This is a genomic window from Dyella japonica A8 (assembly GCF_000725385.1).
Classification (GTDB): Bacteria; Pseudomonadota; Gammaproteobacteria; order Xanthomonadales; family Rhodanobacteraceae; genus Dyella; species Dyella japonica_C.
The window spans coordinates 2473887-2702351 of sequence record NZ_CP008884.1 but is presented as its reverse complement, the minus strand read 5'-3'; the positions used below and the strand labels follow the sequence as shown (position 1 = coordinate 2702351).

Here is a 228465-nt window from a genome sequence, read left to right as displayed (position 1 = left end):
TCGGCGTGCGCGGGCATCGAGTTGGGCGGCAGGCATGCTGTAGCAATCCGTGAGACACAAAAGAAATAAGGTCTGGCGGCAAAGTTTGCAAGAAAGGGGACAGGGCCGGGGGGCGGGCGTGGCAAAACCGGGGTGTGGCGGAGTCATGCCATCGCCCAGGCATGCACCCCACTAGCCGCGCCCCATCCCCTCCCCTTTACAATCCCACGACTTCACCACGTCGCCGCCCATGCTCACCTCGCTCTACGTTCGTCATTTTGCCGTCGTCGAAGAAGCCGAGATCGCCTTCGGCCCGGGTCTTACCGTCGTCAGCGGCGAAACCGGCGCGGGCAAGTCCCTGCTGGTGGACGCCTTGATGCTGCTGGCCGGCGCCCGCGCAGACAGTGGCATGGTGCGCGCCGGCAGCGATCGCGCCGAGCTCACCGCCGAGTTCGACCTGAGCGAGCTCCCCGAGGCCCGCGAGTGGCTGCACCGCGAGGAACTGGACGAAGAGGACGCCTGCCAACTGCGCCGCGTCATCCGTGCCGAAGGCAGCTCGCGCGCCTGGATCAACGGCCGCCCGGCCAATGCCAGCCAGCTCGGCGAACTGGCCACGCTGCTGGTGGAGATCCACGGCCAGCACGAACACCAGGCCCTGCTGTCGCGGGCACACCAGATGGAACTGCTCGACGCCTACGCCGGCAACGAGGATCTGGTCGCCCAGGTCCGCGAGCTGGCCCAGCAATGGCGCGAGCTGGGCAACCGCATCCGCAAGCTCAGCGGCGGCGACGACCGCGAGCAGCGCATCGAACTGCTCAGCCACGAGCTGGGCGAACTGGAAAAGTGGGCGCTGCCCGCCAACGAACTCACCGAACTGGAAGTCAGCCACAAGCGCCTGGCCAACGCCGGACGCCTGGCCGAGGGCGCGGGCGGCGTGGTCGAACTACTCGATGGCGACAGCGAATTCGCCCTTCGTCGCGCCTTGGGCCGGGCCCAGTTGGAGATGAGCAAGCTCGCCGCGCTGGACGATCGCCTGGCGCCGCTGCTGGACCTGCTGGACAACGCCTCCATCCAGCTCAGCGAAGCCGCCGACGGCCTGGGCCGTTATGCACTCGATGTCGATCTGGACCCGGAGCGCTACAGCGAAGTCGACACCCACCTCACCCGACTGCACGAACTCTCGCGACGCCACCGGGTGCCCGTTCCCGAACTTCACGACAAGGCCGCCGCGCTACGCGAGGAGCTCGGTGAACTCGAAGGCGCGGGCGACGCCTTGGAAAAACTCGCCAGCCAGCGCACGCGCCTGCAGCAGCAGTACGACGAGCAGGCCGGCAAGCTCAGCGCCTCGCGTCTGCAGGCCGCCGAACGGCTCGGTGGCGAGGTCAGCGCCCTGATGGGCGAGCTGGGCATGAGTGGCGGCCGCCTCGTGGTCGAACTGGAAGCCACCAGCGACAGCGAGCCCGACGCGCAAGGCCGGGAGCGTTGCGAACTGCTGGTCAGCGCCAACCCCGGCCAGCCGCCGCGCGCCCTGCGCAAGGTCGCCTCCGGCGGCGAACTGGCGCGCATCAGCCTGGCCATCGAAGTGGCCACGCTGGGCAAGGACACTATCGGCACCATGGTGTTCGACGAAGTCGACACCGGCATTGGCGGCGCCGTGGCCGAGGTGGTGGGGCAGAAGCTCCGCGCCCTCGGCGCGCAACGCCAGGTGCTGTGCGTCACCCACCTGCCGCAGGTGGCCGCGCAAGGCCATGCGCACCTGCGCGTGAGCAAGGCCAGCGACGGCGAATCCACCCGCACGCGCATCGAGAAGCTCGATGCCAACGGTCGTCGTGACGAACTGGCGCGCATGCTGGGCGGCGTGGAGATCACGCGCGAAACGAAGGCCCATGCGAAGCAGATGCTGGAGCGGGCGCAGGTTTGAGGCTGCCTGCGCCGCATCACACAGGCCATTGGCGCTAGCCCCAGCCCCAGCCCCTCGCCAACGCCAACGCCAACGCCAACGCCATATTTCCCTCACCGTCATTCCGGCGAAAGCCGGAATCCAGTGACTTTCTTCACTGAAGCGAAAGTGCCTAAAAGCAAAGGCACTGGATTCCGGCTTTCGCCGGAATGACGGTGAGGGGAATGGGTGAATCTATCAAGCTGGCAGGCGTGCGCTACCGACGTCGCAGTCAGTTCTTCCGCGGCAACAACCCACGCTCGGCGGCCATACGATAGAGGTCGAGCTCCGACCCCGCCCCCAGCTTCCCCATCAGGCTAGCGCGATGGATATAGACAGTCTTCTGGCCAATACCCAGCTCACCCGCCACCTGCTTCGGCGCCCGGCCCGCCGCCAGCAGCAGGAACACTTCGCGCTCGCGCGCGGTGAGCCGGTGGATGGGGTCGCGTGCTTCGCTGGGCCGTTCCGCGCGTCGCTTGCGCAGGTCGGAACTGAGGAAGCATTCGCCCTGCATCACGGCGCGCAGCCCGGCCACCAGTTCTTCCGGTGCCACGCCCTTGGTGACATAGCCGCTGGCACCGCGGCGCAGGGCTTCCGATACGTAGGGTTCGCCGTCGTGCATGCTCAGCACCACGATGCGCGTGTCCGCAGCGACGCTACGCAGATGCTCGATCAGCGGCAGCCCGCTGCCATCAGGCAGCGAGAGATCGAGTGCCACGAGATCGGGACGACGTGAGCCAACCGCTTCGACCGCATCGTCGGCGCTGCGGCATTCCGCAACGACCTCCAGATCCGGTTCCATTTCGATCAGCCGCTTGAACCCCTCTCGTACGATGGCATGGTCGTCAACCAGGACAATGCTGTACATGGGCCCAATGTATAGCAGGCCAAGGGCCTGTTTACGATCTCGCACTGCGGCAGGGCCCTCCGGGCCGAACGCGAAAGGGCGCTGGAATGCCGCCTAAACGCCGCCCGGCGCCATGTACCATCGCCGGATGCGACCGAAATACTCCCTGCCGGGCTCGGATCTGCTCCTTGGCACCGGCTACTTTCTGCTCTGGCTGTTGCTGTGGCCGACCGAGCAACCCTATTGGATGCTCCCCTACGGCCTGCGCTTCGGTGCGCTGCTGCTGGCCCCCATGCGGATGTGGCCGTGGCTGCTCGGTGCCGAGTTCGCCGCCAGCGGCCTGATCGCCTCGTTCCACCCGCTGCCGCTGGGCTGGCGCTATTTCCTGCTGGGTGCGCTGCCCGAGCCCATCGTGTCGGCCATCTGCCTGTGGCTGATGCGCCGGGCCAAGCTGCACGCCAGCCTCCGCGACCCCGAGGATGTCGCCCGCCTGCTGCTGTCGGCCGCCTTCACCGTAGCGGCCACCACGGCCACGGATGCCGTGATGCTCGCCCTGATCCACGCCGCCCCCGGCGCGGACATGATGATGCAGGCGCTGGGCCAGGATCTGCTGGGCAACTACGTGGGCGTGCTGCTCGTGGTGCCCTTGCTCGTGATGTTGCTGCGGGCCCGCCTGGACAAGCGCGGCCTCGGCCGGCTGCTGATGGACGGCCTGCTGGTGCTGCTGCCCTCGCTAGCCATCCTGCTGGTGCTGTCCTCGCATGAAGCGCCGCAGCCGCAGTTCGCCCGCGTGCTGTCACTGGCACCGGTGCTGTTCTTCGCGTTCCGGCACGGCTGGCGCGGCGCCAGCCTTTCCATGCTGATTTCCAGCCTGGGCATGACGCTGGTGGATCATCTCTCCGGCCACGGCGCCCCCGGCGCCGCCGGCGAGCTGTTCCTGGCCGTGGCCGGCACCGGCGCGCTGATGCTGGGCTCGGCCACCGACGCCCTGCGCCGCAGCAGCGAGCGCGTGGCGGAACAGAACGTCTATCTTGCCGCCGTGAACCGCCGCCTGGACCACCTCGCCCGCCAACTGCGCGACGCCGCGCGCGGCAACCTGCGCACCGAGGAAAACCAGCGCCGCCACATGGCCGCCGAGCTGCACGACGAACTGGGCCAGAACCTGACGGCCATCCAGACCCACCTGAAACTCGCCCAGTCGCGGCTCGCCCAGGCCGGCATGGACGACATCGGCGTGTCGATCAACGCCATCATGGGTCACATGCGGCGCGCCCTGCACCGCCTGCTCGACGATCTGCGCCCCGCCGTGCTCGACGAGTTCGGCCTGCTACGGGCGCTGGACGAAGGCCCGATCCGCGACCTGCTCACCGCGGCCGGCGTGGCCTATCGCACCGAACTTCGCGGCGACCCGCGCTTGCTCGACGACGACACCCGCACCGTGGTCTATCGCCTCGTGCAGGAAAGCGCCACCAACGCCGTCAAGCACGCCCACGCCGACACCTTCCAACTGCGCCTGCGCATCGGCGAGCGCCAGGGCGTGGCGCTGGCTTTGCTGGATATCCGCGACAACGGCATCGGCCTGCCGGCCCGCATGCCCCGTGGCGGCCGTGGCATGCAAGGCATGCGCGACCGGGTGACATCCCTGGGCGGCCTGTTCAGGGTTCGCCCCGAAGCGCAAGGCGTTCATCTACGCATATTGTTGCGAAGCAACACGCAAACTGGTGACGCAGCGCGCACTTAGGAAACGTTACATAGGAAATTTTCCGATACCCGACGTGTGAAGGCTTCGTTACGCTGGATCCATCGATGTGGGGGAGCCACCATCGCAAGATGGTGAGCCATGCCAACCGTGGGGACGGTGGGCATGAAGAACGGCAGGATGCCGTTCCGCCGGTATCGGTGGCACGCCCAGGTTACGCGAGCAACTCGCCTTTCTCTGGAGCCATCCGGTAACGGATCAAGCCGCAGGGCGGACAGGAGTCCTCCCGCGGCTTTTTTTATGGGCGCTCGCCAATGCCCTCGCCCCGTTTGCAGCCTCTGCCCAGGCCTTCACAAAGGCGCTGGATCCCAGCTTTCGCTGGGATGACGGCCCGATGAGGCGGAGAGGTATTTCCTAATGACGGGCCACGGTCAACCCAGGCTGTGGTCGAACACCGAAACTAGCTCGTCATTCCACAGCTCGTCATCCCAGCGAAAGCTGGGATCCAGCGCCTTTTCCATAGGCCAGCCCTCGCAGGCCACGCCCCACTCAAAAAAACAAAAAGGCCGATGGCGTCACCGCCACCGGCCCAGGCGCCTCGCTGCCCGCACTGCTTATTTGTGGTGGGACTTCTTGGGCCGCACGTACAGCACCAGGCTGTGGTCCTCGATGACATAGCCGTGGCGGGCCGCAATTTCGTGCTGGAGGCGCTCGATCTCCTCGCTGACGAACTCAATGACCTTTCCGCTGTCCACATCAATCATGTGGTCATGGTGCTTGCCACGGTCCAGCTCGTAGACGGCCTGGCCGCCCTCGAAATTGTGCTTGACCACGATGCCGGCGGCCTCGAACTGGGTCAGCACGCGGTAGACGGTGGCCAGCCCGATGTCCTCCTGGTGGGACAGCAGGCGCTTATAGATGTCTTCGGCGGTGAGGTGGTGGGCCTCCTCGTCCTCGAAGATCTGCAGGATGCGCATGCGGGGGTGGGTCACCTTAAGCCCGGCTTTGCGCAGTTCTTTGGTTTCCTGTTCCATAACAAACTCCACGCACGCGGCGCCACAAGGCCGTTAGTGTATCATCCGACACCTTTACGATCCGGACGCAACACGCATGCACAAGCTGATTCGCACGCTGGGATTCGCCATGCTGGCTCTGTCGCTGGCCAGCTGCCGTCTCGTCTACACCCCAGACGTGTCGCAGGGCAACCTGCTCGACAAGAAGACCGTGGATCAGCTGCAGCCGGGCATGACCAAGCGCCAGGTGCTGGTGCTCATGGGCTCGCCCTCGGTGAACTCGCCGTTCAACCAGAACCAGTGGGACTACGTCTCCACGCAGCAGCATCGCGGGGGCGACATCAAGATCCACACGCTCAAGCTCACCTTCAACAACGATGTGCTGGTGCGCACCGAGGGTGACTTCTTCGCCGAAGACGCCCAGAAGCTGGTCAACGACACCAAGAAGTACCACGCCAGCTACCCGGTCGACGAAACCAAGGGTGACAAGAACACCGGCGGCTCCGGCGGCGGTGACAAGGGTGGCGACAACGGCGGCAACGACGGCCACTGAGGCCATCTGGCCGGCGTCAGCCCTCGTGGGCGCGGCGCCGGCGTGCTTCCTTCGGATCGAGCGTGAGCGGCCGGTAGATTTCCACCCGGTCGCCCTCGCCCACCACCTGGTCCAGCGTCGCCTTGCGGGAAAAAATACCCAGCCGCGCCGGATCCACCACCAGCCCGGGAACCTCCTGGGCCAGCCCTGATGCCTCGATGGCTTCGGCCACCGTACTGCCGGCAGCCAGCGTCACCTGACGCAGCCAGCGGCGCGATGGTTCGGCATAGACCACCTCCACGGTGATCCGCTCAGCCATAAGTGCGCTCCGCCTCGCGACAGAAATCGTCCACCATGCGGGTGGCCAGCCCCTGGAAACCCAGCTTGAGGGCCGAACCCACCAGCTTGCCGGCGTAATCGAAATCCAGCTCGAACGCCACCTTGCAACCCGCGTCGCCTAGCGCAATGAAGTTCCAGACGCCGTCCAGGCTGCGGAACGGGCCGTCCACCAGGCTCATCTGCAGACGACCGGGGGGCACCGTGGTATTACGCGTCGTGAAGGTCTGGCGGAAACCGGCGTACTTGAGATCCAGCTTCGCCACCAGCACATCTTCACCCCGCTCCAGCACCTCGGCGGCAACACACCACGGGAAGCGCTTTGGGTATGCTTCCACGTCATTGACCAGATCGAACATCTGGGCTGGCGAATATCGCACCAGGGCGCTGCGGCGGATCTCGATCACTTCAGCCTCTTCGTGAGCATCATCTTCAGGTCCCTCCACGGACGGGACCGTCATCAGGGCAATAAGCCCGAAGTTTAACGGACATGGCCAAGCCTAAGGACAAAGACAAGAACACAGGCGGCACCATTGCGCTCAACAAGCGCGCGCGCCACGAGTACCACATCGACCAGCGCTTCGAAGCCGGGCTTGAACTGCAAGGCTGGGAAGTGAAGTCGCTGCGCGCCGGCCGCATCAACTTCGGCGACAGCTACGCCATGGTGATCCAGGGCGAGATCTTCCTTGTCGGTACCTCCATCCCGCCGCTCATCAGCGCCTCCACCCACGTGGTGGCCAACGACCGCCGCACGCGCAAAGTGCTGCTGCACCGGGAAGAGATCGACACGCTCATCGGCGCCGTCGAGCGCAAGGGCTACACCCTCATTCCCATGGCCCTCTACTGGAAGGGCAACAAGGTGAAGGTGGAAATTGGCCTGGCCAAGGGCAAGCAGGCGCACGACAAGCGCGAGACCGAGAAGGAACGCGACTGGCAGCGCGAAAAGCAGCGCACCATGCGCGCCCATAACAAGCACGCCTAAGCGCCGCCAACAAAACGACCGAGCACATCAAAAACAGTGCTCTTGATCGTCATCCCCGCGAAGGCGGGAGGCGCTTTTCAACAGCCGAAGGGCTGGTCATCCAGTGCCTTGACCTTCAACGAGCCGAAAGGCGCTGGATGCCCAGCCCTTCGGCTGCTGAAGAAGCGGTTTCCGCTTTCGCGGGGTGACGTGCGTGCGGAGCCAGGCCGAGTCTCTCTGGTCACCCTAAGCCCGCTCAGCCCGCCACCCGCCGCCAGGAGCCGGGCTCGCCTTCCGACAGGCCAACCACACCCTCATGCAACGTCATGTTCATGGCGTCCACCGACGTGCCGAAGCCGAAGCGCTCATACAGCGTGTGGCCGGCCGCCGTGGAATGCAGGTTGAGCGAATCCACCTCCTGCTCCCGCGCCGCCGCCCCCAGCGCGGCCAGCAACCCGGCGGCCACGCCCTGCCGGCGATACGGCTTGCGCACGTACATGTTGAGCACGTACCAGCCCACGCCGCGGCGGAAATAGGCGGAGGGCATGTGCGTATACGGATGCACCATCACGCAGCCGGCCACCCGCCCCTCCACCTCGGCCAGCCAGGCCAGCAGGCGCCCTTCGGGCATGGCCTCCTCGATCCAGCTGCGCAGCTCGTCCGCAAACCCCTCCGGCAGCTGCTGGTGCAGTTCCTCTTCCAGAAACCCGCAACGCAAATCCGTCAACACACCCGCATCATGCAGCCCTGCCTGACGTATCCGCACCATGGTCGGTCCCTATGGGTGGTGGTCCTGGCCCACAATAGCGGCGACATGCCGCCTTGATGAAAGCCCACCTGCCTACATATACTGACTGACCAGCTTCAGTTTCCCCGGGGGTGTCATGGCTTCGACGGGGGTAGTGAGATAGCTTGGTGCATGCCGAGGGGGCAGCTTTCCTCGTTAATCCAGTTGCAAAACTCATAGTTGCCAACGACGACAACTACGCTCTGGCCGCTTAAGGCCTAGCCCCGAACCCACTTGTGCTCGTGCTCGTGGATGTAGGGTCATTATCACGAGATCGCCCGAAGCTGCCGCCTGTCGGTCAGGGCTAAATCAAGCAGGCTGGTCCTTCGATGCGCTTTGCACGCTGTGCTGTCGCGGGACGAGATCTAACGGCGAGCTAAGCATGTAGTACCGGGCGTCAAACGCCTTCGGACGCGGGTTCGACTCCCGCCACCTCCACCATCAAAAGAAAAGCCCGGCGAGAGATCGCCGGGCTTTTTCTTTGCCCATTGGCTAACTTGTCAGCAGGCATCTAAACCGTCAAAAGTGCACTCTGACCCCAGTTTTGGCTGCCGCACACACCAGCAGCACCGCATAGGGTCATCGAAACGTCATGGCGCAGCGCCCCCCCAATTCTCGGCGCAGCATGGATGCAACCACCAAACCATAGCCACCCGCGCAAGCGCGATTGGCGCCTTTCAGGGCGCCGCGCCGTGCGAGCAGCCTATCTGTCCCGCGCCGCATTATCGGCGGCTCGCACTGGCGGCGCACTCCATTGCCAGCATCCATCCGTAGCCCCCACGCTGCCAGCACACATGGCCCGGTAACACTGCTCCGTGTCACTGACACCATACCGGACTTCACAAAAGTCTTTGAATCTCGCCGTTTCGTCAGGAGTAAGCTCGTTCATCATCTTTGCCTCAATCCCCGAAGGATTCGCGGGATTGACGAACTTGTATTGCCACGTCTTCCGATGCTTCACAAACCACTCCCACCCCACCGGACTTTCTTCGATGTCGGAAGTGACGCGCTCCACGCCGATGTTATAGCGCCACAGGGGTTCAACGACGACTGCCACGCACACTATTAGTGCCGCGTACTGCCAGCGAAACTTCATGGCTTAGTAACGTCCAATTCATGGCGCGAAGCATCGTTATATCTGCGGATGCAAACGTTGTCAGGAATCCAGCCACCTGGTTTTATCTCAACGTGGTACGGGGCACACATCACCCTATAACACGCGTCTACATCCTCAACCCCGTAACGCACCTTACAAAACTCTTTGAGCTTCACTTGTTCCCCCGCCGAAAGCGTCTCATACGCTTCGATTTCAAGAACGGGCCGCGCGGGATTGACGAACTTGTATTGCCACGTTTTGCGGTGCTTTACAAACCACTCCCACACCACCGGCATTTCCTCGTCATCGGAAACGATGCGCTCCACGCCGATGTTATAGCGCCACACGGGTACCGCGACGGCAGCCGCACACACCAGCAGCGCCGCATAGGACCATCGAAACTTCATGGCGCAGCAACGCCTAGTTCGCGGCGCAGCATGGATGCGACCGTCATACCATAGCCCCCCGGGCAGGCGCGATTGTCACCAAGCGTCTTAGCAAATTCACGATGCCCACCGAGCTTCACGATATTGAAGTAATCCGCCAGCGTCGCGCAGAGTTTCGAGGCGGATTCAATTTGCGCCTCACTCGGAACATCATAGACAACGTCCACGGCATCTTTCGCAATGCCTAGAAACTCGCGCGCAGCGACTTTCATACCTTTCTCTTTGTATTTCTTCCATATGCCCGGACCTTCTTCCATGCCTTCGCCCGGCAAACTTAGGTCTGCCAGCAGAACGATTCCGATCACGCGGGAGTTTCCGAGTTCTATGTGGTTGCCTTTGTAGCGTATGTCCAACGCCTCATAGATGATGCCCTGGCAGTCGATGGCATAGTGATAGCTCACCCGACCAAAGTTTCTTACATCGATAGCCTCGACTTTCCGCATCTGGTCCGCACCATCGGCCGAACAACTGAAACTGTTGCCCGCATGGTGGATCGCGATAGCGTCGTAGTTCCAATCTTTCTCGGCGCCCTTGGCGATGTCCAAGGCGTGCCACGCGGAACGCTCTTGCACCTGCACGTTCTTAGCGCGCAACTGGTCAAAGATGGCCTGCCGCACCGCTCCGCGATTGTTGACGCGGATTTCTATCGCGTCGTCCTTGCTGCTGCCTACGCTGGTGGTGGCAACGGTCCAGTGTCGTATCGTGTAATCAGCCATGGCATCACATGCGGTTGGTGAAGTGGAGTTCCCGCCGGGGGGCGGAAAAGACGATATGGATAATCACGTCTAGCGGGTCTTTGGTTTGCACGACGGCGTAACCGTCCGCATCCGTGGTGCCGCGCACGCGGTCGCCAAGAACCTCCGCGACAATGGGATGGTTACGCAACGGCTGTCCCGTGGTGCTATCGCGAACCTTGATCCAGCACGCCACGGGGTCAGAAGGTGGGCTAGGGGCCATCCGCTCGGCCGCGCCGCTCTCGGGCTGCGGTGGTACTGGTGGCGGCGATGACGGCGCGGTATCGCCCGGATCAAATGATTGACCCGACCTTGTTTGCGCGGCAATTAGCCTGGGCGACGGCTTGCATTGGCAGAGGCATAGATCGCCATCTAAAAGGACTTGCTTGCCGTTCGTTACTTCTCGGTGGAACGGTGAAACGTTGGCGCCGATTCCCGTGGTTTTGCACACCGGGCAATAAATGTGCGCACCTGCACAGGCAATGGGCTTCCCATCAGTTAAGCGGTTTCTTTCACCGTCGAGCACGACACCGCCGCAGGTGGTTTTTGCGCCTAAGGTGATGTGATATCGCTTCATGCCAACCCTTTGCTGTCGAAGACAGAGGCGCGCGCTTTGAGCGCGCTTAGGCACTTTTAGGCGATAACTTCATGCGCGCGCAATCGGACGAGTCCCATCGCAACGCGGCTCGTGCTAAGACACCGCTTTGCGTATGTGATCAGTGTTCTGCGGAAGGGTCGGCGGACGGACGTCCAGGCGGGTTGATGCCATCGGCCGCAGGCGGGCTACCGATATACGTGCCGCAACGCGGGTAAGTGGTCGTGCCGTCGTCATGCTCAATATAGGGCAGAAAGTTCCGTTCGCCACCCGGCAACTGCTCAACGCAAAAGACGCCAATAAATCGCCCGGTAGGAGAGTTTCCCGTATCGCCCACGCGTTGCAAAAGAAACCCGTAGGTTTCCCCGGGTTGCAGCGGCTGGCCGCCTCCAACCTGGGCATAACCCTTTAAGGGCTGGTTGTATTGAATACAGTCACCGGCTTTCAACGTGACCGGCCTCGCCTTTGGCGAACGTACCACGGCCCATTCCTCGGGTGGCCAACCCCCATTTATTTGTGAAACGGCGGCAGCACGAAGCGGCATGGGTTTGGCATCACTGGGCAGGCAAGCCAAGAGGTCAGCGCCCCGCTGCTCCAACTTCAACGGGGGCGGCCACACCACTAAATGATATTGGCCGGTTTGTGCCTGTGAGCCCATGCTCGCCAACACGAACAACCCAAAAAAAAGGCGCTTCATACGTTTCCGCTGACTTGGTTGGAAGATGCCATGGATGGAGTGGGTTAACGAACGGCTGCATGACTTGATACACAATCGGACCAGTCCTATCGCAAGGCGATTCGTGCTACGACACCGCTTTGCGTATGTGATCAGTGTTCTGCGGAAGGGTCGGCGGACGGACGTCCAGGCGGGTTGATGCCATCGGCCGCAGGCGGGCTACCGATATACGTGCCGCAACGCGGGTAAGTGGTCGTGCCGTCGTCATGCTCAATATAGGGCAGAAAGTTCCGCTCGCCACCCGGCAGCTGCTCAACACAAAAGACGCCAACATACCGCCCGGTCATGGAGTTTCCCGTATCGCCCACGCGTTGCAAAAGAAATCCGTAGGTTTCACCAGGCCGCAACGGTTGACCGCCTCCGATCTGCCTATAACCCTTCAACGGTCGGTTGTAGTGAACACAGTCACCAGCTTTCAACGTGACCGGCTGCGCCTTTGGCGACTTCACGATAGCCCATTCCTTGGGCGGCCACGTCCCGCTAATTTGCGAAACGGCGGCAGCATCAAGCGGCATGGGTTCGGCGTCACTAGGCAGGCAAGCCAAGAGGTCAGCGCCCCGCTGTTCCAACTTCAACGGGGGCGGCCACACCACCAGGTCACCGGTTTGAGCTTGTGTTGCCGTGCTCGCCAGCAAGAACAACCAAAAAAAGCGCTTCATACGTACCCGCTCACTTGGTTGGCAGATGCAGAGGTTTGATCGGGTTAACGAACGGCTGCATGACGTGATACAACAAATCCGCTGACATTCGCGGGTTAAAGGCGTCCTGCGGATTGCGCTCAATACATATCATGTAATAGTCGGCCATGATGTCGCCTTGTTGCTCCATGTTGTAATCGGCAAGGCGACTTTCTGGGGACAGCTGATACTGATACGCGATTCGACCCCGACTTGACACGCGCAAACCATTGAGTTTCACCGCATAGTCGCGTTGAAACTGCCAAACGTGAACCATTTCGTGCATGAATAATCGGCGATCTGCACCCGTACCGGCAGAATAGTCGTCTCGGTAGATCGGGTGCGGCGCGTGAATATTGCCGTCCGGCGTTACCGCCGTGTCTTCTCTCTGGAAGCGCCCAAGCAGCCAATAACTTCCATGGCGAATTTTCACTTTGCGATAGTCGATGCTATCCCCGAATACCGTTCGCGCCATCGCTTCTTCGCCGCGTGTCAGCGATCGTTCGCCTCCCTTGGGAACCTCTACCGTTGTAATCGCTGGCGTTGTCGTTGTCTTGGCGGTGAATGCAAACGGCGCGTTGCCGCTGGGTACTTCAAAACCCATCTTTTCATATCCACGATCCGGAGCGTCGCAACAAAGGGGCGCGCTGGCTGGCACGGGCAGCATTAATCGCCACAGGGCGACCGGCTGTTGAGTACATATGACGGCCGTCAACCCTTGGGCATCTGTCGTGCCACGCTCATAGGTGCCATCGCCAAGCAAAAGCCGGTAGGGCACGTTTGCCACTGGGTTGCCGTTGCCTTCACCCTTGCCCACAAGCCGCAGTTGTGCGTAATACAACTCGGTATCGTAGGGCGACCAGCCTGTTCCCTTGGGGTGGCAAATGGGGCAACTGGGATCGATGCAACTCATGGACGTGTGCGCCTAGTGAAAGGGCCATAGGAACAACAACACACCGCCACAAGAAATAGGATTGCACTGAAATCCCTATGAGCGTGCGTGATGCCTTAGCGCGTTACCTCGCTTTGCGTGTGGTTGTCCCGTCGCACGGCGTTCCCTCATCAGACGAAAACCCCGCATTAGGCGGGGTGGGTGGTGGCGGTCGTCGTGGCGGGTGTTTAGGCAAACAGGGTCAGGTTGAACTACTCCTGATTTTGAGGTGCCCAACCCGCTCCCGCTCTTGCTTGCCCCGGGTTTTGGTGAGTGTCCGCCATGAGTCGAAGCGGATCACCGGCATCTCGGCAAAAGCCTTCATTCCCACTCTCAAAACTCACTCTTCGAAAGGCCGCTCACCCAAAGCCTCCACAATGTGATCGACGAAACACGTAATGCGAGAAGCTAGCGTCGTGTTTCGATAGTAGACAGCGTTGATGGGCTGTCGCACGTCGAGTGTGTGGCGGGCAAACAATGGCACCAGTCGACCGGACTGCCGGTCTTCGCGCGTCATGAAATCGGACAGGCAGACGATGCCCAGTCCGGCCAGTGCCATCTGCCTTAGCGTTTCGCCACTGGACGAGGCGACGGTCGGCGTGACATGGACGGTCGTTCCGTTCGCGTCACGCAAGGGCCAGTCGTTCAACGTATCGGGGTGATTGAAGCCGAGTATGGCGTGCTGCGCCAACTGGGCCGCGTTGGAAGGCGTGCCGCGGCGCTTCAGATAATCGGGACTGGCAAGTATGCGTATGCGGCTGCTGCCGATGGGTCGCGCATGAAGCGTGGAATCTTTCAGCGCGCCGATGCGGAAGGCCACGTCGGTGCGCTTCTCGATCAAGTCGACGATGCCCTCGTTCGAGTTGAGTTCCAGCTCCACGTCCGGGAAGCGTTCGCGAAAGCCCCGTACCAGCGGCACGATGACATGCAGCATGAAGGGCGTGGCGGCATCCACGCGAAGCCGCCCGACCGGGCGCAGCCGCCGGGCCGCCATCTGCTCCTCCGCCTCGTCAACGGAAGCAAGGATCTCGCGCGCGTACTGCAGAAACGCCGCGCCCTCCTCCGTCAGCTCCAGCCGGCGGGTGGTGCGCCGGAGCAAGGTGGTCTGCAGCTTTTCCTCCAGCCGCCCCAGGGTGCGGCTGGTGGCCGAGATGGTCAGTTCGAGCTGATCCGCGGCCGCGGTGATGGAGCCCGTGTCCACGACGGCCACGAACGCCTGGAGTTCGTCGAGGGTCGTTTTCATATTTGATTTCAAATCAAAAGTATTTGGCTTATATACGGCTTAATCAGCAAATGTAAAGCGAGCAGACTGCGCCCCATTGATTCCCCTCCTGGATCGCAGTCATGCCTCTCGCACTGTTTGCCCTGACCTTGGCGGCCTTCGCCATCGGCACCACGGAATTCGTCATCGTCGGCCTGATTCCGACGATTGCCGGCGACCTGGGTGTCGGCCTGCCTTCGGCCGGCCTGCTGGTCAGCCTCTACGCCCTGGGCGTGGCGGTCGGCGCCCCTATTCTTTCCGCCATGACCGGCCGCGTGCCGCGCAAGCCGCTGCTGGTTGGCCTGATGGCGCTGTTCACCGTCGGCAACGTGGTGGCCTGGATGGCGCCCGGCTACGGCACGCTGATCATTGCCCGCCTGCTGACCGGTCTGGCTCACGGCGTGTTCTTCTCCGTGGGCTCGATCGTCGCCACCAATCTGGTGCCGCGCGAGAAGGCCGCCCGCGCCATCGCCACGATGTTCAGTGGCATGACGGTGGCCTTCGTCACCGGCATCCCGCTCGGCACGTTCATCGGCCAGCACTTTGGTTGGCGCATGACTTTCCTCGCCGTCGCCGCGTTTGGCGTGATCGCGCTGATCGGTGCGCTGGCCCTGGTGCCCAGCAATATTCCCAACACCGAACCCGCGCCGCTGCGCCGCCAGATGCGTGTACTGCTGGAACCGCGCCTGCTGCTGGTCTACGCGATGACGGCCGTGGGTTACGGCGGCTCGCTGATCGCCTTCACCTTTCTTGCGCCCATCCTGGAGAACATTGCCGGCTTCAAGCCCGACATGGTGGGCCTCGTGTTGCTCGCTTATGGCGTCTCCGTCGCGATCGGCAATGTGTGGGGCGGTCGCCTCGCCGATCACCGCGGGCCAGTGGCCGCGCTGAAGATCATCTTCGGTCTGCTGGCTGCCGTGCTGCTGGTGCTCACGTTTACCGCGCCGAGCAAGCCGCTGGTGGTGCTGACGGTGCTGGCGTGGGGTGCGGTGGCGTTCGGCAACGTGCCGGCCCTGCAGGTCTACGTGGTGCGGCAGGCCGAACAGGTCGCACCGGAAGCCACGGACGTCGCCGCCGGTTTCAACATCTCGGCGTTCAACCTCGGCGTGGCCGGCGGCTCCTGGGCCGGCGCGCAGGTGGTGAGTCACCTCGGTCTGGCCCACACCCCGTGGATCGCTGCGCTGGTCACGCTGGGCGCCTTCGGGCTGACAGTGCTGGCCGGACGACTGGACCGCCGCACCGCCACGACGCAACTCGTCGAAGCCTGATTACTTCCCCTCATTCCCCTTAGCAACGCAACAAGGAGTCATCCCGTGAGCATTCCCACCTTTGGCGTCGGCACCTTCCGCCTGACGGGCCAGACTGTCATCGATTCCGTGCGCACCGCACTCGAACTGGGTTACCGCGCCGTCGACACGGCACAGATCTACGGCAACGAGGCCGAGGTCGGCCAGGCCATCGCCGAGAGCGGCGTCAAGCGCGACGACCTGTTCGTCACCACCAAGATCTGGACCGAGAACTACGGCAAGAACAAGCTCGTCGACAGTCTGCGCGACAGCCTGAAGAAGCTGCGCATGCCTTATGTCGATCTCACGCTCATTCACTGGCCGGCACCGGGCAACGGCATCGAGTTGCCGGAATACATGACCGCGCTGGCCGAAGCCAAGGCGCTGGGCCTGACGCGCCAGATCGGCATCTCCAACTTCAATATCGAACTGACCCGCCAGGCCATCGCCGTGGTGGGCAAGAACGAGATCGCCACCAACCAGATCGAGCTGAGCCCTTACCTGCAGAACCCCAAGCTCACCGCGTTCCTCAAGGAACAGGGCATCACGGTCACGTCCTACATGACGCTGGCCTACGGCAAGGTGCTGAAGGATCCGGCGCTCGCGCAGATCGCCCAGAAGCACCAGGCGACCGTGGCGCAGGTGGCGCTGGCCTGGGCGCTGCAGCTTGGTTACGCCGTGATCCCGTCCTCCACCAAGCGCGAGAACCTCGCCAGCAACCTGCTGGCCCGCGACCTGCACCTGGATGCGGACGATATGGCGGCCATCGCCGCGCTCGATCGCAACGGCCGCGAAGTGAATCCTCCGGGCCTCGCCCCGGTGTGGGACTGATCGGGGAACGGTCATGAACGCCCCACTCGACCGTCTGACCCAGGGCGGCTTCAGCATCGGCATCGAAGCTCCCCTGGACAACGACTGGACGCCTGCTGGTGACCGCGCGCGCCGCATGGCCGGGCGCCTGCCCGGCGAGCCGGATCTGCAACGTCATGCAGCGTTGGCGAAGCTGGCCGACCAGTCGGGTTTCCGTGCGCTGTGGGTGCGTGACGTACCGCTCTACGATCCGTCCTTCGGCGATGCCGCCCAGGTGTTCGAGGTGTTCTCCTATCTCGGTTACCTGGCCGGCGTTACCCGGGACATCCTGTTGGGCACCGCCGCCGTCGTGTTGCCGATTCGCGAACCGCTGCTCACGCTGAAGTCCGCCGCCACCGTGCAGCGACTCAGCGGCAACCGCCTGTTGCTCGGCGTGGCCAGCGGCGACCGGCCCGTGGAATACCCGTTGTTCAGTCGCGACTTCGAAAGTCGTGGCAGCCACTTTCGCGAGCAGGTCGAACTGTTGCGCCATGGCGGAACCGCCACGCTGCCGTCCGGCCTTGCCGTACTGCCGAAGCTCCAGCAGCCCCTGCCGCTGCTGGTGGCCGGACTGGCGCAGCAGCGCCCGGAATGGATCGGCGAGCACATGGACGGAAGCCTTGCTTACCCCGGCACGCCCGACGACCACCGCCACCGCATCGCTGCATGGCGCGCTGTTGCTGGTGCGAAGCCGTACATCAGCTTTATCCACCTCGACCTGGCCGAGCGCGCCGACGAGCCGATGCAGCGCTGGCGGTTCGGCTTCCGTGGCGGTCGCGATGCGCTCATCGACGAATTGCATGCCCTGCGCGAAGCCGGTGTCGGCCATATCGGCCTGCACTTCCGTCGCAATCAACGCCCGCTCGACGAAACCTTCCATGAGATCGCCGAGTACGTCCTACCGCTTTTTCACACGCAGTCGACCGACACGAGGGTGCCGGCCGTGGAGACCTTCCATGTCTGATACAACCGATTCCCTGTTCCAGCCTTATGCCCTGGGCAGCCTCGAACTTCCCAACCGCATCGTCATGCCGCCCATGACGCGCTCGCGCGCCAGCCAGCCCGGCGACATCCCCAACGCCTTGATGGCCGAGTATTACGCGCAGCGTGCCAGCGCCGGCCTGATCATCAGCGAAGGCACATGGATCTCGCCGCTCGGCAAGGGCTATGCATGGACGCCCGGCATCCACACCCCGGCGCAGGTGGCGGGTTGGCGCAAGATCACCAAGGCGGTGCACGACGCCGGCGGCCGCATCTTCGCGCAGCTCTGGCATGTGGGCCGCCTGAGTCACACCAGCCTGCTCGATGGACAGGCGCCGGTGTCTTCGTCGGCCATGCAGGCCGAAGGCGTCAACGTGTTCGTCGCCGAGAAGGACGGCACGCCCGGCTTCGTGCAGGCCTCCAAGCCGCGTGCGCTCAAGATCGAAGAAATCCACGCGCTCGTCGACGAATATCGGCAGGCCGCTCGCAGTGCCATGGCTGCCGGTTTCGATGGCGTGGAACTGCATGCCGCCAATGGCTACCTGGTCAACCAATTCATCGACTCCAACGCCAACGACCGCACCGATGCCTACGGCGGTTCGCTGGAAAACCGCCTGCGCTTCCTCGGCGAGGTGGCGCAGGCGCTGGTGGAAGGCACGGGCGACAAGAGCCGTGTCGGCATTCGCCTCGCCCCGCTCACCACGCTCAATGGCTGTGCCGACGCCGACCCGGAAACTACCTATACCGCTGCTGCGGCGCTGCTGGCCTCCATCGGCGTCGCCTACATCCATATCGCCGAGGCCGACTGGGAAGATGCCCCGCACATGTCGCTCGAGTTCAAGCAGCGCCTGCGTTCGGTATTCCCTGGTACGCTGATCTACGCCGGCCGATACACCGCCGAGCGTGCACGCACCGCGCTGAAGGAAGGGTGGGCAGACCTCGTGGCGTTTGGCCGTCCATTCGTCGCCAACCCGGACCTGCCGGCGCGACTGCGCAACGGAGCGCCACTCAATCCGCACGATCGCAACACCCTGTTCGGCGGCGACGCCAAGGGTTTCACGGACTACCCGGCACTTACCGCGGACGCCGCCTGAATGAACGCAGGAGTTGCCGCCATGAATACCTCATCCGCATCCAGTCCACGGTTCGCAGGGCGCGGCTTCCGCGTCGACTACGAGGGTCTGTCGGCCCACAACATTTATGCCGCCGATGGGCAATCGGTCCGCTACGCGATCGTCTCCGGCCCTTACGCCGGAGCCCGTGGCGAATCGCCCTGCCAATGGCGGGAGATCGCCGAGGGCGTCTATGTCATCTCCTGGCAGGAAGCCAACGGCGCCACGGTGGTGCACATCGACGATTTCCCCGGCGGCCGGTCGATGGCCTTCTTTACCGCAACTGATTTGAGTTTTCACCGCATGCAAGGATCGCTGACCGAACTGGGCGCCGCCGACGCAACGCCTGTCAGCCCCACTTGAGCCTTTCGGCAGAGAGCACATCATGAGCATTTCCATCCCGACCAAGATCGGTTTCGGTACCGCCCCGCTGGGCAACATGTACCGGAACATTCCCGAACAGGAAGCCCTCGACACGGTGGAAGCCGCCTGGCAACAGGGCATCCGCTACTTCGACACCGCGCCGCTGTATGGCGCGGGTCTTGCCGAGATCCGCCTGGGCAAGGCACTCCAGCACCATTCGCGCGACGAGTACGTGCTCAGCACCAAGGTGGGCCGGTTGATCCTCGACGAAGTCGAAGACACCAGCACGCGTGATCTTGGCGAGAAAGGCGGCCTGTTCGAGCACGGCCTGCCGAACAAGATCGCTTACGACTACACCGCAGATGGCACGATGCGCGCCGTCGAGTCCAGCCTCAAGCGACTCAAGACCGACCGGCTGGACATCGTGTTCATCCATGACCCGGCCAAGGACTTTCACGGCGACGCCTGGAAGGACGTGTTCCAGACGGCCATGTCCGGCGCCGCCGTGGCCCTGGACCGGCTGCGTGACGAAGGCGTCATCAAGGCCTGGGGCCTGGGCGTGAACCGCGTGGAACCCTGCGTGATGGCCTTGCAGCAGTCGGACCCGGATGGTTTCCTCATTGCTGGCCGCTACACCCTGCTCGACCATGCTGAAGCCCTGCAGGAGCTGATGCCCCTCAGCCTTGAGCGGGGCGCCCGCATCGTCGTGGGCGGTCCGTACAACTCGGGCATCCTCGCCGGCGGCGAGCACTACGAGTACCAGAAGGCGACGCCCGAGATCCTCGCCCGCGTCGAGAACCTTCGCGCGGCGTGCGCGGAGTTTGGGGTAGATATCCGTGCAGCCGCGCTGCAGTTCTCGTTGGCGCATCCGGCGGTGGCGGCGGTCATTCCGGGCGCAAGCCGGCCCAGCCGGATTGCCGAAAACCTTGCGCTGGCCGACGCCGCCATTCCTGCCGCGTTCTGGCAGGCGTTGCGCACGCGCGGGCTGGTATCGCCGGACGCGCCGTTACCTAACGCCATTTGAGAGAGGCCGTGATGAAACCCAGGGCCGCTTTGCTGGCACTCGCTGTCGGCGCCTTCGGCATCGGCACCACCGAATTCACGCCGATGGGGCTATTGCCGGTCATCGCCAAGGGCGTGGACGTCAGCATCCCCACCGCGGGGATGCTGATCACCGCGTACGCGGTCGGTGTCATGGTGGGCGCCCCCGTGATGACGCTGCTGTTCAGCCGGCTTCCACGGCGTACGGCCTTGATGTCGCTGATGGCGATCTTCACCGTGGGTAACCTGCTTTCTTCCGTTGCGCCGAACTACACCACGCTGCTGCTGTCCAGGCTCGTCACCAGCCTCAATCACGGCGCCTTTTTCGGCATTGGTGCCGTCGTCGCGGCCAGCCTGGTGCCCAAGGCCAGGCAGGCCAGCGCCGTGGCGGCGATGTTCATGGGCCTGACGATTGCGAATATCGGCGGTGTGCCCGCGGCCACCTGGATGGGCCAGCAGCTGGGTTGGCGACTGGCGTTCGCAGGCACGGCCTTGCTGGGTGTCCTTGCCATTGTTGCGCTCAGGTTGGCGCTGCCCCCGTGTGAGAGCAGCACGCCGCCCCATGTTGGCCGCGAGCTCAAGGCCATCATCCATCCTTCGGTGCTGTTGGCGATGGGGACGACGGTGCTCGGGGCCGGCGCAATGTTCACCCTCTACACCTATGTAGCCCCGGTACTGACGGACCTGACCGGTGCATCGAACACGTTCATTGCGTTGTCACTGTCATTGATCGGCATCGGCTTCACGCTCGGCAACGTCATCGGCGGACGCATGGCGGACTGGTCGCTGGATGGCGCCACCAAGGTTCTTCTCGCCGCGCTTGCCGTCATCATGCTGGTGCTGCCGCTGGCCTTCCGGCTGCATGTCACCGCGGCCGTTGGACTGCTGATCTGGGGCGCGGCGACCTTCGCTGTGGTGCCGCCTCTACAAATGCGGGTCATGCAGGCGGCGACGGATGCGCCCGGGCTGGCATCGTCCATCAATGTCGGCGCATTCAACCTGGGCAATGCGCTGGGTGCCGCACTGGGCGGTGGCGTCATCACCCTGGGGCTTGGCTACGGGGCGGTTCCTATCGCTGGCGGGTTGCTGGCTGCTGCGGGGCTGCTGCTGGCGTGGCTGGGGCGTGAGCGTTCCTGAGCTGCGACCACGCCGAAGCACGTCTTGAGCCTTACGCCCTAGGTGGGTTGGCTGCGAGCTGAGTTGAGGGTTTTGCGCCTTTGGTGATTCCCCCTGTGGCGTGCCGGATCAAACCGCACGCCACACCCAGCAGCCCGGTTGGAGCCAACGGCATCATCCGGGAACGGGCCTGCAGTCCAACGCATGACCAATGGCGCATACGGGGCCGTTGTCGTTGCACCCCGGCGATTTGCATGTATACACTGTATACATGGCTCAACCCACCACCGCCGAAAAGATTCTCGAAGCCGCCCACGCCCTGTTCGACAGCGAGGGTCCGGAGGCCGTGTCCATGCGGCGGGTGGCGGACGCGGTGGGCATCACGCCTATGGCGATCTACCGACACTTCCCCAATCGGGAGGCCCTGCTCAAGCGCCTTTCCGATGACAGCTTCCAGGCGGTGGCACACGAATGGAAACGTCGCAGCAAAAGCAGCGATCCGGTGAAGCGGCTGCTGGCCCTGTCGGAGCCCTACCTGGACTACGCGCTGGCACATCCGCACCTGTTTGACCATGCGTTCTCGGTACGTCGCGACGATGCACGCAAATACCCGGAGGATTTTCGCGCCGGCCTGTCGCCCACGTTCAACGTCACCATCGATGCCATCAAGGAAGGCATGGCCAAGGGCGTATTGAAGAAAGACGACCCCTACGACGTCGGGATGGCGCTGTGGGCGCATCAGCACGGCCTGGTGGCGCTGTATCGGGCGGGCCGCTTCAGTTTTGACGAGGCGCAGTTCCGCGTTTTCTGCCGGAAGTCGTTGAGGAGATTGATCGATGGCATCAAAGCCTGATCGGGCACGCTTGCCCGCTGCTCTTCTTGCCGTCGCGTTGTCCGCGGTGGCGTGTTGGTTCGGTAACGGCACGCAGCCGGTGTGGTGGTTGACCTGGCTTGCTCCCCTGCCCGTGCTGTGGCTTGCGCCGAGGGTGCGCGCGCCATGGGCCGCGCTGGCCGCGCTGGCTGCCTACGTGGCGGGTGGCTTCAACATCTGGACGTACGCGCACGGCCACCTTGGCCTGCCCTTGCCCATCATCCTCACCTTCATCGCCACCACCGCCGTGGTGATGTCCGCCTGCACGCTGCTGTTCCGGCGACTGTTGCTGCGCGGCCACGTCTTTGCGGCGGCGCTGTCCCTGCCGGCGGCATGGGTGGCCTTCGAGTACATCAACAGTCATCTCTCGCCTCATGCCACCTTCTTCAACATCAGCTACACCCAGGCATCCGTGTTGCCGGTGATCCAGCTGGTTGCCGTGACCGGCCTCTGGGGCCTGAGCTTTCTCATGTTGCTGGTGCCCACGGCCGCCAGCCTGCAGATGTGGCCGCATGCAGCAAAGCGGGTTCGCTGGTCCGTCGCCGGCCTTGCCGTGCTGGCGCTGATCGCGACCCTGGCCTATGGCGGCTGGCGATTGCAGCAGGCGCCCACGTCCACGGTTCGCATCGGCCTGGTGTCATTGGAGGCGCATGGCTGGGCCGTCCTGCCCAGCGAGGAAGGCGATGCGCGGCAAGCACGCTATGTGGACGCCCTGCAGCGCCTGATCAACCAGGGCGCGAAGATCCTGCTGATACCCGAGGGATCGTTCGCCACTGGCACCGCGACCATTCCGGCCTTCGCGACCCTGGCCATCCAGAACCACGTCACCATCGGTGCCGGCATTGCCTTGCATGGCAACGCCCCTGACGCGCGCAACATGCTGACCGTCTTCGAGCCCGGCACGACCTCACCGGCCACCTACAGCAAACATCACCTGCTGCGTGGACTGGAGCAGTTTGTCCCCGGCGACAGCTTCACGATGCTGAGCGGCACCCCAAGGATCGGCCTGGCCATCTGCAAGGACATGGACTACCAGGACATCGGTCAGGCCTATGCCGCCCGCCGCGCGCAGCTGCTGCTGGTGCCTGCGTTCGATTTCCAGGTGGATGGCTGGCTGCACAGCCGCATGGCCATCGTGCGCGGCGTCGAGAGCGGTTTCGCCGTCGCACGTTCCGCGCGCGCCGGCCGGCTCACGCTGAGCGACGACCGTGGCCGCGTGGTGGCCGAGGCGTCGAGCGAGCAGAATGATGCCGAGCTGGTGGGTGACCTTCCGCTGCATGACACGACGACGCTTTATTCCCGCCTGGGCGACTGGTTCGCATGGCTGGATCTGGCCGTGCTCGCGGGCGTGCTGGTGGTGGCCTTGCTTCCACGCAAACGGGTCGCCTGAAAGGACAAGGCAGGCGCAGGCAGGCCATGCCACCGGCACCGCCTGTTGCTAGCCTCCACGCCCTTCCTGATCTCAGGCTTCCCGGCGCGACATGGCGCTCAGGCCATGCCCGCCGCGGCGACCTCACCCGCATGGATGCGCGCCCGGCCCTGCTGCTTGGCCTGATAGAGCGCCCGGTCCGCCTGTTCCACCAGGGCGGCCATGGTGAAGTCACCACTGGGCACGACGCTGACCACGCCGATGGACACGGTCACCTGGCCGTCGATACCGCCGACGTGGGGCAGCTGCAGTGCGCGGATGGCCGCATCGACGCGTTGGAGCAGCTTCACCGCATCCTGCAGCGGGGTGCCGGGAAAGATACAGAGGAATTCCTCGCCGCCCATGCGCCCCGCGAAATCACCGGCCCGCTGCAGGGAGGACTGGATGGCCTGCGCCACGCTGCGCAGGCAATCGTCACCGGCCAGATGCCCGTAGGTATCGTTGAAGGCCTTGAAGTAGTCGATGTCGACCACGGCCACGGCCAGCGGCAGTTCCTCGCCCCTGCAACGCCGGAACTCCTCCTCCGAGCGCGCCTCGACCTGCCGCTTGTTGGGGATGCCTGTCAGCCCATCCACCCATGCCAGCTGGCGCAGCATGTCGGCCTGATACTTCAGCGTGAGATGGGCACGCACGCGGTTGCGCGTGGTCTTCGCATTGATGGGCTTGGTGATGAAATCCACACCGCCCACGTCCCAGCACGCGCTTTCCTCTTCGGGATCATTGAGCGACGTCACGAAGATCACCGGGATGTCCGCCGTCGCCGGACTGGCCTTGAGCGCGCGGCAGACATCCAGCCCGCTCAGCTCCGGCATGACCACGTCCAGCAGCACCAGGTCGGGCTGCGATGCCTCGCAGAAGGCAATCGCATCCGATCCATTGGTGGCCATGAACACATCGTGGTCACCGACAAAGATCTGGTGCAGTGCGCGGATGTTCACCGGTTGGTCGTCGACGATGAGCAGCCGTGGCCGGGCCATGGCCGCCGCGGGCTGCGCTTGAACCGAATCAGGGCTGTCAATCATGCGGGCGTTCCTTGTTCGTCCCCTCAAGCAGTTCGTTGCAGATACGCAGGCCTGCCTTCAGGTCCAGCAACGACATGGCGTCATCCAGCTGTTGCCGGACCTCCGGATGCGCGGAAGCGAACTGTCCGCGCATGCCTTCGTAATGATCCACGGCGGACATGTTCGACGCTGCCAAAAGCCTCGCAAGTTCGGAAAGTGCGTCGCGATCCAGCGGCAAGTCGGGCGACATCGCCAGACGCCCGACGGGCTCCCCCAGCACGTTCTGAATTGACGCAACGACGGCTTGGGTCAGCTCCGTCAAATGGCTGACCGCCGTATTCTCGCCCGCCAGGATCGAGCCGATGGACGCCTCGCGCTCGTAGGAGCCCGCCATGGCCGACAAGCGATTGGCGCCTATCGTCGCCGCCACGCCTTTGAGCGCATGCAGGTTCATGGCGGCCTCCCGGGTGTCGTTGTTCTCCAGTGCCACTTCAAGGCCGACGATGGATTCCTTCGCGGAGCGCTCAAAGGTGCGCAGCGCAGTGTGATAAGGCGCTTCCCTGCCCCCGAAACGCGCCAGTGAGCCCGCATAGTCGAGTTCCGCATCCACCCATCGGCTGGTCACCTGCGGCGCCGGCGCGGTGACGGCACGTTCGCCGGCCGTGTGCTCGTGGTCGCCCGTCCAATGCAGGATAGTGTTCACCAGCACATCGATATCGAACGGCTTGCCGAGGTGATCGTTCATACCTACCTCGAGGCAGGCCAGGCGGTCGGTCTCCAGCACGTTGGCCGTCATGGCGATGATGGGCAAGCTCTCCATGCCCACCGTCGCGCGGATATGACGGGTGGCGGTAAAGCCGTCCATGCCCGGCATCTGGATATCCATCAGCACGACGTCATACCGGCTCGCCCCCTCATCGAGCATCTTGAGTGCTTCGATGCCGCTGCTCGCCACCTCCACCACGGCGCCTTCGAATTCCAGCAGCTCCTTTGCCACCTGCTGGTTGGTGGCGTTGTCCTCGACCACCAGGATGCTCACCCCGGCCAGGCGGAGCTGCGCTTCACCATGTCGGCCAGCGTCATGCAGCGCCGGCAGCAAGGGCTTCCGCGATGCCAGCGCATCGGCCACGGCATCCAGCAGCATGGACGAGGTGACGGGCTTGACCAGGAAACCATCCATCACCACGCTGGCCGACGACATCTGCTCCGCCACGGCTTCGCGCTCGTGCATGGTCACCATGACGATCAACGGGCACTTGTCCGGCTGGCAAATGTCGCGGATGCGCCGCCCCGCTTCCCAGCCATCCATGCCCGGCATGGACCAGTCCATCAGGATCACGTCATAGGCCACCGGCTCCCCATCCTTGCCGGCCACCCGACGCACTGCCTCGGCGCCATTGGCGACGACATCGCAGTGCCACCCCAGTGACGCGGCGATCTCGGCAAGAATGGTGCGCGCGCTAGCGTTGTCATCCACCACCAGCACCTTGAGTTCGCGCAGCTGGCCCATGACCTCCGCCGACACACCCGTCGGCCGTTCCGTCGTCTGCACGTCCACGCTGAAGTAGAACCGGCTGCCTACGCCGGGCTGGCTCTCGACCTGCAGTTCCCCGCCCATCATCTCGACCAGACGTCGGGAAATGGCCAGGCCGAGGCCACTGCCGCCAAAGCGGCGTGTCGTCGATGCCTCGGCCTGCGAAAACCCTTCGAAGATGGTCACGAGCTTTTCCTCGGCGATGCCGATGCCCGTGTCCTGCACCTCGAAATGCACGCCGACGCTGCCACCGGTCCGGCGCACCAGCCGCGCCTGCAGGCGCACCTCGCCCGCTTCGGTGAACTTGACCGCATTGCCGGCCAGGTTGATCAGGATCTGCTGAAGTCGCAGCGAATCGCCCACCAGCCAGCCCGGAATGCCGGGGTCGATATCGAACACCACCTCGATATCCTTGCTGCCGATGTTGGCGCTGACGATGACGGCAATCTCCCGCAGCAACTTGTCGAGATCGAACTCGTGCATCTCCAGCGTCAGGCGCCCTGCTTCGATCTTGGAGAAATCGAGAATGTCGTTGAGCAGGGTCAGCAGCGTCGTGGCGGCCGTCTCGGTCTTCTGCGCGTAGTCGCGCTGCTTGGTGTCGAGCGCGGTTTTCTGCAGCAGCTGCAGCATGCCGAGGATGGCGTTCATCGGCGTGCGGATTTCGTGGCTCATGTTGGCGAGGAAGTCGCTCTTCGCCTGGCTGGCCGCCTCGGCCGCGGCAATCGCCTTCACCATGGCCGCTTCGGCAAGCCGCTGGTCGGTGGTGTCCTCGACGATGGACCAGATGTACGGCTTGTCGTCGATGCGCAAAGCCACGCCGTTCAGGCGCACCGGCACGCGGCTGCCGTCCTTGCGGATGTAGTGCTTGTCATACGGTCCGTAACGCCCCGACTGCTCGAGCACGGTGAGAATGCGCTGCTCCTGCGGCAAATACTCCGAAGGCGTCAGACGCCAGTAGTCCATGCTCATCAGTTCGGTATCGCTGTAACCGGTCAGGTTGCGGTACGCCTGATTGAACTCGACCAGCCTGCCCGACTCGTCCGTCAGTGCAATGCCGAGCGGCGACAGCTCGAACAGGCCACGCAACTTGCGCTGGTTCACCGCCAAAGCGACCTCGCGCCGCTTCATTTCCTCCAGGCTGGCCGCCACGCCCAGATAACCTTCTATCGAACCATCCTCGCGCTTCATCGCGCTGATGGTGACCAGCACCGGCACGCGCTTGCCGCTCTTCTTCACGTACGTCCACTCGTGTACGTCGGGAGCCGACTGCGCCTTCGCCACCAGCGCTTCGAAGCCCGCACGCACCGGACGGTTGAGTTCCTCTTCCAGCGCTTCGGCGCGATGGATGATCTCGGCCTCGTCATGGAACTGCAGCGGCGATACCTCGCCGATCAGCTCCTGCGCGGTATAGCCCAGCATCGCCTCCGCCGCCGGATTGACCAGCGTGATCTTTCCGTGGGTATCCGTTGCAAAGATGGCGTAGCCCGCGTTCGACAGCACCGCCTTGTGCAGGCCGGAAACCGCCTTCAATTCCTCGGTGCGCTGCTGAACCTGTTGCTCCAGCGTGGCGTTGAGTTCGCGCACACGGCGCTCGGCGGCCTTGCGGTCCGTGATGTTGCGCAGGGTTTTCGCTACGCCGATGACGCGCTGGTGCTCATCGCGGATAGGCGACGCCGAGATCTCCACATACTGCATCGAACCATCGGCGTGCCTGCGCACGGATTCGCTGATGGCGATGTTCTCTCCCGCGGCAATCCGCTGCCGCATGTTCCGGTCCTCGTCCAGGTATCGCCTTGGCACGATGAGATCCGCCAGCGACTTGCCCAGGGCCTCCTCCGCGGCATAACCAAAATGACGCGTGGCGGCGCGGTTCCACTCGATGACGATGCCATCGAGCGTGGTGCCGATAATGGCGTCGTGCGAGTCTTCGACAATCGTGGCCAGTCGTGCGCGCTGCACCAGGGAGCGCCGCCGCCGCGAGGTCGCGTACGCCACCAGTCCCGCGATGACTGCCAGCAACGCACCGCCCAGCGCCATCCAGAACGCACGGATCGCCGGGTCAGGCAGCCGCATGTCCCGGATGAACGCGGCGCTGGGCGCCATGCCCAGGCGCCAGTCGCGGCCATACATGGGGATATCCCGCGTCAGCACGCGCTCCCCCTTCCCGCTGGCACGCGCCGGCCCGGAGGTGAAGACACTCTCCGCGCCGCCACCACCGGACACGTCGGCAATATCCAGTGACATGCCCGGGTAAGAGCGCGCGAAAGTCGCCAGGATCTCGTCCGTGACCAGCGGGGTATAGACCCAGCCGACCAGGTCCGCATCGCGCCGAGCCGGCGGCGGTGTCTGGGAGGTGCGATAGATGGGCAGAAGGAACAAGGTGCCCCGGTTCTTCGCGCCGGTGGCCTGTACCAGCGTAATCGGCCCCGTGAGCGTCGCGCCGGCCGATGTCATGGCGCTAAGCGCCGCCGCGCGCCGGTTCGGGTTCGACGCAATATCCAGACCGATGGCTTCCTCGTTGGGCGCCTCCGGTTCGACGAACTTGATGATGTACCGGTCGCCCGTGACGGCGGTCAGTTCGCGCACATGAAACGGGGTACCACGATCGGCCTGTGTCCGGGCCACGAACCGTGCCAGGTCGCTCTCCGGCACCCGGAGGATGTACCCGAACCCCCGCGAGCCCGGAAACTCCATGCCCAGGTCGCGCGACTGCATGGCGCGCACGAAGGTGTCGTGGCTGATCGCGTCAGGACCCGCGGCGATGATCGCCGCACGCACGCCACGCAGGCCATAGTCGTAAAGGCGGAAGCGCGTCTGCAGATCGCGCGAAATCTGATCCGCAGTGACATTCAACCGCTGATCCACCGCCCGGCGGTTATTCGCCAGCAGGTGCCAGCACGCCGCGGCAGTAATGCCCCACGACAGCACCAGAACCACCGCGACCGACCAGAACACCGGGCCAAGTTTCCGTGCCATTCCTTCCCCCGACAGAACGAACCGCAAGCAAGCGGCCGGGCGGATTATGGCGCTGCCGGGCATCCCGGTTCCATGAAGATCGCCGCCTTTCCGGGGCCGCCCGGGGTGGCCGGGGACGGACGCAAGATCATGCTGCCGAGGGTGCGCGCGTAGGATTGGCGACAGCGAGGGACGCCCCGCCCCTTGCCCCATCGCCAGTCACCAAAGAGTAACGATGGCTGCCGCAAGCTGCACGTCCCTATCAATCAACGTGGAGAGGCTGTCATGGGCATTCTGGATACCCTGGGTGAAGTCGCTGGTGCGGTGGCCGCCGTCGAAGCCGCCAAGAAGCTCGATCCGAACGCTGGCCTGCTGACCGAAGGCCTCGCCGCCGTGGCCGGCTTCAAGGGCGCCGGCAAGCTCGAAGACATGGTGGAGCACAAGGAAAAAGGCGAAGCGGAGTCGAACGAGGTCGAAGCACAGCCGCAGACCCAGGACAACGATTCGCAGGCCTGATCCGGTTGCCCTCGCGCACCGACGGCGCGCACCCGCAACCGCACGCAGCAGACAAAAAGCCCAGCGAGTGATCGCTGGGCTTTTTTCGTCCCGAAAAACCCACGCATCCCGCAGGCGGGCCCGCAACGCAGCCGGTGGAATCAAAAGCGCGCCCTGCCCGGGCTTTCCCGGATAGGGGCCGCTCTACCGGATGCTGCTGCCGCACCATGACCCGGGCAGACCCGCCATTCCCGCAGGCCGGGGGGCGGCAAACGACGGCATCTGGGCCCTCGCGCGCGAAAGCGCATCGCAACCCCGCGCAAAGCCGAACACGCCATGGCGCCCCACGGCACCGCCACGAAACCGTCATCCGCGGCTCAACGCCCCCGGTTTGATTGAAATGCGACCTGACACCGCTGTCGTGCTGGACAGCGTCAGCCATGTGCGCGACAACAACCAGCCAAGGGGGGGGCCCGCGGCGGAAACGTCCCGGAGCTGCGCCATGAAGAAGACAGCGCATGGGTAGAGAGACATGAGCGGAAAGTGGCTGTCCGGTAGTGTCGGGCAAGTTTTGCGGCTGACGGGCATGTTCGTGGCCACCGTCGTGACGCATGGGCTTACCTTCACCCTGTGGAACAAGCGCGGCGACGTGCAGATGATCCTGCTGTCGGGTCCCATGCTCCTCGCGGTGTTGATGTCCTCGCCCAAACGCTACTGGCCCGCCTATGGCGCGGGCTGGGCGCTGGGCATGCTCTCCCTCTCCGCCCTACGGGGATACCCCGTGCCGGTCATGGCACTGGCCTATGTGCTGTGCGTACTGTTCGTCTACACCACCGCCTGGGCGCTTGGCCGCTACCGTAGCGACCAGCCCATCCACGACTTTCCGCGCCTGTTGTGGTTTCTGCTGGTGGCGGCCGTGCTGCTGCCGCTTGCCGTTACCGCCATGGTGGTGACCCTCACTGGCATGCTCGCCACACCGCCCTGGCTGCACAAGGTCTGGTGGCACATGTCCCTGGCGATCTCGCTGGGCTTTGTGCTGCTCACGCCGGCGGTACTCAGCCTCACCAACCCGGCGTCGACATTGCGCAGGGATGCCATGCCGCTTCGCAGCGTGCTGCCGGTGATGGTGCTGTCGCTTGCGCTGATCTGGCTGGGCTGGCGCGAACTGGGAAGCATCGAAACCCTACAGCCGCTGGCGCTTATCGCGCCGGTACCTTTGTTGATCTACGTGGCGCTGCGCACGCAGATTCCCGGCGTCGGCATCGTCAACCTGGCCCTGGGCGCCATTGCCGCGCAGTTGAGCTTTTCCGGATACGGCCCGTTCCTGCAGAACGAACCGCGCGCAACCACCGTCAGCATCCAGCTGTGGATGGTGGGCACGTCGGTGGCGTCCCTGTTCTTCGCGGCGCTGGTGGAACAACGCCGCGCGACGCAGCGGGCCTTGTCCGCCAGCGGCAACGAGGTGATGCACCTGGCCGGGCGGCTTATCGTGGCGCAGGAGCAGGAGCGCGCGCGCATCGCCCGCGATCTGCACGACAACATCAACCAGCGTCTGGCTGTTGCCTCGATGCGACTGAGCGCGCTGCGCCCCAAGCTGGACGATCGCAACCGCAACGACGTAAGCCAGCTGCAGAGCGACCTGATCGCCCTGTCCAGCGATATCCGCCACCTGTCGCACGGTCTGCATCCCAGCATGCTCGCGCAGATCGGGCTCACCGCCGCACTGGACGAGTTGTGCATGGCCAACCGGCAACACAACGGCCCGGCGATCGACCTGAAGATGCCAGCCATCGTGGAAAACCTGCCCGCCGATGTGGCGCTGTGTCTCTACCGCGTCGCCCAGGAGGCGCTGGGCAACGCGCTGAAACATGCCCGCGCAAAACGCATCACCCTGGTGCTGCGCATCGACGCGCGACAAGTCGATCTGGACATCAGGGATGACGGGAAAGGATTCGACCTGCGCGCGACCGGCCGCCGGGGACTCGGCCTGATGAGCATTGGCGAGCGCACACGACTGCTCGGCGGCAGCTATCGCCTGCACTCCACACCCGGGCAAGGCACCGAGCTTGGCATACGCATTCCGCTGGCAGCGCAGGCCTCGTAGATCCGCGCGCGGCTTCGCGTCCGGGCAGGACAATTCACGGAGAAATAGGGCGTTTCATTGTCCGCTTCCGACCGAAAGCGGACGCCATAGCTGTGGCGCGATCAAGTGGCGTGACTAGGTAAAACTACTCGACACATCTGTGTAGATTTGCAGTCGCAATGAACGCCCCGTTTCAAGCAGGCTTCCTCCCATCTGGACGGGAGGCGATGAATCATGAAGCTGCTATCCGCCGCGCTATGTACGATTGCATTGAGCGTTACAAACTTGGCCACAGCCGAGGATCGCGCCGCCGGGCCAACGGAGCAAGAAGCCCACGACATCGCCAAGGATGCCTACGTCTACGCCTATCCGCTGATGCTGGAATACACGACGCTGCGGAAATTGAGCAACTTTGCCGAGCCTATTGAAGGCGACGCGTTCGGCCCGCCCAACCAGTTTCATCATGCGCGCGCCTACCCCAATCCCGATGACAAGATTGTCATTCGTGAGAACGTCGACACGCTGTACTCGGCGGCCACGCTCGATCTCAAGGCCGAGCCGATAGTTCTGTCGGTGCCGGCGACGGATAGATACTTCCAACTACCGATGCTGAGCCTGTGGTCGGATGTGTTCGCCGTGCCGGGCACGCGTACTACTGGCAAGAACACGGCGAGAAACTTCCTCGTCGTGGCGCCGGAGTGGCGTGGTGGTACGGCACCGGCGGGACTGGAAGTGATCAAGAGCCCCACCCGTTATGTGTGGATCATAGGTCGTACCCAGACCAATGGCGCTGCCGACTACGAGAATGTTCACAAGATTCAGGACGGGTACAAGCTGACGCCGCTCTCCGCCTGGGGCAAAGGAAACTACGTGCCACCCAAGGGCAAGGTAGACCCCAGCATCGACATGAAGGCGCCGCCGCCGGTCGTGGTGGACAAGATGGATGCGACGACCTACTACGGCCACTTCGCCGAGTTGCTCAAGGAGAATCCACCAAACCAAGTGGATTACCCCATCATTCACCGGCTGGAGCGCACGGGCTTCAAGGTCGGCCAGAGCTTCGATCTGGCGAAGGTGCCGGCGAATATCCGGCAGGCCTTCGAGCGTGGTTACGCCGACGGTAAGGCCCTGGTGGCGGCAGAGGGCGACAAGGCGGCGGGTATCCATGGCAAGGGCTGGGTCTATACCACGCGTAGCGGAACCTACGGCACGGATTACGTCTATCGTGCCGCCATCGCCCAATGCTGTATCGGCGAAAATCTTCCGCAGGACGCGGTCTATCCCTCGCTATCGACAGATAGCGAGGGCAAGCCACTGGATGGCAGCAAGAACCAGTACGTACTCCACTTCGCCAAGGGCAAGCAGCCGCCAGTGGACGCCTTTTGGTCGGTGACGGCCTACGACATCCAGGGGTACTTCATCCCCAACGTACTCAAGCGTCAGGCCATCGGCGACCGCGACAAGCTCGTCACCAATGCCGATGGCTCGCTTGACCTCTACATCCAGGCCGACTCCCCAGGAAAGGACAAAGAGGCCAACTGGCTACCCGTCGCCAAGGCGCCCTTCACCCTGCTCATGCGCCTTTACTGGCCACGTGAGGCGTTTCTTGAAGGGGCCTGGACACCACCGGATGTCGTCCGCCATTGACCCAGCGAGTGTCCGCTTTCGACACAGAGCGGACCGTCCTGAAGGAAGTGAAGTGACGCCCCTGGGGTGCGTCCCCAATGGGGTGTCGTGGACCGCCGCCTCCCATCCTTGGTGGGCATAACCTTTGCGTGCAAAGCCATGGTGAAGCTGGGCAACACCAGCGACCGGCGCAGATGGCATGGCAGGGAATGCCGCCATAACAAAAACGTCACGCGTGCCATGCACGGCGCCGCCACGCGCCCGGCGTAGGCTCAGCAGGAGCAGGGAACGTAAGCGGCACGTGGGGGGCAAACACATGGCTGCGGAGACTGCCTCTGCTGCCTGGATGGCGTTCGACGCGATCGAGATCGACATCCTTGGCCATCGCCTGTTTGTCGAAGGCAAGGAGGTCGGGCTCGAGCGCAAGGCATTCGCCGTACTTGTCCTGCTGGCGAGCGAACCCGGCTGCGTCCTGACTCGTGACCAGATTCTGGACAAGGTATGGGGGCACAGCCACGTCACCCCTGCCGTACTCAGTCGAATCATCGCCGTGCTGCGCCATGCGCTCGGCGAGAGCGGTGAAGAGTGCCGCTATCTGCATACCGTGCATGGCGTCGGCTTTCGGCTCGACGCCGACGTGCGATTCGCTGCGTCACGTGAGGATTTGATGGCGAACCGGGCGCCAGCGACCGCCGAACTCGAGGCGGCGCCGGCCCTCACCAGCCCTGAGGCCGCACTACCGGCCGCGGTGGCGGACGATCCTGCAACGCCCCTGCCCCGTGGCAAGACACGTCGATTGGATCGGCGCGCGGTTGTCGCGCTCTGGGGTTTGCTCGCGGTGGTGGCCGGACTGCTCGCCTGGCACCAGCTTGCCCGTCACGCAGAAGTCGCGCCCCCGGTGGGCGATCTGAAGTCCGTAGCGGTGCTGCCGTTCGAGAACCTCACAGCAGACCCGGACAACGCCTATTTCGCCAGCGGCATGCAGGACATGATCCTGACCCAGTTGGTAGGCATCGAGGGACTCAAGGTGATCTCCCACACCTCGACGGAGAAGTACCCGAGCCATCCACGAGACATCAAAACCACGGCACGACAATTGGGTGTGGCAACGCTGCTCGAGGGCACGGTGCAGAAGGAAGGCAATCAGGTGTTGGTCAACGTGCAGTTGATCGATGCGAACAGCGGCAGCCATCTTTGGGCGCAAGCCTACACGCGCACGCTGGGCAACGTTTTCAACGTGGAGGGTGAGGTCGCGCAAAACGTGGCCGAGGCGCTGAAGGTGCGACTGACGTCAACCGAGACCGAGCGCATGGACAAGCTGCAGACCTCGAACGCCGGCGCCTATGACCTGTACCTGCAAGCCGACGCACATGCCAATCGGGCTTACGATGATCTCGATCTGTCGCCATCTGAGTTACCGGTGGCGATCTCGCTGTACCAGCAGGCCCTGGACAGGGACCCGAACTACGCGTTGGCTGCTGCCGCGTTGGCGCGCGCCCACATCTACATGTATTTCTTCGCACCCGATCGCACCAACGCGCGGCTGGCAAAGGCGAAAGCAGCCGCCGACCGCGCCCTGGCGCTGCAGCCGAATCTGGGCCTGGGCCATTACGCGCTTGGGCTGTATTACTACTGGGGGCATCGGGATTACGCCGCCGCCTCCATCCAGGCGGAACTAGCCCGGAAGGCGTTGCCCAACAGTGTCGCGGTCGAACTCCTCATCGGCTGGATCGCCCGGCGTCAAGGGCGTTGGGGTGAGGCGATGGCGCGATTTCACATGGTCACCGTGCTAGATCCACACAATGATCTTGCGCTCACGGATCAAGCGTCGATCTATCAGGCCCTGCGTCACTACGCTGAAGCCGACCAGGCCTATGGCGCCGCCCTGACCATGAGTCGCAGCCCGGTGGGTGAACGCCTGGAGCAGGTCCTCAATGTCCTGATGTGGAAGGGCGATCCGACACCGCTGCGCTCCGCCATCGCGGCACTCGAACCGGGTAGCGATGCCTACGTCGGCAATGTCACGTACGTCTATGTCGAACGGTGGTTGGCGCGCGACTACGCCAGTGCCAGAAAAATTGCGGACGCAGACAAGGCGGAGAACTGGTCCGACCAGAACGACATAGTTTTGCCCCGGCGCCTGTATCTGGCGTGGGCCCTGCAAGCAGAGGGAGACACAGCAAAAGCGACGGCCGCCTATGTCGACGTGGCGGCCCATGTCCGCACTGCTCTGGTTGAGCGGCCCGACGACCCGGACCTGCATCTTGCCCTGGGATACGCCTATGCCGGACTCGGGCGAAAACCCGAGGCCATCGCGGAAGGCGAGCATGCCGTCGCCCTGCTCCCGGTCGCCAAAGACGCCGTTACCGGGCCGGACTTGCTCGCGCACCAGGCTGACCTCTATGTGCGGGCCGGTCAGCCCGATCAGGCCATCGCCGTGCTCGGGCGCGTGCTGTCCATGCCGGCGGGATGCATCCTGTCGCCCTCGGTGCTTCGGCTCGACCCGACCTGGGATCCGCTGCGAGATGATCCACGCTTCAAGGCGTTGCTGGTGAATACCCCGACCGTATGGAGCCTGCCGGTCACACCGCGGATTCACCCGGGCCGGATGGGAGAGGACGGCGGCGGCGAATAAGCCGGATGAAGTGCAGCGCGAATCCGGGATACGGACCTGTGGATCAAGTGTCCCGACGCCCCACGGAGACGCCCCACAAGTGCTGCGGCGCAGCAGCCACCCCGCCGGCAACGCCCGGCAGCCTGGGTAACGTCATCGGGCTAATGCGTTTGGTCTATTTCCGGTGGCCCGGAAAACGCCCAGATTGAAATGACCGCCCCGTGTTAACCAGCTCAGGTCCGTCGTCGAGCAGCATGTGTCATCGCGGCGTTGCGAACCGGACCTGACTCGTCGGCATCCGGAACGGAGCATGTCATGCGCCACTCAAGCCCGCTCATCCGCGTTGCACCGGGATATCCCTGGCGCGGGTCCGAACGTCTCTACTTTCTTGCGCATGCCGCCACGGCACGTACGCCGCGATGGCCCCGAGTGCATCACTTCAGCAGATGAAGCGCGTCGTCGCCGCGACCCTCCGTGGCGTGCAAGACCATCTCTGCATCACTCCACCTCAAGCGGGGCATTGCTCCGAAGGAGATCTCATGAAAACCTCGTCTCTTCGCCTCGCGGTTGCGCTGGCAGTGTCGTGCGCCGGCACCGCCATGGCTGCGGACAATAGCAGCAAGGTCACGGTCGTACGCGACTACACCGATATCGTGGCGCCAGCCGATCAGGCTGCGTACGAGGCGGGCGTCAAAAGCTTCAACCAGTGCCTGAGCCAGCATGGCTTCAAGTACACCTGGACCGCATGGACGCATGAGACCGGCGACACCTACGCTTACTCCTATGTCTCCGATCCGCTGCCGTGGGCCGCGTTCGATGCCATGCGCACCGCGGGCAAAGCCTGCGACGCCGCCATCCGCAGCGACGTCAATCCACACCTCAAAAGCGAGACCAGCGCGTTCTTCAAGACGCTTCCCGAACTGAGCCACATGGCCAAGGGCGTCACCATCAACTCGCCCTACATCGAAGTGATCTACTTCAAGCTCAAGCCGGGCCATGAGCCGCACGAAACCTTCCTCGACGTCGCGAAGAAAATCACCGCCGCCGCCGAAAAAACCAAATGGCCGGGTAATTTCGCCATTGGCGAAGTGCTCGACGCGGGTGCGGGCGCGCCCAACTTCATCGTGCTGCTGCCGGCGAAATCCTGGGCCGAGCTGGGCAAAGACCCCGACACGCCGCTATGGACGATGATGGAAAACGCCTATGGCAAGCAGGATGCGCAAGCCATGCGCAAATCACTGAACGATGCGATCCAGGAGCAAAGCTCGCACGTCGACAGCTACAGCGAAGAGCTGACCTACAAGGCCAGCAGCAAATAGCGGCGATATGCCGGACAAGCACAGGGGGCGCACGGTAGCGCCCTCTGTGCCGGGGACACCCCGGCGGCACGCATCGAAGCGCCCGATCGCGGGCTGGATGAACTCAGGAAGGTCAGCCGTGCAGTGCTGAACGGGGTGTGGGAGTCAGCCGCATGGCCTGGGTCTGTCCTGCCAGCCACGTGTCGAGGGTCGGGGTGATCCGTTGCGCCCAGACGCCCGACGCGATGAACGCGTCATGCTGCTTCGCATCGCGAAACACGGCCACGCCTACCAGCACCTGTTCGCCGGTGCGAACCGGTAGCCGGGGAAAGTTGTTCGGTGCGTTCTCGGTCACGTACCACGCGACGTCGTGGGCGCCGGCGCTTTCAAGGACGGTCGTCATCTCGTGCCGGCAGAAGTCCAGCAGGCGCTGGTCGGCGGCGGCCTTCAGCGGGAACACCGTGATGTCGATCAGGCCGGGCGGAAGGGAGGGAACGCCGACCGGAGCGCGTCCATGCGGTTGGTGCCGAAGGCCCGCGCCCGGCCACGCTGGCGTGAGCAGCAAGACGTTGTCCGAATCCACCATCGTGTCGTTGGCCGCACTCCGGTTGGCCATCCAGACGGGGCCGGTATAGAACCCCGTCAGCCCTTCCTGCCGCGCGGTCATGTCCTTGAATCCGCGCATCCAGACGAACTGGTCCGGACGGTCCAGGTCACGGAACTGTCCAAGCAGGCGCATGCCCCAGGCCTCCTGCGATTCCACGAACTCGCGTTCGAACAGTTCAATCAGGACATCCCGCTTGCCTGGGTGCAGCGTGTATTGCCGAAGCTCGATGACGGTGCACTCGGCGCAGTCGTCTGTGGAGTGCCGGGGTTCGCGGTCGGAAAGCGTGGTGGTCGGGGGCACGGAGGTCATGGGGATCCTGCGGAGCGGATAAAGGGTAAGCCCGCGATGGCCAGACAGGACGGGCACGAAACCCTCCCGGTCGCCGCACCATGCGGGTGTGTCCGCGCCAACCTAACGTGGATATAGGACGCTGCGTGTCCTATATCCGCCCCGGCGATGCACCCGTGACGGACCGCCGGCCCAACGGGGCGTCTCTTGTCAGTTTGTGACTTGAATCGCACAAATCGTCACCTTCTTCCGATAGGCGCTCGCCGCACGAACTTTCAAGTTACTGTTTTTACTTGGAACCATGAACGACGCCACTGGCACATTTTTTGCCCTGTCTGATTCACAAGACCGGCGGGCTCGACCGTGTACGTGCACCTGAATCCGCCAATGGTCAGGGGGAAGTACGGATAACCACCGATGAGTAAGCCAGCTCGCCGACATCATTCCGGCGAGCGTGGAACGGCTTATGCCCAGGGAAAGCAGCACCTGCGACGGGGAGATGGTCATGAGTGTGGATGCACCGCAGTGCTTCAAGGAAGCCGACTCGCTGAGGCCGCTGCAGCTGTCGCAGGCGGCGGCGAACGAGCAGCTTCGGCAGCGCTGGTATTACATGCCGGTACGCATGAAGTTTGGGCTGACGCTTGCGCTCTCGCTGACCTGGGCGTGCCTGTCATACGTCATCGCGCGGCAGTGGATAACCGAGCTGTCGGCACTCGTGGGTGTCGTGCTGGCCCACCTGATGATCTTTGGCATCGCCATCTTTCCCGGCTTCATGAATGCCTTTCTCGTGGTTGGCCTGTTGCTGGACCGGCGGCCGCCGCGCAGCCAGTTCCAGGACCATGAGCTGCCGGGCATCACGGTGCTCGTGGCGGCTTACAACGAGGAGGATTCCATCCTCACGACGCTCGCCAGCCTGGGCAAGCAGAACTACCCGGCACCGGTGGAAGTGTTCGTGATCAACGATGGCTCGACCGATCGCACGATGGAGCTGTTGCGCAGCGTGTCCTACCCCTGGCTGCACGTGATCGACCTGAAGTGCAACGGTGGCAAGGCCAATGCGCTGAACATCGGACTGCGCCAGGCTTCCTATCCGCTCACCATCACGCTTGACGCCGACTCCTACCTCTATCGCGACGCCCTGCTCCGCCTGGTGGAACGCTTCCTCAGCGACCCGCCGAACACGGCCGCCGTGGCCGGTGCCGTGCTGGTTCGCAACTCGCGCACCAACGTGGTGACGCGCATGCAGGAGTGGGACTATTTCCACGGCATCGCCGCGGTGAAGCGCCTGCAGAGCCTGTTTCAGGGCACGCTGGTAGCGCAGGGTGCGTTCTCGCTGTATCGCACGGATATCCTGCGCACCGTCGGCGGCTGGCCCGAATGCGTGGGCGAGGACATCGTGCTCACGTGGGCCATCCTGCGCGAAGGTCATCGCGTGGGCTATTGCGAGGACGCCATCACCTTCACCAATGCGCCGACGACGTTCCATCAATTTGTGCGGCAACGGCAACGCTGGTCGCGGGGGCTTATCGAAGCGTTCAAGGCGCATGGTGAACTGCTGCTGCAGCGTCGCATGAGCACCTTGTTCATCTGGTGGAATTTGCTGTTTCCCTACATGGACCTGGTCTACACGCTGGTGTTCATCCCGGGCCTGCTGCTTGCGTGCTTCGGTGTCTACTGGCTGGCTGGCCCCATGACGCTGCTGGTACTTCCCATGGCATTCCTGGTGAACGGCCTGATGTACCTGATCCAGTCGCGCATGTTCCATGAGCAGGAGCTCAAGGTACGGCGCAACCCGCTGGGCTTCCTGCTGTACACGCTGTTCTACGGCATCGTGCTGCAACCGGGTTGCGTGATGGGCTACGCCGCCGAACTGCTCAGGCTGCGCAAGCGCTGGGGTACGAAATGAACAGGCGGCTGCTGTGGCTTGCATTGCTGGTGCCGCCGGTGGCACACGCCGACCTGCCGTCGATGGCGAATGATATCCAGGCCGGCCGTGCGGCACTTTCCGCAGGGCAGCCGGCGAAGGCGCGCGAGCTGTTCGAGGCGGCGCTGGCGCAGCCCGGCGGGGCTCGCGAAGACCGCTACGCGGCCTCCATGGGGCTTGGCCAATCCTCGCTGTGGCTGGGTGCGTATCCAGGAGCGGCGTCTGCCTTTCGCGCAGCGCACGACCTGACCGACGACACCCAGGCGCAACAGGCGGCCGACACGGGGCTCGCGCAGGCGCTCAACGCGCAGGACTATCCACGCAAGGCCTACGCATTGGTGGAGCCGTTTGCGAAAGGCCAGATCCGGCCCACCGTTGAACTGATGCGGGCAACGCAGGCACTGGGCTGGCAGGACCTGGGCGCGAACTATCTGGACCTGGAAACACCGCCGCAGCAGGGTTACCTGGGCACGCAATATCAATTGCTCAAGGACGATATCCACTTCGCGCAGGCCCCCCAGCTCGAGGGCGACTTCGGCTACAGCCACGACAGCGATGGCCTCGATACGTTGCACCTCGGAGCAGCCTACCGCTTCGCACCCTCCTCCAGCGGCGACTGGTCGCAGCGCTGGGGCGTGGCGGCGGGCACCACGCGCGTGGATGACGGCGTGGCGGTGCATCATCTCGACGATCTGTCGCTGTTGGGTCAGCTGCGCATCGGCGAAAGCAACGTCGTCGATCTCGATCTGGGCCCCGGCCGCAGCGGCAGCTGGCATTACCTGCAGGGCACCGCGCGGTGGACCTTGCAGCCCAGCGACAGCTTCAGTCTCTCCACTGGCGCGGAACGTGCCCCCATTCCCACGGATACGGCGGTTGCCGACCGTTTGATCTACAACATCTACAGCGTGGGCGTGAGCTTCCGGCCCGCGGCCCGCTGGTATGTCCTGCCGACGTACTACCGCCAGAACTTCAGCGACGGCAACCACCGCGATGGTGGCACGCTGCGCGTTCTGTTGAGCCCCTACGACATACCGGGAACCCGCGGCGCCATCGGTGCGGAGTTCTCCGCGCGCATCTTCAACAGCAGCCTTCCCAGCCGCGGTGTCTACTTCAACCCCGCCCAGTACCGTACCGCGCAGATTGGCCTGGTGGGTGTGTACAGCATCAACCAGGACTGGAAGGTACGCGGCGTGGCGTCCGTCGGGCGCCAGGAGGTCGATGGCGCGGGAGCCAGTGCCTACACCGTCGGCGTCTCGCTCAGTGGCCGCTTGCCGGGCAACGGGCGCCTGGAGTTGCAGCTGGGCCGCAGTTCAACGGCATCTGCCAGCGGCGGCGGCTCCGGCTACTGGAACAACAGCATGAACCTGGCGGTGCGCTACCCGCTCTGAGCGCCACGTCGCCTCGCTTGGCCATGGCCAGGCGAGACAGCTGACACGGTGGCGGGCGCCCCCGCCACCTCACCACGGTACGACGGCCTTTCAGGTCAGGTGACCCTTGCCGTAGATATAGAAGTCGGCGAGCGAACCCGTGTCGTTGTCCCCGGTATAGGGATGGCGATTGGGTATGTGCCGCAGCAACCGCCATCCCGGCGCGTTCGCACGCACCCAGTGGCTGAACTGGCGATGGCGCACATGCGCGCTCGGCGTGTGCGGCTCGTCCCGGTCGGACGAATAGATCACGACATAGTCCTGCGCCGCACCGAACAAGGTCTGCATGTACGTTTCGTACACCTCGTCCTCGGTCAGGTGGTAGATCACATCCAGCGACAGCACGAGCTGGGCGGTCTGGCCGGTGTAGTCGCGCACCAGCATGAACGATTTGCCGGCGTCCCGGGCGAAGCGACGGGTGCAGGCATCGACAGCATGCGGGCTGACGTCCAGGCCGAGATAGGACGGATAACGCGCCAGCGTCAGCTGGTTGCCATCGCCGCAACCGAACTCGATCACGTCACGGATGCCATGGTGTTCAACGAAGTCGTTGAGCACGTCCGCCTTGAATTCAGCGAGCCGATGGTACGAACCCGCGCCGGAATTGCCGCCTTCGCGGTATCGCGTGATCCAGTAATGCTCTGAACCGTGGAAGGGCTTGGGGGGATTGAGCCATCGCCGGTACACATCGCGGGCAACGGGGCCGATGACGGGGATTCGCTTGATGAGGTTTTTCATGACGGCGCTCTTGTCACGTGAAGATCCGTAATGTCGCCGAGGCAGCTACCCCCATCTCACGCCCAGGCACCGATGTTGATTCGTCTTCCACCCTGCGGAGTGCCCGAGGGGTCGCGTCGATCGTCAGACACCATCGATCCTGTCAGGACACGACATGGCCACGCGGATGATGTTGTCACCCACGCAACCTTGTCACCCAAAGAGGACCCTGGATATTCAGGTTGCCGCCGATGATTCAATGAGGGCAGCGCACCCAAGGCTAGTCGTTCTTCGCCCGAAAGTGTCGTGATTGAACAGCCATGCCGCGACGCGACTTCAGCATCGAGATAGGTAGTTCTACTTATCGGCTGAGACGCCATGGGCGTGACTGGTTCATCGAGCACTGCTGTTCATGTGGCGAGCCATGGGGTGATCGCGTGCCATGACGCCGTTGCCTGCGCCGCGCGCCGGCCTGAACAACATGCGCGTGTCGCCCTGATTTCCGGCCGATTTGTTTTGACTCCACCTCAAGCGGCGCGCCCTGCTTCACTTCCGAATCGTGAAACCTCTACAGTGTCGCCTCCGGTCGATGCCATTCGTGCAAGGAGCAGCGCATGAGCTTCACGTTCAACCACCCGCTCGTGGTATTCGTCATCTCCCTGGTCGGCATGTGGATCGCGGGACGCCTGGGTGCCTTGTGGGGCCGGCGGCGTCCACCCAGCGAGTCGGAGCGCGACACGTTCAACGTGGTGCAAGGCGCCACCCTGACCCTGCTCGGGCTGATCATCGGCTTCAGCTTTTCCATGGCCATCAGCCGGTACGACCAGCGCAAGAATTACGAAGAGGCGGAAGCGAACGCCATTGGCACGGAATACGTGCGCCTGGACCTGCTGCCGCCGGAGGACGCTTCCAGGCTGCGTCCCATGCTGGCCGGCTACCTCGAACATCGCATCAAGTTCTACGAAACCACCGATCGCAGCCTGCTGCCGGATATCACCTCGCGCAAGAACGCCCTGCAGGCCAGCCTGTGGAGCGCGGTGACCCTGCCCGCCAGCCAGCAACCCACTCCCATCACCGCCCTGGTGGTGTCGGGCATGAACGATGTGCTGAATTCGGAAGGCTATACGCAGGCCGCATGGTGGAATCGCATTCCTCCCGCTGCCTGGCTTCTGATGGGTGCCATCGCGCTCGGCTGTAACCTGCTGGTGGGCGTGGGTTCGCGCCGCCCCGCATCGGGAACGGGCCTGATGATGGTGCTGCCGCTGGTGGTCGCGGTGTCCTTCATGCTCATCGCGGACATCGACAGCCCGCGCGGTGGACTTATCCGCGTCGTGCCGCAGAACCTGAAAGCCTTGCTGGCGACCATGCCGCACCCTTAAGCGCCGGGCCGAGCGCAGGCGCGACAAGGTCCACGGGTTGTTGCCGGCGTTACCAGCCGGCCAGCGCCACGATGGCGCCAGTCACCACGGCGGTGATCAGCGTGCGGTTGATGCGCCTGTTTTCATGAGTGCCTGAAGTTCGGCGAGATCCTTGACGTTGACCATCAGGCTCCCATCGGTGGTGGTGCCGTTGGGGCCCATGTAGCTGTGCTGCAAACCGTCCCTGGACTGGTCGGTCAATTCCACCAGCTCGCGGCCATCCTTGTTCACCGGCCGCAAGGTGATCTCATGGACGGTGCCGTCGGACGTGGTCACGACGCGCTTGTAGGCGCCCTCGATGGTTTCGCTCCAGACGAAGTTCTGCCTTACCTCATCAATGGAAACCGTATAGGCGTGCCCGGAAGGCACGATGACCGGCGGTGCCACTGCCGCCGTGACGATGCCGGCGGAAACCGCCAGACCGGCCACAAACCCCATGCCCACGAGCACAAACGGACGTCCAGAAGGAAACATGACCCTCTCCCCGGTGTGATTCGACAAGACAGATGAGGCCCGGACAAGCGCCCATCCTTGCGACCGGCAAGCCGGGGAGGAAGTTCCACCGCGGAGCGCTACCGCTCGATGCGCCCGGCGGACGAGGGCCGACAGGCGGGAACGATGTCAAAAATCCTTCACGCACGTGGATGGCTTGCCACCCACGGAGCCATCACGGGGAGCCACCGACACTGTGCGCCGGGAACAGGGGGACTGGCGCCGGGGCAGGCAAGCATCCGCGTCCGTCACGGGCTGTCGTGGGCGAAGCCGCGGCGGTGGATCACTTTCTTCCGGACGACAGGAACGCATGCCCTCCACGCTGCCACCAAGCGAATCGATCAACCGCCGCTTCCGTTATTTCGCCGCCATGCTCTACCTGCTGGTGGTGGCGCTGGTGCTGGCCCTGTTCGCCATGCAGTGGAAGGGCTACCGGGATGCCCGCGAGGCGAAGAAGGAATTCAACGTACTGAGTGCCGCGCTGGGCGCCATGGCCGACGTGTCCAGCGAACGCCGCCCAACCTACGCCGTGTCGGTACTGGGGGAACCCGAGCCGCAGCCGTGGGTGCTTGCCCTGAAGACCGCGCGACAGGCCACCGATGCGCGCATGCTCGCGCTGGAGGCGGCCCTGCGCGACCCCGAATGCGGCAACTGCGCCGCGCACATGCCGGCCTGGGAGCACGCGCACGAGCAGCTGGTGGCGGCGCGCGAGAACCTGGATGCCATCATCCACAAGCCGCGTACCGACGAAGCGCTGCTCGACGGGTTCGCCCGCCTGTCGAGCGTGATACCCCGCCTGTCGTCGATTGCCGAAATCGGCGCCCTCGGTGTGGTTCGCCAGAACGCCGACGTGCAGAGCTATCTCCTGGTTGCGCGCTTGTCGGGCCTGCTGCGCGAACAGGCCGGGATGATCGTGTCGCAATTTGGCCCGGCGATCGTGTCGCGACGCGCCTTGAGCGACAAGGAACTCTTCGGCATCGCGCGCACGCTGGGCAGGATCGAGCAACTGCGTTCGCTGCTGCAGCCCAGCATCCGGGTGCTGCCGTCGAGGCTCCAGGCCGACTACGCCGAGCTCGACCAGCGCTACTTCGGCGATGCCCTTGCCATGCTCGAGCGTGTACGGCAGCAGGTCGGCCACCCGGATGGCTTGCCCGAGTCACCCATCGAGCTCACCGAAACCTACGGGGCCTACATCACGCCGATCAACCAGTTTCGGGACGACGCGCTGGTGCTGGCGGGCAAGACCATCGACGGCAGCCTGCGCCGGCACGTTATCTACCTGATCGCCAGCGGCACCCTCGCCGCGGTGTTGACCGCGATGTTGCTGCTCATCATCTGGCGGTTCCGCGAGAGGATCATCCAGCCCGTCGCCGAGGCACGGCGGTTCATCCTTGCCATAGCTTCGGGCGATGCCACGGCCGAGCTTCCCCGCGAACACTACGGCAACGAAATGCAGGAGCTGTTCAGTGCGCTGAACGTGCTCAAGCAGAACGACGCCAAGCGCGTGCAATTGGAGCTGGAACGGCAGCGCCTGATCGATGAATTGCAGACCATGGCCGAAACCGATGCCCTCACCGGCCTGCTCAATCGCCGCGCACTGGAGAGTCGCGCCCGCGTGCTGCTGGCCGACCAGCGCGGAAGCGATTCGGTGATCGCGCTGATGATGCTGGACATCGACCGCTTCAAGCGCGTGAACGACACCTACGGCCACGAAAGCGGCGACAAGGCGCTGGTGATGCTGGCGGCCGTGTGCCGCGATACCGTGCGTGCCGATGACATCGTCGCGCGTTTCGGCGGCGAGGAATTCGTCATCCTCCTGCGCGTGCAGTCGCCGGAAGTGGCCCATGCACTGGCAGAGCGCCTCCGGCTGCGCCTGCACGACGAGACAGTAGTGGCGACCGATGGCCAGTCCTTTGGCTTCACCGTCAGCATCGGCCTTGCCTGCGCACGCCGCGAGGCGGGCAAGGAGATCGACATGGAAGCCCTGTTCCGCGAGGCCGACGCCCTGCTCTACCGCGCCAAGCAGAACGGCCGCGACCGCACCGAGGCCGCCCCGACAGCCTGAGTCATTCCTGGCGCCCGGGGCCTGCGTCGTGCGGATACAGCACATCGGCCAGCAGCGGCCAGCGCCTGCGCGCCGCCGCCTGCAGGTCCGCCGCCTGGCTGTCGTAGTAGCGTGCCGCATCCATGCCGGGCACGTAGCTCGCGTAGGTTTCGATGTCGCTGGGCGACAGGCTGGGGTTGGCGTCCTGCGGTGCGTTCATCACTTGCCCTCCATCCACACGCCGTCGGGGGTGTGGATCACGTAGCCATTGGCCGTGCCCAGGGTGACCGTGGTGTCGTTCTCGCCCACCAGCCGCGTCTGCGGCAGGTCGCGCGCGTACTGGTCCAGCGCTGGCGCATGGGTCTTGAAAGGACTGTTGGCCACCAGGTTCGACACCAGCTGCGCCAGCGCGAGGTAGCTGGTGGGCGTATCGATGGCAACGGCATGTCCCGAAGGCGCCTTGTCCGCCGGCAGGCCGATCAGCCGCACGCCCACGGGAACATGGATGATGTGCGGCGAGGGAACTTCGCGCAGGCCGGCGATCTGTCCCGCGTCGCCGCGCAACGCGGCGCCGTGCTCGGGCACGAAGATCACCACTGCCTTGCGGCCGGAACTGGCGATCACTTCGGTGAAGCGGTCGATGTCGTTGAGCAGCCGCGTCAGGCGGATGGGGTAGGACTGCAGGCTGGTGAGGTTGTTGCCTGGCAGGCGATTGCCGTCGTGCATCGTCACCGTGTTGTAGTACAGCGCGACCGGGCCGCCACCCTTGGCGGCCTGCTGCTGGTACCACCGGGCCAGCGCGTCGTAATCGTTGACGAGCTGGGAGCCATCGAACTCCCTCATGAAAGGTGGCAGGCCATCGACCGACTGCGGCTGGATGCCGGGACGGCCGATCTCGCGCTGGATCAGGCCGACGAAGTCATCGAACCGGCCGTTGTGGTTCATCATGAACTGCACGTCGTAGCCGGCCGCGGCAAGGTCGGCAAACACATGGCAGTCCGCGGCATCGGCACTGTACAACTCCTGGTGGGCCTGCTGCCCGCAGGACGCGCGCAACAGGCGGATGGCCGCCGGCCCGCTGTAGCTCGCCGCGCTGCTGAAGTTCTTGAACACGTAGTCGAACTTGTCGAACAGCGGGTTGTCGCGCATGTTGGCGACATCCAGATCGTCCCACGACAGCGAACAGACGTGGATGACGATGATGTCGAACTGCGCATCCTTGTCCGCACTCTGCGGGAAGAACGCCACGCGGCGGCTCTTCTCCGCATGATGGAACGCGGCCAGCTGCTCGTCGTAGCTCCCGGTGGAGCCCTCGGCGCCCGCGTTGACGATGCTCGCGTCGGCACGCGGATTGGCCGCGTAGCCCTGCGGCTGGCCGGACCGGGCGATCAGCGTGCCCATGCCCTGCCACAACGGGAAAATCACCAGTGCCAGCAACACGAAGGTGGTCACGCGCACCCAGCGGTTGACGATGGCGTAGATCACCGCGACAAGAATGGGGATGTACACCATGGCCGGCCGGAACACGCGCCGCAACAGCTCCATCATGTAGCCGGGCGAGAACGAGGCCAGCCCGGGGATCTGCCTGAGCACATACGCGAATGGCGGCAGGTTCGACTGGTAATAGAGCAAGGCACCGCCCGCGAGCACGGCCAGCACCTGCCGCGTCACGCTCTGCCAGCGCTTGTGCAGCGGTACCAGCAAGGCCAGCGCGAACAGCAGGTTGAGCCACCAGACCGGCTGGATGTCGCCCGCCCAGGCCAGGTAGAGCACCGCGATGAAGTAGAGGTTCCAGAATCCCATGCGTTACCTCATTGACCCGGCTGGCGCGGTTTGCGCACCACGACGGCTTCCGCGGCATCCAGGCAGGCATCGAACAGCCGCAGCACGCCCTGGTAGCCCATCTCGATCACCTCCACGAAGCTGTGCAAGGGGGCGTCGGGCACCAGTTCCTCTTCCCAGCGAACCCATGCATCGGCGCGGCCGAAGGTGCACTGGATCAACTGGGTTTCGTTCTCGTACGACCATTCCTCGAACTTGAGGCCAAGGTGCAGGCCGCTGTAACGCGCCACCACCGCGGGAAAGTAGTAGTCCGTATCGCCGCGCGACAAGGCCACGCCAAGCCCCTCGCCCCGTTCCAGCGCCAGCTCCGCCGGAAGCACGATGCCCAGGCCGCCCGTCGAATAATTCTCCGTGTGGCAGGCGATGGTCTTGCCGTCCGCGAGCACCAGCGTGGCCGGCACGCGCAATGGCACGTGGTGGGAAACACGCACCTGCTTCGCTTCCTTCGCCACGCCCACCGCCGCGCCCAGCATGGCCACGTTGAACAGCGACCACACCATGTTCATCAGCACCGTGACCGGCTCGTCGCGCTGCACGGTGAAAATGCGCACCAGCCCCGCCACCAGGCCGGCCAGGTTGATCGCCAGCAGCCACACGTAGGGCTTGGAGGTGGCCCAGTCCAGGTACTCCTGCTCGATCAGGCCGCCCTTGGCCGTGACGTTGAACTTGCCCTTGCTGGGGTTGATGAAGGCGATGGTGGTGGGCAGCACGGTGTACCAGGCCAACACCGATTCGTAGACCTCCGCCCAGAAGGAATGGCGGTACTGGCCCTGGATGCGTGAATTGGCCAGTCCCGACACGAACAGGTAGGGGAACACGTAAGCCATCACTGAAATGGCATCCGCACCGAACACGTGCAGGCCAAAGAACAGGAAAGCGCACGGCATGGAAAGAAAGATCAGGCGCGGAATGCCGTAGAAAAAATGCAGCATCGCGTTGCTGTAGCAGATGCGCTGGAAGAAGGTGAGGCCCTTGCGCAGCCACGGGTTGTCGATGCGGAAGATCTGCGACATGCCGCGCGCCCAGCGGATGCGCTGGCCGATGTGGCCCGACAGGCTCTCGGTGGCCAGGCCCGCGGCCTGCACGATGCGCAGGTAGGCGGTGCGGTAGCCACGGCGGTGGATCTTCAGCGAGGTATGCGCATCCTCGGTCACGGTTTCCACGGCAATGCCGCCCACTTCCATCAGCGGCGCGCGCCGGATCACCGCGCAGGAGCCGCAGAAGAAGGTAGCGTTCCAGAAATCGTTGCCGTCCTGGATCAGGCCATAGAACAGGCTGCCCTCGTTGGGGACGCGCAGGAAGGTGTCGTAGTTGCGCTCGAACGGATCCGGCGAGAAGAAATGGTGGGGCGTCTGCACCATCGCGCACTTGGGATCGGCGATGAACTCACCCATCGTGGTCTGCAGGAAGGAGCGGGTCGGAATATGGTCGCAATCGAAGATGGCGACGAACTCGCCGCTGGTCATCGACAAGGCGTGATTGATGTTGCCGGCCTTGGCGAAACGGTGTTCCTCACGCGTGATATAGCCCACGCCCACCTCGTTGGCGAAGCGGTTGAATTCCTCGCGGCTGCCGTCGTCCAGCAGGTAGACGCGCAGCTTGTCGCGCGGCCAGTCCATGCTCTTGGCGGCCAGCACCGCCGGGCTCACCACCGACAACGGCTCGTTGTAGGTCGGGATATAGACGTCCACCGTGGGCCAGCTGTCGGTGTCTTCCGGCAGCGGCTTGGGCTGCCGGTTCAGCGGCCATGCCGTCTGGATGTAGCCGAAGAACAGCACGATCCAGGTGTAGATCTCCGCCGCGAACAGGATGTAGCCGAAGATGGCCTCGATCGGCGCGGCGAAATGGAGCGTCTGCGTGATGCGCCACCACATGTAGCGCCCCGTCATCAGGATCGACAGCGACACCATCAGCATGGTCGGCCATCGGCCCGGAATGCGCCGGGCCACGATCATCACCGCGCACACCAGGATGAACAGGCGGAACTGGGCCTCGATGGGCAGGGGCGTCGTCCAGAAGGCGACGGCCACCAGGAAGGCCAGCAACAGGATGACCTGCTTCAGGTGCGGGACGCGGTCCAGTCCGGACGACCAGTGGTTCACCCGTTCGCTGATACGCGCCCAGGGCACGCCAGGCAATCGGGAAGACACGGCCTGCCCTGCCCGGTTCATGACGCCGTGCACCGGCGCCAGCCATTGGCCGATGCGCCCCAGCAGCATCGAACGTCGACGCGTGCCGCGCTGGTGGCGCACGCTGCGCAGGTTCGCGGCCAGATGCACGCGTCGGCGACGCGGGCGGAAAAACAGGCGCTTGAGCCAGGTCGCGGCGCCTTCGTCGTGCCCCACCGCAAGCGCGAGGCGAAGATACTGGCTCAGCCGCTTCACCCCGTGCGCCGGCCAGTCGCGCTGCCCCGGGGGCGGCGCGCGGAACACCAGTCGCAGTAGCCACATGCCGCGATCCGCATCGGAGTTCACACCAAGCTGCTGCGCCAGCAGCGGCCGCAGGCGTGACCGCCAGGACGCGGGCGCCAGCCGGTTCATGCGTTGCCTCCACGTGCGGACGCGAGCGATGGCGACGCGGTACGGATCCAGTTCGACAACCAGGTGGCAAGGCCCTGCATGTCGTGGGCCGCCTGCGAATGCGGCGAGCTCTGCACGAAGCTCTCGTTGCGCGCCAGCGATTCGGGAATGCCCGCATCCGCATGCACGCGATAGGCCGATAGCTCCGCGCCCAGCGTGTCGCGCAGCAGCGCGAGGATGTCGGTGTGCAGCCGCGATGCCGGCGATACCGCATTGGCCACATAGACGGCCTGCTTGCCCAGCGCCTTCAGTTCGCTGCGCAGGCGCGGCAGCGTGGCGCAGGCCAGCGGCGTGGGTGGCAGTACCACCAGCACCAGGTCGGCGGCGGCCATGGCTTGCGTCGCATGCACCGATGGCCAGGCCGGTGTATCGACCAGGGCCACGCCGTGCCCCGGCAGGTCGATGCGGGTCAGCAGGTCACGCAACCAGGCCGGTTGTCTGTACAGGGCCGCCGCGACAGCGACGGAAGTCTCACCCTCCGGCCCTCGCCCATCGTCGCGCGCCCCGCCCCACGGCAGCCACAACACACCGTCGTCGGTCTGCAGGGCCGCGTCACTCCAGTCGTCGGCTGGCCCGAGGATGTGCGACACCAGTCCTTGCCGTGCGGGCGTGCGCCAGCCGCAATAGAACGTGAGCACGTTGCGCGGATCGCACTCCACCGCAAGTGCGGGATGCTTGCGCGCCATCAGCAGGCCCGCCAGTGAGGCGGTGAGCATTGTGCGTCCCGCGCCGCCGACGGAGGAAACGATGGCGATGGTCTTCATGCCTTCCTCCCCGGGCTGCCCACGCGCTTGCCGCGGATGACCAACCCTTCGAGCTGGGACGGCAACTGCACGGCACGGCGGCGGAACAGCGAGCGCGAACGCGCCAGCCAGTAGCCCAGGCGGAATCGCCACCACAACCACCACAGCGGCGCCGCGATGATCAATCCCCAGATGAAGAAGTTGATGAAGGTGTTCATGGCCGCCTCACCCCCGCGCCTTCAGGGGCAGCGACGCCGGGTGCGCCGTGCGCGGTGCCCTGGCGGCCTCGCCCGGCGGGGCCGCAGGCTTGCCAAGTATGGACAGGTCCTCTGCCGTGTCATCGTCAGCCGCATGTGGTCCGGGCGCGTCGATGGCCGGCTCGGCGGCTTCCGGCGCCATCGGGTCCACCGGTTCGATCAGTCCGGTGTAATCGGGTGGCGGCAGCTCGGCGATCTCGTCGTCGAGTTCGTCGAGCGCGGCGAAGATCGTATCGCGGTCGCCGCTGCGCAGCTCGCCGCGGAACAGGTCGGACAAGGGAATATCGAACACCCGCTCCATCGCCTTGCTGGCGTTGTCCACGTGGCAGGCGAAGAAGAACAGGTAAAGGCTGTCGCCGCTGGCCGTGCACAGGTCGCCGGCGCGGCGGATGTGGCATGCCTTGAGCGCATCGATGCCCGCCACGTCATGTTCCAGCGGCAGGCGCAGCAGCACATTGGGCAGCCGGATCGGCCGGCTGCGCTCCACCGCCTCGCGCACCAGTTCGATGAAACGCCGGGGCGGCACATAGCCCGTGGTGGTATCGCGCATGGCGGCGGAGAGCGCGCTGCGGTAATCGTCCGGCACCGGGCGCGAGAACAACTGCCCCTGCACGCCATCCACGGCAATCTCCACCTGCGCCATCGGCATGTTGCGCGGCAGGATGGCGTTGGCGCCCAGCGTGAGCATCAGCAGTTCGTAGCGGATGCTGACGTTGTCTTCGCGGATGAGGATCTTCAGTGCCTTGCCGCACTGACGGCGCAGGAAGTTCACCTGCTTGGCCAGCGTCGCCAGGCTTTCGTTGATGCCGTAATGCAGGATCACCGTGGCGGCCACGGTGCGGCTCGCGGCCATCACCAGCGCCTCGTTGTCGGCCAGCACCTGCCACGACTTGGGCATCGCGCGTTCGTGGGCCACGGCATCGTGCGACACCATCACCACCGACTCGTCGGGCGCGAGCATGCCGATGCCTTCGCCGTTTTCCCGATCACCGTCCATCATCGCGACCAACCGGTGATCGGTGGCGGAGAAGCGCAACGGAATGGATTCGCTGGCCGACAAGGCGCCGTAGTTGTCGCGCCAGAAGGCAACCTCCCAACGGAACTCGCCCTGCTCGTGCACCAGCTGCGCAGCCCCGGCGAACTGGATCTGGAAGTCGGTGAGCGGACGGAAGTCGCCGCTTTCCTCGACCAAAGGCGGCAGCATGACCAGCAGCACCGTGTGGCGCGTCTGCGCACACCAGCCGGCAAGCGCGGCACCCTGGCGGATCAGCGCGGCGCGGTCATGCCAGGCGAAACACGCCGCCACGCCTTCGAGCAGGAACTGACTGGCCGGGGCGGCGCATTGCTCGGACAGCGATTGCAGCGCTTCCATCAGCACGTCGCAGCCGTCGCGGTTGGGCGACAAGCGCAGCGAGCAGACGTTGGAGCGTGGGTGCACCGCGCCTGCCTGGTCGATATCCACGCCTTGCTGGCGCAGGGCGTAGGTGATGTCGGCGGCGGAACGCGTGGAGAGCACCGTCACCGGCGTGAGCAAGGCGTTGGCGGCGGTCTTCCAGTACAGCGCATCGCGCGCGGGCGAGCGGCTGGCGTACACCGCATAGACGCACCCCGTGGCCAGCGCCGACAGCGACGAGGGCAACCCTTCGATGGCCAGCGACTGGTTCAGCCGCAGGCGCGCCCGCGACGCGGCGCGGTCGGTCGATTCGGAAGGTTGTGGAGGAAGGTTCGCCACGGCTCTCGTCCCAGGGTTTCAGTGTGCCGGTTCAGTACGCGGAGTACGGCTTGACCGGATCAGGCGGGTACGGCACCGGCAATCGCTGCCGGTCAAAGAAGTAGCGCAGATAGATCGTGCCAAGGTTGGGTGCGTAGTCGCGTGAACGGTCGAGCTTGAAGCGCGAGCCGATCACCCAGTGCGGCGTGAGCCGGTATTCCAGCGCGCCCGCCACGGTGTAGCTGAAGCCGCCGCCGGTACCGGTGCCGAAATACGGCGAGCCGAGACCCGCCGCGGCCATGCGGGCAACGGCTTGTGCCTGCAGGTCCGGGCGCGTGGGGAAGTACGGCGCGCTGTCCTCGCGCGTCCACGAGTTACCCACCGAGGCTTCCAGCTCCCAGGCCCAGCGCTTGTAGCGGCCGGTCCAATCCAGCGGAATGGAGACGGAAACGTACTTCCCCGGGCTGTAGTAGCCGCCGTTGCCGAACGTGTAGAAGTGCTGGTTGTTCGAGTAGCTCCAGTAGTTCACCACCAGGCCGCTGGAAAAGCGCTGGTCGGTACTGACATACACCGGCAGGTCGACGCCGCTGCGCACCTTGAACTCGTGATTGGTTTCGGTGTTCTTGCCGGTGAGCACGCCAAAGCCGACCGAGGCGAACAGCGTGCTGCGCCCCCAGTCCTGCGCGCCGCGCACCGTGACGCCGCTACGCACCACGCCGCCCCAGCTTTCGCCGGTGGCCGGATCGCGCGCGCCCGCATACGACACAAGGCTGCTGGTCACGGGCCGGCGCGATACGTCCAGCGTGAGCGATGAACTGTAGAAATCATGCCGGTAGAGCAAGCCACCCAGGATGTTGCTGACCGTGAAGCCCACCGGCGAGGTGCCGATGTCGGCGCGCCAGGTATGGTTCGCGCCGTTGAAGTCATAGCCCGCCGCCAGCGCCACGCCCTTGTCAGTCTGGTCCACGGGATGCAGCCCGGCATTGCCGAGCGCGGCGATCTTGCCGAACTTGTAGGCGGGATCGAACTGGTCCGCCGGCAAGGTGCCCGCATGGAGCAGCACGGTGTCCGCATGGAAGAAATAATGGCCGGTGTAGCCGTCGGGTATGCGCAGGTAGACGGGGATCTCCGTCGCGTCCAGCCGCGACATGCCGCTGCTGCCCGACTCGTTGGACTGGATGACGGCGGTAGCCACCTGCCCTTGCCGGCGATCCTGCAGCCCCTGCAAGGCACGTTGCGCCGAGGTCAGCCCATCGACAGGGCTCGGCGTATCGCCTTCGCCCTGCTCCTGCGTCAACGCGCTGCGATAAAGCTGCGCCGCGTCGTCGTAATGCCCTTGCGATTGCGCGATGCGGCCGGCTTGCATGGTGACGTCGGACCGCCCCAGATACTGCTGCCGCAAGGGATCGACCACCGCACGCGCCTGCGCGTTGCGCCCGATGGCGGTGTAGCGACGGGCGATGGCCAGGCGGGTATCGACATCGTCCGGCGCGGTGTCGGCCAGGACCTGGTCGATGATGTCCTGCGCGGCCTGGCGATGCCCCATGCGTTCTTCCATGCGCGCGATGGTGAGTCGCGCATCGGCGTCGCCGGGATGACCGACCAGCACCGTGCGGGCGGCGTCTTCCGCGCCACGGTAATCGCCACGCGCCTCGCGAAGGTCCGCTTGCGTGAGCAACCAGCGCTTGTCCTTCTTGCCCGCCTCCGGCACGGCGTCCAGCGTGCGACCGGCAGCGGCGAGATCGCCGGCCTGGATCTGCCGCTCTGCGGTGCGCAGCGACAAGCGCAGCAGCTGATCGTCGAAGAGCGCCTGCTGTTCGGCGGTAACGCCAGGGCGCGTACGCGCATCGGCGATCCACGAACGCAATGCGTCGTCGCGATTGGCCGAGGCCAGCAGCTCGCCATACCGCAGGCGCACGCCGATGGCGGGATCATCCGGGTGCGCATCGAGCCAGTCGCGCACCAGTGCCAGGCCCTTGTCCGGTTCGCCCAGCGCGATCCACTCGCGGCCGACGCTGGCCAGCATCTGTGGGTCGTTGCGCACGTTCATGGCGATGCGATCGAGCAACGCCCCAGCCTCTTGCCGTCGTCCCTGGGCCTCCAGCTGCCGCGCCTCGCGCAGGTCGCGCTGCGCCTTGAGGTTCGCCGCCAGCTCGCGCATGCCCTGGGAGCGCTGCCCTTCTGGCACAGCAGCCAGCACCGCGCTGGCGCCATCGACGTCATCCAGCGCGTTGAGATAGAGCGCGGTGGCATAGCGCATGTCCGGCGTCGCGGCATAACGCACGCCATCCTCCATCACCGAACGTCCCAGCGCGGGAAGCCCCAGATCCAGATACTGGCGCGCCAGCGTGTAGCGCAGCCAGGCGTCCTGTGGCCGCAGGCGCACGGCATCTTCCAGCTTCAGCACGGCGGCGCCGCTCTTGCCTTCGGCAATGAGCTGATCGGCTTCGATGGAAAGCAGCTGCGCGCGCAGTTTGACCATCGCGTCGCCGGCCCCTTGGTAGCGCTGCTCCACCTGCGCGAGCAGCGGCGTGATCTCGCCGGTGCGATTCGTCGCGATCCAGACTTTGGCGAGCATCTCCAGCGCATCGATATCCGGCGGCTTCGCGTCCACCATGGGGCGCAGCAGCGCTTCGGCTTCCGGCCATTTCTCCTGCGCCATCAGCGAGGTCGCCAACACCTTCTTTGCATCGACCTGGTTGGGCTGCTGCCGCAGCGCGTCGCGCGCCAGCGCTTCGCCCTGCGCAGGATGCCCCTGCTCGTTGGCGGCGCGCGCCTTTGCCAGCGTCCCCCAGAACGTGGCGGTGGCCATCAGGCTGCGCCACTTGCCGGCGTTGTCGGGGTCCAGCTTCAGCGCGCGTGCGAACAGGGCGCGTGCGTCGTCGTGGCGTCCTTCGCGCAGTTTCGCCAGGCCTTGCTCGCCAAGCGCCGCACCTTGCCGCGCCGTCGGTGAGGGTTTGCCCGCACTCGATGCCGTGCCGGCGGTGGTCGCGCCCTTGGGAGGAGGCACGTAGGTCGCGCCGCCCTTTTTCGCCAACGCGGCGAGCGCGGCCCTGGCGCTGGCATCGTCGGGGGCTTCCTTGAGGTAGCGCTGGTACCACACGTAATAAGCGGGATCGTCCGCGCCGGCGCTGTTGAGCGCGCGCCGCCACAGCTCCAGCGCCTCTGGCCGGTTGGCATCCGGTCGCTGGTAGATGCGATAGATGATGTCCAGGCCTTCCATGCGCGTGTCGCCGCGGTCCGTCAGCATGTCGGCCAGGATCAGGGCCAGGCCGAGGTCGTCGGGGTTTTGCCGCACGCGCTCGCGCAGTTCGTTCAGCGCACGATCGCGCTGCCCCGCCGACGCCATGGCGCGGTAATAGTCGCGGGCCATCGGCCCGCTGGGCGCGCCACGCGGGAACAGCGCCTGCATCTTTGCCCATGCCTCGGCGGATTTGCCCGTGCGTGCATCCAGCCGCGCCTGGGCGAGCGCCATCTTGTCCGTGGTGGCCAGCCGGTACTGGTCGGCCAGCGCCAGCGTGGCCGGATAGGTCGGGTAGAGCTTCTGCAGCTGTTGAAGCCACTTGCCGGCCTCGACGGGCCGGTTGGAGCTCAACTCGATCTGTCCCATCATCGCCATCGCATCCGGCTGCGTGGGATCGATGAGCAGGGCCTTTTCCACGATGCCGCGCGCCATGTCGGGCCGGTTCTTGGATTGCCACACGCGCGCCGAATCCAGCAACTGCTTCATCTGCGGGCTCGGCGCCGGTGCATGGGACTGCGCCATCGCCGGCATCGCGCTACTGGCGATCACCAGCACGATGGCAGGTGCGAACAGATCGCTCAGTGCGACGCGGGGCACGTGGATGTCCAGGCGGGAATGACGGCGCCATCCGCATCGAAGCGATACAAGCCGTCGAGATAGCCAAGGCCGAACAGCGCCAGCACCTGGCTGTAGTAGCCCAGCGGCGACTGCGCCGCGAGCCGGCGCGCGCGCTGCACCTGTGACTGCGCCAGGTCGCTGCGCCCCAGCGCCGCCAGATACGGCGCCACAGCGGCGGAAAAGCCCGCGTTGCCTTCGTTGCTTGCAGGCGTGCCGGTCTGCGTGTCCACGCGCTCGGGCGGGAAACCGTGCGCCGCCACGAAATCCGCGAGCGGCCTGAAGGTATCGAGCACGGACGCGCGGCCTTGCGCATCCGGCGCCAGCATGCCGGCCCACAGGTAGACGCGGATCGCGTTGTACGCACTCTCCGCCTTGGTGGCGTCGTCCGGGCCAAAGCCCTTGCCGCTGGTGTAGATCACCCAGTCCGGCGAGTAGCCGTGCGGCGCGGTGCCGGTGACCAGCGTCGACGAGCTATCCAGCATGGCCTTCCATTCGCTCTGCTCGGGCAATGCACTGGCCATGCGGCGCATGACCTGCAGCGGGACATAGCTGGGGTTGAGCCGCCACACGTGATCCTGCGGATGAAAACCCACGGGCCCCGGCAGCACGGTGCGCCCCAGCCCCGGCAACACGGCGGTTTCCTGCGCCACGATGGCGCGCGCCATCACGGTGCCCAGTGCGGTATAGCTGCGCTCGTGCCACAGGCGCCCTGCTTCGAGCAGCGTGTAGGCGATCCAGATATCCGCGTCGGAGGCGGGGTTGCCGTCCAGCACGCCCCAGCTTGGCGCCGCATCGCCGGGCTTTGTGTCGCGGCGCCCCCAATGCCATGCGGGCAGGTGTTTGGTCAGGTCGCCCTGCGCGAGGTTGTTCTGTGTCCAGTGGAGCAGGCGATCGAAGGTGGCGCGGTCATTGGCCACCAGCGCGAAGAACAGCGCGTAGGCCTGCCCTTCGGAGACGGTGACCTGCTCCGGCGTGCTCGCGTCGATCACGCGGCCATTCGCGCTCACGGTGTGCTGCCGGAACTGATCCCAGTCGGGCCACGCGCAGGATGCCGCCAGCGCGCTACACGATGCGAGCATCGCGGTAGTGGCCCATAGCACGCGCAGGAATGACGTCGAACGGCGTCGCATGGATCACCTTTCCAGGCGACGCGCGGCGAGCCGACCCAATGCCCAGAACACCGTCAAGGCCACGAACAGGCCCGCGAGGATGCCGGCAATGGCCATCAACGCCGGGTACCTGGAAATATGCACCCACAGCCACGCATACCACGGCAGGTGCCCCACGTAATACGTGTCACCCACGGTGAGCCCCACGACGATCTTCTGTCGCACCACGGCCAGGTCGCCGCTTACCTCGTGCACCCGTGCGTCATCGCCCAGCACGTCCGTCAGGTCGCCCAGGCGATCGGATGTGTTGGCCGCCAGCGCCACCACGCTCCTGCCCTTCGCATAAGGTGACTGGAAAGCCACGAAGGCTGCCGTGGGTCCGTTGACGCTCATCGCCGCGCGTCCGGTCGGTGCATTGCTCCGCAGGCGATCCGACGGCTCGCGCAGCGACAGTTCGTTCTCGCTGCGCTGAATCAGCATGGGCAGGTCCTTGCCCCATTTGGCCATCAGCTCGCCCGCCGTACCGGTGCCGATCACCAGCAGGTCGCGGCCACGCACGGATTCCACCGCGCTGGCCGGCACCAGCGACATGCGCAATGCGGGCAGCCCGCTCCAGCGCCCCATCTGGCCCAGCATGGTGAGCATGGCTTCCTGCTCGTGCGCATCCGGCGTGTCGGACATCACCACGGCGGTGTCGGCCAGGTCGGCCATGCGGGTGAACGGGAAGCCGCTGGTGGCGAAGAACGCCAGGTTCGGCATGGCCGTGTAGTGCACGAACTGGCTGAAATCGATGGTCGAATCCGGATCGACCGCGGCGCGCGTGCTGTCGGGCGCCGCGGAGGCGCATAGCCCGGTCTTCTGCGAATCCATGTGGAACTGGAACTGGAACTGGTTGGTGCTGCCGATGCGCAGCGCCGGCACGCGGATCTCCTCCGCACCACGCGCCTCCGAGCCTGACAACAGCGGCACGTTGAACTGGCGCTCGACACCTGAGGGATCGGCCGGACGCAGGCGCACCGAACGCAACAACTGGTCGTTGACGCCGATGTTGAGCACCGAGTCGTTGTAGTTGGAAGGCGCCGTGTAACGGTAGTGCACGTTCAACGGCACGCTGTGCCGCGCCCATGCGAACAGGTCGGGCGGCAAGCGCACGTCCACGCGGATGGCGGGCGGGTTGAAGCCGGACGCCTCCAGTTGCCCCGGATCGGTCACCAGCTCCTTGAAGCTCACCTGCCGGTCGACAGGCGCCCAGTTCGGCGCATCGTAGGGGCGGCGTTCGGGCCCGAGGTCCACCGATTTGACGATGGCCTGGTCACCGGACATGCCGACCTGGCCGAGCACCAGCGCATGGACGGCGTCCTGCAGCTCCTTCGTGTCGCGGCCGGCGAGCACGAGCAGCTTGCGACCGGACTCCGGCGGGCTGGCCGGGTTGGGCATCACGATCACCGTGGGGCCTTTGATCTCGTCGATCTTCACGCCCTCCGGCATGGCGTTGGGCAACGCAAAGACGATGGCATGCGTATCGGCGGGTGACGTATTGGCCACCGGGAAGCGTGCGCCACGCCAGCCGGCGAGCGCGCCGAACCAGGACGACACCACGCCGGCCGCGCGCAGGGTCGGCGCATCCGCATGCGCGGGCAGCACGAAGGGCAGCACCAGCGGCCGGTTGTCGCGGCGGTCGAAGAACGGTGCCGGCAACAGCGCGAGGCTGTTGGGCAGGCCGATCTGCGACGTGGTCAGGGTCAGCGATGTATCGGGGCTGATATCCGTCCACAGGGAGGAGTGATACGGATCCTCGCAGTGATCGAGCGTGTAGTGCGCGATCATCTGCAGGCCGATGCGGTTGAAGTCGGTAAACAGGCGAGGATCCAGCGCGACATCCCTGCTGACGGTCTGCCCCGCCGTCTCCTTGTCCATCGGCAAGGTGGCGACGACTTCGCCGTTGAGGAACACCTTCAGGTGTGACAGCGAGTAGATCAGCGAAGGCGAGTAGGTGTAGACCAGGTGCAGCTTGGCGCCCGTCACCACTTCGTCGTTGCGCACGGAGACATTCAAGCTGCCGTTGGGATCCTGTCCCCGCAACTTGATGGAGCCGTAAGCGCCCATCTGCTTCAGCGTGAGGTCGCGGGCGACACCGGCCGGCGTCGCGGCGGCTTCATTGTCATGGGCGACGGCGGACGCTGACGCAGCGGATGCCGGCTGGCCCCGCGTTGCGGCTGGCGCGGCATTGCGGGCCGCGTCCTCGACGGCCACGGCCTGGGCGCCCAGCGCCATCCAACAACCCGCAATCAACAGCCCCAACCAGACGTGACGAAATGGCCGCATGGAATGGTTGCCTTGGGTCAGCGGCGGAACATCGGTCGACGGGGCAGCCCACGCGGCGGATCCCGTTGTCCTGCGTTCCTGCCTTGATCAACGAACCCACACGATCCGCGGAAACCCCGGGCGCATGCCATGCCGCATCCGGGCTGTTGCAGCGCCTCCACGCTCATGCCCCTGCCGACGATGATGCTTCTCCACTCCGTGGCGATACGTCACGTACCGACGGACTTCCGGTGAAGCAGTGACGCGGCGCGTGAAACCTGGCGGCTCGCCCCTTCACGCACCCGCGCAACAAACATCGTCACTCGCGTGAAACGATTAAAGAAACCGGCATAAAAGGAATGTGAACTGCCATGCCCTGTGCGTTTCCGGCAACAGCCCATGCAGGCGGCGCGACGCAGCTAAATGCGAATGCCGCCTGGTATCGCACGGCGCATCGCGGCGGCCGTGCGGGCCTCAGATCACGCTGGTCTTGCCGCCATCCATCGGAATCACGGCGCCGGTGACGTAGCTGGCCAGCGGCGAAGCAAGGAACAAGGCGACGTTGGCGACCTCGTGTGGATCGGCCATGCGCCCCAGGGGAATCTCGGCCAGCTGCCCCGCGAGGATCTCTTCGGCGGGACGCCCGCTCGCCCGCGATTCCGCATCGAGCCCCTCCTGCACGCGCCCGGTGCGGGTCAGGCCGGGGTTGATCACATTCACGCGCACGCCCTTGGCCGCATACGCCTTGGCATAACCCACCGAGGCAAGCATCAACGCCGCATTGGCCGCGCCGCCGGCGATATGCAGCGGACTGGCCTGTCGCCCGCCCTGCCCCACCACGTTCACGATGCTGCCGTGGCCTCGCGCCGCCATGCGCCGGATCACCGGGTCGATCATGTGCATATAGGTGAAGTACTTCGCCTGCATCGCGGCGTGCATGGCATCGGCGTGAAGCTCGGCGGGCGGCGTGCGGCGGGCCGCGCCGGCACAGTTCACCAGCACGTCGATCGGCCCGAATTCGTTCTCGATGTATTCGGCCACCATTTGCGCCGCCACGCTCTCGCGCAGGTCGGCGGCGGCGACCTCCAGGTGCAGTCCTTCGCGCTGCAGGTCATGTTGCGCGGCATGCAGGTGAGCCAGGTCGCGCGACACGCCGACCACCTTCGCCCCTTCGCGCGCGAACGCCAGCGCACAGGCGAAGCCGATGCCCTTGCTTGCCCCGGTGACGACAACGACGCGTCCGGCCAGACCGACATCCATGGAGCATTCCTTCCGCATGGGATGCGTCATTGAAGCACGCCGCCGGGCGCGCGCGTGGGGTGATGGCCTGGGGTGATGGCATGGGGTGATGGCATGGCGTGATGCCTGTCACCCGCGATACCTGATGACCAGCCCTGCCGCCGCCAAGCCCCGCCAGGGAACATGAGCGCCACCTCCCGGACCCAGGCCTGCCCCGGGGCTCGTTCAGGCTTATAGGCCATCAGTCATGTTGCGAATTTCAGACGTTCCTATTGACGGTTTCTATTCTGGTGTTATAGTTCACTACAACACCGGTCCACGAGGTCACTAAAGGAGACCCGCCATGAAAGCGAACAACCTGCTAGCTCTGACCGCCGCCGCTCTGTTCACCACGGCTGGCCTGGCCGCCATCCACTCCAACGTCTACAGTCTCCCCGCCAGTGAGATCAACGGCGTCAAGGTCATCGACCTGGCTCCGGTGGTGGTCCACCCCTCGGCCGAGGACCTGCGCGCCGCCGCCCTGTTGGCCGATGCCACCGTCGGCACCCTGACCGTCTCGCCGCTGCTCGCTCCGGAGAGCGCCAGCGCGAAGCTCGGGAGCCAGCTGGCCATGCCCTACTATTCGTTTGGCAGCACCAAGCTCGGCCGTATCAGCAAGGAATAACCGTATGACCATTACCTGGAACGACAGCGTCCCGATTTACCGCCAGCTCCGCGAACGCGTGGTGGCGATGATTCTGGACGGCGCCTTGAACGAGGGCGACCCGCTGCCGTCAGTACGCCAGGTTGCAGCGGATTTCCAAATCAATCCGCTCACCGTGTCCAAGGCGTACCAGGAACTGGTCGACGATCAACTGGTGGAAAAAAGGAGGGGATTGGGCATGTTCGTCATCGATGGAGCCAGGGAGGCACTGCTCAAGTCCGAGCGCGAGCGCTTCCTTCGCGAAGAATGGCCCGCGCTCTACGCCAGGCTGCAGCGCCTCGGGTTGGACCTGAAGACACTGTTGCGCGAAGCGCCGGAAAGCCCGGTCGGCCCGGAAGGGAGCCAACCATGAACGCGGTCGTGACGGCCAACGGCCTCACCAAGGCCTACAAGAATGCGCTAGCGCTGGACGACGTCAGCTTCCGCATCGAGTCCGGCCGCATCGTGGGCCTGATCGGGCCCAACGGCGCCGGCAAGACCACGGCGCTCAAGGCCATCCTCGGCCTGACCGACTTCAAGGGCGAGCTGAACGTGCTGGGCTTCGACCCGCGCACCCAGCGCGACAAGCTGATGGAACAGGTGTGCTTCATCGCCGACGTGGCGGTGCTGCCCCGCTGGATCCGGGTAAGCGAGGCCATCGATTTCGTGGCCCACGTGCACCCGCGCTTCAACCGCAGCAAGTGCGAGGCTTTCCTTGCACGCACCAAGCTCACGCCCAACCAGCGCGTGAAGCAGATGTCCAAGGGCATGATCGTGCAGTTGCACCTGGCCCTGGTGATGGCCATCGACGCCCGCCTGCTGGTGCTGGACGAACCCACGCTGGGCCTGGATATCCTCTACCGCAAGCAGTTCTACCAGAGCCTGCTGGAAGATTATTTCGACGAGGACAAGACCATCATCGTCACCACACACCAGGTCGAGGAGATCGAACACATCCTCACCGACCTGATGTTCATCCGCGACGGCAAGATCGTGCTGGACACCGACATGGATACCGTGGGCGAGCGATTCGCCGAAGTCATGGTAAGCGCCGACAAGGCGGCCACCGCGCGCAGCATGAAGCCGCTGGATGAGCGGCAGGTGTTCGGCAAGAGCATCTTCCTGTTCGACGGCGCCGACCGCGCCACGCTGGAAAGCATGGGCGAAGTACGCCGGCCGACCGTCAGCGACCTGTTCGTCGCCACCATGAAGGGGACCTACGCATGAACAACACCTTCTATTGGCTGCTCAAGCGCGAATTCTGGGAACACCGCGGCGGCTTCCTGTGGGCCCCGGTGGTGACCGGCAGCGTTTTCCTGGTCCTCAACATCATGGCCATCATCACGGCCGAAGTGCTGAGAGCCCGCCACGGCATACAGATCGGCGGCAACGACATCGGCATGATGATGCGCCACGCCGATGCCGGTGACCTGGCCCAGGTCGGCGCAGCCGCCGATATCGCCATGATCTCCTCGATGGGCCTGATCGGCATCGTCATGGGCATCGTGGTGCTGTTCTACTGCCTCGGCTCGCTCTACGACGACCGCCGCGACCGCAGCGTGCTGTTCTGGAAGTCGCTGCCGGTGTCCAACACCAGCACGGTCCTGTCGAAGGTGGCCAGCGCGGCCCTCGTTGCCCCGGTGATCGCCGTGGCGGTAAGCATCGCCTGCGGACTGCTGCAACTGGTGCTGTTCGCTATCGTGCTGTCGTTCCATGGCGTCAACGCATGGCAGCTGCTCACCCTCTCCCACCCGTTGCGGGCCATCGCATCGTTGGTGAGCAACATCCCGCTGTATGCACTGTGGGCCCTGCCCGCCGTCGGCTGGCTGATGCTCTGCTCGTCCGGTGCACGCAGCAAGCCCTTCCTGTGGGCGGTGGCGGTGCCGGTGGTGCTCGGCGTGCTGGTGAGCTGGTTCGGCATCATGGGCCTGTTCAACCTGCCCACGGAGTGGTTCTGGGTCAACATCGTCCTGCGCGGGCTGCTCAGCGTGTTCCCGGGCTCCGCCCTGATGTTCGACATGCACGGCTTCGACGGCATGAACGGCATGGACAATAACCCGCTGGGCGCGCTGTCCCCCGTCCACACCTACGGCCTGCTCGCCTCGCCCAACCTGTGGATCGGCGTGGCGGCGGGCGCGGCACTGATCGCCGGCGCCATCTGGTTCCGCCGGGTTCGCGACGACAGCTGACCTCCGACTGCATTCGCCCGCGGACATATGACTGGGGACATACGATGAAGACCAACGCTATCGCCGGCCGCACTCTTGCACTGATGCTGTTGTTGCCGCTGACCGCCTGCAGCCAGTCCGGCAGCAGCTCCAACAGCAACAGTGATGTCGCGCAGGCCGTGAAGGAAGTTCAGCAGCAGACCTCGCCGTCGGTCATCGGCGCCGAGATCCAGAAAGGCATCGACCAGGGCAAGAAGGAACTGCTCACCCAGGACATCGACGTCACCAACGTCCATGCCGGCAAGCACCCGCACGATCCGGACAACACCCGCCCGAAGGCCGTCATCACCCCGCAGGGCAGCCTGGTGATCGCCGGCAAGCCGGTCGATGCCACGCCCGAGCAGCATGGCCTGCTGGTGGATTACCGCCAGCAGATCATCGGCATCGCCAGCGCCGGCATGGATATCGGCGCAAGCGGCGCCGCCATGGGCGTGGACGTGGCCAAGCAGGCGATGCTCGGCGTGCTTAGCGGCAAGAGCGACAAGGAGATCGACGCCAGCATCAAGCCGCAGACCGACAAGATCCAGGCGGCGGTCGTCCAGTTGTGCAAGCGCATGCCTGACTTGCTCGCCTCGCAGCAGAAACTGGCCGCCGCCATGCCGGCATTCCAGCCCTACGCGACGATGACGCAGAAAGACGTCGACGATTGCAGCAAGCAAACCGACGAGCACGGCAAGCCGGGCGTCGCCGTGTTCTCCGATTGATCCTGCCTCATCCGGCGCTCGCGCCGGGTTTCACCGCCATCCGTGCCATGGATGTCCGGCGGGGTAGCGACAACGGCTGACGGTCGTGTCCCGCCTGCATCTTCCACAAGGACGTGGAATGCAGGCGGGACATTTTTTTGGGCAGGCCGCACGGGCCAGCCCCATGACGATAGGGACAGGCGGCCCGTCCGGCCACGCGACTACGATCAGGCCATACCGGCGGAACCGTTTCCGCTGCTTCTCCACGGCCAAGGAGTCCCGCCATGTCTTTTCGCTATCTGCCCTGCGTACTCGCCCTGGCCGTACTGACCACCGCCTGCAGCGGCGCGGGTGACGATATCCAGGTGTTTGGCGGCGGCACCGACGTCATCAACCATCGCCTCACGATGCATGACGGCGTCATCACCATCAAGGCGCCCGGTGTGCCCAACGCCACGGTGAGCCCGGAAGGACAGCTGGCCATCGACGGCCAAAACGTCGCCGTGAACGATGCGCAGCATGCGCTGCTGCAGCGCTACAACGCCGCCGGCAAGCAGATGCACGACGACGCCGTTGCCACCGGCAAGGCCGGGGCGGAGACGGCGACCAAGGCACTGGGCGCGGTGGCAGGCAAGATGACTGGCGCCGAAAGCACCGAGGAAACCCGCCAGAAGATGGATGCCGCGGCGGAGGGTGTGCGCCAGGCCGCAGCCAAGATCTGCGACGACCTCGCGGAAATGAAATCGGTGCAAGACGAACTGGCGAGCCAGCTGGAAGCGTTCAAGCCCTATGGGCAGGCGTTGACCGACCGCAGTGTCGACAAGTGCAGGAGCAGTGGGAAGCGCTGACGCACGATAACGCTCGCAGAAAACTGTGGGAGCGCACCCTGTGCGCGACGGAGGTAGCACGTACCTTGCCGCAGGGCTGTCGCGCACAGGGTGCGCTCCCACAAGAGCATGGCGAGACGAGGACTCAACCCCCGCCACCACCCCCGCCATGGATGCCACCCTTGGTGAGCGCCATCGGATCCAGCAGCTTCTGCAGCTCTGCTTTCGACAGCCCGGTGGTTTCCAGCGCCACATCCATGATCGGCCGCTTCTCCTTGTAGGCCTGCTTGGCCGTCGCCGCGCCCTTCTCGTAACCGATCACCGGGTTGAGCGCGGTGACAAGGATGGGGTTCTTGTCCAGCGCTTCCTTCACGCGCGCGGTATTCACCTTGAAGCCGGCGATGGCCTTGTCGGCCAGCAGCGTGCTGACGTTGGAAAGGATGCCGATCGACTCCAGCAGGTTGTGCGCTATCAACGGCAGCATCACGTTGAGCTGGAAATTGCCGGACTGGCCGGCGATGGTGATCGCGGCATCGTTGCCGATCACCTGTGCGGCGACCATCGCCGTGGCTTCGGGAATCACCGGATTCACCTTGCCCGGCATGATCGACGAACCCGGCTGCAATGCCGGCAGCTCGATCTCGCCCAGGCCGGCCAGCGGCCCGGAGTTCATCCAGCGCAGGTCGTTGGCGATTTTCATCAGTGCCACGGCGAGCGCCTTGAGCTGGCCCGACAATTCCACCGCGGCGTCCTGCCCGGCCATGCCTTCGAAGAAATTCTCCGCCGAGTCGAACTTCACGCCGGTGAGCTTCTTCAGTTCACGGGCCACCGAGGCACCGAACTTCGGATCGGCATTGATGCCCGTACCCACCGCCGTGCCACCCAGCGGCAGTCGGCGCATGCGCTTGAGGCTGTCCTCGATACGTTCGATGGCAGTGCCGATTTGCGCCGCCCAGCCCGACAGCTCCTGGCCGAACGTCACCGGCATCGCATCCATCAGGTGCGTGCGCCCCGTCTTGGGGACGTTGCGCAACTCGCGCGCGCGCCGATCGATGATCCGCTTGAGGTGCTTCAACGCCGGCAGCAACTGCTCGCTGGTGGTGAGCGTGGCGCTGACGTGGATGGCGGTGGGAATTACATCGTTGGAGCTCTGCCCATAGTTGACGTGATCGTTGGGATGCACCTTGCCGCCACCGCGGCTGGCGAGGTGGGCAATCACCTCGTTGGCATTCATGTTGGTGCTGGTCCCCGAACCGGTCTGGAACACGTCGATGGGGAACTGGTCGTCGTACTCCCCCTCCGCCACCGCCAGCGCCGCCTTGCGGATGGCATGCGCCTGGTTCTTCTTCAGATACCCCAGCAGGAAGTTCGCGTCAGCCGCTGCTGCCTTGATCAGGCCCAGTGCACGGATGAAGCTGCGCGGCAGATGCATGCCCGAGATGGGGAAGTTGTCGACGGCGCGCTGCGTCTGGGCGCCGTAGAGGGCTTTGGACGGCACTTTGAGTTCACCCATGCTGTCGTGCTCGATGCGGAACTGGCTCATGTCCTTGCGATTCCTCGGGAGGGATTCGGGGAATATAGGTCGGGGCGTGTTAGTGCTTCGCCAAGGGTGGTAGCCCTTCTGGCGCGCTCTCCTTGCAGGGAAGGCTGGGGAGAAGGCCGGTGCCTCGCTGCTCCCCGTCATCCCGGCGCACCCCAAAAAGGGGGCAAGGGCCGGAGGCGCTTCACAACAGCCGAAGGCTGGTCATCCAGTTTCGGCTAGGTTGGGTCTTCGCCTCGTGCGTCCCGCGACCTGGCTCGCCTGCCGCGGGCTTCCGAACTGCTGCCGCAGTCCGGGTCACTTTTCTTTGCTTGCCCAAAGATCCCACGGGGACTAGCTTCGCGTCGAAAGTAACCAAAAGAAAGGGCCCCCCGGATGACGCGCCTTCCGGGCCGTCGGCCCTCAAGGTGCGCGGGCGGGTTCCGGGCTTTTCGACGGGGCTCCTGCCCCGACGAAAAGTGCCTGGCCTCCCTGCCAGGCACCCCTACGGGGCCTGATCTCCACCCGCCCGCCGCGTCATACGGGGACCCGGTAGGTCAAAAGCCAAAAGCCAAAGGCCAAAAGCCAAAAGCCAAAAGCCAAAGGCCAAAGCAAGAGCCCGAGCCGTCAGCGGAGCATCCAAAGAGGCGAGTCCCCTGTGGGAGCGCACCCTGTGCGCGACAGCGGCGCCTCGTAGTCACCGCTCCGTTAGGTTGTCGCGCACAGGGTGCGCTCCCACAGAAAAGAGAAAAGCGGGCGACCGTGCGGGTCCCGACCACGCCAAAGCGATGCGAGAGGCTGCTTTAAGTCCTCATCGCTCCGGTGCGTTGCGAAGCGCTTGGAACTACCCGCTGTATAGAGGCGAAGGTTGCCAAGCAACAAACCGCCTCGAGCGTTCGAGCTTTTTCCCACGACATGCTGCCAGCTCTGGCTCTGAAGGCCATTTTCTTTGGGTTACTTTTCTTTTGGGCCAGCAAAAGAAAAGTGACTCGGCCTTCGGCAGAAGGTCGAAACGCCCGCTGCGTAAGCGGCCAGATCGTGGGAAGGCCTGAGGCGACGACCAAACCTGGCCGAAACTGGATCCCGGCCTGCGCCGGGATGACGGGCAGGAAGGGAGAGGCAAGCGCGCCCCCCCTCACCCCAACCCACTCCCCCAAGGGCGGAGAAAGCAAACACCGCGGCCACCGACGCCCAAAAGCAAGCCCACCAAAGCGCCCCGCGCACCCGAAATCCGCCCCTCCCCGCCCCTGTTGTAAAATCCCCCTTTTCCCGCCTCCGGAACACCCCCCCATGTCCTCCCATGCCCTGACCGCCCTGTCGCCGCTGGACGGCCGTTACGCCAGCAAGGTCGAAACGCTGCGCCCGATCTTCAGCGAGTTCGGCCTCATGCACCGCCGCGTGCACGTGGAGATCGAATGGCTGCTGGCGCTGGCCGCGGACAAGGGCATCGTGGAGCTGCCGGCGTTCAGCGCGGAGCAGGTGGCCAAGCTCAAGGGCATCTCGGCTGACTTCAACGTCGACGACGGCGCCCGCATCAAGACCATTGAAGCCACCACCAACCATGACGTGAAGGCGGTGGAGTACTTCATCAAGGAACGCATCGGCAATGACGCGTCCCTCGCGCAGGCCAAGGAGTTCGTGCACTTCGCCTGCACCAGCGAGGACATCAACAATCTCTCCTACGCCCTGATGCTGCGCGACGCGCGCGACCAAGTGCTGCTGCCGGCCTTTGACGGCATCATCGCCAAGCTGCGCGAACTCGCGCACGCCAACGCTGGCCTGCCGATGCTCTCGCGCACGCACGGTCAGACGGCCTCGCCGAGCACGCTGGGCAAGGAGCTGGCCAACGTGGTCGCCCGCCTGGAGCGCCAGCGCAAGCAGCTCGCCGCGGTGGAAATCCCCGGCAAGATCAACGGCGCAGTGGGCAACTACAACGCGCATGCCATCACCTATCCGGAACTGGACTGGCGCGGTTTCTCCCAGCGCTTCGTGGAAAGCCTGGGCCTGGACTACAACCCGTACACCACGCAGATCGAACCGCATGACGGCGTGGCCGAGTACTGCGACGTCGTGCGTCGCGCCAACATCATCCTGATCGACCTGGCGCGCGACATCTGGGGCTACATCTCGCTGGGCTACTTCAAGCAGGCGCTGAAGGCCGGCGAAGTGGGTTCGTCGACCATGCCGCACAAGGTCAATCCGATCGACTTCGAAAATGCCGAGGGCAACTTCGGCCTCGCCAACGCCCTGCTCGGCCATTTCGCCGAGAAGCTGCCGATCAGCCGCTGGCAGCGCGACCTGACCGACTCCACCGTGCTGCGTGCGCTGGGCACGGCGTTCGGCCACACCATGGTGGCGCTGGAATCGCTGAAGAAGGGCCTGGGCAAGCTCACGGTGAACGCCGACCGCCTCGCCGCCGATCTCGACGCAAGCTGGGAAGTGCTGGCCGAAGCCGTGCAAACCGTGATGCGCCGCTACGGCCTGCCGGAGCCGTACGAGCAGCTCAAGGCACTCACGCGCGGCCAGGGCATCACCAAGGACTCGATGCGCGAATTCATCACCGGCCTTGACCTGCCGGCGGACGCCAAACAGCGCCTGCTCGACCTGACGCCGGGTGGTTACATCGGCCTGGCTGAGCCGCTCGCCAAGGACATCTGACACATGTGTGCCGGCCCCACGGGCCGGCATGATCCGGCGCATTCAGGAGACGGAGCCTCTCCATGCGCCTGGGACCACGACGGTCAAGGAATGAACCACTCGGCGCCTTCCGCTATCGGCAGGCGCTGTATGGGTGGCCGTGGGTCTGGAGCATCGCCCCGGTGCTCGTCATCTCGAGCTATCTCCTTCGGCTGAAACACGGCCCGTTATGGTGGGCAGCGGTGTGCATGTCGCTCCTTTCGGGCGCAGCACTGCTCTTAGCCGCAACGACAAGCGCCGGCCTTTCACTCTGCGCACGCTGGACCGCTTTGAACGACGGTCCCGCCGCCTCGCGCCGATGGCGATACATAGGCTTCGCCATCAGTACCGCGGTCCTCGTGCCTGCCTGGCTATGGAGCGGCTACTGGACCTTCGTCGCCATCACGCGGCAGCACATCATCTACGGGCGATGGGACCATATCGTCGCGCTCAGCGCGGAACCGCAGCGTTTCCTGCTCTCGCTGACGGCGCATGCCGCCATGCTCATCACCATTCCGGCGTACTGGATGGCGCAGGCGCGCAAGCAGGCCATGCTTCCGGAAGCCGACAACGCCCTTGGCGCTTTCGCCGTGGACTTTCCTGCCCACCACAGGCCCGCCCCGCCACGCCGACCGCCCTCGCAGGGCATCGACAACAACGACGGTTGACATGCCCGGCACGGCACCGGGCACGTCAACCGTTGCGTCAGGCTGCCTTGAGCAAGCCTTCCGCCTTCAGTGCAGCCTGCACGTTCGGGCGCGCGGCCACGCGCTGCTGGAACGCCTGGATCGCCGGGAATGCCGAAAGATCGAAGTTCACGTGCTGCGCCCAGTTGGTGACGGTGAAGAGGTAGGCATCGGCCGCCGTGAAGTGGTCACCCACCAACCACTGATGCTTGGCCAGGTGCTGGTCGAGCAAGGCATAACGCTTGCGCAGGTATTCCTTGCGCTCCTCGCGCACGACGTCCGGCGTCTCGGGCTTGAACAACGGCGAGTAGGTCTTGTGCAGCTCGGAGTTGATGTAGCCGAGCACTTCCTGCAGGCGATAACGTGCCGTGGTGCCATGGGCCGGGGCAAGGCTGCTTTCCGGCTTCAGGTCCGCCAGGTACTGCACGATGACCGGGCCTTCGGTCAGCAGCTCGCCGTTGTCGAGCTGCAGCGCCGGCACATAACCCTTGGGGTTGATCTGCCAGTAATCCTCGCCACTCGCCGTACGCTTGGCCTTGGTATCGACCTTTTCCAGTTCCACCGGAATGCCCGCTTCCAGCGCGACGATGTGCGGCGACAGCGAGCAGGCGCCCGCGGCGTAATAGAGCTTCATGATGGTTCTCTCCATGAGGGGACGGGATCGGCGCAACCCTGGGTCACGCAGGCCGTCGATGCTAGGCCACCATGGTTACTGTTGGATACCATCTAACCCCTGGTAACCCCTAAAATGCGGTAACCGCCGGGATACCGGATTCGTCCCACAGGATCGTCGCCATGGGCCTGCCCCTGCGCAAAAGCAAAGTCGCCCCGCCCCCCGGCTGCCCGCTCAGCGAAGTACTCGGCCTGCTGCGCGGCGCCTGGGCGCCCAACGTGATCTGGCAGCTGAGCGGCGAACCTCGCCGCTTCGGCGAACTGCGCCACGACATACCGCGCATTTCGGCGCGCGTGTTGAGCGCGCGGCTACGTGAGCTGGAAACGCGCGGCCTGGTGGCCCGCCGAGTGCTCGATACCTCGCCGCCTTCGGCCGAATACTCGTTGACGCCGCTGGGGCGCGAGTTGCTGCCGGCGATTGATGCGCTGGCGGATGTGGGGAAGAAGCTGCTGGATGAGTGGGAGGCCAGTCAGCGCCGGGGTGGGCGCTGAGCGGTGTGCGCAGGAGGCAAGCCCTCCAGCTCCCTCTCCTCGAAGAGAAGAGGGAGAAAAGAACTTGACCGCCTCACTCCACCTCGTCAGAACCCTCGTTGACACCCTCGAACAGGAACGTCGACAGATACCGCTCACCGGTATCGGGCAACATGGCCAGCAACACCGAGCCCTCCGACGCCCCCTTTGCTACCTCGAGCGCCGCCGCAAACGTGGCGCCCGCCGAAATACCCACGAAAATGCCTTCCTTCTTCGCCAGCTCACGCGACGTATCGCGAGCGAGCACATCGTCGATCGGCAAAATCTCGTTCGCCACGTTGCGATTGAGTACCGCCGGCACAAAGTCCGGCGTCCAGCCCTGGATCTTGTGCGGCTGCCACTCCTTGCCCGACAGCAACGCAGCACCCGCCGGTTCGCAGGCAATCACCTTCACCTCCGGCCGCGCCACCTTCAGCACCTCGCCCACGCCCGTGAGCGTGCCGCCCGTGCCCCAGCCGGTGACGAAATAATCCAGCCGCTTGCCGGCGAAATCGCGCAGGATCTCCGCCGCCGTCGTGTTGCGGTGATAGGACGGATTGGCCTCGTTCTCGAACTGCCTGGCGAGGAACCAGCCATTCTTGTCGGCCAGCTCCTTGGCCTTGCGCACCATGCCGCTGCCACGCTCGGCCGCCGGGGTGAGGACGACCTTGGCGCCGTAGGCGCGCATCAGCTTTCGGCGCTCGATGGAGAAGGTTTCGGTCATCACTGCCACGAACGGATAACCGCGCGCCGCACACACCGCGGCCAGGGCCACGCCGGTGTTGCCGGAGGTGGCTTCCACCACCGTCTGCCCGGGCTTGAGCAGGCCGCGCTGCTCGGCGTCGATGATGATGGCGTAAGCCAGGCGGTCTTTCACCGAACCGGCCGGGTTGAATGCCTCCACCTTCACGTACATCGTCACATGCTTCGGCGCCAGGCGATGGATGCGCACGATGGGCGTGTTGCCAATGGTGTCGAGGATGCTGTCGTAGATCATGGAAGGGCTCCGGAACTCGGCGTGGATAGGAAAGACAGAGGGCGCGATGGTGCGCCCCTCAGGGACAAGGTTGTGTCAAGCCGCCGCCGCGTTCGACAGCGATGGAGCCGGCGCGGCAAGGCTGCCCAGGGGCGGGCTGCCGAACCATGACAGGGTCGATGCCAGGCTAGCCACTTCACCGATGATCAGTAGCGCCGGCGACCTGACCTCATGCATGCTGGCCTGTTCGACCAGGTTGGCCAGTGTGCCGGTCACCACCCGTTGCTCCGGCCGGGAGCCATTCTCGACCAGGGCGAAGGGCGTACTCGCCGCGCGGCCGTGTTCCAACAGCTTCTGGCGGATCACCGGCAGCTCGCTGGTGCCCATGTAAACCGCCAAGGTCTGGCGCTCCTGCGCCAGCGCCGCCCAGTCGAGCGTGTCGTTGGAGTTCTGGCAGTGCGCCGTGACCAGACGCACCGACTGCGCGTGGTCGCGGTGCGTCAGCGGCACACCGGCATAGGCGGCGCAAGCCAGCGCGGCGGTAATGCCGGGCACCACTTCATACGGAATGTCATGGCTGCGCAGGAATTCCAGCTCCTCGCCGCCGCGCCCGAACACGAATGGATCGCCGCCCTTCAGCCGCACCACGCGCCGCCCCGCCTTGGCGTGGGCCAGCATCAGCGCGTGGATCTGTGTCTGCGTGGTGTGATGGTTGCCGGCCTGCTTGGCCACTTCGATGCGCTCAGCGTCACGGCGAGCCAGCGCCAGCACCTCCACGCTCACCAGGCGGTCGTGCAGGATCACATCCGCCTCGTTCAGCGCGCGCAAGCCACGCAGCGTGAGCAACCCCGGATCGCCAGGGCCGGCTCCCAGTAGCACCACAGAGCCGGCCGGCTTCGCTTCGATGGCGTCGAGCAGGCGCTCGGTCGAGGCTTCCGCCAGCGCCCACTGGCCACGACGCAGCAGGCCCTGCACCGGACCATTCAGCAAACGCTCGTAAAAGCGCCGACGCAGCGCCATGTCGGGCAGGCGTACCCGAATGCGTTGGCGCATCTGCGCCAGCAGGGTCGCCACCGGGCCCACCACCGGATCGATCAGCGTTTCCAGGCGCTCGCGCAGCAGCCGCGCCAGCATGGGCGCATGGCCGCCACTGGAAATGGCGATGGTGACCGGGGCGCGGTCAATCACGGCGGGCACGTGGAAACTGGACTGCTCCGCATCGTCGACGACATTGACGAACACGCGCCGGGTTTCAGCCAGCGCCGCGACACGTGCATTCAGCACCTTGTCCGACGTGGCTGCGACGACCAGCCACGCATCGTCGAGCCATGCGTCCTCGAACGAACCGCGCAACCATTGCATCCGCCCGGCCTGGACCCAGCCGAGCAGCGCGGGGGTGAGGTCGGGCGCCCCCACCGCAACCCGCGCGCCGGCTTCCAGCAAGACGGCAGCCTTGCGCTCGCCCACCACGCCGCCACCAACCACCAGTACCTGGCGACCGGACAGATCGGCAAACAGCGGGTAGAGCTTCATGAGACCCAGGCTCCATCATGAGGTGAAATACAGAACTGGCACGCTAGGCAGGCGCCGCCGCCCATACAAATGATTTCTGCGCGCGCAGACATGCCAGACCGTTATAAGCCTTGCGCCCCGGGCATTCCGCGGAAGTGTTGACGCAACGCAGCAATAGCTGTATAGACGTCTAATTGAGATCGCACCGTTACGGTAATCCATGGACATCCATCGCCAGCCGCCGGAAACCACCCTGACCGCCTGCAAACGCATGGCGGCGGCGTGCGAGCCTGCGCGATGTATCCGCAGCGCGACACCGAGCCTCCCCCATCTCGCTTGCCTGTGGAACCCGCACCATGACGCTTACCCAACTTCGTTACCTCGTCGCCATCGCTGATGCCGGCCTGAACATCACCCTCGCGGCCGAACGGGTGCACGCCACCCAGCCGGGCCTGAGCAAACTGCTGCGCCAGCTGGAGGACGAACTCGGCTTCCAGCTGTTCCACCGCAAGGGCCGCAGCCTGCACGCCATCACGCACGCCGGCACCCATGTGCTGGAACGCGCGCGCATCATCCTGGCGGAGGCGGCCAATATCCGCTCCATCGCCGCCAACCTGCGCAACGAGTCGCGCGGCACGCTGCGCATCGCCACCACCCACACGCAGGCGCGCTTCGCCCTGCCATCGGCCGTGGCGGCGCTGAGCCGCAGCTACCCGCAGGTCAGCGTGCACCTGCAGCCGGTCAGCGATTCGGACGTGATGTCGCTGCTCGACGGTGGCCAGGTCGACCTGGCCATCGTCAGCACCGCCGCCGGCGCGCCCCCGCCGAACGGCATCGCCCTGCCCGCCTACCGCTGGAATCGCACCGTCGTGGTGCCGAAGAACCATCCGCTGGCGAAGCACAAACAGGCGCCGACACTGGAACAGCTCGCCGCGCATCCGCTGATCAGCTACGACTCGTCGTTGAAACCGGAGTCGTCGCTGGTCCGGGCGTTCCAGAGCGCCGGCCTTGATCCGCAGATCGTGATGACGGCGAGCGATGCCGACCTCATCAAGACCTATGTCCGCGAAGGCCTGGGCATTGGCGTGCTGGCGGAAATGGCGTTCCAGCCCGGACAGGACACCGACCTGCGCGAACTCGGCGCCGACCATCTGTTTGCCGCCTGCACCACGTGGATCGTGCTGCGCCGTGAAAGCGTGCTGCGCGAATACGCGCTGGATTTCATCAGCGTGTTTGCGCCGCATCTGGAACGGCGGGCGGTGAGCCGGGCACTTACGTCGGGTGGTACGGGGACGTCGCAGTGGCCGGGGGTACCGCACTGGCGGGAGCGGAAGGTTCCGCTGAAGGTGGTGGAGCCGGTGGTGGAGGCGCAGTAGCGGCGTGACACTTGCTGCGCTGGTTGCGCGCAAGGGGTCGGGCTGACTTCACCGCTCTACAAGAGTCGTCATCCCCGCAGAGGCGCAGATCCAGTGACTCTGATCTCGGCCTTCGGTTGCTGTGATTCCGCAATCTGGCCGCCTACGCGGCGGGCGTTCCGACCTCCTGCCGGAGGCCGGGTCACTTTTCTTTGCTTGCCCACGCATGCGCAGGAGCGCCTGCGAACGGCAAAGCCGGCCCGAAGGGCGGAGGGCAGGATGCCCGGAGTAAAGATCCCACGGGGACTAGCTTCGCGTCGAAGGTAACCAAAAGAAAAGGCACCCGGAAGACGCGCCTTCCGGGCCTGCGGCCAGGAAGGTTCGCGAGCGGGTTCCGGGCTTTTCGACCGGGCATCCTGCCCCGAGGAAAAGTGCCTGGCATCCTTGCCAGGCACTCCTGCGGGGCCTGATCTCCACCCGCCCGCCGCGTCATACGGGGACCCGGGAGATCAAGAGCCAAAAGCCAAAAGGCAAAAGCCACAAGCCAAAGCAAGTGCTCGCGTCGTTGGCGGGGCATCCCAAGGTGGCGAGTCCCTTGTGGGAGAGCACCCTGTGCGCGACTGCGGCGTCTCGTAGTCACCGCTCCGTTAGGTTGTCGCGCACAGGGTGCGCTCCCACAGAAAAGCGGGTGACCGTGCGTATCACTTCTGGGCCGAAACGAAGCGAGACGCCGCTTTAAGTCCTCATCGACATGGCGCGTTGCGAAGCGCTTGGAAGTACCCGCTGTGTAGAGGCGAAGGTTGCTGAGCAACGACCTGCCTCACTCGTTCGGGTTTATCCCCACAGAATGCTGCCAGCCCTGGCTCTTCAGGCCATTTTCTTCGGGTTACTTTCGACGCGAAGCTAGTCCCCGTGGGATCTTTTGGGCCAGCAAAAGAAAAGTGACTCGGCCTTCGGCAGAAGGTCGAAACGCCCGCTGCGTAAGCGGCCCGATCGCGGGAAGGCCTGAGGCGACAACCGACCACGACAGAAACTGGATCCCGGCCTGCGCCGGGATGACGGGTAGGAAGGGTGGGGCTGGATTGTCGAGAGCCTCCAGCGGGCCCCTCCGTGCGCCTCGCCTCCCAAAGCCACACCCACCCACTCATCCCCCAAGCAACCCACGCTGCTCCAGCAGCGAAACAATATGCGTCGCCAACACCAGCGGATCCCCACCATTCCCATCAATCCGCAACTCCGGTGCCACCGGCTCCTCATACGGATCACTGATCCCGGTGAAATGCGTAATCACCCCGGCCCGCGCCTGCGCATACAACCCCTTGCGGTCCCGCGCCTCGCACACATCCAGGGCCGTCGCCACATGGATCTCGATGAAGTCACCATGCGACTCCACTAGCGCACGTGCTTCGGCGCGCGCATCCGCATAAGGCGCAATGGGCGCGCACACCGCGATGCCGCCGTGGCGCACGATCTCGCTCGCCACATAACCGATGCGCGTCACGTTGGCGTTGCGGTCTTCGCGGGAGAACCCCAGCCCGCGCGAAAGATGCTTGCGCACCTCATCACCATCCAGCACGGTGACCGCGCGGCTGGTGCGCTCCAGCAGCTGCGCCACCACGGCCTGGGCGATCGTTGACTTGCCAGCGCCCGACAGACCGGTGAAGAACAGCGCAAAGCCACGTGACGCCTGGGCGGGATGACGCTCCCTCAGGATCTTCACCACTTCCGGAAACGAGAACCACGACGGAATCTCGCTGCCCTCATGCAGATGGCGGCGCAGCTGGGTGCCGGAGATGTCGCGCACCTCGTCGTCCGGCAGCACTTCGTTCGAGGGCAGGTAGGCGTCCCGATTGGCAACATAGACCATCGCCGGGAACGGCACGATGCGGATACCCAGTTCATCCTGGTGCCGTTCCAGCAGATGCTGTGCATCGAACGGACCGTAGAACGGGTTGCCGTTGGAATCCTTGCCCGGACCTGCATGATCGCGGCCCACGATGAAGTGGCTGGCACCGTAGTTCTTGCGGATGATCGCGTGCCACAAGGCCTCACGCGGCCCGCCCATGCGCATGGCCAGCGGCAGCAGCGAAAGATGCGCGCTGTTCGCGGGATACTGCGGCAGCAGTGCCTGGTAGCAGCGCACCCGCGTGTAGTGATCGATATCGCCCGGCTTGGTGCGCCCCACCGACGGCTGCACCAGCAATTTGGCGCCCACCTGCTGCGCGGCGCGCAAGGTCAGCTCGCGGTGGGCACGGTGCATGGGGTTGCGCGTCTGGAACGCGACGATGCGGTGCCAACCTTGCGACTCGAACCACGCACGCAGGCTGCGCGGCGTATCGCGCAGCGAGGTGAAGTCGTAATGCGAGGGTGCCTGGATGCCGCGCAGGCGGCCACCCAGATTGACGGGCCGATACCGATCCAGCAGGTCGGCAACACCGGGATGCGCGCGGTCGGTGGTGCCGAACACCTTCAGCGCTTCGTGGGTGCGATCCGGGCGATAGATATCCTGCACTTCCAGCACGGCCAGCGGCACGCCCTGCGAGTCGCGCAGCGCCACCTCGCTGCCGGGCGCCAACCGCTCGGCGAACGCTTCGCTGACGTCCAGCGTGATGGGGATGGGCCACAAGGTGCCATCCGCCAGGCGGTACTCTTCCACCACGCGGTCGTAATCGCGCTGGGTAAGAAACCCTTCGAGCGGCGAAAATGCGCCACTGAGCAGCAGTTCCAGGTCGCACAACTGCCGCGTATCCAGGTCCACGCCGGGCAGGCCCGCGCTGCGCTGCTTGAGCGCAGCGGCTTCATCGGCGGGCAGGTACAACTCCTTCAACACGCCGCCGTGCGGCGCGATCAGCGTAGGGGCTTCTTCATCGAAAGCGGTGACATCGGACTGGGCAAGTGCGCTCTGGCTCATGGTGTGTGTCTTTGTTCGGGCGGGGCGGCGACCGGCGTCAGGCGCCGGATCGGTTCTTGTGTGCTTCGGTCAGACCAGGCCGTGAAGTCCGCATTCGCGCTTCAGGCCGAAGAAACGGGTGGCGTCGGCATCCGTGCCGGGCTCCCAGCGGTGCGTGGTATGCACGTCGCCGATGGAGATGTAGCCCTGGTCCCATAGCGGGTGGTACGGCAGCCCGTGCTTGCGCAGGTACATGCCCACGTCGCGATCACTCCAGTCGGCGATGGGATGGAATTTCCAGCGCTCGTCGCGACGCTCGGCGAACGGGACACCGGCACGCGTACGCGCCTGGCTGCGGCGCAGGCCGGCAAACCACGAACCCGCGCCCAGCTCGCGCAAGGCGCGCTGCATCGGCTCAACCTTGCGCAGCTGGTTGTAGCGGTCGATACCCGCCACGCCCTGCTCCCACAGTCGCCCTTCCCGCGCTTCCAGCCATGCCGGGCTTTCCTCGGCGCTGAAAATCCTGAGGTTCAGCGACAGGCGATCACGCAGCTCGTCGATGAAGCGATAGGTCTCGGGAAACAGGTAGCCGGTGTCGATCAGGATCACGGGCAGATCTGGCCGCTGCCGCGTGAGCAAATGCAGGGACACAGCCGCCTGCGCGCCGAAACTGGAAGAGAGCACATGCGCCCCGGGCGCATAGGCCAGTGCCCAGACCACGCGCTGCTCCGCATCCAGGGTACCCAGCCACGTATTGAGCTCATTCCGCGCCTTGGCATCGTGCAGCGCATCCTCGAGCAACGCCTGTTTCATGCCACCACCTCCGCGGGAATCCGGCGCGTGTTCGCGCTTATGACGCCGGTGCGCAGCAGGAAGTCGCCGAAGCCTTCCTGGTCGACGCGACCGCTTGCATAGTTGGCGAACAGCGGCGCCAGTGCCTCGAGAATCGAGGGCTCGTCCACGTTCTCCCGGTAGAGCTGGTTCAGGCGTTCTCCGCGGAAATCCGCGCCGAGGCGAAGGTCATAGCGCCCGGGGCCACGCCCCACCAAGGCGATCTCGCCGAGATAGGGGCGCGAGCAACCGTTCGGGCATCCCGACAGACGCAGAAGGATCGGCGCATCGCGCAAACCGTGCGCCTCCAGCAATGCCTCGAGTCTGGGGAGCAGTTGCGGCAGATAGCGCTCGCTTTCCGCCATGGCCAGGCCGCAGGTGGGCAAGGCCACGCAGGCAATCGCATGCTTGCGGATGCCGCTCTGCGTGCGGTATCCATCCAGGCCGTGCGCCGCCACGATGGCGTCGATGCGCGCACGTTGATCCGCCGCCACGTTGGCGACGATCACGTTCTGGTTGCAGGTCATGCGGAAATCGCCGTCATGCACCTTCGCCAGCTCGCGCAAGCCGCTGAGCCAGCGGTGCTCGCCCACGTCGGCGAGCCGGCCGGACTCGATCTGCAACGTCAGGTGCCAACGACCATCCTCGCCTTCGATCCAGCCATAGCGGTCGCCGTTATGGTCGAAGCGATAGGCACGCGCCGGCTCCAGCGCGAAACCCAGGCGTTGCTCGAGCTCCGCCTTGAAGGCATCCAGGCCCCGGTGATCGAGGGTGTACTTCAGCCGCGCGTGCTTGCGCTCGTTGCGGTTGCCCCAGTCGCGCTGCACGGCCACGATGGTCTCGGCGACCGCGAACAGGCGATCGGGCGTGGTGAAGCCGATGACGCTCGCCAGCCGTGGATAGGTGCTGGGATCGCCATGCGTGGCGCCCATGCCACCGCCAATGGCGACATTGAAGCCCGTCAGCTCGCCCTGCTCGATGATGGCGATAAGGCCCAGATCCTGGGCGAATACATCGATATCGTTGAGTGGCGGTATGGCCAGGCCAATCTTGAACTTGCGCGGCAGGTAGGTGCGCCCGTACAGCGGTTCCTCGTCCTTCGGCTCGCCAACGAGCGGCTCACCGTCCAGCCAAATCTCGTGATAGGCCCGCGTGCGTGGCGACAGCTCTTCGGACAGGCGCGTGGCCCATGCGTAGGCGAGCGCATGCGCGGATGATTCCACCGGATTGGGCGTGCTCACCACATTGCGGACCACGTCGCCGCACGCGGCGATGGTGGTCGCCAACGCCTCATGGATGGCTGCCATGGTCGGCTTGAGGTGGTTCTTGATGATGCCGTGCCACTGGAAGGTCTGGCGCGTGGTGATGCGCAGCGTGCCATTGGCGTGCTCGCGGGCGATGCGGTCGAACACCAGCCACTGCGCGGGCGTCACCACACCGGACGGCAGGCGCGCGCGCAACATGAAGGAGTAGGCAGGTTCCAGTTTCTGCTTGCGGCGTTCTTCGCGCAGGTCGCGATCGTCCTGCAGGTAGCTACCGTGGAACTTCAGCAGCTTGTTGTCATCGTCGCTGATTGCGTTGGTGACCGGATCGCGCAGACCCTCCGCGATGGAACCGCGCAGATAGCGGCTGTTGACCTTGATGCGTTCGAGATCGGAAAGCGGTGTCGTCATGTCAGTACACGTCGCGGGCGTAGCGCCCCTGCTGCAGTAGGTCGGACAACCATTCCCTGGCGTGTTCCTGCGAAAGGCCACCGTGCGTCACGGCCACGTCGAGCAGTGCGGCATGCACGTCCTTCGCCATGAAGTTGGCGTCGCCGCACACGTAAATGTGGGCGCCTTCCTGCAACCAGGCATACAAGTCGCGCCCCTGCTCTCGGATGCGCTGCTGCACGTAGACCTTGGCGTCGCCGTCGCGCGAGAAAGCCAGGTCCAGGCGATCCAGCGAGCCGTCACGCAACGCCGCCTGCCATTCGATCTGGTAGAGAAAATCGCGGGTGAAGTGGCGGTTGCCGAAGAACAGCCAGTTGCGCCCACCCGCGCCGGTTTCGCGGCGCTCCTGCACGAAGGCGCGGAACGGCGCCACGCCAGTGCCCGGGCCGATCATGATGACGTCGCGCGCGCTGTCCTTGGGCAGTCGGAAGCGCTCGTTTTCCTCGATGAAGACCGGCACGCGGTGATCGTCGCCAGCCGCCGCGATGAAGGAGGACGCCGCGCCCCAATGGCGCTCGCCATACGCCTCGTAATCCACCACCGCGACCGTCAGGTGCACTTCATCACCCACCGCCTTCTGGCTGGAAGCGATGGAGTACAGCCGCGGCGTCTGCGGGCGCAACACGGCCACCAGTTCGTCGGCTGCCCATTCGGCGGGGTGACGACGCCACAGGTCGATCGGCTGGTCTTCCGCCAGCAGTGCGGCCAGGCTGGCCGAGCGGTCCGGCCGCAGCAGGCCGGCCAGTTTCTCGTCGCCGCTGGCATCGGCCACGGCGGCGATCAGCGGTCGGCTCAGGCGCGTCAGTTCGCGCTCATGCGAAAGCCAACGGCGCAAAGGCAATTCCCTGCCGTCGTGGTGTACCGGCTGTTCGCCATCCAGCTTCAGCAGCGTGAGCCACTGGTCGACCAGCGCCGGCGGATTCTCCGGCCACACGCCAATGGCGTCGCCGGGTTCGTAGCTCAGGCCGGAGCCTTCCAGCGAGAGTTCCACGTGGCGAATATCGCGACCGGCGTCGCGCGCCACGATGGCCTGATTGTCGAGCACGCTTGCCGCAAAAGGATGTTCACGAGTGTAAGCGACGCGCGAGGGCACCGGCTGCAGGTTCGCCACGCGCGCCACGGGCTGCGTGGCGCCCAGCACCTTCTTCGCCTGATCGAGTGCGTGTTCCGCCCACGGCGCGGCGACGGCATCGATGTCCACGTCAGCTTCGCCCAGTGGCGCGAAGCGCGAGGCGCCCAGTTCGGCAAAGCGCGCGTCCAGTTGGCGGCCGATCGCGCAGAACTGCGGGTAGCTCGAGTCGCCAAGCCCGAGCACCGTGTACTGCAGGCCGGGCAGTTTCGGGGCACGCTTGCCGAGAATGAACTCGACCAGGCCGCGTGCGTCGTCCGGCGGCTCGGCATCGCCCTGCGTGGAGATCACGACGGCGAGATGGGTTTCCTTGGCGAGGTCCCGCTGGGGATAGCTGTCGGCCCGGACCAGGCGAACGGCCAGCCCGGCGGCTTCAGCGCGTGTGCTCAGCTGGGTGGCGAGGCGCTTGGCCTGGCCGGTCTGGCTACCATAGAGAATGGTGAGCCGTTCGCCCGTGGCCTTGGCCGCCTGCACCGGTACGGTGCCATGCCGCACCTGCTCGGCACGGGCGGCGCTCCACGCGGCGATCCAGTAAAGCTCGGCGGGGCCGAGTCCGTCGGCCAGCCGCTCCAGTGACGACAGCTTGTCGCTGTCGATGGAGGCCAGCCCGGTTTGCATTGCGACGACGGCGTTCACGGTCCACCTTTGGACGTCCAGACATCTGGACACCCAAAGTAGTCATCACGTTTTGTCATGTGAAAGGACGTGTTGTCATAACCTTATGTCCGCGGGCTTATTTCCCATCCGCGGCAGGCACCGCGTAAACTGGGCCCGTCCTCACCACGTTCAGGTTCATGCCCACGGACTTCCTCATCTCCGCCGCCATCGGCGTGCTGGCCCAGCTGGTCGACGGCGCGCTGGGCATGGCCTATGGCGTCACCTCGGCGGCCATGCTGCTGGCCCTGGGCATTCCGCCCGCCATGGCCAGCGCCAGCGTGCATTACGCGGAAACGCTGACCTGTGGCGCCTCGGGGATCAGCCACGTCATGGCCGGCAACGTGATCAAGCGGCTGTTCTGGGCGCTGGTGATCCCGGGCGCCATCGGCGCCACCGCGGGCGCCTACGTGGTCAGCCATGTCCCGGCGGTCTGGATGAAGCTGGCGCTGACGCCCTACCTGATCGGCATGGGCCTGTTCCTGCTGCTCCGCCCCCAGCGCCGCCAGCGCCTGCACGAGGACACTCCGCCCGTCAGCCGCCCGCTGGGGCTGGTCGCCGGCTTTGCCGACGCCGTGGCCGGGGGCGGCTGGAGCGCGCTGACCGTCACCACGCTGGTGGCACGCGGGGTGCGCCCCCGCATGGTCATCGGCACCGTCCACTTGGCCAAGTGCGTGGTGAGTGCGGTCGCCAGCATCAGCTTCTTCGTGCACGTGGGCTTTCCGCACGGCGCGTCCGTGGCCGGGCTGATCGTGGGCGGCGTGGTGGCGGCACCGCTCAGCGCCGTGCTGGCCCGCCGGATGCCGCCCCGCGTGGCCACCATCCTTGCTGCGCTGGCGGTGCTAGCCATCGGCATCAACAACATCGCGCACACCCTGCTGTCGCACTGACGGCGGTCAACAGGGCCGTCATCGCCTTCGCATAGAATGGCGGGATGACCAAAACACCCGCCCTCCCCATCGAAGTCCGCGGCAGCGCCAAGCAGCCGCTGGGCATGAGCCCCGCCCAGTTCCTGCGCGACTACTGGCAGAAGCGCCCGCTGCTGATCCGCCAGGCTTTTCCCGATTTCGTCTCGCCCATCGAGCCGGACGACCTGGCCGGCCTGGCGCTGGAGGAAACGGCGCTGTCCCGCCTGATCATCCACGACGAGAATCGCGACCGCTGGAAGGTGAAGACCGGCCCGCTGACCGAGAAGGACTTCGCCAGCACGCCCAACAAGAACTGGACCCTGCTGGTGCAGGACGTGGACAAGTGGGACGCCGACGTGGCCGCCCTGCTGGAAGACTTCCGCTTCCTGCCAAGCTGGCGCCTGGACGACATCATGATTTCGTACGCCGAGCCCGGCGGCGGTGTGGGCCCCCACGTGGACCAGTACGACGTGTTTCTGCTGCAGGGCCTGGGCCAGCGGCACTGGGCCATCGACACCAACCCGGACGCCCCCAAGGACTTCCGTCCCGACGTCGAACTCAAGCAACTGAGCGTATTCGAGCCTGACCACGAATGGTTGCTCGAACCCGGCGACATGCTCTACCTGCCGCCCGGCGTGCCGCATGACGGCGTGGCCTTCGGCGGCCCCTGCCTGACCATCTCGGTGGGCATGCGCGCGCCCTCGCAGGCCGAGTTGACTGGCGACCTGGCGGACTACCTCGCCGAACGCCTACCCGACGAGCTGCGCTACACGGACCCCGACCTTGCCCCGGCCAAGTCCGCCGGCGAGATCGACCGCACCGCCCTGGCCCGCCTCCGGCAGGCCCTGCCCTTTGCGTCGGCACTGGACGACGCCACCCTGACCGATTGGTTCGGTCGTTTCATCACCCGTTACCGCAACGCCCGGGCGCCGGTGCCGCCGGAGAAGGAACTGGCCGAGGCGGCCCTGCGCAAGCAGCTGGATGGCGGCGCCAGCCTGCTTCGCCACCCCTGGGCACGCATGGCGTGGGCGCGCGGCAAGAAAGGCGCGACCCTGTTCGTCAACGGGCATGCCTATCCGACCACGATGGCGCTTGCCGAGGGCCTTTGCCAGGCGCGTGAGCTCACCCCGGGCAAGTCGGCACCGGCGGACGAGCTGGCCATCCTGCTTGCCCTGGTCAACGACGGCCACCTGGTCGCGCACAAGCCCCGCCGGCGATGAGCGGCCCGGGCGTCCATGGGGAAGGCGCGGACAGCGGGCAGGCCTCGGCCACGCCGCCCCTGGTAGCCGGCAGCCGTGCGGAAGTGGCCGCGGCCCGCCTGCGCCTGCTCACCGACGCCCGGCGACGCGTTGCCATCTACCAGCCGCTGCTCCCCGATGACGTCTACGGTACGCCGCCCGAGCTGGCGGAGCTCCGGCGCATCGCCACCTCCGGCCGCGGCGCGGAGATCCGCCTGATCCTGCACGCGCCGGAAGAGGCCTTGCGCGACAACCATCGCCTCATCGCCCTGGCTCAGCGCCTGCCCAGCATGGTGCTGGTGCGCGCACCGCTGGAAGATGTGGATCTGGCCTACGCCTCGTCCTACCTGCTGACCGATCAGGGCGGCTACCTGTTCCAGCCGGACGCGCGTCGCACGGACGGTCGCGCCTCCACCGCCGATCGCGCCACCCAGGCGCCCCTGCTCCAGCATTTCAACGATGTGTGGGAGCGCTCGGCCCGCGCCACGGCCTGGCAGCCGCTCGATCTTTAGCCGCAGGCTGAACGGCCGGCGCGTCCATGCCCGCCACGGCCACATCGCTGCAAAACGCGTCCTTCACCGTTCAAATCCGTGGCCTACGACGATGGTCGGTACCCGGAAACTCGAAATATCGTCCGATGACCCCATCTGAAGTGCGTCTTTTGGGTTGCCGCGTCGCAGCAGCCCAAGGCTATAATTAACGGGATTTTTCCCAGCCATCCGGCCAACCCCGGCCGGAGCGCTGCAAGCCTCCCTTCCTCACCGGTGGTGACGTGAGCACTAATCTGATCCGCGAGTTTTTCGAATCCTCCCAACTCGCCGGCGGCAACGCCGATTACGTTGAACAGCTCTATGAATCGTGGTTGGCAGACCCTTCGTCGGTCGATGCCACCTGGAGCAAATATTTCGAGACTTTCAAAGGCCGCGAGTCGGGGGACGTGCCCCACTCTGCGGCCATTGCGCGTATAGAGGCCGCGCAAAAGCAGCGCCGTAACGGTGTTGCCGTCGCCGCAGGCCCTGTCGACGACGCCCACGCCCGCAAGCAGGCCGGCGTGCTGCGCATCCTTACCGCCTACCGTTCGCGCGGCCACCTGGCCTCGAACCTCGACCCGCTCGGCCTGGCCGAGAAGCTGCCGGCTCCGGATCTGGAACCCTCGTTCCACGGTCTGTCCGACGCCGACCTGGATACCGAGTTCGACTGCGGCAACTTCGCCGGTGGCGGCCAGCGCATGAAGCTGCGCGATCTGCTGGCTCGACTGAAGAAGGTGTACACCAACACCCTCGGCGTCGAGTTCATGCACATCAGCAACCATGAGCAGCGCAACTGGATCTACACCCGCCTGGAGCAGGCCAACGGCAGCGCCGGCCTCGACGCCGCGGGCAAGAAGCGTGTCCTCGCCGAGCTGACCGCCGCCGAAGGCCTTGAGCGCTACCTGCACACCAAGTACGTCGGCCAGAAGCGCTTCTCGCTGGAAGGCGGCGACAGCCTGATCCCGATGGTGGACGACATGGTCCGCGCCGCCGGCGACAACGGCATCAAGGAAGTCGTGATCGGCATGGCCCACCGCGGCCGCCTCAACATGCTGGTCAACATCCTGGGCAAGCCGCCGCGCACCCTGTTCAACGAGTTCGAAGGCAAGTGGGACCATCCGGATGATCCGGCCCACTCGGGCGACGTGAAGTACCACATGGGCTTCTCCGCCGACGTCAAGACGCCGAATGGCGGCACCCACGTGGCGCTGGCGTTCAACCCGTCGCACCTTGAGATCGTCAACCCGGTGGTGGCCGGCTCGGTGCATTCGCGCCAGATCCGCCGCCGCGACACCGAGCGCAAGCAGTCGATGGCCGTCATCGTGCACGGCGACTCGGCGCTGGCCGGCCAGGGCGTGAACATGGAACTGTTCAACATGTCCCAGGCCCGCGGCTTCAAGATCGGCGGCAGCCTGCACATCGTGGTGAACAACCAGGTGGGCTTTACCACGTCGAACCCGCAGGACACCCGCTCCACGCTGTACTGCACCGACCTGGCCAAGATGGTCAACGCGCCGGTGTTCCACGTGAACGGCGATGACCCGGAAGCGGTAATCCAGGCCACGCGCCTGGCCTACGATTTCCGCAAGCAGTTCCGCAAGGACGTGGTGATCGACCTGGTGTGCTACCGCCGCCACGGCCACAACGAGGCCGACGAGCCCGCCGCCACGCAGCCGGTGATGTACCAGATCATCCGCAAGCGCCCGACCACCCGCGATCTGTACGCGCAGGAGCTGGTCAAGCAGGGCGTGATCGCCGACGGCGACGGGCAGAAGATGTTCGAGGACTACCGCAACCGCCTCGAGGCTGGCGAGCCGATGACCGAGCTGACCACGTCGCTCATCAAGGACATCGAGGTCGACTGGGACAAGTTCATCGGCGGCAAGCTGTCCACCGAGACCCCGACCGGTTACCCCAAGCAGCGTCTGGTCGAGCTGGCCAACCAGATCCTGGTGACGCCCAAGGACATGACGCTGCAGTCGCGCGTGGCCAAGATCTACGACGACCGCGCCAAGATGGCCGCGGGCGAGCTGCCGGGCGACTGGGGCTTCGCCGAGAACCTGGCCTACGCCTCGCTTATCGACGAGAACTACAACCTGCGCCTGGTGGGCCAGGACGTGGGTCGCGGCACGTTCTTCCATCGTCATGCCGTGCTGCATGACCAGAAGACCGGCTACACCTACATGCCGTTGGCCGACGTGCGCTCCGGCGCCGACGTGGAAGTGATCGACTCGCTGCTCAGCGAAGAAGCGGTCATGGCGTTCGAGTACGGCCACGCCACCACCGACCCCTACACCCTGCACATCTGGGAAGGCCAGTTCGGCGACTTCGCCAACGGCGCGCAGGTGGTGATCGACCAGTTCATCAGCTCGGGCGAAGCGAAGTGGAACCGCCTGTGCGGCCTGGCACTGTTCCTGCCCCACGGCTATGAAGGCCAGGGTCCGGAGCACTCCTCCGCCCGCCTGGAGCGCTTCCTGCAGCTGTGCGCGCTGGACAACATGCAGGTCTGCGTGCCGACCACGCCGGCCCAGGCGTTCCACATGATCCGCCGCCAGATGGTGCGCCCGACGCGCAAGCCGCTGATCGTGATGACGCCCAAGTCGCTGCTGCGCCACAAGCTGGCCGTGTCCACGCTGGACGAACTCGCCAACGGCAGCTTCCAGCTGGTGATCCCGGAACACCGCGAGGTGGCCGCCAAGAAGGTCAAGCGCGTGGTGTTCTGCTCGGGCAAGGTCTACTACGACCTGCTGGAAGACGCCGAGAAGCGCGGTCTCACCGACGTCGCCATCGTGCGCGTGGAACAGCTCTATCCGTTCCCGCGCCCGCAGGTCACGGCCGAACTGGAAAAGTATCCTTCCGCCAAGGAAGTGATCTGGTGCCAGGAAGAGCCGATGAACCAGGGCGCGTGGTTCCAGATCCGCCACCATCTGCAGGCCTGCATTGGCAGCAAGCAGAGCCTGTCGTACGCCGGTCGCGCGCGTTCGCCGGCGCCGGCCGCGGGTCATCTGAATACCCACGTCGCCGAACAGGCGGCACTCGTCGAGCAGGCACTGGTCGCGCCGGTTGGCACCGACCACGCGGCTGAATAAAAAATACTGAAAAGTGCGGCCAAGGACGGCCGCTTTTTGACCTTAGCGTTCAGGGATGAGCGCACTAATCAAGGACCATTTATGTCTATCGAAGTCAAAGTTCCTGTCCTGCCCGAGTCCGTCTCCGACGCCACCATCGCCACCTGGCACAAGCAGGCCGGTGAAGCGGTCAAGCGCGACGAAAACCTGGTCGACCTCGAAACCGACAAGGTCGTGCTCGAAGTGCCCTCGCCGGTCGACGGCGTGCTGAAGGAAATCAAGTTCCAGTCCGGCGACACCGTGACCAGCCAGCAGGTCATCGCGGTGATCGAGGAAGGCGCTGCCGCCGCTGCTCCGGCTCCGGCCGCTGCCGCTCCGGCCCCCGCCGCCGCTCCGGCTGCTGCCCCGGCCGCTCCGGCTGCCGCCAAGGCGGGCAACGCCGACCTGTCGCCGGCCGGCCTGCGCGTGGCCACCGAGCAGAACATCGACGCCTCCAAGGTCGCCGGCACCGGCCGCGACGGCCGCGTGACCAAGGAAGACCTGGTCAATTACGGCAAGGGTGGCTCCGCTGCGGCTGCCGCCCCGGCCGCCGTGCCGACCCCGGGCTCGCGTCCGGAAGAGCGCGTGCCGATGACCCGCATGCGCGCCCGCATCGCTGAGCGCCTGATGCAGTCGAAGAACTCCATCGCCATGCTCACCTCGTTCAACGAAGTGAACCTGGCTGAAGTGGTGAAGATGCGCAAGGCGCTGGGCGAGTCGTTCGAGAAGGCCAATGGCGTGAAGCTGGGCTTCATGAGCTTCTTCGTGAAGGCTGCCGCCGAAGCGCTGAAGCGTCATCCGATCATCAATGCCTCGGTCGACGGCAACGACGTCGTCTATCACGGCTACCAGGACATCTCCATCGCCGTGTCCACCGACAAGGGCCTGGTGACGCCGGTGCTGCGCGACGTGCAGGACATGGGCTTCGCCGATGTCGAGAAGGGCATCCTCAACTACGCCAAGAAGGCGCGTGACGGCAAGCTGGGCCTGGACGACCTGCAGGGCGGCACCTTCACCATCACCAACGGCGGCACCTTCGGTTCGCTGCTGTCGACCCCGATCGTGAACCCGCCGCAGAGCGCCATCCTGGGCATGCACGCCATCAAGGAGCGCGCCATCGTCGAGAACGGCCAGGTGATCGCCGCCCCGATGATGTACCTGGCGCTGTCCTACGATCACCGCATCATCGACGGCAAGGACGCGGTGCTGTTCCTGGTCGACATCAAGAACCAGTTGGAAAACCCGCAGCGGATGCTTCTTGGTCTCTGACCAAGAAGCAAAATCAGGCACGAAGCTCTGGCGGCGAGCGTAGATATTGCATCCACGCTCGCCGCACATATATCCCGCTTTACACGTGACTCGCCCTCCCCTGGCGTCTCACACAGCAAGGAAAAACCATGAGCGAAAAATTCGACGTCATCGTCATCGGCGCCGGCCCTGCCGGCTATGTGGCCGCGATCCGCGCCGCGCAGCTGGGCCTGAAGACCGCCTGCGTCGACGCCTTTGTCGGCAAGGATGGCAAGCAAGCCCTCGGCGGCACCTGCCTCAACGTGGGTTGCATCCCGTCCAAGGCGCTGCTGGATTCGTCCAAGCAGTACTACAACATCGCCCACAACCTGCCGGTCCACGGCATCACGGTGGAAGGCGCCAAGGTTGACCTGGGCACCTTCATCGGCCGCAAGGACAAGATCGTCAAGCAGTTCACCGGCGGCATCGGCCAGCTGTTCAAGGCCAACAAGGTCACGCCGTTCTTCGGCAAGGGCAAGCTGCTCAAGAACAACGACGTCGAGATCACCGGCAACGATGGTTCCAAGCAGACCATCAGCGCCACCAACGTGATCCTGGCTTCCGGCTCGGTGCCGATCGAGCTGCCGTTCGCCAAGTTCGACAACAAGTTCATCGTCGACAACGCGGGCGCGCTGGACTTCACCGAAGTGCCGAAGCGCCTGGGCGTGATCGGCGCCGGCGTGATCGGCCTGGAACTGGGCAGCGTGTGGAAGCGCCTGGGTTCGGACGTGACCGTGCTCGAAGCGCTGCCGGACTTCCTCAGCGTGGCCGATGCCGACATCGCCAAGATCGCCGCGAAGGAATTCGCCAAGATGGGCTTGAACATCAAGCTCGGCGCCAAGCTGACCAAGGCCGAAGTGAAGGGCAACGAAGTCGCCCTGACCTATGAAGACAAGGACGGCGCGCACGACCTCGTGGTCGACAAGCTGCTGGTCGCCGTGGGCCGTCGCGCCTACACCGACGGCCTGCTGGCCGCCGACACCGGCGTGAAGGTCGACGAGCGCGGCCGCATCGTGGTCGACGAGCACAACCACACCGGCGTGAACGGCGTGTGGGCCATCGGCGACGCCGTACGCGGCCCGATGCTGGCGCACAAGGGTTCCGAGGAAGGCGTGGCCGTGGCCGAGTGGATCGCCGGCAAGGCGGGCCACATCAACCTCGATACCGTGCCGTGGGTGATCTACACCGAGCCGGAAATCGCCTGGGCGGGCAAGACCGAGAAGCAGCTGAAGGAAGAAGGCATCCCCTACAAGGTGGGCACCTTCCCGTTCGCCGCCATCGGCCGCGCCGTGGCCATGAACGAGGCCATCGGCCAGGTGAAGATGCTCGCCCACGCCGAAACGGATCGCATCCTGGGCGTGCACATGGTCGGCCCGGGCGTGTCCGAGCTGATCGCCGAGTGCGTGGTCGCGATGGAGTTCAAGGGCTCCTCCGAAGACTTGGCCCGCATCGTCCACGCGCACCCGACGCTGTCGGAAGCCGTGCACGAAGCCGCCCTGTCGGTGGACAAGCGCGCCATCCACAAGGGCAACTAAGGGACACCGTGCCGGTCAGTCATGGCCGGTGACACGGAATCCGCGGCCCGCTCGTGGCAACATGAGCGGGCCGTTTTGTTTTTCACGGTTTGCGAAACACCCAGCAGCGCCGTCATTCCGGCGCAGGCCGGAATCCAGTAGCGTTATCGCCTGATCGTCGCGACCGTATTCGCCGCTGTAACCGCTTGGCGATAACCCTATCGCGCGGATACTGGATGCCGGCCCTTGCCCCCTTTTCGGGGTGCGCCGGAATGACGCTTGATTCAACCTTATCGCGACGCCCCCATGCCCAAACCCACCGCCCTTTGCGTCTACTGCGGCTCCAGCAGCGGCAGTCACCCCGAGTACGTCGAACAAGCCCGTGCCTTCGGCACGGAAATGGCCCGCCGTGGCATCGCGCTGGTCTATGGCGGCGGTAAGGTCGGTCTGATGGGCACCGTCGCCAATGCCGTGCTTGCCGCCGGTGGCAAGGTCATCGGCATCATCCCGCGCCAGCTGGTGGATCTTGAGGTGGCGCATGCCGGCCTGACCGAGCTGGTGGTGGTGGAGACCATGCATCAGCGCAAGACACGCATGTTCGAACTGTCGGATGCATTTGTCGCCCTGCCCGGCGGCTTCGGCACGATGGACGAAATGTTCGAAATGCTGACCTGGGCGCAGCTGGGCTTGCACCGTTATCCCTGCGGTTTCCTGGATGTGCGCGGCTACTACACCCAGCTGCGCGTCATGATGGACCACATGGTGACCGAACGCTTCGTGCGCCCCGAGCAACGCGAAAGTGTATGGTTCGGTCAGGACATGGATCAGCTGTTCGACTGGATGGAGCACTACCAGGGCGTCCACATGCCCAAATGGATCGACCGCAGCAGCGTTGAAGCCTGAGTAAACAGTTTCACGCGCAACGAGAAAGGATTGGCCATGAGTACCCCCAGCGCATTTCGCGCTTTCCGCATCCACAACGACGCTGCCGGCTATCGCGGTGGCGTGGAGACCATCGGCGCGGATGCGCTGAGCCCCGGCGAGGTACTGGTGCAGGTCGCCTACTCGTCCATCAATTACAAGGATGCGCTGGCCGGCACCGGCAAAGGCAAGATCCTTCGCCATTACCCGCTCAACGGCGGCATCGATGTCTCCGGCACGGTCGTGGCGTCCACCGACCCAGCCTTCAAGGAAGGCGATGCGGTGCTGTGCACCGGCAGCGGATTGTCCGAGACGCGCGACGGTGGCTACGGTGAATACATCCGCCTGCCGTCCGCCTGGACCATCCGCCTGCCCAAGGGGCTGAGCCTGCGCGAGAGCATGATCATCGGTACGGCCGGCTTTACCGCCGCACTGGCCCTGCTGCGCATGGAAGACAACCGCCAGACGCCGACCCTCGGCCCGATCGCCGTGACGGGCGCCACCGGCGGCGTGGGCATGCTGGCCATCGACATCTTCACGCGCGCCGGTTACGCCGTGCACGCCATCAGCGGCAAGGCATCGCATTTCGACTTCCTGCGCGATCTGGGCGCGGCCGAATGCATCGACCGCCACCAGCTCGTCTTCAGCGGCAAGCCGATGGATTCGGCGCGCTTCGGCGGCGCGTTGGACAACGTCGGTGGCAGCATGCTGGCTGGCTTGCTGCCGCTGATCGCGCCTTACGGCAATGTGGCCATTTGCGGCAATGCGGGCGGCATCGGCTTCGAGAGCACCGTGATGCCCTTCATCATCCGCGGCGCGAGCCTGCTCGGCATCGCCTCGGCCGGCACGGCCCGGGACATCCGCGACCGGGTGTGGGAGCGGCTTTCCGGCGACTGGAAACCGCAGCATCTTGAGCGCATCGCCACGCGCGAAGTCGCGCTGGAGCAATTGCCGGACGTGTTTTCGCGCATGCTGGAGGGGGAATCCTTCGGCCGCACGGTGGTACGCGTCGGCAGCGCAGGCTGAATTCGAGAGCCGGTGTCACCGCTGTGCGTCGCCGGGCCTGGCCGCGTGTAGCATGAAACCGGCGCTCGGCTTGGAAGCTCCGCGGCAGCGTCATAGAATCCAACGAAACAACAAGGGGAATTCCACCTTATGGCACGCATCCTGATCGTCGACGATTCGCCGTCGCAGCTGTTGGGCATCAAGCGCATCGTCGAAAAGCTCGGGCATGAAGCGCTGACCGCCGAGGACGGCGCCGCGGGTGTCGAGGCTGCCAGGCGCGAGCGCCCCGATCTGATCCTGATGGACGTGGTCATGCCGAACCTCAACGGCTTCCAGGCCACCCGCACCATCAGCAAGGACCCGGATACCCAGCACATTCCGGTCGTGCTGGTGACCACCAAGGACCAGGAGACCGACAAGGTATGGGGCCTGCGCCAGGGCGCGAAGGCCTATGTCACCAAGCCGATCCGCGAAGAAGAGCTGGTGACCACGCTGAAGGAACTGCTGCCGGCGTAAGGCACGGCGCGCTGCCCGCACAGGAAAACGGCGCCCTTCGGCGCCGTTTTTCGTTGCGCCCCGCTCAGCGGCGGGGGTCGTAATCGCCGAACTGCTCGCGCAGGGCCTCGTAGGCCTTCTTCTGGGCATCCGTGTCCGCCAGCGGTGCGCGGATGGACAGCTCCACCAGTTGGTCGCCGGGGTGCGCGCCGGGCAGTCCACGCCCCTTGAGGCGCAGCTTGCGGCCCGACTGCGAACCGGCCGGAATGCGCAGATCCACGGTGCCGGCCAGCGTAGGCACCGGCACGGTGGCGCCCAGGGCGGCTTCCCAGGGCGTGATCGGCAGCACGTGCAGCACGTTCCGGCCATCCAGGCGGAAGCGCGCGTCGTCACGAATGCCCACCTCCAGCAGCAGGTCGCCGTTGGGTGCGCCGCCGGAGCCGCTGTGACCCTGCCCGGCCAGACGGATCACCTGGCCAGGCTGGATGCCGGCCGGGATCTTCACCTCCAGCACGCGCTCGCCGCCGCTGCCATCCTGCAGGGCCAGCCGGGTCTTGCCGCCGTCGAAAGCGGTTTGAAGGTCGATCTGCACGTGTGCATGGACGTCGCCGCCCCGGCGTGCGCGCGGCGCGCCTCGATGGGCGTGCGCGCCAGCACCGCCACGACCGAACAGGCTTTCGAAGAAGTCGCTGAAGTCACCACCACCATCGCCACCGAAATCGAACCCGTGGCTCTGGCCCCAGCCCGGCGGAGGCCGGAACTGCTCGCCACCGCGATAACCGCCGGCGCGCAGTTCGTCATAGGCGCGGCGCTTTTCGGTATCGCGAAGCACTTCGTTGGCTTCGTTGATCGACTTGAATTTATCCTCGGCGCCCGCGTCCTTGTTGCGGTCCGGGTGGTATTTCTTGGCCAGCTTGCGATAGGCGGCCTTGATCTCCGCCTCAGTGGCCTCCGGCTTGACGCCAAGAATGTCGTAATAGTCTTTGAATTCCACAACCACTCCCCGTCGATCCGCCCGGCAGGACCGACGGGGCGGAGACCATGGTGCTCCGCCAGCCAGCCGGCAAGGTACGCCCGACTCCTATGGATGATGCATGGCGATGCCTCGCCACCCTCTCTATGGTCTGCCAGATGGGTGCGAAAAGCGCGTGATTCAAGGCGACAAGCCGCCTCGCTGGCGCTAGCATCGCCTCCTCCCTTATATCAACCAAGGCAGCCTCCCATGAACATCCAGGTCGGTGACACCCTGCCCGATGTCGAGATCCGTGTCGTGAGCAACGGCATCGAGCAGACCCGGACCGGCACGCTGTTCGCTGGCCGCAAGGCGGTGCTGTTCGCCGTGCCAGGCGCCTTCACCCCGACCTGCTCCAACCGGCATCTGCCGGGCTATGTGCAGCACTTCGCCGAGTTCCGCAAGCGCGGCCTCGACGTGATGTGCCTGGCGGTGAACGATGCCTACGTCATGCAGGCCTGGGCGACCTCCCAGCAGGTGCCGCCGGAACTGCTGATGCTCGCCGACGGCAACGGCAACTTCGCCAAGGCGCTGGGCCTTGAACTCGATGGCAGCAGCTACGGCATGGGCCTGCGATCCCGCCGTTTCGCGCTCTATGCCGACGATGGCGTGGTGAAGCAGCTTCAGGTCGAGGCGCCGGGCGAATTCCGGGTGTCGACCGCCGAATCCATGCTCGAACTGCTCGGCTGAGCTCGCGCACCGTCCGGATGGGTGCCCTTGGCACGCCATCCGGTGCTGTTCCGAACGCCTTGCCGTTGATGCCGATGGCGTTGCCCGATGTTGTTGTACCCCGACCACCATCCCTGCCGTGGAGTCCGTCGTGCAACCAGCGTTCCCTCGCTCCCTGCTGTTGTTTGTCGCTGTGCTGCTCACTTCGGCCACGCATGCGCAAGCAGCGACGCCCGACGAGCAGGACGCCTTTGTCCTGCACAAGTTTGCGCGTGCCATCGGCGAGGAGCGCTACACCATCCGGCACGACCACGGAGAGCTGACGCTCACCTCCGATTTCAAGTTCACGGATCGGGGCACGCCGGTGCCGCTCAGCACCGTCTACCACGCCCGGGACGATGCGCATCCGTTGTCACTGAAAGTCGATGGCAAGTCGTCACGCCATTCGGACCTTCATGACGAATTCTCGCTCGATGCGCCGCGTGGGCAGGTCACGCTTCGGCGCGACGGCAAGACGCAGACATTCGCGGCCACGGAACATACGTTTCTGATGGACGGCTATTCGCCCGTCGCCATGCAGCAGGTGCTGATGCATTTCTGGCTGGCCAAGGGCAAGCCGGCGAGCATCGATGCGCCGCCCGGCGAATCCATCCGCATCGCGCCCACGACGGATCTTCAGGTCGACGTCGCAGGCCACCCCACCACCTTGCACGGCTACGAAGTGGCGGGGCTCGACTGGGGCGCCGAAACGCTGTGGCTGGATGATGCCGGCAAGCTCGTCGCGCTGGTCACGCGCGATGCCGAGCAGGACCACTTCGAGGCGGTGCGCACCGCTTACGAGCCCGCGCTTGGCACGTTTATCCGGCAAGCCGCCAAGGACAGCCTTGCCTCGCTCGAGCGCCTTGGCGCCAGGGCGCGCCAGCCCGCGACCCGGCGGCTGGCCATCACACACGTGACGCTGATCGACGGCTCCGGCACGGCGCCGCGCCCGGACACCACGGTGCTGGTGGAAAACGGTGCGATCACGCATGTGCTGTCCGGCAAGGGCGCAACGTCGGCCCTGCTGGCGGGCTACAACGTCATCGACGGCTCGGGCAAGTTCCTCATCCCGGGCCTGTGGGACATGCATGCACACTACGAACAGGTGGAGTGGGGCCCGGTATACCTGGCCTCCGGCGTTACCACCGTGCGCGATTGTGGCAATGAGCTGGATTTCATCACCTCGGTTCGCGACGTCCTCGACGAGGGCCACGGCATTGGCCCGCGCATCCTCATCGCAGGCCTGGTGGACGGCACGGGGGCGATCACGCTGGGTGCGGTCACCGCGGATACGCCCGAGCAGGCAATCGCCGTCGTGCGGCGCTACAAGCAGGCGGGCGCGCTGCAGATCAAGATCTACAGCAGCATGAAGCCCGAGCTGGTACCCGTGATCACGGCCGAGGCCCATCGCCTGGGCATGACCGTCACCGGCCACGTTCCCCAGGGCATGACCGCGCCGCAGGTGGTCAAGGCTGGCTACGACGGTATCAATCACATCGATTTCGTCACCCGTGCCCTGATGGACGTTGACCGGGACAAGCCACTGCCGCCCCTGGACCTCCGCAGCGCGAATGCCTCCGAGCAGTTCGCGCTGTACAAGCAGCATCACACGGTGTTCGACGACACCATCGCGCTGTATGAGATCTTCATGCATCCGGGCAGCACGCCACTGTCCTCGCTCGAACCCGGCGTGAAGCATCTGCCGCCGTCGCTCGCCGCCGCGCTGGATGGCCCGGGCGCCCCGCCCGCACGCGAGGCATGGCTGGGCGGCTACTACAAGGACATGCTGTCCGTCCTGGGCGAGCTGCATCGCCAGGGCCTCACCGTGGTGGCGGGAACCGACCAGGCCATCCCCGGGTATTCGCTCCACCGCGAACTGGAGATCTACGTGCAGGCGGGCTTCACTCCGATGGAGGCACTGCAGGCGGCGACCAGCGTGCCCGCGCGCGTGATGGGGCTGGACAAGGAACTGGGCACCATCGCTGAAGGCAAGCGCGCGGACATGGTCTTGCTGGACGGTGATCCGCTGGCCGACATCCGCAACACCCGGCGGGTGGCCAGGACCATCGCCGGAGGCGCCGTGTACACGCCCGCGCCGCTGTGGCAATCGGTGGATTTCACGCCGTAAGGGGGCGCCCTTCCACCATTCCTTGCCATGACGTGGCGTAGCGTTCGCGGATCGCGCTTGCGCCCACGGGAGGCTTGCCATCATGAACGCACGGGAACAACGCCAGCCGGGCCCCGATCACCCGATCACGGTGACGCCCTGCCCCGACCACATCGTCGTGCGCGCTGCGGGCCGCGTGCTGGCCGATACGCGCCACGCGCTGGAACTGCGCGAAGCCTCCTATCCGGTGGTGCATTACATACCGCGCAAGGACGTGGACATGTCCCTGCTGGAACGCACGGATCACCACACGTACTGCCCTTACAAAGGCGATTGCTCGTACTACAGCATTCCCGCCGCCGGGGAGCGGGGCACGAATGCCGTCTGGACGTATGAACATCCCTACGATGCCGTCGCTGCGATCAAGGACTATCTGGCGTTCTACGGCTCGCGCGTGGACAGCATCGACATCAGGCCCGGCTGATCCGCGTAAAAAGAAACCCGGCCAAGGCCGGGTTTCTTTTTATTACTGAGCGTGGATCACTCGCCGTCGGCGGGTGCTTCCGGCGCCGCATCGACAGGGCCTTCTTCACCCTCGCCTTCGCCGTTCTCCACTTCCGCGTCCAGGCGCACCACGCTCACCAGCTTCTCATCAGCCGGCAGGCGGATCAGCGTCACGCCCTGGGTGTTGCGGCTGAGCTGCGATACCTCGGCCACGCGCGTGCGCACAAGGGTGCCCTGGTCAGAGATGAGCATCATCTCGTGGGCTTCGGTGACCTGGGTGGCAGCAACCAGCGGACCGTTGCGTTCGGAGCACTGGATGCCGATGACACCCTGCGTACCGCGGCCCTTCTTCGGGAACTCGTCGAGCTGGGTGCGCTTGCCGTAGCCACGCTCCGTCGCGGTGAGGATGTCACCCTCGGCAGCCACGATCAGCGAGACTACTTCAGCGCAGTCAGCGAGCTTCATGCCGCGCACGCCGGTGGCCGTGCGGCCCATCGAACGCACTTCGGATTCATCGAAGCGCACGGTCTTGCCGTTCGACGCGAACAGCAGCACATCGCTGTTGCCGTCGGTGAGCGCAACGTTGACCAGCGCATCGCCCTCGTCGAGGTTGATGGCAATCTTGCCCTTCTGCAGCTGGAACGCGAACTCGGTGAGCGGCGTCTTCTTCACCGTACCCTGCTTGGTGGCGAAGAACACGAAACGGTCTTCCGCGTACTCGCGCACCGGCAGCACGGCCTGCACCTTTTCGCCCTGGCCCAGCGGCAGCAGGTTCACCATGGGCTTGCCGCGTGCGTTCGGGCCGGACTCCGGCATCTGATACACGTTGAGCCAGTACACGCGACCGGTGGAGGTGAAGGTGAGCAACGTGTCATGGGTATTCACCACCCACAGCTGCTCGACGAAATCCTCGTCCTTCAACGCCGAAGCCGAACGGCCCTTGCCGCCGCGACGCTGCGCGCGATACGTGCTGGCCGGCTGGCGCTTCACGTAACCGGTGTGCGACAGCGTGACCACCACGTCTTCCGGCGCGATCAGGTCGAGGACGTTGAGGTCTTCCTGCGAATGCTGGATCTCGGTGCGACGCTCGTCGCCGAACTCTTCCTTCACCGCTTCCAGCTCCTCGCGGATCACCGAGAGCAGGCGCGCAGGGTCTTCCAAGATCTGGATCAGGCCACGGATGGTCTCGAGCACCTGGCGGTACTCTTCGGACAGCTTGTCCTGCTCCAGGCCGGTGAGGCGATGCAGGCGCATCGCCAGGATTTCCTGCGCCTGCACATCAGACAGCTGGTAGCCGTCGGCCTTGAGGCCGTCACGCGGATCCATGTCTTCCGGACGCGATGCTTCGGCGCCCGACGCGGCAAGCAGCGCCGACACCATGCCCGGATCCCACTTGCGCGCCAGCATGCGCTCGCGTGCTTCCTGCGGCGAGGCCGAGGTGCGGATCAGCTCGATCATCTCGTCGATGTTGGCGAGCGCGACCGTGAGGCCTTCCAGGATATGCGCACGGGCACGGGCCTTGCGCAGATCGAAGATGGTACGGCGCGTCACCACTTCGCGGCGGTGACGGATGAACGCCTCGAGGATCTCCTTGAGGTTCAGCAGGCGCGGCTGGCCGTCCAGCAGGGCGACCATGTTGATACCGAACGTCACCTGCAGCTGCGTCTGCTGGAACAGGTTGTTGAGCACCACGTCGGCCATCGCGTCGCGACGGATCTCGATGACCATGCGCATGCCGTCCTTGTCGGACTCATCGCGCAGCTCGCTGATGCCCTCGAGCTTCTTTTCTTTGACCAGCTCGGCGATCTTCTCGATCAGGCGGGCCTTGTTCACCTGGTACGGCAGCTCGTGGACGATGATCGTCTCGCGGCCGTTGGATTCGGTCTCGATCTCAGTGCGTGCGCGCACCAGGATGCGGCCACGACCGGTGCGGTACGCCTCGACGATGCCGGACGAGCCGTTGATGATGCCCGCCGTCGGGAAATCCGGACCGGGGATGTAGTGCATCAAGTCGTCAATCGACAGCGAGGGCTCGTCGATCAGGGCGATCGTGGCGGAAACCACTTCGGTGAGATTGTGCGGCGGCACATTGGTGGCCATGCCCACGGCAATACCGGCCGAACCATTAATCAGCAGGTTCGGCACGCGGGTGGGCAGCACCAGCGGTTCGTGTTCGCTTTCGTCGTAGTTCGGGCCGAAGTCGACCGTGTCCTTGTCGATGTCGGCAAGCAGTTCCTGCGTGAGGCGCGACATGCGCACCTCGGTGTATCGCATGGCCGCGGCGTTGTCGCCGTCGACCGAACCGAAGTTACCCTGGCCATCGACCAGCATGTAGCGCAGCGAGAACGGCTGGGCCATGCGCACGATGGCGTCATAGACCGAGGAGTCGCCGTGCGGGTGGTATTTACCGATGACGTCACCGACCACGCGGGCCGATTTCTTATAGGGCTTGTTCCAGGCATTGCCCAGTTCGTTCATGGCGAACAAAACGCGGCGATGCACGGGCTTCAAGCCATCGCGGACATCTGGAAGGGCGCGTCCCACGATCACGCTCATGGCGTAATCGAGGTAGCTCTGGCGCATCTCGTCTTCGATGTTGACGCGAATGACTTCTTTGGCGAGTTCTGCCATCAATCGGCTTCCCTGATCTAAGAAAAAAGGCCCCTGCGCGCTCCCCCTGGAACGTAGGCGCGGGCAGCCTGGAGACAACCTGCGAAGTGTACCACGTCCAGCGTGGGATTCACAGAATTTTCACCATATCAATCAATGAGTTACGCAGACGTTTTGGCGCCTTTGAAAAGCATCAGGCGGGCTGTCGAAAAATTGAACACCGCGGCCACGACGGAGCCACCGGCCGTGGCGATGGCGGGCCAGCGGCCCAGCATCGGAAACACCAGCAACAGCACGACATAAGTGCCGTAATTGACCAGTGCGCCGACGCCCATCAGGGCCATCCAGTGCAGCCATTCGGTAAACAGGCCGCGCCCGCTGTGATGCCCGGCGAAGGTCTGCCGCCGATTCCACCACCATGTCGCGGTGGCGGCCACGGGAATGGAAACGAGGCGCGAGTAGTACGCACTCCAGTCGCCCCACGACACCAGGGCCTGCGCGATACCGGCATCCACGATGAAGCCGATCACGCCACCGATCATGAAGAGAAAGAATTGCTTCGAGAGCTTCATGAACCGAACAGGGCTTGCATGGCGAGGGTCGTCGGCCGCTCGATCACGCCACGCTCGGTGACGATGGCATCGATCAGCTCGGCAGGCGTCACGTCAAACACCGGATTCCACGCATCCGCGCCTTCGACCACGGTGCGACGGCCTGCGACGGCAAGCAGTTCCGCCGAGTCGCGCAACTCGATCTCGATGTCGTCGCCCGATGCGGTCGCCATGTCGACCGTGGACGACGGGGCCACCACCATGAACTTCACGCCGTGATGGCGCGCGGCGATGGCGAGCTGGTAGGTGCCGATCTTGTTGGCCGTGTCGCCGTTGGCGGCAATGCGATCCGCGCCGACGATGACCCATTGCACCACACCCGAGCGCATCAGGTGCGACGCGGCGGAGTCGGCGATCAGCTTGGCGGGAATGCCATCACGAACGAGTTCCCACATGGTCAGGCGCGCGCCCTGCTGCCAGGGACGGGTTTCACCCGCGTACACGTGGTCGATGCGGCCGCCGGCCACGCCAGCACGGATCACGCCGAGCGCGGTGCCGAAACCGGAAGTTGCGAGGGAACCGGTATTGCAATGGGTCAGCACGCCGGAATGCGGCGCGATCAACCCGGCGCCCAGTTCACCCATGTGACGGTTGGCGGCGAGGTCCTCATCCTGGATCGCCTGCGCCTCGCGCTCCAGCGCGGCAGCATCGGCACCAGCGGCGATGCGTGCCTTCATGCGATCCAGCGCCCACATCAGGTTGACAGCGGTCGGACGTGCCGCGCGCAGCATGGCCAGCGCCGGTTCCAGCGCTTCGCCCTGCTTCGCGGCAAGCACCACGCCCCAGGCTGCGGCGATGCCGATGGCGGGTGCGCCACGGACGGCGAGATCCTTGATGGCCTGCGTGACCTGTGCGGCGTTGCTGCAGTCGATCCAGCGTTCTTCCTGCGGCAACAGGCGCTGGTCGAGCAAGCGGAGGTGGTCGCCCTGCCACTGTACGGCACGGATGCGGTCGTAACGGTCGTAATCCATAAACGGTCTTACCAAACAGAGAAAGGAAAGGAGCGGGGCATGGCCCGCGCCCGGGAATTCAGTTGCCTTCGGGCATCAACAGCCAGAGCACAAGGTAGGCCACGATGCCGGAGCCACCGAGGAAGGTCAGCACAACCCACAACAAACGCACGAGTGTCGGGTCCCAGCCCAGGTATTCGGCAATGCCGCCGCACACGCCGGCGATTTTCCTGTCCGTGACCGATCGATGCAGACGCTTTTCCATGACCCTGCCCTGTATATGCGCTGGTGATGGCTCAGTTTCTCGTACTGAGCCACTGGTGGATAGCCGGCGGCACTTCGCGCTGCGCGCGCCCCGACACATAGATGCCGATGTGCCCGCCCTTGAAGGCCAGCTGCGTGTAGTCGGTGGTACCGACATGACGCCCCAGTGCGCGCGAGGCATCCGGCGGAACCAGGTGATCCTGCTCGGCGAAAATGTTCAGCACCGGGTGCATGATCATGCCAAGGTCCACCGGCTTGCCACCGATGATCAGCTCACCCTTGATCAGCTTGTTCTGCTGGTAGAACTCCTTGATGAACTCGCGAAAGGCTTCGCCCGCCTGGTCGGGCGAGTCGAAGATCCAACGCTCCATGCGCAGGAAGTTCTGCAGTTCCTTCGGGTTGTCGAGGATGTCGACCAGGCCCACGTACTTCTGCTGGTTCAGGCGAACGGGCTTCAGCGTGAGGTACACCCAGTTGAGCAGCTCGGCAGGAATATTGCCCATGGTGTCGACGAACTGGTCGATGTCGATCGCGCGCGACCAGTTCGACAGCATGTTGTCCGGCGTCTGGAAATCCACCGGCGTCACCATGGTGATGAGGTTCTTCACCTTCTCCGGATGCGTCGCCGCATAACACAGCGAGAACGTGCCGCCCTGGCAGATGCCCAGGGTGTTGATCGCATCGACGCCGGCATGGTTGCGCACGGCATCCACGCAGCGATCGAGATAGCCATTGATGTAGTCGTCCAGCGTGAGCCAGCGATCGACGGCATCGGGATAACCCCAGTCCAGCAGATACACGTCCTCGCCCTGCGCGAGCAGGTTGCGGACCATGGAGCGGTCTTCCTGCAGATCCGTCATCCACACCGTATTGACCAGCGCGTAGACGATCAGCGTGGGGGTTTTCGCCGTGGGCTTGCCCTGCCCCTTCATGCGCCATACCGAGAGTTTGTCCTCGCGGTACACCAGCTCGCGCGGGGTATTAGCGTATTCCGGTTCAAGCTGGTGCTTGAGGTTGTCGATACCCGCTGTCAGCTTGCGCTGGAACGCGGAAATTTCGCCCATCAGCGCGGCGGGGTCGAGGCGAAGCGGTGAATACATGGCTGCTCCTTACTTGCGCTTGACGCCGCGCGTGGCGGACTTGCGGGCCGCCACCGACGAAGCGGCCTTCTTGGTACGTCCGATATCGATGGACTCGCCGGCCGAACGCTTGCTGCTGCGCGGGGGCGATTTCTTCTCGACCGGCTTGGCCGCTTCCGGCTTGCCCGCAAGCTGGCGCTTGAGCGCGGCCACTTCGGCGCGCAACGCGGCGACTTCATCATGGCCCTGCGGGCCGCGCTGTTCGCGCACTTCGCGACGCAATTCGTGCATGCGCTTGCCGAGCGCGGTGACTTCGCTGCGCGTGGGCAAGCCCATGTCGCGGCACAAGCCATCGAGCTGCTGCTGTTGCAGCTGGCGCACCCGGCCCTGCGCGTTCACCATCTCACCGTAGGCGTTGCGGAATTCTTCCGACAAGGCGATCTGCCCGTAGGCCTCTTCGGTGGCATCCACCCACAGGTCATACAGCCCCTTCAGCGATTCGATCTGTTTGGACGAATCGGTGAATTCCGCAAGCTTGGCCTGCAGGCGTTCGAAACCCTCGGTGTTCGCGCGCTGAATGAGCGTCTGGTACTTGCCCGCCCATTCCGAGTAGTCGCGTGTAGCGGCTGCCAACGCCTGCTGCAGGCGCTGGCGCTCGCGCGTGTAACCGAAGGCCGCCAGGTGTTCGACGTCGAAATTCGCGCCCGGCATGCCCGACGGGTTGCCCTGCATCCACGACTGCCACAGCTGGGTAAAGCTCTTGGCCGCTTCGCTGTCGATGCTGGAGAAGGCATGGGCAAAAGGTTGCCCGCCGAGGCTGGAAAACAGGTTCTGCAGCGACTGCTGCCAGTCGGAGGGCCCCTGGCCAAGGCCACTGCTTACGGCACCCTGTAGCCACTCGCTATAGCCCTTGAGGGCCGCCATGCTGCGCGCCATGAGGTCGTCCCCCGTGCTGGCCGGGCCGAAGGGCATGCCGCCGCTCGCGAAGGGTGGCGAAGAGGCGGCTTGCTGCTGCAGGTAACGGGTCCAGGCATCCCAGGATTGCTGCGCCATCGTCTGGTAATTCTTCAGAAAATCACTTGCCTGCTCAGCCATGCCCGCATCCTCTTCATACTCGGGCCATCCTAGCAAAAGCATGTTGCGACATTCGCAAAAAGGGTATTAGTCCAATGCCCCTAAACCGTGATATTGCGACGCAACATCACCATGGCCGACGCACAAAACAAAAGCCCGGCTTTCGCCGGGCTTTTGTCAGTACGTCGGATCGACGACTCAGGCGCTCGCGCCTTCGTCCTCGGCCACGGCCTTCATGGACAGGCGGATACGGCCCTGCTTGTCCACTTCCAGCACCTTGACCTTGACGATGTCGCCTTCCTTCAGCTTGTCGGAGACCTTTTCCACGCGCTCGCTGGAGATCTGCGAGACGTGCACCAGGCCGTCCTTGCCCGGCATGATGGTCACGAACGCGCCGAAGTCCATCAGCTTGGCAACCTTGCCTTCGTAGATGCGGCCCGGCTCGACGTCGGAGACGATCTGCTCGATGCGCTTCTTCGCTTCGTCAGCCGCCAGGCGGTTGACCGAGGCGATCACGACCGTGCCGTCGTCGCTGATGTCGATGGTGGTGCCGGTCTCTTCGGTGATCGAGCGGATGGTGGCGCCGCCCTTGCCGATGACTTCGCGGATCTTGTCCGGGTGGATCTTGATGGTGAGCAGGCGCGGGGCGAACTCGCTCATCTCGGTGCGGGCGGTGCTGATCACCTTGGCCATTTCGCCGAGGATGTGCAGACGGCCACGCTTGGCCTGTTCCAGCGCCACCTTCATGATCTCTTCGGTGATGCCGTCGATCTTGATGTCCATCTGCAGCGCGGAGATGCCATCGGCGCTACCGGCCACCTTGAAGTCCATGTCGCCGAGGTGATCTTCGTCACCCAGGATGTCGGACAGCACGACGAAGTCGTTGCCTTCCTTCACCAGGCCCATGGCGATACCGGCCACCGGAGCCTTCAGCGGCACGCCGGCGTCCATCATGGCGAGCGAGGAACCGCACACCGAAGCCATCGACGAGGAACCGTTGGACTCGGTGATTTCCGAGACCACGCGCACCACGTACGGGAACTCTTCGATGCTCGGCTTCACAGCCTGCACGCCGCGCTTGGCGAGACGGCCGTGGCCGATTTCGCGACGCTTCGGCGCGCCGAAGCGACCGGCTTCACCCACCGAGAACGGGGGGAAGTTGTAATGGAACAGGAACGGATCCTTCGATTCGCCTTCCGGCGCATCGATGATCTGCGCATCACGGGTGGTGCCCAGCGTGGTCACGACCAGCGCCTGGGTTTCGCCGCGGGTGAACAGCGCCGAACCGTGGGTACGCGGCAGCACGCCGACGCGGATGGTGATCGGGCGGACGTCGTCCAGGTTGCGACCGTCGATGCGGATCTTCGTCTTGAGGACGCCGTCGCGCATGGTGCGGTATTCGAGTTCAGCGAATTCCTTCGCGAGCTCGGCCTTGTCCCAGCCCTTGGCTTCCACATCGGCAGCCAGCGAGGCGAGCACATCGCTCTTGATGGCCGAGATGGCATCGCGGCGCTGCAGCTTGTCACGCACCTGGAAGGCGGTTTCCAGCTGGTTGCCAACGGCACCCGTGAGGGCGGCGACGAGCGACTCGTTGCGGGCCGGAGCCTGCCAAGCCATGGACGGACGAGCCGCCTCGGTGGCCAGCTCGGCGATGGCGCGGATGGCCACCTGCATCTGCTGGTGACCGAACACCACGGCGCCCAGCATGACGTCTTCCGACAGCAGCTTCGCTTCGGATTCGACCATCAGCACGGCGTTGGAGGTACCGGCGACGACCAGGTCCAGCTCCGAGGTCTTCAGCTCGGTGGCGGTCGGGTTCAGCAGGTACTTGCCGTTGGCGTAACCGACGCGGGCGGCGCCGATCGGGCCCTTGAACGGGATGCCGGCGAGGCTCAGCGCGGCGGAGGCGCCCAGCATGGCCGGGATGTCACCGTCGATTTCCGGGTTCAGCGAGACGACCTGTGCGATGACCTGCACTTCGTTCTTGAACTCTTCCGGGAACAGCGGGCGCACCGGACGGTCGATCAGACGCGAGGTGAGCGTCTCCTTCTCGGTCGGGCGGCCTTCGCGCTTGAAGAAGCCACCCGGGATGCGACCCGCGGAGTAGAACTTCTCGACGTAGTCGACCGTGAGCGGGAAGAAGTCCTGACCTTCCTTCGCCTTGGCATTGGCCACCACGGTGACCAGCACGACCGTGCCGCCCATGCTGACCATGACGGCACCGGAAGCCTGGCGGGCGATTTCGCCCGTCTCCAGTGTGACTTCGTGATTACCGAACTGGAATGACTTGGTTACTTTCGCCACTTTAGTTGTTCCTTTGGGGATTAGCGACGGAGGCCGAGGCGCTCGATGAGGCCCTGGTAACGGGCCAGGTCACGATCCTTCAGGTAGGCAAGCAGGCGCTTGCGCTGGTTGACCAGCTTCAGCAGGCCGCGGCGGGAATGGTGATCCTGCTTGTGAGCCTTGAAGTGGTCGGTGAGGTGGTCGATGCGGGCCGACAGCAGGGCGACCTGCACTTCCGGCGAACCCGTGTCGTTCGGCACGCGGCCGAAGTCAGCGATGATCTTGCCGGTCTGTTCTGCGGTAAGGGACATGTGATCTCTTCCTAAAAAAACGGGTGCGAAGCTTGCGCAACGTCACGCGATGACGTTGCGCAAGCTTCGCCTAGATGAATGAAAAGTCTGGAACAAGCTCCGTATTGTAGCGACCAGAGCCCTATGACAACAAGACCGTCATGGTCAACTGGCATCCTGTGGGGTCGGCGGCAGGTTGAACCCCCGCACGATATGCAGCTTGCCGTCGACGGCCTCGCCCAGGATCTGCAGGCGGCCGTCATCCGCGAACACGGCCAGCTGCCCACTCAACGCGGGATCGACGGGAATCTGCTGGCCCTGTGAGACGGCCAGGGACTGCGCCGCGTCCAGCCGCAGCGTAGGCAACCCGGCCAACCCGGCCGACACCGGCAGCAGCAACGCCAGCAGGGCGTCGTCACCCTGCGCCGCCGCGGCTTCGAGCTGCTCGACGGTCACCATCGCCGGCTCCCTGAACGGTTCCACCCAGAGGCGGCGCAGCGCCGTCAGGTGGGCGCCGCACCCCAGGTCTTCGCCCAGGTCCACGGCCAGGCTGCGCACGTAGGTGCCGGAGCCGCATTCGACATACAGGGTCAGGCTGTCCCGGGACCGGGAAACCAGGTCCAGCCGGTACACGTCGACCTCGCGTGCCGGTACGTCCACCGCCTCGCCACGCCGCGCCTTGACGTACAGCGGCTCGCCATCCTGCTTGATGGCCGAATAAGCCGGAGGCACCTGGGTGATGCGCCCGCGCAGCCTGGCCAGCGCGGCCTCGATGGTTTCGTCAGATAGCTCGGGTACGGGGCGCTCCAGCACGATCTCACCCTCGAGATCGGCCGTGCTGGTGGTGGCGCCGAGCTTGCACTCGGCCAGATAGGCCTTGCGCGAGCCCAGCAGCATGCCGGCGAGCTTGGTGGCCTCGCCAAAACACAGCGGCAACAGGCCAGTGGCCAGGGGATCGAGCGCGCCGGTGTGGCCGCCCTTCTCCGCCCGAAAAATACCTTTGCGAACCACCTGCAGGGCCGCGTTGGAGCTCAGCCCCAACGGCTTGTCCAGCAATACGATGCCGTGCAGGTCGCGAAAACGGATGCGGCTTTTCTTCTTGCTCATGAGGTCATGCGGGCTCGCTGCCCTGCTCTGGCAACACGGGTCCTTTACTTGCGATCGGCAGGCCCTCAGTCCTCTGCAGCGTCCCCGGCCTCGTCCTTGGACGGCTCCGGGTTACGCGCGCTGTCCTGGCGGAGCAGCGTTTCGATGCGCTCGCCCTTGTCGACTGAGTCGTCATACTTGAAGCGCAGCTCCGGCACCCGCCGCATGCGCATGGTGCGCGACAGCTCCCGGCGGAACTCGACCGCCAGCTCCTTGAGCGCCTTCACGGCCTCGGCGGAGCGCTCCGGCTGCAGGGCGGTGACCCACACCGTGGCCCAGTCCAGGTCGCGGGTGACTTCCACGTCGGACACGCTCACCGACGGCAGGCCGTGGTCGCGCACGGCGGCATGGACCAGCAGGCTAAGCTCGCGGCGCAGCTCGGCGCCGACGCGGTCGGTACGCTTGAAATCGCGTGAGGGCATGACGCACTCCTTGGTTTTTGCGTTCATCCGTGAACAAGAGAGTCAAAAAGCGTCCATCCATGGGCGCATGGTTCAATTGATGGCGGGTCCCGAAAAACAAAGCGAGCGATGTGGGTGTCCACACCGCCCGCCGATAAAACCACCGCTGGGGTCGATGGCCCGTTACGGGCCACTGACCGTTACAGCGTGCGGGCCACCTCGATACGCTCGAAGCATTCGATCTGGTCGCCGACCTTGACGTCGTTGTACTGCTTCACGGCGATACCGCATTCCATGCCGTTGCGCACTTCGTCGACGAGATCCTTGAAGCGCCGCAGCGACTCCAGCTCGCCCTGGAAGACCACGGTGTTGTCACGCAGCACGCGGATCGGCTTGCTGCGCTTGACCGTGCCTTCGGTGACCATACAGCCGGCCACCGCGCCGAACTTGGAGCTGCGGAAGACTTCGCGCACCTGGGCGATGCCGATGATCTCTTCGCGCACTTCCTTGCCCAGCAGGCCCGAAGCGGCCTGCTTCACCTGATCGATCACGTCGTAGATGATCGAGAAGTAACGGACGTCGAGGCCCGAGGTATCGATCACCTTGCGCGCCGAGGCGTCGGCACGGACGTTGAAGCCGATGACCAGCGCCTTGGAGGCGGCGGCGAGCGTGGCGTCGGACTCGGTGATGCCGCCGACGCCGGCCGCGATCACGTTGACCTTCACATTCTCGTTACCGATGGCACTGAGCGACTCGCGCAGCGCCTGCACCGAACCCTGCACGTCGGCCTTGACCAGGATGTTGAGCGTCTGCTGCTCGGCACCCTGGGCCATCTGGGCCATGATGTCCTCAAGGCGGTTCGCCTTGCTGACCATGCGCGTTTCACGGCGCTTGAGCTGACGTTCGGCGGCCACTTCGCGGGCGAGGCGCTCGTCGGCCACCACCACGAAGTCGTCGCCGGATTCCGGCACGCCGGACAGACCCAGCACCTGCACCGGAATCGACGGGCCAGCCTCCTGCACGGTCTTGCCGTTCTCGTCGATCAACGCACGCATACGGCCGTACTCGATACCGCAGACGACGAAGTCGCCGCGCTTGAGCGTGCCCTGCTGCACCAGCACCGTCGCCACCGGGCCGCGACCGCGGTCCAGGCTGGACTCGATCACCACACCGGACGCCGGGCCGTCTTCGACCGCACTCAGCTCCATCACTTCAGCCTGGACCAGGATGGCGTCCAGCAGGTCGTCGATACCCATGCCCGTCTTGGCGGAAATCGGCACGAACGGCGTGTCGCCACCCCACTCTTCCGGAATCACTTCCAGGTTGCCGAGGCCCTGCTTGACGTGGTCCGGATTGGCGTCGGCCTTGTCCATCTTGTTCAGCGCCACGATCAGCGGCACCTTGGCGGCGCGCGCATGCTTCACGGCTTCGGCCGTCTGCGGCATGACGCCGTCGTCGGCCGCGACCACCAGCACCACGATGTCCGTGGACTGGGCGCCACGGGCACGCATGGACGTAAACGCCGCATGGCCCGGGGTGTCGAGGAACGTGATGACGCCCTTGGGCGTTTCCACGTGGTACGCACCGATGTGCTGCGTGATGCCGCCCGCCTCACCCGACGCCACCTTGGTGCGACGGATGTAATCGAGCGTGGAGGTCTTGCCGTGGTCGACGTGGCCCATGATGGTGACCACCGGCGGACGCGGCTTCTTCTCGCCTTCCAGCTCCGCGTTCTGCGTGTGGGCAGCCAGCGCGGCTTCGGCGTTGTTCTCGCTCACGGCCACGGCCTTGTGGCCGAGCTCTTCGATCACCAACACGGCGGTGTCGTGGTCGATGGTCTGGTTGATGGTGGCCATCACGCCCATCTTGAAGAGGGCCTTGACCACTTCCGAACCCTTGACCGCCATCTTATTGGCGAGATCGGCAACCACGTTGTTGTCGCCCACCATGACTTCGCGCACGACGGCAGCCGTCGGACGGGTGAAGCCGTGCGGACCACTGGACGCCTGCGGGCTGGAGCGACCCATGTCACGGCCGCCGCCCCTGCCCGGCTTGCCGCCGCGCTTGTTGTTGCTGGAACGGCGTGCGCGATCGGCGTCGCTCAGGTGCAGCTCGCCGGCAGCAAAACGCTTGCCGCCGGGGCCTTCGTCCTTTTCACGGGCATAGCGCGTCTTGTTGCTACTGCCGGGCGCGGCAGCGGCGGCGGCAGCCGGTGCGGGCGCCGGAGCCGGCGCGGGAGCCGGTGCCGGCGTGACCACGACCTTCTTCTCGCGGCGGCGCGGCTCATGGATGCGCGGCACGATCATGCCGAGCGAGCTGTGGTCGATCCTCTGCACCGGGGCCGGCTCGACCGGCGCAGGCTTCTCGGCGGGCTCGGCGGCAACGGGTGCAGCCGGCGCGGGCGCCGGAGCCGGGGCCGACACGGGCTCCGGACGAGTGGCGGCAGCGGCGGCATCGGCGGCTGCCTGGCGCTCCTGCTGTTCCTTGGCGCGCGCGGCGGCCTCAGCCTCGGCCTGCTGGCGACGCTGTTCTTCTTCGGCCTCGAGCTGGCGCTGGGCAGCTTCCGCACGCTGCTCCGCTTCTTCGTGGCGGCGGCGGTCGGCTTCCAGGCGCTCGCTTTCCTCGTGGTCGCGCTGAGCCTGCGACTCCTGAAGCTTGCGCACGGCCTCTTCGCGCTCGACGTCGCTGCCCGCCTCTTCGGCGATGACGCTGCGCTTGACGTAGGTGCGCTTGGCGCGGACTTCGACGTTCACCGTCTTGGCCCCACCCGTGGCACCGCGGCCGCCCGGCGTGGACAGCTTCAGCTCGCCGCGCGTGCTGCGCTTGAGCGTGATCTGGCGTGGGGAGGCGCTCTCACCCTCGGCCGGTGCGTCCTTGCCGTGGCTGCGACGCAGGAAGCCCAACAGCTTCATCTTTTCGGTACTGCTGATGATCTGCTCAGGGTCCGAAAAGGACATGCCAGCCTGACTCAGCTGCGTAAGCAGCCTGTCGACGGGCACCTTCATGCTCTGGGCAAGTTGTTTGATCGTTTCACCGGACATCGTGTTCTTTCTCCGCCGTTCCCGCGCTTATCGTCCGTGCGGCCTTGCCTGCACGGCCACCACCATCCGTGGCGGAAGGCCTTCCGGCCTTCCTCGGCGCGCCCATCCAGGGCGCGGCCGCCCGCGGTTAGCCGCCCTTCTCCAGACGCGCGATCATCGGCGCTCGAGCAGCCATGATCAGCGCTGCCGCGCGATCTTCGTCCATGCCTTCGATATCGATCAGGTCGTCGACCGCGAGGTCGGCCAAATCGTCCACCGAGACGACTTCACGCGAGGCCAGCGCATACGCGGTGGCTTCGTCCATGCCCGGCAGGTGCAGGAGTTCTTCCGACGGCTGGTGCTCGTCGATGCTCTCTTCCACCGCCAGTGCTTCGGTGAGCAGCGCGTCGCGGGCGCGGGCGCGGAGCTCCTCGACGATGTCTTCGTCGAAACCTTCCACGGCCAGCAGCTCGGCGCTTGGCACATAGGCGATTTCTTCGACGCTGGAGAAGCCTTCCTGCACGAGGATGCTGGCGATCTCCTGGTCCACTTCCAGCTTGTCCATGAACAGCTGGCGCGCGGCTTCCTGCTCGGCCTCGCTCTTGGCGGCGACCTGGTCCTGCGTCATCACGTTGAGCTGCCAGCCGGTGAGCTTGCTGGCGAGGCGCACGTTCTGGCCACCGCGGCCGATGGCCTGGGACAGCTTGTCCTCGGCCACGGCGATGTCCATGGAGTGCTTTTCTTCGTCCATGATGATGGACTGCACTTCCGCCGGCGCCATGGCGTTGATGACGTACTGGGCCTGGTTCTCGTGCCACAGGATGATGTCCACGCGCTCGCCGTTGAGCTCGTTGGACACGGCCTGCACGCGCGAACCACGCATGCCGATGCAGGCGCCGATGGGATCGGTGCGCGAATCGTGGGCCACCACGGCGATCTTGGCGCGGTCACCCGGGTCGCGGGCGCAACCCTTGATCTCCACCAGGCCCTGGCCGACTTCCGGCACTTCGAGCTTGAACAGCTCGATCATGAATTCCGGCGCGGCGCGGGACACGAACAGCTGCGGGCCGCGGGCTTCCGAACGCACCTCGTAGAGGTAGCCACGGACGCGGTCACCGACGCGGGCCGATTCGCGCGGAATGGTCTTGTCGCGCGGGATGAAGGCTTCGGCGTTGCTGCCCAGGTCGAGGTAGACGTTGCCGCGCTCCACGCGCTTGACGATGCCGGTGACCAGCTCGCCCACGCGCTCGCGGAAGGCGTCCACCACCTGCATGCGCTCGGCTTCGCGGACGCGCTGCACGATCACCTGCTTGGCGGCCTGCGCGGCGATGCGGCCGAACTCGGCGTTCTCGATCTGCGCCTCGATGTACTCGCCGACTTCGGCGCCTTCGCGCTCGTCCACGGCATCCATCAGGCGGATCTGGTGGAACGGCGACTCCATCTCACCGTCGTCGGCGATGATTTCCCAGCGGCGGAAGGTCTCGTAATCGCCACTGTGGCGGTCGATGACCACGCGGATATCCGGGTCTTCGTCCGGATAGCGCTTCTTGGCCGCGGACGCGAGCGCCGCTTCCATGGCCTGGAAAATCACTTCGCGCGGCACGCCTTTTTCGTTGGCAACCGCGTCAACCACCAGCAAAAGTTCTTTGCTCATTGCAGCAACTCCGTAGACACCACCGGCGTCCGATCGGTTTCGAATGATTTAGTTCTTTGACGACTTCTTGGCCGGACCTTTGCCTGGCTTGGGCTGGGGCGCATAACCGAGCGCCACCCAGTCAGGCACCACGCGCGCGCTTTCTACCGCGTCATGGTCGAACTCGAAGGTCTTGCCTTCGGCTTCCAGCGAAATATGTTCGCCTTCCACCGCCGTTACCTTGCCGCGAAGACGGCGCCGGCCTTCCAGCGGCGTCTTCAGCAGAATCTTCACTTCCTTACCGGCCACCTTGGCAAACTGCGCCGCGGTGAAGAGCGGGCGGTCGATGCCGGGGGACGATACTTCCAGGACGTAGTGGCCGGGAATCGGGTCTTCCACGTCCAACATCGCCGACAGCTCCCGGCTGCCCGCTTCGCAATCGTCTACCGTGACTTCGCGCCCTTCGGCGTCGATGTAGACACGCAGGGTACTCTGCCCCTGCGACGGGGAGAACTCCACGCCGATGCATTCCAGCCCGAGATCGGCCAGAACTTCCGTGAAGCGTTGAGTCAGTGCCTGCGTATCCATGATTCGCCTATCGTTACCAGTCGCCAGAAACAAAAAATGGGCTCAAGCGGCCCATTCCCTGCTCTTTTGCAAGAGCGTTCTCGCCGATGTCCCGACCCGTCCAGACTCTTCCGGGGCACCGTACGAGCAGCATTAAAGCGGCCTGTGACATACGTGCGACGCTTCCTTGCGCCCAACAAAAAAGCCTCACGAGGAGGCTTTCTTGTTCTAAGAAAGATCTGGTAGCGGGGGTAGGATTCGAACCTACGACCTTCGGGTTATGAGCCCGACGAGCTGCCAGACTGCTCCACCCCGCATCAGAGTCCAGAAATATTAGCGAGATGGCCGAATTCTTGCAAGCCTTTTCGCAAAAATAATTTCACATTTCCCAACAAGACAGCGTGACGGACATGTGGCCGTCACACTGTTTTTCAACCGACGAACACGCTCTGGCACCAGCCGAACAGCGGGCCCCAGACGATGCCGAGCACCAGCAGTGCCAGCACGTTGAGCGACAGCACCAGGCGAACCGAGACATCCTTCTGGAGGTACACGTCAGCCCCTTCCACCGGCTTGTCGAAGTACATGACCTTGACGACGCGCAGGTAGTAGTAGAGGCCGATGATGGCGAATACCGCGCCCACGATGGCCAGCCACATGAAGCCGGCATGGATGGCGGCCTGGAACACCAGCAGCTTGCCGAAGAAGCCGAACATCGGCGGCACGCCGGCCAGCGAGAACATCACCAGCATCATCAGGAACGCCGCCCAGGGTGAACGCTGGTTCAGGCCCTTGAGATCGTCGATTTCCTCGCACTCGAAACCGGCGCGGGCCAGGGCCAGGATGATGCCGAAGGCGGCGGCGCCGGTCAGCGCGTAGCTGATGGCATAGAACAGGGCCGCGGCATAGCCTTCCGGGCCGGCATTGACCAAGCCCAGGAGCAGGTAGCCCATGTGCGAGATGGTCGAGTAGGCCAGCAGGCGCTTCAGGTTGCTCTGCACCAGGGCGACGATGTTGCCGATCGCCAGCGACAGCACGGCCAGGCAGGCCAGCATGAGCTGCCAGTGGTTGGCCAGATCGCCCAGGCCGGCGCCCAGCAGGCGGTAGGCCATACCGAAGGCAGCCAGCTTCGGCGCGGAGCCGATGAAGATGGTCACCGCCGTCGGCGAACCCTGGTACACGTCCGGAATCCACATGTGGAACGGCGCGGCGCCCAGCTTGAAGCCAATGCCCACGATCATGAAGATCAGGCCGAATACCAGCAGGTGCGGCATGTTCGTGTGCGTGGCGGCCATGTGCAGGTGGGCCAGGTCCAGCGTCTGGGTGGCGCCGTAGACCATCGACATGCCGTACAGCAGCATGCCCGAGGCCAGCGCGCCCAGCACGAAGTACTTGATGGCCGCTTCCGAGGACAGGCGCGAGTCACGGTTGAGCGCGACCAGCGCGTACGACGACAGCGTCAGCAGCTCCAGGCCCAGGTACACGGTGATCAGGTTGCCGGCCGAGACCAGCAGCATGATGCCGATCACCGCGAAGATGGTCAGGGTGTAGAACTCACCCACGAACAGCTTGCGGTCTTCCAGGTAGGGCTTGGCGTAGACGAACACCAGCACCGTGCTCAGCAGCGCAAAGACCTTGAGGATCTCGGAGACGCCGTCCCGCACGAACATGCCGCTGAAGGCCACGACGGGCTGGCTCGGCTGGCCTGCGACGACCAGGTAAATGGCGACCAGCAGCACGGCGATGGACAGCCAGTGCAGCATGGGGCGCTGCTCCGGCTTCATGAAGGCATCCAGCAGCAGCAGCAAGCACGCCGCCGCCACCAGATAGAACTCCGGCAACAGGATCAGAATGTCATTGATATTCGGCATGATCGGTCCTGCTTAGATCTTGTGGTTGGCAAGCTGGGTCACGAGCTGCGAGACCGACGAATCCATCAGGTGGATCAGCGGCTGCGGCCAGATGCCCAGGGCCATCACGGCGGCGGCGAAGGCGCCGAGAACAAACCATTCGCGGCCATTGATGTCCTTCATCTCGGCCACGTGCGGGTTGGTGACGTCGCCCCACAGCACGCGCTTGACCATGTACAGCGTGTAGGCCGCGCCGATGATCAGGGTGAAGGCGGCAAAGAACGCGATCCACGGGTTCGCCTGGAAGCTGGCCAGGATCACCTGGAACTCGCCCACGAAACCGCTGGTGCCCGGCAGACCGCTGTTGGCCATGGCGAACAGCACGTAGAAGAAGCCGAACCAGGGCATGACGTTGATGACGCCGCCGTAGTCCTTGATCTGGCGGGTATGCAGGCGGTCGTACAGCACGCCGATGCACGAGAACATCGCGCCCGAGACGAAGCCGTGCGAGATCATCTGCACCATCGCACCCTGCATGCCCAGCTTGGCGGCATCGAGGTTGTTGGTGCCACGCACCAGCATGAAGGCGATGAAGATGCCCAGGGTGACGAAGCCCATGTGCGCCACGGACGAATACGCCACCAGCTTCTTCATATCCTCCTGCACCAGCGCGATGTAGCCGATATAGACCACCGCGATCAGGCTCAGGCCGATCACCACCCAGGCGTACGCGTCAGCGGCGTCCGGCGTGATGGGCAGCGAGAAACGCAGGAAACCGTAGCCACCGATCTTCAGCATCACCGCGGCCAGCACCACCGAACCACCGGTCGGCGCCTCCACGTGGGCGTCCGGAAGCCAGGTATGCACCGGCACCATCGGCACCTTCACCGCGAAGGCGATAAGGAAGGCGAAGAACAGCCAGGTCTGTTCCTTCATGGAGAGCGGCAGCGCCGCCAGCGTGGCCAGGTCGAACGAACCCGCCTTCAGGTACAGGTAGATCAGGCCCACCAGCATGAAGATGGAGCCAAAGAACGTGTAGATGAAGAACTTCAGCGTGGCGTAGACGCGACGCGGACCACCCCAGACACCGATGAGGATGAACATCGGGATCAGCATGGCCTCGAAGAACACGTAGAACAGCAACGCGTCGGTGGCGCAGAACACGCCGATCATCAGGCCCTCGAGCACCAACATGGCGGCCATGTATTGGTGCGGGTTGGTCTGGATGACCTCCCAGGCGCCCACGATCACCAGGATGCCCACGAAGGTGGTCAGCAGGATCAGGGCGACGGAGATGCCGTCGACGGCAAGGCCGTAATGGACGCCGAGCGAGGCGATCCACATGTGGCTTTCCACCAGCTGCTTCGAACCGTCGGCCGCGTTGAACTGCGGCAGCAGGTAGAGGCTGGCCACGAAGGTGAGGATGGCCACCAGCAGGGCAATCCAACGCGCGGCGTTGGGACGGCCGGAGCCGGCGAGCAGCACCGGGATGGCGCCCACGATGGGGAGCCAGATCAGCAGGCTGAGCAAATGATTGAACATGGAGCAGGTTCCCTTATTGCCCGACCAGCCAATACCCGCCAAGCAGCAGGATAAGGCCGAGAATCATCGCGAAGGCGTAGTGATAGAGATAACCGGACTGCAGGCGACGCACGCCACCCGCGATGCGGTCCACCAGACTCGCCGAACCGTCGATCAGCACACCGTCAATGATCGTGGCATCGCCACCCTTCCAGAGGGCGCGACCCAACGCCATGCCGCCACGGGCAAAGACGATGTAGTACACCGCGTCGAACCAGTACTTGTGGTTGAGCACGTTGTAGATCGGCTTCAGCGCATTCTTGATGCGATCAGCCACGGCCGGGTTGAACAGGTAAATGTAGGTCTGGATGGCGAAGGCTGCGGCCACCAGCCAGAACGGCAGCTGGGTGAAGCCATGCAGTGCCATGCCGACCCAGCCATGGAATTCCTTGCCGATCTCACCGAGGACATTGCTCGCCTCGTTGACGTGGATGGCAGAGCCGAACCATTCGCCGAAAAGCAGCGGCTGGATGGCCAGAGCACCCACGATGATCGACGGGATCGCCAGCAGGATCAGCGGCAGCGTCACCACCCACGGCGACTCCTTCGGCGTCTCGTGCATGATGCCGGCCTCGTGGTGGCCGTGGTCATCTTTGTGCGAGACGTGATGGTGCTCGTCGTGCTCGGCGTGCGCATGGCCGTGATCGTCGTGGCCGTGACCATGACCGTGGCCATGATCGTGCACCACCACGAAACGCTCCTTGCCGTGGAAGGTCAGGTACATCTGGCGGAAGGTGTACAGCGCGGTCACGAAGGCGCCGGCCATCACGCAGAAGTAGGCGTAGCTGGCACCAGCACGGTGCGATTCGCCTACTGCCTCGATGATGGCGTCCTTCGAGTAGAAGCCGGCGAAGAACGGCACGCCGCACAGCGCCAGCGAACCGATCCACATGGTGATCCAGGTGATCGGCATGTACTTGCGCAGGCCGCCCATGTAGCGCATGTCCTGCTCATGGTGCATGGCGATGATGACCGAGCCAGCACCCAGGAACAGCAGCGCCTTGAAGAAGGCGTGGGTCATCAGGTGGAACACGGCGCCGGCATAGGCCGACACGCCCAGCGCCACCGTCATGTAGCCCAGCTGCGACAGCGTGGAGTACGCGACGACGCGCTTGATATCGTTCTGCACGATGCCGATCAGGCCGGTGAACAGCGCGCCGGTGGCGCCGATGATCATCACGAAGCTGAGCGCGGTCTCCGACAGTTCGAAGATCGGCGACATGCGGGCGACCATGAAGATGCCGGCGGTCACCATCGTCGCGGCGTGGATCAGTGCCGAGATCGGGGTCGGGCCTTCCATCGAGTCCGGCAGCCACACGTGCAGCGGCACCTGGGCCGACTTACCCATCGCACCGATGAACAGCAGGATGCAGATGACCGTCGCGGCATCCCAATGGGTGTTCTGCGTGATCTGCAGCGTCTTGCCCACCAGAGTCGGCGCAGCCGCGAACGCGGTGGCGTAATCCAGCGTGTTCAGGAAATACAGCACGCCCGCGATACCCAGCAGGAAGCCGAAGTCGCCCACGCGGTTGACCAGGAACGCCTTGAGGTTGGCGAAGATCGCCGTCGGGCGCTTGTACCAGAAGCCGATCAGCAGGTACGACACCAGGCCCACCGCTTCCCAGCCGAAGAACAGCTGCATGAAGTTGTTGCTCATCACGAGCATCAACATCGAGAAGGTGAACAGCGAGATGTAGCTGAAGAAGCGCTGGTAGCCCGCATCGTCGGCCATGTAGCCGATGGTGTAGACGTGCACCAGCAGCGACACGAAGGTCACCACCACCATCATCATGGCGGTCAGGCGATCGATCAGGAAGCCGACATGGGCGCTGTAGTGGCCGATGTCGAACCAGGTGTAGATGTTCTGGTTATAGATCGGTGCGCCGCCAACAGTGAGTTGGTACAGCACGTAGAACGACAGGCCGCAGGCAATCGCCACGCCAAGAATGGTCGCGGTGTGGGCGCCGGCACGGCCGATGAAGCGACCAAGGAAGCCCGCAAGCACGCACCCGACGAGCGGTGCGAGGGCGATGGTCAGCAGAATGGAGGTAGACAATTCCATCGGGTCAGCCCTTCATGCTGTCGATTTCGGCGACGTTGATGGTGCTGCGGTTGCGGAACAGCAGGACCAGGATCGCCAGGCCGATGGCGGTTTCCGCCGCAGCCACGGTGAGGATGAAGAACACGAACACCTGCCCCGCCACGTCGCCCATGAAACGGGAGAACGCTACGAAGTTGATGTTCACCGCCAGGAGCATCAGCTCGATCGACATCAGCAGAACGATCACGTTCTTGCGGTTGATGAAGAGACTGGCCAGGGCGATGCTGAAGAGCACCGCACCAAGCACGATGAAGTGCGAGAGCGTGATCATGGGGTGGTCTCCTTGCCCGGTGCCGGTTGCGGCGCGACGGGGACTTCGGCCGCCATCTTCACCACGCGGATACGGTCACGCGCATTGACGCTGACCTGCTGCGACGCCTGCTGGTGACGGGTGCCGGCGCGATGACGCAGAGTCAGCACGACCGCGGCCACCACGCCCACCGTCAGGATCAGCGCGGCAATTTCAAACGGCAGCAGGAACTGCGTGTACAGGGCGCTGCCGAGCCAGGCGGTGTTGGACATGCCGGCGGCGGTGGCCGGGTTGGCGCCCATCACCGTCTCGTGCATGGCGCGAACGCCGATCAGCGCAAGCATTTCGCCGAGCATGACGAGGGCCACGATGATGCCCACCGGCAGGTATTTGATGAAGCCTTCCCTCACCTGCTCCTGCTTGATGTCCAGCATCATCACCACGAACAGGAACAGCACCATCACCGCACCGACGTAGACCACGATGAGCGCGATGGCGAGGAACTCCGCCTCCGCCAGCAGCCAGATACAGGCTGTGCTGAAGAAGGTGAGCACCAGCGACAGCACGGCGTGTACCGAGTTGCGCAGGGTGATGACGCCCAACGCCGCCGCCACGGTGACCGCGGCGAAAGCGTAGAAGCAGACGAGTTGGAACATGGACGAATCGATCATGATGTTCCTTCCTCAGCGATACGCAGCGTCTTGAGCGCGGGCAGCCGCGATCTCCGCCTCGAAGCGGTCGCCGATGGCGAGCAGCTGCGGCTTGGTCACCACGTTCTCGCCACGCTGCTCGAAGTGGTACTCATGGATGTGGGTTTCGACGATCGAGTCCACCGGGCAGCTCTCTTCGCAGAAGCCGCAGAAGATGCACTTGAACAGGTCGATGTCGTAACGCGTGGTGCGGCGCTGGCCATCGCTCTCGCGCGGGGCGGAGTCGATGGTGATGGCCAGGGCCGGGCACACTGCCTCGCACAGCTTGCACGCGATGCAACGCTCTTCGCCGTTGGCGTAGCGACGCAGGGCATGCAGGCCGCGGAAACGGTTGGACTTGGGGATGTGCTCCATCGGGTAGCGCATCGTGTACTTGGGGCTGAACATGTAACGCATGGTCAGGCCCAGGCCCTTGAGCAGCTCGATGAGCAGCAGGCTTTTGAAATAGTGAGTTACGCGGGACATATTTTCTTCAGCCTCCCGTGCCGACGGTGACCCAGCCGAAATACTTCATGCAGCCGGCGACGAGGACCCAGACGATGGTGATGGGAATGAATACCTTCCAGCCCAGACGCATGATCTGGTCATAGCGGTAACGCGGGAAGCTGGCGCGGAACCACAAGAACATGAAGGCGAAGACGAACACCTTGACGAGCAGCCACAGGATGCTGTCGTGGCCCAGGAAGCCCCAGGAGGCCGGGAACGGCGACAGCCAGCCACCCATGAACAGGATCGAGGCAAGGAAGCTGACCAGGATCATGTTGGCGTATTCGGCCAGGAAGAACAGCGCGAACGCCGAGCCGGAGTACTCCACGTGGAAGCCGGCGACGATTTCCGACTCACCTTCCGCCACGTCGAACGGCGCGCGGTTGGTTTCGGCCACGCCCGAGATGAAGTAGATGATGAAGACCGGGAACAGCGGCCACATGAACCACTCGAAGATACCCTTCGAACCAGCCTGCGCATGCACGATGTCGGTGAGGTTCAGCGAACCGGCCAGTACCAGCACGCAGACCAGGCACAGGCCCATGGCCAGTTCGTACGAGATCACCTGCGCGGCGGAGCGCATGGCGCCCAGCAGTGCGTAGCGCGAGTTGGAGGCCCAGCCCGCGAGGATGATGCCGTACACGCCCAGCGAGGTCATCGCCAACAGATAGAGCAGACCCGCGTTGACGTTGGCCAGCACCAGCTTGTCGTTGAACGGGACCACGGCCCAGGCGGCCAGCGCCGGGATCAGGGCGATGAGCGGCGCCAGGTAGTACAGCGCCTTGTTCGCGCTGGTCGGAAGGATCACTTCCTTCAGCAGCAGCTTGGTCACGTCGGCAAAGGCCTGCAGCAGGCCGAACGGACCCACCTTGTTGGGCCCCATGCGCACGTGCATCCAACCGAGGACCTTGCGCTCCCACCACACGTACAGCGCCACCGTGATCACCAACGGCAGGACGATGCACAGGATGTAGATGATCGGCAGGCCGAGCTGATTGATAAGCTGATCGACCATGTGCTTACGCCTTGCTCAGGGTGAGGGCTGCGCCGTAAGGCGGCAGCGTGACAGTGTCGTCGTGCGCGGCTTCGATCCATGCCGCGCCATCGGGCACGGTCATGTCGATCACCAGCGGCAGCACGGCGTCGGCAACGCGGACAGCATCGCCCTCGCCCAGGCCCAGGCGCTTGGCTTCATCCGCATTCACGCGGACGGCCGGCGCACGGTTGAGCGGGTGCTTGCTGAGCGCGGTGGCACGACGGAGCACGGCGTCGGTGCGGTAGATCGGCCAGGTGGCCAGACGGCTCAGGCCGCCGGTCGGCTGACGCGGAGCCAGCTCGGCGCGCGACGGGTGTGCACGCTCGGTGATGCCTTCACGCAGGCCGGCCAGGTCGTCGAACTCAAAACCGGCGAGCTTGAGGACGCCGCCCAGTGCGCGCAGCACCTTCCAGCCCGGACGGGTTTCGCCCGGCGCCTTGGCACCGGCGGCCACGCTCTGCGACAGGCCGTCGACATTGACCAGCGTGCCGTCGATTTCCGGCAGCAGGCCGATCGGCAGGATCACATCGGCCACGGCGCGCAGCTCATCGCTGGCATAAGCGGAGAACGCCACGACCTTCTGCGCACCCTTGAGCGCCTTCAGGAAAGCTGCGCCGTCGGCCACATCCAGCGGCTCCACGCCGTACAACACATAAGCCTTGCGCGGCTGAGCCAGCATGGCCTGCGCGTCGAGACCGCCGTTGCCCGGCAGCACGCCGACACGGCCCAGGCCCACGGCGTTCGCGCCGACCGGCAGTTCGTTGTAAGCGGCACCCGTGGCCTGCGCGATGAACTGCGCCACGGCGCGCAACCACGAAGCCTGCGGATGCGTGACAGCGGCCTCGCCGAGGATGACGACCGCGCTGCCGCTCTTGAGATCGGCGATGGCGTCCTTGTCGCCCTGGTCGGACGTGGCGCCGTTGATGGCGTCAGCCAGCGCTGCGGGAGCGGAAGCGCCCGACTCCACGGCAGCCTTGGCCAGCGCGAGCAGCGCATCGACCAGCGCCTGCGGCGCGACGATGGCCTCGCCAGCCAGCTTGTAGTTGAAGTGGAAGCTCGCCGGGTTGACGGCGTAGACCTTGGCGCCCTTCTTCACCGCCTGGTGGATGCGGTGATTGACCAGCGGCAGCTCGTGGCGCAGGTCCGAACCGACCAGCAGCGCGGCCTTGACCTTGTCCAGTTCCGCAACCGGCTTGCCGAACGCCGTGGCGATGGCGTTATCGGCGAAGTCGAGCTGGCGCACGCGGTGGTCGACGTGGGCACTGCCCAGGCCACGGGCGAGGCGCACCAGCACATCACCCTCTTCATTGGTGGTGGCCGGATGCACCAGCACGCCCAGATCGCTGCCCGGCACGGCCTTCAGTGCTTCGGCGGCGGCGCCCAGTGCGTCTTCCCACGTGGTGGTGACCCACTGGCCATTGCGCTTGACCTGCGGAGCGCTGACGCGGTCAGCCGCGTACAGGCCCTGATGGCTGTAACGGTCACGGTCCGACAGCCAACACTCGTTGATCGATTCGTTATCGCGCGGCACTGTGCGCAGCACCTCGCCGCGGCGCGTGTGCAGCCACAGGTTGGAGCCCAGCGCATCGTGGTAGGCCACGGACGGCTTGGCGATCAGCTCCCAGGCGCGGGCCTGGAACTGGAACGGCTTGTTGGTGAGCGCGCCGACCGGGCAGACGTCGATGATGTTGCCCGACAGCTCCGTCTCGATCGTCTTGCCGATGTAGGTGCCGATCTGCAGGTTGTCGCCGCGGCTCATGCCGCCGAGCTCGTACGTACCGGCGATTTCGCTGGTGAAGCGCACGCAGCGCGTGCACTGGATGCAGCGGGTCATCTCGGTGGCGACCAGCGGGCCGAGGTTCTCGTCCGCGATGGTGCGCTTGCGCTCGGTGTAGCGCGACACGCTGCGGCCGTAGCCCAGCGCGACGTCCTGCAGTTCGCACTCGCCGCCCTGATCGCAGATCGGGCAATCCAGCGGGTGGTTGATCAGCAGGAACTCCATGACGTCCTTCTGATACTTCAGGGCGACGTCAGTGCGGGTCTTCACCTTCATGCCTTCGGCCACCGGGGTGGCGCAGGCCGGCTGCGGCTTGGGCATGGGCTTGCCGCCCATTTCCACTTCCACCAGGCACATGCGGCAGTTGGCGGCGATGGGCAGCTTGCGGTGATAGCAGAAACGCGGGATCGACACGCCAATGGCGTCGGCCGCTTCGATGATCATGGCGCCCTTGCGGATCTGCGTGGGCTTGCCGTCGATCTCGATGTTCAGCAGGTCAAGATTTGGCGTAGTGGGCTGCGCACTCATGCGGCGGCTCCAAGCTTGTCGTCGACAATGGAGCGGCCATTGACGATGTAGTACTCGAATTCATCCCAGAACTGGCGCAGGAAGCCCTGCACCGGCCACGCGGCGGCTTCGCCGAACGCGCAGATGGTGTGGCCTTCGATCTGGCCGGCAATGGCCTTGAGGCGGTGCAGGTCGTCCATCGTGCCCTTGCCTTCCACGATGCGGTCCAGCACGCGGTGCATCCAGCCGGTGCCTTCACGGCACGGGGTGCACTGGCCGCAGCTTTCCTTGTGGAAGAACTGCGAGATGCGGCGGGTGAAGCGGACCGTGCAGACGGTGTCGTCGAGCACCACGATGGCGCCCGAGCCCAGGCCCGTCTTGAGGTCACGCAGGGTGTCGTAGTCGAACGGCAGGCCCTTCAGCTGCTCGGCACGCAACACCGGCATGGACACGCCACCGGGGATCGCGCCCTTCAGCGTGCGACCCGGACGCAGGCCACCGGCCATTTCCAGCAGTTCGTCGAAGGTGGTGCCCAGCGGCACTTCGAAATTGCCGCCCTTCTGCACGCAACCGGAGACCGAGAAGATCTTCGGACCACCGTTCTTGGTCTTGCTCTGCGCCAGGAACCAGTCGGCACCCTTGCGCAGGATGGCCGGCACCGAGGCGTAGGTTTCGGTGTTGTTGATGGTGCTGGGCTTGCCGTACAGGCCGAAGTTGGCCGGGAACGGCGGCTTGAAGCGCGGCTGGCCCTTCTTGCCTTCCAGCGATTCCATCAACGCGGTTTCTTCGCCGCAGATGTAGGCACCGGCGCCGAGTGCGCCATAGATGTCCACATTGAGGCCGGTACCCTGAATGTTCTTGCCGAGCAGACCCGCGGCGTAGGCTTCCTTCAGCGCTTCTTCGAAGTGCTCGAAGGGCTCGTGATGGAACTCGCCACGCAGGTAGTTGTAGGCAACGGTCGAGCCCGTGCAATAGCACGCAATGGCCATGCCTTCGATCACCGCATGCGGGTTGAAGCGCAGGATGTCGCGGTCTTTGCAGGTGCCCGGCTCGGATTCGTCCGAATTGCAGAGGATGTACTTCTGCATGTCACCCTTCGGCATGAAGGACCACTTCAGGCCGGTCGGGAAGCCTGCGCCGCCACGGCCGCGCAGGTTGCTCTTCTTGATCTCTTCGATCAGAGCATTCGGATCGGGCTTCTCGGCGAGGATCTTCTTCCACGCTTCATAACCACCGACCTGGGTATAGCTGTCCATCGCCCACGGCTTGTCGAAATGCAGCGTGGTGTAGACGACCTGGTGTTCTTTGGGTGCGGGTCCGTAAGCCATTGCGCCCTGCCCTTACTTGAGACCGTCGAGAATCTCGTCGATCTTCTGGATCGAGAGACGCTCGTGGTAGTGACCATTGACGGTCATCGCCGGCGCGGAGGCGCAAGCGGCGATGCATTCTTCTTCGCGCTTCAGATACACGCGGCCATCGGCGGTGCTTTCACCGAGCTTGATACCCAGCTTTTTCTCGGCGTGCGCCACCAGCTCTTCTGCGCCGTTGAGCCAGCACGAGATGTTGGTGCAGATGGCGACGTTGTTGCGGCCCACCGGCTTCGTCTCGAGCATCGAGTAGAAGGTGGCGACCTCGTAGGCCCACACAGAGGGCAGGTCGAGGTACTTGGCTACCGCGACGATCAGCTCGTCGGTCAGGAAGCCGTGGTTCTGTTCCTGCGCGGCGAACAGCGACTGGATCAGCGCCGAACGCTTGCGGTCCGCAGGGAAACGGGCAACCCACTCCTCGATGTGATGACGAGTGTGTTCGTTGAGTACGACGAGCGGGTCGACGTTCTTGACCTGCTCGTAATTTCCGGTGGCTTTCATGTGTGCTTTCCTCCCGGGCTCAGCGATCGACTTCGCCGAACACGAGGTCGTAGGTACCGATCATCGCCACCACGTCGGCCAGCATGTGGCCGCGCACGATGGCGTCCATCGACGACAGATGGGCAAAACCCGGGGCGCGCAGATGCACGCGGAACGGCTTGTTCGCACCGTCGGAGACCAGGTAGCAGCCGAACTCGCCCTTCGGCGCTTCGACGGCGGCGTAGGTTTCACCGGCCGGCACGCCATAGCCCTCGGTGAAGAGCTTGAAGTGGTGGATCAGCGCTTCCATGTCTTCCTTCATCGTTTCACGATGAGGCGGAGCGACCTTGTAGTTCTGCACGATGACCGGGCCCGGGTTGGCCTTCAGCCACTTCACGCACTGCTGGATGATGCGGTTAGACTGGCGCATCTCTTCGACGCGAACCAGGTAACGGTCGTAGCAGTCGCCGCCCACGCCCACCGGGATGTCGAAATCCATCTCGGCGTACTTGGCGTACGGCTGCTTCTTGCGCAGATCCCAGGCAATGCCCGAGCCGCGCAGCATCACGCCCGTCATGCCCCAGGCCTGGGCCTTTTCCGGCGGGATGACGCCGATGCCGACGGTGCGCTGCTTCCAGATGCGGTTGTTGGTGAGCAGTTCCTCGTACTCGTCCACCTTGGTCGGGAAGTCGCTGGTGAACGCTTCGAGGTAGTCGAGCATGGAGCCTTCGCGCCAGCTGTTGAGGCGCTTGAGATCCTTGCCCTTGTGCCAGGGCGACTCGCGGTACTGCGACATGTGGTCCGGCAGGTCGCGGTAGACGCCGCCCGGACGGTAGTAGGTCGCGTGCATGCGCGCGCCCGACACCGCCTCGTAAACGTCCATCAGTTCCTCGCGCTCACGGAACGCGTACAGGAACACCGCCATCGCACCCAGGTCGAGCGCGTTGGAGCCGACCCACATGAGGTGGTTCAGGATGCGGGTGATCTCGTCGAACATGGTGCGGATGTACTGCGCACGCTCCGGCACCTCGATACCCATCAGGGTTTCGATGGCGCGCACGTAGGCGTGCTCGTTGCACATCATCGACACGTAGTCGAGGCGATCCATGTAGCCGATCGACTGGTTGAACGGCTTGGACTCGGCCAGCTTTTCCGTGCCACGGTGGAGCAGGCCCACGTGCGGATCGGCGCGAACGACGGTTTCGCCGTCCATCTCCAGCACCAGGCGCAGCACGCCGTGCGCAGCGGGATGCTGCGGGCCGAAGTTCATCGTGTAGTTGCGGATTTCTTGCATGATCAGTTATTCCGCCAGTTGTCGGCCGCCTCGGCCTTGGCCTGCAGCAGGTCGGCGTCGTCACGGATGACGCGCGGCACGAGCACGCGCGGTTCGATCGACACGGGTTCGTACACCACGCGCTTCTGCTCGGGGTCGTAACGTACTTCGACGTTGCCGATCAGCGGGAAGTCCTTGCGGAACGGATGGCCGACGAAGCCATAGTCGGTAAGGATGCGGCGCAGGTCCGGATGGCCTTCGTAGACGATGCCGTACAGGTCGAACGACTCGCGCTCGAACCAGTTCACGCCCGGGTAGATGCCGGTCAGCGAGGGCACCACCGGCAGCGTGTCGTCTTCGCAGAACACGCGCAGGCGCACGCGCTGGTTGTTCTCCAGCGACAGCAGGTGAACGATGGAAGCGAAGCGGTTCGGCAGCGTATCGGGACGCGGACGGTCGGACCACTTGAAGCGGCCCATGGCCTCGCCCTCGACGCCACGCGAGAAACCCGTGCCGGACACGGTTTCGGTGTCCCACTCGGTCTGGCCGTAGCTCATGTAGTCGACGCCGCAGACGTCGATGGGCACGCCGAAACGGAACGGTGCCTCGTCACGCAGCGCGGTGGCCACCGCGAGCAGGTCGGCGGCGGCCACTTCGGCGGTGACTTCGTTGCGGACGACGCTGATCTTCAGCGTGTCGCCGAATCGCGCGGACAGGCGCTCGGCCAGCGAGTTGATCGGAGTATCAGTCATGGCTCAGCTGCGCCTTTTAAGAACGCGCGATGGTGTTGGTGCGGCGGATCTTCTTCTGCAACTGCAGGATGCCGTGGATCAGCGCTTCGGCCGTCGGCGGGCAGCCGGGCACGTAGATGTCCACCGGCACGATGCGATCGCAGCCGCGCACCACCGAGTACGAGTAGTGGTAGTAGCCGCCACCATTGGCGCAGCTACCCATGGAGATGACCCACTTCGGGTCGGGCATCTGGTCGTAGACCTTGCGCAGCGCCGGGGCCATCTTGTTGACCAGGGTGCCGGCCACGATCATCACGTCGGACTGGCGCGGACTCGGGCGGAACACCACGCCGTAGCGGTCCAGGTCCAGGCGCGCGGCGCCGGCATGCATCATTTCCACGGCGCAGCAGGCCAGACCAAAGGTCATCGGCCACATCGAACCGGTGCGCGCCCAGTTCATCAGGGCGTCGACGCTGGTGGTGGCGAAACCGCGCTGGATGACGGGGTTGTCCTCGGCCGGACGCAGGATGTCGTCCACCAGGTTCAACGGCTGCGGGTTGTGCATCACCCGGTCAAGGGACGAGATCACTCCCATTCCAGTGCTCCCTTCTTCCACACGTAAGCAAAACCAATGACAAGGAGCAGCAGGAACAGCGCCATTTCAATCAGCGCGACGATGCCGATCTTCTGGAACACCACTGCCCACGGGAACAGGAAGGCGATTTCCAGGTCGAAAATGATGAACAGGATCGCCAGCAGGTAGTACCGCACGTCGAAGCGCATGCGCGCGTCTTCGAAGGCCTCGAAGCCGCACTCGTAGGGCGAGAGCTTCTCCGATTCGGGTCGACGGGGGCCGGCCAGGAGGCCAATGACCAGCAGCACCACGCCAAGGCCGGCGGCAACGCCGATGAACAGCAGAATGGGCCAATATTCGGCAAGCACGGTAAAACGTACCTCCGCGCCGTCTTTGGCGCATCAGTGACCGTCGGGGAAACGGTCCGGAACCGGATTCGGCATGGCCCGTGAAGGCCAAGGGTTATGCACCACGATCACGATGCTTGCGCAGCAGCGAACGTCCGACTTTCCACGATCAGAGTCGGGAATCGCGACATTGTATCAGTGCGCTTAACAACAACAAGCCTTGATCGGCACTTGGAAGGCGATTTGCAGGGGCGCGCGCCCGTCGGCGCAAGCAATTACTACCAATGTCTTACATGGTGTGCGTGGGCCGCTCGGAACCGGCCATGCCGGCCAGGATGTTCTCAATGCGGGTGCGGGCCGCCTCGCCATCGGCGGATTCGTTGAACTGCACGCCGATGCCGGCGGTACGGTTGCCCTGCGCGCCGATCGGGGTGACCCAGACGACCTTGCCGGCGACCGAGAGGCGCTCACCCTCGTCGGTGAGGTTGATCAGCAGCACCACTTCGTCGCCCAGCGAGTACTTCTGGGCGGTGGGCGCGAACAGGCCGCCGCTCTTCAGAAAAGGCATATAGGCGTTGTAGAGCGACGCCGCGTCCTTGATCTTCAACGAAATAATGCCCTGGCGGGCGGCAATGACCGGATTCATGACTGCTCCTGCACGCCATTGATGCGGCGCCCCTGCCCGCATCGTAACGACCGCCGCGACCCAGCGACAAGCGAGATGTCGACGGATTGTGACGGGGACGGCGCGCCCCGAAGGCCGACTAGGCCCCGTGGAGCTCGCACCAGCCCCATCGGTCGAAGATCCAGGGCGACGGAAGATTCATGTGAAGCTTGGCGAAGCGCGGCCCGGCGACCGACGGGTCCAGCCCGTGCAGGACGTATCGCCCCTGCCCGTCCATGGCCAGCGGCGCCCGGCGCCAGGACCACTCGCGAATACCCTGCCCGTCCACCAGGGTCAGACGCAGCCACCGCTGCAGCAGCGGCGACGGGCGCCACGGCAGCACCGCCGACTCCGTGACCGGCGAGGCATCCCGGGTCCAGTGGTAGCGCTCGGCACGGTCGGCAAGGCGGCGCATGCGCTTGCCACTGAGGGCCATCTGGCTGCCGTGGCAGGCGAGTGCGGCCATTTTGTTGGCGTGCAAGCCCACCGAGGAGTCCAGCTTCACCCTGCCTGTCCCGGCCATGTCGTGACCATGCACGAGGTAGGACAGCATCCTGGGTGGCGCCCCTTCCCGACCGGCCACGGCCAGGCGGGTCAGCACGTGGGCCGCGCCATGGTCCGGATGGCGATCCCCCAGTGACGGCAAGGCCACCAGGGTCGGCCGGAAATCATCAAGGCGCTCCTGGATCACGGCAACGCTGGCATCCAGCGCCGTACACAGCAGCCCGGTCACCCCCATGTCAGGCCACCCTTGTGGCTGCAGGGCCTGCGCATCCACGCCCAGCTGGGTCAGGGCGCGGGCCACCTCGGCCCGGCGTCGCTCGCCCCAGCGCCGGCGCTCGTCGGCGCCAATGCGGATGCGGCGCTCCACCCAGCGCTGCGGCCAGGGGTTGTTGTCGCCATTGGTGAGCAGGACGATCTGCACCTCGCCGCCAGCTTGCCGCACCTGCTGGATCAGCTCACCGGTGGCGATCGATTCGTCGTCGGGGTGCGGGGCCACGACTAGAAGCCGTGTCCCGCTATTCAGGGTCAAGGCCACGTCAGCCTCCTAGAACAGGAGGCGCGGGACGCCAGCCACGGTCGAAGGCCTGGGACCACACCAAGGCCACGGGCGTACCACCACCCAACACCAGATGATGGGTGCCGCGGTCAAGGAACCAGTGATCCGCCACCGGGCCACCGTCCAGGCTGCCACTGAGGCGCTGGTGGCCGTCGGTCACGGCATAGTCTCCGGGCACATTCACTTCGATCGTCTGGCTCGCCTGCTGGTCGGCAAGCATACGACCCGCCACCCAGATGTCGCCGCCCGCATTCACGTAATTGAGCATCACGAAGCGCGCACTGGACGGCGGCAGGCGACGCAGGATCACCAGCATGGTCCGGCGGTTGACCAGGTCATCGGCAATGGTGTCGGCCATCTGGCCACGACGCAGTCGCCGCATGGCCAGACTTTCAATCACGGGATAGTAGGGGCGCGTGCGGAAAACCGAGTCGCCCTTCGGATCCATCACGGTGTCCGTCTCGTCCGTATAGTGCAGCACGGTCGCCAGCTCTTGGCGCTGTCCGGCGAGGGTATCGCGCCAGGGCGGCGCGTAGATCAGCACGGTCGCCAACTCCAGCGCCAGCACGACCACCGGCAACGCCCGCTGCAGCCGCGGACGAGCCACCAGCCATTGCCACGTCGACATCCAGCCGACCGCCGCCATCGTGAGCACCGGAATCACCGGCAGGAAATCCTGCTTGGTGATCAGTGGCCAGATGAACCAGATCAGGAACAGGAACAAGCCGCCCTGCAGGGCGAAGAACACGGTCCAGTCGAAGCCACGCACGGAACGCTGACGCACCTGGTGAAGGCAAAGCGCAATCAGGCCCACCGCCAGCAACACGAACCACAGGCCCTGCTGCGCCGCATGCCGCTTGCCGGCACCGCCCACGTTGTATCCGGCCAGCCCGTACCAGGCGTCGTCCAGCACACCCTGCATCGCCAGCCAGATGACGAAGATCGTCGGAACCACCAGCAAGCCGAGCAAGGCGGCCGCCCAGCAACGGACACCGGCGCGCGGTGCATCCACCGGACGCAGCAGGCGCACGATGCCGGCGGCGACCAGCGTGGTGGCCAGCAACACCAGGGTTTTCTGCGAAACGGACAAGGCACAGCCGAAGGCTAGCCCAGCGACGAAGTAACGCCACGCACGCGGCGGCGCGCCGGCAATGAAGGCCAGCCCCAGCAACCACATCGCCGTCCACATGTCGTCGGTGCGGAACTGCCCGGTGACGACGAAGAAGCGCGGGAACAACCCCGCCACCAGCACGACCACCACCGCCACGCGCCAACCGTAAAGGCGCCGGGCCATCCACCCCGTGGCACCCAGCGCAACGACGTACCAGAACTGCATGGCCAGACGCAGCCAGGTCAGTACGTCGGGACGGTTGTCCAGCCAATGCAGCAGCGGCGAATGAAGCCAGCTGAACAAGGGGCCGTGGTTGTCGAACACGTCGCGGTAAGGCAGCAGCCCTTGCGTCCACGCCCAGGCAACGTGCGCATGCTGCGCTTCGTCCGAGTTGAGCGTGTACGCGTTGAGCCATGCCAGTCGCATGACCAGCAGGAGCAGGAGGGCGATCCACGGCCAGACGGCGAAGTGGCGTTGGGAGGAAAACGTCATCATGTCAGCGTAGGTAGACGGCCTGTCAGCGGGCTTTCCCATAGGAGAACACCTGCCGACGACCCATCCATGTCAGGGCCCGCTCAATGCCAGCGGGCGAGCAACTCCAACAGCAACAGGTCGCCGCGCAGCGGACCACGCAAAGCGTCCCGCGCACGGTTCGCGGCCATGTACCACAGGTCCAGTCCCTCGGCATCGAGCTGGCTGGACAGCGGCCCTTGCCCAGACACCGCGCGCCCCTTCATTTCCTCGGCAGCCGCCTGCGCGGCAAACCAGAGTCGTTGCTGGGGTTCGTTGTCGAGCCAGCGCTTGGCCACTTCCATGGCCTCGCCACGCCCAGCTGCCAGCGCGCCAAGATCCTTGCGCACTTCCTGCCGGCGGGCGAGTGCGCCCTCTTCCACCCAGGCGGACGCCATTCCCGGATTGCCGCCAGCGGCATCGAGTGCGGCGGCGGCATCCTTGACGCCACGCTGCTGCAGCCAGGACAAGGCTTCCTCGCGCGGCGGCAGATGGAACTCGATGCGCTGGCAACGGCTGCGGATGGTCTGCGGCAAACGCCAGGGCGCATCGGCCACCAGCAGCAACAGGGTTTGCGGCGACGGCTCCTCGAGCGTCTTCAGCAGCGCATTGGCCGCCGCGGCGTTCATGGCGTCGGCCGGGTCGATGCACACGATCTGCCAGCCGCCGAACTGGCTGGCCATGGCCAGCCGCGCGGACCATTCGCGGATCTGGTCGACCACGATCTCGCTGCGTTGCACGCCGTCCTTGCGCAGCCCGAAGCTCAGCACGGCGAAATCCGGATGCGTGCCCGCCGCGAACAACAGGCAGCTACGGCACTGGCCGCATGGCTCGCCATCCCGCGTCTGCTGGCACAGCAGGCCTTCGGCGAAACGCCGCATGAAGTCCCGCTTGCCCAGCCCCGCGGGGCCGCACAGCAGCAGCGCATGGGGCATCGCGTCACGCGCGCGGCGCGCCTGCAGCCGCGCCCAGTGCTCGGCGTGCCACGGCATGGCGCTCATGCCACGGCTCCAAACAAGTGACGGGTGGCGTGGATCGCAGCCGCGAGCACTTCCGGGGGCGTAAGCGTGGCATCGATGACGCGAAAGCGCGCCGGCTCAGCCGCCGCACGCGCGCGATACGCCGCACGCACGCGCTCGAAAAAGTGATCGCCTTCCACTTCGATGCGGTCGGCCTCGCCACGGCCCGCGGCGCGTGCGCGCCCGGTAGCCACCGGCAGGTCGAGCAGCAAGGTGAGGTCAGGCGTCAGGCCATGCGTCGCCCACTGCTCCAGCAAGGCGATGCGCTCCACCGGCACGCCGCGACCGCCACCCTGATACGCATAGCTCGCGTCGGTGAAGCGATCGCACAGCACCCACCGTCCCGCGGCAAGCGCGGGTTCGATGCACTCGCGCACCAGCTGCGCGCGCGAGGCGAACATCAGCAGCAGTTCGGATTCGGCGCCCATGTCCCGATGCGCAGGGTCGAGCACGATGGCCCGCACCGCTTCACCCAGCGGCGTGCCGCCGGGCTCACGCGTCTGCACGAGGTCAACGCCCTGTGCCAGCAGATGCTGCTTCAGGCCGGCAAGCAAGGTGCTCTTGCCGGCGCCTTCGCCGCCTTCGAGCGTGATGAGTTTGCCGCGCATCATGGCTGGCACCGTTTCAATTGGAAGCAGGCGACATTGTGATTGTGCTCGTCCAGTGTGCTGGAGAACACATGCGTGCCATCACCGCGCGCCACGAAATACAACTCCGTGCCGGACGCCGGATGCAGGGCCGCCTCGATGGCGGGCCTGCCCGGCATTGCGATCGGCGTGGGCGGCAGACCCTGGCGCGTATAGGTGTTGTACGGCGTGTCGGTGGTGAGATCCGACTTGTGGATGTTGCCCGCGTACGCTTCGCCCATGCCGTAGATCACGGTGGGGTCGGTCTGCAGCAACATGTGGGTCTGCAGGCGGCGAATGAACACGCCGGCAATACGCGTGCGCTCGTCCGCGCGACCGGTTTCCTTTTCCACGATGGAGGCAAGGATCAGCGCGTCATACGGCGTCGCCAACGGCACGTCCCTGTCGCGCTGGGCCCACAGCGTGTCAAGCATCTTCACCATCGCGGCGTGCGCGCGGCGCAGCACGTCCAGATCGCTATCACCCTTCACATAGGCATAGGTCTCGGGAAGAAAACGCCCTTCAGGCATTTCACCCGGTGCACCGATCTTCGCCATCAGTGCCGCATCGTCCAGCGCGGCGCCGTCCTGCCGCAGCTTGTCCGCCTTGGCCAGCGCCTGGCGCAGGTCGCGGAAGTTCCAACCGTCCACGATGGTGAAGTTACGTTGCACCACCTTGCCCGCCGCCATGTTGAGCAGCAGGTCGCGCGGCGTCATGCCGGCGGTCAGTGCGTACTCGCCGGCATGCAGGCGACCGGCAACGCGCAGCTGCTCGGCCAGCACGCGCCAGTACAGCGGCCCGGTGCTGGTCGCGTGCTGTTCGCGCAGCAGGCCAACGACATCACGCAGATTGCTGCCCTTGGCCACGTCCACGCTGGGCGCTTGTGCCGATACGGTCAGCGGCGTGCTGACGAAACGCTGGTAATCCATCCAGCCGTAGACGATGCCGCCGGCCACCGCCAGCAACACCAGCACGATCAGCACGCGCCAGAAGGCCCGCCCCTGCATCTTGTCTCGACTCATGCCTGCTCCATCGGAAATCCCAGGCCGCGCCAGTGCTGCTGCAAGGCGCGGGTCACCGGGCCGGGACCATACACGGTATCGCCCACGGCCTGAACAGGCAGAATGCCCCGGACGCTGGAACTGAGGAAGACCTCATCGGCCCTTGCAAGGTCTTCCGGTCGCAGCTCCCTGACACGTACCTCGGGCATGGCGACCAGGACTTCCGCCCTGGCCACACCGGCGACCCCGCAGCGGTCCAGCGCCGGTGTCACGAGCTGACCATCCAGCACCGCGAACAGGTTGGTCATGGTGCCGGAAATCACCCGGCCGTCGACATCACGCATCAGGCCTTCCGCCACGGCAGGATCGGACCATTCGGCGCGGGCCAGCACCTGTTCCAGCCGGTTGAGGTGCTTCAGCCCCGCCAGCAATGGCTGCAGCGCCAACGCCGTGTCGCACCAACGCACGCGGACGCCCGCCACATACGCATCGCCGCCCATCAGCGGCGCCTTGAAACCAGCCACGATCCGCGTCATCACCGGCGATGCCGGCGGCGCATAACCCCGCTCGCCGAGGCCACGCGTAAGGGTGATGCGCACCACCGCATGATCCATGCCGGCGGCCATCGCCATCGCCTCGCCCTGCAGCGCGGCGATATCCGGCGTGGGCAGCCGCAAGCGGCGGCAACCGTCGCGCAGGCGATCCATGTGTCGCGACCACAGCGGCGCTGCGCCATGCGCAAAGCGAATGGTTTCAAACAGGCCATCCCCATAGGACAGGCCACGATCGAAAACGGAAACGGCAGTCGCGGCTTCACCATTGACCAGCACGCGGCCGGCCATCAGCCCTGCACTCCCAGCGCGCGAAGCAGACCCCGCGCCTTGGCGCGCGTCTCGTCCAGCTCTTTCTCCGCCACCGAGTCGGCCACGATGCCAGCACCCGCGCGCAAGGTGACGTCAGAGCCCGCCAGGGTGAAGGTGCGAATGAGGATGTTCAGATCCAGATCGCCATTGCGGTCGAGATAACCCAACGCGCCGGTATAGGCGCCGCGCGGCGCATCCTCCAGCGCCGCGATGATCTCCATGCAGCGCACCTTGGGACAGCCGGTGATGGTGCCGCCGGGGAACGTGGCCGCGATGACCTCGCCCGGCGTCACATCGTCGCGCAGGCGGCCACGCACGTTCGACACGATGTGATGCACGTGCGCGTAGCTTTCCACCACCATCAGCTCGTTGACCTCGACCGTTCCCGGCACGCAGACGCGACCCAGGTCGTTGCGCTCGAGATCGATCAGCATGACGTGCTCCGCGCGCTCCTTCGGATGCGTGCTGAGTTCACGGATGCGCTCCACGTCGTCATCACCCGGTGTGCGCGGACGCGTGCCCGCGATCGGGCGCGTCTGCGCCAGGCCGTTGCGTACTTCCACCAGGCGTTCCGGCGACGAACTCACGACCGCCCAGTTTGGCTGTTGGAACAAACCGGCAAAGGGGGCAGGATTGGCTTGCCGCAACGACTGGTACAACTGCGCGGGCGTCGGCGGCGTCGCGTAGTGCGCACGCCATGCACGCGACAGATTGACCTGAAAGATGTCGCCCGCGTGCAGGTGCTCGTGAATACGGGCGACACCATCAAGGAACAAGGTCGGCGTGTCTTCTTCGCACGCGTCCGGCGCTGGCAGCGCAGGCACGTCAACGGAAGCGGCGAGATCTGCCTCCATGACGTCGAGCAGCGACTGGCTGCCCTCTTCGGCCACCAATACCGTACAACCGCGCGCGTGATCGACGATCACCGCCGCCGGGCAACGCAAGGCCATGGCGGTTGGCAACACGTCGGACGAACGCAGTCGCAGGCGGCTCTCTATCTCGCCGACGAGCTCATAGGCCAGCAGCAGCAGCCATCCGCCATGGAACGGTAGGTCGATGGACGCCTCACGCGGCAGACGCTCCGCACGCCACGCGTCGTCGAGCGCGTCGAGAAAACGGCCTTCCCGCGGATGTCCCTGTCCGTCGACGAGCCGGCCATCGGCCAGCAAGGCCAGGGTTTCCTGCGGAAACGCAAAAAGGATGTCGTAGCGCGACTGCGGCGTGCCATGCGTCACGCTCTGCAGCAGGCCCGGATAGCGCTCCGGAAATGCAGCGGCCGGCGCGAGCAGATCGCGCCGGCCGTGCAGGGTACGTCGATGAAACAAGGTCACACGCGACGGAAGGCGAGTGTGCCGTTGGTGCCGCCGAAGCCGAACGAGTTGGAGATGGCCACGTCGAACTTGGCCTCGCGCGCGGTGTGCGGCACGAAGTCGAGGTCGCAGCCTTCGCCCGGCTCGTCGAGGTTGATGGTGGGCGGCAGCACCTGGTCGCGCAGCGCCAGGATGGTAAAGATCGCCTCCACGCCACCGGCCGCACCGAGCAGATGACCGGTCGCCGACTTGGTCGAGCTCATGGCCAGCTTGTAGGCGTGGTCGCCGAACACGCGCTTGGCGGCCAGCACTTCACCCAGGTCGCCCAGCGGCGTCGAGGTGCCGTGCGCGTTGATGTACTGCACGTCGGTCGGGTTGAGGCCCGCGTCCTTCAGTGCGGTTTCCATGCTGCGCGCCGCACCCTCGCCACCCTCGCTGGGCGCGGTGATGTGGAACGCATCGCCGCTCATGCCGAAGCCAACGAGCTCGGCGTAGATCTTCGCGCCACGGGCCTTGGCATGTTCGTACTCTTCTAGCACCAGCACGCCGGCGCCGTCAGACAGCACGAAACCGTCACGGTCCTTGTCCCACGGACGGCTGGCCTTGGTCGGCTCGTCGTTGCGGGTGGACATGGCCTTGGCCGAGCAAAAGCCCGCCATCGCCGTGCCGGTGGTGGCGAACTCGGCACCGCCGGCGATCATGACGTCGGCATCGCCGTACTGGATCATGCGCGCGGCCAGGCCGATGTTGTGCGTACCGGTGGTGCACGCGGTCACGCACGCGATGTTCGGGCCCTTCAGGCCATTCATGATCGACAGGTGGCCGGACACCATGTTGATGATCGACGACGGCACGAAGAACGGCGACACGCGGCGCGGCCCCTTGTCGTGCAGTTCGATCGAGGTGTGCTCGATGGTGTGCAGGCCACCGATGCCGGCGGCCACGGCCACGCCGATGCGCGGCGCGTTCGCTTCCGTCACTTCCAGGCCGGAGTCGCGCAGGGCTTGCGTGCCCGCGGCGATGCCGTAGTGGATGAACGGATCCATCTTCTTGATCTCTTTCGGGGCAATCCACTGCGCCGGGTCGAAATCACGGACCTGACCGGCGATGCGCGTGGCATAGGCGGTAGCGTCGAAATGGGTAACCGCGCCAATGCCGCTCACGCCCTTGAGGATGTTGTCCCAGGCGGTCGCGATATCGTTGCCGACCGGCGAAATGATGCCGAGGCCGGTTACAACCACACGTCGTTTGCTCATGCTGATCTTCCCTCGTGTTTCCGTGGCACTGTCGATAGGGACAGGGGATCTGTGCTATTCGCGGCCACGTCGTCCGGGCCACGTCGTGCGCAGCGCGCACCATACGGGATCGGACGTTGCAAAATGCAGAAACGAAAACTGCGCCAATGTGGCGCAGCTTCCGGTATCGCTAGTGGACCGACGCATCGTCAGGATGCGTCCGCCGCATCGGAGCGATCACTCCTTGGTGTGGGCCTTGATGTAATCGACAGCCTGCTGCACCGTGGTGATCTTCTCGGCTTCTTCGTCCGGAATCTCGGTCTCGAACTCTTCCTCGAGAGCCATCACCAGTTCAACGGTGTCCAGCGAATCAGCGCCCAGATCGTCCACGAACGAAGCGTTCGCCGTGACTTCCTCTTCCTTCACGCCCAGCTGCTCGATGACGATTTTCTTGACGCGCTCTTCGATGGTGCTCATGTTGCCAATACCTCCCAAGGAGTAGTTACCTGATCAACACCGGCCCGTGGCCGGCATATGACCGGCGGATTGTAGTGGCTAAGCCTCAAGGCCGCCACGATCCGCCAGCGATGGTTGTACGCAGGCCACGGGACCGGCGCGAAAGAAGCAATTGTCGCCTAAAACGATGCCGCTTGCGACAACTCCTTGTTAAGCCGGCCCGTGCCGGCGCACCGGACCGCCCTCCCACGATGCGGGAAGGCCATCCGGCCGTTTCAAACAAAAGAAGGACGTAATAAGGGCTTGGCGCCCTTTCTTCACGCCTTACGGCATGTACATGCCGCCATTGACATGCAGGGTCTCGCCCGTGATGTAGGCCGCCGCCGGGGACGCCAGGAAGCCAACTGCCTTCGCGATATCGGACGCCTGACCCAGGTGGCCCAGCGCGATCTGGCCGAGCAGTGCCTGGCGAGCGTCTTCGGGCAGTGCGCGCGTCATGTCCGTATCGATAAAGCCCGGCGCCACCACGTTCACCGTGATGCCACGCGAGCCGATTTCGCGCGCCAGCGACTTGGAGAACGCGATGATGCCGGCCTTGGCCGCGGCGTAGTTCGCCTGCCCCGGATTGCCGGTGACACCCACCACGGATGCGATCGAAATGATGCGGCCCTTGCGCGCCTTCATCATGCCGCGCATCACCGCCTTGGAGGCACGATACACCGAGGTGAGGTTGGTATCGAGGATGGCCTGCCAGTCTTCGTCGCGCATGCGCATCAGCAGCTGGTCGCGCGTGATGCCGGCGTTGTTGACCAGGATCGACACGGCGCCGAATTCCTTGGTGATGCCATCGATAAGCGTCTCGATGGAGGCGCCCTCGGTCACATTGAGCACACGGCCATGACCGCCGTTCGCAGCGAGACGCTCGCCGATCGCCGCCGCACCGCTCTCGCTGGTCGCCGTACCGATGACGGTGGCGCCCTGCGCTGCGAGTTCATCGGCAATGGCTGCGCCGATGCCACGACTGGCGCCGGTCACGAGGGCGATTTCACCTTGCAGAGGCTTGCTCATCTGTCATTTCCCTTTGATGGGCCAGGCATCGTTCGACCCAACCCGTTTGAATGTATGCGATACCGGAAAACTCACGCCCACTCGGTGCGAGTGGCGTCCAGTTCGGCCGGCGTACCGATGGCGCGCGCCTCGACGCTCTTGTCGATGCGCTTGATCAGGCCAGCGAGCACCTTGCCCGGACCAGCTTCGGCCATGCGCGTCGCACCACCTGCGACCAACGCCTGCACGCACTCCGTCCAGCGCACCGGCAGATAGAGCTGGCGCTGCAGCGCGCCGCGAATGTCCTCCAGCGTGCCGTAGCTGCGCGCTTCGGCATTCTGCACCACCGGAATCGACGGGAGCGCCCACGGGATCGACGCCATGCGCTCACCCAGGCGATCCGCCGCCTCACGCATCAGCGCACAGTGGGACGGCACGGACACGGCCAGTTTGATGGCCTTCTTCACACCCAGCTCGGCCAGTTTGGCCAGCGCGCGGTCCACCGCCTCGGCATTGCCCGCGATCACGAGCTGGCCTGGCGAATTGAAGTTGGCGGGCGACACCACCTGCCCCTGCGCCACTTCTTCACACACGGCCGCAATCTGCGCATCGTCACCACCCAGGATGGCGGCCATGGCACCCACGCCCGGCGGCACGGCGGCCTGCATCAGGCGGCCACGCTCGGCAACCAGCGCGGCGGCATCATGCAGCGACAGCGCACCAGCGCACACCAGCGCGCTGTACTCACCCAGGCTGTGACCGGACAGCTGCGCCGGCTGCGCGCCACCCAGCTTCTGCCACACGCGCCACACGGCCACACTGCCCGCCAGCAAGGCCGGCTGGGTGTTTTCCGTGCGGTTGAGATCTTCTTCCGGCCCCTGCTGGCTGAGCGCCCACAGGTCCACGCCCGCGCCCTGCGACGCCTCGTCGAAGGTGGCCTTCACTTCCGGATGCACAGCGGCCAGCTCGGCCAGCATGCCGACGGATTGCGAACCCTGGCCCGGGAAAACGAAAGCGAGGTTGGCGGCGGTCTGGGTCATGGGTGAAGGGATGTCCGAAAACGAAAAACGGAATGGTGCCAGCATTGACTGCCATACGCAGCTGTATTTGGTTGAAAGTGGGGCTTCGGCAGCCTTTTTTGGGTACTAACGGACCTTCCTACCCGTCATTCCGGCGCAGGCCGGAATCCAGTGACGGTCGCGCCTGGGTTTTCGCGAGCCGCTGATGCCCACTCGCGAAAATCACCCTCTGTCGCTACTGGATTCCGGCCTGCGCCGGAATGACGAGCAAAGAAAAGCCGCCCAGCAGGCGGCTTTTCTTCGGTACGGCAATGAACAGCAATCAGTAACGCAGCAAGGCCGACGCCCAGGTGAAACCACCACCAAAGGCCTCCAGCAGCAGATTCTGGCCACGCTTCACCTGGCCCGAACGCACCGCGTAATCCAGCGCCAGCGGCACGGAACCCGACGAGGTGTTGGCGTGCTCCTGCACGGTCACGATGACCTGCTCCATCGGCATGTTCAGGCGCTTGGCCGTCGCCTCGATGATGCGCAGGTTGGCCTGGTGCGGAATCAGCCAGTCGATCTGCGAGGCTTCCATGCCGGCGGCCTGCAGGGTTTCGTCGACCAGCGAATCCAGCGTCTTCACCGCGACCTTGAACACTTCGCGGCCGGACATGTTGATGCGCACGCCGTGGTTCGGCTCGTCCTTGAAACCAACGGACACGCCAACCGGGTTGAACAGCAAGTGCTTGAAACCGCCATCGGCGTGCAGCAGCGTGGCATAGATGCCCGGCTCCTCCGAGGCTTCCAGCACCACCGCGCCAGCGCCGTCGCCGAACAGCACGCAGGTTTCGCGCTCGTTCCAGTCGATCATGCGGGTCAGCGTTTCCGCGCCGATCACCAGCACCTTCTTGGACTGGCCGCTGCGGATGAACTTGTCGGCAATGCCCAGGGCATAGACAAAGCCCGAGCAAGCCGCGTTGACGTCGAACGCCGCGCAGCCGTTGGCACCCAGGCGGTGCTGCACCAGGCAGGCGGTGGACGGGAAAATGATGTCCGGCGTGGTCGTGCCAAGCACGATCAGGTCGAGCTCGGACGCCTTGACGCCAGCGGCCTCAAGGGCACGCTCCGCGGCTTCGGTGGCGAGGTCGCCGGTGGTCTGGCCTTCAGCGGCAATGTGGCGGCGCTGAATGCCGGTACGGGAGCGAATCCATTCGTCACTGGTCTCGACGATCTTCTCAAGATCGGCGTTGGTCACCACTCGCTCGGGCAGCGCGCTGCCGGTGCCGGTGATGCGGGCGTAGATCTGGGCCATTAACTTTCCATGCGACGGGTTGTGACAAAGGCGCTGCGCTCGCGCTACAGCCCCCTTTCAAACCGCCAACGTTACGTGGGTGATCGCACAAACGCAAAGCGGCGCGAAATCGCGCCGCCGTGCGGAACCGTATCCCTTGCGGGAACGATCAATCCTCTTCGACCACCGAGGTGTTGGTGTCGATGACCTTCTTGCCGCGGTAGTAGCCATCCTTGGTGACGTGGTGGCGCAGGTGCACCTCGCCACTGGTCGGATCGGTGGCCAGCTGCACGGTCTTCAGCGCATCGTGCGAACGACGCATGCCGCGGGTGGACGGGGTCTTGCGGCTCTTGGCAACGGCCATGGCGAGTCTCCAGCTAAATCAACGTTTCTTGAGTTCGCGCAAAACCGCGAACGGGTTATCGGGACGCCCCTCGCTGGAGGATTCCTCCGGCCCGGGACCTACTACTTCTTCAGGCAGTTCGCTGTCCGGGTTGATCGGGATCAGCGGCAATGCCAACAACAATTCGTCTTCGATGACATCCAGCAGGCCCAGCTTGCCGTCGTCGGCGATCAACAGCGGCTCGACATTCGGCGGCAGAGCCGCTTCTTCGCGCTCGGAGCGGATCAACCCGAGGCGGCTATCCACCGTCACGGGCAGTACAAACGGCTCCAGAGAGCGCTGGCAGGTCAGCGTGAGCGGGGCCTGGACGCGGACATCGAGGTACGCCGTACCAAACTCGTCCCGACCAAAATCCAGCTCGTATTGCGCCGTTCCTTCCGTGCTGGCCAGGGCCTCGCCCAGTCGCTTCATGGCGACCACGGGCAATTCCCCCTGGAACGAACGCCGCGCCGAGACCATGCGCCAAGCGTCCACGGACTCTGGCAGTGTCACGGACATAGACGTGAAATCTTAGGATTACAACACGTTGAAGTCAACGGGTTGGTCGGACCCGGACGAAGGTAAAAGCGGATTTTGCCTGAACGGCCGCGGTACGGCAGACTTTGGACATCTTTTCTGCGAGCCCGCCGCCCGTGAACTCCTACCTGATCCTCGGCCTCGCCGCGCTGGCGATCCTTGCCGCGGCCTTGGTCGGCGCCGGCCTGATCACCTACCGCCGCCGCGCCGATCGGCGTACCCGGAGCATGGTGCAGCTGCTGGAGCTGGCCGACAAGCTGGAAGCTGACCTCAAGACCTGCCGCGCCGGCCTGCAACAGGCCCACGCCGTCATGTCGCTGAATCCCGACCTGCCCGCCAGCAGCGAACAGGAGGCTCGCCAGGCCATGGACGCCGGCCTGCGCTCACTGTTGGCACAACGCATCTGGATCCGTGACCAGGCCCCCCGGGCAGTCCAGGAAGAGCTGGATAAGGCCATCTCATCGATGAATGATACCCGCGACCGGCTCCGGCCGCTGCTCGCCGCACTGGACCGCGCCCAGCATGACCTGGACAGCGCCATGCGCGAGCACCTGCGCCGGGAGCACGACGCATGAGTCTGCCCACCCTGGTGCTGGGCTCGACCTCACGCTACCGCGCCGAGCTCCTGCGGCGGATTTATGCCGACTTCGAGCAGCGCGCCCCCGGCACGGACGAAACACCACTTCCTGACGAAACACCACGCGACCGCGCCCTGCGGCTCGCCGTTGCCAAGGCACGCGCGGCAGCCGACGGGCTGGATGATGCGCTGGTCATTGGCTCGGACCAGGTCGCGGCACTGGGCGACACGGTGCTGGACAAGCCCGGCACGCGCGAACGCGCGCATGCCCAGCTGACCGCCAGTTCCGGGCGAGAGGTGCATTTTCATACCGCCCTTTGCCTGCACGACACCCGCACAGGGCAAGATCGCGTACACGTCGACCACACCGTGGTGACCTTTCGCAGCCTGGGCCCGGAGGAAATCGACCGCTACATCGAACGTGAACAGCCACTGGACTGCGCGGGCAGCTTCAAGTGCGAGGGCCTTGGCATCAGCCTGTTCGAGCGGATCGACAACCAAGACCCGTCGGCGCTGATTGGCCTGCCACTCATCGCACTCGCGCGACTGTTGCGCGAAGCAGGCGTGCCCCTGCCCTGAGCGCGCCCAAGAGGCGACCCAGGGCGGAGCAACGGCTTTGCGACTGAACGCCTCGTCACCCCACGGTGACGTCGCCATAGCAAGCATCAGGCTGCCAATGCCGGGCAGCGCGAAAGCGATCACGAAGTTCGCTCGCCACTGCACGAGACCCAGGGCTACACTGCGGCCGTTGCGCATGCGCTCCGCTGCGCACCGCCCGCCCCGCTGCCAGAACGCCATGTCCGCCATCACTCCGCTGCACGACGAATCGCTACGCACGCGCCTGGAGGCCGCCATGGCTCAGGTCAATCGCGTTCTGCTGGGCAAGCCGCGCCAGGTCAAGCTGGCCTTTGCGTGTCTACTGGCGGGCGGCCATCTTCTGCTTGAAGACGTGCCGGGCGTGGGCAAGACAACGCTGGCCCATGCACTGGCGGCCTCCTTCGCGCTGGATTTCCAGCGCGTGCAGTTCACCAGTGATCTGCTGCCTTCGGACATCATCGGGGTGAGCGTCTACGAGCGCGAAACGGGGCAGTTCCGCTTTCACCCTGGCCCGATCTTCACCGGCCTGCTGCTTGCGGACGAAATCAATCGCGCCACGCCGAAAACCCAGAGCGCCCTGCTTGAATCCATGGCGGAAGGCCAGGTCACGGTGGACGGCCAGACGCACACCCTGCCCCAGCCATTCTTCGTCGTCGCCACGCAGAACCCGCTCGACCTTGCCGGCACATTCCCCCTGCCTGATTCGCAACTCGACCGCTTCATGCTGCGTGTCTCGCTGGACTACCCCGATGCGGCCGCCGAGCGCGCGCTGCTGACCGGCAGCAACCGCCGCGACCTGCTTGCCCAGCTCACGCCGCAGCTGGATGCCGCCGCGCTGGCGGAACTGTCGCGCCAGGTGCAGTCGGTCACGGCCAGCTCCGCGCTGCTCGACTATCTACAGGCACTGTTGGCGGCAAGCCGCCGCCACGCCGACGTGCGCGTCGGCCTGTCACCGCGTGCCGGCCTTGCCCTGCTCAGCGCCGCCCGTGCGTGGGCACTACTGAGCGGGCGTTCGCATGTATTGCCGGAGGACATCCAGGCGCTGTTCGTGCCCTTGGCCGCGCATCGCCTGGTGACGACGCGCGGCGCGAGCGGCGACAGCCTCGCGCGCAGCCTGCTCGCCGACGTCGCGGTGGGTTGATGCAAGAAGCGATTCGTCGCTTCCGGCTCTGGGCGGAACGCCGCCTGCCCGCGCTCACGCGCTACCGGCGCCGGGAAGATCTTCCCATCCTGCTGCACCGGCGGCGCATCTACATCGTGCCTACCGGTTTCGGCGCAGCCTTCACCCTGCTCTTGCTGGTCATGCTGGTGGGTGCGCTCAACTACTCCAACAATGCAGCGCTGATGCTCACCTGCCTGCTCGGCGCCACCACCTCGGCGAGCATGCTGGTCGCGTTCCGCAGCCTCAACGGCCTGCGCCTGACCGGCGTGCGGCACGGGCATGCCATTGCCGGCGAACCGATGGCGGTGCAATTCGTTTTTGCGGGCGGCGACCACGCACATGCATCCATCCACATGGAAATGGATGGCCAGACCGAAGCCTTCGCCGTGGCGGCCCTTGGCGAAACCGTGGTGGCGATGAGCCTGCCTACCGCCCAACGCGGCTGGCAACCCTTGCCGCGCATCAAGCTGTGGAGCAACTGGCCGCTGGGGCTGTTCCATGCCTGGAGCTGGATCCATCCGGACCAGGCCGTACTGGTCTGGCCGCGCCCGGAAACCGGTGGACCACCACCCGTGTTGCCTTCCGATGACGGCAAGAAACAACGGCTTCACCAGGGCGAGGACATCGCCGCGCTGCGCGCCTACCGCATGGGCGACCCGCAGCGCCACATTGCCTGGAAACACAGCGCGCGCCATGAGCAGCTGCTGGTGAAGGACTTCGAACAACCCGAAGCGCAGGAAGAATGGCGACTGGACTGGCGGCAATTGTCGCAACTGGTTCCCGAGGCGCGCATCGCCCGCCTGGCGCGCTGGCTTGGCGAGGCCGAAGCCGTGGGGCGCCCCACCAGTTTGTGGCTGCCCCATGAAGACATCGGCCTGGGCCATGGCCGCAGTCATTACGCGCATTGCATGAGCGCGCTGGCGCGCCTGCCGTGATGCGCTGGCGCCTGTTCAGGCAGAAACCACAACCGCCGCTGGAACAGCGTCCGTTCGACCTTTTGTGCCTCACCATCGCGGTGGTGCTGGGTGTGCATGCGCCTCACCTGCCGTGGTGGCTCACGGTGGCCTCGGCCGGCACCTTGTGGCTGCGCTGGTGGCAACGCCGGCAACGCACGGGTCGTGCGCCCGCCTACCTCAAGCTGCCACTGGTGGCGCTACTGGCTGCCGCCGTGGTGTTTCATTACGACACCCTGTTCGGTCGCGAACCGGGTGCTGCCATGGTTTCGGGCCTGCTGGTACTGAAGCTGCTGGAAACAGAAGCGCCGCGCGACGCCCGCGTGGGTGTGGGATTCGCCTGTTTTGCGTTGATGTCCGCCCTGTTGTTCGATCAGGGCTTGCTGGCCACGCTGTTTGTGGCACTCGGCCTTCTTCCTGCCATCGCCACGCTGCGGGCGTTGCAGCCCGCACGCCCGCAGACCACGCTGCCGCGCGAGCTGTTGCCCGCGCTGGGCCTGCTGGGCGTCTCCCTGCCGCTGGCGCTGGTCGCCTTCGTGTTCGTGCCACGCCTGAGTTCACCCTTGTGGGGTGCGCCCAACCCCACGCAATCGAAATCGGGCCTGAGTTCGGACATGTCACCCGGCGACTTCTCGCAAGTGCTGCTGGATGATCGCCCTGCCATGCGCGTGAGCTTCGATGACGCACCGCCGCCCAACGCACAACGCTACTTCCGCGCCTTCGTGCTGTGGAACTACGACGGCCGCACCTGGCGCGAAAAGACGCCTGAGAGCAGCCCGGCACCGGCGGAGCATGGCCCGGTCGCCCACTACACGATCAGCCTCGAGGCGACGGGCCAGCGCGTATTGCCTGCACTCGACGTTCCCATCGAGGCGCCTGCCAACGCCCAGCTCGGCCGCGACCGGGAGTTGCGGGCGGACCGGCCCGTCAACGATCCACTCGTCTACCGGCTCGGCTCGGCGCTGAGCTACCACCTGCAGACGCAACTGGGTGATCTCGATCGCCGTCGCGCTCTGCGCTTGCCGCCCGGGTTCGACCCGCGCACCCGTGCACTCGGCGAGCACTGGCGCATGCAGTACGGCGCCAACGACGCGGCGATCATCCAGGCAGCGATGAACCTGTTCCACAACGGCGGCTTCAGTTACACGCTGGGCCCGGCGCCACTGGGCAGCAATGCCATCGACGACTTCCTGTTCGGCACGCACGAGGGTTTCTGCGAACACTACGCATCGTCGTTCACCGTGCTGATGCGCGCCGCCGGCATTCCGGCGCGCGTGGTCACCGGCTACCAGGGCGGGTACTGGAACACCCTCGGGAACTACTTGCTGGTACGCCAGTCCGATGCCCATGCATGGAGCGAAGTCTGGCTACCAGGGCGCGGTTGGGTTCGCTTCGATCCCACGGCGGCGGTCCGGCCGGAACGGGTGAACCAGGGCTCCGCGGCAGCCAATGCCACGACCGCTGACTGGGCACCGAATCGATGGATGCTGGAATGGCGCAATCACTGGGACGTCGTCAACCAGTGGTGGAACCAAGGCGTTATCGGTTTTGACACGCTTCGTCAGCATGGGCTGCTGACGCCGTTCGGCGTGCACGACACCAGCGTGGGCACGCTGGCGGTGCTGCTTGGCGTGGGCGGGTCGTTGTTTGCGATCCTGGGTCTGTCATGGGCGCTATGGAAACGCCCGGAAACCGACCAGGCGCGCGCAGCGATGCAGTTGCTGGAAAAACGACTGGCTGCGGCGGGCGTGGCCCGCCGACCCAGCGAAGGACCGCAGCATTACTTCAGCCGCGCCGCGCGGACGCTCCCCGGTCAGCGCGACGAGCTGGAACACTTGATGAGGACGTATCTAGAACTGCGCTATGCGCACGAGGAACCGCCAGCGGACCTGCTAAAGAACTTTCGACAGGCCGCGCGGGACTTTCGGCCGCGTCGCGTGTTCAAATGATATTGAACCGTGGATGCGCGGCATCCACCACACGATGGAGAAAAGCGTCATGTCCATGTACAAGCCGTTGATTCTCGCAACCGCAGTGGCCACGCTGGCGGCCTGCGCAACGGTGCCGCAACCGCTGCAGGGCACGTACACCCAGGTCACGTCCGTTTCCGCCCAACAGGAAGGCAACGGGGCAAGCGGTGCACAGGTTCGCTGGGGCGGCCAGATCATCAAGACCGAACCGGGCCCGCAGGAAACCTGCTTCTACGTGCTCCAGCGTCCGCTGGATGACCAGGCACGCCCGAAGGAAGGTAGCAGCGACAGCGAAACGCAGGGCCGCTTCGTGGCCTGCCGCGCGGGCTTCTACGATCCGGAAGTGTTCACGCGCGGCCGTGACATCACTGTCACGGGCGTGATCCAGGGCTCGATGTCGGAGAAGATCGGCGACTACAACTACGCCTACCCGCGCGTCGAAGCCAATGTGGTGTACCTGTGGCCCAAGCGCGTGGCCGTGAACTACGGCCCGGGCTGGTACGACCCTTACTGGGGCCCCTACTGGGGTCCGGGCTGGGGCCCTTGGGGCGGTCCGTGGGGTGGCTGGGGTTGGGGTGGTTACTACCCCTCGCGCGTGATCGTGGTGCCGCGCCCGGTTCCCCCGCCGCCGCACCATTGATCCCCATGCAACAGAAAAACGCCGGCGAAAGCCGGCGTTTTTTCATGCCGCATGCCGCGCGGGCTCAGCCCGGCGGCCAATGCATCTGGCGACCGGCCAGCAAATGCAGGTGCAGGTGGAACACGGTCTGGCCACCGTATTCGTTGCAGTTGATCACCGTGCGATAGCCCTGGTCGGCGTGGCCCTCGCGCCGCGCATAAGCGGCCGCAGCCAGCAGCAGCTTGCCCAGCAACTCGGCATCGGCGGCCACGGCACCGTCCAGCGTCGCAATGGACTGCTTTGGCACGAACAGCACGTGTACCGGCGCCTGGGGATTGAGGTCGCGGAAGGCCAGCACGTCATCGTCTTCGTAGACGATGTCGGCGGGAATTTCGCGGCGGATGATCTTGTCGAAAATCGTATCGGCCATGTGCGACTCCTTAGGTCAACCGCAGCAGCATACCGTGCGCGCCAGGCGCCACCAGCTTGAAACCGAATTTCGCGTAGAGCTCGTGTGCCGTGCCGTCCGCGATGAGCCCGACCATGGCGCGCAACGGTGCGCGTGCATGCACGTCGTCCATCAAGGCCTGCATGATGCGCCGGCCCAGCCCCTTGCCTTGCCACGCGGGCGTCACCGCGATGTCGACCACGAACAGGAACAGGCCGCCATCGCCCACGATGCGCCCCATGCCGATCAACTCACCGTCATGGCGCACGCATACCGAGCTCCAACTGGCGGGAAGCCCCCGTGCCGCGCCCTCTTCCGTCATCAGGCTCAGGCCCGCCGCGGTGCGCAGCGCGCGGTATTCGTCGTTGCCGGGAATGTCTCGGGTGAGCGTGGGTTCCATCGCATCAATCCGCGGATTGGCGGCTGCCGAACGCATGCGCCAGCGTGCCGCGATCGACGTATTCGAGCTCGCCGCCCAGCGGCACGCCATGCGCAAGCCGCGTCGGACGTACGTTGGCAGCACGGGCCAGCTGGGCCAGGTAGTGCGCGGTCGCCTCACCTTCCACGGTCGGGTTGGTGGCGATGATCATTTCCTCGATCTCGCCTTCGCCCAGCCGCTCGGCCAGCCGGTCCAGGCCCAGCTCTTCGGGGCCCAGGCCATCCAGCGGCGACAGGCGCCCCAGCAGCACGAAGTACTGCCCGCGATACCCGGTGGCCTGCTCGATGGCGGCCAGCTCCGTCGGCGATTCCACCACGCACAGTACGTGGCGATCACGGCTGCTGCTGGCGCACAACGTGCACACCGGCGTTTCGCTGAAATTGCGGCAACGCGAGCAGTTGCCGATCTCGCGCATGGCCTGCGCCATCACCTGCGCCAGCCGTTGTCCGCGCTCGCGGTCGCGCTCCAGCAGATGGAACGCCATGCGCTGCGCGCTCTTGCCGCCCACGCCGGGAAGGCAGCGGAGTGCTTCGATGAGATCGGTGAGGAGCTTGCTCATGAAACCGGTATCACTGTGGGAGCGCACCCTGTGCGCGACAACCTGCGAAGCAGCGATGCAAGGGCCGCTATGTGGCGAAAACCGCTGACAGAGAAAACAACATGCCTCCGCGGTCGCGCACAGGGTGCGCTCCCACAGGACAGCGTCAGAACGGCATCTTGAAGCCAGGAGGCAGGTTCAGGCCGGAGGTCACGCCACCGAGCTTGTTCTTGCTGACATCCGCCACCTTGTTCACCGCGTCGTTGACGGCCGCCGCAACCAGGTCCTCGGCCATCTCCGGATCATCGGCGAACAGCTTGCGGTCGATCTGCACGCGACGCACTTCGTGCGCACCCGTCATCACCACGGTGACCAGGCCGCCGCCCGCGCTGCCGGTGACTTCGAGCTTGGCGATCTCTTCCTGCGCACGCTTCATTTCTTCCTGCATGCGCTGGGCCTGCTGCATCAGCTGACCGATCTGTCCTCTCATGGGTAACTCCGCTATCTGTCTCAGTTTTCAAACGGTTTGACCGACTGGGGCACCACACGCGCACCGAAGTCGCGCTTGAGTGCCTGCACCAGCGGGTCTTCCTCGATGGCTTGCTCGGCAGCCGATTGGGCCACTTCGCGTGCGTTGGCGGCACGTGCCGCCGGGGTCTCGCTTGCCGCGCCGTGCTCCTCGACGAAGCGCAGCTTCACGCGCTCGCCCAGCGCCTGGCTGACGCGATCTTCCATCTGGCCGGTCATGGGCTCGACCGCCAGGTGCATGTGCATGGGCTGCAGGGCCAGCACCAGCGTCTGGCCCTCACGCCCGCGCAAGGCGGCGTTCTGTGCCAGTTGCCCCAGCGGGCCGCGCAGGTTCGCCTGCTCGATCAGGGTGTCCCAGTGCGGCAAGCCATTCGCATCGACCGGCACCGGTGCGCGTGCAGGCGCTGCCGCGACAGGCGGCGCGGCCGGCGCAGGTGCCGAAACGCCAGCATGCGCAGCATGGCCATCTCGAAACCGGTGCGGGCATCGGGGGCAAGCGATAGATCGCGGCGTCCCGTGGTGGCGATCTGGTAGTACAGCTGCACGTCTTCCGGCGCCAACTGCTGGGCCAGGTCAACCAAGGCACTGTCGTCACTGCCATGCTCTTCCGGGCGATAACCCGGCACCAGCTGGATCAGCTGGATGCGATGGAGGACGCTGGCCAGGTCGTCCAGCACACCGCCGAAATCCGGCGAGAACGAGGCGATGCGCGTGCATTCGGCCATCAGCGATTCGCCACTGCCTTCGACCAGGGCCTGCAGCAGGCCCAGCACCTGGCCGCGCGCGACGCTGCCGAGCATCGCGCGCACTTCGTCCACCTTCAGCGTACCGCCACCGTAGGCGATGGCCTGGTCGAGCAACGACAGACCGTCGCGCAACGAACCATCCGCGCCACGCGCCAACTCGGCGATGGCGGCGTCTTCGTAGGGAATATTTTCCGCGCCCAGGATGTGGCGCATCTGCCCCGAGATCTGCTCTGGCAACAAGCGCTTCAGATTGAACTTCAGGCAGCGCGACAGCACGGTGACCGGCAGCTTCTGCGGGTCAGTGGTGGCGAGCAGGAATTTCACATGCGGCGGCGGCTCTTCCAGCGTCTTGAGCAACGCGTTGAAGGCCGGCTTGGAGAGCATGTGCACCTCGTCGACCAGGTACACCTTGAAGCGACCGCGGGCGGGGGCGTACTGCGCGTTCTCGATGACCTCGCGCACGTCGTCCACGCCGGTGTTGCTGGCCGCGTCGATTTCCAGCAGGTCGACGAAGCGACCCGCATCGACGGCCGTGCAGACGGCGCACTCGCCACAGGGATCGGCCGATTCGCCACGCTCGCAGTTCAGCGACTTGGCGAAGATGCGCGCGATAGTGGTCTTGCCCACGCCGCGCGTACCGGTGAACAGGTAGGCGTGGTGCATGCGGCCGGTGTCGAGCGCATTGGTGAGCGCGCGCACGACGTGCTCCTGCCCGACGAGTTCAGCGAACTTGCGAGGGCGCCATTTGCGCGCGAGTACCTGATAAGACATGCCTGGATACCTTGGGGCGAACACCGATTGTGCCAAGTCGACCGTGGCAAGTCAGTAACGCCTGCGACACGGGCAGATCCGGGGGCCGAAAAGGCGGCGGCCCTGCCAGCCACACCCCGGCACCCGAATCATTCGCTACCGTTGCTCCCTTCCGGGCCTGGCGGGGTTTACGAACTATCGTCGCGGGGGGACCGACAGGGCCACCATAGAGACGTGCTTTGTGCGTCGACTCTGGGCCGTCGCTCGGTTTCACTCACTGGCGGAGAGGGCGGGATTCGAACCCGCGATACGGGGATAAGCCGTATACACACTTTCCAGGCGTGCTCCTTCAACCACTCGGACACCTCTCCGCAATGGTGAAACCGCTCGCCAGGGACTCACGTCCCGGCAAAGAGGCGAAAGGATAGCCGGCCCGGCCCGTTCACACAAGATAGCGCCAGGCGGTCTCGCTCACCCCTGCGGCACGTCCCGCAGGAACACCGGCAGGTCGGTGGCCGGCGGCTTGGCCGGCACCTGGTAGAACATGTCCGCCACGAAACCCCGGTGGTAAGTGGCATGGTTGACCACGTGGAGGATGATCTCCTCGCGGGTCATCCGCCCTTCCCCACCACCGATGAACTGGAACGCGACGATTTCCGAGGCCTGCTCCGGCGTGAGTGACGAGCCGTACTCCAAGTACCACGCATTCATGGCCTGCTGCCGCGCCCACAGCTCATCCAGCGGGAGCGGCTCGGGCGTGTTGCGACTGGTGTAACCGTGGGGGCGTCCTTGCAGATGCGCCCGGAAAATATCGTCGACGACCCAGCTATGGCTGAGCGTGCGCAGCATATTGCCGAAGATGGTCGCGCGTGGCGCCGTCGCAGCGCCTTGCGGCAGGGCGGCGACAGCGTCGTAGGTCAACTGGTCGGCCCAGGCGCGGTAGTGCAGCAGTTTGCGAAGGTGATGCGAACCCATGGTGATCGGGACTCCTGTCAGGCCACTCAGCCGGCGTCAGGGCGCGAAGGTGCCGGCGCCGGCAACGCCAGGCGCCCGCCCGTGCGCGCGACGACGTAACCGCGCGAGGCCAGCACCTGACCATCCGCCTCGCTGCCGTAGTGATAGAGCCGCAGTCGCGGGCGCCAGCTTTCCGGATACTCGCGCTCGATGTCGTCGATGCCGGTATGGGAGGGATTGCCGACCAGGCCGCAGTCGTGGGCGATCAACTCGTCACCGCCCGCCACCCGGGCGAGCACTTCGGGAATCGGGCGCGTATCGCCGGTGTAGGCGAAGCTGCCTGCCAGCGCCACGCCGTAGGACGTCCCGGCCATGTGATGGCGCGTGCCAAACACGTCGAACCACAGTCCATCCAGCCAGAATCCGCGCGTGCAGGTGACCAGCCGGAAGGCCTCCCAGAAATTGACGCCGCCCTCGGCCAGCACGTTCGGATAATCCGCCACGCGCGCCTGCAGCCACGGCATCAGCCCGGCATGGACGAACACCTTGGTGCGTCCCCGCCATGCCTCGTCGAACCACAGGCGGAAGAACAAGCGCTCCATGCCGCCGATGTGGTCCATGTGTGTGTGCGTGATGTACATCGCGCGGGGCGGCTCGCCGTAAGCGGCCAGGTAGCGATCCAGCGTGTCGGGACCGCAGTCGATCAGCAGCATCGGCTTGCCATCGTGCTCGAGCACCACGGCGGATGAGCCCAGCTCCACGGCATGCGCCGCACCGACACCCAGGAAATGCAAAGACCAGTTCATGCTCTCAGTGTGCGCTCATAGCGGTAAACCAGGGGCTTCCACAACGTTTCCTCGAAAGCCGGCTCGCCTTGTGCCGCGGCCCCAAGCTTGACTAGTGACCGCCGCAGCCGCAGCAGGTTCGCCTGTTGCCAGCTGTCCGCCGGCTCGCGTTGGCGGCCACGGTCGAAATCGATCAGGTAGAGCTCGTCGTCCGTGACCAGGATGTTGTGGGCGTTGAGGTCGGCATGCCAGATCCCCGCCCGGTGGAAACGCGCCACCAGCGCGCCCACCAGTTCGGCCATCTCGCCGTCCAGCCGTCCCGAGGCCAGGCATTCGGCCAGCGTCTGCGCGTTGGCGATGCGACGGGTGATCAGGTCGGCGGTATAGAACATGCCATGCCGGCGGTACCGGCAGGCCACGGGCGGCGCGCCTGGCAAGCCCAGCGCAGCGATGCGCCCGAGCAGGCGGAATTCCTTGAAGCTGCGCGTCAGGTCGGCGCCCTTCCACAGGTAACGGTCGCCCATCAGCCTGGCCACCATGCCCCCGCGCCGGTAATGGCGCAGCACGCATTCGCCGGCAGGCGTGTCGATGATGGCCACGCCGCCACGGCCGCCCGACTGCTGGCGCAAGCCGCCCCGCTCGCGCCAGGCCTCAGGCTCGAACCAATCGTCCTCGACTTGTGGCGACACCTCGGCGTCGAACAGAATCGCACCCGTGGCGCCTTCGCGAATTCGTTCCTGCATCGCCATCTGTACGTCAGACGCCCGCCCTGAGGCCCAAGTGCCGTGATTCTAGCCGAGGGCTGCCCTGATTCCATGCCACGCCCGCACCATCGGTCAGCCCATCCATGTCCACGCCCGCCTCGATCTGCATCCTGCGCACTTCCGCCATCGGCGACGTCACTCACGTCGTGCCGCTGGTGCGCACGCTGCAGGCCGCGTGGCCGCAGACCGAGCTCACCTGGATCGTCGGCAAGCTGGAAAGGAAGCTCGTCGGCGACCTGCCGGGCGTCCACTTCGTCACCTTCGACAAGGGCGCCGGGCTGGCCGGCATGCGCGCCGTCGGCGAGGCATTGAAGGGCCAGCGTTTCGATGCCTTGCTGCAGATGCAGGTCGCGCTGCGCTCCAACCTGCTCAGCCTGTTCATCAAGGCCGGCCGACGCGTCGGTTATGACAAGGCCCGTGCCAGGGACGGTCACGGCCTGGTGATCAACGAACGCATCCCCGCCCGCACCGGCGAACACGTGCTGGACGCCATGGGCAGCTTCTGCGAACCGCTGGGGCTGAAGCAGACGCAGGTGCGCTGGGACATCCCGATTCCCGAGGAAGCCCACGCCTGGGCCGCCGAACAGCTGCCGGGCGACCAGCCGACCCTGCTGGTCAGCCCCACCTCCAGCCACTCGCTGCGCAACTGGCGGCCGGAACGCTATGCCGCCGTGATGGACCATGCCGCCGCGCGCGGCTGGCGCGTAGCGCTGTCAGGCGGCCCGTCGGCCTTCGAACGCCGCATGGCCGATGCGGTGCTGGCGGCCTGCCGGCATGGGCCCCTGGACCTCACCGGCAAGGACACCCTGAAGAAAATGATGGCCCTGCTGGTGCGCGCCCCCATGCTGCTGACCCCGGATTCCGGCCCGATGCACATGGCCAATGCGGTCGGCGGCAAGGTGCTGGGATTGCACGCCGCGAGCAACCCGAACCGCTCCGGCCCCTATTCCGATCGCCGCTGGTGCGTGGACAAGTACGACGAAGCCGCGCTCGCCTTCCTCGGCAAGCCCGCCAGCGAGATCCCCTGGGGCGCCAAGATCGAAAAGCCGGGCGTGATGGACCTGATCACCGTCGACGATGTCGTCGAACGCTTCGAGGCCTGCGCCAGCCACCTGGGCCTGGCCTGAAAAACGAAACCTGTGGGAGCGCACCCTGTGCGCGACTGTCTCGCCGGGGCGTACAGCCGTCGCACACAGAGTGTGCCCCCACAAAGGTCACGCGCAGTTACTTCGCGCGGTAATCCTGGTAAGACTTCTCTTCCACCAGCTGCGAGCCCAGCTTGACGTTGATCTCGCGCTTCACCGCGGCGCGCTCGTCGTTCTCGAAATACACCGACCGCGCCAGCTCGATGAACTCGGCGTCGAACGCCTGGGCCTTTTCCTTCAGGCGGATGCGGTCCTCGATATCCCACAGCCTTTCGTTCACCGCCAGCAGCCGCGCACGCTCGGCGGCGATATCCGTTTTCGATGCCGTGTGGTCGGCCCAGGTGGCATTGAGCAGGTCCAGCTCGGTGCGGACGTTGGCCAGTTTGGCGGCGTCGGTGATCTGCCTGGACTTGATCTCCAGGATGGTGATCTTGTCGATCAGCTCGCCGTAGGAAACCGGAACTTGGATAAGGCTCATGGGAACTCCAGAAAAAGGAACGTTGTCCGGTGACGTGCCGGTCACGACGGCCGAGCGAGAAAGTGCTCATCATACGGGCTACGGCCCAATCATTCAGTCCATCATTCAGCATGTCGGGATAGACTGGTCACGCAACACCTTCCCAATGGAGAGAAAGTCCATGTTCACCCCCCGTATCGCCGTGTTGTCCCTGGCAGCCCTGATGGCCATCAGCCCGTTCGCTGCCAGCGCTCAGTCGCAGTCGCAGTCGGCGCCGCGCAACGGCGTGCTGGTCCGCAACGACGGCATCTACCTCCGCTGCGACCAGTGCGGCACGGTGGAATCCATCGACCAGAACATCACCCAGGGTAATGATCACAGCATGGCCGGCACCATCATCGGCGGCATCGCCGGCGGCGTGCTGGGCAACCAGGTCGGCAAGGGCAAGGGCAACACCCTCGCCACCGTGGCCGGCGCGGTCGGCGGCGGCTATGCGGGCAATCGCATCGGCGCCAACAGTGGCAAGCCGAACGCCAGCTACACCTTGCGCATCCGCATGGGTAATGGCGGCTACAGCAACATCACCGTGCCCGACGCCAGCGCCATCCGCGTGGGCGACATGGTGCAGATCGATCAGCAGGGCAACATCGCCCGCATCCAGTAAGCGGCGAACCCTTGGCCCATGAAAAAGCCGACCCTCACGGGTCGGCTTTTTTTTGTCGGGAGTCAGTGCCCGGATCGGCGCAGGCGCGCCTCGACATCGTCGAAAAAGGCGGGCGGCAGCACTGCCCTCACCGGCACCGACCACCAATGGGGCTGGGCGAAAGCGCGGCACTTCACGGCATCCTTCTCGGTCATCAGCACGGGCTGGCTGTCGCCGAACGAGAGGTCACCCGCCACGAATGCGTGATGGTCGGGGAACGGGTGCTCGATCACCTGCACCCCCTGGGAGCGCAGGCTGGCAAAGAAGCGCACGGGGTGCCCGATGGCGGCCACGGCGTGGACGGTCTGCCCGGTGAAATCCGCCAACGGCTGAATGTGGTCGTCGAGCAGGGCCCGCACGGTACCGCCCCGAAGCTCCATGGGCACGTCACCCGGCGCCACGGCGCCACCGTTGCAGACGCGAAAGCTCACCCTCTCCAGGCGCGACATCGGCTCGCGCAGCGGACCGGCCGGAAGCAGGCGTCCGTTGCCGAAACGCCGGACGCCATCGATGACGCACACTTCCAGATCACGGGCCAGCGCATAGTGCTGCAGGCCATCGTCGGCGATGACCAGGTCACAGCCAGCCGCCAGCAGCAGCCAGGCCGCGGCTGGCCGGTCACGCCCGATCGCTACCGGCGTGCCACTGGCCCGGATCAGGCAGGGTTCGTCGCCCACCCGGGACGGGTCCGGTACGTCGCCCAGCAGCAGCGGCTCTTTCTGCGTGCCACCGTAGCCGCGACTGACCACACCCGGCGTGTAACCGCGCTGGCGCAGCGCCTCGGCCAGAGCAATGGTCAGTGGGGTCTTGCCGGTGCCGCCGACGCTCAGGTTGCCAATGACGATCACCGGCACCGGCAGGCGCACTTGGCGCAGCACGCCGATGCGATAGAGGCCGCGCCGCAATGCCGTCAGCGCGCCGTAGAGCCACGACAGCGGCGTGGTCCACCACGGCGCTCGGGCCGTGCCATACCAAGCCGACTCGAGCCGTTCGGCAAGCGTCATGCGACGGCCTCAGTCACCAGGCTGGCTGTGGAACTGCATGCGGTGCAAGGCCGCGTACTGCCCGTCTTGAGCCAACAGTTCCGCATGCGTGCCACGCTCAACGATGTGGCCACGGTCCATCACCGCGATCTGGTCAGCGTGCTCGATGGTGGAAAGACGGTGGGCGATCACCAGCGTCGTGCGGTCGCGCATCAGGCCCTGGAGCGCCTGCTGGATCAGTCGCTCGGACTCGGTATCGAGTGCGCTCGTTGCCTCGTCCAGCACCAGGATTGGCGCGTTCTTGAGAATGGCACGCGCAATGGCTATGCGCTGCCGCTGACCACCGGAAAGACGGTTGCCGCCCTCGCCGATCGGACTATGGATGCCCTCGGGCATTCCCGCGATGAACTCCATCGCATGGGCTGCCTCGGCCGCGGCGATGATTTCCTGCTCACTGGCGCCGGCCAGCTCGCCATAGGCGATGTTCTCCGCCACCGTGCCATCGAACAGCACGACGTTCTGGCCCACCCAGGCAATCTGGTGGCGCAGCGAGTCCAGCGTGTAGTTCTCGTAGTTCTCACCGTCGAGCAGGATGCGCCCGCTGCTCGGCTCGTTGAAACGGGGCAACAGGCTGACCAGGCTGCTCTTGCCGCTGCCCGAGCGTCCCACCAGCGCCGTCACCGTACCGGGTGCGCAATACAGATCCACACCGGACAAGGCTTCGAAATCGCCGAGGGGATAAACCAGCCTCACGTCGTCGAAACGCAGGTCGCCCTTGGTGCGCTCGAGCAGCTTGGTGCCGCGATCCACTTCCGGCGGCAGGTCCATCAGCGAGAAAAGATTCTCGGCTGCCGCGATGCCCGTCTGCATATTGGACTGCACATTGGTAAGGCGCTTCAGCGACGACAGCATGCCGCCCATGGCGGTCAGCACGGCGATGAACACACCCGGCGAAATATGGTCGATCTGTGCCGGCCGCGACGCCAGGAACACCATGCCCGCGAGCGCCAGCGAAGCTACCGTCTGGATGGACGAGCCGGAGATGGCGCTGGTGGCGATGATCTTCATGTTCAGATAGCGCGCGCGATCGGATACCTGCTTGAAGCGGTCGTCGGCCTGCTTCTGCCCGCCATAGATGCGGACTTCGCGATGGGCCCTGATCATCTCGTCCACCGTGCCGGTGACCGAACCCATCATGCCCTGGATGCGCCTGCTGACCATGCGGTAGCGACGACTCACCGCCGAGGCGATGAGCACGATGGCAGGTACCAGGATCAGCAAGGCCGTCGTGAGGTATACGCTGTTGCGCAGCATGACCACGATCATGCTGATGACGGTGATGCTCTCCGTCACCGCCACCTTCAACGCATCAGTGGACGCGCTAGCGACCTGCTCGCTGGTATAGGTGATGCGCGAGACCTGGTGGCCCGAGTGTTCGCTGCCGAAGAACGATGCCGGCAGGCGCAGGTAGGCGGCGAACACATCGCGCTGCATGGATTGCACCACGTTGCGCGCCACGTAACCCATGCCGTAGTTGCTGATCAGGATGGCAACGCCGCGCACCGCGAAAATGGCGATGATCCACCACGGCATCCAGCGGATGAGGTACGGATCCTTCTGCTGCAGCAGCGTGTCCATGATCGGCCGCAACGCGCTGGTGAAGACGGCCAGCGCACCGCCGTCCACGGCGAAACCGATGGCGGCAATCAGTATCACCGGCCAGTACCGGCCGGAGTAGCCGAGCAAGCGCTTGTAGATCTGCCGGCTATGTGCGTCCCACAGGGCGACTTTCTTCTTGCCCTCGCTCATGGACCCGTGCCCGACTGGGTCGGCGTGGTGGCGATGGAAAGCTTGGTGAAGCCCAGCTGGCCCAGCGCATCCATGGCGGTGACCACGTTCTGGTGCGGCGTCATCGCATCCGCGCGGATGGTGACCTGACGCTCGCGATCCTCGCCGGCGACGTTGGCGATGGCCTGCTTGAGCGGCTCCACGCCTTCGCCATGGACTTCATCGCTGCCCACGAAGAAATGGCCGTCGCGATCCACCACGACGGTAAGCGCGGGCGCCTGCATGTCGCGTTCTTCCGCGCTGGCCTTGGGCAGCGTCACCTGCATCCGCGAATGCTGGATGAAGGTGGTGGTGAGCACGAAGAACATCAGCAGGGTAAGCAGCACGTCGATCAGCGAGATCACGTTGATCTCGAAATCGTCTTGCCGACGGTCGTTGCCGATACGCATGCGTCAGCTCGCGCTCGACTCGGTCGAAGCGACACGCGACGGACGGACGCGCGCCAGCTGGTCCATGGTCAGCTCATCGAGCAGCCCGGTCGCCTGCTTTTCCATTTCCACGCAGTAGCCGGCCACCTTGGAACGGAAATAACGGTGCAGCACGTAAGCCGGAATCGCCACGATCAGGCCCGTGGCCGTGCAGATGAGCGCTTCGCCGATGCCACCGGCCATCTTCATGGGGTCGCCCACGCCGCCGCGCATCACTTCCATGAACATGCGGATCAGGCCGATCACTGTGCCCAGCAGACCGAGCAGCGGGCCGATCAGGGCGATGGTGCCGAGCGTGTTGAGATAGCGCTCCATGCGATGGACGACATGGCGGCCAGTGTCCTCGATGCGCTCCTTGATGAGTTCGCGCGGACGGTTGCGCACGGCCAGCGCCGAAGCCAGCAGCTCACCCAGCGGCGAGCCGTTCGCCAGCGTCGTGAGGTGAGCCGGATCGAGCTGGCCCGAGCGGGCCCAGTTGCGCACTTCCTCGCCCAGGCCGGGCGGCAGCACCGATTTGCGACGCAGGGTCCAGCAACGCTCCAGCACGATCGCCAATGCAACCGCCGAACAGATCAGGATGGGCAGCATCGCCCAGCCACCAGCCATCAGGATTTCCAGCACAACGACTCCGGGCCGCTCAGATAGTCAGGAAGCACGCATCATAACAGTCTCGCCCAGCCGTTCCGCGGCGCGGGTGGCAGTTGCGAAAGTCGTGTGAATGGGGTCACGGATGGCCTTCGGCAAGCACGGGCGCCCCCCCCTGGATGTCATTCCCGCCAGTAGCGGGCTTGGCGCTGGCGCCAGGTTTCGGCGACGTACGGGGGCCGATCGGCAGGGACATCCACCTGAATGGCGCCGGATGTCGCCGTATTCAGCCAGGGCACGCCCGCCGCGTCGTAGCGCTGCATGACGGCGGCATTGGGGTGACGAAAGCGGCTGCGCCACCCGGCTGAGACCAGGGCAAGCACCGGCGATGTCGATTCGATGAATGCAGGACTGGAGGAGGTCCGGCTGCCATGATGCGGCACCGACAGCACCAGTGGCGGCCCCGGCGGCAGCGCCTTCGCCACCACGGGCTCGATCGCCGAGGTGATGTCTGCCGTCAGCAGCGCCCGGCCACCCGTCCCCTCCACCAGCAGCACGCATGACCGGTCGTTGGCAGGCGCGCCAGCGACGCCGGAGGGCAGCACGCTAACGGTGACGCCGTCCCAATGCCAGGCCTTGCCAGGCTCGCAGGAAGCCATGTCGATGGGCAGCCGCTCAGGCTCGCCGGAGATCCGCTCCGCTTCCGGAAAGGCGGCGGCCACGGCTGGCACACCACCCGCGTGATCGTTGTCGGCATGGCTGGCCACGAGCAGGTCCACGCGTCCGATGCCGAGCGCGTGCAGCGATGGAATCACGGCAGCCTCGCCCAGATCGAATTCCGAGGGATAACGCGCGCCCGCGTCGTAGACCAGCGCGTGATGCCGGGTGCGAACCAGCATGGCCAGGCCCTGTCCGACGTCCAGCGTCCACAGCTGGAATCCACCCGGCGCCGGCAACTCCTGCCTGGGCCACACCAGCGGCAGGAACAACAGGCAGCTCAGCCAGCGCATCGGCACGCCACGAGGCATGAATGCCCAGAGCGCGCCCAGTGTGGCGAGCAGCAGGGCCCAGCCGCTGACTTCGGGGAGGTACCAATGCGCGCCGGGCCACGTCGCCATCTGTTCGAGCAGCCACCATTGCGCATGGGCCAGCCACGCGGCACACCAGAACACCGGTTGCGCCAGCGGCGGACACAGCCCCAGCAGGATCATGCCGACCAGGGTCACCGGCACGATGACGAAGCTGACGAACGGCACCGCGATCAGATTGGACAAGGCGCCCACCAGCGAGGATTCACCGAAGAACCACATCGTGAGCGGCAGCAGCGACAACGTCATCACCAGCTGGCCCGCGGACAGTTCGTGCAGGAAGCCACGCAGCCCCCTGCCCTGCGTTGTCATGCAGGCCATCAGGAACGCCACGCCGATGAAGGATAGCCAGAACCCCGCCGACAACACCGACAGCGGATCGAACAGCAGCACGGCAACCAGTGCAAGGGCCAGTGTCTGCGGCCCGGTCGGGTGACGCCGCGAACAGCGCGCGAGCGCCACCACGCCGATCATCAGCAGCGTTCGCACCGTCGGCAGCCCGAACCCGGCCAGTGCGCCGTACACGCCCGCAGCCAACATGGCCATGGCCGATTGCGCCTGAGAACGCGGCAAGTGCCATCCCAACCGTGGCAACAACAGGTACGCCAGGCGCGCGAGCCACACGCCGAACAACGCCGCTACGCCGACGTGAAAGCCGGAGATGGAGATCAGATGGGGAATGCCGTTGGCGCGCGCCACTTCCCAGTCGTGCTGACTGAGGCCACGGATGTCGCCTACCGAAAAGGCCTGCAGCAAGGCCGCATCGTGTGGATCGGCCACACGCGCGGCAATGCCGCGGCTGATGGCCTGGCGAATGCCATTGATGCAAAAGCCGGGATCGCCAGACAACGCGCCGTCCGCTCCGCTGCGCACATACCCCACCGCGGCGATGCCACGCTCAAGCGCACTGCGCTCACTGTCCGAGCCGCCCGGGTTGAGCATCCCACGCGGGCGCTTGAGTCGCAGGATCAACTGCCAGCGACTGCACGGCCGAATGTCGGGAGCGCCGTTGTACCAGTTCACCCGCACGCGCCCGCGCAAGGGCACCGGCTTCACGCCGAAGAAAGCCTCTTCCACGTCCAGCAGGAAGCCGGTGGCGTCACTGCGCGCCAGAGGCAGATCGACCACGCGTCCGACGACGCGAACATCCTGCCCTTCCAACTCACGCGGCAAGCGCGCGTCCATGGCTGCACCGCCGCGCCAGCACGCCCAGGCGACACCCAACAGCCCCCATGCCAGCGCCCTGCCATACGGACCGCAGCGCGACAACGCCAGTGCAACGAGAGCACATGCTCCACAGAACCATGCCCCGGGAAGCGCGACCCACCACTGCACGAGCAGCACGCCGAGCAGCAGCATCACTGCAGGCACCAGCGCACCGTCCTTGCCCACCCGTTGTCCCCCCGTTGGTGAAAGGGAACAGCGTAGTCAGTGCTGGAAGGAGACGTCGCCGAAAAACGTGTAGGCGTCAACGAAAGACGCCGCCCTCAGGCGGCGTCGGGATCAGGCGAAAACCTTCTCGACCAGCTCGCCGTTGTGCAGCTCCAGCGTGCGATCCATGCGCTGCGCCAAGCGATGATCGTGCGTAACGAGGATGAAGCTGGTACCGATCTCGCGATTCAGCTCCAGCATCAGGTCGTAGACCTGCGCGGCGTTGATCTCGTCCAGGTTACCGGTGGGCTCATCGCCCAGCACCACGGCCGGACGCGTCACCAGGGCACGGGCCACCGCGCTGCGCTGACGCTCGCCGCCGGACAGCTCCGCCGGCTTGTGATGCAGGCGCTTGGCCAGGCCTACACGCCCCAGCAACTCGGCGGCCTGGCGCTCGGCCTCGCTGATGGACACGCCGCGGATCAGCAGCGGCATGCACACGTTTTCCAGCGCGGTGAATTCCGGCAGCAGGTGATGGAACTGGTAGATGAAGCCCATCGAGCGGTTGCGCACGCGACCACGCTCGGCATCGGAAAGGCTGGAAAGGTTGCGCCCCTCCACTTCCACCTCGCCGCGCGTCAGCGTATCCAGCCCGCCGAGGATGTGCAGCAACGTGCTCTTGCCCGAGCCGGACGCGCCCACGATGGCCAGCGTCTCGCTGCGCTTCAGCGTGAAGCTCACGCTGGACAGCACGTCAGTCTTGAGGTCGCCCTCTTCGTACGTCTTGGCAATGTTGCTGGCGCGCATCACCACGCCGTTGCTGGTATTCATCGGCTTATTCATAACGCAACGCCTGCGCAGGCTGGGTGCGCGACGCACGCCAGGCGGGATAAAGAGTGGCCAGCAGCGAGAACAGGAAGGTGATCAGGGCCACCCAACCCACGTCGCCGGCATCGAGTTTGCTCGGCAGCTCGCTGATGTAATAGACGTCCGGCGAAAGGAAGGTCACACCGGTGACGTGTTCGATCCATTTCACGATACCGGGCAGCTTCCACGAAAGCAGCGAACCCAGCGTGACGCCGAAACCGATGCCGACGAAACCGACCAGCACGCCCTGCACCATGAACATGCCCATGATGCTGCGCGGCGTGGAACCCAGCGTGCGCAGAATGGCGATGTCCGCCTGCTTGTCCGTCACCAGCATCATCAGCATGGAAATGAGGTTGATCACCGCGACCAGGATGATCAGCGAGAGGATGATGAACATCACCTTCTTCTCCATGGAAATCGCGGAGAAGAAGTTGGCGTGGCTGTCCATCCAGGTATCCACGCGGTAGACCTGTCCCAGCTGGTCGGCCAGCTCGCGTGCCACCTCGCGTGCGTTGAACATGTCGTCCAGCTTCAGGCGGATGCCGGTCGGGCCGCCAAGGCGATTGAGCCGCTCGGCATCGGTCATGTTGACCAGGGCCAGGCCGGAGTCGAACTCCTGCATGCCCATCTCGAACACGCCCGACACCGTAAACGTGCGCAGGCTGGGCACGCTGCCGGTAATCGGCGAGGACTGGAACGAAGGCACCGCGACGATGACCTTGTCGCCCACCGACACACCCAGCTGCAGCGCCAGCTCGCGGCCAAGCACCACGTTCCAGCTGCCTGGAACCAGCGTGCCGAGCTTGCCCTCGACCATGTGCTGGTCGATATCCGACACCTTGGGCTCTTCCGCCGGCTCGATGCCGCGGATCAGGCCGCCGGTGGAGCGGCGGGCCTGGAAGAAGGCTTCCGACTCCACATAGGGCGCAGCGCCCTTCACGTGTTTGTTCGCCTCGGCGATCTTCACCGCGCGGGGCCATTCCTCCACCGCCTGCCCCGGCATGCCCGACACGGTGGCATGTGAGATCGCGCCCAGGATGCGCGAACGAAGCTCGTCATCGAAACCGTTCATCACCGACATCACCGTGATCAACGCGGTCACGCTGATGGCGATACACACGATGGACACGGTGGAAATGAAGGAGATGAACTGGTTGCGACGCTTGGCGCGGGTGTAACGCAGGCCGATGAAAAGCTCTAGCGGTCGGAACATTAGGGCGGTCGCTTGTGGGGTTCGAAGGGCTGGCCGCCCGAATGGCAGGGATTATCGCTTGTAACGCGGCCAAACCGTAGGACCGCGTTCAGCGGCCGGAGTGCCCGGCTGCTTCGACCTGCGCCAGACGCATGCGCAGGCGGCGCCGGATGTCGGCATCGCTGTTGTCCGGGGCCAGCAGCAACAAGGCCTGGCGCCGCCCGGTCAGGGACAGTCGCAGCCATACGATCTTCTCGCCAACCACCCGGAACGAGGCCAGGGTCGCCACGGCATCCTCGCCGGAACGCATGCGCAGGCTCCAGCTGCCGTCACGCGCCCAGCCGGCGGCTTCCACCGCCTGATCCGAGAAACGCTTCCGCGCCCGCCAGCAGGCCAGCGGCACGCCCATGGTGACGACCAGCTTCGCCGGCCACGGTACGGCACTCAACCACGTCGCCAACAGGGCGAGCAGGGATACGAACAGCAGCAGACGGCCCAGCCAGCGCGAGGGCCGGCATTCAAAGCCGATGGCGGGCGCGGATGTCATCGATGATGGCCTGCCAGTCCGGGCGGGTCGCCTGGGCATGCCCCATCACCCAGTCCCACAGGTCCGGGTCCTGCACGTCCAGCAGTTCGTCGAACGCCCGGCGCTCGGCCTCGTCGGCATGGGGGTAGCGCTCGTCCAGCCAACCGCCAAACAGCGCATCGAGCTCGCGGGTGCCGCGACGCACGCGCCAGCGCAGGCGTTTCTCCATCGCATCCTGGCTCACGGCGCTGCCCCGGTTGCGGTCATGGCCACGGTTCGGGATTCAGGCATGGGGTTGTCCTCGCAGCGTCGCTTGTAGAAATGCAGGATGGTGTTCGCTGCATCCCCCACCAGCAGCCGCGCCAAGGGCACAGCGTACCAGTTGAACTGCGTGGTGACACGGTAACTCACCTGGATGGACAGCCGCGTACCGCCCTGCTCCGGGTCCAGCTGATAGGACGTATCGACCAGGTCGAAATACTTGCCGCCGACCTGCACATGCTCGTCCAGCGCGCCCGGGGGTATGGAGTCGGTCGCGAAACGGTAGGTCCAACGGATCAGCCGGTTTTCCTGCCAGGCCACGATGGGCTCGTCGAAGTGCACGCCCTTCTGCCAGCGCAGCTTGCGCACGCGCCCATCGGGCGACGCCACGGTCAGTGCGGACACCGGATAAGGCACGCCGATGCGCCAGGCCAGCCCCTGGGCCATTTCGTCCGGCTGGATGCCTTCGGCGTCGTTGATGAGGTGCCAGATCTGCGCGGGCGGCGCGTTGATATGCACGCTGGCGGCAGTGACGCGCGTGGCGTTGGGCAACGGCAATTCGCGCTCGCCATAGCCCAGCATCAGCGGCACCAGCAGCACGAAGCAAAAATGACGCGCACGCGGCACCGCCGCCTTCAGCACGGCGAACATGAGCACGCCGCCGATGGCGCTGAGTATCATGAAAATAGGTGCGGCGAGCAGGATGCAGATGCTGCCCTCGATAGCGGTGAGCGCGCTCAGCAGCAGCACCAGCATCATGGGGATACAGGGCGAGAAAATCGCCTTGGGCCAGCTCATGTTGGCCCGGTCCACGTAGACCATGAGCATGCCCACAATGAAGGGCGTCAGAAACAGAAACGACATCAGCATGGCGCCGCCCGCATGCGGCAGTGCCGACTGCAAGGGCGCGTACAAACCAAAGGCCAGGCGGACCAGCATGCCGTAGGCGGTCGATATGCCGATCGCCAAGAGAAAACGCCCGTCTTTCGACGGGCGTTTCGGCATGACTTCCGGCGGCGACGTTACATCCTTGTCGTTCATGGCATGTCCCTGGTGGATGCCAGCCGTGAAAAAAAACCCCGCCCGATTGGGCGGGGTCGTCACTCAGGTACGACGCTCGACGATCAGCTTCTTGATCTCCGCAATCGCCTTGGCCGGGTTCAGGCCCTTCGGGCAGGTGCGGGCGCAGTTCATGATCGTGTGGCAGCGATACAACTTGAACGGATCTTCCAGATCGTCCAGGCGGGCACCGGTGTCTTCGTCGCGGCTGTCCACGATCCAGCGGTAAGCCTGCAGCAGGATAGCCGGGCCGAGGTAACGGTCACCGTTCCACCAGTAGCTCGGGCAGCTGGTCGAGCAGCACGCGCACAGGATGCACTCGTACAGGCCGTCGAGCTTCTTGCGGTCTTCCGGCGACTGCAGGCGCTCGCGATCGGGTGCGGCGCTCTGCGTGCGCAGCCACGGCTTGATCGAGGCGAACTGGGCGTAAAAGTGCGTCAGATCCGGCACCAGATCCTTCACCACCGGCATATGCGGCAGCGGGTAGATCTTCACGTCGCCGGAAGCGCAATCGCTGATGGCCTTGGTGCAGGCCAGCGTATTGGTGCCGTCGATGTTCATGGCGCACGAGCCGCAGATGCCTTCGCGGCACGAACGGCGCAGCGTCAGCGTCGGGTCGATTTCGTTCTTGATCTTCAGCAGGGCGTCCAGAACCATCGGACCGCACGCGGCGAGGTCAACCTCGTACGTGTCGATGCGCGGGTTCTGGCCGTCATCCGGCGACCAGCGATAGATGCGGAACGTCCGCGGCTTCTTGGCGTCCTTGGCCGGGAAGTTCTTGCCCGGCTGGACCGTGGAATTCTTGGGTAGCGAAAACTCTGCCACAGTGGCTCTCCAGTCCGGGTATCAGTAAACGCGCTTCTTCGGCGGGACGACTTCGACATCGCTCGTCATGGTGTACATGTGCACCGGACGGAAATCGAAGCTGGCCTTGCCGTTCTCATCGACCGCCACCAGCGTGTGCTTCTGCCAGTTGTGGTCGTCGCGCTCCGGGAAGTCCTCGCGGGCATGAGCACCGCGGCTTTCCTCGCGCTGGGCCGCCGAGTACATGGTGGCCACGGCCTGGTCGAGCAGGTTGGCCAGTTCCAGCGTCTCGATCAGGTCGGAGTTCCACACCAGCGAACGATCGCTGACGCCCACGTCCTTGAACGACTCACGAACCTTGGAGATCTTCTCGCAGCCTTCCTGCAGGGACTCGCCGGTACGGAACACGGCGGCGTCGGACTGCATGGTGCGCTGCATTTCCGCACGGATCTTCGCGGTCGGCTGGCTGCCCTTGGCGTTGCGCAGGCCGTCGAAGCGGGCCAGCGCCTTGTCCAGCACGCTGGCCGGCAGGTCCTTCTGCGCCCCGCCCGGGGTGACGATCTCCGCGCAGCGGTTCGCCACCGCACGGCCGAACACCACCAAGTCGAGCAGCGAGTTGGAGCCCAGGCGGTTGGCGCCGTGCACCGACACGCAGGCCGCTTCGCCGATGGCGAACAGGCCCGGCACGACGGCGTCGACGTTGTCACCCTGCTTCTGCACCACTTCGCCGTGGTAGTTGGTCGGGATGCCGCCCATGTTGTAGTGGACGGTCGGGATCACCGGAATCGGCTCCTTGGTCACGTCCACGCCGGCGAAGATGCGCGCCGACTCGGCGATGCCCGGCAGGCGCTCGTGGATCACTTCCGCGCCCAGGTGCATCAGGTTGATGTGGATGTGGTCCTTGTGTTCGCCCACGCCGCGGCCTTCGCGGATTTCCATCGTCATGGCGCGGCTGACCACGTCACGCGACGCGAGATCCTTGGCGTTCGGCGCATAGCGCTCCATGAAACGCTCGCCGTTGGAGTTGGTGAGGTAACCACCCTCGCCACGCACGCCTTCGGTGATCAGGCAGCCCGAACCGTAGATGCCGGTCGGGTGGAACTGCACGAACTCCATGTCCTGCAGCGCGAGGCCCGCGCGCAGCACCATGCCACCACCGTCGCCGGTGCAGGTATGCGCCGAGGTGGCGCTGAAGTACGCGCGGCCGTAGCCGCCGGTCGCCAGCACCACGGCCTGGCCGCGGAAGAAGTGCAAGGTGCCTTCGTTCATGTCCAGCGCAAGCACGCCGCGGCACACGCCCTCTTCGTCGAAGATGAGGTCGATGGCGAAGTACTCGATGAAGAACGTGGCGTCATGCGCCAGCGCCTGCTGGTACAGCGTGTGCAGGATGGCGTGACCGGTACGGTCGGCCGCGGCGCAGGTGCGCTGCGCGGTGCCCTTGCCGTAGTGCGTGGTCATGCCGCCGAACGGACGCTGGTAGATCTTGCCTTCCTCGGTACGCGAGAACGGCACGCCGTAGTGTTCCAGCTCGATGATGGCCGGAATCGCCTCGCGGCACATGTACTCGATCGCATCCTGGTCGCCGAGCCAGTCGGAGCCCTTGATGGTGTCGTAGAAGTGGAAGCGCCAGTCGTCCTCGCCCATGTTGCCCAGCGCGGCGGAGATACCGCCCTGCGCCGCCACGGTGTGCGAGCGCGTCGGGAACACCTTGGTGATGCACGCGGCCTTGAGGCCCTTTTCGGCCAGGCCGAAGGTGGCGCGCAGGCCGGCGCCGCCGGCACCGACCACGATCACGTCGAACTTATGCTGTTGGATCTTGTAGCTTTCCATGGAATCAGGCTCCCAGCGCCACGCGCAGCACGGCCATCAGCGTGGCCAGCGTGCCGAGCACTGCAATGAACTTCACCAGCACCAGGAGGGCGACTTCCTTCCAGCGCGTATGCACGTAGTCTTCGATCACGACCTGCAGGCCGAGCACCGCGTGCCAGCACATGGCGAGCACGAAGGCCACCATCAGCAGGGCATTCCAGGGCTTGGCGATGATGCTGCGCGCCGTTGCATAGTCGGAGTGCAGTGCGCCCAGCACCGTCACCACGAACCAGATGCTGAGGAACACCAGCGCGGTGGCGGTGACGCGCTGCGTCCACCAATGGCCCACGCCGGACTGTGCCGAGCCGAGGCCGCGGGCGCGCTTGAGGGGATTGCGCAGCTGGCTGCGCACGTCATGCTGCTGACCGTTGGCGCTCATGCAGCACCTCCACAGGTGAACACGTAAGCCCACACGATGACGGTCAGCACAATGCTGCCGATGATCGTGAGCCAACTGGAACGGACGAACTGCGGGATGGCGTAGCCCATGCCGCCATCCTGGAACAGGTGACGGATGCCGTTACACAGATGATAGAAGAGTGACCAGGACCACCCGAACAGCAGCACCAGACCAATCGGGCTGCCGATGCAGGTCTTGAACTGGTTATAGCTGTCTTCGCCGCTGGCGAGGGACAACACCCCCCACAGCACGAGCAGGGTTCCGACGGAAAGGGCAATGCCGGTAGCGCGGTGCACGATGGAGGTCACCATCTGCACTTGCCACTTATATATGCCCATGTGGGGAGAGAGCGGTCGTTGCGTGTCTGCCATGGCGGCTATCCTGGGTGGAATCGCTGATGCCCTATACCGCCCTTCCCTTACCCGACGACGCCGGCGCGGAGCCGGCGCGGCGCGATCAGAAGTCGATACAGCGCCCGTTCTTTTCCCAATCGCCGTAGCGGGTGGGATCCGGGGCCGGTTTCTCCGACGAAGTCTTTCCCGCTGCCGGAGCGGCAGGCACGGGCGCCTGTTCCGCAGGAGCGGAAGCGGGCTTGGACTCGGTTTGGGAGGACGTATCGGACATGGTGTTTGAAAGCCGTAAAAGCGTAATACCTGCGTTAATGCAGCACAACCTTGACGGCGGTGCGCGGGTCTGCCAGTAGGGTCGCCAGACCTTGCATCTCCCGCCCCCAGCCCTTACCTCGCTCCCCTATGACGACAGATCACCCCGCCCAGATCCTTCTGCTCGAAGGCGCCGACGCCACTGCGTTCGCGCAGGCCCAGTTCAGCAGCAACGTCCAGTCGCTCGGGGTCGGCCGATGGCAATTCGGCGCATGGCTCGACGCGCAGGGCCGTGTGCTCACCCTGTTCCACCTTGCACGACTTGCCGACGACACCCTGCTATTGCTGCTGCGCGGCGGCGATGCTGCCGCCATGGCGCAATCGCTGCAGCGCTTTGCCTTCCGTTCCAAGGTCAAGCTCAGCGTGCCCGAACCCCGCTCCCTTGGTGCCGGGCCGGCGGTCGAGACTTACGCTGTCCATCGTGAAGGCGATGCCTACGTGTTCGGTTGCGGCGATCACAGCATGACCGTCGGGACAACGCAGCCGGATGACGCATGGCGACTGCCGCAAGTTCGCATGGGCTGGCCGTGGCTGCCGCATGACGTGCCAGGCAAGCTGCTGCCGCAATCCCTCTCGCTTGAACGACTTGAGGCCGTCGCCTTCGACAAAGGCTGCTATCCCGGCCAGGAGATCGTGGCACGCTTGCACTACCGCGGCGGACTCAAGCGACATATGCATTGCGTCGTATTGTCGCAGCACGTAACCGAAGGCACCGTGCTGCACCGTAACGGCGAAAACGGCATCCAGTTGCTCGATGTCGTGACCGATGATGCAACCGTTATCGCTCTCGCCGTCATAGACGATGGTCTGGTGAGTGCGATCGAAAACACGTCGGATCTAGACACCGATGAAGGCGTCTCCCTGCGCGTCACGGAGAGCTGGCCCGCATGATGAAAACGGCGTTGCGCAAGGATTCACGATCAAGATGACAATGTGAGCGAGGCGTGAACCTGAACTGCCAGGCACTTGCCAGATCGGAAACTGGCCACTAGGCTCCGCCAACCAATTCGACGACGCCCCACTGCCCGAGGGTGTCGACATACGCGACGAACCGGAGGGGTCCGGATCGGCGCGACCCGGCAGAAATGCCGGTGTACATACCGCCCCATGCGCGGTCAGAAGTTGCAGGCACGAGGTCGTTTAGTACCCGAGCAATGCCCTTGCAGCACAACACGTTTTGAGTGGCACCGGATCAGCCGCTCGACTGGCCACAATCCCGTGGCAAACCGCCTGACCACAAGTTTCGGTCGCGGCGATCAATCCAGGTGGAACGGCCTGCCCGCCCGTCCACCGCAACGGCGCGTGAAGTCAGCAGCATCGACCTCGCGCGTACAGCACGTTGGAGGCAGACAATGAAACTTTCGATGCTGTTGTGGCTAGCGTCCGTGCTGCCCCAGCCCCTCGCGGACCAGACCTGCCTGGCCACGACGGTTTATCTCGAGGCACGCAGTGAGTCCACCATCGGCCAATACGCCGTGGCGGAAGTTGCCATGCGTCGCCGCGATCGCGGCACCTGGGGCGACAGCGTTTGTGAGGTCGTGACCTCCCCGCGTCAGTTTGCACTGACGACAACCGCGAGCAATTTCGAAGTGACCGACCTCAACTCCTGGACCAAGGCGTGGAAGATTGCTGGCGACTCGATCAGCAACTGGAGCCTGCCGCAGGGAGAGCGCACGGTATACGTACCGCGCGCGGATGCATTCGCCACGCTCGCCGTGACGCCAACCTGGTCGACCAAGCGGGTCAAGACCATCGGTGAACATGCGTTCTACGTGGTCAACAACTAACCCACACCAATCATCCCCGGAAATAAAAAAGGCCCTCTCGCGAGGGCCTTTTCATTTGGACGTCCAAACGTCTATTTGTCAGAGACGATAGACGAGGTTGTTGCGAATCTGCACGTAGTCGCCCGGGCGAACCTGCGGATCAGCCGCCTGCGTCACCGTTGCGTAGCGGCCATCGTCCAGCTTGATCGTCACCTGGTACGCAATGTCCGGGCCACCGGAGTTCTTGCCGACCTGGTTGCCGATCGCACCACCAGCCACTGCGCCGGCAACCGTCGTGAGCGCCTTGCCGCTGCCGCCACCGAACTGGTTGCCGATCACGCCACCGGCGATGCCGCCAATGACCATGCCGAGCGGCGAGGCTTCCTTCTGCGTCTGGATCTGGCGCACATCACTGACCACGCCACACTGCTCGCAACGATTGGATGCACCGCTGTAAACCACTTGCCGTTGCGGTGGCGTCTCACATCCTGAAAGAAGCGCTACAGCGGAAAACAGTCCAACGACAGCCAAACGTCTAAGCAGTGTATCCATGGCGTGAATCCTCAGTGAGCGTCAGAAACGGCTACCACTCCTTCCTGTACCTGCAGCCTGTCGCCCGGATCGTGATCCATGCGCACCGTGCGGGTCACACCGTTGTACTCGTATGTCACGTCGTACGCCACCACCTTGTCGCCACCGTTGCCCTGCACCGTTTCGCAGTGACGCTGGGTGCTCTGCTGCGTGGCGTTTGCCTGATGGTTCTTCTGGATCTCGTGGCCCGCATAGCCACCGCCAACGGCGCCGGCAACCGTCGCCAGCGTACGACCCTTGCCGCCGCCGATCTGGTTACCCAGCAGGCCGCCGGCCACGGCACCAATGGCCGTGCCTGCGATCTGGTGCGTGTCCTGCACCGGCTTGTGCGTGGTCACGACCTCGTCATGACACACCTGCTGCGGTGCGGTCGCGGCATCGCGGACAGGGGTCACGCTCACGACGCGCGCGTACTTGGCTCCGTTGGAAGCCCCCTGCTGCGCCATGGCGCCTACGCCACCGTCGGCATTGGCGTCCTTGTTGCACGCCGAAAGACCAAATACCAATACGCCGGCGAAACCGATATGCAGCGCCGAAACGACCAACCTGTTCATAATGCTCTCCTGTCTGGACCTGCGGAGCGCCCCCGCTCCGTGCTTGAGTTCGATCCCAGCACAAATATTGAACCTCTGTATCACTGAATATTCGCTTAGATCGAAGCCAGCCATTTTTTCAAATTCAGGACGCCTAATACTGTGCTCGAACTCACCGACAGCCACGCGCACCTCGATGATGCGAGCTTCGCGCCCGACCGGCCGGCCATGTTCGAGCGCGCCAGGGAGGCTGGCGTCCGGCATATCGTGGTGCCCGCCATCGACCGGGCTTCCTGGCCGCGGATCACCGCACTCTGCGACGCGCATGCCGACGCCCACCCGGCCTACGGCATGCACCCGATCTACATCGACCAGCACCGGTCCGAGCACCTCGATGAGCTCAGGACGTGGCTGGAGACCCACCGCACCGTCGCCGTCGGCGAGATCGGCCTGGACTATTTCCTGCCCGAGCTCGATGTCGAACGTCAGCGGGAATACTTCCAGAAGCAGCTGCACATCGCCCGCGATTTCGACCTTCCCGTGATCGTGCACGCGCGGCGCGCCATGGATGAAGTCACCTCCACCATGCGCCGCATCGGCGGCCTGCGCGGCGTGGTGCACAGCTTCTCCGGCAGCCTGCAGCAGGCCGAGCAGTTATGGAGCATGGGTTTCCACCTGGGCATTGGTGGCCCGGTGACGTATGAGCGCGCCCAACGTCTCCGCCACATCGTCGCGACCATGCCCATCGAACGATTGCTACTGGAGACAGACGCACCGGACCAGCCGGGCGCCTGCCATCGCGGCGAACGCAATGAACCGGCCTTTATCGTCGAAGTGCTGCAGACCATCTCGCAGCTGCGTGGCGAAAGCCCCGAGTCCATCGCACAGGCCACCACCCACAACGCCAGGCAATTGTTCCAGCTTCCCTAAGGTTGCGGCCCGAACACGGCCGGCGCTAGACTAAATACTTCACTGGCGAAATATCCTTTGGTGAAATGAAGCGGATGCCCGAGTGCCTCGCCCACATGGACGAGGGAATTGGCCGTGTGGGAGAGATCTTCCCTGACCTTCCCGTCCAGGAAGTCGTGCTCACGCGCCTGCTGCTGCTGGTGGGGGGAACCCTGCTCGGTGAGCTGGAGCGCAATCTCAAGCCTCATGGCCTGAACGACAGCGATTTCCGCACGCTGATGATGATCTACAGCAGCCCCTCCGGCAGCGCGACGCCCAGCGAGCTGTGCGAATACGCGCAGCAAAGCGCCACCAACATGACGCGCATTGCGAACGTACTGGTGAAGGCAGGCCTGATCACGCGCGCCACCAGCGCCGAAGATCGCCGCCGCATCGTGCTGAGCATCACGCCTGCGGGAAAGCGGCTGGTACGCAAGATCCTCCCGCCACTGTTTCCCAACGTTCACCGTGCCTTCGCCACGCTCAGCGCGACCGACAAGCGCGCGCTCGACCGACTGCTTCGCCAGATCGCCGTCAACATCGACTCGCTCACCCAGCCGGACGCCCGTCCATGACCTCACTCCGCTCTTTCCGCCACGGACCCGGCCGTCGCGCGCTGCTTGCCTGCGCCGTCGCCATCGCCGTGGCGGGCTGCTCCATTCCGGCCAAGCTGAACCGGCCACCCATCCGCGATGACGTGCCTCTCGCCGGCCTCGACACGGGCCAACGCGCCGGCTGGCCCGACACGGCGTGGTGGAAGTCATACAACGATCCGCAGCTCAACGAACTCGTCGAACTGGCGATGCAAGGCTCGCCTGACCTGCAGCAGGCGCGCTCACGCGTGGATTCCGCGCAGCAGTCCATTCGCGCGGCCACCGCGCAGGCCGGACTCAGCGTCAGCGGCAGCGCACAGGTCGAGCGCCAGCGCCTGAGCGAAACCGGCCTGATTCCGCCGAAATTCCTCGGTTTCACCTGGTACAACCAGGGTGACCTTGGCGTGCAGGCGCAGTACGACTTCGACTTCTGGGGCAAGAAGCGCAACACCATCGAAGGCGCCGTGGACCAGGCGCACGCCGCCGAGGCACAGAGCAGTGCCGCGGCCCTCGCCATCCAGACCAACGTCGCCGACACCTACTTCGGCTGGCTCGCCGACCAGTCGCGCATCACCCTCGCCAGACAGGCCGTGCAGACGGCCGAGCAGTTGGAGCAGATCGCGGCGTTGCGCGTGAAGCAAGGCGTCGACCGCCCGGACACGCTCCTGTCGGCCAGGGCACAGACGGCGTCCGCACGCCAGACGCTGGTGGCCATCGAAAGCTCCGCCCGCATTCGCCAGGCCGCGCTCGCCAGCCTGTGCGGCGTATCCCCCGCCCAGCTGCCGACGCTGCAGCCGCGCCCGCTGCCCGCTGTCACCACCGGCCTGCCCGACAACGTGGGCGTGGACCTGATCGCCCGTCGCCCCGACATTGCCGCCAGCCTGTGGCAGGTCGAAGCCGCACTGCGTCAAACCGACGTGGCGCGCGCGCAGTTCTATCCGGATATCAGCATCAGCGCGATGGCCGGCCTGTCGAGCATCGATCTCGACAAGATGTTCAACGCCGGCAGCCGCGTGTTCAGCCTGGCGCCTGCACTTCACCTGCCGATTTTCACCGGCGGGCTGCTGGAAGCGAACTACGGCGTCAGCAAGGCGCAGCTCGATGCCGCCGTGGCGCAGTACAACAGCACGGTGCTCAGCGCGGCCCGTGACGTCGCCACGCAAAGCCTCACCGCCGACCAGATCGAAGGCCGCCGCAAGGAACAGGCCCGCGAGATCGCCGCCAATCAGCAATTGCTCGCCACCGCGCAATCGCGCGTGCAACGCGGCGTGACCGATCGCCGCGAAACACTGGGCGCACAGGTGCAGTTGCTGCAGCAGCAGGACAACGACGTGAGCCTGCAGGCGCAGGCCCTGTCCACCGATATCTCGCTGATCAAGGCCCTGGGTGGCGGCTACCGCGCCAGCCTGCCGGCGCAGGCTTCCAGCGACCGCCCCTCTTCCCCTTTGAACCTTTCCGGAGACGCCCCGAATGAGCGCCACTGAATCCGCCGTCAACAAGAACGGCAATGACAGCGGCATGGCCGCCAAGGATCCGGCCAAGCGCCGTCGTGCGCTGCTGATCGTTACCCTTGTGTTCCTTGCCGCCGTGGCGGCATGGGTACTGCTGTGGCTGTTCGTGTTCTCCACCCGCGAAACCACCGACAACGCCTACGTGGGCGGCAACCAGGTGGCGATCTCCGCCCAGGTGCCGGGCACCGTGGTGGCCATCCTCGCCGACGACACGCAGCGCGTGGAAGCCGGCCAGATCCTGGTGAAGTTCGACAACACCGATGCCGACGTCCGCCTGCAGCAGGCCAGCAGCACGCTCGGCCAGGCCGTGCGCCAGGTACGCCAGCAGACCGATTCGGCCACCAGCGCAGACGCCCAGGTGGCCAAGGCCAAGGTGGACCTGAAGAAGGCCCAGGCCGATCTTGCCCGTCGCGCCCCGCTGATCGCCGCCCAGGCGGAAGCACCGGAAACCGTGCAGCACCTGCGCGACACCGTCGACCAGGCACAGGCCTCGCTTGATTCGGCGCAGGCCCAGGCGTATGCCGCGCATGCCGCCATCGAAGGCACCGTCATCGCGAACAACCCGTCGGTGGTGCAGGCCCGCGCGAATTTCCGCGCCGCCTGGATCGCCGCGCAGCGCAACAACATCTACGCGCCGGTGACGGGCTATGTCGCCCAGCGCAGCGTGCAGGTGGGCAACAGTGTGCAGCCGGGCCAGCAGCTGATGACGGTAGTGCCGCTGCACAACCTGTGGGTCGATGCCAACTTCAAGGAAAACCAGCTGCGCAAGATCCGCGTGGGCCAGCCGGCCAAGATCGAAGCCGACGTCTACGGCGGCAGCGTCGAATTCCACGGTAAGGTGATCGGCCTGGGCGCCGGCACGGGCAGCGTGTTCTCGCTGCTTCCGGCGCAGAACGCCACGGGCAACTGGATCAAGGTGGTGCAGCGCGTGCCGGTGCGTATCGCGCTGGACGACAAGGAGCTCGACGATCATCCGCTGCGCGTGGGCCTGTCCACCGACGTCACCGTCGACATCACCAACGACAAGGGCCCGATGAACGCCGCTCCCGGCAACGGCCAGCCCGTGGCGCAGACCACGGTGTACGACCAGATGGCCAGCAAGGCCGACGAAGAGGCCGAGAAGATCATCAGGGCCAACCTCAGCCCGCGCGACGCAAACTGACGAGACGACGGGCGCGCCGCCATGGCTGACCATTCCAACGAAGAAAAGACCTCCGAAGGCTTGCCGCCTTTGCACGGCACCGCGCTGGTCCTGTTGACCATCGCGGTCGCGTTCAGCACCTTCATGGAGGTGCTGGACATGACCATCGTCAACGTGGCCGTGCCGCATATCGCGGGCAGCCTTGGCGTCAGCGCCAACGAAGGCACCTGGACGATCAGTTCGTACTCGCTGGCCAGCGCGATCATGCAGCCGCTCACTGGCTGGATCGCGCGACGCTTCGGCGAGGTGAAGACCTTCGTCGTCTCGGTCGCCCTGTTCGTCGTCTTCTCGATGATGTGCGGCCTGGCCACCTCGATGCCGATGCTGGTGTTCGCCCGCCTGATGCAGGGCGCCGGTTCCGGCCCGATGGTGGCGCTGTCGCTCACCCTGCTGCTGGCGAGCTACCCGAAAGCCAAGCAGGGCATCGCGCTGGCGCTGTGGGCCATGACGGTGGTGGTGGCGCCGATCTTCGGCCCCATCCTGGGCGGCTGGCTGACGGACAACTTCTCCTGGCCGTGGATCTTCTACATCAACCTGCCGGTGGGCGTGCTCGCGGGTGTGATCACCTGGACCCTGCTGCACAAGCGCGAGACCAAGACGTTCCAGTCGCCCATCGACGTGGTGGGCCTGGTATTGCTGGTCGCTGGCGTGGGCTGCCTGCAGTTCATGCTGGACAACGGCAACGACCATGACTGGTTCGCCTCGCCGCTGATCGCCACGCTGGGCATCATAGCGCTGGTCTGCCTGACCTTCCTGGTGGTGTGGGAACTGCACGCCAAACACCCGGTGGTGGACCTGAGCCTGTTCAAGCAGCGCAACTTCACGGCCGGTGTCATCGCACTGTCGTTGGGCATGTTCGCCTTCTTCGGCATCAACGTGGTGTTCCCACTGTGGCTGCAGACCACGCTGGGCTACACGGCGACATGGGCGGGCCTGGCCACGGCGCCGGTGGGCATCCTCGCCTTCCTGCTGTCGCCGGTGATCGGCCGCAACATGCAGAAGCTGGAACTGCGCGCGGTGGTGACGTTCGCCTTCGTGGTGTTCGCAAGCACGTCGTACTGGTTCTCCACCTTCGACAGCGGCGCGTCGTTCTCCACGCTGGTGCTGCCGCGCTTCGTGATGGGCGTGGCCATCCCCTGCTTCTTCATCCCGCTCAACCAGATCTACCTGTCGGGACTCCCTGCCAGCGAGATCGCCAGCGCCAGTGGCCTGGCCAACTTCTTCCGCACGCTGGGCTCCAGCGTATCCACTGCGGTCACGGTGACGCTGTGGCAGCACCGCGGCATCCTGCATCACGCCACGCTGACCGAGAACGTGACCAACGCCAGCCAGCCCGCCACGCAGGTCGTGGGACAGCTGACGCACGGTGGCCTGGGACAGACCCAGGCGCTGGGGGTGGTGGACCAGTTGGTGAACAAGGAAGCCCTCACCCTGGCAGTGAATGACATCTTCCTGCTGTGCGCCGTCCTGTTCATCGTGCTGATCCCGGTGATCTGGCTGGCCAAGCCACCGTTCGGCTCGGCGGGCGGACCGGCACACTGAGTGAGAGTGCCGGATTACTCTCAATCCGGCACAAACCGGCAAAAACAGGCATGTAGTTGATCTAACAGGAATTGCTGCAACTGACCAGTGCAGCAATGAATACCAGTTGGGCGACTGGTGCGCCGCAATACCTTCTGCTAGTTTGTGTGCATGGCACAAACGATCCGCATCATCAAGAAGTATCCGAACCGTCGGCTCTACGACACGGAAATCTCCAGCTACATCACGCTGGAAGAGGTCCGTCAGTTGGTGTTGGACGGCGAAACCTTCGAAGTCCGCGACGCCAAGAGCGGTGAGGATCTCACCCGCTCGGTGCTGCTGCAGATCATCTCTGAGCACGAGGAAAAGGGGCAGCCGATGCTGTCGCCCCAGCTGCTCAGCCAGATCATCCGTTTCTACGGTGATTCGCTGCAGGGCTTCATGGGCCCGTACCTCGAGCGCAGCCTGCAGGTCTTCCTGGACCAGCAGCAGCAGTTCCGCACGCAGCTCAACAGCCTGCTCGGCCAGACGCCCTGGTCCATGCTCAACGACCTGACCGAGCGCAACATGGAAGCCTGGCGCAACATGCAGCGCGGCCTGCTCGACACGGCCACGCAGACCCAGACCCCGCCGCGCGGCACGACCAAGAAGCCGGGCTGATCCAGTCCGGCTCGCGCCCGCGAGCCACCCTCTTCCGTCTGATCGGCCGCTGCAGCACAACACGTGCTGCCCTGCGGCATGTGCACGAGTCTTTCACATGAGCACGAACTCCCGCACTGCGCGCGTTGCCCTGGTCACGGGCGGCATCGGCGGCCTTGGCACCGAGATCTGTCGCCAGCTGGCACAAGCGGGGCGCCAAGTGATCGCCGTGGACCTTGCCGGCCGCGAGGAGCGTCTCCGCTCCTTCCAGCAGGAAACGGCCGACCTCAACGGTGCGGTGCGATTCGAGCACGCCGACGTCAGCCAGTTTGACAGCTGCGCTGAGCTGATCGGCCGCATCGAACAGGAGCACGGCGGCGTGGACATCCTGGTCAACGCCGCCGGCATCACCCGCGACACCAGCCTGCGCAAAATGACGCCGCAGCAGTGGCACGAACTGATGCGCGTGAACCTGGACGGCGTGTTCAACATGTGCCGCAACGTGGTGGAAGGCATGAGCACGCGCGGCTTCGGCCGCATCGTCAACCTGAGTTCGGTCAACGGCCAGACCGGCCAGTTCGGTCAGACCAACTACTCCGCCGCCAAGGCCGGCGTGCACGGCTTCGGCATGGCGCTGGCCCGCGAAACGGCGCGCAAGGGCATCACGGTGAATACGGTGTCGCCGGGTTATTGCGATACCCCGTTGGTGGCCGCCGTGCCGCAGGACATCCGCGAGCAGATCATCGCCGACATCCCGGTCGGCCGCCTGGGTTCGCCGGGAGACATTGCCCGCGCCGTAGCCTTCCTCACCGCCGACGACGCCGGCTACATCACGGGTGCCAACCTGCCGGTCAACGGTGGGTATTTCATGAGCTTCTGAGCGAAGCACAAGCGCCGCATCACTCCGCCAGGTTCGACCAAGCGATCCCGTCATCCCCGCGAAAGCGGGGATCCAGAGACTTTCGCATCTACCCAGAAAGACACTGGATTCCCGCTTTCGCGGGAATGACGATTCTAGACATTCCTCCGCAACGTCAGCCCAGCAGGCACAGTGCGCGCCATGCCGCACTGCGCATCGCCCCACCCGCCCCTGACCCGCTACTCTTGGCGCTTTCCGTGGTTGCCACCTACCCAGCGGGACTTCATGGCGAAGCACATCACTCTTATCGGCGGCGGCCTGGTCGGCGCCTTGCTGGCGCAGCAACTGGCGGGCCGCGGCTTCGCCGTCGACGTCTTCGAAAAACGCCCTGATCCGCGCATCGCCGGCTTTACCGGTGGACGCTCCATCAACCTCGCCCTCGCCGAGCGCGGCCTGCAGGCACTGCGCGAAGCCGGCCTTGCCGATGACGTGCTGCAGCGCGCCGTGATGATGCGCGGCCGCATGGTGCATACGCGCGATGGCCGGTCCGGCTTGCAGCGTTATGGCGTGGACGACAGCGAAGTGATCTGGTCCGTCTCACGCGGCGCGCTCAACATGCTGTTGCTGGACGCCGCCGAAGCGGCTGGCGTGAACTTCCACTTTGGACAGTCGCTGGCCAGCGCGGATTTCGACCAGCGACGCATGCGCCTGGTCGATGAGCTGGGCGTGTCGCGCGAGCTCGATGCACCGGTGGTCATCGGCGCCGATGGCGCGGGCTCCGCCCTGCGCGCCGCCATGAACGCCTACGCTCCGCTGGGCGAACGCGTGGAGTCGCTGGGCCACGGCTACAAGGAACTGGAGATTCCGCCGGCGGGCGGTTTGTCCGCCGACTTGGTGGGGCGCAGCGGCGGCCACGACCAGTTCGCGCTCGAACCACACGCCCTGCACATCTGGCCGCGCGGCGGCTACATGTGCATCGCCCTGCCGAACACCGAGGGCAGCTTCACCGTCACCCTGTTCCTGCCGGCGCACGGGCCACATCCGAGCTTCGACACGCTGGGCAGCGCAGGCACCGCACGGGCCTTCTTCGAGGAAGACTTCCCCGACCTGCTGCCGCTGATTCCGGATTTCGCCAGCGATTACGACGGCCATCCGGTCGGCACGCTCTCCACGCTCTATCTCGACCGCTGGCACCTGGACGGGCGCGCGCTGCTGGTCGGGGACGCCGCGCATGCCATCGTGCCGTTCCACGGCCAGGGCATGAACTGCGGCTTCGAAGACACGGTGGTGCTCGCCTCGTTGCTGGCCCAGTCACCCGACGACACCGCCGGCGTGTTCGCCGAGTTCCAGCGCATCCGCCAGCCCAACAGCGATGCCATTGCCGCGATGGCGCTGGAAAACTACGTGGAAATGCGCGACTCGGTCGCCGACCCGCACTACCTCGCCAAGCGCGCGCTGGGCGCCCTGCTCGCCGAACGCGCGCCGGGGCATTTCATGGCCCGTTACCGCATGGTCACCTTTACCCACCTGCCCTACGCCTATGCCTACGAGCGTGGCCGTGCGCAGGACGTACTGCTGGACCAGCTGCTGCGTGGCTCCACCGACGCCGGCACGGTCGACCTGAGTGCCGCCGTCGACGCCCTGCGCGCCACGCTTCCGCCACTGCCCGACCTGCGGCATGGATGAGGCGCTGCTCGCCGCGTACCGGGCCACCGACTATCGGGTGCGCCTGGCGCGCGGCGGCTGGGCCACCATCCGGATCGACCAGCCCCTACCGCCGGCGCTCGGTGCCTTGGCGGAAGATCACCCCTGGGGATTCATCACGGCCTGGAATCCACGCTCCGAGCCCTCGCCCCGCCCGCGAAACCGAGCCGCCCTGCGGGATCTGCTCATCGCCTTGCGTGTCCTGCCGGAGACCGTCGCCATTCGCCCCGCACGCGGCGTCGGCAGTGACGGGCAGTGGAAGGAACCCAGCCTGTGGGTGGTCGGGCCCGATGTTTCCACCCTCGACCCGCTGGCCCGTCGTTTCAGACAGATCGGCTACGTCCACGGTCAAGGGGCCGCCCCCGCCCGGCTGCGTCTCGTGTCGTTGGCTTGAGGGGGTATTTCCGGATGCCGGAGCCCCCCTCGCCGACACCTGCGTCGCGCCCTTGCGCTGGCGTCACCCCGCCGCATGGACAAGGCCGCCGGGCATTGCGGACAATCGGGCGATGACTGCCTCCGCCGCCGTCGCTCAACCTCTGCTGGAGGCCCGGGCGCTCACCTTCTACCGCCAGGACGAACCCGTGTTCGGCCCGCTGGATTTCTGCCTGCGCGAAGGCGAAATCGCCCTGGTGGAAGGCGACAACGGCAGCGGCAAGACGACTTTGCTGCGCATCCTCGCCGGCCTGCTGCACATCGACGAAGGTTCGCTCGATTGGCGCGGTCAGCCGTGGCGACGCATCGAGCATCTGGGCGACACGCTCTTCCTCGGTCATCACCTTGGCCTGAAGAGCGATCTCAGTGCACGGGAAAACCTCGCCGTCGCTGCCGGCCTGTACGGTGCGCGCGACGGTCGCACGGTGGAAGGCGTGCTCGCCAACATCGGTCTCGCCGGCTACGAAGACGAACCCGTGCGGCGGCTCTCCGCCGGACAGAAGAAGCGCGCTGCCCTCGCGCGCCTGCTGTTGCTGCCCGCCACGCTGTGGCTGCTGGACGAACCCTACGCCAACCTCGACCGCACCGGCATCGAGCTGGTGAATCGCCTGCTTGCACAACATGCGGCGGAAGGTGGCGCCGCCCTGGTGACCAGCCATGGCGCCGTGAGCTTTCTCAACGGCGAACCGAAACGGATACGCATGCACGCATGAGTCACGCGCCGCTCGCCTCCGCCTGCGCCGCCGTGCTGCGCCGCGACCTCACCCTGGCCTGGCGTCGCCGCGGCGACATCGTCATGCCGGTGCTTTACGCGCTCATCGTCATCACGCTGTTCCCGTTCGCGCTGGGGCCCGAGGATGCCCTGCTCCAGCGCATCGCCGGCGGCGCCGTGCTGGTGACCATGCTGCTGGCCATGCTGCTGGCGCTGGACGCCATGTTCCGCAGCGACATCGAAGACGGTTCGCTCGAGCAGCTGATGCTGTCGCCACAGCCGCTGGCGTTGATGCTGGGCATGAAGATCCTCGCCCACTGGATCACTACAGCGCTGCCGCTCATCGTCATTGCGCCGCTGCTGGCCGGCATGCTGCACCTGCCGGCCGCCGTGATGCCCGTGTTGGTCTATGCGCTGCTGCTGTCTACGCCCCTGCTGAGCCTGATGGGCGCGGTACTGGTGGCGCTGACGGCCGGCACGCGACGCTCTGGTATGCTGCTGGCGCTGATGCTGCTGCCGCTTTGCGTACCCGTGGTGATCTTTGCCGCAGGCGCCGTCGCCGCGGCTCAACAGGGGCTGCCGTGGCTTGCGCCCATCGCCTGGCTGGGCGCGGCGCTGGTCATGGCGCTGGTGCTGGCCCCGCTGGCCTGCGCCGCCGCCCTCCGCATTGCCTTGGACGCATAGGAACCTGTTTATGCCTGTTCCATACCCCGCGTTGACGCTGAGCGCCCGCCAGATGGTCGCGCGTGGCGCAGCGCCTGACTGGTGGTCAGGTCAAGTCGCGCGCGGGCGGCTGGCGGGCGCTCAGCGTCAACCCTCCGGGCCGGGTCTGTTTGCACGCAGGCCTGCGTCATCACTCAGTCGTGTATCGACATACACGTCCTTCGTTCTTCCTTGTCCTGCGCGCAAACAGATCCCGGCGCGGGGCATGGAACAGGCATAAACAGGTTCACATGGCCAACTGGATCCCGCTCTGGGTTCACAAGCTCAGCTCTCCGCCGAACTTCTATCGTTTTGCCGGCATCGTGCGTCCATGGGCCCTGGCCCTTGCATTGATTTCCGGTGCCATCGCGCTTTATGGCGGTCTGGTATTAGCGCCCGCCGATTACCAGCAGGGTGACGCCTACCGCATCATCTTCATCCACGTGCCATGTGCGTGGATGGGCCTCTTCATCTATGGCCTGATGGCCGTCGCCTCCTTTATCTCGCTGGTGTGGCGCATCAAGCTGGCCGAAGTGGTGGCGATGGAATCGGCGCCCATCGGCGCGGCCTTCACCTTCATCACGCTGGTCACCGGCTCACTGTGGGGCAAGCCGATGTGGGGCACGTGGTGGACGTGGGATGCGCGCCTTACGTCCGAACTGGTGCTGCTGTTCCTGTACCTGGGCGTGATCGGCCTGTATCACTCCTTTGAAGATCGGCGCCAGGGCGCGCGCGCCGCGGCCTTCCTCGCCATCATCGGCATCATCAACGTGCCGATCGTGCATTTTTCGGTGAACTGGTGGAACACGCTGCACCAGGGCTCCACCGTGCGCATCCTCGGACCCTCGAAGATCAGCGGCGACATGCTGTGGCCGCTGCTCACCATGATGGCCGCCACCAAGTTCTATTACATCGCCAGCCTGTTCGGCCGCGTGCGCACCGACCTGCTGTCGATGGAAAGCGGCAAGGAGTGGGTGAAGCAGATAGCAGAGCGGGAGGGCAAGGCATGAGTGCCTTCGTCGCCATGGGCGGTTACGCCATGTACGTGTGGCCGGCGTACGCTGTGTTCTTCATCGTGCTGATCGCCGATTACCTCAACCCGTGGCTGCGCCGTCGCCGCAACCTGCGCGAGCTGCGCGGTCGCATGGCGCGACAGGCCGCACGCCAGCAACGCAACCCGACATCGCCCTGAGCGCACCTACGCATGAACCCTACTCGCAAGCGCAGGCTCACCATTGTCCTTCTTGTCGCCGCCGCGGCGGTGGTGGCGGTGGGCCTGATCGTGTTCGCCCTGCAGCAGAACATGAATTACCTGTTCACCCCGAGCCAGGTGCAGACTGGCCAGGCGAACAGCTACAAGACCTTCCGCCTGGGCGGCATGGTCAAGGCCGGTTCCATCCAGCGCAGCAACGACTCGCTGAAGGTCACCTTCACCGTGGTCGATGCCAGCGGTTCGATGCCGGTGGAATACACCGGCATCCTGCCGGACCTGTTTCGGGACAACCAGTCCGTGATCGCCACCGGCCACATGGACAACGCCCGCTTCATCGCCACCGAAGTGCTGGCCAAGCATGACGAAACCTACATGCCCAAGGAGCTGAAGGACGCCATGGCCAAGGCCCACGAAGGCAAGCATGTGAGCGAGGAAGCCGGACAGGACAAGCCGCAATGACGCCCGAACTCGGCCAACTCGCGCTGATCCTCGCCTTGCTGCTCGCCATGGCGCAGGGCGTTCTTCCGCTCCTGGGCGCATGGAAGGGCAACCGCGCGCTGATGGCCGTGGCGCGTCCGGCGGCGGCGGGACAAGCGGTGTTCGTGTCACTCGCCTTCGCGCTGCTGGTGTGGGCGTTCCTGTCGTTCGATTTCTCCGTGCAGTACGTCGCCGACAACTCCAACCTCGCACTGCCCTGGTACTACCGCATTGCCGCCGTGTGGGGCGCGCATGAGGGTTCGCTGCTGCTGTGGATCTTCATCCTCAACCTGTGGACGCTGGCGCTTGCCGCGTTGAGCCGGAACCTGCCCGAGGTATTCGTGGCGCGCGTGCTCGGCGTGCTCGGCCTGGTCGCGGTCGGCTTTCTTGCCTTCATCATCTTCACCTCCAACCCGTTCGCGCGCCTGTTGCCGATGCCGCCAGATGGCGGTGACCTCAACCCGGTGCTGCAGGATCCGGGCATGACCTTCCACCCGCCCGTGCTCTACATGGGCTACGTGGGCTTCTCGGTGGCGTTTGCCTTCTCCATCGCCGCGCTGCTCGGCGGCGAGCTGGAACAGGCGTGGGTGCGCTGGGCACGGCCGTGGACCAACGTGGCGTGGGGTTTCCTTTCCGCGGGTATCGTCGCGGGCAGTTGGTGGGCCTATGCCGAACTCGGCTGGGGCGGCTGGTGGTTCTGGGATCCGGTGGAGAACGCCAGCTTCATGCCGTGGCTGGTCGGTGCGGCACTGATCCATGCACAGGCAGTCACGGAAAAACGTGGCGGCCTGCGCGCATGGACCATCCTGCTGTCCATCTTCGCCTTCTCGCTGTCGCTGCTGGGTACCTTCCTGGTGCGTTCGGGCGTACTCACCTCGGTGCATGCCTTCGCGTCCGATCCACGCCGCGGCCTGTTTATCCTGTGCTTCCTCGCCATGGTGGTCGGCGGCTCGCTGCTGCTGTACGCCATGCGCGCGCCCAAGGTCGCTGGCGGCAAGCCCTTCAGCGTGGTGTCGCGTGAAACCGCCATCCTCATCGGCAACCTGATGCTCACGGTGGCTGCGGCCATGGTGCTGCTGGGCACGCTGTTTCCGCTGCTGGGCGATGCGCTGAACCTCGGCAAGATCTCGGTGGGCCCGCCCTACTTCGGCTTCCTGTTCACCCTGCTGATGGCGCCTGTGGTTCTGCTGCTGCCGTTCGGCCCCTACCTGCGCTGGGGCAAGAGCGATGTGCCGGTGCTGAAGAAGGTGATGTGGCGCGCCGGCCTTGCCGCCATCGCCTGCGCCATCCTCGCGGCGTTCGCCACCAGCGGCGAAACCAAGGCCGTCGTCGGCACGGCGGCGGCCGTGTGGTGCGGCTTCGGCACCCTGCTCTATGTGTTCAAGCGCTGGCGCGAGATGCCGGCGGGTCGTCGTTATCCCGCCGAAATGGCCGGCATGCTGCTCGCGCATTTCGGCGTGGGCGTGTTCCTCGCCGGCGTGATGCTCACCAATGCACTCAGCGTGGAACGCGACGTGCGCGTGGCGCCGGGCCAGACAGAAAGCATCGGCGGCTACGAATTCCGCTTCGATGGCGTGCAGCACACGCGTGGTCCCAACTGGCAGGGCGACCAGGGCACCGTCACCGTGATGCGCAACGGCAGCGAAGTGGCGGTGATGCATCCGCAGAAGCGTACCTATACACGTGGACAGGTGCAGACCGAATCGGCCATCAATCCGGGCTTGTTCCGCGACCTGTACGTGGCGCTGGGCGAGCCGATGGACCCGAAGCAGCCGGAGGGTGCGTGGGCGCTGCGTCTCTACGACAAGCCCTTCGTGCGCTGGATCTGGGCCGGTGGCCTGTTCATGATGCTGGGCGGCTTCTTCGCCGCGGCCGATCGCCGCTTCCGCACCCGGCGCGTCGCCGAAACGGAAGCCGTCCCGGCCACCGTGCTGCAGGAGTCGCGCGCATGAGCCGCATGATTCCCTTCTTCGGCTTTCTGCTGCTGGTCGCCCTGTTCGGCTTTGGCATCTGGTGGAACACCCAGCATGACCAGCGCGAAGTGCCCTCGCCGCTGATCAACAAGCCGGCACCGGCCTTCGTGCTGCCCAGACTGGATGATCCCTCGCAGACAGTCAGCCGCGACGCCCTGCTCGGCAAGCCCTACCTCATCAACGTGTTCGCCAGCTGGTGCATCGCCTGTGGCGAGGAACACCCGGTGCTGATGGCGCAAGGCAAGTCCATCGGCGTGCCGGTGATCGGCTACAACTACAAGGACGACGAAGGCGATGCCAAGGGCTGGCTGGCCAAGCACGGCGATCCCTACGACATGGTCATCGTGGACCGCGAAGGCCGCACCGCCATCGACTTCGGCGTGTACGGCGCGCCGGAAAGCTTCCTGGTCGATGGCAAAGGCATCATCCGCTACAAGCGCATCGGCCCGCTCACGCCCGAGGTGATCGAGAAGGAACTGAAGCCGGCCATCGCAGCCCTGGCGAAGGAGTCGCCATGAAGCGCGGCTCTTCTCTTCCCGTGGGAGCCCACCCCGTGGGCGACAAGCCGACGAAGCGGCGAGTATGGCGTCGCGCACAGGGTGTGCTCCCACACGTGGTGTTCGCGCTCCTGTTCCTGATCGCGGGCATCGCCTTTGCCCAGGCCATCGACCCGCTGCCCTTCAAGGACCATGCGCAGGAAGTGCGCTTCCAAAACCTCACGCGCGAGCTGCGTTGCCTGGTCTGCCAGAACGAAAACCTGGCCGATTCCAACGCCGATCTCGCCCGCGACCTGCGCCACGAGGTGTTCAACCTCATGCAGCAGGGCAAGAGCGACGACGAGATCAAGCAATACCTGGTCGACCGCTATTCCGATTTCGTGCTGTACGACCCGCCGATGAAAACCAGCACGCTGCTGCTGTGGTTCGGGCCGTTGGTGATCTTGCTGGCCGGTGCGGCCGTCGTCGTGGTCACGGTACGCCGGCGCGGTCGCGCCGCGCCTGCCGCCACGAACGACAGGCCGACCGATGAAGGGGACGACTGGTGAGGCTGGCTTTCTTTCTGATCGCTGCGGCGATGATCGTCGCGGCGCTGCTCCTGCTGTTGCTGCCACTCATGCGCCACGGGCGCCAGCAAGGCCGCCCGCGCAGCGTCTTCGCGCTGGCCATGCTGGTGGCCTTCTGCCTGCCGGTCGCCGCCATCGGGCTCTATCTTGCGGTGGGCACGCCTGTAACGCTCAACGGCGTGACCAAGGCGCCGGCCAGCATGAGCATCGACCAGGCGGTGGACGAACTGAAGACGCACCTCGCGCAACAGCCCGATGACCTGCAGGGCTGGATGCTGCTGGGCCAGACCTACAGCGTGATGCATCGCGCTGCCGATGCGAAGCAGGCCTATGAGCAGGCCATGCGCATTGATGCCGACAACAGCGTGGCCATGGTCGGCTGGGCCGAGGCCGATTCGCTGCTGCGCGACGACCACCGCATCGAAGGCCGCGCGCAGGAACTGCTCGAGCGCGCGGTGAAGATCGACCCGCAAAGCCAACGCGGCCTGTGGCTGCTCGGCATCAGCCAGTTCCAGCACGACCAGTACGCCCAGGCGGCGGCAACGTGGCGCCAGCTGCAACCGCAGCTCGATCCGGGCTCCAATGTCGCCAAGGCCGTGGCGGAACAGATCGCCCTCGCCGACTCGCGCGCCAACAGCAGCGGCAAGGCGGCGCCGGAAACGCCGGCGCCGAAGACCCCGCAGGCAGCCTTGCACGTGGAAGTGGCGCTGTCGCCGTCGCTCAAGGACAAGCTCGCGCCGGGTGACACCTTGTTCGTCTATGCCCGCGCCGAACAGGGCCCGCCGATGCCGCTGGCCGTCGCAAAAATGGATGCCACCGCCCTGCCCGCCACCGTCACGCTCAACGACGGGATGGGCATGACGCCGCAACTCAAACTATCCTCGGCGTCGCGCGTGTTCGTTGGCGCCCGCATCAGCAAGAGTGGCCAGGCCATTGCCCAGCCGGGCGACCTGGAAGGCAATGCCGGCGTGGTCGACGTGAACACGCAGACGCCCATCAAGATCAGCATCGACAAGGTTCACTAAGGGTCATGACACACGACGCGCGCCGCTACGCCGCCCTTCCCTCGCCCTTTGCGATGAAGCGTGGCGGTGAACTCCACGGCGCCCGCGTCGCCTACGAAACCTGGGGCACGCTGAGCGAAGCGCGCGACAACGCCGTGCTGCTGCTCACCGGCCTCTCGCCCAGCGCGCACGCCGCCTCCAACGCGGACGACGCTTCCGAAGGGTGGTGGGAGGCGATGATCGGCCCCGGCAAAGCCATCGACACGTCGCGCTGGTTCGTCATCTGCGTGAACTCGCTGGGCAGCGACAAGGGCTCCACCTGCGCTGCCTCGATCAACCCGGCTACCGGCGAACCCTATCGCCTCGATTTTCCCGAACTGTCGCTGGAAGATGTCGCCAACGCAGCGCAGGTCGTGGTGCAAGGCCTGGGCATCGAACAGCTCGCCTGCCTCATCGGCTGCTCCATGGGCGGCATGAGCGCGCTGGCCTACATGGTGTTGCACCCGGGCAGCGTGCGCGCGCACATCAGCGTGGACACCGCGCCGCAGGCGCAGCCCTTCGCCATTGCCATCCGCTCCCTGCAGCGCGAGGCCATCCGCCTCGATCCGCATTGGAACAAGGGCCGCTACAGCGACGGCAGCTACCCCAGCGATGGCATGAGCATCGCGCGCAAGCTCGGCGTGATTACCTACCGCTCCGCCATGGAATGGAACGGCCGCTTCGCGCGCATCCGCCTCGACCCCGAGCGGCGCGACGACAACCCGTTCGGGCTGGAATTTGAAGTGGAGTCCTACCTCGAAGGCCATGCACAACGCTTCGTGCATACGTTCGACCCCAACAGCTACCTCTACCTGTCGCGCGCCAGCGACTGGTTCGACATCGCCGAGTACGGCAACGGCAGCATCATGGAAGGCTTGAAGCGCATCCGCATCGAGAAGGCCATGGTGATCGGCGTAAGCACCGACATCCTGTTTCCGCTGGAGCAGCAGGAACAGATCGCCGAGGGCCTGCGCGCCGCCGGCGCCGCCGTGGATTTCGTGGCGCTCGATTCGCCCCAGGGCCATGACGCCTTCCTGGTCGACATTCCCAACTACAGCCGTGCCATCGGCGGCTTTCTCAGCCAATTATGAACGGCTGACAGCGCCCCCGCCCCGGCGCTGCTAAGATGGCCCGGCTGCACGAACTACCGAGAACACCATGCTCACCCTGGATTTCCCCGGCTCCCGCCAACTCATCGACGCCATCGACGCCGCTGTCTCGCAGGACAGCACGCGCGCCGTCACGGACAGCCTGCGCAACAGTCTGTGCAGTCTCATCCGCGGCCAGGAAGTGAAGCTTCCGGACTGCGTGTTCGAGACCGCTGAAGGCCGTTACGCCCGTCGCGAGCTTTACCGCAGCGAGGAACACGGCTACTGCGTGGTCGCCATGACCTGGGGCCCCGGCCAAGGCACCCCCATCCACGACCATTGCGGCATGTGGTGCGTGGAAGGCGTCTGGAGCGGCGCGCTGGAAGTGGTCCAGTACGAGCGCCTCGCCGACGAAAACGGCAACTACTGCTTCCAGCCCGTGGGCTCCATCCAGGCCGGCCCCGGCTCCGCCGGCAGCCTGATCCCGCCCCACGAGTACCACACCATCCGCAACCCCAGCGACGATGCCGTGGCCGTGAGCCTGCACATCTACTCCGGCGCCATGACCCACTGCGCCGTATTCCAGCCCCTGGGCCACAACCAGTACCAGCGCACCGACCGCCAGCTGGGGCTCGACCCGGTCCACTGAACCCGGCATAATGGCGCGCTTGCAATGCCGGTGTGGCGGAATGGTAGACGCGGCGGACTCAAAATCCGCTTCTGGCGACAGAGTGTAGGTTCGAGTCCTATCACCGGTACCACGATTCAAGGAAAAGGCCCGACGATGTCGGGCCTTTTCTTTTGCCTGTCGCGGGGGACATTGGTGGCGCGTCTAGAAGAGAAAGCAGCCGGCAAGATCGTGCCCGTCGATGGAAGCGCGACTGACCTTTGATCGACTACTCGGAAGCTTTCGACCTGAGGATGGGCAACGACGACACCTGGCTCACTTGCGGGAGTACTTTCTGGCCGGCTTGGGATTTTCCGGCGCCTGTCCCGAGTGCGTCGGCTGACGATCAAATTGGTTCGTCGAGTGAAATGCACTTTTCTCGTCGACGGTTCGCGTCTCCTCGGCACCAGAGTAGACGGAATGGATGTAAGCCGTCGAAAGCGGCTTGTCTGACTTTTCCATGGAAGCAGCCTGCAGAAGGGCGGTATGTCGAGCCTACTCCCTCGCAACGTCGCGAACGTTAAGGGCTTTGGGTGACAGGGCAAGACGGGGCCGTTCCGTATATCGGTTCTTCGTCTGCACAGAGACGATTCATGGGTCCCGCTGGCGCCTTCGCGATTCAAGAAGAAGGCCCGACGATATCGGGCCTTCTCCGTACTCTGATTCACATCCGGCAGCACCAGGATGAGGAAAGCAGCCCGCTTCCCTCCGATGATGACCCGATGAGTTTTACCCACCTGAAGAAATCGCGCAGCCTCGCCTCAATGCGGCGCCGACCTCCCGGTCTCCACCTGATCCGCTAGCACCTGCTCGATGCGATCCCCCGGTATCGACGCTCCGACAAATGCCTTCTGTGCAATCTGGCCCGCTTCGGCAAGAATCAGGTTCTTCAAGGTGCCCTGCCCCAGTTCCTCTGCATAGTTGACCAGCGCGGCCGCCAGGTCGAGCGCGGGACGCGGACGCGGCGGCGTGCCACAGAAGTCATCCTCCCAATCCATGATGGTCTGTTGTGCGGCCGACATGAGTTCGGTCTTCGCCTGGCCTTCGGGAAGGTTCGAGGCGATCTGTTTGAGCGCTGCACCGCATACGAACAGCGAGACGGCGGGTGACGTCGTGCGGCTCGTCGTTCTACGCGGAATCATCGACAGCCCATCCATTCGCCAGGGCCACGTTTCGCCCCCTGATTCCGTCACGTGCCGCATGTCGGCGTGTCTTCCCGTCACCAGGCCGTCCAGTTGCTGCAGGACCTTAAGGTGACTTTGATAAACCTGCTGGAACATGGCGATCAACTCTTGCTCAAGATTCATAACAGCTGCCCTCGTTCTCAATGGAGTATGGAGACGTGTGCTGCCGTGGCGTGAGCCAGACTTTTGTCGTTGGCTGCGAGTCCCGCAGCGATGGAAACTCGCAATTGGACACAGGCCGTCCGCCACGCGACAAGCGCGGCAGGGATGGCGCAGGTGGACACTTACATGGACGTCTGCGGGCAAACGTGCCCGTCTCGCGCCGCAAGCCGCGGCGTGTGTGCTCAATGTGGTGATTGCCAAACCCGTTACCAGCGAAACCGCTGCTCTGATAGGCAACTATTCCCCGGTGTTGCGTCAACCCGATCGGCTTTGCGATTCCCTTCCTTACCCGGGCTTCCTGCGATCAGCCAAGCTCGGTCTACACCCTGTGCGGAGCCACGCCAACCCGCGAGTTAATACACGGGTGCCAGTTACCGGCGTGCGAATTTCGCCGCTGCATTGGGTAAACACCACCTGCGCATTGAAGCTGTGCGGATGGCTTCCACCGGGACTTTGGGCGGAGAAAATTCTGGCGCCAATCTTCATTGGCGCCTCAGCGGTTGAACTACGCGCCGTTGCAAGCTGACAGCGCCACGGCAATGACGCATGCGGCGATCACCGGCGCGCTTCTCAGGATCGACAGCATCACGTTGCGCATGGTTTGAACTCCACAGTCCAGAAAAAGAGAAGCCCCCTTGCGGGGGCTGTCGACCTGAGCCTTCGGCCCGCTCTTGCATCCGAAGGCTGCACCACTCCCTCAAGTCGAGGTCGACGGGTGACAGCGTACCGAGCGTCGGAGCCATGCCTCCATTGGACGATTCTGAAACCCGTATGCCGAGGCCCTGCCAGCGCAAACAGGGTTGATCACAACCATCCATGACATGCCTCGCTCGACAGGCGAAGATATTTGCGATGTGCGGCTATTTTTTTCGTCGCGAGCGAACACCGTTCCGCCGGCAGGCTGAAGCGTTGCGTGTAGCTGACTATGACAATTCACGCGCTTTATGCAGGCGCGGGATAGAACGTTCGGCAGAGTGTTCGAGGTCGCCGCTCACTGGCATATATGGGCGCCAACAATGGACTGCGGGGCTATGCTGTGGCGAGATCGACGCACTGGTTCAACCATGCCGGATCGACCTTTCACTACGAGCTCACCCTTACCAAATCACCTACCGACGTTACCTATATCGCCCAGGTCTGGCGGGACGGCTCACACTTCGGTTTCGTGCATGACACCCTTACCCGCGACGACAACGCCGTCGCGCGCTGGACAGAAGTCGCCACGGAGTTGATGGCCGTTATCCATGCGGAGGGGAAAATCCGCGGCATGGTGTAGGTCACCCCGTGGCGGTGAATCCCTCCGACACCGGCCAACATGGCGATGCGCCACGCTGGCCGCGCACCGTCGTTACGCATAAGCAATCGACGATCATCACGATAGGCAAACAGAGAAGGGACAGTGGGCGCGCAACGACACGCCCCTGTCCCTCGCTGTCCCTCACTGTCCCTCACTGTCAGGCGATGGCTTGCTGCCGTCTGGCGACGATCAGAGACCGCCGGAGACGTCGATGATCACGCCGCTGGAGATCAGCGTCAGATAGAACTGGCCGCCATCGGCACGCACCCAGCGGTAACCCGGGTCCGGACGACGCAAGTGATAGTGCTCGTAGTCCTCTACGTAGTAATCGCGGCCATAGTAGTAGTCCGGCAGGCGATCGCCCTTCTTGTACCAGCCCTTGTGCTTGCCGTTGTCGTGCCGTCCCTCGTCCTTGGGGTTGTGGCCATGCCCGTGGTCACCGTCGTCCCAATGTTTGTCGTTGCCATGGCCATGGTCGTCCTGCGGCGAAGCAACGGCCAGTCCGCTGCTGGCAACCAGAGCTGCTGCGATGGCGAACGAGAGTAGGCGTTTCATGTGAATACCTCGGTAGGGTTGAATGCTAGCGGCGGGTGTCGCGGAGCACTGACCATTTCTTGCGCCGTGCGCCCACAATAGCCAAGCACAACATCGCACAGAAAAGTGCACGCTGCGCCGAGCGCTGAAAGCCAGCGTTAAGGAAACAGGCGCCCTTCCCTGTTCAGCTTGGCACCCCGGCATGGTCAGCCCTATGCAAGGAAAAGCCTGTTTTATGCGATGAAATTCACGCATTGGACGGCTATTTGACTGGTAGCTGAAGCGTTTTCCGTCGCTTGCTGAACCTGCGCACTGGCGCTCTTTTCTTGCGCTTTCGCCTCGGCCAGTATCCGCCACCGAGGCCATCCGGCGGAGCAGTTTCTTACTGCACCGCCGCATGGTAGGTGCGGAGTACATCTAATTCCCGATGGGTGCCTCGAAGGAAAACGGTCAACTACCTTCCAAAGGCAAACCATGAAAAAACGTGTGCATGTAGTTACCGCATTGAGCGTCGCCATCAGCCTGTGCGTCGGCAGCGCCATGGCCTGGGCCGATACCACGACGACGACCACCTCAACGACAACCACGACCACCACCAGCACCCAGACGCAGGACAGCGCGAAGCTCGCCAGCTCGTACGCCACGTTTGCCGGCTCCGCAACCAATGCGCAAGCGCTGGTGAATGGCCTGCACAGCGGTACCGCGGTGGTGCTGGTCACGCCGGCGACGGCCACCACGCCGGCCACGCAGGTCAGCTTCACCCCCGCCACGCACCAGCTTGGCTACGGCAACGTGAACATTGCACTGGCGCTGGCCCAGTCCGAGCTCAAGGCAGCGGGCATCACGCAGCCGACGGTGGCCCAGCTCGAAGCCGCATTGAACGGCGGCACGATCGCCGGCGCCACCGGCCCCAAGCAGCTCCCCGGCGTGCTCACGCTGCGCAGCGAAGACAAGGGCTGGGGCAGCATCAGCAAGACCCTCGGCTTGAAGCTGGGCGCTGTGCTGGCCGACGCAAAGACGCATGGTCCGGTGCCGGACAAGGCGGACATGACGCACGGCGACAAGTCCGAGATGGCAGACAAGGATGGCAAGGCGGACAAGGCCGACCACGACGCCAAGGCCGACAAAGTGGCCAAGGCCGATCGCCCCGACAAGGTCGATCGTGCGGACAAGCCCGAAAAGCCCGAGCGCCCCGACAAGCCCGAGCGCGGCGGCCGCTGATTTCCCTGTTCCATGACACGCGCGGAGCCCCCACGGGGCCTCCGCGCATCTTGCTACGCCCTAGGAAAAAACAATGAACGTGAAGAATACCGGCACCCTCTGCGCCCTCGGCGTACTGGGCCTGATGGCACAAGCCGCGCACGCCGATGACAGCTCCACCATCAAGGTGGGCGCCGGCATCGACTACACCACCGGCAGCTACGGCACGTCGACCACGACGGACATTACGCAGGTGCCGGTCACCTTCGGCTATGACATCGACCGCTGGTCGTTCAAGCTGGCCGTGCCGTACATCCATGTCGACGGTGCGGACAACGTGATTCCCGGCATCGGTCCGGTGAAGAACAACAATCCCAAGGGCCGCGGCCATGGCAAGGGCAACGGCAACGGCTCGGGCGGCACCACGCCGACCACCGAAACGGCCGGCTCCGCCTCCGGCCTGGGCGACATCACCGCTGCCGCCACGTACGAGGCTTACCGCGACACTGCTTCGCAGTTCGGCATCGACCTGACCGGCAAGATCAAGTTCGGCACCGCCGACGCCAACAAGGGCCTGGGCACGGGCAAGAACGACTACAGCTTCGCGGTGGACTCGTACAAGGGCTTTGGTGCCTTCACTGTGTTTGGCGGCGTGAGCTACACGTGGCTGGGCAGCTCGCAGTACATCCGCCTCAACAACGTGTTCGGGGCCAACGTGGGCGCGAGCTACAAGCTCGACACGCACAGCAGCTTCGGCGCGTACTACGACTACCGCGAAAAGGCCTCGGACACGAGCTTCGCGCGCAATGAACTCACCGGCTACTACGCCTACAAGTTCGCTGCCGGCTGGAAGGCCCAGGCATACGTGACCAAGGGCTTCACCGATGGCAGCCCGGACTGGGGCGTGGGCGCCACGGTGGCGTACTCGTTCTAAGCCGGCCGGCAGGTCAGCGCAGGCCATGCGCTTGGGTTGATCGTCACGGCGGTGGAACGCAAAAAGGCCCGACCATGTCGGGCCTTTTTTTCATGCCTGCCACGCCGGCCACGCACGTCGGGCATCACCGCTTCCGGCTGATCAGGCTCAGAGTGCGCGGACGCGGCAATTCCGCCGCACAGTTCGAATAGAGCTGGCCAATCTGCCGCATGGTCCGGTTGGCCTGCAGCTGCGCCTGCACGCGTGTAGCCTCAAGGTGCTTGATGTCGTGGCGCAGTTCGTTGTCGCGCTCCAGCGCGCGCTGTTTCTGCGCGGCGTTGCGCTGCATGTTGACGCGCAGGCGCTCGACCCTTGCCTCGGATTCGGCGATACGCCGCTTCAGCTGTACGTTTCTCGCCTCCAGCTGGACCCGCCGCACTTCGGCGCGGGCACGGCTGGTCACTTGCGTGGAAAATTCGTCGAAGGCCTTCTCGGCAAATTCGAACTCGTTGGATTTCACCGCACGCCACAGCAGCCCGTCCATGTAAATGGCCGCGTAGAACACCAGCTCCGGCGCGTGGAAATAAAGCCGAACACCGTGGCCGAAGCTGTGCAGCTCACGCAGCATGGTGAGGGCGGCTTCCCGTTCCAGCCACTCCACCTCTTCCACGTCGGCCACGGCGACCATGTCGCCATCAAAGCCGGTCCGCCGCCAGCCAATGGCCATCATGCCAGGATCGGCAAGTTCCTCATCGTGCGAAGCGGCGGGCTCGTCGCCATGGCCATCCGCCGTGACGATACCCTCGTCGCACGCACCTGGCGCCAAGGGAAACTCACGTACCGCTGCATTCTCAGTCATGACGATCTCCCGCGATATACCGGACCTCTGCACAACGCACAGGCCAGGCCGGCAAGCATGGATGGGGCCGACGCAGCGGACGCCAGCGGCCAGTGATGCTTCCATCACGTGGCAACGTCCCGGCAGTTACGATCAGCATGGCGCGAATGATAGAAAGCCCATGCAACGGCGTGACATGGGACACTTCTGAATTGGTTGCCACCAGCCCGCGCGCGGCGGCTTGGCACCCCTCGCTTACCCCAGCCCCACGGCATGCATGGCCAGCGCGCCCGCGGGAGCCGCGTCGGGCGGCAACGCCTGCAAGGCGCTCTCGCGCACGTTGCGCAGAAAAGCCACACCGGTGACGAATCGTGCCCTCGCCCCCTCCGGATCGGCGAGTGCCATGTCCGTGTAGTTGTCGAAGAGCGCTTTCAGGCGTTCCGCATAGGCTTCCTGGATAATGTCTGCATCGGTCAGCTGATAAACCACGGGCACTCCTTGTGTTGGCGGGTCAGTGCAGGAAGGGGTATTGCGCCAGCTCCCGCCATCGTCGGTTCTCGCTTACCAGCAACGACATGGACTCGCACCAGCCATAGATCGGGCCGTGGTCGGCAAGCCGTGCCTGGAGTTCGTTGACGACAGCGACCTTCTCCTGCTGGATGTGCCGCGCGACGGAAAGATGGGGAATGAAGTCGGGAAAGGCGCCGCCACCCTTGGGGTGGTCGGGGAAGGCACGCTCCAGCGCCGTGGCGATCTGGATGATGGGCTTCGCGGGTTCGGGGGCGAGCCACACGACGGAAGGAAACGTCTTCACTTCCACCAGCCGGAACATGGGAGCCGGAATATCGGCGGCGATATCGCGCACGCGCGCCAGCATGGTGGGCGTAAGCAGCTCGCTGTCGATGAAGGGATAGATGAGCGTGATGTGTGCACCCAGTCCGCGCCGGGCGGAAGGGTCGTACGCATCGCGGAAGCTACCGACGACCCGCTCGGCCTCGGGCACCAGCAACGCTAGCAGGGTACGCGCCATGGGTGGCCCGTCGCCTTCGTGTGTCCCGGCAAGTTGCCGTGTCATTGCATTATGGCGCGACCGACGACAACGACGACACCGGCCATCCGCCCGAGTCATCCATGGCGTGCCGGCGCGGCGGGTGCTGGCGAACGGCAAGCGCGGCGCGATGCCCTTGCTCAGCACCAGCCGCCGACACAGGTTCGCTTGAGCGAAGGGGCGGCGACGGCCGGCACCTCCTCCCACGACATGGGTTCCAGTCCATCATCACCCTGCAGTTCACGCGCGAACGCCACGCCCTCGTCTTCTCCGGCGCGCGCCGCCATGCCGGGCGATACAAACCATGTCGGCACCTCGCCGTTGGCGAGTGGCTCCCATGCCGTGCGGTTCATGCCAGGCGAACGAAACAGGGTCCACGTACCCGTCCAGAGCGTCTTGCCGTTACGCACGATGTCGACTGCGTCGCCCTGGATCAGGTAGATGCCGACAAGCACTGCCATGAGGAACTCCTTTTCGCCTGCTTCGCCACGAAGGGAGGCCGGCGATGGGGGATATGGCCGGCGGCATGGCGTGCGTGAAATGCTTTCACCGGAAAGCTACGCGTAACCTGCCGGGACGCTCGCGTGGCAAAGGTCATGGCCGCAATCGCATGATCTTGCGACCCTTTTGGAGGCGACATGGCGATGCCGGCCCACCCGCGCCGTGCATAGGGGCGATACCCGCGCCGCGCCGAGCAGGCCCGATGCTGGCGCCCACGCTGCACGCGAGTCGTTGGTGGCGATCACCGTTTGACCCGTACGAACGGCAGCGTGGCGATCAACCACGACATCGGCACGCCGCTGATAAGCAGCTTGCGCACCGCACGCCGAACCGTCGGGTAACCGTGGCGGTGAAGGCCAACGTCCCATCCATCCCAGGGTGATCGCCGGCCACGCGCTGAAGCTGGCGTCAGCTATGCGCCAGGGCTCAGGGATTGAGGTCGTAACGCAAGGTCGTCTGGACGCGTTGCCCCTGCCCCCGCATATTGGTCAGCAGGATGTTCTGGCCCCATAGGTATTCGATGCCGAGCATCGCGCGCTGGCTGAACTGCCAGGCAAGATTGAGCGATGCGAACTTGGTGCTCTTGGGCAGATCCTGGCTGATCAGCATGTCGGACGAGGGGCTGATGCGCAGGTAGCCATACGAGGCGCTCGAACTGAGGCTGTCGGTCCAGCCATGGGTGTAGCCCACGCCCCAGCCGCGGGCACGAATGGCGCGCAGCACGCCACTGCTGGTGAACGCCGCATCGAGGCCCAGCCCGGAAATGTCCTGCAGGAAGTTGGCGTAGCCATGGCCGTTGCTGAACCAGCCTTGCGCACTGTCACGCTCGAACACCTTGGTGCTGCCGGTGAGCTGCGAGGCAAACGCCGTAGTGCGCTGGGTTTGGCCGCTGGTCTTGTCCTGCATGCCCAGGTCGCGGAACAGATTGGCCCACTGGACGTGCCAGTCCGGCGTTTCCCAGCGAAGCCCCAGCGTGAAATCGGCCAGATGCGAGTAAGGCGAATAGTTGCCGATCGCCGTGATGTCGGCGTTGGGCTTTTCCATCGACACCGGCAGGGTGAGCTTGCCGTCGCCCGAGCGGTAAAGCACCGGCGAGAAACGGATCTGCGGCCCGTACTTGAAGGTGAACGAATTGGGGCCCTCGTAATCGAGCGTGTTGGGAAACACGTCGATGTCGGTGAAGGCGGAGATGTTGTAACCGGCGAGCAGCGTGTAGTGTTCGTTGTCCAGCTCGCCGTAGAAGAACTGCAGGTTGTACGGCATGTCACCGCTGCCGCTGCCAAAGAAATTGTTCTTGTAGACCACCTTGAGCGTGCCGTAGTCGGTTTCGCGGCGGAAATCCATGCGGAACAGGCTCTGCCGCGCGCTGAGGTTGGTGCGCCAGCCGCTGTCGTAGAACGGCTGCCCTCGCACGGGGATCGACGAAGGCACGAACAGGTCGGCCGAGCCCATGTATTTGTTGTCGATCATGGTGTCGAGCTGCGCAACCAGATCAAGTTTCAACAGATTGCCCGTGTCGCCCAGTCGCACGTAGCCCGCTGGCAACGGTTCGGTCACGCCAGCCGGTGCGGAAGGCGGGCGGTAGGCGGGCGGCGTCGACGGCACGGGTGCGGTGGCCGCGGCCACTACCGGCGTGGACTGCGGTAGCGCCCTGCCGGGAACCACCGGCGTTGCCTGCGCCGTCTGCGCGGCTTTCTCCTGAGCCGACTCCTTGGCTTCCAGCTCGTCCAGGCGCTGCTGCATTTTCTGCATCGCCTGCTGCTGCGCCTCCATCTGCTGGCGCATCTGCACGATCTGGGCCTTGAGGTCATCGGATGATCCGGCCACCTGCGCACTGGCGATTGGCGCGAAGGCCATGGCACACGAACCGGCAAGCAGGGAGCGAAGCATGCCGCTCCGATTTACCGACGATCTCGTCGGACAAAGCCATGGCCGCATAAGAACACTCCTGTTCGAACCCCAAAGGGGGCGGCACACGGACGCACGCAGCCATGCCTGGCGCGGCGTACGCAGGTGAAAGGTTAGCTACAGAACGCGATCCCGGGGATCAGGGTTGGGAATCATTCCCGCAACCACCGACGCCGCGCCGAGATGCACATCACCGCAAGATGCGGACGCCTCCCTGAATCGATTAGAGCCGAGAATTTGTAGAAGCCCCGTGAATCAAGGGGACAATTCAAGCGCGTGAATGGACGTCTAAGTAAAATTTCGCAATGACGAAGGGAGTACCTGAGGATTTAGAATATTCCCACCTCGGCCTGCCTCATGCGCGAAAGGCGACGACAAGCAGACACCGATCATGCAAGCCGTGACAGCTTCTATGAGCAGCATCTGAAGACCATACACGCCGTGTAGTCTTTGACCTACATGGCGCCGCACGTCGAACAGCTACGCTATGTAGGCTATACGGACATCGGGACGAAAAATACTGTGGGCCTTCGAATCATCCTCGCTGACGACCACCCCATTTTCCGCAGCGGCGTGCGCGCACTGTTGGAAAATGGCAGCAACGCGCATGTCGTCGCTGAAGTCGGATCACCGGCCGAACTTATCGATGCGGTCGAAAAGCAGGCATGCGACTTGCTGATCACCGACTTCAGCATGCCTGGCGGCCAGGTGGCCGATGGCCTGCAAATGCTCGGCATGATCCGCCGGCGCCGCCCCGACCTGGCCGTCGTGGTACTCACCATGGTGAACAACGGTGGCGTGCTGAAGGCCATTCTGTCCACCGGCGTGCGCGGACTGATGAGCAAGACCGACGCGCTTGCGGAACTCACGCTCGCCGTGCAGGCCGTATCGCATGGCCGATCCTTTCTCAGCACCAGCATCAGCCACCTCATCGACGAGGGCGGCCCGGGCGGGCACGCGAATGATCGTCCCGCGTTGTCCAAGCGGGAAACCGAGGTGCTGCGCCTGTTCGCATCGGGCTTCACCGTCACTGAAATCGCCGGCCAACTCAATCGCAGCGTCAAGACCATCAGCCGCCAGAAAATGGACGCCATGAACAAACTGGGGTTGAAGAACGACCTGGATGTCTACGCCTATGCGCGCGAGAACGGCATCCTGGCCTGATCGGCCGTCCGGCACTACGGCAGGTTGATCACCTCGGCACCCTTGTCGCTGAAGAACACAAGGCCATCACCCAGCATGGCATAGCCCTGCACGATGGCCATGCTATGCGGCGACTCCATGGCGATGCGCGAAACAAGATCCGGTGTGAAAAGCCGCTTCCACTGCGCGGTCAGCTGGCTGGCATCGCGGATCTGCTCATGCTTGCCCGCGCCGTGGTTCACGCGCAGGGGAAAATGCACATAGCGCGCAGCGAGTGCGCTGTCGCCCTTGGCCACTGCCGTACAGAAGCCCTTGGTACGCGCCTCGAACAGCGCATCCGTTTCGTCGGTGATGGACTGGTACCAGTGGCCGGCCGGTGCCGCGCTGAACAGCCCTCCCCCTTGCATCTTCACCGGCAACGTCACCTTGCCGTTGGTCCATTGGCCCTCCAGGCCAACGCTGTTGTTGAAATCCAGCGCTTCGCCGTCTTCACTGCCGTTGCCTACGAAGTGCAGCGTCATGGTGGCGTCCGGCTCATGCAGGATGAAGGTGCCGTCGTGCAGCTCGCTCGTGAGCGGAATATCGACCAGGTGCCGGTAGTAGTAATAGCGGCTCGGCGCCACCTTCTGGCCGGCCACGTCGAGGATCAGGCCGATACGCTGTGGTCCGAGGGTGCCCGCGTACCGGGCCTGCCGGAGCTCGTCCGCGCGGACCGGAAACCATGCCAGCAGCGCGCACAGGCAGGCCAACCTGACACCAGGGGACCACCTGCTCAATCGAATGGGCATGACGACTTCCTTGCATGGGGCGCAGGCCAGTGACGCCCTAGCCTAGCCGGTGGCCAGCGAGCGTGCATACGCTCTCGCATGGTGGCCGCAGGAGGGGTGGCGCCACCGTCCGTTCCGCATGGCACGGTCCTTGATGGCCTTGCTGGACAGCGCGGTGCTTCGAAGAACAACAACGATCCGGCGCGGCCGCGGGCCGGGCACAACCATCACTCATCGCAAGACCGATCCGCGAGCGTCAGGGGCGCTCAGGCATGAACATGAGCTTCTTCGTCGTGGATGAAACCGATCACGCGCTTCAGGTGTTTTGCGAAGTCGACCCCTTGCCCGGGCGCGTTGCATGGCGCGCCCAGATCTATGGCACTGTATCGCCCCAGGAAGAACTCAGCGGCGAAGCCGTTGACCAGGATGCCGTTGCCGGACACGTACAGGCCGAAGTCCTCGACCGGGGTATTTTTGCCCAAAGCTGACCCGCTGCGTCACGGCCCTGACGAGCAACGACATCCGCAGGCTTCGCCCGCACACGGAGCGTGCGCACCGTCTTGAGCTGCTGCATGAGTGTGGGAATGGCTTTTTCGACCGAACGCGTATTGCTGGCCTGGGTGGAAGACTTGGAGCAAGGGCTCGCGGAGCTTTCGCGAGGCCCACGGCGACCACACAGGGATGAAGCGCTGAAGGATCTGCTGCAATCGGCCCAGGGTCTGCTGGAGCTGTCCCGGGTGGAACTGCGCAAGCTGTCGACCTCCCACATCGCGCTGCTCGACAAGGAAGTTGGCGATATCCGCACGCCCGACGACGTCCAGCAGCTGTGCTCGGGCATACGCCGACTGTTTCATGCCAACGACAACGGCGACGAGTCGACCGACTGAGCGGCATTGATCGTTGCCGTCAACGTATCCCGGAAGTACCTGATGGCGCGCCGCAACAACCACGCAAGTGGTTGAAAATGGTGCCCCCGATACGATTCGAACGTACGACCTTCCCCTTAGGAGGGGGACGCTCTATCCAACTGAGCTACGGGGGCAGCGGCGTGGATTTTGGCATGGATCGACCACTGGCGCGAACCCGGCCAGGTGCCCCCTGCTAGAATGGTCGTTTTCATCCCGGCGCACTCCCCGCGCCACGGTCTGGAGCGAAGCATGTCCCACGAAATCCTCACCGCCCTCGGTCTTGGCAACACGCAGTCGGGCACCTACCTGGGCCATGGTGAATGGTCGAAGACGACCGACGCCGGCACGCTGAACCCGGTCAATCCCGCCACGGGCGAAGTGATTGCCTCGGTGCACGCCTCGAGCGCGGCCGACTACGACGTGATCGTCAAGCGCGCGCAGGAAGCGTTCAAGGTATGGCGCACCACCCCGGCCCCGCGCCGTGGCGAAGCCGTTCGCCTGTGCGGCGAAGCGCTGCGCAAGCACAAGGACGCCCTCGGCTCGCTGGTCGCGCTGGAGATGGGCAAGATCAAGCCTGAAGGCGACGGCGAAGTGCAGGAGATGATCGACATCGCCGACTTCGCGGTGGGCCAGAGCCGCATGCTCTACGGCTACACCATGCATTCGGAGCGCCCCGGCCACCGCATGTACGAGCAGTACCAGCCGCTGGGCCTGGTGGGCATCATCAGCGCGTTCAACTTCCCGGTGGCCGTGTGGGCGTGGAACGCCTTCCTCGCCGCCATCTGCGGTGATATCTGCATCTGGAAGCCGTCGCCGAAGACCCCGCTTTCCGCCGTCGCCACGATGAAGATCTGCAACGAGGCGCTGAAGGAAGCCGGCTTCCCGGACATCTTCTTCCTGTTCAACGACGCCGGCGTGGAGCTGTCGCAGCACTTCGTCGATGACCACCGCATTCCGCTGATCAGCTTCACCGGTTCCACCAAGGTGGGTCGCCACGTGGGCGAGCGCGTCGCCAAGCGCATGGGCCGTTCGCTGCTGGAACTGGGTGGCAACAACGCCATCGTCGTGGACGAAACCGCCGACCTGAAACTAGCGATCCCCGCCATCGTGTTCGGCGCGGTCGGCACCGCCGGCCAGCGCTGCACCACCACGCGCCGCCTGTTCGTGCATGAGTCCATCATTGGCGACGTCACCGACAAGCTGGTCGCGGCGTACAAGCAGGTGGAAGGCAAGATCGGCGACCCGACCCTGGCGACCACCCTGATGGGCCCGCTCAACAGCAAGGAAGGCGTGCAGGCCTACCTGGCCGCCGTCGAGAAGGCCAAGGCCACGGGCGGCAAGGTGCTCACCGGCGGCGCCGCGATCACCGACCGCAAGGGCAACTTCGTGCTGCCGACCATCGTCTCCGGCGTGAAGAACAGCGACGAGGTGGTGCAGACGGAAACCTTCGCGCCGATCCTCTACGTAATGCCGTTCAAGACGCTGGACGAAGCCATTGAGCTGCAGAACAGTGTGCCGCAGGGCCTGTCCTCGGCCATCTTCACGCAGAACCTGAAGTCGGCCGAGCAGTATCTGTCGGCAGCCGGTTCGGACTGCGGCATCGCCAACGTCAACATTGGCACGTCCGGTGCGGAAATCGGCGGCGCCTTCGGTGGCGAGAAGGAAACCGGCGGTGGTCGCGAGTCCGGTTCGGATGCGTGGAAGGTCTACATGCGCCGCCAGACCAACACCACCAACTACTCGAACTCGCTGCCGCTGGCGCAGGGCATCAAGTTCGACCTGTAAGGCAGTCACGAGTGCATCCCGGCCCTGGCCGGGATGCGCGGGCTGGAAAGCCAGGCACGCACTTCGCGACGACAGGGGAGTTGTACCGATGGAGCAGGCACAAGCGATCCACGCGGCACCGACGTACAGCACGCTGGCCATTTTCAGCCTGGCCTTCGGCATCCTCGCCTGGACGGTATTGCCGGTCGTGGGCCTGGTTACGGCCTACCTCTGGCTCTACAACTTCATCGCCATGCCACTGACCGGCTCGGCCATCGCCCTGGTCTGCGGCCAGGTCGCGCAGAGGCAGATCCATCGGTCGAACGGCGCGTTGCTCGGCGAAGGCATCGCCAAGGCGGCACGAATCATGGCGACCACGCAGTACGCGCTGGTGGCACTCATCGCCGTGTTCGCGCTCGCGCAGATATTCCTGTTCCACAACACCTCGACCCGGTAACCACGCCCCCTTCCACGCAGAACGTGCACGCCATGAGCCATCCGCCCACCGCCCAGCGCACGACGAACACACTGGCCGTGATCAGCCTGGCATTTGGCGTGGCGGCGTGGACCCTGCTGCCACTAATCGGCGCCATCGTCGCGATTGTCTGCGGACACAAGGCCCGCAGCGAAATCCGTCGCGCACCGCCCGGCTCGGTGGAGGGCGACGGCATGGCCGTCGCCGGACTCATACTCGGTTACACGCAAGCGGCCTTCACGCTTGCCGCCACGATCATCATCGTCGCCTTCCTCGTGTTCGGCTTCGGCATCACCGCCCACGCGCTGCAGAACCTCCCGCATTGACCACGACCATGGCAGAAACGCGCAGACCAACGGACGAGGCATCCACGCCATTTGATTTCCGCGGGTACCGCGTGGTTGTATGCGGCGGCAGCAAGGGCATCGGCCGCAGCATCGCGCTCGCCTTTGCCGGCGCGGGAGCGGCGGTATCGGTATGCGCCCGCGGTGAGGCCGCGCTGGACGAAACACGCCACGCCATCGCCGCATTCGGTGTAACGGCACACACGCGCCGCTGCGATCTCGCTGACGCAGCCTCCATCGAAAGCTACGTCCACGAAGCCGCCGATGTGCTCGGCGGCATCGACGTGCTGGTGAACAACGCCAGCGGCTACGGTTTCAGCGACGACGACGAAGGCTGGGCCGCCGGCTTCAACATCGACCTGATGGCTGCCGTGCGCGCCTCGCGCCATGCCCTGCCCTGGCTGCGGAAGTCCTCTCAGGGCAGCATCCTGCACACCTCGTCCATTGCCGCCTTCCATCCCGGCGTGCGCGGCCCCGCGTATGCGGCGGTGAAGGCGGCGCTGAGCCAGTACACCACCTCGCAGGCGCTGCAGCTGGCGGAGCACCGCATCCGCGTCAACGCGATTGCGCCGGGTTCCATCGAATTTCCGGACGGCTTGTGGGACCGCCGCAAAACGGAAGCACCCGAGCTGTACCAGCGCACGCTGGCCAAGATTCCCTTCGGCCGTTTCGGCAAGCCGGAAGAAATCGCCCACGCCGCCTTGTTCCTCGCGTCGCCGTTCGCCAGCTGGATCACCGGGCAGACCCTGTGCGTCGACGGCGGTCAACTGCTCACGGGGTAACGTCATGACTGACCTCAAATCCACCGAGCGTTTCAGCGATCGCGTCGTCGAGTACGTGCGCTATCGACCGGACTACCCACTCGCCATGCTGACCTGGTTGCAGGACACGTTTGGCGTCACGCCCGACTGGCTGGTTGCGGACATCGGCGCCGGCACCGGCATTTCCAGCAAGCTGTTCCTGGACGGTGGCTATCGCGTAATCGCGGTGGAGCCCAACGCGCCCATGCGCGAGGCGGCGGAAAGCTGGCTGGGCGACCACCCGCGCTTCAAGGCGGTGGACGGCCATGCCACCGATACCGGCCTGGACGATGCCAGCGTCGACCTCGTTACCGTGGCGCAGGCCTTCCACTGGTTCGACCAGGACGCAGCGCATCACGAATTCCGGCGCATCCTGCGTCCCGGCGGGCTGGCGGCCATCATCTGGAACTCGCGACGACTCGTAGGCACCCCGTTCCTTGAGGGCTATGAAGCGCTGCTCAAGCAGTACGGCACCGACTACACCAGCATCGCGGAGCGCTATGGCGACGAGCCCAGCATGCGCGCGTGGTTCGGCGACGGCTACCGCGCCATGGGCCGGTTCGACCATGGCCAGTGGCTCGACTACGATGGCCTGAGCGGCCGCCTGCTGTCCTCGTCCTACGCGCCGCGCGAAGGGCACCCGCAACACCAAGCCATGATGCGAGCCCTGCGCGAGCTGTTCGACCGCTGCGCGGTGAACGGGCGCATCAGCTTCGACTACGACACCGTGATCTACGTGGGCACATTGACCTGACTATGTACAACCTTATCCGCCCACTCCTGTTCGCGCTCGACGCGGAAACGGCGCACGGCCTGACCCTCTACGGCCTGGACGTCGCCCATCGCAGCAACCTCTCCCACCTGCTGGCGAAGCCGCCGGCCGAGCTGCCGACCACGGCCTTCGGTATTCGCTTTCCCAATCCGGTGGGACTCGCCGCCGGCCTGGACAAGAATGCCGACCATCTGGATGCGCTGGGCGCGCTGGGCTTCGGTTTCGTCGAAGTGGGCACGACCACGCCGCGACCACAGCCGGGCAACGACAAGCCGCGCATGTTCCGCCTGCCGAAGCATCAGGCGGTGATCAACCGCCTGGGCTTCAACAACGAAGGCGTGGATGCGCTGGTGCGCAACGTGCAGAAGTCCAGCTACCGCGGCGTGCTCGGCATCAACATCGGCAAGAACAAGGACACGCCCAACGAAAAGGCGGTGGACGACTACCTGTTCTGCCTGGAGCGCGTCTACGCGCTCGCCAGCTACATCACCGTGAACATTTCCTCGCCCAACACCCAGGGCCTGCGCGACCTGCAGGAAGAAGCCACGCTGCGCCGCTTCATCGAGACGCTGCGCGAGGCACAGGAACGCCTGGGTTCGCAGAGCGGCACGCGCAAGCCCATGCTGCTGAAGATCGCCCCGGACCTGAGCGAGACCGAGCTGGACGCCATCGCCGAAGTACTGCTGGCCGCGAAGGTGGACGGCGTCATCTGCACCAACACCACCATCGACCACACGGCCGTGGCCAACGACCCGCACGGCAACGAAACCGGCGGTCTCTCCGGCAAGCCCTTGTTCGAGCGCTCTACCGCCGTGCTGCGCGGCATGCGCAAGCGCGTGGGCACCCAGCTCGACATCATCGGCGTGGGCGGCATCCTCGACGGCAACAACGCCGCGGAGAAGATCGACGCCGGCGCCTCGCTGGTGCAGATCTACTCCGGCATGGTCTATCGCGGCCCCGCACTCGTCGCCGAATGCGTCGACGCGATCCGCCACCAGCGGGAGGACACGCATGCCGGTTGAACGCATCGACATGGGCGGCTACACGCTGATCGAAAACGCTCCGCTCGCCTCGCGCAACACGCTGCGCGTCGATGCTCGGGCGCACCTGCTGGCCGAGATCACCGACGCCTCGAAGCTCACCGAATTGCTGGACTTCCCCGCCGTGCGCAACGGCAAGCTGCTGGTGCTGGGCGAAGGCAGCAACATGCTGTTCACTGGTGACTTCGACGGCACCGTGCTGGCGATGGCCACGCGCGGCGTGCAGGTGGAACAGGACGGCGACGTCGCCCGCATCGCCGTGGCGGCGGGCGAGCGCTGGGACGATTTCGTGCGCTGGACGCTGGGCCAGGGCTTCGCGGGGCTGGAGAACCTGATCCTGATTCCCGGCACCGTGGGCGCTGCGCCGATCCAGAACATCGGCGCGTATGGCACCGAGGTCGCGGAGTTCATCGAGAGCGTGGAAGCGTGGGACACGCGGGAACGCCGCGTCGCCGTGCTCGACCGCGCCGCCTGCCAGTTCGCCTATCGCGATTCGGTGTTCAAGCACGAGCCAGGTCGCTACATCGTCACCGCCGTGCGCTTCGCCCTGCCCCGCACGCGCGAGCTGCGGTTGGATTACGCCGGCATCCGCGAAGAACTCGCGCGCATGGGCATTGCCAAGCCGGCGCCGTTCCACGTGGCCGAAGCGGTGGTGCACCTGCGCACGAAGAAATTGCCCGACCCCGCCGTGATCGGCAACGCGGGCAGTTTCTTCAAGAACCCCATCGTCGACGCCACGCTGGGCGAAGCGCTCAAGCGCGCGCATCCAGAACTGGTGTCGTGGGTCGGCGGCGACGGGCGCTGGAAACTCTCCGCCGCATGGCTGATCGAGACCAGTGGCTTCAAGGGCATGCGCGACGGCGATGCGGGCATCTCCAACCGCCACTCGCTGGTGCTGGTGAACCATGGCCGCGCCACCGGCGCGGAACTGTGGGCCTTCGCGCAGAAGGTGATCGAGGGCGTTCGCGCGAAATACGGCGTGCAGTTGGAGCCGGAGCCGGTGGTGGTCTGACACCCTATGCGGTGACCGATCTTCCACTGTGGGAGCCCACCCTGTGGGCGACGGCCTGGCGGAGCGATGCTGACGCGGTGCCGCGGTCGCGCACAGGATGTGCTTCCACAAGAATCGCCGAGTCGCTTGGCGCCGTTCACGATCTCTTGAACGCTCATTTCCCCTCACCGTCATCCCCGCGAAAGCGGGAGGCGCTTTATCAACAGCCGAATGGCTGGTCATCCAGTGCCTTTGAGCGCTATCGAAAACCGAAAGTCACTGGATTCCCGCTTTCGCGGGAATGACGATGAGGGGGAGCAAGGTGCTGCAGCGAGATCGCGAACAGGCTCTCAGGCGCTCTTGCGCTCGAGATTAGGCAGGAACGCCGTAATGATGCCGATCAACGGCAGGTACGCGCACAAGCCGTAGACGTACTCGATGCCGCGCGCATCCGCGATATGCCCTAGCACCGCCGCGCCAATGCCGCCCATGCCGAAGGCAAAGCCGAAGAACAGGCCCGACACCGTGCCGACCCGGCCAGGAATCAATTCCTGCGCGTAGACCAGGATGGCGGAAAACGCCGAGGCGAGGATCAGGCCGATGATCACCGTGAGCACACCGGTCCAGAACAGGCTGGCGTGCGGCAGGATCAGCGTGAACGGCGCGACGCCCAGGATCGACGCCCAGATCACCCACTTGCGCCCGATGCGGTCGCCCACCGGGCCGCCGATCAGCGAACCCGCCGCCACGGCGAGCAGGAACACGAACAGGTGCGTCTGTGCGTTCTGCACGGAAACGCCGAATTTGTGGATCAGGAAGAAGGTGTAATAGCTGCTGATGCTCGCCAGGTAGAAGTACTTGGAAAAGATCAGCAGGCCCAGGATCAACAGCGACCACGCCACCTGCGCGGGCGTCAGCGAAACGTGCGACGCGCCACGTGCCTTCGCCTTGCCACGCACGGCATGGTGATCGCGATACCAGCGACTCACCTGCAGCAGCACCACGATGGCCAGCAGCGCCGCCAGCGCGAACCACGCCACGCTGCCACGGCCGCGCGGCACGATGATCCACGCCGCCAGCAGCGGGCCGAGCGATGCACCCGCGTTGCCGCCCACCTGGAACAGCGATTGCGCCAGGCCATGGCGACCACCCGAGGCCATGCGCGCCACGCGCGAGGATTCAGGATGGAACACCGACGAGCCCGTGCCCACCAGCGCCGCCGCCACCAGCAGCACGCCGAAGTTCGGCGCGGTCGCCAGCAGCAGCAGGCCGCACAGCGTGAAACCCATGCCGATCGGCAAGGAGTACGGCATGGGCTTCTTGTCGGTGATCAGGCCGACCGCCGGCTGCAGCAACGAGGCGGTGATCTGGTAAGTCAGCGTGATCGTGCCGATCTGCGCGAAGCTGAGATTGAAGCCGCTCTTCAGCAGCGGATAAATCGCCAGGATCAACGACTGGATCATGTCATTGAGCAGGTGCGAAAAGCTGATCGCCCCCAGGATGCCGAAATCGGTGTCATGCCTGGCCGTCGCCGTGGCCGGCGCCTGCGGCGGAGCGTCAAGCGATGCAGCAGGCGGCATGGCGGCCGAAGGCAGTTCTTCAACGCGTGTTTGCATGGGGACTCGCAGGGAATAGATGCGGCAAGACGACGCGGTTGCATCGCCAGGGGCCTCACCTTAAAGTCAGGCTGGTCGGCCCGCACACGTCATCGGGTCAATTTCTGTTGAAAATGGGCCAAACCCGTGCGCAATGCCCGCGCCGAAGCGTATGACCAGACGCCCCGCGACGTGATCGCGACGGGCAACGAGTACCCGCCGCACCACCGGTTGCCGCCCCACTCGCACCGCCGCGGCCAGTTGCTCTACGCCTCTACCGGCGTGCTCACCACCATCACCAGCGAAGGCAGCTGGGTCGTGCCGCCACGGCGCGCCCTGTGGATTCCCCCGGGCGTGACGCACGAAGTGCACATGGGCGGCCCGGTCGCCACGCGCAGCGCCTACGTCACGCCGGAGGCGGCCGAAGCGGCGGGCCTGGCGCGGCACTGCCAGGTCATCGCCGTCTCGCCCCTGCTCCACGAGCTGTTGATGGAAGCGGTGGACCTGCCCGCCGAATACGACCTGTCCGGCCGCGACGGGCGCGTCATGGCGCTGCTGCTGGACGAGATCCGCCGCATGCCGGTGTTGCCGCTCAGCACGCCGTTGCCGCACGAGAAGCGGCTTACCGCGCTGTGCCGCGCCCTGCTCGACCAACCCTCGCAGGAAGTGAAGATCGACGACATGGCTCGACGCGCCGGCATGAGCCGCCGCCATTTCACGCGCACGTTCCGCGAGGAAACCGGCATGAGCTTCACCGCGTGGCGACAACAGGCCTGCCTGTTGTCAGCGCTGACGCGGCTGGGCAACGGCGAGGCGATCACGCAGGTGGCGGTGGACCTTGGCTATGGCAACCCCAGTGCCTTCACCGCGGCGTTCCGGCGCGTGCTCGGCATGGCGCCCAGCCGCTACCTCGCCTCATCGACTGCATGAAAGCGTGGAGGCCCGCGCCACGTCACGGCACCATGACATACGTGTATGCAATGTCATGGAGTCGTCAGGAGCGACCTGCAATATGTCCGGCATGTGACGGCGCGATATCGTGTTGTCTTGCCATGGCCCGGTCGTGATCAGGGCCTTACTATGATTCTTTGCGGATCAGCGCGGCTCCCCTCGCGCCCGCCCATCGAACGGTGAACCGATGAGTACCGATATCGCCCGACCCAGCGCAGAGCGTGTCACCGAAACCATCAGCCCCGTCGCCGCGGTAGCCGACGTGCCGAGCCCTCCTGCCGCTCCGGACCTGAACGACCCGTCCCTCTACATCAACCGCGAACTCTCGCAGCTGCAGTTCAACATCCGCGTGCTGGAACAGGCACTGGATGAAAGCAAGCCGATCCTGGAGCGCCTGAAGTTCCTGCTGATCTTCTCCAGCAACATGGACGAGTTCTTCGAGATCCGCGTGGCGGGCCTGAAGAGCCAGATCGCGTTCGACCACGAGATCGTCGGTTCCGACGGCGTGGCGCCGCGCAAGGCGCTCGCCGAGATCAGCGAGATCACGCACAAGCAGATCGAGCGCCAGTACGTCATCCTCAACGACAAGATCCTGCCGGAACTGGCGCGGCACGGCATCCGCATCGTGCGTCGCAACGAGTGGTCGAACAAACAGAAGATGTGGGTGCGCCGCTACTTCCGCCATGAAGTTGCGCCGCTGGTCACGCCCATCGGCCTGGATCCCACCCATCCGTTTCCGCTGCTGGTCAACAAGAGCCTGAACTTCATCGTGCAGCTGGAAGGCACCGATGCGTTCGGCCGCGACTCGGGCCTGGCCATCGTGCCGGCGCCGCGCGTGCTGCCACGCCTGATCCGCCTGCCGGACGACGTGTGCGAGGGCGGCGAGAACTTCGTGCTGCTCTCCTCCATCATCCACGCGCATGCCGAGGAACTCTTCCCCGGCATGTCCGTGCGCGGTTGCTACCAGTTCCGCCTGACCCGCAACGCCGACCTCACCATCGACCCGGAAGACGTGGAAGATCTCGCCCGCGCCTTGCGCGGCGAGCTGTATTCGCGCCGCTTCGGCGATGCCGTGCGCCTGGAAGTGGCCGACAACTGCCCGCAGGAACTCACCGACTACCTGCTGAAGCAGTTCGGCCTCACCGCCGCCGAGATGTATGAGGTGAACGGCCCGGTGAACCTGGCGCGCCTGTTCGGCCTGATCACCAAGACCCTGCGCCCCGAACTGCAGTACCCGCCGTTCACGCCGTCCATTCCCAAGGCACTGAAGAAGGCCGAGGACCTGTTCCAGGTGATCGGCCGCCAGGACGTGCTGCTGCTGCATCCCTACGAATCGTTCGCGCCGGTGGTGGACCTGCTGCACCAGGCGGCGAAGGATCCGAGCGTGCTGGCGATCAAGCAGACGCTGTACCGCAGCGGCGCCAACTCCGAGATCGTCGACGCGCTGGTGGACGCCGCGCGCGCAGGCAAGGAGGTCACCGTGGTGATCGAGCTGCGCGCGCGTTTCGATGAGGAATCCAACCTCACACTGGCCTCGCGCCTGCAACAGGCCGGCGCCATGGTCATCTACGGCGTGGTGGGCGTGAAGACGCACGCCAAGCTCATGTTGATCCAGCGCCGCGAAGGCGAGGAACTGGTGCGCTACGCCCACCTTGGCACCGGCAACTACCACACCGGCAACGCACGTCTGTACACCGACTACAGCCTGCTCACCTCCGACCAGGCGCTGTGCGAGGACGTGCACAAGCTCTTCAGCCAGCTCACCGGCATGGGCAAGCTGCTGCAGATGAAGCGGTTGCTGCATGCGCCGTTCACGCTGAAAAAGACCCTGCTGGAAATGATCAACCGCGAGACCGCGCATGCCACGGCCGGCAGGCCCGCGCAGATCATCATCAAGGCCAACGCCGTCACCGATGCCAAGATGATCCGTGCGCTCTACAAGGCCAGCATGGCCGGGGTAAAGGTGGACCTGATCGTGCGCGGCATGTGCTGCCTGCGCCCCGGCGTGCCCGGTGTGTCGCACAACATCCGCGTGCGCTCCATCGTCGGCCGCTTCCTGGAGCACAGCCGCGTGTACTGGTTCCTTAACAACGGCGAGGAACAGTTCTACCTCGCCAGCGCGGACCTGATGGAACGCAACCTGGACCGCCGCGTGGAAACCGGCTTCCCGGTGGAAGGCAAGAAGCTGCAGAACCGCCTGAAAAAGGAACTGGAGCTCTACCTCACCGACAACTCCAGCGCCTGGCTGCTGCACGCCGACGGCCGCTATACGCGCAGCCGCCCGGGGGCCAACCAGACCGTGCGCAACGTGCAGGTGCAGATGCTGGAGAAGCTGTGCGGGTCGGGGGCGACGGGCGCCGAGGCCTAAGGCCGGCTAAAAAACCTGTGGGAGCGCACCCTGTGCGCGACTGCCCGGCGGTGCTTCAGCGCTGCAAGGCCACCGTCGCGCACAGGGTGCGCTCCCACCATCGTTTCGATGCGACCGCTTAGCGCCGCAGGTGCAGCTTCACCCAGCTCACGTACCGATCCACGAAGCCCTGCAGGAACTTCTGCGTACCTTCGTTGCCAATCTTGCCATCGGGATCGATCAGGCCTTCCTTGTTCTGGATGAAAACCTCTGGCTGCGGCAGCACGGGTACGTCGAGGTACGAAAGCACGTTGCGCAGATGCTGCTGCGACAGCGCCGTGCCGGTCGCGCCCACGGAAATGCCGATCACCGCAGCCGGCTTGCCGGCGAACGAGTTGGTACCCCAGGGACGCGACGCAATGTCGATGGCGTTCTTGAGCACGCCGGGAATGGACCGGTTGTATTCCGGCGTCACGAACAGCAAGGCGTCCGCCGCGGCGATCTCGTCCTTGATGCGCTTGCCCTCCGCGGGGTAGTCCGCATCGAAATCCTGGTTGTATAGCGGCAGGTTGTCGATACGCACGTGATCGAAACTGAAATCATCCGGCGCGAGCCGTTCCACGGCGCGGGCCAGGTGACGGTTGAAGGAGTCCTTGCGCAGGCTGCCGACCAGGACGGCCACACGGATCTTGCTCATGCCTTTGCTCCCGAAGGTTGAATGAAGCGGGGAGTTGAAGCATGGCATCCGGGCCGGTGAATCCATTGTGATTCCTTGGAGTCTGTCAACGATCCCTGCGCCTGTTCAAGATCTTGCCTTGGCACCCCGCCCCCTCACCGTCATTCCCGCGAAAGCGGGAATCCAGTGCCTTTAAGCTTTGAGCGCAACGGGAAAAGGCACTGGATTCCCGCTTTCGCGGGAATGACGGTGAGGAAATTTGTGACCTGAGGGAAATGGTGAACGGGCTCGTGCAAGGCCAACACAGTCCGAGCTCCCTGCCCACTAGGAAAATCCACAAGACAATATCCATGGAAGGGCTAGGCTGGGCACCGTCCATCAAGGAGCACCGCCATGAGCACCTCTCGCGTTTCCGGCAGCACCATCATCCCCGGCCTGCGCTATCGCGACGCGCATGCCGCCATCGCCTGGCTATGCCAGGCCTTCGGTTTCCAGAAACACGCGGTCTATGACGACGATCAGGGTGGCGTGGCGCACGCGCAGCTCACCCATGGCAGCGGCATGCTGATGCTGGGTTCGGTTCGCGATAACGCGTTCGGTGAGCGCCTGATCCAGCCCGATCAGACTGACGGCCGGGAGACGCAATGCCCTTATGTCGTCGTCACGGACTGCAAGGCCCACTACGAACAGGCGAAGGCCGCCGGCGCCGTCATTGTCGACGACTATGCCGAGAAGGATTACGGCGGCGCTGGCTACAGCTGCCGCGACCTGGAAGGTCACCTGTGGTCGTTCGGCAGTTACGACCCGTGGGCCGAACACGGCCATTGAGGCGCCGGCTCAACAAGGCGCGACGGGCAGGTAAATATCCGCACGCAGCGCGGCCTCCGGCACGACCTCCGGATCGTCCATGAACTGCCGGAACGGCAAGGCGTCACGCAGCTGGTAGCCGCTGTCCGGCAGCCAGCGGGCAATGAGCCGGTCGGTCAGCACGCCAAGCCGATCGTAGGAGCCCACGTGGCGCCAGCGTGCCCACAGCCCGCCGCCCAGCTGCAACGCAAAGGTGTCGCCATCGGCCGCTACGTCGCCACCCTCGAAGGCCAGGGCGCAGTCAAACGCGCCCTCGTCGAGGGCGGCATCCGGCCCACCGTCGTGCGGCACGCCGTAGAGGCTGCGCATGCGTTCGAGCAACCCATGGTCGGCGGCCCATGCGAACAGCCGTCCATACGCCTGGTCCAGGTCGCGATGATCGCCCACGTAGCGGGTCGCCACCACGCGGAACGGCTCCACCGACACCACCTCTACCCTCAGGGCAGGCTCGCCCGCGTCATCGCGTGGCGCCGGACCACGCAGCCGCTGCATCGCCGCCTGTAACAGCGCCTGCTTCCCGCGCAGCTCGCTCGGCGTCGCGTCGAACGCCTGCCGGAACACGCGGGCGAAGGCTTGCGGTGTCTCGTAACCTACGGCCAGCGCGGCCTCCGTGACGCGTTCTTCCGGTTCAGCCAATAGCTGCAAGGCACGCAGCAGACGGAGGCGCGCGACGGTCTGCCCCACGGTCTCGCCCGACAGCGCCCGATAGATGCGGTGGAAATGGAACGGCGACAGATGCGCCGCCTCGGCCAGTTGCGCCAGATCGGGCAACGCATCGCCCTGCGCCACGGCGGACTGCAGCACGGCGACGACGCGGTCGATGCGTCGCAGGTAATCCTGTCGCGTGTTGGCTTTCATGGCCGGGCTTCCTGGTGTGGTGACGGCCAGTGTGGCCGGCGCAAACCGTGGCCGCGTTCCCATTCTTGCGCATTCGCGCGCGTGCCGCCCTTATAGGCAGGAAGTCATGCTGGGAGGACGATGACAGCTCGCTTACAGTCAATCCCCGACCACCCTTCCGCTTCGCTCACCGCGCCGGCCTCACGCCGGCCGCCTGGAGGATCCATGCCCAGCCGCCGCACCTTGCTTGCCTTCGCCACGCTCGCCTGCTTCAGCGCCGCCCTCGCCCACGCGCAAACGACGCCACTGACCCCGGACGTGCCGCAGAAAGCCTTCGTCGCCGATACCGCCGGCTACGACTATGTGAAGCGCGAGGTGATGATCCCCATGCGCGATGGCGTGAAGCTGCACACCGTGATCGTGATTCCCAAGGGCGCCCACAACGCACCCATCCTGCTGACGCGCACGCCATACGACGCCAGCGGCCGCACCGAACGCTTCGTCTCGCCACACATGGACGCCACCCTGCCGCAGGGCGACGAGGTGTTCGTGCATAGCGGCTATATCCGCGTGTTCCAGGACGTGCGTGGCAAGTACGGCTCGGAGGGCGAGTACGTGATGACGCGCCCGCTGCGCGGCCCGCTCAACTCGAGCGACGTGGACCACTCCACCGACGCGTACGACACCATCGACTGGCTGGTGAAGAACCTGCCCGAATCGAACGGCCGCGTGGGCATGCTCGGCTCCTCGTATGAAGGCTTCACGGTGGTGATGGCGCTGATCCATCCCCACCCGGCGCTCAAGGTCGCCGCGCCGGAAAGCCCCATGGTGGACGGCTGGATGGGCGACGACTGGTTCCACTACGGCGCGTTCCGCCAGACCAACTTCGACTACATCCACGGCCAGACCGCGCAGAAGGGCAAAGGCGGCGGCGTGCCACGCGTGGGCTACGACGACTACAGCAACTTCCTCAACGCCGGCTCCGCCGGTGACTACGCGCGCGCGCATGGCCTGGAACAGCTGGCGTTCTGGCGCAAGCTCGACGAGCACCCGGCCTACGACGCGTTCTGGCAAGGCCAGGCGCTGGACAAGATCATGGCGCAGCAGCCTCTGAGCGTGCCCACCATGTGGCTGCAGGGCCTGTGGGACCAGGAAGACATGTGGGGCGCCATCCACAGCTACGAGGCCACCGAGCCCAAGGACAAGGGCAACGACAAGAACTTCCTCGTGATGGGCCCGTGGCGCCACAGCCAGGTGAACTACGACGGCCGCGCACTCGGTCCGCTGCAATGGGATGGCGACACCGCCCTGCAGTTCCGTCGCGACGTGCTCAAGCCGTTCTTCGACCAGTACCTGGTGGCAGGTGCACCCAAGGCGAACACGCCGCCCGTGCTGATCTACAACACCGGCGAAAACCATTGGGACCGCTACAAGTCGTGGCCGCTGAGCTGCGACAAGGGCTGCGCCCACAAGCCCAGGGCGCTCTACCTCGGCGCCAACGGCTCGCTGTCGTTCAACGCCCCTGCCGCGGATAGTGCGAAGTACGACGAATACGTCTCCGACCCCGCCAAGCCCGTGCCCTACCAGCCGCGCCCGGTGCATTTCGCCGACCACGATGCGTGGACACGTTGGCTGGTCAACGACCAGCGTTTCGCGGATGGACGTCCGGACGTCCTCACCTACGTGACCGAGCCGCTCACCGCACCGGTGCACATCGGCGGCGCCCCGGAGGTGAACCTGTATGCCTCCACCAGCGGCACCGACAGCGACTGGGTGGTGAAGCTGATCGACGTGTATCCGGACACGGTGCCGTCCAATCCGGAGATGGGCGGCTACGAACTGGCCGTGTCGCTGGATATCTTCCGCGGCCGCTACCGCACCAGCTTCGAGCATCCCGCAGCGCTCACGCCGGACCAGCCGTTGCTGTACAGCTTCGGCCTGCCGACCACCAACCATGTGTTCCAGCCGGGCCACCGCATCATGGTGCAGGTGCAGTCCAGCCTGTTCCCGCTGTACGACCGCAACCCGCAGACCTTCGTGCCGAACATCTTCGATGCAAAGCCGGCGGACTATCAGAAGGCCACGCAACGCGTGTGGCACACGCCGGGCACGGCAAGCTCGATCAGCCTGCCGGTGGTACCCAACGGCTGACCGCCCCGCCTCCTGCCCCATCAGGCCGGCCCCGTGCCGGCCTTTTTTGTGCCCCAACAGAACCACCACCCGTCAATGACTTGAAATTAATTAAACATATGATTAATTATATGGGCCATGACCAAGCCCATCCGCCCCAGCCACGCCCGCCAGCCACGCCGCGCCCCCGGCCGCCCCGGCACCGACAGTCCTGACCTGCGCGCCACGCTGGTCGAGGCGGCACTCGCCTGTTTCGTCCGCGATGGCATCGCGGCCACCTCGCTGCGTGGCATCGCCGCCCAGGCCGGCGTGACGCCCGCCATGCTCAACTACTACTTCGGCAGCAAGCTCGCCCTGCGCGATGCGATCTTCGAGGAGCGGCTGATGCCGGCGATCATGCAGCTGCGCGAGGGCATCGCCGGTGCCGGCGACGACGTGAACGACCTGGTCACGCGCTTTGTCAAAGGCATGCTGGGCGTCGTCGACGCCAACCCGTGGCTCCCTTCCCTCTGGGTGCGCGAGGTGCTGTGCGAAGGTGGCGCACTGCGCGATGTGCTGCTCACGCGCATCGGGCCCGACCTGCCGCGATTCCTCGCGGGCCGCTTCGCCGAGGCGCAACGCCAGGGGCAGCTCAACCCGTCGCTCGATCCGCGCCTGCTGGTGGTCTCCCTGATCGGGCTCACCATGTTCCCGGCCGCCGGCGCGCCGATCTGGCGGCAGATCTTCCAAGCCGATCTCAACACCGACGTACTCGCGCGGCATGCACTCGCGCTGCTTGGCCATGGCATGGAGCCCCGTCATGAAAACTGAGCGCCGCTTCCACGCCGCACTGGCCGCCTGTTCACTCGCGCTGGCCGGCTGCCATCCCGCGCCGCCCCAGGTATTGGGAACGGTGGAATTCGACCGCATCACCCTGCCCGCGCCGGCGGCCGAGCACATCGTGGCCATCGACGTGCGCGAGGGGCAATACGTGCCGGCCGGCACGCGCATCATGCAGCTGGAAACCACTCGCACGCAGGCCGCGCTGGACAACGCACGCGCCGACCTGAAGCAACAGCAGCAAGCGCTGCTGGAACTCGAGCGCGGTCCACGCGAAGAGCAAATCCGCCAGGCGCGCTCCAACCTCGCCGGTGCACAGGCGCAGGCACGGGATGCCAACGCCTACTACCAGCGGCTGGCCGCGCTGTCGCTGCAACGCTACATCTCGGCAGCGGACCTGGACCACGCGAAGGCATCGGCAGGCAACGCCGATGCCGCCGTGGCCGCCGATCGCGCGGCGCTGGACCAGCTCATCAACGGCTCGCGCGTGGAAGACATCGCGCAGGCACGCGCCCTTGTCGCCGCGGCAGGCGCCAACGCCGCATCGCGCGCGGTCGACCTGGAAAAGCTCGACCTGACCGCGCCGCGCGACGTGCGCGTGGACAGCCTGCCTTACAAGCTGGGCGACCAGGCGCAACCGGGCACGCCACTGGTCATCCTGCTGGCCAGTGACACGCCCTACGCGCGCGTCTACGTGCCCGCGGCGCTGCGCCCTTCGATCCAGGTGGGCGACGAAGCCATCGTCACCCTGCACGACGGCAAGCGGCAGTTCCGCGGCAAGGTCCGCATGATCCGCAGCGAGCCGACCTTCACGCCCTACTACGCGTTGAATGGTGACGACGCCACGCGGCTCAGCTATCTCGCCGAAATCGCCCTGGGCACGGATGCGCGCGAGCTTCCACAAGGCTTCCCGGTGGCCGCCGAATTTCCCGGCAAGCACGTCCATGACTGACACGGCCATCCATGCACGGGGGTTGACCAAGCGCTTCGGCGCGCTGGTCGCGGTGAACAAGGTGGACCTCGATGTCCCCCGCGCCTGCGTCTACGGGTTCCTCGGACCCAATGGCTCGGGCAAGTCGACCACCATCCGCATGCTGTGCGGACTGCTCACGCCGGGCGCGGGCGAGATCGACGTCTTGGGGCTGGCGATTCCGCGGCAGGCCGAGGCCCTGAAGCGGCGCATCGGCTACATGACGCAGAAATTCTCGTTGTTCGACGACCTGTCGGTGCGGCAGAACCTGGAGTTCCTCGCCACCGTGCAGGGCCTGTCGCGCCACGACACCCGCCTGCGCGTGGACGAACTGCTCAGGCGCTATCGCCTGAACGACCGCGAAGAACAGCTCGCCGGCACCATGAGTGGCGGCCAGAAGCAGCGCCTGGCGCTGGCCGGCGCCATCGTGCACAAGCCCGAACTGCTGTTACTGGACGAGCCAACCAGTGCGGTCGACCCGGAATCGCGACGCGACTTCTGGGAGAAACTCTTTGAACTCGCCGATGCGGGAACCACCATCCTCGTCTCCACGCATTACATGGACGAGGCCGAGCGCTGCCACCGCCTCGCCATCCTCGACAACGGCAACCTGGTGGCCGACGGCCAGCCCAAGGAGCTTACCGAAAAGCTGCGTGGCCGCACCTTCGTCGTACACGCCGACTCGCCGCGACGCGTGAAGGCGGCGCTGGATAGCCATCCGGACGTGTTGAGCGTGGCGCAGATCGGCAACGAACTGCGCGTCCTCATGCGACGGGACGACGTTTCGCTGGAAGCGTTTCGCCACAGCCTGGACGGTGTGGACGCCAGCACGGACGTCCATACCGTGCCGCCGAATCTCGAAGATGTATTCGTAGTGGCCACGCGCAACCCTGGACAGGGCGAGGAGCGGGCAGCATGAATCTCCGGCGGCTACTGGCCATCATGGTGAAGGAACTGCGCCAGCTCCGGCGCGACCGCGTGACGCTGGCCATGATCATGGGTATGCCGGTCATGCAGCTGCTGCTGTTCGGCTACGCGATCAACCTCAACCTGCGCTACCTGCCGGCTGCCGTGGTGGACCAGGCACAGACCTCCGGTTCGCGCGCTGCCGTGCAGGATCTGCTGGCCAGCGGCGTCATCGAGATCAAGGCCAGCGCACAATCGCCCCAGCAGCTGGTGGACCTGTTGCGCGAAGGTCGCATCAGCGTGGGTATTGCCGTTCCTCCCGATTTCGAACGCCGCAAGCTGGACGGCCGCGAGGCCATCCAGGTGATGGTCGACGGCAGCGACAACGTGGTGCAGTCGGCCGCGGCGCAACTGACGCAGTATTCGCTCGACCAGCCGTCCGATTTCCATGCACCGGCGCAGACGCCGATCAGCGTGGTGAGCTTCTACAACCCGGAACGGCGTTCGCCGGTCAACATCGTGCCCGGTCTCATCGGCGTCATCCTGACCATGACCATGGTGCTGTTCACGGCCGTGGCCATCGTGCGCGAAACCGAACGGGGCAACATGGAGTTGCTGATCACCACACCGGTGAGCCGCACGGAACTGATGATCGGCAAGGTGCTTCCCTATGCCGCCATCGGGCTGGTGCAGACCACGCTGGTGTTGTTGTTGGGGCTATGGCTGTTCCGCGTGCCCTTGCGCGGCAGCCTGTGGGACGTCTACCTCGCCTCGGTGTTGCTGATCCTTGCCAACCTGTCGCTGGGCCTGCTCATCTCCACCCGCGCGCGCTCGCAGTTCCAGGCGATGCAGATGACGTTCTTCGTGTTCCTGCCATCCATCCTGCTGTCGGGCTTCATGTTCCCGTACGCAGGCATGCCGGTGCCGGCGCAGTGGGTTTCTGAGGCACTGCCGTTGACGCACTTCATACGGCTGATTCGCGGCATCATGCTGCGCGGCGCCGACCTGGGCGACCTTTGGCAGGATGGCGTCGCGCTGCTCGCCTTCATCGCGATCATGCTGACGCTGGCCATCCGGCTGTTCCACAAGCGACTGGATTGAACCGCGCCCAGTGGGGCATGCCCGATAGAAGATGGCCCGATAAAAGAGTGCCCAATAAAAAAGGCCCGCTTGCGCGGGCCTTTTCTTCATGCGGCAGGCGTTACGGCGTACACGTCTTGCCGTGGTCCGCGTGGTAACCCTTGGCCTTGGCGTCGGCTTCGCTCATGTACGAGCCGGCCTTGGTCTTGCCGTACCACTTGTCACCCTGGCAGTGATAGACCTTGCTGCTGTTGTTCACCCACACCAAGCCCGGGCCACCGCCCGGCGCGGCGGTTGCCGGCGGCTCATTGCCCGCCGCCTTGGCGCTCTTGCTGGCAGGTGCAGCCGCCGGAGCGGGCGCCGCTGCAGGAGCTGCGGCTGCCGGCGCGGCTGCTGCCGGAGCGGCTGCAGGCGCTGCGGCCGGTGCGGCGGTCGCCGCCGCGGTGTACCACTCCTTGACGCCCTGGTGACCCGAGCAGGCACCCTTCTTGGTGGCGTGGTTCGTGTAGCTCCCGTCCTTGCACTGCCCCGTCGAGCCTGCCGGCGCGGCGGACTGCTGTGCATAGACGGCCGGTCCGGCCAACAGACCCGCGAGCATGATTGCCATCAAACCATAGGACTTCATCTTCGATCCCTCCCGTACGATTTCGCCTGCCCCATGGGAAACCTATCCCGCGCGGCGGAACATGTCCCCCTGCCCTCGCCAGCCGCCATCGCGGATTCACCGCGATGGCGTGACGTCCTTCAAGCGCCGTGGCGCCTGTGTGAACACTATGCGCCAGACGCATGACGCTTCATCACGCTGCCTCAAACCTCGTTCATCTGGCGTGATGCCATTCCGTAAAAACCTGCGAAACAGGCCGCGTGACGCATTACGCGTCACGCGGCCCTGAGCACTCATCAGTGGTTGATCACCAGGTCGGCAATGATGCCGGTAGCGACGGCGACCAGCAGGAAGTCGCCGGTGTCGCTGCGCACCCACACATGGTCCGGCGGCGGCGGCGCCAGGCGGTACGCGCGGTAATCCACGTAGTAGCGCTGGTCGCGGTAGTACTCGGCGGGAACGTAGCCACCGCGGTGGTACCAGCCCTCGTGGTTGCCGCGATCGTGCACGATCACGTAGTCACGGCGGTCGTGGTCGTGGTCCCAGTCACGCCCATGATCACGGTCGCGGTCATGGTCACGGTCGTGATCGTGGTCGCCGCGGTCATGGTCGTGGTCGCGATCATGGCCATGATCGTAGTAGCGGTCATGATCCTGGCGGTCATGGTCGTCGTACTGAAACGGCGCGGCGGCAACGGTGGTCGAAACCATCACCGCGCCAAGCATCAGTGCGAACAGGGTCTTCTTCATGCGAACTCTCCATCGGGTCACGCCGTGGGTCAGGGCACGCCCCCTGGCGCACTTTTCCACGGCGGCGCCATGATGAGTTTCGCAACGATGCACGATGGGTGAATCCGCTCGCAAAATCGACGCATCGCCACGACGCAAGTTCATGCGTTGAAGCAGCGTTCGGCCTCGCCGGCGAACCGCCTTCGTCGTACTTCGCCATTCCCCGGAAGTGCCATCCCTGGCCAACCCTCGCCGCGCTTGCGCAAAACCAGGGGACATCCCAACCTGGAGCCTCTCAACGCTATTCGCGTACCCTCGCCTTACCCTGCCTGGAGGGTGAAAGCTGCCGGCGAGAGCCACGCGAATAGCGTAGACAGGCCCCCATCGCTCAATGCACCGCCATGCCGCCCAGGCGCGCCTTCAGCGGCGAGGCGTCAAGCAGGAGCAGCGTGCGCTGGTCGGCCAGCTCCACCACCTCGCGCATATCGTCGCGCAGCGAGCGGTCGATCTGGTTGCGCAACACGCCCGGCACGCCGATCTTGTCCGCGGCATCGATGGTCACGATGTTCTCGATGGCGTCCACCACCAGGCCAAACTTCTCTTCGTCGTTCTCCACCACCAGTACCTTGGCGGCCTGCAGGTTGTCGTATCCCTTCATGCCGTAGAGCGCGCGCATGTCGATGATGGTGACCAGCTTGCGCCGCAGGTTGAGGATGCCCCGCACGTAGTCGGGCGCTCCCGGTGGCTGCATCACGTCCGGCGGAAAATCGATGACCTCACGCAACTGGTCGATGCGCATGCCCATCAGCTGGTCGAGCCGGAACGTCACGTAGGTTTCGCGCGCGCCACTGCGGCGCTTGCCCTGCCCCCGTTCCGCGGAGGACTCCACCGCGTACAGTTCGCGGTGGCCGCGCGTCAGGTCGGCCACGATCGCATCGCTCAACAGTGCCGTTTCGTCGATCAGCAGGATGTCCGGCGTATCCTCGCGGCTGATGCACCCCGTGAACAGCTGCGGACGCTCGGCGCACAGCGACGGTATGGCCAGCAACTCCTCGTCACGGTAACCGACGATGCTTTCGACATCGTCCACCAGCAGGCCAAAATCCATGTCCTTCTGGCGGAGCACCACGATGCGTCGCGGGTCTTCGAAATCGCCCGGCGCCATCGTGGCCGCGGCCGCACCAGACAGGCCAAGGAAGCGGGCGAAGTCCACGACCGGCACCGTATTGCCACGCAAGTTGAGCATGCCCAGGCACAACTCGCTGGCGAGCACCGAGGTGAGCAGTTCCGGTACGCGGATGATCTCGTGAATGGCCCCCATGGGCAGCGCGAGGCGTGCGTCGGCCACGCGGAACGACACCCCCTGGCGGCGCTGACCCAGCACCGCGCGCTGGCGGGCTGGCTCCGATGCCGCGGCATCGCCCTTGGGCATCGGCATGTCGCGCAGCCGATGCAGGGCGTCCACGTTGAGGATCTGCAGGATGCGGTTGCCGCCGTCGAGCTTCAACGCGCCGCCGATCATCGACGAGCCGCCTTCGCCCTCGCTGAACATCACCTTCTGCTCCGCGGGAATGCGCAGGATTTCGCCGGTCGCGTCGAACAGCAGGCCGACGCGGCCCTGCCGGAATTCGACGATGGCGATCTTCGCCACGTGGTGCGCTCCGCGATCGGGCAGCTGCAGTAGCTGGCCGAGATGGATGATGGGTATCAACCGGCCACGCAGGTTGAAAAGGCCCAACAGGTAGGACGGCCCAAGCGGCACCTGCGTGACGACGGAGGGGTAGTTCACCACCTCCTGCACGGACGCAACGGGAAGCACCAGCTCGGTGTCGCCCAGGTGGAACGAACCGAACATCTCGGTAGCGTCCTGCCGGGCAGGTGAAGCGTTGGAGGATTCCATGGCAATGCTCCGGTTCACGTCGTGCGGCCAATCGTGCGGACCGCGAATTGGTGTTGCGCGCAGTCGATCACGAGCTGGCGGCCACTCTCACCGCCCACGTCGACGTGCACGACCCTGATCCTTGTTTCGGCAAGCAGGCGCTGCGCCATGCGCGCATTCTGCTCACCGATCAAACCGTGGCGCGGTATGGTGATGTGCTGAACCATGCAGGCACCGCCCGCGATGACCGCTTCCACTTCATCCTGGCACTTGCGTTCCAGGCCCATCATGGACATCAAGGTCGGCATGGCGCCGGTCACGTACTTGGCACCTTCCAGCGGCGCCGCGTGCGGCGACTCCGGCAACAGGCAATGAGCCATGCCGTAGATCCC

215 protein-coding genes, 4 tRNA genes, 2 other RNA genes and 1 pseudogene (2 of these 222 running past the window's edge) are annotated in these 228465 nt (G+C 65.1%); 97 read left to right on the top strand and 125 right to left on the bottom strand.

Annotated elements, in window-relative coordinates; all coding sequences use genetic code 11:
• Positions 1-36: the 5' portion of a heat-inducible transcriptional repressor HrcA gene (gene hrcA, locus HY57_RS11285; RefSeq protein ID WP_019466974.1), read on the bottom strand. Its footprint begins 1017 nt before the window's first position; only the first 36 of its 1053 coding nucleotides appear in the window; it begins with the start codon at positions 34-36; its stop codon lies beyond the left edge, outside the window.
• Positions 37-229: 193 nt separating this feature from the next.
• On the opposite strand from hrcA, the gene recN reads away from it, so the two are divergent.
• Positions 230-1900 (top strand): DNA repair protein RecN, encoded by a 1671-nt coding sequence (gene recN / locus HY57_RS11280; RefSeq protein WP_019466973.1) that lies wholly within the window; start codon positions 230-232, stop codon positions 1898-1900.
• A gap of 250 nt (positions 1901-2150) precedes the next feature.
• Here recN and HY57_RS11275 read toward each other — a convergent pair whose 3' ends face one another.
• Positions 2151-2786: a response regulator transcription factor gene (locus tag HY57_RS11275; protein ID WP_019466972.1), complete on the bottom strand. Its 636-nt coding sequence runs from the start codon at positions 2784-2786 to the stop codon at positions 2151-2153.
• A 127-nt stretch (positions 2787-2913) separates the two neighbouring features.
• On the opposite strand from HY57_RS11275, the gene HY57_RS11270 reads away from it, so the two are divergent.
• Positions 2914-4506, top strand: coding sequence for an MASE1 domain-containing sensor histidine kinase (locus HY57_RS11270; RefSeq protein ID WP_100218280.1), 1593 nt, complete (start codon positions 2914-2916; stop codon positions 4504-4506).
• 572 nt (positions 4507-5078) lie between these two features.
• Here the strand turns inward: HY57_RS11270 and fur are convergent.
• On the bottom strand, positions 5079-5498 hold the full coding sequence (gene fur, locus HY57_RS11265; RefSeq protein WP_019466969.1) for a ferric iron uptake transcriptional regulator: 420 nt from the start codon (positions 5496-5498) through the stop codon (positions 5079-5081).
• A 76-nt stretch (positions 5499-5574) separates the two neighbouring features.
• Here fur and HY57_RS11260 point away from each other — a divergent pair, with 76 nt between their 5' ends.
• A complete protein-coding gene (locus tag HY57_RS11260) occupies positions 5575-6030 on the top strand; it encodes an outer membrane protein assembly factor BamE (protein WP_019466968.1) in 456 nt (151 codons plus the stop codon).
• A gap of 16 nt (positions 6031-6046) precedes the next feature.
• Here HY57_RS11260 and HY57_RS11255 read toward each other — a convergent pair whose 3' ends face one another.
• Together HY57_RS11255 and HY57_RS11250 are read right to left on the bottom strand one after the other, a co-directional pair.
• The gene (locus HY57_RS11255) at positions 6047-6328 is read right to left on the bottom strand and encodes an RnfH family protein (protein ID WP_019466967.1); all 282 of its coding nucleotides are present in this window, start codon (positions 6326-6328) and stop codon (positions 6047-6049) included.
• The gene (locus HY57_RS11250; protein WP_019466966.1) at positions 6321-6752 is read right to left on the bottom strand and encodes a type II toxin-antitoxin system RatA family toxin; all 432 of its coding nucleotides are present in this window, start codon (positions 6750-6752) and stop codon (positions 6321-6323) included. The genes HY57_RS11255 and HY57_RS11250 overlap by 8 nt, the downstream gene beginning before the upstream one ends.
• An 83-nt stretch (positions 6753-6835) precedes the next feature.
• Here HY57_RS11250 and smpB point away from each other — a divergent pair, with 83 nt between their 5' ends.
• The gene (gene smpB, locus HY57_RS11245; protein WP_019466965.1) at positions 6836-7327 is read left to right on the top strand and encodes an SsrA-binding protein SmpB; all 492 of its coding nucleotides are present in this window, start codon (positions 6836-6838) and stop codon (positions 7325-7327) included.
• A 235-nt stretch (positions 7328-7562) separates the two neighbouring features.
• Here the strand turns inward: smpB and HY57_RS11240 are convergent, their stop codons facing one another.
• Positions 7563-8075 (bottom strand): GNAT family N-acetyltransferase, encoded by a 513-nt coding sequence (locus HY57_RS11240; protein ID WP_081500732.1) that lies wholly within the window; start codon positions 8073-8075, stop codon positions 7563-7565.
• 106 nt (positions 8076-8181) lie between these two features.
• Here HY57_RS11240 and ssrA point away from each other — a divergent pair.
• Positions 8182-8534: a transfer-messenger RNA gene (ssrA, locus tag HY57_RS21225) on the top strand.
• A 651-nt stretch (positions 8535-9185) separates the two neighbouring features.
• Here the strand turns inward: ssrA and HY57_RS11230 are convergent.
• The 7 genes from HY57_RS11230 to HY57_RS11210 all read right to left on the bottom strand — a co-directional run bounded on the left by HY57_RS11230 (position 9186) and on the right by HY57_RS11210 (position 14551).
• Positions 9186-9596: a hypothetical protein gene (locus HY57_RS11230; protein WP_019466962.1), complete on the bottom strand. Its 411-nt coding sequence runs from the start codon at positions 9594-9596 to the stop codon at positions 9186-9188.
• Entirely contained in the window at positions 9593-10351 is a 759-nt protein-coding gene (locus HY57_RS11225; protein WP_019466961.1) for a peptidoglycan recognition protein family protein, read from the bottom strand. The genes HY57_RS11230 and HY57_RS11225 overlap by 4 nt, the downstream gene beginning before the upstream one ends.
• Before the next feature lie 4 nt (positions 10352-10355).
• Positions 10356-10946 (bottom strand): PAAR domain-containing protein, encoded by a 591-nt coding sequence (locus HY57_RS21220; RefSeq protein WP_081500731.1) that lies wholly within the window; start codon positions 10944-10946, stop codon positions 10356-10358.
• Between the two features lie 139 nt (positions 10947-11085).
• Complete coding sequence (locus HY57_RS21590; RefSeq protein WP_144240813.1) at positions 11086-11661, bottom strand: hypothetical protein; 576 nt, start codon at positions 11659-11661, stop codon at positions 11086-11088.
• Between the two features lie 131 nt (positions 11662-11792).
• Positions 11793-12359 carry a hypothetical protein gene (locus tag HY57_RS21585; RefSeq protein ID WP_039732541.1) on the bottom strand — a complete coding sequence of 189 codons (567 nt, stop codon included), beginning with the start codon at positions 12357-12359 and terminating at the stop codon, positions 11793-11795.
• Positions 12360-12369: 10 nt separating this feature from the next.
• Positions 12370-13290: a hypothetical protein gene (locus HY57_RS21580; RefSeq protein ID WP_144240812.1), complete on the bottom strand. Its 921-nt coding sequence runs from the start codon at positions 13288-13290 to the stop codon at positions 12370-12372.
• A 358-nt stretch (positions 13291-13648) separates the two neighbouring features.
• Positions 13649-14551: a LysR family transcriptional regulator gene (locus HY57_RS11210; protein WP_019466957.1), complete on the bottom strand. Its 903-nt coding sequence runs from the start codon at positions 14549-14551 to the stop codon at positions 13649-13651.
• 101 nt (positions 14552-14652) lie between these two features.
• Between HY57_RS11210 and HY57_RS11205 the strand changes: the two genes are divergently transcribed.
• The 9 genes from HY57_RS11205 (at position 14653) to HY57_RS11165 (ending at position 23578) form a co-directional block, all read left to right on the top strand.
• Positions 14653-15837, top strand: coding sequence for an MFS transporter (locus tag HY57_RS11205; protein WP_019466956.1), 1185 nt, complete (start codon positions 14653-14655; stop codon positions 15835-15837).
• Between the two features lie 45 nt (positions 15838-15882).
• Positions 15883-16686 (top strand): 2,5-didehydrogluconate reductase DkgB, encoded by an 804-nt coding sequence (gene dkgB, locus HY57_RS11200; RefSeq protein ID WP_019466955.1) that lies wholly within the window; start codon positions 15883-15885, stop codon positions 16684-16686.
• 13 nt (positions 16687-16699) lie between these two features.
• Positions 16700-17668, top strand: coding sequence for a TIGR03571 family LLM class oxidoreductase (locus HY57_RS11195; protein WP_019466954.1), 969 nt, complete (start codon positions 16700-16702; stop codon positions 17666-17668).
• Positions 17661-18779 carry an alkene reductase gene (locus HY57_RS11190; RefSeq protein WP_019466953.1) on the top strand — a complete coding sequence of 373 codons (1119 nt, stop codon included), beginning with the start codon at positions 17661-17663 and terminating at the stop codon, positions 18777-18779. The genes HY57_RS11195 and HY57_RS11190 overlap by 8 nt, the downstream gene beginning before the upstream one ends.
• Positions 18780-18800: 21 nt before the next feature.
• Complete coding sequence (locus HY57_RS11185; protein ID WP_019466952.1) at positions 18801-19160, top strand: MoaF-related domain-containing protein; 360 nt, start codon at positions 18801-18803, stop codon at positions 19158-19160.
• Between the two features lie 22 nt (positions 19161-19182).
• Positions 19183-20184, top strand: a complete 1002-nt coding sequence (locus HY57_RS11180) for an aldo/keto reductase (RefSeq protein WP_019466951.1) — start codon at positions 19183-19185, stop codon at positions 20182-20184.
• A gap of 11 nt (positions 20185-20195) precedes the next feature.
• A complete protein-coding gene (locus tag HY57_RS11175; protein WP_026034217.1) occupies positions 20196-21338 on the top strand; it encodes an MFS transporter in 1143 nt (380 codons plus the stop codon).
• A 250-nt stretch (positions 21339-21588) separates the two neighbouring features.
• Positions 21589-22170: a TetR/AcrR family transcriptional regulator gene (locus HY57_RS11170; RefSeq protein WP_019466949.1), complete on the top strand. Its 582-nt coding sequence runs from the start codon at positions 21589-21591 to the stop codon at positions 22168-22170.
• Entirely contained in the window at positions 22154-23578 is a 1425-nt protein-coding gene (locus HY57_RS11165; RefSeq protein WP_081500730.1) for a nitrilase-related carbon-nitrogen hydrolase, read from the top strand. Before HY57_RS11170 ends, HY57_RS11165 begins: the two co-directional genes overlap by 17 nt.
• A 98-nt stretch (positions 23579-23676) precedes the next feature.
• Here HY57_RS11165 and HY57_RS11160 read toward each other — a convergent pair whose 3' ends face one another.
• Positions 23677-24639 carry a GGDEF domain-containing response regulator gene (locus tag HY57_RS11160; protein WP_019466947.1) on the bottom strand — a complete coding sequence of 321 codons (963 nt, stop codon included), beginning with the start codon at positions 24637-24639 and terminating at the stop codon, positions 23677-23679.
• On the bottom strand, positions 24632-29320 hold the full coding sequence (locus HY57_RS11155) for a CHASE domain-containing hybrid sensor histidine kinase/response regulator (RefSeq protein ID WP_081500729.1): 4689 nt from the start codon (positions 29318-29320) through the stop codon (positions 24632-24634). The genes HY57_RS11160 and HY57_RS11155 overlap by 8 nt, the downstream gene beginning before the upstream one ends.
• Positions 29321-29392: 72 nt before the next feature.
• Here HY57_RS11155 and HY57_RS11150 point away from each other — a divergent pair, with 72 nt between their 5' ends.
• The 5 genes from HY57_RS11150 to HY57_RS11130 all read left to right on the top strand — a co-directional run bounded on the left by HY57_RS11150 (position 29393) and on the right by HY57_RS11130 (position 37244).
• On the top strand, positions 29393-29623 hold the full coding sequence (locus tag HY57_RS11150) for a hypothetical protein (protein ID WP_019466945.1): 231 nt from the start codon (positions 29393-29395) through the stop codon (positions 29621-29623).
• A gap of 511 nt (positions 29624-30134) precedes the next feature.
• Entirely contained in the window at positions 30135-31706 is a 1572-nt protein-coding gene (locus HY57_RS20885) for a sensor histidine kinase (protein WP_100218279.1), read from the top strand.
• 213 nt (positions 31707-31919) lie between these two features.
• Positions 31920-33332 carry a DUF1254 domain-containing protein gene (locus HY57_RS11140; protein WP_081500728.1) on the top strand — a complete coding sequence of 471 codons (1413 nt, stop codon included), beginning with the start codon at positions 31920-31922 and terminating at the stop codon, positions 33330-33332.
• 295 nt (positions 33333-33627) lie between these two features.
• Complete coding sequence (locus tag HY57_RS20880; protein WP_050997980.1) at positions 33628-35946, top strand: winged helix-turn-helix domain-containing protein; 2319 nt, start codon at positions 33628-33630, stop codon at positions 35944-35946.
• A 425-nt stretch (positions 35947-36371) separates the two neighbouring features.
• Complete coding sequence (locus HY57_RS11130) at positions 36372-37244, top strand: hypothetical protein (RefSeq protein WP_235186555.1); 873 nt, start codon at positions 36372-36374, stop codon at positions 37242-37244.
• A 112-nt stretch (positions 37245-37356) separates the two neighbouring features.
• Here the strand turns inward: HY57_RS11130 and HY57_RS11125 are convergent, their stop codons facing one another.
• On the bottom strand, positions 37357-38139 hold the full coding sequence (locus tag HY57_RS11125) for an NIPSNAP family protein (protein WP_019466940.1): 783 nt from the start codon (positions 38137-38139) through the stop codon (positions 37357-37359).
• 484 nt (positions 38140-38623) lie between these two features.
• Between HY57_RS11125 and HY57_RS11120 the strand changes: the two genes are divergently transcribed.
• Both HY57_RS11120 and HY57_RS11115 read left to right on the top strand, forming a co-directional pair.
• Positions 38624-40024, top strand: coding sequence for a glycosyltransferase (locus HY57_RS11120; RefSeq protein WP_019466939.1), 1401 nt, complete (start codon positions 38624-38626; stop codon positions 40022-40024).
• A complete protein-coding gene (locus HY57_RS11115; RefSeq protein ID WP_019466938.1) occupies positions 40021-41430 on the top strand; it encodes a tetratricopeptide repeat protein in 1410 nt (469 codons plus the stop codon). Before HY57_RS11120 ends, HY57_RS11115 begins: the two co-directional genes overlap by 4 nt.
• A gap of 90 nt (positions 41431-41520) precedes the next feature.
• Here the strand turns inward: HY57_RS11115 and HY57_RS11110 are convergent, their stop codons facing one another.
• Positions 41521-42207 carry a class I SAM-dependent methyltransferase gene (locus HY57_RS11110; protein WP_019466937.1) on the bottom strand — a complete coding sequence of 229 codons (687 nt, stop codon included), beginning with the start codon at positions 42205-42207 and terminating at the stop codon, positions 41521-41523.
• Positions 42208-42800: 593 nt separating this feature from the next.
• Between HY57_RS11110 and HY57_RS11105 the strand changes: the two genes are divergently transcribed.
• The gene (locus HY57_RS11105; RefSeq protein WP_019466936.1) at positions 42801-43565 is read left to right on the top strand and encodes a hypothetical protein; all 765 of its coding nucleotides are present in this window, start codon (positions 42801-42803) and stop codon (positions 43563-43565) included.
• A 96-nt stretch (positions 43566-43661) separates the two neighbouring features.
• Here HY57_RS11105 and HY57_RS11100 read toward each other — a convergent pair whose 3' ends face one another.
• Positions 43662-44078, bottom strand: coding sequence for a hypothetical protein (locus tag HY57_RS11100; protein WP_019466935.1), 417 nt, complete (start codon positions 44076-44078; stop codon positions 43662-43664).
• A 328-nt stretch (positions 44079-44406) separates the two neighbouring features.
• On the opposite strand from HY57_RS11100, the gene HY57_RS11095 reads away from it, so the two are divergent.
• Positions 44407-46161: a diguanylate cyclase gene (locus HY57_RS11095; RefSeq protein WP_019466934.1), complete on the top strand. Its 1755-nt coding sequence runs from the start codon at positions 44407-44409 to the stop codon at positions 46159-46161.
• 1 nt (position 46162) lies between these two features.
• Here HY57_RS11095 and HY57_RS11090 read toward each other — a convergent pair whose 3' ends face one another.
• The 10 genes from HY57_RS11090 to HY57_RS11045 all read right to left on the bottom strand — a co-directional run bounded on the left by HY57_RS11090 (position 46163) and on the right by HY57_RS11045 (position 61807).
• Positions 46163-46360 (bottom strand): BcsR/BcsP family cellulose biosynthesis protein, encoded by a 198-nt coding sequence (locus HY57_RS11090; protein ID WP_019466933.1) that lies wholly within the window; start codon positions 46358-46360, stop codon positions 46163-46165.
• The gene (gene bcsG / locus HY57_RS11085; RefSeq protein WP_019466932.1) at positions 46360-47943 is read right to left on the bottom strand and encodes a cellulose biosynthesis protein BcsG; all 1584 of its coding nucleotides are present in this window, start codon (positions 47941-47943) and stop codon (positions 46360-46362) included. Before bcsG ends, HY57_RS11090 begins: the two co-directional genes overlap by 1 nt.
• A gap of 8 nt (positions 47944-47951) precedes the next feature.
• Positions 47952-50522, bottom strand: coding sequence for a UDP-forming cellulose synthase catalytic subunit (gene bcsA / locus HY57_RS11080; protein WP_019466931.1), 2571 nt, complete (start codon positions 50520-50522; stop codon positions 47952-47954).
• A complete protein-coding gene (gene bcsQ / locus HY57_RS11075; RefSeq protein ID WP_019466930.1) occupies positions 50519-51325 on the bottom strand; it encodes a cellulose biosynthesis protein BcsQ in 807 nt (268 codons plus the stop codon). The genes bcsA and bcsQ overlap by 4 nt, the downstream gene beginning before the upstream one ends.
• Complete coding sequence (locus HY57_RS11070; protein WP_019466929.1) at positions 51322-51522, bottom strand: hypothetical protein; 201 nt, start codon at positions 51520-51522, stop codon at positions 51322-51324. Before HY57_RS11070 ends, bcsQ begins: the two co-directional genes overlap by 4 nt.
• Before the next feature lie 7 nt (positions 51523-51529).
• A complete protein-coding gene (bcsE, locus tag HY57_RS11065; RefSeq protein ID WP_019466928.1) occupies positions 51530-53293 on the bottom strand; it encodes a cellulose biosynthesis protein BcsE in 1764 nt (587 codons plus the stop codon).
• Positions 53294-53324: 31 nt separating this feature from the next.
• The gene (locus HY57_RS11060; protein ID WP_019466927.1) at positions 53325-57113 is read right to left on the bottom strand and encodes a cellulose biosynthesis protein BcsC; all 3789 of its coding nucleotides are present in this window, start codon (positions 57111-57113) and stop codon (positions 53325-53327) included.
• Positions 57095-58264, bottom strand: a complete 1170-nt coding sequence (gene bcsZ / locus HY57_RS11055) for a cellulose synthase complex periplasmic endoglucanase BcsZ (protein WP_019466926.1) — start codon at positions 58262-58264, stop codon at positions 57095-57097. Before bcsZ ends, HY57_RS11060 begins: the two co-directional genes overlap by 19 nt.
• A gap of 3 nt (positions 58265-58267) precedes the next feature.
• On the bottom strand, positions 58268-60568 hold the full coding sequence (bcsB, locus tag HY57_RS11050) for a cellulose biosynthesis cyclic di-GMP-binding regulatory protein BcsB (protein ID WP_026034215.1): 2301 nt from the start codon (positions 60566-60568) through the stop codon (positions 58268-58270).
• Between the two features lie 453 nt (positions 60569-61021).
• The gene (locus HY57_RS11045) at positions 61022-61807 is read right to left on the bottom strand and encodes an SDR family NAD(P)-dependent oxidoreductase (protein ID WP_019466924.1); all 786 of its coding nucleotides are present in this window, start codon (positions 61805-61807) and stop codon (positions 61022-61024) included.
• A 322-nt stretch (positions 61808-62129) separates the two neighbouring features.
• Between HY57_RS11045 and HY57_RS11040 the strand changes: the two genes are divergently transcribed.
• The 6 genes from HY57_RS11040 (at position 62130) to HY57_RS11015 (ending at position 66227) form a co-directional block, all read left to right on the top strand.
• Complete coding sequence (locus HY57_RS11040) at positions 62130-62450, top strand: hypothetical protein (protein WP_019466923.1); 321 nt, start codon at positions 62130-62132, stop codon at positions 62448-62450.
• A gap of 4 nt (positions 62451-62454) precedes the next feature.
• Complete coding sequence (locus tag HY57_RS11035; RefSeq protein ID WP_019466922.1) at positions 62455-62841, top strand: GntR family transcriptional regulator; 387 nt, start codon at positions 62455-62457, stop codon at positions 62839-62841.
• Entirely contained in the window at positions 62838-63695 is an 858-nt protein-coding gene (locus HY57_RS11030; RefSeq protein WP_019466921.1) for an ABC transporter ATP-binding protein, read from the top strand. Before HY57_RS11035 ends, HY57_RS11030 begins: the two co-directional genes overlap by 4 nt.
• A complete protein-coding gene (locus tag HY57_RS11025) occupies positions 63692-64657 on the top strand; it encodes a hypothetical protein (protein WP_019466920.1) in 966 nt (321 codons plus the stop codon). The genes HY57_RS11030 and HY57_RS11025 overlap by 4 nt, the downstream gene beginning before the upstream one ends.
• Positions 64658-64701: 44 nt before the next feature.
• A complete protein-coding gene (locus HY57_RS11020) occupies positions 64702-65400 on the top strand; it encodes a hypothetical protein (RefSeq protein ID WP_019466919.1) in 699 nt (232 codons plus the stop codon).
• Between the two features lie 263 nt (positions 65401-65663).
• Positions 65664-66227, top strand: coding sequence for a DUF2884 family protein (locus tag HY57_RS11015; protein WP_019466918.1), 564 nt, complete (start codon positions 65664-65666; stop codon positions 66225-66227).
• Positions 66228-66351: 124 nt separating this feature from the next.
• Here HY57_RS11015 and HY57_RS11010 read toward each other — a convergent pair whose 3' ends face one another.
• On the bottom strand, positions 66352-67749 hold the full coding sequence (locus HY57_RS11010) for a class II fumarate hydratase (RefSeq protein WP_019466917.1): 1398 nt from the start codon (positions 67747-67749) through the stop codon (positions 66352-66354).
• A gap of 1266 nt (positions 67750-69015) precedes the next feature.
• Between HY57_RS11010 and purB the strand changes: the two genes are divergently transcribed.
• Positions 69016-70383, top strand: coding sequence for an adenylosuccinate lyase (purB, locus tag HY57_RS11005; RefSeq protein ID WP_019463626.1), 1368 nt, complete (start codon positions 69016-69018; stop codon positions 70381-70383).
• A 62-nt stretch (positions 70384-70445) separates the two neighbouring features.
• Entirely contained in the window at positions 70446-71069 is a 624-nt protein-coding gene (locus HY57_RS21575) for a hypothetical protein (protein ID WP_144240811.1), read from the top strand.
• Positions 71070-71106: 37 nt separating this feature from the next.
• On the opposite strand, the gene gstA is transcribed toward HY57_RS21575, so the two are convergent.
• Entirely contained in the window at positions 71107-71721 is a 615-nt protein-coding gene (gstA, locus tag HY57_RS10995; RefSeq protein ID WP_019463624.1) for a glutathione transferase GstA, read from the bottom strand.
• A gap of 161 nt (positions 71722-71882) precedes the next feature.
• Between gstA and HY57_RS10990 the strand changes: the two genes are divergently transcribed.
• Positions 71883-72251, top strand: a complete 369-nt coding sequence (locus HY57_RS10990; protein WP_019463623.1) for a winged helix-turn-helix transcriptional regulator — start codon at positions 71883-71885, stop codon at positions 72249-72251.
• Positions 72252-72324: 73 nt separating this feature from the next.
• Here the strand turns inward: HY57_RS10990 and cysK are convergent, their stop codons facing one another.
• Together cysK and cysG are read right to left on the bottom strand one after the other, a co-directional pair.
• Positions 72325-73266, bottom strand: a complete 942-nt coding sequence (cysK, locus tag HY57_RS10985; RefSeq protein WP_019463622.1) for a cysteine synthase A — start codon at positions 73264-73266, stop codon at positions 72325-72327.
• Between the two features lie 75 nt (positions 73267-73341).
• Positions 73342-74778 carry a siroheme synthase CysG gene (gene cysG, locus HY57_RS10980; RefSeq protein WP_019463621.1) on the bottom strand — a complete coding sequence of 479 codons (1437 nt, stop codon included), beginning with the start codon at positions 74776-74778 and terminating at the stop codon, positions 73342-73344.
• 335 nt (positions 74779-75113) lie between these two features.
• Between cysG and HY57_RS10975 the strand changes: the two genes are divergently transcribed.
• On the top strand, positions 75114-76133 hold the full coding sequence (locus HY57_RS10975) for a LysR substrate-binding domain-containing protein (protein WP_019463620.1): 1020 nt from the start codon (positions 75114-75116) through the stop codon (positions 76131-76133).
• Between the two features lie 1123 nt (positions 76134-77256).
• Here HY57_RS10975 and HY57_RS10970 read toward each other — a convergent pair.
• The 4 genes from HY57_RS10970 to HY57_RS10955 form a co-directional block, all read right to left on the bottom strand.
• Positions 77257-79023, bottom strand: coding sequence for a bifunctional sulfate adenylyltransferase/adenylylsulfate kinase (locus HY57_RS10970; RefSeq protein WP_019464730.1), 1767 nt, complete (start codon positions 79021-79023; stop codon positions 77257-77259).
• Positions 79024-79092: 69 nt separating this feature from the next.
• A complete protein-coding gene (locus HY57_RS10965; protein ID WP_019464729.1) occupies positions 79093-79815 on the bottom strand; it encodes a phosphoadenylyl-sulfate reductase in 723 nt (240 codons plus the stop codon).
• On the bottom strand, positions 79812-81506 hold the full coding sequence (cysI, locus tag HY57_RS10960) for an assimilatory sulfite reductase (NADPH) hemoprotein subunit (RefSeq protein WP_019464728.1): 1695 nt from the start codon (positions 81504-81506) through the stop codon (positions 79812-79814). The genes HY57_RS10965 and cysI overlap by 4 nt, the downstream gene beginning before the upstream one ends.
• 1 nt (position 81507) lies before the next feature.
• Complete coding sequence (locus tag HY57_RS10955; RefSeq protein ID WP_019464727.1) at positions 81508-83292, bottom strand: assimilatory sulfite reductase (NADPH) flavoprotein subunit; 1785 nt, start codon at positions 83290-83292, stop codon at positions 81508-81510.
• A 176-nt stretch (positions 83293-83468) separates the two neighbouring features.
• Here HY57_RS10955 and HY57_RS10950 point away from each other — a divergent pair, with 176 nt between their 5' ends.
• The 9 genes from HY57_RS10950 (at position 83469) to pilH (ending at position 94354) form a co-directional block, all read left to right on the top strand.
• Positions 83469-84218 carry a sulfite exporter TauE/SafE family protein gene (locus HY57_RS10950; RefSeq protein WP_019464726.1) on the top strand — a complete coding sequence of 250 codons (750 nt, stop codon included), beginning with the start codon at positions 83469-83471 and terminating at the stop codon, positions 84216-84218.
• Positions 84219-84262: 44 nt separating this feature from the next.
• A complete protein-coding gene (locus HY57_RS10945) occupies positions 84263-85456 on the top strand; it encodes a cupin domain-containing protein (RefSeq protein ID WP_019464725.1) in 1194 nt (397 codons plus the stop codon).
• Positions 85453-85986, top strand: coding sequence for a hypothetical protein (locus tag HY57_RS10940; protein ID WP_019464724.1), 534 nt, complete (start codon positions 85453-85455; stop codon positions 85984-85986). The genes HY57_RS10945 and HY57_RS10940 overlap by 4 nt, the downstream gene beginning before the upstream one ends.
• Before the next feature lie 260 nt (positions 85987-86246).
• Complete coding sequence (locus tag HY57_RS10935) at positions 86247-89093, top strand: 2-oxoglutarate dehydrogenase E1 component (RefSeq protein WP_019464723.1); 2847 nt, start codon at positions 86247-86249, stop codon at positions 89091-89093.
• Between the two features lie 81 nt (positions 89094-89174).
• Complete coding sequence (gene odhB / locus HY57_RS10930) at positions 89175-90380, top strand: 2-oxoglutarate dehydrogenase complex dihydrolipoyllysine-residue succinyltransferase (RefSeq protein ID WP_019464722.1); 1206 nt, start codon at positions 89175-89177, stop codon at positions 90378-90380.
• Between the two features lie 128 nt (positions 90381-90508).
• A complete protein-coding gene (lpdA, locus tag HY57_RS10925; protein WP_019464721.1) occupies positions 90509-91933 on the top strand; it encodes a dihydrolipoyl dehydrogenase in 1425 nt (474 codons plus the stop codon).
• Between the two features lie 285 nt (positions 91934-92218).
• Positions 92219-92815 (top strand): TIGR00730 family Rossman fold protein, encoded by a 597-nt coding sequence (locus tag HY57_RS10920; protein ID WP_019464720.1) that lies wholly within the window; start codon positions 92219-92221, stop codon positions 92813-92815.
• Positions 92816-92851: 36 nt separating this feature from the next.
• Positions 92852-93859 carry a YhdH/YhfP family quinone oxidoreductase gene (locus HY57_RS10915; protein ID WP_019464719.1) on the top strand — a complete coding sequence of 336 codons (1008 nt, stop codon included), beginning with the start codon at positions 92852-92854 and terminating at the stop codon, positions 93857-93859.
• Positions 93860-93988: 129 nt separating this feature from the next.
• Positions 93989-94354, top strand: coding sequence for a twitching motility response regulator PilH (pilH, locus tag HY57_RS10910; protein WP_019464718.1), 366 nt, complete (start codon positions 93989-93991; stop codon positions 94352-94354).
• A 64-nt stretch (positions 94355-94418) separates the two neighbouring features.
• Here the strand turns inward: pilH and HY57_RS10905 are convergent, their stop codons facing one another.
• Positions 94419-95327, bottom strand: coding sequence for a DnaJ C-terminal domain-containing protein (locus tag HY57_RS10905; protein WP_019464717.1), 909 nt, complete (start codon positions 95325-95327; stop codon positions 94419-94421).
• 228 nt (positions 95328-95555) lie between these two features.
• On the opposite strand from HY57_RS10905, the gene HY57_RS10900 reads away from it, so the two are divergent.
• From HY57_RS10900 to HY57_RS10890, 3 genes are all read left to right on the top strand, one after another.
• Positions 95556-96035, top strand: a complete 480-nt coding sequence (locus HY57_RS10900; RefSeq protein WP_019464716.1) for a peroxiredoxin — start codon at positions 95556-95558, stop codon at positions 96033-96035.
• A gap of 130 nt (positions 96036-96165) precedes the next feature.
• Positions 96166-98181, top strand: a complete 2016-nt coding sequence (locus HY57_RS10895) for an amidohydrolase family protein (RefSeq protein WP_019464715.1) — start codon at positions 96166-96168, stop codon at positions 98179-98181.
• Positions 98182-98263: 82 nt separating this feature from the next.
• Positions 98264-98644 (top strand): DUF427 domain-containing protein, encoded by a 381-nt coding sequence (locus tag HY57_RS10890; RefSeq protein WP_019464714.1) that lies wholly within the window; start codon positions 98264-98266, stop codon positions 98642-98644.
• Positions 98645-98700: 56 nt separating this feature from the next.
• On the opposite strand, the gene gyrA is transcribed toward HY57_RS10890, so the two are convergent.
• From gyrA to HY57_RS10675, 43 genes are all read right to left on the bottom strand, one after another.
• A complete protein-coding gene (gene gyrA / locus HY57_RS10885; protein ID WP_019464713.1) occupies positions 98701-101295 on the bottom strand; it encodes a DNA gyrase subunit A in 2595 nt (864 codons plus the stop codon).
• A gap of 140 nt (positions 101296-101435) precedes the next feature.
• The gene (locus tag HY57_RS10880) at positions 101436-101846 is read right to left on the bottom strand and encodes a GtrA family protein (protein WP_019464712.1); all 411 of its coding nucleotides are present in this window, start codon (positions 101844-101846) and stop codon (positions 101436-101438) included.
• Positions 101843-102856 carry an S-methyl-5-thioribose-1-phosphate isomerase gene (gene mtnA, locus HY57_RS10875; protein ID WP_019464711.1) on the bottom strand — a complete coding sequence of 338 codons (1014 nt, stop codon included), beginning with the start codon at positions 102854-102856 and terminating at the stop codon, positions 101843-101845. Before mtnA ends, HY57_RS10880 begins: the two co-directional genes overlap by 4 nt.
• A 58-nt stretch (positions 102857-102914) precedes the next feature.
• Positions 102915-103100, bottom strand: a complete 186-nt coding sequence (locus HY57_RS10870; RefSeq protein WP_019464710.1) for a PspC domain-containing protein — start codon at positions 103098-103100, stop codon at positions 102915-102917.
• Positions 103101-103131: 31 nt separating this feature from the next.
• Positions 103132-104199 (bottom strand): class III poly(R)-hydroxyalkanoic acid synthase subunit PhaC, encoded by a 1068-nt coding sequence (phaC, locus tag HY57_RS10865; protein ID WP_019464709.1) that lies wholly within the window; start codon positions 104197-104199, stop codon positions 103132-103134.
• A 9-nt stretch (positions 104200-104208) separates the two neighbouring features.
• Entirely contained in the window at positions 104209-105273 is a 1065-nt protein-coding gene (locus tag HY57_RS10860; RefSeq protein WP_019464708.1) for a poly(R)-hydroxyalkanoic acid synthase subunit PhaE, read from the bottom strand.
• Between the two features lie 177 nt (positions 105274-105450).
• Complete coding sequence (pnp, locus tag HY57_RS10855; RefSeq protein ID WP_019464707.1) at positions 105451-107556, bottom strand: polyribonucleotide nucleotidyltransferase; 2106 nt, start codon at positions 107554-107556, stop codon at positions 105451-105453.
• A gap of 20 nt (positions 107557-107576) precedes the next feature.
• Positions 107577-107846: a 30S ribosomal protein S15 gene (rpsO, locus tag HY57_RS10850; protein WP_019464706.1), complete on the bottom strand. Its 270-nt coding sequence runs from the start codon at positions 107844-107846 to the stop codon at positions 107577-107579.
• A gap of 144 nt (positions 107847-107990) precedes the next feature.
• The gene (gene truB, locus HY57_RS10845; protein ID WP_019464705.1) at positions 107991-108932 is read right to left on the bottom strand and encodes a tRNA pseudouridine(55) synthase TruB; all 942 of its coding nucleotides are present in this window, start codon (positions 108930-108932) and stop codon (positions 107991-107993) included.
• 65 nt (positions 108933-108997) lie between these two features.
• A complete protein-coding gene (gene rbfA / locus HY57_RS10840; RefSeq protein WP_019464704.1) occupies positions 108998-109393 on the bottom strand; it encodes a 30S ribosome-binding factor RbfA in 396 nt (131 codons plus the stop codon).
• Positions 109394-109572: 179 nt separating this feature from the next.
• The gene (gene infB, locus HY57_RS10835) at positions 109573-112413 is read right to left on the bottom strand and encodes a translation initiation factor IF-2 (RefSeq protein WP_038579691.1); all 2841 of its coding nucleotides are present in this window, start codon (positions 112411-112413) and stop codon (positions 109573-109575) included.
• Positions 112414-112540: 127 nt separating this feature from the next.
• Entirely contained in the window at positions 112541-114046 is a 1506-nt protein-coding gene (gene nusA, locus HY57_RS10830; RefSeq protein ID WP_019466190.1) for a transcription termination factor NusA, read from the bottom strand.
• A 48-nt stretch (positions 114047-114094) separates the two neighbouring features.
• Positions 114095-114613, bottom strand: a complete 519-nt coding sequence (rimP, locus tag HY57_RS10825) for a ribosome maturation factor RimP (RefSeq protein ID WP_019466191.1) — start codon at positions 114611-114613, stop codon at positions 114095-114097.
• Positions 114614-114832: 219 nt separating this feature from the next.
• A tRNA-Met gene (locus HY57_RS10820) sits at positions 114833-114909 on the bottom strand.
• Between the two features lie 114 nt (positions 114910-115023).
• Positions 115024-116463, bottom strand: a complete 1440-nt coding sequence (gene nuoN / locus HY57_RS10815) for an NADH-quinone oxidoreductase subunit NuoN (RefSeq protein WP_019466192.1) — start codon at positions 116461-116463, stop codon at positions 115024-115026.
• Between the two features lie 12 nt (positions 116464-116475).
• On the bottom strand, positions 116476-117984 hold the full coding sequence (locus HY57_RS10810; protein WP_019466193.1) for an NADH-quinone oxidoreductase subunit M: 1509 nt from the start codon (positions 117982-117984) through the stop codon (positions 116476-116478).
• A gap of 13 nt (positions 117985-117997) precedes the next feature.
• On the bottom strand, positions 117998-120085 hold the full coding sequence (gene nuoL / locus HY57_RS10805) for an NADH-quinone oxidoreductase subunit L (RefSeq protein WP_019466194.1): 2088 nt from the start codon (positions 120083-120085) through the stop codon (positions 117998-118000).
• A 4-nt stretch (positions 120086-120089) separates the two neighbouring features.
• Entirely contained in the window at positions 120090-120395 is a 306-nt protein-coding gene (nuoK, locus tag HY57_RS10800; protein WP_019466195.1) for an NADH-quinone oxidoreductase subunit NuoK, read from the bottom strand.
• Positions 120392-121045: an NADH-quinone oxidoreductase subunit J gene (locus HY57_RS10795; RefSeq protein ID WP_019466196.1), complete on the bottom strand. Its 654-nt coding sequence runs from the start codon at positions 121043-121045 to the stop codon at positions 120392-120394. The genes nuoK and HY57_RS10795 overlap by 4 nt, the downstream gene beginning before the upstream one ends.
• A 12-nt stretch (positions 121046-121057) precedes the next feature.
• Positions 121058-121549, bottom strand: a complete 492-nt coding sequence (gene nuoI, locus HY57_RS10790; protein ID WP_019466197.1) for an NADH-quinone oxidoreductase subunit NuoI — start codon at positions 121547-121549, stop codon at positions 121058-121060.
• A 7-nt stretch (positions 121550-121556) separates the two neighbouring features.
• Complete coding sequence (gene nuoH / locus HY57_RS10785; RefSeq protein WP_019466198.1) at positions 121557-122585, bottom strand: NADH-quinone oxidoreductase subunit NuoH; 1029 nt, start codon at positions 122583-122585, stop codon at positions 121557-121559.
• A 4-nt stretch (positions 122586-122589) separates the two neighbouring features.
• Entirely contained in the window at positions 122590-124911 is a 2322-nt protein-coding gene (gene nuoG / locus HY57_RS10780) for an NADH-quinone oxidoreductase subunit NuoG (protein WP_019466199.1), read from the bottom strand.
• Positions 124908-126218, bottom strand: coding sequence for an NADH-quinone oxidoreductase subunit NuoF (nuoF, locus tag HY57_RS10775; RefSeq protein WP_019466200.1), 1311 nt, complete (start codon positions 126216-126218; stop codon positions 124908-124910). Before nuoF ends, nuoG begins: the two co-directional genes overlap by 4 nt.
• A gap of 12 nt (positions 126219-126230) precedes the next feature.
• Positions 126231-126758 (bottom strand): NADH-quinone oxidoreductase subunit NuoE, encoded by a 528-nt coding sequence (nuoE, locus tag HY57_RS10770; RefSeq protein ID WP_019466201.1) that lies wholly within the window; start codon positions 126756-126758, stop codon positions 126231-126233.
• Positions 126759-126777: 19 nt separating this feature from the next.
• Positions 126778-128031, bottom strand: coding sequence for an NADH-quinone oxidoreductase subunit D (locus tag HY57_RS10765; RefSeq protein ID WP_019466202.1), 1254 nt, complete (start codon positions 128029-128031; stop codon positions 126778-126780).
• Between the two features lie 2 nt (positions 128032-128033).
• Complete coding sequence (locus HY57_RS10760) at positions 128034-128762, bottom strand: NADH-quinone oxidoreductase subunit C (protein ID WP_019466203.1); 729 nt, start codon at positions 128760-128762, stop codon at positions 128034-128036.
• 16 nt (positions 128763-128778) lie between these two features.
• The gene (locus HY57_RS10755) at positions 128779-129336 is read right to left on the bottom strand and encodes a NuoB/complex I 20 kDa subunit family protein (protein ID WP_026034090.1); all 558 of its coding nucleotides are present in this window, start codon (positions 129334-129336) and stop codon (positions 128779-128781) included.
• Positions 129327-129683 carry an NADH-quinone oxidoreductase subunit A gene (locus HY57_RS10750; protein ID WP_019466205.1) on the bottom strand — a complete coding sequence of 119 codons (357 nt, stop codon included), beginning with the start codon at positions 129681-129683 and terminating at the stop codon, positions 129327-129329. Before HY57_RS10750 ends, HY57_RS10755 begins: the two co-directional genes overlap by 10 nt.
• A 268-nt stretch (positions 129684-129951) precedes the next feature.
• Positions 129952-130308: a PilZ domain-containing protein gene (locus HY57_RS10745; RefSeq protein ID WP_019466206.1), complete on the bottom strand. Its 357-nt coding sequence runs from the start codon at positions 130306-130308 to the stop codon at positions 129952-129954.
• Positions 130309-130426: 118 nt separating this feature from the next.
• Entirely contained in the window at positions 130427-131326 is a 900-nt protein-coding gene (locus tag HY57_RS10740; protein ID WP_019466207.1) for a PIG-L deacetylase family protein, read from the bottom strand.
• A 40-nt stretch (positions 131327-131366) separates the two neighbouring features.
• Positions 131367-132989 carry an ArnT family glycosyltransferase gene (locus HY57_RS10735; RefSeq protein WP_144240810.1) on the bottom strand — a complete coding sequence of 541 codons (1623 nt, stop codon included), beginning with the start codon at positions 132987-132989 and terminating at the stop codon, positions 131367-131369.
• Positions 132990-133072: 83 nt separating this feature from the next.
• The gene (holB, locus tag HY57_RS10730; RefSeq protein WP_019466209.1) at positions 133073-134008 is read right to left on the bottom strand and encodes a DNA polymerase III subunit delta'; all 936 of its coding nucleotides are present in this window, start codon (positions 134006-134008) and stop codon (positions 133073-133075) included.
• Complete coding sequence (tmk, locus tag HY57_RS10725; protein WP_019466210.1) at positions 134005-134637, bottom strand: dTMP kinase; 633 nt, start codon at positions 134635-134637, stop codon at positions 134005-134007. The genes holB and tmk overlap by 4 nt, the downstream gene beginning before the upstream one ends.
• On the bottom strand, positions 134634-135674 hold the full coding sequence (gene mltG, locus HY57_RS10720; protein WP_026034093.1) for an endolytic transglycosylase MltG: 1041 nt from the start codon (positions 135672-135674) through the stop codon (positions 134634-134636). The genes tmk and mltG overlap by 4 nt, the downstream gene beginning before the upstream one ends.
• The gene (gene pabC / locus HY57_RS10715; RefSeq protein ID WP_019466212.1) at positions 135671-136495 is read right to left on the bottom strand and encodes an aminodeoxychorismate lyase; all 825 of its coding nucleotides are present in this window, start codon (positions 136493-136495) and stop codon (positions 135671-135673) included. Before pabC ends, mltG begins: the two co-directional genes overlap by 4 nt.
• Entirely contained in the window at positions 136495-137847 is a 1353-nt protein-coding gene (locus HY57_RS10710; protein ID WP_019466213.1) for an aminodeoxychorismate synthase component I, read from the bottom strand. The genes pabC and HY57_RS10710 overlap by 1 nt, the downstream gene beginning before the upstream one ends.
• Positions 137844-139082, bottom strand: coding sequence for a beta-ketoacyl-ACP synthase II (gene fabF, locus HY57_RS10705; RefSeq protein WP_019466214.1), 1239 nt, complete (start codon positions 139080-139082; stop codon positions 137844-137846). Before fabF ends, HY57_RS10710 begins: the two co-directional genes overlap by 4 nt.
• Before the next feature lie 216 nt (positions 139083-139298).
• Complete coding sequence (gene acpP / locus HY57_RS10700; protein ID WP_019466215.1) at positions 139299-139538, bottom strand: acyl carrier protein; 240 nt, start codon at positions 139536-139538, stop codon at positions 139299-139301.
• 303 nt (positions 139539-139841) lie between these two features.
• Positions 139842-140585: a 3-oxoacyl-ACP reductase FabG gene (gene fabG / locus HY57_RS10695; RefSeq protein ID WP_019466216.1), complete on the bottom strand. Its 744-nt coding sequence runs from the start codon at positions 140583-140585 to the stop codon at positions 139842-139844.
• A 71-nt stretch (positions 140586-140656) separates the two neighbouring features.
• Positions 140657-141604 (bottom strand): ACP S-malonyltransferase, encoded by a 948-nt coding sequence (gene fabD, locus HY57_RS10690; protein WP_019466217.1) that lies wholly within the window; start codon positions 141602-141604, stop codon positions 140657-140659.
• 301 nt (positions 141605-141905) lie between these two features.
• The gene (locus tag HY57_RS10685; protein WP_019466218.1) at positions 141906-142880 is read right to left on the bottom strand and encodes a beta-ketoacyl-ACP synthase III; all 975 of its coding nucleotides are present in this window, start codon (positions 142878-142880) and stop codon (positions 141906-141908) included.
• 148 nt (positions 142881-143028) lie between these two features.
• Positions 143029-143223 carry a 50S ribosomal protein L32 gene (gene rpmF, locus HY57_RS10680; RefSeq protein ID WP_019466219.1) on the bottom strand — a complete coding sequence of 65 codons (195 nt, stop codon included), beginning with the start codon at positions 143221-143223 and terminating at the stop codon, positions 143029-143031.
• An 18-nt stretch (positions 143224-143241) separates the two neighbouring features.
• Positions 143242-143760: a YceD family protein gene (locus tag HY57_RS10675; protein WP_081500696.1), complete on the bottom strand. Its 519-nt coding sequence runs from the start codon at positions 143758-143760 to the stop codon at positions 143242-143244.
• Between the two features lie 134 nt (positions 143761-143894).
• Here HY57_RS10675 and HY57_RS10670 point away from each other — a divergent pair, with 134 nt between their 5' ends.
• From HY57_RS10670 to HY57_RS10645, 6 genes are all read left to right on the top strand, one after another.
• Positions 143895-144353, top strand: coding sequence for a hypothetical protein (locus HY57_RS10670; protein ID WP_019466221.1), 459 nt, complete (start codon positions 143895-143897; stop codon positions 144351-144353).
• Positions 144350-144934: a Maf family protein gene (locus HY57_RS10665; RefSeq protein ID WP_019466222.1), complete on the top strand. Its 585-nt coding sequence runs from the start codon at positions 144350-144352 to the stop codon at positions 144932-144934. Before HY57_RS10670 ends, HY57_RS10665 begins: the two co-directional genes overlap by 4 nt.
• A gap of 217 nt (positions 144935-145151) precedes the next feature.
• Positions 145152-146093 carry an AAA family ATPase gene (locus tag HY57_RS10660; protein WP_026034094.1) on the top strand — a complete coding sequence of 314 codons (942 nt, stop codon included), beginning with the start codon at positions 145152-145154 and terminating at the stop codon, positions 146091-146093.
• Entirely contained in the window at positions 146093-147049 is a 957-nt protein-coding gene (locus tag HY57_RS10655; RefSeq protein ID WP_019466224.1) for a DUF58 domain-containing protein, read from the top strand. Before HY57_RS10660 ends, HY57_RS10655 begins: the two co-directional genes overlap by 1 nt.
• Positions 147049-149016 (top strand): transglutaminase TgpA family protein, encoded by a 1968-nt coding sequence (locus tag HY57_RS10650; RefSeq protein WP_019466225.1) that lies wholly within the window; start codon positions 147049-147051, stop codon positions 149014-149016. Before HY57_RS10655 ends, HY57_RS10650 begins: the two co-directional genes overlap by 1 nt.
• Positions 149017-149065: 49 nt before the next feature.
• Entirely contained in the window at positions 149066-149677 is a 612-nt protein-coding gene (locus HY57_RS10645; protein WP_026034096.1) for a Slp family lipoprotein, read from the top strand.
• Between the two features lie 64 nt (positions 149678-149741).
• Here HY57_RS10645 and HY57_RS10640 read toward each other — a convergent pair whose 3' ends face one another.
• The 10 genes and pseudogenes from HY57_RS10640 to HY57_RS10600 all read right to left on the bottom strand — a co-directional run bounded on the left by HY57_RS10640 (position 149742) and on the right by HY57_RS10600 (position 155593).
• Complete coding sequence (locus tag HY57_RS10640; protein ID WP_019466227.1) at positions 149742-150086, bottom strand: histidine triad nucleotide-binding protein; 345 nt, start codon at positions 150084-150086, stop codon at positions 149742-149744.
• Between the two features lie 10 nt (positions 150087-150096).
• Positions 150097-150504: a GNAT family N-acetyltransferase gene (locus tag HY57_RS10635; RefSeq protein ID WP_019466228.1), complete on the bottom strand. Its 408-nt coding sequence runs from the start codon at positions 150502-150504 to the stop codon at positions 150097-150099.
• Between the two features lie 4 nt (positions 150505-150508).
• Positions 150509-151102, bottom strand: coding sequence for a recombination mediator RecR (recR, locus tag HY57_RS10630; RefSeq protein WP_019466229.1), 594 nt, complete (start codon positions 151100-151102; stop codon positions 150509-150511).
• Positions 151103-151247: 145 nt separating this feature from the next.
• Complete coding sequence (locus tag HY57_RS10625; RefSeq protein ID WP_026033630.1) at positions 151248-151571, bottom strand: YbaB/EbfC family nucleoid-associated protein; 324 nt, start codon at positions 151569-151571, stop codon at positions 151248-151250.
• A 20-nt stretch (positions 151572-151591) separates the two neighbouring features.
• Positions 151592-153126: pseudogene (gene dnaX, locus HY57_RS10620) on the bottom strand (DNA polymerase III subunit gamma/tau).
• A gap of 100 nt (positions 153127-153226) precedes the next feature.
• An RNA gene (gene ffs, locus HY57_RS21215) (signal recognition particle sRNA small type) lies at positions 153227-153323 on the bottom strand.
• Positions 153324-153383: 60 nt separating this feature from the next.
• Positions 153384-153476, bottom strand: a tRNA-Ser gene (locus HY57_RS10615).
• Between the two features lie 100 nt (positions 153477-153576).
• Positions 153577-154080, bottom strand: a complete 504-nt coding sequence (locus HY57_RS10610; RefSeq protein ID WP_019466038.1) for a DinB family protein — start codon at positions 154078-154080, stop codon at positions 153577-153579.
• Between the two features lie 26 nt (positions 154081-154106).
• Complete coding sequence (locus HY57_RS10605) at positions 154107-154865, bottom strand: MBL fold metallo-hydrolase (protein WP_019466037.1); 759 nt, start codon at positions 154863-154865, stop codon at positions 154107-154109.
• Positions 154862-155593 carry a 3-deoxy-D-manno-octulosonic acid kinase gene (locus HY57_RS10600; RefSeq protein ID WP_019466036.1) on the bottom strand — a complete coding sequence of 244 codons (732 nt, stop codon included), beginning with the start codon at positions 155591-155593 and terminating at the stop codon, positions 154862-154864. The genes HY57_RS10605 and HY57_RS10600 overlap by 4 nt, the downstream gene beginning before the upstream one ends.
• A gap of 98 nt (positions 155594-155691) precedes the next feature.
• Between HY57_RS10600 and HY57_RS10595 the strand changes: the two genes are divergently transcribed.
• Entirely contained in the window at positions 155692-156735 is a 1044-nt protein-coding gene (locus tag HY57_RS10595) for a glycosyltransferase family 9 protein (protein WP_019466035.1), read from the top strand.
• Between the two features lie 97 nt (positions 156736-156832).
• Here the strand turns inward: HY57_RS10595 and HY57_RS10590 are convergent, their stop codons facing one another.
• Positions 156833-157231, bottom strand: coding sequence for a DUF6165 family protein (locus HY57_RS10590; protein WP_019466034.1), 399 nt, complete (start codon positions 157229-157231; stop codon positions 156833-156835).
• A 160-nt stretch (positions 157232-157391) separates the two neighbouring features.
• Here HY57_RS10590 and HY57_RS10585 point away from each other — a divergent pair, with 160 nt between their 5' ends.
• Entirely contained in the window at positions 157392-157874 is a 483-nt protein-coding gene (locus HY57_RS10585; RefSeq protein WP_019466033.1) for a glycine zipper 2TM domain-containing protein, read from the top strand.
• A gap of 62 nt (positions 157875-157936) precedes the next feature.
• On the opposite strand, the gene lpxK is transcribed toward HY57_RS10585, so the two are convergent.
• From lpxK to HY57_RS21210, 15 genes are all read right to left on the bottom strand, one after another.
• Positions 157937-158917 (bottom strand): tetraacyldisaccharide 4'-kinase, encoded by a 981-nt coding sequence (gene lpxK / locus HY57_RS10580; RefSeq protein WP_019466032.1) that lies wholly within the window; start codon positions 158915-158917, stop codon positions 157937-157939.
• A 9-nt stretch (positions 158918-158926) separates the two neighbouring features.
• Positions 158927-160705, bottom strand: a complete 1779-nt coding sequence (msbA, locus tag HY57_RS10575) for a lipid A export permease/ATP-binding protein MsbA (RefSeq protein WP_019466031.1) — start codon at positions 160703-160705, stop codon at positions 158927-158929.
• On the bottom strand, positions 160702-161133 hold the full coding sequence (locus HY57_RS10570; RefSeq protein WP_019466030.1) for an ExbD/TolR family protein: 432 nt from the start codon (positions 161131-161133) through the stop codon (positions 160702-160704). The genes msbA and HY57_RS10570 overlap by 4 nt, the downstream gene beginning before the upstream one ends.
• 3 nt (positions 161134-161136) lie before the next feature.
• Positions 161137-161793 carry a MotA/TolQ/ExbB proton channel family protein gene (locus tag HY57_RS10565; protein WP_019466029.1) on the bottom strand — a complete coding sequence of 219 codons (657 nt, stop codon included), beginning with the start codon at positions 161791-161793 and terminating at the stop codon, positions 161137-161139.
• A gap of 146 nt (positions 161794-161939) precedes the next feature.
• Entirely contained in the window at positions 161940-164237 is a 2298-nt protein-coding gene (locus HY57_RS10560) for a DNA internalization-related competence protein ComEC/Rec2 (protein ID WP_019466028.1), read from the bottom strand.
• 111 nt (positions 164238-164348) lie between these two features.
• Positions 164349-165059, bottom strand: a complete 711-nt coding sequence (lolD, locus tag HY57_RS10555; RefSeq protein ID WP_026034057.1) for a lipoprotein-releasing ABC transporter ATP-binding protein LolD — start codon at positions 165057-165059, stop codon at positions 164349-164351.
• A complete protein-coding gene (locus HY57_RS10550) occupies positions 165052-166299 on the bottom strand; it encodes a lipoprotein-releasing ABC transporter permease subunit (protein ID WP_019466026.1) in 1248 nt (415 codons plus the stop codon). Before HY57_RS10550 ends, lolD begins: the two co-directional genes overlap by 8 nt.
• Before the next feature lie 88 nt (positions 166300-166387).
• Entirely contained in the window at positions 166388-166825 is a 438-nt protein-coding gene (locus HY57_RS10545) for a protein YgfX (RefSeq protein ID WP_019466025.1), read from the bottom strand.
• On the bottom strand, positions 166797-167033 hold the full coding sequence (locus HY57_RS10540) for a succinate dehydrogenase assembly factor 2 (protein ID WP_019466024.1): 237 nt from the start codon (positions 167031-167033) through the stop codon (positions 166797-166799). Before HY57_RS10540 ends, HY57_RS10545 begins: the two co-directional genes overlap by 29 nt.
• An 11-nt stretch (positions 167034-167044) precedes the next feature.
• On the bottom strand, positions 167045-168106 hold the full coding sequence (locus HY57_RS10535; protein ID WP_019466023.1) for an SRPBCC family protein: 1062 nt from the start codon (positions 168104-168106) through the stop codon (positions 167045-167047).
• A 63-nt stretch (positions 168107-168169) separates the two neighbouring features.
• Positions 168170-168949 (bottom strand): succinate dehydrogenase iron-sulfur subunit, encoded by a 780-nt coding sequence (locus tag HY57_RS10530; RefSeq protein WP_019466022.1) that lies wholly within the window; start codon positions 168947-168949, stop codon positions 168170-168172.
• 21 nt (positions 168950-168970) lie between these two features.
• Entirely contained in the window at positions 168971-170758 is a 1788-nt protein-coding gene (gene sdhA, locus HY57_RS10525; RefSeq protein ID WP_019466021.1) for a succinate dehydrogenase flavoprotein subunit, read from the bottom strand.
• Positions 170759-170762: 4 nt separating this feature from the next.
• Entirely contained in the window at positions 170763-171176 is a 414-nt protein-coding gene (gene sdhD, locus HY57_RS10520) for a succinate dehydrogenase, hydrophobic membrane anchor protein (protein ID WP_019466020.1), read from the bottom strand.
• A complete protein-coding gene (gene sdhC, locus HY57_RS10515; protein ID WP_026034055.1) occupies positions 171173-171568 on the bottom strand; it encodes a succinate dehydrogenase, cytochrome b556 subunit in 396 nt (131 codons plus the stop codon). The genes sdhD and sdhC overlap by 4 nt, the downstream gene beginning before the upstream one ends.
• An 85-nt stretch (positions 171569-171653) precedes the next feature.
• Positions 171654-171821, bottom strand: coding sequence for a DUF1674 domain-containing protein (locus HY57_RS21210; RefSeq protein WP_081500684.1), 168 nt, complete (start codon positions 171819-171821; stop codon positions 171654-171656).
• 128 nt (positions 171822-171949) lie between these two features.
• On the opposite strand from HY57_RS21210, the gene HY57_RS10510 reads away from it, so the two are divergent.
• Both HY57_RS10510 and HY57_RS10505 read left to right on the top strand, forming a co-directional pair.
• Positions 171950-172750, top strand: coding sequence for a YgfZ/GcvT domain-containing protein (locus HY57_RS10510; RefSeq protein WP_019466018.1), 801 nt, complete (start codon positions 171950-171952; stop codon positions 172748-172750).
• A gap of 461 nt (positions 172751-173211) precedes the next feature.
• A complete protein-coding gene (locus tag HY57_RS10505) occupies positions 173212-173646 on the top strand; it encodes a cell wall hydrolase (RefSeq protein WP_026034054.1) in 435 nt (144 codons plus the stop codon).
• Positions 173647-173724: 78 nt separating this feature from the next.
• On the opposite strand, the gene HY57_RS10500 is transcribed toward HY57_RS10505, so the two are convergent.
• Positions 173725-174045 carry a glycine zipper 2TM domain-containing protein gene (locus HY57_RS10500; protein ID WP_157786193.1) on the bottom strand — a complete coding sequence of 107 codons (321 nt, stop codon included), beginning with the start codon at positions 174043-174045 and terminating at the stop codon, positions 173725-173727.
• 143 nt (positions 174046-174188) lie between these two features.
• Positions 174189-174770, bottom strand: coding sequence for a glycine zipper 2TM domain-containing protein (locus tag HY57_RS10495; protein ID WP_019466015.1), 582 nt, complete (start codon positions 174768-174770; stop codon positions 174189-174191).
• A gap of 141 nt (positions 174771-174911) precedes the next feature.
• Here HY57_RS10495 and HY57_RS10490 point away from each other — a divergent pair, with 141 nt between their 5' ends.
• The 21 genes from HY57_RS10490 (at position 174912) to HY57_RS10390 (ending at position 193189) form a co-directional block, all read left to right on the top strand.
• Positions 174912-175679: a TatD family hydrolase gene (locus tag HY57_RS10490; protein ID WP_019466014.1), complete on the top strand. Its 768-nt coding sequence runs from the start codon at positions 174912-174914 to the stop codon at positions 175677-175679.
• Between the two features lie 95 nt (positions 175680-175774).
• Positions 175775-176272, top strand: a complete 498-nt coding sequence (locus HY57_RS10485) for a MarR family winged helix-turn-helix transcriptional regulator (protein WP_019466013.1) — start codon at positions 175775-175777, stop codon at positions 176270-176272.
• On the top strand, positions 176269-177774 hold the full coding sequence (locus tag HY57_RS10480; protein ID WP_019466012.1) for an efflux transporter outer membrane subunit: 1506 nt from the start codon (positions 176269-176271) through the stop codon (positions 177772-177774). The genes HY57_RS10485 and HY57_RS10480 overlap by 4 nt, the downstream gene beginning before the upstream one ends.
• Positions 177761-178963 (top strand): efflux RND transporter periplasmic adaptor subunit, encoded by a 1203-nt coding sequence (locus HY57_RS10475; RefSeq protein WP_019466011.1) that lies wholly within the window; start codon positions 177761-177763, stop codon positions 178961-178963. The genes HY57_RS10480 and HY57_RS10475 overlap by 14 nt, the downstream gene beginning before the upstream one ends.
• Positions 178964-178984: 21 nt before the next feature.
• Positions 178985-180544, top strand: coding sequence for a DHA2 family efflux MFS transporter permease subunit (locus tag HY57_RS10470; RefSeq protein WP_019466010.1), 1560 nt, complete (start codon positions 178985-178987; stop codon positions 180542-180544).
• 150 nt (positions 180545-180694) lie between these two features.
• On the top strand, positions 180695-181183 hold the full coding sequence (gene phaR, locus HY57_RS10465) for a polyhydroxyalkanoate synthesis repressor PhaR (RefSeq protein ID WP_019466009.1): 489 nt from the start codon (positions 180695-180697) through the stop codon (positions 181181-181183).
• A gap of 97 nt (positions 181184-181280) precedes the next feature.
• Positions 181281-182042, top strand: coding sequence for an acetoacetyl-CoA reductase (gene phbB, locus HY57_RS10460; protein WP_019466008.1), 762 nt, complete (start codon positions 181281-181283; stop codon positions 182040-182042).
• 264 nt (positions 182043-182306) lie between these two features.
• A complete protein-coding gene (locus tag HY57_RS10455) occupies positions 182307-183707 on the top strand; it encodes an FAD-dependent oxidoreductase (protein ID WP_019466007.1) in 1401 nt (466 codons plus the stop codon).
• Complete coding sequence (locus HY57_RS10450; protein WP_019466006.1) at positions 183700-184119, top strand: DUF3293 domain-containing protein; 420 nt, start codon at positions 183700-183702, stop codon at positions 184117-184119. Before HY57_RS10455 ends, HY57_RS10450 begins: the two co-directional genes overlap by 8 nt.
• A gap of 112 nt (positions 184120-184231) precedes the next feature.
• Complete coding sequence (gene ccmA / locus HY57_RS10445) at positions 184232-184870, top strand: cytochrome c biogenesis heme-transporting ATPase CcmA (RefSeq protein WP_019466005.1); 639 nt, start codon at positions 184232-184234, stop codon at positions 184868-184870.
• A complete protein-coding gene (gene ccmB, locus HY57_RS10440) occupies positions 184867-185553 on the top strand; it encodes a heme exporter protein CcmB (RefSeq protein WP_019466004.1) in 687 nt (228 codons plus the stop codon). Before ccmA ends, ccmB begins: the two co-directional genes overlap by 4 nt.
• Before the next feature lie 269 nt (positions 185554-185822).
• Positions 185823-186581, top strand: coding sequence for a heme ABC transporter permease (locus HY57_RS10435; protein ID WP_019466003.1), 759 nt, complete (start codon positions 185823-185825; stop codon positions 186579-186581).
• Complete coding sequence (gene ccmD, locus HY57_RS10430; protein WP_019466002.1) at positions 186578-186763, top strand: heme exporter protein CcmD; 186 nt, start codon at positions 186578-186580, stop codon at positions 186761-186763. Before HY57_RS10435 ends, ccmD begins: the two co-directional genes overlap by 4 nt.
• A gap of 12 nt (positions 186764-186775) precedes the next feature.
• Entirely contained in the window at positions 186776-187243 is a 468-nt protein-coding gene (gene ccmE / locus HY57_RS10425; protein WP_019466001.1) for a cytochrome c maturation protein CcmE, read from the top strand.
• Entirely contained in the window at positions 187240-189213 is a 1974-nt protein-coding gene (locus HY57_RS10420; RefSeq protein ID WP_019466000.1) for a heme lyase CcmF/NrfE family subunit, read from the top strand. Before ccmE ends, HY57_RS10420 begins: the two co-directional genes overlap by 4 nt.
• Positions 189210-189752 (top strand): DsbE family thiol:disulfide interchange protein, encoded by a 543-nt coding sequence (locus tag HY57_RS10415; protein ID WP_019465999.1) that lies wholly within the window; start codon positions 189210-189212, stop codon positions 189750-189752. Before HY57_RS10420 ends, HY57_RS10415 begins: the two co-directional genes overlap by 4 nt.
• Positions 189753-189847: 95 nt before the next feature.
• The gene (locus HY57_RS10410) at positions 189848-190279 is read left to right on the top strand and encodes a cytochrome c-type biogenesis protein (protein ID WP_019465998.1); all 432 of its coding nucleotides are present in this window, start codon (positions 189848-189850) and stop codon (positions 190277-190279) included.
• Complete coding sequence (locus HY57_RS10405) at positions 190276-191322, top strand: tetratricopeptide repeat protein (RefSeq protein WP_019465997.1); 1047 nt, start codon at positions 190276-190278, stop codon at positions 191320-191322. The genes HY57_RS10410 and HY57_RS10405 overlap by 4 nt, the downstream gene beginning before the upstream one ends.
• 5 nt (positions 191323-191327) lie before the next feature.
• Positions 191328-192431 (top strand): homoserine O-acetyltransferase MetX, encoded by a 1104-nt coding sequence (metX, locus tag HY57_RS10400; RefSeq protein WP_019465996.1) that lies wholly within the window; start codon positions 191328-191330, stop codon positions 192429-192431.
• 67 nt (positions 192432-192498) lie between these two features.
• Positions 192499-193077: a cysteine dioxygenase family protein gene (locus HY57_RS10395; RefSeq protein ID WP_019465995.1), complete on the top strand. Its 579-nt coding sequence runs from the start codon at positions 192499-192501 to the stop codon at positions 193075-193077.
• A 26-nt stretch (positions 193078-193103) separates the two neighbouring features.
• Positions 193104-193189, top strand: a tRNA-Leu gene (locus HY57_RS10390).
• 182 nt (positions 193190-193371) lie between these two features.
• Here HY57_RS10390 and HY57_RS21570 read toward each other — a convergent pair.
• Complete coding sequence (locus HY57_RS21570; protein WP_144240809.1) at positions 193372-193557, bottom strand: hypothetical protein; 186 nt, start codon at positions 193555-193557, stop codon at positions 193372-193374.
• Between the two features lie 299 nt (positions 193558-193856).
• A complete protein-coding gene (locus HY57_RS10385; RefSeq protein WP_019465994.1) occupies positions 193857-194402 on the bottom strand; it encodes a hypothetical protein in 546 nt (181 codons plus the stop codon).
• 1042 nt (positions 194403-195444) lie between these two features.
• Here HY57_RS10385 and HY57_RS10380 point away from each other — a divergent pair.
• The gene (locus tag HY57_RS10380) at positions 195445-195717 is read left to right on the top strand and encodes a hypothetical protein (RefSeq protein ID WP_019465992.1); all 273 of its coding nucleotides are present in this window, start codon (positions 195445-195447) and stop codon (positions 195715-195717) included.
• Positions 195718-195927: 210 nt separating this feature from the next.
• Here HY57_RS10380 and HY57_RS21840 read toward each other — a convergent pair whose 3' ends face one another.
• Positions 195928-196293 (bottom strand): RcnB family protein, encoded by a 366-nt coding sequence (locus HY57_RS21840; RefSeq protein ID WP_019465991.1) that lies wholly within the window; start codon positions 196291-196293, stop codon positions 195928-195930.
• 453 nt (positions 196294-196746) lie between these two features.
• On the opposite strand from HY57_RS21840, the gene HY57_RS10370 reads away from it, so the two are divergent.
• Positions 196747-197493 (top strand): hypothetical protein, encoded by a 747-nt coding sequence (locus HY57_RS10370; protein WP_026034050.1) that lies wholly within the window; start codon positions 196747-196749, stop codon positions 197491-197493.
• Between the two features lie 73 nt (positions 197494-197566).
• Positions 197567-198406: a transporter gene (locus HY57_RS10365; RefSeq protein ID WP_019465989.1), complete on the top strand. Its 840-nt coding sequence runs from the start codon at positions 197567-197569 to the stop codon at positions 198404-198406.
• 124 nt (positions 198407-198530) lie between these two features.
• Here HY57_RS10365 and HY57_RS10360 read toward each other — a convergent pair whose 3' ends face one another.
• From HY57_RS10360 to HY57_RS10340, 5 genes are all read right to left on the bottom strand, one after another.
• Positions 198531-199349, bottom strand: a complete 819-nt coding sequence (locus HY57_RS10360; protein ID WP_081500681.1) for a DUF2968 domain-containing protein — start codon at positions 199347-199349, stop codon at positions 198531-198533.
• 129 nt (positions 199350-199478) lie between these two features.
• Positions 199479-199712, bottom strand: a complete 234-nt coding sequence (locus HY57_RS10355) for a hypothetical protein (protein ID WP_019465987.1) — start codon at positions 199710-199712, stop codon at positions 199479-199481.
• 22 nt (positions 199713-199734) lie between these two features.
• Positions 199735-200253 (bottom strand): 2'-5' RNA ligase family protein, encoded by a 519-nt coding sequence (locus HY57_RS10350; RefSeq protein ID WP_019465986.1) that lies wholly within the window; start codon positions 200251-200253, stop codon positions 199735-199737.
• 158 nt (positions 200254-200411) lie between these two features.
• Positions 200412-200732, bottom strand: coding sequence for a hypothetical protein (locus HY57_RS10345; RefSeq protein WP_019465985.1), 321 nt, complete (start codon positions 200730-200732; stop codon positions 200412-200414).
• Between the two features lie 466 nt (positions 200733-201198).
• Positions 201199-202662 (bottom strand): DcaP family trimeric outer membrane transporter, encoded by a 1464-nt coding sequence (locus HY57_RS10340; protein ID WP_019465984.1) that lies wholly within the window; start codon positions 202660-202662, stop codon positions 201199-201201.
• Positions 202663-203202: 540 nt separating this feature from the next.
• Here HY57_RS10340 and HY57_RS10335 point away from each other — a divergent pair.
• Positions 203203-203844 (top strand): response regulator, encoded by a 642-nt coding sequence (locus tag HY57_RS10335; protein ID WP_019465983.1) that lies wholly within the window; start codon positions 203203-203205, stop codon positions 203842-203844.
• Positions 203845-203858: 14 nt separating this feature from the next.
• Here the strand turns inward: HY57_RS10335 and HY57_RS10330 are convergent, their stop codons facing one another.
• Positions 203859-204611, bottom strand: coding sequence for a hypothetical protein (locus HY57_RS10330; protein ID WP_144240808.1), 753 nt, complete (start codon positions 204609-204611; stop codon positions 203859-203861).
• 257 nt (positions 204612-204868) lie between these two features.
• Here HY57_RS10330 and HY57_RS10325 point away from each other — a divergent pair, with 257 nt between their 5' ends.
• Together HY57_RS10325 and HY57_RS10320 are read left to right on the top strand one after the other, a co-directional pair.
• Entirely contained in the window at positions 204869-205078 is a 210-nt protein-coding gene (locus HY57_RS10325) for a hypothetical protein (protein ID WP_019465981.1), read from the top strand.
• A gap of 96 nt (positions 205079-205174) precedes the next feature.
• Positions 205175-205477, top strand: coding sequence for a hypothetical protein (locus HY57_RS10320; protein ID WP_019465980.1), 303 nt, complete (start codon positions 205175-205177; stop codon positions 205475-205477).
• Positions 205478-205555: 78 nt separating this feature from the next.
• On the opposite strand, the gene HY57_RS10315 is transcribed toward HY57_RS10320, so the two are convergent.
• Positions 205556-205632: transfer RNA gene (locus HY57_RS10315), tRNA-Arg, on the bottom strand.
• A 115-nt stretch (positions 205633-205747) separates the two neighbouring features.
• Here HY57_RS10315 and amaB point away from each other — a divergent pair.
• The 7 genes from amaB to murB all read left to right on the top strand — a co-directional run bounded on the left by amaB (position 205748) and on the right by murB (position 211705).
• Complete coding sequence (amaB, locus tag HY57_RS10310) at positions 205748-207283, top strand: L-piperidine-6-carboxylate dehydrogenase (protein WP_019465979.1); 1536 nt, start codon at positions 205748-205750, stop codon at positions 207281-207283.
• Between the two features lie 88 nt (positions 207284-207371).
• Positions 207372-207719, top strand: coding sequence for a hypothetical protein (locus tag HY57_RS10305; protein ID WP_019465978.1), 348 nt, complete (start codon positions 207372-207374; stop codon positions 207717-207719).
• Positions 207720-207751: 32 nt separating this feature from the next.
• Entirely contained in the window at positions 207752-208063 is a 312-nt protein-coding gene (locus HY57_RS10300; protein ID WP_019465977.1) for a DUF4190 domain-containing protein, read from the top strand.
• Between the two features lie 8 nt (positions 208064-208071).
• A complete protein-coding gene (locus tag HY57_RS10295; protein ID WP_050997940.1) occupies positions 208072-208863 on the top strand; it encodes an SDR family NAD(P)-dependent oxidoreductase in 792 nt (263 codons plus the stop codon).
• A gap of 4 nt (positions 208864-208867) precedes the next feature.
• Positions 208868-209635, top strand: a complete 768-nt coding sequence (locus HY57_RS10290; protein WP_019465975.1) for a class I SAM-dependent methyltransferase — start codon at positions 208868-208870, stop codon at positions 209633-209635.
• Between the two features lie 2 nt (positions 209636-209637).
• Positions 209638-210675 carry a quinone-dependent dihydroorotate dehydrogenase gene (locus tag HY57_RS10285; protein WP_019465974.1) on the top strand — a complete coding sequence of 346 codons (1038 nt, stop codon included), beginning with the start codon at positions 209638-209640 and terminating at the stop codon, positions 210673-210675.
• Entirely contained in the window at positions 210665-211705 is a 1041-nt protein-coding gene (murB, locus tag HY57_RS10280; RefSeq protein WP_019465973.1) for a UDP-N-acetylmuramate dehydrogenase, read from the top strand. The genes HY57_RS10285 and murB overlap by 11 nt, the downstream gene beginning before the upstream one ends.
• 329 nt (positions 211706-212034) lie before the next feature.
• Here murB and HY57_RS10275 read toward each other — a convergent pair whose 3' ends face one another.
• Positions 212035-213300 (bottom strand): MFS transporter, encoded by a 1266-nt coding sequence (locus tag HY57_RS10275; RefSeq protein WP_019465972.1) that lies wholly within the window; start codon positions 213298-213300, stop codon positions 212035-212037.
• Positions 213301-213426: 126 nt separating this feature from the next.
• Between HY57_RS10275 and HY57_RS10270 the strand changes: the two genes are divergently transcribed.
• Together HY57_RS10270 and ppk1 are read left to right on the top strand one after the other, a co-directional pair.
• Positions 213427-214209 carry an AraC family transcriptional regulator gene (locus HY57_RS10270; protein ID WP_019465971.1) on the top strand — a complete coding sequence of 261 codons (783 nt, stop codon included), beginning with the start codon at positions 213427-213429 and terminating at the stop codon, positions 214207-214209.
• Between the two features lie 208 nt (positions 214210-214417).
• On the top strand, positions 214418-216598 hold the full coding sequence (gene ppk1 / locus HY57_RS10265; protein WP_019465970.1) for a polyphosphate kinase 1: 2181 nt from the start codon (positions 214418-214420) through the stop codon (positions 216596-216598).
• Positions 216599-216716: 118 nt separating this feature from the next.
• Here the strand turns inward: ppk1 and HY57_RS10260 are convergent, their stop codons facing one another.
• Positions 216717-217274 carry an NADPH-dependent FMN reductase gene (locus HY57_RS10260; protein WP_019465969.1) on the bottom strand — a complete coding sequence of 186 codons (558 nt, stop codon included), beginning with the start codon at positions 217272-217274 and terminating at the stop codon, positions 216717-216719.
• Positions 217275-217646: 372 nt separating this feature from the next.
• Here HY57_RS10260 and HY57_RS10255 point away from each other — a divergent pair, with 372 nt between their 5' ends.
• A complete protein-coding gene (locus HY57_RS10255; RefSeq protein ID WP_038579660.1) occupies positions 217647-218081 on the top strand; it encodes a VOC family protein in 435 nt (144 codons plus the stop codon).
• A gap of 9 nt (positions 218082-218090) precedes the next feature.
• On the opposite strand, the gene HY57_RS10250 is transcribed toward HY57_RS10255, so the two are convergent.
• The gene (locus HY57_RS10250; RefSeq protein ID WP_038579658.1) at positions 218091-218978 is read right to left on the bottom strand and encodes an AraC family transcriptional regulator; all 888 of its coding nucleotides are present in this window, start codon (positions 218976-218978) and stop codon (positions 218091-218093) included.
• Between the two features lie 204 nt (positions 218979-219182).
• On the opposite strand from HY57_RS10250, the gene HY57_RS10245 reads away from it, so the two are divergent.
• The 5 genes from HY57_RS10245 to HY57_RS10225 all read left to right on the top strand — a co-directional run bounded on the left by HY57_RS10245 (position 219183) and on the right by HY57_RS10225 (position 224883).
• Positions 219183-221108 (top strand): CocE/NonD family hydrolase, encoded by a 1926-nt coding sequence (locus HY57_RS10245; RefSeq protein WP_019463518.1) that lies wholly within the window; start codon positions 219183-219185, stop codon positions 221106-221108.
• Between the two features lie 117 nt (positions 221109-221225).
• On the top strand, positions 221226-221897 hold the full coding sequence (locus HY57_RS10240; protein ID WP_038579655.1) for a TetR/AcrR family transcriptional regulator: 672 nt from the start codon (positions 221226-221228) through the stop codon (positions 221895-221897).
• Positions 221887-222858 carry an HlyD family secretion protein gene (locus HY57_RS10235; RefSeq protein WP_038579650.1) on the top strand — a complete coding sequence of 324 codons (972 nt, stop codon included), beginning with the start codon at positions 221887-221889 and terminating at the stop codon, positions 222856-222858. The genes HY57_RS10240 and HY57_RS10235 overlap by 11 nt, the downstream gene beginning before the upstream one ends.
• A 7-nt stretch (positions 222859-222865) precedes the next feature.
• Positions 222866-223795 carry an ABC transporter ATP-binding protein gene (locus HY57_RS10230; protein WP_038580887.1) on the top strand — a complete coding sequence of 310 codons (930 nt, stop codon included), beginning with the start codon at positions 222866-222868 and terminating at the stop codon, positions 223793-223795.
• Positions 223792-224883, top strand: coding sequence for an ABC transporter permease (locus tag HY57_RS10225; protein ID WP_019463513.1), 1092 nt, complete (start codon positions 223792-223794; stop codon positions 224881-224883). The genes HY57_RS10230 and HY57_RS10225 overlap by 4 nt, the downstream gene beginning before the upstream one ends.
• Positions 224884-224983: 100 nt before the next feature.
• On the opposite strand, the gene HY57_RS10220 is transcribed toward HY57_RS10225, so the two are convergent.
• The 4 genes from HY57_RS10220 to HY57_RS10205 all read right to left on the bottom strand — a co-directional run.
• Entirely contained in the window at positions 224984-225487 is a 504-nt protein-coding gene (locus tag HY57_RS10220) for a DUF3761 domain-containing protein (protein WP_038579645.1), read from the bottom strand.
• A 275-nt stretch (positions 225488-225762) separates the two neighbouring features.
• Positions 225763-226215 carry an RcnB family protein gene (locus tag HY57_RS10215; RefSeq protein ID WP_019464485.1) on the bottom strand — a complete coding sequence of 151 codons (453 nt, stop codon included), beginning with the start codon at positions 226213-226215 and terminating at the stop codon, positions 225763-225765.
• A gap of 367 nt (positions 226216-226582) precedes the next feature.
• Positions 226583-228094 (bottom strand): chemotaxis protein CheW, encoded by a 1512-nt coding sequence (locus HY57_RS10210; protein WP_019464484.1) that lies wholly within the window; start codon positions 228092-228094, stop codon positions 226583-226585.
• Positions 228095-228108: 14 nt separating this feature from the next.
• A protein-coding gene (locus HY57_RS10205; RefSeq protein ID WP_019464483.1) for a chemotaxis protein CheD crosses the window boundary here: on the bottom strand, positions 228109-228465 show its 3' portion. 120 nt of this gene lie beyond the right edge of the window; the window shows 357 of its 477 coding nt (coding positions 121-477); its start codon lies off the right edge, out of view; its stop codon occupies positions 228109-228111.

Excerpts from the sequence above, each read along its gene's own strand:
- HY57_RS21220 (WP_081500731.1), bottom strand. The coding sequence starts at position 10,946 with ATGAAGCGATATCACATCACCTTAGGCGCAAAAACCACCTGCGGCGGT.
- HY57_RS11195 (WP_019466954.1), top strand. The coding sequence starts at position 16,700 with ATGAACGCCCCACTCGACCGTCTGACCCAGGGCGGCTTCAGCATCGGC.
- rpsO (WP_019464706.1), bottom strand. The coding sequence starts at position 107,846 with ATGTCCCTTACCGCAGAACAGACCGGCAAGATCATCGCTGACTTCGGC.
- HY57_RS10900 (WP_019464716.1), top strand. The coding sequence starts at position 95,556 with ATGAACATCCAGGTCGGTGACACCCTGCCCGATGTCGAGATCCGTGTC.
- HY57_RS10660 (WP_026034094.1), top strand. The coding sequence starts at position 145,152 with ATGTCCGCCATCACTCCGCTGCACGACGAATCGCTACGCACGCGCCTG.
- lpdA (WP_019464721.1), top strand. The coding sequence starts at position 90,509 with ATGAGCGAAAAATTCGACGTCATCGTCATCGGCGCCGGCCCTGCCGGC.
- fabG (WP_019466216.1), bottom strand. The coding sequence starts at position 140,585 with ATGAGCAAGCCTCTGCAAGGTGAAATCGCCCTCGTGACCGGCGCCAGT.
- HY57_RS10545 (WP_019466025.1), bottom strand. The coding sequence starts at position 166,825 with ATGACATCCGCGCCCGCCATCGGCTTTGAATGCCGGCCCTCGCGCTGG.
- HY57_RS10745 (WP_019466206.1), bottom strand. The coding sequence starts at position 130,308 with ATGAATCCGGTCATTGCCGCCCGCCAGGGCATTATTTCGTTGAAGATC.
- HY57_RS11035 (WP_019466922.1), top strand. The coding sequence starts at position 62,455 with ATGACCATTACCTGGAACGACAGCGTCCCGATTTACCGCCAGCTCCGC.
- HY57_RS21585 (WP_039732541.1), bottom strand. The coding sequence starts at position 12,359 with ATGAAGCGCTTTTTTTGGTTGTTCTTGCTGGCGAGCACGGCAACACAA.
- HY57_RS11140 (WP_081500728.1), top strand. The coding sequence starts at position 31,920 with ATGAAGCTGCTATCCGCCGCGCTATGTACGATTGCATTGAGCGTTACA.
- HY57_RS10535 (WP_019466023.1), bottom strand. The coding sequence starts at position 168,106 with ATGAACGACAAGGATGTAACGTCGCCGCCGGAAGTCATGCCGAAACGC.
- phaC (WP_019464709.1), bottom strand. The coding sequence starts at position 104,199 with ATGTATTCACCGCTTCGCCTCGACCCCGCCGCGCTGATGGGCGAAATT.
- nuoN (WP_019466192.1), bottom strand. The coding sequence starts at position 116,463 with ATGCCGAATATCAATGACATTCTGATCCTGTTGCCGGAGTTCTATCTG.
- HY57_RS10240 (WP_038579655.1), top strand. The coding sequence starts at position 221,226 with ATGACCAAGCCCATCCGCCCCAGCCACGCCCGCCAGCCACGCCGCGCC.
- HY57_RS10300 (WP_019465977.1), top strand. The coding sequence starts at position 207,752 with ATGAGCCATCCGCCCACCGCCCAGCGCACGACGAACACACTGGCCGTG.
- HY57_RS11175 (WP_026034217.1), top strand. The coding sequence starts at position 20,196 with ATGAAACCCAGGGCCGCTTTGCTGGCACTCGCTGTCGGCGCCTTCGGC.
- nuoE (WP_019466201.1), bottom strand. The coding sequence starts at position 126,758 with ATGAAAGCCACCGGAAATTACGAGCAGGTCAAGAACGTCGACCCGCTC.
- HY57_RS11260 (WP_019466968.1), top strand. The coding sequence starts at position 5,575 with ATGCACAAGCTGATTCGCACGCTGGGATTCGCCATGCTGGCTCTGTCG.
- HY57_RS10340 (WP_019465984.1), bottom strand. The coding sequence starts at position 202,662 with ATGCTTCGCTCCCTGCTTGCCGGTTCGTGTGCCATGGCCTTCGCGCCA.
- HY57_RS10610 (WP_019466038.1), bottom strand. The coding sequence starts at position 154,080 with ATGGGTTCGCATCACCTTCGCAAACTGCTGCACTACCGCGCCTGGGCC.
- HY57_RS11110 (WP_019466937.1), bottom strand. The coding sequence starts at position 42,207 with ATGAAAAACCTCATCAAGCGAATCCCCGTCATCGGCCCCGTTGCCCGC.
- HY57_RS10480 (WP_019466012.1), top strand. The coding sequence starts at position 176,269 with ATGACCTCACTCCGCTCTTTCCGCCACGGACCCGGCCGTCGCGCGCTG.
- HY57_RS11275 (WP_019466972.1), bottom strand. The coding sequence starts at position 2,786 with ATGTACAGCATTGTCCTGGTTGACGACCATGCCATCGTACGAGAGGGG.
- HY57_RS10325 (WP_019465981.1), top strand. The coding sequence starts at position 204,869 with ATGAGCTTCTTCGTCGTGGATGAAACCGATCACGCGCTTCAGGTGTTT.
- truB (WP_019464705.1), bottom strand. The coding sequence starts at position 108,932 with ATGAGCAAGAAGAAAAGCCGCATCCGTTTTCGCGACCTGCACGGCATC.
- bcsA (WP_019466931.1), bottom strand. The coding sequence starts at position 50,522 with ATGAACCGGCTGGCGCCCGCGTCCTGGCGGTCACGCCTGCGGCCGCTG.
- bcsB (WP_026034215.1), bottom strand. The coding sequence starts at position 60,568 with ATGCGGCCATTTCGTCACGTCTGGTTGGGGCTGTTGATTGCGGGTTGT.
- HY57_RS10810 (WP_019466193.1), bottom strand. The coding sequence starts at position 117,984 with ATGTTCAATCATTTGCTCAGCCTGCTGATCTGGCTCCCCATCGTGGGC.
- HY57_RS10625 (WP_026033630.1), bottom strand. The coding sequence starts at position 151,571 with ATGAGAGGACAGATCGGTCAGCTGATGCAGCAGGCCCAGCGCATGCAG.
- bcsG (WP_019466932.1), bottom strand. The coding sequence starts at position 47,943 with ATGGGATTCTGGAACCTCTACTTCATCGCGGTGCTCTACCTGGCCTGG.
- HY57_RS10275 (WP_019465972.1), bottom strand. The coding sequence starts at position 213,300 with ATGCAAACACGCGTTGAAGAACTGCCTTCGGCCGCCATGCCGCCTGCT.
- nuoI (WP_019466197.1), bottom strand. The coding sequence starts at position 121,549 with ATGTCCCGCGTAACTCACTATTTCAAAAGCCTGCTGCTCATCGAGCTG.
- HY57_RS10675 (WP_081500696.1), bottom strand. The coding sequence starts at position 143,760 with ATGTCCGTGACACTGCCAGAGTCCGTGGACGCTTGGCGCATGGTCTCG.
- HY57_RS10485 (WP_019466013.1), top strand. The coding sequence starts at position 175,775 with ATGGACGAGGGAATTGGCCGTGTGGGAGAGATCTTCCCTGACCTTCCC.
- phbB (WP_019466008.1), top strand. The coding sequence starts at position 181,281 with ATGAGCACGAACTCCCGCACTGCGCGCGTTGCCCTGGTCACGGGCGGC.
- HY57_RS10735 (WP_144240810.1), bottom strand. The coding sequence starts at position 132,989 with ATGACGTTTTCCTCCCAACGCCACTTCGCCGTCTGGCCGTGGATCGCC.
- ppk1 (WP_019465970.1), top strand. The coding sequence starts at position 214,418 with ATGAGTACCGATATCGCCCGACCCAGCGCAGAGCGTGTCACCGAAACC.
- HY57_RS11120 (WP_019466939.1), top strand. The coding sequence starts at position 38,624 with ATGAGTGTGGATGCACCGCAGTGCTTCAAGGAAGCCGACTCGCTGAGG.
- HY57_RS10760 (WP_019466203.1), bottom strand. The coding sequence starts at position 128,762 with ATGACTGATACTCCGATCAACTCGCTGGCCGAGCGCCTGTCCGCGCGA.
- HY57_RS10685 (WP_019466218.1), bottom strand. The coding sequence starts at position 142,880 with ATGGCCCAGATCTACGCCCGCATCACCGGCACCGGCAGCGCGCTGCCC.
- HY57_RS21570 (WP_144240809.1), bottom strand. The coding sequence starts at position 193,557 with ATGGAAAAGTCAGACAAGCCGCTTTCGACGGCTTACATCCATTCCGTC.
- HY57_RS10870 (WP_019464710.1), bottom strand. The coding sequence starts at position 103,100 with ATGGAAAAGCGTCTGCATCGATCGGTCACGGACAGGAAAATCGCCGGC.
- HY57_RS11130 (WP_235186555.1), top strand. The coding sequence starts at position 36,372 with ATGAAGCGCGTCGTCGCCGCGACCCTCCGTGGCGTGCAAGACCATCTC.
- HY57_RS11045 (WP_019466924.1), bottom strand. The coding sequence starts at position 61,807 with ATGGATGTCGGTCTGGCCGGACGCGTCGTTGTCGTCACCGGGGCAAGC.
- HY57_RS10595 (WP_019466035.1), top strand. The coding sequence starts at position 155,692 with ATGTCCACGCCCGCCTCGATCTGCATCCTGCGCACTTCCGCCATCGGC.
- HY57_RS11270 (WP_100218280.1), top strand. The coding sequence starts at position 2,914 with ATGCGACCGAAATACTCCCTGCCGGGCTCGGATCTGCTCCTTGGCACC.
- HY57_RS11210 (WP_019466957.1), bottom strand. The coding sequence starts at position 14,551 with ATGAAAACGACCCTCGACGAACTCCAGGCGTTCGTGGCCGTCGTGGAC.
- HY57_RS10470 (WP_019466010.1), top strand. The coding sequence starts at position 178,985 with ATGGCTGACCATTCCAACGAAGAAAAGACCTCCGAAGGCTTGCCGCCT.
- tmk (WP_019466210.1), bottom strand. The coding sequence starts at position 134,637 with ATGATGCGCGGCAAACTCATCACGCTCGAAGGCGGCGAAGGCGCCGGC.
- amaB (WP_019465979.1), top strand. The coding sequence starts at position 205,748 with ATGTCCCACGAAATCCTCACCGCCCTCGGTCTTGGCAACACGCAGTCG.
- rbfA (WP_019464704.1), bottom strand. The coding sequence starts at position 109,393 with ATGCCCTCACGCGATTTCAAGCGTACCGACCGCGTCGGCGCCGAGCTG.
- HY57_RS10350 (WP_019465986.1), bottom strand. The coding sequence starts at position 200,253 with ATGGCGCGTACCCTGCTAGCGTTGCTGGTGCCCGAGGCCGAGCGGGTC.
- HY57_RS10540 (WP_019466024.1), bottom strand. The coding sequence starts at position 167,033 with ATGGAGAAACGCCTGCGCTGGCGCGTGCGTCGCGGCACCCGCGAGCTC.
- murB (WP_019465973.1), top strand. The coding sequence starts at position 210,665 with ATGCCGGTTGAACGCATCGACATGGGCGGCTACACGCTGATCGAAAAC.
- HY57_RS10305 (WP_019465978.1), top strand. The coding sequence starts at position 207,372 with ATGGAGCAGGCACAAGCGATCCACGCGGCACCGACGTACAGCACGCTG.
- metX (WP_019465996.1), top strand. The coding sequence starts at position 191,328 with ATGACACACGACGCGCGCCGCTACGCCGCCCTTCCCTCGCCCTTTGCG.
- HY57_RS20880 (WP_050997980.1), top strand. The coding sequence starts at position 33,628 with ATGGCTGCGGAGACTGCCTCTGCTGCCTGGATGGCGTTCGACGCGATC.
- HY57_RS10455 (WP_019466007.1), top strand. The coding sequence starts at position 182,307 with ATGGCGAAGCACATCACTCTTATCGGCGGCGGCCTGGTCGGCGCCTTG.
- sdhD (WP_019466020.1), bottom strand. The coding sequence starts at position 171,176 with ATGAGCGCCAACGGTCAGCAGCATGACGTGCGCAGCCAGCTGCGCAAT.
- HY57_RS10285 (WP_019465974.1), top strand. The coding sequence starts at position 209,638 with ATGTACAACCTTATCCGCCCACTCCTGTTCGCGCTCGACGCGGAAACG.
- ccmB (WP_019466004.1), top strand. The coding sequence starts at position 184,867 with ATGAGTCACGCGCCGCTCGCCTCCGCCTGCGCCGCCGTGCTGCGCCGC.
- rimP (WP_019466191.1), bottom strand. The coding sequence starts at position 114,613 with ATGGATACGCAGGCACTGACTCAACGCTTCACGGAAGTTCTGGCCGAT.
- nuoG (WP_019466199.1), bottom strand. The coding sequence starts at position 124,911 with ATGAGTGCGCAGCCCACTACGCCAAATCTTGACCTGCTGAACATCGAG.
- ccmA (WP_019466005.1), top strand. The coding sequence starts at position 184,232 with ATGACTGCCTCCGCCGCCGTCGCTCAACCTCTGCTGGAGGCCCGGGCG.
- HY57_RS10370 (WP_026034050.1), top strand. The coding sequence starts at position 196,747 with ATGAAAAAACGTGTGCATGTAGTTACCGCATTGAGCGTCGCCATCAGC.
- holB (WP_019466209.1), bottom strand. The coding sequence starts at position 134,008 with ATGAGCGCCATGCCGTGGCACGCCGAGCACTGGGCGCGGCTGCAGGCG.
- nusA (WP_019466190.1), bottom strand. The coding sequence starts at position 114,046 with ATGAGCAAAGAACTTTTGCTGGTGGTTGACGCGGTTGCCAACGAAAAA.
- HY57_RS21590 (WP_144240813.1), bottom strand. The coding sequence starts at position 11,661 with ATGAAGCGCCTTTTTTTTGGGTTGTTCGTGTTGGCGAGCATGGGCTCA.
- HY57_RS10890 (WP_019464714.1), top strand. The coding sequence starts at position 98,264 with ATGAACGCACGGGAACAACGCCAGCCGGGCCCCGATCACCCGATCACG.
- nuoL (WP_019466194.1), bottom strand. The coding sequence starts at position 120,085 with ATGGAATTGTCTACCTCCATTCTGCTGACCATCGCCCTCGCACCGCTC.
- HY57_RS11170 (WP_019466949.1), top strand. The coding sequence starts at position 21,589 with ATGGCTCAACCCACCACCGCCGAAAAGATTCTCGAAGCCGCCCACGCC.
- recR (WP_019466229.1), bottom strand. The coding sequence starts at position 151,102 with ATGAGCAAGCTCCTCACCGATCTCATCGAAGCACTCCGCTGCCTTCCC.
- HY57_RS10600 (WP_019466036.1), bottom strand. The coding sequence starts at position 155,593 with ATGGCGATGCAGGAACGAATTCGCGAAGGCGCCACGGGTGCGATTCTG.
- HY57_RS11095 (WP_019466934.1), top strand. The coding sequence starts at position 44,407 with ATGCCCTCCACGCTGCCACCAAGCGAATCGATCAACCGCCGCTTCCGT.
- sdhA (WP_019466021.1), bottom strand. The coding sequence starts at position 170,758 with ATGGAAAGCTACAAGATCCAACAGCATAAGTTCGACGTGATCGTGGTC.
- mltG (WP_026034093.1), bottom strand. The coding sequence starts at position 135,674 with ATGAGTCGAGACAAGATGCAGGGGCGGGCCTTCTGGCGCGTGCTGATC.
- HY57_RS10945 (WP_019464725.1), top strand. The coding sequence starts at position 84,263 with ATGACCAAAACACCCGCCCTCCCCATCGAAGTCCGCGGCAGCGCCAAG.
- gyrA (WP_019464713.1), bottom strand. The coding sequence starts at position 101,295 with ATGGCAGAACTCGCCAAAGAAGTCATTCGCGTCAACATCGAAGACGAG.
- HY57_RS21210 (WP_081500684.1), bottom strand. The coding sequence starts at position 171,821 with ATGTCCGATACGTCCTCCCAAACCGAGTCCAAGCCCGCTTCCGCTCCT.
- HY57_RS10970 (WP_019464730.1), bottom strand. The coding sequence starts at position 79,023 with ATGAGCCAGAGCGCACTTGCCCAGTCCGATGTCACCGCTTTCGATGAA.
- HY57_RS10990 (WP_019463623.1), top strand. The coding sequence starts at position 71,883 with ATGGGCCTGCCCCTGCGCAAAAGCAAAGTCGCCCCGCCCCCCGGCTGC.
- HY57_RS11185 (WP_019466952.1), top strand. The coding sequence starts at position 18,801 with ATGAATACCTCATCCGCATCCAGTCCACGGTTCGCAGGGCGCGGCTTC.
- HY57_RS10795 (WP_019466196.1), bottom strand. The coding sequence starts at position 121,045 with ATGATCGATTCGTCCATGTTCCAACTCGTCTGCTTCTACGCTTTCGCC.
- HY57_RS11040 (WP_019466923.1), top strand. The coding sequence starts at position 62,130 with ATGAAAGCGAACAACCTGCTAGCTCTGACCGCCGCCGCTCTGTTCACC.
- HY57_RS11225 (WP_019466961.1), bottom strand. The coding sequence starts at position 10,351 with ATGGCTGATTACACGATACGACACTGGACCGTTGCCACCACCAGCGTA.
- HY57_RS10635 (WP_019466228.1), bottom strand. The coding sequence starts at position 150,504 with ATGGAACCCACGCTCACCCGAGACATTCCCGGCAACGACGAATACCGC.
- rpmF (WP_019466219.1), bottom strand. The coding sequence starts at position 143,223 with ATGGCCGTTGCCAAGAGCCGCAAGACCCCGTCCACCCGCGGCATGCGT.
- HY57_RS10360 (WP_081500681.1), bottom strand. The coding sequence starts at position 199,349 with ATGGAAGCATCACTGGCCGCTGGCGTCCGCTGCGTCGGCCCCATCCAT.
- HY57_RS10475 (WP_019466011.1), top strand. The coding sequence starts at position 177,761 with ATGAGCGCCACTGAATCCGCCGTCAACAAGAACGGCAATGACAGCGGC.
- HY57_RS11150 (WP_019466945.1), top strand. The coding sequence starts at position 29,393 with ATGGGCATTCTGGATACCCTGGGTGAAGTCGCTGGTGCGGTGGCCGCC.
- fur (WP_019466969.1), bottom strand. The coding sequence starts at position 5,498 with ATGGAACAGGAAACCAAAGAACTGCGCAAAGCCGGGCTTAAGGTGACC.
- HY57_RS10345 (WP_019465985.1), bottom strand. The coding sequence starts at position 200,732 with ATGGCAGTGCTTGTCGGCATCTACCTGATCCAGGGCGACGCAGTCGAC.
- bcsZ (WP_019466926.1), bottom strand. The coding sequence starts at position 58,264 with ATGCGACGCCGTTCGACGTCATTCCTGCGCGTGCTATGGGCCACTACC.
- HY57_RS11190 (WP_019466953.1), top strand. The coding sequence starts at position 17,661 with ATGTCTGATACAACCGATTCCCTGTTCCAGCCTTATGCCCTGGGCAGC.
- acpP (WP_019466215.1), bottom strand. The coding sequence starts at position 139,538 with ATGAGCACCATCGAAGAGCGCGTCAAGAAAATCGTCATCGAGCAGCTG.
- gstA (WP_019463624.1), bottom strand. The coding sequence starts at position 71,721 with ATGAAGCTCTATTACGCCGCGGGCGCCTGCTCGCTGTCGCCGCACATC.
- HY57_RS11205 (WP_019466956.1), top strand. The coding sequence starts at position 14,653 with ATGCCTCTCGCACTGTTTGCCCTGACCTTGGCGGCCTTCGCCATCGGC.
- HY57_RS10505 (WP_026034054.1), top strand. The coding sequence starts at position 173,212 with ATGAAACTTTCGATGCTGTTGTGGCTAGCGTCCGTGCTGCCCCAGCCC.
- HY57_RS10585 (WP_019466033.1), top strand. The coding sequence starts at position 157,392 with ATGTTCACCCCCCGTATCGCCGTGTTGTCCCTGGCAGCCCTGATGGCC.
- HY57_RS10250 (WP_038579658.1), bottom strand. The coding sequence starts at position 218,978 with ATGAAAGCCAACACGCGACAGGATTACCTGCGACGCATCGACCGCGTC.
- nuoK (WP_019466195.1), bottom strand. The coding sequence starts at position 120,395 with ATGATCACGCTCTCGCACTTCATCGTGCTTGGTGCGGTGCTCTTCAGC.
- HY57_RS11160 (WP_019466947.1), bottom strand. The coding sequence starts at position 24,639 with ATGATTGACAGCCCTGATTCGGTTCAAGCGCAGCCCGCGGCGGCCATG.
- phaR (WP_019466009.1), top strand. The coding sequence starts at position 180,695 with ATGGCACAAACGATCCGCATCATCAAGAAGTATCCGAACCGTCGGCTC.
- sdhC (WP_026034055.1), bottom strand. The coding sequence starts at position 171,568 with ATGGCAGACACGCAACGACCGCTCTCTCCCCACATGGGCATATATAAG.
- HY57_RS10255 (WP_038579660.1), top strand. The coding sequence starts at position 217,647 with ATGAGCACCTCTCGCGTTTCCGGCAGCACCATCATCCCCGGCCTGCGC.
- HY57_RS10385 (WP_019465994.1), bottom strand. The coding sequence starts at position 194,402 with ATGAATCTTGAGCAAGAGTTGATCGCCATGTTCCAGCAGGTTTATCAA.
- ccmD (WP_019466002.1), top strand. The coding sequence starts at position 186,578 with ATGAGTGCCTTCGTCGCCATGGGCGGTTACGCCATGTACGTGTGGCCG.
- HY57_RS10320 (WP_019465980.1), top strand. The coding sequence starts at position 205,175 with ATGGCTTTTTCGACCGAACGCGTATTGCTGGCCTGGGTGGAAGACTTG.
- purB (WP_019463626.1), top strand. The coding sequence starts at position 69,016 with ATGTCCTCCCATGCCCTGACCGCCCTGTCGCCGCTGGACGGCCGTTAC.
- HY57_RS10245 (WP_019463518.1), top strand. The coding sequence starts at position 219,183 with ATGCCCAGCCGCCGCACCTTGCTTGCCTTCGCCACGCTCGCCTGCTTC.
- HY57_RS10450 (WP_019466006.1), top strand. The coding sequence starts at position 183,700 with ATGGATGAGGCGCTGCTCGCCGCGTACCGGGCCACCGACTATCGGGTG.
- msbA (WP_019466031.1), bottom strand. The coding sequence starts at position 160,705 with ATGAGCGAGGGCAAGAAGAAAGTCGCCCTGTGGGACGCACATAGCCGG.
- lolD (WP_026034057.1), bottom strand. The coding sequence starts at position 165,059 with ATGAATAAGCCGATGAATACCAGCAACGGCGTGGTGATGCGCGCCAGC.
- bcsQ (WP_019466930.1), bottom strand. The coding sequence starts at position 51,325 with ATGAAGACCATCGCCATCGTTTCCTCCGTCGGCGGCGCGGGACGCACA.
- lpxK (WP_019466032.1), bottom strand. The coding sequence starts at position 158,917 with ATGACGCTTGCCGAACGGCTCGAGTCGGCTTGGTATGGCACGGCCCGA.
- HY57_RS11025 (WP_019466920.1), top strand. The coding sequence starts at position 63,692 with ATGAACAACACCTTCTATTGGCTGCTCAAGCGCGAATTCTGGGAACAC.
- HY57_RS10495 (WP_019466015.1), bottom strand. The coding sequence starts at position 174,770 with ATGAACAGGTTGGTCGTTTCGGCGCTGCATATCGGTTTCGCCGGCGTA.
- cysI (WP_019464728.1), bottom strand. The coding sequence starts at position 81,506 with ATGACGACACCGCTTTCCGATCTCGAACGCATCAAGGTCAACAGCCGC.
- ccmE (WP_019466001.1), top strand. The coding sequence starts at position 186,776 with ATGAACCCTACTCGCAAGCGCAGGCTCACCATTGTCCTTCTTGTCGCC.
- HY57_RS11100 (WP_019466935.1), bottom strand. The coding sequence starts at position 44,078 with ATGTTTCCTTCTGGACGTCCGTTTGTGCTCGTGGGCATGGGGTTTGTG.
- odhB (WP_019464722.1), top strand. The coding sequence starts at position 89,175 with ATGTCTATCGAAGTCAAAGTTCCTGTCCTGCCCGAGTCCGTCTCCGAC.
- pabC (WP_019466212.1), bottom strand. The coding sequence starts at position 136,495 with ATGGCCGGCCGCGTGCTGGTCAATGGTGAAGCCGCGACTGCCGTTTCC.
- HY57_RS11070 (WP_019466929.1), bottom strand. The coding sequence starts at position 51,522 with ATGAACACCTTCATCAACTTCTTCATCTGGGGATTGATCATCGCGGCG.
- HY57_RS10220 (WP_038579645.1), bottom strand. The coding sequence starts at position 225,487 with ATGAAGTCCTATGGTTTGATGGCAATCATGCTCGCGGGTCTGTTGGCC.
- HY57_RS10415 (WP_019465999.1), top strand. The coding sequence starts at position 189,210 with ATGAGCCGCATGATTCCCTTCTTCGGCTTTCTGCTGCTGGTCGCCCTG.
- HY57_RS10395 (WP_019465995.1), top strand. The coding sequence starts at position 192,499 with ATGCTCACCCTGGATTTCCCCGGCTCCCGCCAACTCATCGACGCCATC.
- HY57_RS10295 (WP_050997940.1), top strand. The coding sequence starts at position 208,072 with ATGGCAGAAACGCGCAGACCAACGGACGAGGCATCCACGCCATTTGAT.
- HY57_RS11165 (WP_081500730.1), top strand. The coding sequence starts at position 22,154 with ATGGCATCAAAGCCTGATCGGGCACGCTTGCCCGCTGCTCTTCTTGCC.
- HY57_RS11010 (WP_019466917.1), bottom strand. The coding sequence starts at position 67,749 with ATGAGCCAGTTCCGCATCGAGCACGACAGCATGGGTGAACTCAAAGTG.
- cysK (WP_019463622.1), bottom strand. The coding sequence starts at position 73,266 with ATGATCTACGACAGCATCCTCGACACCATTGGCAACACGCCCATCGTG.
- HY57_RS10605 (WP_019466037.1), bottom strand. The coding sequence starts at position 154,865 with ATGAACTGGTCTTTGCATTTCCTGGGTGTCGGTGCGGCGCATGCCGTG.
- HY57_RS11105 (WP_019466936.1), top strand. The coding sequence starts at position 42,801 with ATGAGCTTCACGTTCAACCACCCGCTCGTGGTATTCGTCATCTCCCTG.
- HY57_RS10665 (WP_019466222.1), top strand. The coding sequence starts at position 144,350 with ATGAGTCTGCCCACCCTGGTGCTGGGCTCGACCTCACGCTACCGCGCC.
- HY57_RS10640 (WP_019466227.1), bottom strand. The coding sequence starts at position 150,086 with ATGGCCGATACGATTTTCGACAAGATCATCCGCCGCGAAATTCCCGCC.
- HY57_RS10215 (WP_019464485.1), bottom strand. The coding sequence starts at position 226,215 with ATGAAGAAGACCCTGTTCGCACTGATGCTTGGCGCGGTGATGGTTTCG.
- HY57_RS10510 (WP_019466018.1), top strand. The coding sequence starts at position 171,950 with ATGACGACAGATCACCCCGCCCAGATCCTTCTGCTCGAAGGCGCCGAC.
- HY57_RS11015 (WP_019466918.1), top strand. The coding sequence starts at position 65,664 with ATGTCTTTTCGCTATCTGCCCTGCGTACTCGCCCTGGCCGTACTGACC.
- HY57_RS20885 (WP_100218279.1), top strand. The coding sequence starts at position 30,135 with ATGAGCGGAAAGTGGCTGTCCGGTAGTGTCGGGCAAGTTTTGCGGCTG.
- HY57_RS10860 (WP_019464708.1), bottom strand. The coding sequence starts at position 105,273 with ATGGCTGAGCAGGCAAGTGATTTTCTGAAGAATTACCAGACGATGGCG.
- HY57_RS11020 (WP_019466919.1), top strand. The coding sequence starts at position 64,702 with ATGAAGACCAACGCTATCGCCGGCCGCACTCTTGCACTGATGCTGTTG.
- HY57_RS10365 (WP_019465989.1), top strand. The coding sequence starts at position 197,567 with ATGAACGTGAAGAATACCGGCACCCTCTGCGCCCTCGGCGTACTGGGC.
- nuoF (WP_019466200.1), bottom strand. The coding sequence starts at position 126,218 with ATGGCTTACGGACCCGCACCCAAAGAACACCAGGTCGTCTACACCACG.
- HY57_RS21575 (WP_144240811.1), top strand. The coding sequence starts at position 70,446 with ATGCGCCTGGGACCACGACGGTCAAGGAATGAACCACTCGGCGCCTTC.
- HY57_RS11230 (WP_019466962.1), bottom strand. The coding sequence starts at position 9,596 with ATGAAGTTTCGATGGTCCTATGCGGCGCTGCTGGTGTGTGCGGCTGCC.
- HY57_RS11030 (WP_019466921.1), top strand. The coding sequence starts at position 62,838 with ATGAACGCGGTCGTGACGGCCAACGGCCTCACCAAGGCCTACAAGAAT.
- mtnA (WP_019464711.1), bottom strand. The coding sequence starts at position 102,856 with ATGGATTACGACCGTTACGACCGCATCCGTGCCGTACAGTGGCAGGGC.
- HY57_RS10260 (WP_019465969.1), bottom strand. The coding sequence starts at position 217,274 with ATGAGCAAGATCCGTGTGGCCGTCCTGGTCGGCAGCCTGCGCAAGGAC.
- HY57_RS11115 (WP_019466938.1), top strand. The coding sequence starts at position 40,021 with ATGAACAGGCGGCTGCTGTGGCTTGCATTGCTGGTGCCGCCGGTGGCA.
- HY57_RS10955 (WP_019464727.1), bottom strand. The coding sequence starts at position 83,292 with ATGCAAACCGGGCTGGCCTCCATCGACAGCGACAAGCTGTCGTCACTG.
- HY57_RS10420 (WP_019466000.1), top strand. The coding sequence starts at position 187,240 with ATGACGCCCGAACTCGGCCAACTCGCGCTGATCCTCGCCTTGCTGCTC.
- cysG (WP_019463621.1), bottom strand. The coding sequence starts at position 74,778 with ATGAAGCTCTACCCGCTGTTTGCCGATCTGTCCGGTCGCCAGGTACTG.
- HY57_RS10330 (WP_144240808.1), bottom strand. The coding sequence starts at position 204,611 with ATGCCCATTCGATTGAGCAGGTGGTCCCCTGGTGTCAGGTTGGCCTGC.
- HY57_RS10435 (WP_019466003.1), top strand. The coding sequence starts at position 185,823 with ATGGCCAACTGGATCCCGCTCTGGGTTCACAAGCTCAGCTCTCCGCCG.
- HY57_RS10645 (WP_026034096.1), top strand. The coding sequence starts at position 149,066 with ATGTCCATGTACAAGCCGTTGATTCTCGCAACCGCAGTGGCCACGCTG.
- HY57_RS21580 (WP_144240812.1), bottom strand. The coding sequence starts at position 13,290 with ATGAGTTGCATCGATCCCAGTTGCCCCATTTGCCACCCCAAGGGAACA.
- HY57_RS11180 (WP_019466951.1), top strand. The coding sequence starts at position 19,183 with ATGAGCATTTCCATCCCGACCAAGATCGGTTTCGGTACCGCCCCGCTG.
- HY57_RS10380 (WP_019465992.1), top strand. The coding sequence starts at position 195,445 with ATGGGCGCCAACAATGGACTGCGGGGCTATGCTGTGGCGAGATCGACG.
- HY57_RS11155 (WP_081500729.1), bottom strand. The coding sequence starts at position 29,320 with ATGGGGCAAGGGGCGGGGCGTCCCTCGCTGTCGCCAATCCTACGCGCG.
- HY57_RS10550 (WP_019466026.1), bottom strand. The coding sequence starts at position 166,299 with ATGTTCCGACCGCTAGAGCTTTTCATCGGCCTGCGTTACACCCGCGCC.
- HY57_RS10975 (WP_019463620.1), top strand. The coding sequence starts at position 75,114 with ATGACGCTTACCCAACTTCGTTACCTCGTCGCCATCGCTGATGCCGGC.
- HY57_RS10225 (WP_019463513.1), top strand. The coding sequence starts at position 223,792 with ATGAATCTCCGGCGGCTACTGGCCATCATGGTGAAGGAACTGCGCCAG.
- HY57_RS21840 (WP_019465991.1), bottom strand. The coding sequence starts at position 196,293 with ATGAAACGCCTACTCTCGTTCGCCATCGCAGCAGCTCTGGTTGCCAGC.
- HY57_RS11255 (WP_019466967.1), bottom strand. The coding sequence starts at position 6,328 with ATGGCTGAGCGGATCACCGTGGAGGTGGTCTATGCCGAACCATCGCGC.
- fabD (WP_019466217.1), bottom strand. The coding sequence starts at position 141,604 with ATGACCCAGACCGCCGCCAACCTCGCTTTCGTTTTCCCGGGCCAGGGT.
- HY57_RS10950 (WP_019464726.1), top strand. The coding sequence starts at position 83,469 with ATGCCCACGGACTTCCTCATCTCCGCCGCCATCGGCGTGCTGGCCCAG.
- HY57_RS11090 (WP_019466933.1), bottom strand. The coding sequence starts at position 46,360 with ATGAACGCACCGCAGGACGCCAACCCCAGCCTGTCGCCCAGCGACATC.
- HY57_RS10765 (WP_019466202.1), bottom strand. The coding sequence starts at position 128,031 with ATGCAAGAAATCCGCAACTACACGATGAACTTCGGCCCGCAGCATCCC.
- recN (WP_019466973.1), top strand. The coding sequence starts at position 230 with ATGCTCACCTCGCTCTACGTTCGTCATTTTGCCGTCGTCGAAGAAGCC.
- HY57_RS10235 (WP_038579650.1), top strand. The coding sequence starts at position 221,887 with ATGAAAACTGAGCGCCGCTTCCACGCCGCACTGGCCGCCTGTTCACTC.
- HY57_RS10755 (WP_026034090.1), bottom strand. The coding sequence starts at position 129,336 with ATGGGAGTGATCTCGTCCCTTGACCGGGTGATGCACAACCCGCAGCCG.
- nuoH (WP_019466198.1), bottom strand. The coding sequence starts at position 122,585 with ATGGTCGATCAGCTTATCAATCAGCTCGGCCTGCCGATCATCTACATC.
- HY57_RS10965 (WP_019464729.1), bottom strand. The coding sequence starts at position 79,815 with ATGAAACAGGCGTTGCTCGAGGATGCGCTGCACGATGCCAAGGCGCGG.
- pilH (WP_019464718.1), top strand. The coding sequence starts at position 93,989 with ATGGCACGCATCCTGATCGTCGACGATTCGCCGTCGCAGCTGTTGGGC.
- HY57_RS10920 (WP_019464720.1), top strand. The coding sequence starts at position 92,219 with ATGCCCAAACCCACCGCCCTTTGCGTCTACTGCGGCTCCAGCAGCGGC.
- HY57_RS10570 (WP_019466030.1), bottom strand. The coding sequence starts at position 161,133 with ATGCGTATCGGCAACGACCGTCGGCAAGACGATTTCGAGATCAACGTG.
- HY57_RS10290 (WP_019465975.1), top strand. The coding sequence starts at position 208,868 with ATGACTGACCTCAAATCCACCGAGCGTTTCAGCGATCGCGTCGTCGAG.
- smpB (WP_019466965.1), top strand. The coding sequence starts at position 6,836 with ATGGCCAAGCCTAAGGACAAAGACAAGAACACAGGCGGCACCATTGCG.
- HY57_RS11125 (WP_019466940.1), bottom strand. The coding sequence starts at position 38,139 with ATGACCTCCGTGCCCCCGACCACCACGCTTTCCGACCGCGAACCCCGG.
- infB (WP_038579691.1), bottom strand. The coding sequence starts at position 112,413 with ATGTCCGGTGAAACGATCAAACAACTTGCCCAGAGCATGAAGGTGCCC.
- HY57_RS10915 (WP_019464719.1), top strand. The coding sequence starts at position 92,852 with ATGAGTACCCCCAGCGCATTTCGCGCTTTCCGCATCCACAACGACGCT.
- HY57_RS11240 (WP_081500732.1), bottom strand. The coding sequence starts at position 8,075 with ATGGTGCGGATACGTCAGGCAGGGCTGCATGATGCGGGTGTGTTGACG.
- HY57_RS10650 (WP_019466225.1), top strand. The coding sequence starts at position 147,049 with ATGCGCTGGCGCCTGTTCAGGCAGAAACCACAACCGCCGCTGGAACAG.
- HY57_RS10590 (WP_019466034.1), bottom strand. The coding sequence starts at position 157,231 with ATGAGCCTTATCCAAGTTCCGGTTTCCTACGGCGAGCTGATCGACAAG.
- fabF (WP_019466214.1), bottom strand. The coding sequence starts at position 139,082 with ATGAGCAAACGACGTGTGGTTGTAACCGGCCTCGGCATCATTTCGCCG.
- HY57_RS10655 (WP_019466224.1), top strand. The coding sequence starts at position 146,093 with ATGCAAGAAGCGATTCGTCGCTTCCGGCTCTGGGCGGAACGCCGCCTG.
- HY57_RS10880 (WP_019464712.1), bottom strand. The coding sequence starts at position 101,846 with ATGAAGCTCTCGAAGCAATTCTTTCTCTTCATGATCGGTGGCGTGATC.
- HY57_RS10210 (WP_019464484.1), bottom strand. The coding sequence starts at position 228,094 with ATGGAATCCTCCAACGCTTCACCTGCCCGGCAGGACGCTACCGAGATG.
- HY57_RS10940 (WP_019464724.1), top strand. The coding sequence starts at position 85,453 with ATGAGCGGCCCGGGCGTCCATGGGGAAGGCGCGGACAGCGGGCAGGCC.